At 72.4% G+C, this 227,258-nt stretch carries 210 protein-coding genes, 7 tRNA genes and 1 riboswitch (2 of these 218 cut by a window edge); of the genes, 145 read left to right on the top strand and 72 right to left on the bottom strand.

From position 1 onward, the window contains the following. The 5 genes from pheS to AB0J57_RS25680 all read left to right on the top strand — a co-directional run. Positions 1-713 carry the 3' portion of a phenylalanine--tRNA ligase subunit alpha gene (gene pheS / locus AB0J57_RS25660; RefSeq protein ID WP_366130636.1) on the top strand. The gene continues 412 nt to the left of window position 1, outside the view, so the window shows 713 of its 1,125 coding nt (coding positions 413-1,125); the start codon falls outside the window, past its left edge; it ends in the stop codon at positions 711-713. Beyond that, a complete protein-coding gene (gene pheT / locus AB0J57_RS25665; RefSeq protein ID WP_366130637.1) occupies positions 713-3,241 on the top strand; it encodes a phenylalanine--tRNA ligase subunit beta in 2,529 nt (842 codons plus the stop codon). Before pheS ends, pheT begins: the two co-directional genes overlap by 1 nt. A gap of 150 nt (positions 3,242-3,391) precedes the next feature. After that, the gene (locus tag AB0J57_RS25670; RefSeq protein WP_366130638.1) at positions 3,392-4,489 is read left to right on the top strand and encodes a PP2C family protein-serine/threonine phosphatase; all 1,098 of its coding nucleotides are present in this window, start codon (positions 3,392-3,394) and stop codon (positions 4,487-4,489) included. Between the two features lie 272 nt (positions 4,490-4,761). Further along, on the top strand, positions 4,762-6,102 hold the full coding sequence (locus tag AB0J57_RS25675; RefSeq protein ID WP_366130639.1) for a transcriptional regulator: 1,341 nt from the start codon (positions 4,762-4,764) through the stop codon (positions 6,100-6,102). Between the two features lie 77 nt (positions 6,103-6,179). Next, a complete protein-coding gene (locus AB0J57_RS25680; RefSeq protein ID WP_366130640.1) occupies positions 6,180-6,710 on the top strand; it encodes an NUDIX domain-containing protein in 531 nt (176 codons plus the stop codon). Positions 6,711-6,717: 7 nt separating this feature from the next. Here AB0J57_RS25680 and AB0J57_RS25685 read toward each other — a convergent pair whose 3' ends face one another. Next, positions 6,718-6,975 carry a hypothetical protein gene (locus AB0J57_RS25685; protein ID WP_366130641.1) on the bottom strand — a complete coding sequence of 86 codons (258 nt, stop codon included), beginning with the start codon at positions 6,973-6,975 and terminating at the stop codon, positions 6,718-6,720. Between the two features lie 129 nt (positions 6,976-7,104). Next, positions 7,105-7,968, bottom strand: coding sequence for a 3-hydroxybutyryl-CoA dehydrogenase (locus tag AB0J57_RS25690; RefSeq protein WP_366130642.1), 864 nt, complete (start codon positions 7,966-7,968; stop codon positions 7,105-7,107). Positions 7,969-8,137: 169 nt separating this feature from the next. Between AB0J57_RS25690 and AB0J57_RS25695 the strand changes: the two genes are divergently transcribed. After that, entirely contained in the window at positions 8,138-9,403 is a 1,266-nt protein-coding gene (locus AB0J57_RS25695; RefSeq protein ID WP_366130643.1) for a family 10 glycosylhydrolase, read from the top strand. A gap of 57 nt (positions 9,404-9,460) precedes the next feature. On the opposite strand, the gene AB0J57_RS25700 is transcribed toward AB0J57_RS25695, so the two are convergent. Continuing rightward, on the bottom strand, positions 9,461-9,655 hold the full coding sequence (locus AB0J57_RS25700) for a DUF1918 domain-containing protein (RefSeq protein ID WP_366130644.1): 195 nt from the start codon (positions 9,653-9,655) through the stop codon (positions 9,461-9,463). A gap of 139 nt (positions 9,656-9,794) precedes the next feature. On the opposite strand from AB0J57_RS25700, the gene AB0J57_RS25705 reads away from it, so the two are divergent. Together AB0J57_RS25705 and AB0J57_RS25710 are read left to right on the top strand one after the other, a co-directional pair. Beyond that, positions 9,795-10,268, top strand: a complete 474-nt coding sequence (locus tag AB0J57_RS25705; protein ID WP_366130645.1) for a GNAT family N-acetyltransferase — start codon at positions 9,795-9,797, stop codon at positions 10,266-10,268. A gap of 7 nt (positions 10,269-10,275) precedes the next feature. After that, positions 10,276-11,493 carry a methyltransferase gene (locus AB0J57_RS25710; protein ID WP_366130646.1) on the top strand — a complete coding sequence of 406 codons (1,218 nt, stop codon included), beginning with the start codon at positions 10,276-10,278 and terminating at the stop codon, positions 11,491-11,493. On the opposite strand, the gene AB0J57_RS25715 is transcribed toward AB0J57_RS25710, so the two are convergent. Continuing rightward, positions 11,483-11,989 carry a cupin domain-containing protein gene (locus AB0J57_RS25715; RefSeq protein ID WP_366130647.1) on the bottom strand — a complete coding sequence of 169 codons (507 nt, stop codon included), beginning with the start codon at positions 11,987-11,989 and terminating at the stop codon, positions 11,483-11,485. The two genes, AB0J57_RS25710 and AB0J57_RS25715, sit on opposite strands and share 11 nt — an antisense overlap. 94 nt (positions 11,990-12,083) lie before the next feature. Between AB0J57_RS25715 and AB0J57_RS25720 the strand changes: the two genes are divergently transcribed. After that, the gene (locus AB0J57_RS25720) at positions 12,084-12,824 is read left to right on the top strand and encodes a VOC family protein (RefSeq protein ID WP_366130648.1); all 741 of its coding nucleotides are present in this window, start codon (positions 12,084-12,086) and stop codon (positions 12,822-12,824) included. Positions 12,825-12,853: 29 nt separating this feature from the next. Here AB0J57_RS25720 and AB0J57_RS25725 read toward each other — a convergent pair whose 3' ends face one another. Beyond that, positions 12,854-12,994, bottom strand: a complete 141-nt coding sequence (locus AB0J57_RS25725) for a lasso RiPP family leader peptide-containing protein (RefSeq protein WP_366130649.1) — start codon at positions 12,992-12,994, stop codon at positions 12,854-12,856. Positions 12,995-13,163: 169 nt separating this feature from the next. Here AB0J57_RS25725 and argC point away from each other — a divergent pair, with 169 nt between their 5' ends. The 5 genes from argC to AB0J57_RS25750 are packed head-to-tail and all read left to right on the top strand — an operon-like array spanning position 13,164 to position 17,976. Then, positions 13,164-14,192, top strand: coding sequence for an N-acetyl-gamma-glutamyl-phosphate reductase (gene argC, locus AB0J57_RS25730; protein ID WP_366130650.1), 1,029 nt, complete (start codon positions 13,164-13,166; stop codon positions 14,190-14,192). After that, positions 14,189-15,340 (top strand): bifunctional glutamate N-acetyltransferase/amino-acid acetyltransferase ArgJ, encoded by a 1,152-nt coding sequence (gene argJ / locus AB0J57_RS25735; protein WP_366130651.1) that lies wholly within the window; start codon positions 14,189-14,191, stop codon positions 15,338-15,340. The genes argC and argJ overlap by 4 nt, the downstream gene beginning before the upstream one ends. Next, positions 15,337-16,239: an acetylglutamate kinase gene (gene argB, locus AB0J57_RS25740; protein ID WP_366130652.1), complete on the top strand. Its 903-nt coding sequence runs from the start codon at positions 15,337-15,339 to the stop codon at positions 16,237-16,239. The genes argJ and argB overlap by 4 nt, the downstream gene beginning before the upstream one ends. Further along, positions 16,236-17,432 (top strand): acetylornithine transaminase, encoded by a 1,197-nt coding sequence (locus AB0J57_RS25745; protein WP_366130653.1) that lies wholly within the window; start codon positions 16,236-16,238, stop codon positions 17,430-17,432. The genes argB and AB0J57_RS25745 overlap by 4 nt, the downstream gene beginning before the upstream one ends. 7 nt (positions 17,433-17,439) lie before the next feature. Continuing rightward, complete coding sequence (locus AB0J57_RS25750; protein WP_064068099.1) at positions 17,440-17,976, top strand: arginine repressor; 537 nt, start codon at positions 17,440-17,442, stop codon at positions 17,974-17,976. Between the two features lie 17 nt (positions 17,977-17,993). Here the strand turns inward: AB0J57_RS25750 and AB0J57_RS25755 are convergent, their stop codons facing one another. The 7 genes from AB0J57_RS25755 to AB0J57_RS25785 form a co-directional block, all read right to left on the bottom strand. After that, positions 17,994-18,680 (bottom strand): L,D-transpeptidase family protein, encoded by a 687-nt coding sequence (locus AB0J57_RS25755; RefSeq protein WP_366130654.1) that lies wholly within the window; start codon positions 18,678-18,680, stop codon positions 17,994-17,996. Between the two features lie 102 nt (positions 18,681-18,782). Further along, positions 18,783-19,376 (bottom strand): pyridoxamine 5'-phosphate oxidase family protein, encoded by a 594-nt coding sequence (locus tag AB0J57_RS25760; RefSeq protein ID WP_366130655.1) that lies wholly within the window; start codon positions 19,374-19,376, stop codon positions 18,783-18,785. Positions 19,377-19,384: 8 nt separating this feature from the next. Continuing rightward, positions 19,385-21,157 carry an ABC transporter ATP-binding protein gene (locus AB0J57_RS25765; protein WP_366130656.1) on the bottom strand — a complete coding sequence of 591 codons (1,773 nt, stop codon included), beginning with the start codon at positions 21,155-21,157 and terminating at the stop codon, positions 19,385-19,387. An 11-nt stretch (positions 21,158-21,168) separates the two neighbouring features. Beyond that, entirely contained in the window at positions 21,169-21,603 is a 435-nt protein-coding gene (locus tag AB0J57_RS25770) for a lasso peptide biosynthesis B2 protein (protein WP_366130657.1), read from the bottom strand. Next, a complete protein-coding gene (locus tag AB0J57_RS25775) occupies positions 21,600-21,878 on the bottom strand; it encodes a lasso peptide biosynthesis PqqD family chaperone (RefSeq protein WP_366130658.1) in 279 nt (92 codons plus the stop codon). The genes AB0J57_RS25770 and AB0J57_RS25775 overlap by 4 nt, the downstream gene beginning before the upstream one ends. Positions 21,879-21,890: 12 nt before the next feature. Beyond that, on the bottom strand, positions 21,891-23,717 hold the full coding sequence (locus tag AB0J57_RS25780) for a lasso peptide isopeptide bond-forming cyclase (RefSeq protein ID WP_366130659.1): 1,827 nt from the start codon (positions 23,715-23,717) through the stop codon (positions 21,891-21,893). A gap of 83 nt (positions 23,718-23,800) precedes the next feature. After that, a complete protein-coding gene (locus AB0J57_RS25785) occupies positions 23,801-23,911 on the bottom strand; it encodes a keywimysin-related RiPP (protein ID WP_366130660.1) in 111 nt (36 codons plus the stop codon). 394 nt (positions 23,912-24,305) lie between these two features. Between AB0J57_RS25785 and AB0J57_RS25790 the strand changes: the two genes are divergently transcribed. The 4 genes from AB0J57_RS25790 (at position 24,306) to AB0J57_RS25805 (ending at position 29,221) form a co-directional block, all read left to right on the top strand. Next, positions 24,306-25,499: an argininosuccinate synthase gene (locus AB0J57_RS25790; RefSeq protein WP_366130661.1), complete on the top strand. Its 1,194-nt coding sequence runs from the start codon at positions 24,306-24,308 to the stop codon at positions 25,497-25,499. Between the two features lie 80 nt (positions 25,500-25,579). After that, entirely contained in the window at positions 25,580-27,007 is a 1,428-nt protein-coding gene (gene argH, locus AB0J57_RS25795) for an argininosuccinate lyase (RefSeq protein WP_366130662.1), read from the top strand. A 121-nt stretch (positions 27,008-27,128) separates the two neighbouring features. Next, the gene (locus AB0J57_RS25800; protein ID WP_366130663.1) at positions 27,129-27,680 is read left to right on the top strand and encodes a helix-turn-helix domain-containing protein; all 552 of its coding nucleotides are present in this window, start codon (positions 27,129-27,131) and stop codon (positions 27,678-27,680) included. Continuing rightward, a complete protein-coding gene (locus tag AB0J57_RS25805; protein WP_366130664.1) occupies positions 27,677-29,221 on the top strand; it encodes an MFS transporter in 1,545 nt (514 codons plus the stop codon). The genes AB0J57_RS25800 and AB0J57_RS25805 overlap by 4 nt, the downstream gene beginning before the upstream one ends. 84 nt (positions 29,222-29,305) lie before the next feature. On the opposite strand, the gene AB0J57_RS25810 is transcribed toward AB0J57_RS25805, so the two are convergent. Next, a complete protein-coding gene (locus AB0J57_RS25810) occupies positions 29,306-29,977 on the bottom strand; it encodes a lysophospholipid acyltransferase family protein (protein WP_366130665.1) in 672 nt (223 codons plus the stop codon). Positions 29,978-30,212: 235 nt separating this feature from the next. On the opposite strand from AB0J57_RS25810, the gene AB0J57_RS25815 reads away from it, so the two are divergent. From AB0J57_RS25815 to AB0J57_RS25825, 3 genes are all read left to right on the top strand, one after another. After that, on the top strand, positions 30,213-31,367 hold the full coding sequence (locus tag AB0J57_RS25815; protein ID WP_366130666.1) for a glycerophosphodiester phosphodiesterase: 1,155 nt from the start codon (positions 30,213-30,215) through the stop codon (positions 31,365-31,367). Positions 31,368-31,500: 133 nt separating this feature from the next. Then, the gene (locus AB0J57_RS25820; RefSeq protein WP_366130667.1) at positions 31,501-32,112 is read left to right on the top strand and encodes a sigma-70 family RNA polymerase sigma factor; all 612 of its coding nucleotides are present in this window, start codon (positions 31,501-31,503) and stop codon (positions 32,110-32,112) included. Between the two features lie 39 nt (positions 32,113-32,151). Then, complete coding sequence (locus tag AB0J57_RS25825) at positions 32,152-32,634, top strand: GNAT family N-acetyltransferase (protein WP_366130668.1); 483 nt, start codon at positions 32,152-32,154, stop codon at positions 32,632-32,634. On the opposite strand, the gene AB0J57_RS25830 is transcribed toward AB0J57_RS25825, so the two are convergent. Then, entirely contained in the window at positions 32,612-33,016 is a 405-nt protein-coding gene (locus tag AB0J57_RS25830) for a hypothetical protein (protein ID WP_366130669.1), read from the bottom strand. The two genes, AB0J57_RS25825 and AB0J57_RS25830, sit on opposite strands and share 23 nt — an antisense overlap. A 1-nt stretch (position 33,017) precedes the next feature. Beyond that, entirely contained in the window at positions 33,018-33,377 is a 360-nt protein-coding gene (locus tag AB0J57_RS25835; RefSeq protein WP_366130670.1) for a hypothetical protein, read from the bottom strand. Positions 33,378-33,450: 73 nt separating this feature from the next. Here AB0J57_RS25835 and AB0J57_RS25840 point away from each other — a divergent pair, with 73 nt between their 5' ends. The 9 genes from AB0J57_RS25840 (at position 33,451) to AB0J57_RS25880 (ending at position 45,366) form a co-directional block, all read left to right on the top strand. Further along, a complete protein-coding gene (locus AB0J57_RS25840) occupies positions 33,451-34,110 on the top strand; it encodes an HAD family hydrolase (RefSeq protein ID WP_366130826.1) in 660 nt (219 codons plus the stop codon). A gap of 361 nt (positions 34,111-34,471) precedes the next feature. Next, the gene (locus AB0J57_RS25845; RefSeq protein WP_366130671.1) at positions 34,472-35,545 is read left to right on the top strand and encodes an ATP-binding cassette domain-containing protein; all 1,074 of its coding nucleotides are present in this window, start codon (positions 34,472-34,474) and stop codon (positions 35,543-35,545) included. Beyond that, on the top strand, positions 35,542-36,213 hold the full coding sequence (locus AB0J57_RS25850; protein WP_366130672.1) for a methionine ABC transporter permease: 672 nt from the start codon (positions 35,542-35,544) through the stop codon (positions 36,211-36,213). The genes AB0J57_RS25845 and AB0J57_RS25850 overlap by 4 nt, the downstream gene beginning before the upstream one ends. An 80-nt stretch (positions 36,214-36,293) precedes the next feature. Continuing rightward, entirely contained in the window at positions 36,294-37,154 is an 861-nt protein-coding gene (locus tag AB0J57_RS25855; protein ID WP_366130673.1) for a MetQ/NlpA family ABC transporter substrate-binding protein, read from the top strand. Positions 37,155-37,316: 162 nt separating this feature from the next. Beyond that, complete coding sequence (locus AB0J57_RS25860; RefSeq protein ID WP_366130674.1) at positions 37,317-37,964, top strand: GNAT family N-acetyltransferase; 648 nt, start codon at positions 37,317-37,319, stop codon at positions 37,962-37,964. Between the two features lie 63 nt (positions 37,965-38,027). Further along, positions 38,028-39,236: a precorrin-6y C5,15-methyltransferase (decarboxylating) subunit CbiE gene (gene cbiE, locus AB0J57_RS25865; RefSeq protein ID WP_366130675.1), complete on the top strand. Its 1,209-nt coding sequence runs from the start codon at positions 38,028-38,030 to the stop codon at positions 39,234-39,236. A gap of 306 nt (positions 39,237-39,542) precedes the next feature. Further along, the gene (gene cobT / locus AB0J57_RS25870; protein ID WP_366130676.1) at positions 39,543-42,944 is read left to right on the top strand and encodes a nicotinate-nucleotide--dimethylbenzimidazole phosphoribosyltransferase; all 3,402 of its coding nucleotides are present in this window, start codon (positions 39,543-39,545) and stop codon (positions 42,942-42,944) included. A 330-nt stretch (positions 42,945-43,274) separates the two neighbouring features. Beyond that, positions 43,275-44,507 carry a uroporphyrinogen-III C-methyltransferase gene (gene cobA / locus AB0J57_RS25875; protein ID WP_366130677.1) on the top strand — a complete coding sequence of 411 codons (1,233 nt, stop codon included), beginning with the start codon at positions 43,275-43,277 and terminating at the stop codon, positions 44,505-44,507. 40 nt (positions 44,508-44,547) lie between these two features. After that, positions 44,548-45,366 carry an RNA methyltransferase gene (locus AB0J57_RS25880; RefSeq protein ID WP_366130678.1) on the top strand — a complete coding sequence of 273 codons (819 nt, stop codon included), beginning with the start codon at positions 44,548-44,550 and terminating at the stop codon, positions 45,364-45,366. 7 nt (positions 45,367-45,373) lie between these two features. Here AB0J57_RS25880 and AB0J57_RS25885 read toward each other — a convergent pair whose 3' ends face one another. After that, entirely contained in the window at positions 45,374-46,564 is a 1,191-nt protein-coding gene (locus AB0J57_RS25885) for a serine/threonine-protein kinase (RefSeq protein WP_366130679.1), read from the bottom strand. A gap of 492 nt (positions 46,565-47,056) precedes the next feature. Between AB0J57_RS25885 and AB0J57_RS25890 the strand changes: the two genes are divergently transcribed. From AB0J57_RS25890 to AB0J57_RS25900, 3 genes are all read left to right on the top strand, one after another. Beyond that, positions 47,057-47,236 (top strand): hypothetical protein, encoded by a 180-nt coding sequence (locus tag AB0J57_RS25890; protein WP_084897469.1) that lies wholly within the window; start codon positions 47,057-47,059, stop codon positions 47,234-47,236. A 395-nt stretch (positions 47,237-47,631) separates the two neighbouring features. Next, positions 47,632-48,591, top strand: a complete 960-nt coding sequence (locus tag AB0J57_RS25895) for an aminoglycoside phosphotransferase family protein (protein ID WP_366130680.1) — start codon at positions 47,632-47,634, stop codon at positions 48,589-48,591. 40 nt (positions 48,592-48,631) lie between these two features. Beyond that, positions 48,632-48,892: a zf-TFIIB domain-containing protein gene (locus AB0J57_RS25900; protein ID WP_366130681.1), complete on the top strand. Its 261-nt coding sequence runs from the start codon at positions 48,632-48,634 to the stop codon at positions 48,890-48,892. 57 nt (positions 48,893-48,949) lie between these two features. Here AB0J57_RS25900 and AB0J57_RS25905 read toward each other — a convergent pair. The 5 genes from AB0J57_RS25905 to AB0J57_RS25925 form a co-directional block, all read right to left on the bottom strand. Beyond that, positions 48,950-49,021 (bottom strand) — tRNA-Val (locus AB0J57_RS25905). Positions 49,022-49,055: 34 nt separating this feature from the next. Continuing rightward, positions 49,056-49,127, bottom strand: a tRNA-Val gene (locus tag AB0J57_RS25910). Positions 49,128-49,146: 19 nt separating this feature from the next. Then, positions 49,147-49,218, bottom strand: a tRNA-Val gene (locus tag AB0J57_RS25915). Between the two features lies 1 nt (position 49,219). Next, positions 49,220-49,293, bottom strand: a tRNA-Cys gene (locus tag AB0J57_RS25920). A gap of 36 nt (positions 49,294-49,329) precedes the next feature. After that, a tRNA-Gly gene (locus tag AB0J57_RS25925) sits at positions 49,330-49,402 on the bottom strand. 167 nt (positions 49,403-49,569) lie between these two features. On the opposite strand from AB0J57_RS25925, the gene AB0J57_RS25930 reads away from it, so the two are divergent. From AB0J57_RS25930 to AB0J57_RS25940, 3 genes are read left to right on the top strand one after another with little or no spacing between them, the layout of a single operon-like run. After that, a complete protein-coding gene (locus tag AB0J57_RS25930) occupies positions 49,570-50,625 on the top strand; it encodes a chorismate-binding protein (RefSeq protein ID WP_366130682.1) in 1,056 nt (351 codons plus the stop codon). Next, a complete protein-coding gene (locus tag AB0J57_RS25935; RefSeq protein ID WP_366130683.1) occupies positions 50,622-51,434 on the top strand; it encodes an aminodeoxychorismate lyase in 813 nt (270 codons plus the stop codon). The genes AB0J57_RS25930 and AB0J57_RS25935 overlap by 4 nt, the downstream gene beginning before the upstream one ends. 33 nt (positions 51,435-51,467) lie before the next feature. Next, positions 51,468-52,307: a GNAT family N-acetyltransferase gene (locus AB0J57_RS25940; RefSeq protein WP_366130684.1), complete on the top strand. Its 840-nt coding sequence runs from the start codon at positions 51,468-51,470 to the stop codon at positions 52,305-52,307. Between the two features lie 76 nt (positions 52,308-52,383). Here AB0J57_RS25940 and AB0J57_RS25945 read toward each other — a convergent pair whose 3' ends face one another. After that, the gene (locus tag AB0J57_RS25945; protein WP_366130685.1) at positions 52,384-52,917 is read right to left on the bottom strand and encodes a DsbA family protein; all 534 of its coding nucleotides are present in this window, start codon (positions 52,915-52,917) and stop codon (positions 52,384-52,386) included. Between the two features lie 171 nt (positions 52,918-53,088). Here AB0J57_RS25945 and AB0J57_RS25950 point away from each other — a divergent pair, with 171 nt between their 5' ends. After that, positions 53,089-53,514 (top strand): hypothetical protein, encoded by a 426-nt coding sequence (locus AB0J57_RS25950; protein WP_366130686.1) that lies wholly within the window; start codon positions 53,089-53,091, stop codon positions 53,512-53,514. A gap of 90 nt (positions 53,515-53,604) precedes the next feature. Continuing rightward, positions 53,605-53,781, top strand: coding sequence for a hypothetical protein (locus AB0J57_RS25955; protein ID WP_366130838.1), 177 nt, complete (start codon positions 53,605-53,607; stop codon positions 53,779-53,781). A gap of 20 nt (positions 53,782-53,801) precedes the next feature. On the opposite strand, the gene AB0J57_RS25960 is transcribed toward AB0J57_RS25955, so the two are convergent. Beyond that, positions 53,802-54,362: a CGNR zinc finger domain-containing protein gene (locus AB0J57_RS25960; RefSeq protein WP_366130687.1), complete on the bottom strand. Its 561-nt coding sequence runs from the start codon at positions 54,360-54,362 to the stop codon at positions 53,802-53,804. A 252-nt stretch (positions 54,363-54,614) separates the two neighbouring features. Beyond that, positions 54,615-55,028, bottom strand: coding sequence for an SsgA family sporulation/cell division regulator (locus AB0J57_RS25965; RefSeq protein WP_003959770.1), 414 nt, complete (start codon positions 55,026-55,028; stop codon positions 54,615-54,617). Positions 55,029-55,218: 190 nt separating this feature from the next. On the opposite strand from AB0J57_RS25965, the gene AB0J57_RS25970 reads away from it, so the two are divergent. Together AB0J57_RS25970 and AB0J57_RS25975 are read left to right on the top strand one after the other, a co-directional pair. Then, positions 55,219-55,677 (top strand): TIGR02611 family protein, encoded by a 459-nt coding sequence (locus AB0J57_RS25970; protein ID WP_366130688.1) that lies wholly within the window; start codon positions 55,219-55,221, stop codon positions 55,675-55,677. Positions 55,678-55,744: 67 nt separating this feature from the next. Further along, a tRNA-Val gene (locus AB0J57_RS25975) sits at positions 55,745-55,819 on the top strand. Between the two features lie 50 nt (positions 55,820-55,869). On the opposite strand, the gene AB0J57_RS25980 is transcribed toward AB0J57_RS25975, so the two are convergent. Then, positions 55,870-58,164, bottom strand: a complete 2,295-nt coding sequence (locus AB0J57_RS25980) for a hypothetical protein (protein WP_366130689.1) — start codon at positions 58,162-58,164, stop codon at positions 55,870-55,872. Positions 58,165-58,254: 90 nt separating this feature from the next. Here AB0J57_RS25980 and AB0J57_RS25985 point away from each other — a divergent pair, with 90 nt between their 5' ends. After that, positions 58,255-58,704, top strand: a complete 450-nt coding sequence (locus AB0J57_RS25985; protein ID WP_366130827.1) for an SRPBCC family protein — start codon at positions 58,255-58,257, stop codon at positions 58,702-58,704. Between the two features lie 39 nt (positions 58,705-58,743). Continuing rightward, positions 58,744-58,815, top strand: a tRNA-Val gene (locus AB0J57_RS25990). A gap of 58 nt (positions 58,816-58,873) precedes the next feature. Here the strand turns inward: AB0J57_RS25990 and AB0J57_RS25995 are convergent. Beyond that, a complete protein-coding gene (locus AB0J57_RS25995) occupies positions 58,874-59,599 on the bottom strand; it encodes a 3'-5' exonuclease (protein WP_366130690.1) in 726 nt (241 codons plus the stop codon). A gap of 155 nt (positions 59,600-59,754) precedes the next feature. On the opposite strand from AB0J57_RS25995, the gene AB0J57_RS26000 reads away from it, so the two are divergent. From AB0J57_RS26000 to AB0J57_RS26015, 4 genes are all read left to right on the top strand, one after another. Next, complete coding sequence (locus AB0J57_RS26000; protein ID WP_366130691.1) at positions 59,755-60,321, top strand: DUF4365 domain-containing protein; 567 nt, start codon at positions 59,755-59,757, stop codon at positions 60,319-60,321. Continuing rightward, positions 60,318-61,535, top strand: a complete 1,218-nt coding sequence (locus AB0J57_RS26005; protein WP_366130828.1) for a hypothetical protein — start codon at positions 60,318-60,320, stop codon at positions 61,533-61,535. Before AB0J57_RS26000 ends, AB0J57_RS26005 begins: the two co-directional genes overlap by 4 nt. Before the next feature lie 111 nt (positions 61,536-61,646). Further along, entirely contained in the window at positions 61,647-63,623 is a 1,977-nt protein-coding gene (gene thrS / locus AB0J57_RS26010) for a threonine--tRNA ligase (protein WP_366130692.1), read from the top strand. Between the two features lie 91 nt (positions 63,624-63,714). Next, positions 63,715-64,275 (top strand): HIT domain-containing protein, encoded by a 561-nt coding sequence (locus AB0J57_RS26015; protein WP_366130693.1) that lies wholly within the window; start codon positions 63,715-63,717, stop codon positions 64,273-64,275. 10 nt (positions 64,276-64,285) lie between these two features. Here the strand turns inward: AB0J57_RS26015 and AB0J57_RS26020 are convergent, their stop codons facing one another. After that, on the bottom strand, positions 64,286-65,932 hold the full coding sequence (locus AB0J57_RS26020) for a hypothetical protein (protein ID WP_366130829.1): 1,647 nt from the start codon (positions 65,930-65,932) through the stop codon (positions 64,286-64,288). 181 nt (positions 65,933-66,113) lie between these two features. After that, on the bottom strand, positions 66,114-68,315 hold the full coding sequence (locus AB0J57_RS26025) for an elongation factor G-like protein EF-G2 (RefSeq protein WP_366130694.1): 2,202 nt from the start codon (positions 68,313-68,315) through the stop codon (positions 66,114-66,116). A 259-nt stretch (positions 68,316-68,574) separates the two neighbouring features. Between AB0J57_RS26025 and pgsA the strand changes: the two genes are divergently transcribed. From pgsA to AB0J57_RS26100, 15 genes are all read left to right on the top strand, one after another. Then, positions 68,575-69,261, top strand: coding sequence for a phosphatidylinositol phosphate synthase (gene pgsA, locus AB0J57_RS26030; protein WP_366130695.1), 687 nt, complete (start codon positions 68,575-68,577; stop codon positions 69,259-69,261). Continuing rightward, on the top strand, positions 69,258-70,172 hold the full coding sequence (locus AB0J57_RS26035; protein WP_366130696.1) for a phosphatidylinositol mannoside acyltransferase: 915 nt from the start codon (positions 69,258-69,260) through the stop codon (positions 70,170-70,172). The genes pgsA and AB0J57_RS26035 overlap by 4 nt, the downstream gene beginning before the upstream one ends. Next, positions 70,169-71,329, top strand: coding sequence for a glycosyltransferase family 4 protein (locus AB0J57_RS26040; RefSeq protein WP_366130697.1), 1,161 nt, complete (start codon positions 70,169-70,171; stop codon positions 71,327-71,329). The genes AB0J57_RS26035 and AB0J57_RS26040 overlap by 4 nt, the downstream gene beginning before the upstream one ends. 185 nt (positions 71,330-71,514) lie before the next feature. Then, positions 71,515-72,063 (top strand): hypothetical protein, encoded by a 549-nt coding sequence (locus AB0J57_RS26045; protein ID WP_366130698.1) that lies wholly within the window; start codon positions 71,515-71,517, stop codon positions 72,061-72,063. 107 nt (positions 72,064-72,170) lie between these two features. After that, a complete protein-coding gene (pdxS, locus tag AB0J57_RS26050) occupies positions 72,171-73,079 on the top strand; it encodes a pyridoxal 5'-phosphate synthase lyase subunit PdxS (protein WP_073758122.1) in 909 nt (302 codons plus the stop codon). Next, complete coding sequence (gene pdxT, locus AB0J57_RS26055; protein ID WP_366130699.1) at positions 73,079-73,669, top strand: pyridoxal 5'-phosphate synthase glutaminase subunit PdxT; 591 nt, start codon at positions 73,079-73,081, stop codon at positions 73,667-73,669. The genes pdxS and pdxT overlap by 1 nt, the downstream gene beginning before the upstream one ends. A 62-nt stretch (positions 73,670-73,731) precedes the next feature. Further along, the gene (locus AB0J57_RS26060) at positions 73,732-74,484 is read left to right on the top strand and encodes a YebC/PmpR family DNA-binding transcriptional regulator (RefSeq protein ID WP_366130700.1); all 753 of its coding nucleotides are present in this window, start codon (positions 73,732-73,734) and stop codon (positions 74,482-74,484) included. Positions 74,485-74,657: 173 nt separating this feature from the next. Beyond that, complete coding sequence (ruvC, locus tag AB0J57_RS26065; RefSeq protein WP_366130701.1) at positions 74,658-75,191, top strand: crossover junction endodeoxyribonuclease RuvC; 534 nt, start codon at positions 74,658-74,660, stop codon at positions 75,189-75,191. Then, positions 75,188-75,796 (top strand): Holliday junction branch migration protein RuvA, encoded by a 609-nt coding sequence (gene ruvA / locus AB0J57_RS26070; RefSeq protein WP_366130702.1) that lies wholly within the window; start codon positions 75,188-75,190, stop codon positions 75,794-75,796. Before ruvC ends, ruvA begins: the two co-directional genes overlap by 4 nt. A 20-nt stretch (positions 75,797-75,816) precedes the next feature. Beyond that, complete coding sequence (ruvB, locus tag AB0J57_RS26075; RefSeq protein WP_366130703.1) at positions 75,817-76,905, top strand: Holliday junction branch migration DNA helicase RuvB; 1,089 nt, start codon at positions 75,817-75,819, stop codon at positions 76,903-76,905. A gap of 165 nt (positions 76,906-77,070) precedes the next feature. Further along, positions 77,071-77,544 (top strand): preprotein translocase subunit YajC, encoded by a 474-nt coding sequence (yajC, locus tag AB0J57_RS26080; protein WP_366130704.1) that lies wholly within the window; start codon positions 77,071-77,073, stop codon positions 77,542-77,544. 140 nt (positions 77,545-77,684) lie between these two features. Next, complete coding sequence (gene secD, locus AB0J57_RS26085) at positions 77,685-79,421, top strand: protein translocase subunit SecD (protein ID WP_366130705.1); 1,737 nt, start codon at positions 77,685-77,687, stop codon at positions 79,419-79,421. A gap of 1 nt (position 79,422) precedes the next feature. Continuing rightward, a complete protein-coding gene (gene secF, locus AB0J57_RS26090) occupies positions 79,423-80,529 on the top strand; it encodes a protein translocase subunit SecF (protein ID WP_366130706.1) in 1,107 nt (368 codons plus the stop codon). Continuing rightward, complete coding sequence (locus tag AB0J57_RS26095; protein ID WP_366130707.1) at positions 80,526-81,068, top strand: adenine phosphoribosyltransferase; 543 nt, start codon at positions 80,526-80,528, stop codon at positions 81,066-81,068. Before secF ends, AB0J57_RS26095 begins: the two co-directional genes overlap by 4 nt. 167 nt (positions 81,069-81,235) lie before the next feature. Further along, complete coding sequence (locus AB0J57_RS26100) at positions 81,236-83,719, top strand: bifunctional (p)ppGpp synthetase/guanosine-3',5'-bis(diphosphate) 3'-pyrophosphohydrolase (protein ID WP_366130708.1); 2,484 nt, start codon at positions 81,236-81,238, stop codon at positions 83,717-83,719. Positions 83,720-83,773: 54 nt separating this feature from the next. Here the strand turns inward: AB0J57_RS26100 and AB0J57_RS26105 are convergent, their stop codons facing one another. Further along, positions 83,774-85,003 (bottom strand): DUF349 domain-containing protein, encoded by a 1,230-nt coding sequence (locus AB0J57_RS26105; RefSeq protein ID WP_366130709.1) that lies wholly within the window; start codon positions 85,001-85,003, stop codon positions 83,774-83,776. Between the two features lie 174 nt (positions 85,004-85,177). Continuing rightward, positions 85,178-85,963, bottom strand: coding sequence for a peptidylprolyl isomerase (locus AB0J57_RS26110; RefSeq protein WP_366130710.1), 786 nt, complete (start codon positions 85,961-85,963; stop codon positions 85,178-85,180). Between the two features lie 154 nt (positions 85,964-86,117). Between AB0J57_RS26110 and AB0J57_RS26115 the strand changes: the two genes are divergently transcribed. The 4 genes from AB0J57_RS26115 (at position 86,118) to AB0J57_RS26130 (ending at position 90,207) form a co-directional block, all read left to right on the top strand. Continuing rightward, a complete protein-coding gene (locus AB0J57_RS26115; RefSeq protein ID WP_366130711.1) occupies positions 86,118-86,825 on the top strand; it encodes an MBL fold metallo-hydrolase in 708 nt (235 codons plus the stop codon). 13 nt (positions 86,826-86,838) lie between these two features. Further along, positions 86,839-88,101, top strand: coding sequence for a histidine--tRNA ligase (gene hisS, locus AB0J57_RS26120; RefSeq protein ID WP_366130712.1), 1,263 nt, complete (start codon positions 86,839-86,841; stop codon positions 88,099-88,101). 87 nt (positions 88,102-88,188) lie between these two features. After that, entirely contained in the window at positions 88,189-88,806 is a 618-nt protein-coding gene (locus AB0J57_RS26125) for a vitamin K epoxide reductase family protein (protein ID WP_366130713.1), read from the top strand. Between the two features lie 45 nt (positions 88,807-88,851). Beyond that, positions 88,852-90,207, top strand: coding sequence for a replication-associated recombination protein A (locus AB0J57_RS26130; RefSeq protein WP_366130714.1), 1,356 nt, complete (start codon positions 88,852-88,854; stop codon positions 90,205-90,207). Here AB0J57_RS26130 and AB0J57_RS26135 read toward each other — a convergent pair. After that, positions 90,204-90,890, bottom strand: coding sequence for a DUF2470 domain-containing protein (locus AB0J57_RS26135; RefSeq protein ID WP_366130715.1), 687 nt, complete (start codon positions 90,888-90,890; stop codon positions 90,204-90,206). The genes AB0J57_RS26130 and AB0J57_RS26135 overlap by 4 nt on opposite strands. A gap of 194 nt (positions 90,891-91,084) precedes the next feature. Between AB0J57_RS26135 and rpsD the strand changes: the two genes are divergently transcribed. Beyond that, on the top strand, positions 91,085-91,699 hold the full coding sequence (gene rpsD / locus AB0J57_RS26140) for a 30S ribosomal protein S4 (RefSeq protein ID WP_366130716.1): 615 nt from the start codon (positions 91,085-91,087) through the stop codon (positions 91,697-91,699). 381 nt (positions 91,700-92,080) lie between these two features. Here rpsD and AB0J57_RS26145 read toward each other — a convergent pair whose 3' ends face one another. Beyond that, positions 92,081-94,231 (bottom strand): AAA family ATPase, encoded by a 2,151-nt coding sequence (locus tag AB0J57_RS26145; protein ID WP_366130717.1) that lies wholly within the window; start codon positions 94,229-94,231, stop codon positions 92,081-92,083. Positions 94,232-94,404: 173 nt separating this feature from the next. Here AB0J57_RS26145 and AB0J57_RS26150 point away from each other — a divergent pair, with 173 nt between their 5' ends. The 14 genes from AB0J57_RS26150 (at position 94,405) to nusB (ending at position 107,534) form a co-directional block, all read left to right on the top strand. After that, positions 94,405-94,836 carry a DUF948 domain-containing protein gene (locus tag AB0J57_RS26150; protein WP_064068038.1) on the top strand — a complete coding sequence of 144 codons (432 nt, stop codon included), beginning with the start codon at positions 94,405-94,407 and terminating at the stop codon, positions 94,834-94,836. An 8-nt stretch (positions 94,837-94,844) separates the two neighbouring features. Further along, positions 94,845-95,204 carry a DUF6167 family protein gene (locus AB0J57_RS26155; RefSeq protein ID WP_366130718.1) on the top strand — a complete coding sequence of 120 codons (360 nt, stop codon included), beginning with the start codon at positions 94,845-94,847 and terminating at the stop codon, positions 95,202-95,204. Next, positions 95,204-97,873 carry an alanine--tRNA ligase gene (alaS, locus tag AB0J57_RS26160; protein ID WP_366130719.1) on the top strand — a complete coding sequence of 890 codons (2,670 nt, stop codon included), beginning with the start codon at positions 95,204-95,206 and terminating at the stop codon, positions 97,871-97,873. Before AB0J57_RS26155 ends, alaS begins: the two co-directional genes overlap by 1 nt. After that, complete coding sequence (gene ruvX, locus AB0J57_RS26165; RefSeq protein WP_366130720.1) at positions 97,873-98,337, top strand: Holliday junction resolvase RuvX; 465 nt, start codon at positions 97,873-97,875, stop codon at positions 98,335-98,337. Before alaS ends, ruvX begins: the two co-directional genes overlap by 1 nt. A 101-nt stretch (positions 98,338-98,438) precedes the next feature. Then, a complete protein-coding gene (mltG, locus tag AB0J57_RS26170; RefSeq protein WP_366130721.1) occupies positions 98,439-100,103 on the top strand; it encodes an endolytic transglycosylase MltG in 1,665 nt (554 codons plus the stop codon). Further along, positions 100,100-100,927, top strand: coding sequence for a shikimate dehydrogenase (locus tag AB0J57_RS26175; protein WP_366130722.1), 828 nt, complete (start codon positions 100,100-100,102; stop codon positions 100,925-100,927). Before mltG ends, AB0J57_RS26175 begins: the two co-directional genes overlap by 4 nt. Before the next feature lie 196 nt (positions 100,928-101,123). Then, entirely contained in the window at positions 101,124-102,308 is a 1,185-nt protein-coding gene (gene aroC, locus AB0J57_RS26180) for a chorismate synthase (protein ID WP_366130723.1), read from the top strand. After that, positions 102,305-102,820, top strand: coding sequence for a shikimate kinase (locus AB0J57_RS26185; RefSeq protein WP_366130724.1), 516 nt, complete (start codon positions 102,305-102,307; stop codon positions 102,818-102,820). The genes aroC and AB0J57_RS26185 overlap by 4 nt, the downstream gene beginning before the upstream one ends. Continuing rightward, complete coding sequence (gene aroB, locus AB0J57_RS26190; protein WP_366130725.1) at positions 102,817-103,908, top strand: 3-dehydroquinate synthase; 1,092 nt, start codon at positions 102,817-102,819, stop codon at positions 103,906-103,908. The genes AB0J57_RS26185 and aroB overlap by 4 nt, the downstream gene beginning before the upstream one ends. After that, positions 103,905-104,345, top strand: coding sequence for a type II 3-dehydroquinate dehydratase (gene aroQ / locus AB0J57_RS26195; RefSeq protein WP_366130726.1), 441 nt, complete (start codon positions 103,905-103,907; stop codon positions 104,343-104,345). Before aroB ends, aroQ begins: the two co-directional genes overlap by 4 nt. A 121-nt stretch (positions 104,346-104,466) precedes the next feature. Beyond that, positions 104,467-105,288 carry a Pro-rich N-terminal domain-containing protein gene (locus tag AB0J57_RS26200; protein ID WP_366130727.1) on the top strand — a complete coding sequence of 274 codons (822 nt, stop codon included), beginning with the start codon at positions 104,467-104,469 and terminating at the stop codon, positions 105,286-105,288. 83 nt (positions 105,289-105,371) lie between these two features. After that, positions 105,372-106,478, top strand: a complete 1,107-nt coding sequence (locus AB0J57_RS26205) for an aminopeptidase P family protein (protein WP_366130728.1) — start codon at positions 105,372-105,374, stop codon at positions 106,476-106,478. Between the two features lie 58 nt (positions 106,479-106,536). Beyond that, positions 106,537-107,103, top strand: coding sequence for an elongation factor P (efp, locus tag AB0J57_RS26210; RefSeq protein ID WP_366130729.1), 567 nt, complete (start codon positions 106,537-106,539; stop codon positions 107,101-107,103). Between the two features lie 2 nt (positions 107,104-107,105). Further along, positions 107,106-107,534: a transcription antitermination factor NusB gene (gene nusB / locus AB0J57_RS26215; RefSeq protein WP_366130730.1), complete on the top strand. Its 429-nt coding sequence runs from the start codon at positions 107,106-107,108 to the stop codon at positions 107,532-107,534. Between the two features lie 190 nt (positions 107,535-107,724). Here the strand turns inward: nusB and bldD are convergent, their stop codons facing one another. Continuing rightward, positions 107,725-108,225: a transcriptional regulator BldD gene (bldD, locus tag AB0J57_RS26220; protein ID WP_064068023.1), complete on the bottom strand. Its 501-nt coding sequence runs from the start codon at positions 108,223-108,225 to the stop codon at positions 107,725-107,727. Between the two features lie 196 nt (positions 108,226-108,421). Here bldD and pyrR point away from each other — a divergent pair, with 196 nt between their 5' ends. The 13 genes from pyrR to metK all read left to right on the top strand — a co-directional run bounded on the left by pyrR (position 108,422) and on the right by metK (position 122,829). After that, on the top strand, positions 108,422-109,006 hold the full coding sequence (gene pyrR, locus AB0J57_RS26225; protein WP_366130731.1) for a bifunctional pyr operon transcriptional regulator/uracil phosphoribosyltransferase PyrR: 585 nt from the start codon (positions 108,422-108,424) through the stop codon (positions 109,004-109,006). Positions 109,007-109,139: 133 nt separating this feature from the next. Further along, on the top strand, positions 109,140-110,117 hold the full coding sequence (locus AB0J57_RS26230; RefSeq protein WP_366130732.1) for an aspartate carbamoyltransferase catalytic subunit: 978 nt from the start codon (positions 109,140-109,142) through the stop codon (positions 110,115-110,117). 5 nt (positions 110,118-110,122) lie between these two features. After that, positions 110,123-111,409 carry a dihydroorotase gene (locus AB0J57_RS26235; RefSeq protein WP_366130733.1) on the top strand — a complete coding sequence of 429 codons (1,287 nt, stop codon included), beginning with the start codon at positions 110,123-110,125 and terminating at the stop codon, positions 111,407-111,409. Further along, on the top strand, positions 111,406-111,972 hold the full coding sequence (locus AB0J57_RS26240; protein WP_366130734.1) for a hypothetical protein: 567 nt from the start codon (positions 111,406-111,408) through the stop codon (positions 111,970-111,972). The genes AB0J57_RS26235 and AB0J57_RS26240 overlap by 4 nt, the downstream gene beginning before the upstream one ends. Then, the gene (gene carA, locus AB0J57_RS26245) at positions 111,969-113,117 is read left to right on the top strand and encodes a glutamine-hydrolyzing carbamoyl-phosphate synthase small subunit (RefSeq protein ID WP_366130735.1); all 1,149 of its coding nucleotides are present in this window, start codon (positions 111,969-111,971) and stop codon (positions 113,115-113,117) included. The genes AB0J57_RS26240 and carA overlap by 4 nt, the downstream gene beginning before the upstream one ends. Beyond that, on the top strand, positions 113,110-116,418 hold the full coding sequence (gene carB / locus AB0J57_RS26250; RefSeq protein ID WP_366130736.1) for a carbamoyl-phosphate synthase large subunit: 3,309 nt from the start codon (positions 113,110-113,112) through the stop codon (positions 116,416-116,418). Before carA ends, carB begins: the two co-directional genes overlap by 8 nt. 57 nt (positions 116,419-116,475) lie before the next feature. Further along, a complete protein-coding gene (locus AB0J57_RS26255; RefSeq protein ID WP_366130737.1) occupies positions 116,476-117,579 on the top strand; it encodes a quinone-dependent dihydroorotate dehydrogenase in 1,104 nt (367 codons plus the stop codon). Beyond that, positions 117,576-118,418, top strand: a complete 843-nt coding sequence (gene pyrF / locus AB0J57_RS26260) for an orotidine-5'-phosphate decarboxylase (protein ID WP_366130738.1) — start codon at positions 117,576-117,578, stop codon at positions 118,416-118,418. Before AB0J57_RS26255 ends, pyrF begins: the two co-directional genes overlap by 4 nt. Positions 118,419-118,750: 332 nt before the next feature. Beyond that, a complete protein-coding gene (locus AB0J57_RS26265) occupies positions 118,751-119,074 on the top strand; it encodes an integration host factor (RefSeq protein WP_064068014.1) in 324 nt (107 codons plus the stop codon). A 38-nt stretch (positions 119,075-119,112) separates the two neighbouring features. Then, on the top strand, positions 119,113-119,706 hold the full coding sequence (gene gmk / locus AB0J57_RS26270) for a guanylate kinase (RefSeq protein ID WP_366130739.1): 594 nt from the start codon (positions 119,113-119,115) through the stop codon (positions 119,704-119,706). A gap of 29 nt (positions 119,707-119,735) precedes the next feature. Further along, a complete protein-coding gene (gene rpoZ / locus AB0J57_RS26275) occupies positions 119,736-120,008 on the top strand; it encodes a DNA-directed RNA polymerase subunit omega (protein WP_005319902.1) in 273 nt (90 codons plus the stop codon). 105 nt (positions 120,009-120,113) lie between these two features. Then, positions 120,114-121,367, top strand: coding sequence for a bifunctional phosphopantothenoylcysteine decarboxylase/phosphopantothenate--cysteine ligase CoaBC (gene coaBC / locus AB0J57_RS26280; protein ID WP_366130740.1), 1,254 nt, complete (start codon positions 120,114-120,116; stop codon positions 121,365-121,367). Positions 121,368-121,620: 253 nt separating this feature from the next. Then, entirely contained in the window at positions 121,621-122,829 is a 1,209-nt protein-coding gene (gene metK, locus AB0J57_RS26285; protein ID WP_366130741.1) for a methionine adenosyltransferase, read from the top strand. Between the two features lie 56 nt (positions 122,830-122,885). Here the strand turns inward: metK and AB0J57_RS26290 are convergent, their stop codons facing one another. Beyond that, positions 122,886-123,551, bottom strand: coding sequence for a hypothetical protein (locus AB0J57_RS26290; RefSeq protein ID WP_366130742.1), 666 nt, complete (start codon positions 123,549-123,551; stop codon positions 122,886-122,888). A 65-nt stretch (positions 123,552-123,616) separates the two neighbouring features. On the opposite strand from AB0J57_RS26290, the gene AB0J57_RS26295 reads away from it, so the two are divergent. Beyond that, entirely contained in the window at positions 123,617-125,770 is a 2,154-nt protein-coding gene (locus tag AB0J57_RS26295; protein ID WP_366130743.1) for a primosomal protein N', read from the top strand. Positions 125,771-126,023: 253 nt separating this feature from the next. Here AB0J57_RS26295 and AB0J57_RS26300 read toward each other — a convergent pair whose 3' ends face one another. Continuing rightward, complete coding sequence (locus AB0J57_RS26300) at positions 126,024-126,545, bottom strand: hypothetical protein (protein WP_366130744.1); 522 nt, start codon at positions 126,543-126,545, stop codon at positions 126,024-126,026. Between the two features lie 228 nt (positions 126,546-126,773). Here AB0J57_RS26300 and fmt point away from each other — a divergent pair, with 228 nt between their 5' ends. The 7 genes from fmt to AB0J57_RS26335 all read left to right on the top strand — a co-directional run bounded on the left by fmt (position 126,774) and on the right by AB0J57_RS26335 (position 134,193). Further along, on the top strand, positions 126,774-127,718 hold the full coding sequence (fmt, locus tag AB0J57_RS26305; RefSeq protein WP_366130830.1) for a methionyl-tRNA formyltransferase: 945 nt from the start codon (positions 126,774-126,776) through the stop codon (positions 127,716-127,718). A gap of 34 nt (positions 127,719-127,752) precedes the next feature. Further along, the gene (locus tag AB0J57_RS26310; RefSeq protein WP_366130745.1) at positions 127,753-129,174 is read left to right on the top strand and encodes a transcription antitermination factor NusB; all 1,422 of its coding nucleotides are present in this window, start codon (positions 127,753-127,755) and stop codon (positions 129,172-129,174) included. A 72-nt stretch (positions 129,175-129,246) separates the two neighbouring features. Continuing rightward, positions 129,247-129,558, top strand: a complete 312-nt coding sequence (locus AB0J57_RS26315; RefSeq protein WP_366130746.1) for a hypothetical protein — start codon at positions 129,247-129,249, stop codon at positions 129,556-129,558. A gap of 205 nt (positions 129,559-129,763) precedes the next feature. Further along, positions 129,764-130,447: a ribulose-phosphate 3-epimerase gene (gene rpe / locus AB0J57_RS26320; protein ID WP_366130747.1), complete on the top strand. Its 684-nt coding sequence runs from the start codon at positions 129,764-129,766 to the stop codon at positions 130,445-130,447. 85 nt (positions 130,448-130,532) lie between these two features. Further along, positions 130,533-131,579, top strand: a complete 1,047-nt coding sequence (locus AB0J57_RS26325) for a sugar-binding domain-containing protein (RefSeq protein ID WP_366130748.1) — start codon at positions 130,533-130,535, stop codon at positions 131,577-131,579. Between the two features lie 163 nt (positions 131,580-131,742). Further along, positions 131,743-133,185: a GuaB1 family IMP dehydrogenase-related protein gene (locus tag AB0J57_RS26330; RefSeq protein ID WP_366130749.1), complete on the top strand. Its 1,443-nt coding sequence runs from the start codon at positions 131,743-131,745 to the stop codon at positions 133,183-133,185. A 159-nt stretch (positions 133,186-133,344) separates the two neighbouring features. Further along, on the top strand, positions 133,345-134,193 hold the full coding sequence (locus AB0J57_RS26335) for an RNA polymerase sigma factor SigF (protein WP_366130750.1): 849 nt from the start codon (positions 133,345-133,347) through the stop codon (positions 134,191-134,193). A gap of 286 nt (positions 134,194-134,479) precedes the next feature. Here the strand turns inward: AB0J57_RS26335 and AB0J57_RS26340 are convergent, their stop codons facing one another. From AB0J57_RS26340 to AB0J57_RS26375, 8 genes are all read right to left on the bottom strand, one after another. After that, a complete protein-coding gene (locus AB0J57_RS26340; RefSeq protein WP_366130751.1) occupies positions 134,480-134,851 on the bottom strand; it encodes an ATP-binding protein in 372 nt (123 codons plus the stop codon). Between the two features lie 69 nt (positions 134,852-134,920). Then, entirely contained in the window at positions 134,921-136,219 is a 1,299-nt protein-coding gene (locus tag AB0J57_RS26345) for a PP2C family protein-serine/threonine phosphatase (RefSeq protein WP_366130752.1), read from the bottom strand. After that, positions 136,216-137,223, bottom strand: coding sequence for a SpoIIE family protein phosphatase (locus tag AB0J57_RS26350; RefSeq protein ID WP_366130753.1), 1,008 nt, complete (start codon positions 137,221-137,223; stop codon positions 136,216-136,218). The genes AB0J57_RS26345 and AB0J57_RS26350 overlap by 4 nt, the downstream gene beginning before the upstream one ends. A gap of 11 nt (positions 137,224-137,234) precedes the next feature. Then, positions 137,235-137,597: an ATP-binding protein gene (locus AB0J57_RS26355; protein ID WP_366130831.1), complete on the bottom strand. Its 363-nt coding sequence runs from the start codon at positions 137,595-137,597 to the stop codon at positions 137,235-137,237. A 121-nt stretch (positions 137,598-137,718) separates the two neighbouring features. Continuing rightward, the gene (locus AB0J57_RS26360) at positions 137,719-138,129 is read right to left on the bottom strand and encodes an STAS domain-containing protein (RefSeq protein ID WP_366130754.1); all 411 of its coding nucleotides are present in this window, start codon (positions 138,127-138,129) and stop codon (positions 137,719-137,721) included. Continuing rightward, the gene (locus AB0J57_RS26365; protein WP_366130755.1) at positions 138,126-139,010 is read right to left on the bottom strand and encodes an STAS domain-containing protein; all 885 of its coding nucleotides are present in this window, start codon (positions 139,008-139,010) and stop codon (positions 138,126-138,128) included. The genes AB0J57_RS26360 and AB0J57_RS26365 overlap by 4 nt, the downstream gene beginning before the upstream one ends. A 216-nt stretch (positions 139,011-139,226) precedes the next feature. Continuing rightward, on the bottom strand, positions 139,227-139,457 hold the full coding sequence (locus AB0J57_RS26370) for a DUF5133 domain-containing protein (protein ID WP_366130832.1): 231 nt from the start codon (positions 139,455-139,457) through the stop codon (positions 139,227-139,229). Positions 139,458-139,602: 145 nt separating this feature from the next. Further along, positions 139,603-140,619 carry a GDSL-type esterase/lipase family protein gene (locus AB0J57_RS26375; protein ID WP_366130756.1) on the bottom strand — a complete coding sequence of 339 codons (1,017 nt, stop codon included), beginning with the start codon at positions 140,617-140,619 and terminating at the stop codon, positions 139,603-139,605. A gap of 292 nt (positions 140,620-140,911) precedes the next feature. On the opposite strand from AB0J57_RS26375, the gene AB0J57_RS26380 reads away from it, so the two are divergent. Beyond that, positions 140,912-142,375 carry an amino acid permease gene (locus AB0J57_RS26380; protein WP_366130757.1) on the top strand — a complete coding sequence of 488 codons (1,464 nt, stop codon included), beginning with the start codon at positions 140,912-140,914 and terminating at the stop codon, positions 142,373-142,375. A 10-nt stretch (positions 142,376-142,385) separates the two neighbouring features. Beyond that, positions 142,386-142,841, top strand: coding sequence for an Lrp/AsnC family transcriptional regulator (locus tag AB0J57_RS26385; RefSeq protein ID WP_064067061.1), 456 nt, complete (start codon positions 142,386-142,388; stop codon positions 142,839-142,841). 10 nt (positions 142,842-142,851) lie between these two features. Here AB0J57_RS26385 and AB0J57_RS26390 read toward each other — a convergent pair whose 3' ends face one another. Beyond that, positions 142,852-143,412, bottom strand: coding sequence for a Repetin (locus AB0J57_RS26390; protein ID WP_366130758.1), 561 nt, complete (start codon positions 143,410-143,412; stop codon positions 142,852-142,854). Positions 143,413-143,702: 290 nt separating this feature from the next. Here AB0J57_RS26390 and AB0J57_RS26395 point away from each other — a divergent pair, with 290 nt between their 5' ends. Together AB0J57_RS26395 and AB0J57_RS26400 are read left to right on the top strand one after the other, a co-directional pair. Then, a complete protein-coding gene (locus tag AB0J57_RS26395; protein ID WP_366130759.1) occupies positions 143,703-144,500 on the top strand; it encodes a carbon-nitrogen hydrolase family protein in 798 nt (265 codons plus the stop codon). A gap of 44 nt (positions 144,501-144,544) precedes the next feature. Then, positions 144,545-146,239, top strand: a complete 1,695-nt coding sequence (locus AB0J57_RS26400) for an NAD(P)/FAD-dependent oxidoreductase (protein WP_366130760.1) — start codon at positions 144,545-144,547, stop codon at positions 146,237-146,239. Here AB0J57_RS26400 and AB0J57_RS26405 read toward each other — a convergent pair. The 3 genes from AB0J57_RS26405 to AB0J57_RS26415 form a co-directional block, all read right to left on the bottom strand. Beyond that, positions 146,200-146,949, bottom strand: a complete 750-nt coding sequence (locus tag AB0J57_RS26405) for a DUF5995 family protein (protein WP_366130761.1) — start codon at positions 146,947-146,949, stop codon at positions 146,200-146,202. The two genes, AB0J57_RS26400 and AB0J57_RS26405, sit on opposite strands and share 40 nt — an antisense overlap. 76 nt (positions 146,950-147,025) lie before the next feature. Beyond that, on the bottom strand, positions 147,026-148,417 hold the full coding sequence (locus AB0J57_RS26410) for a solute carrier family 23 protein (protein WP_366130762.1): 1,392 nt from the start codon (positions 148,415-148,417) through the stop codon (positions 147,026-147,028). A 232-nt stretch (positions 148,418-148,649) separates the two neighbouring features. Next, positions 148,650-149,858 carry an MFS transporter gene (locus AB0J57_RS26415; RefSeq protein WP_366130763.1) on the bottom strand — a complete coding sequence of 403 codons (1,209 nt, stop codon included), beginning with the start codon at positions 149,856-149,858 and terminating at the stop codon, positions 148,650-148,652. Positions 149,859-149,954: 96 nt separating this feature from the next. On the opposite strand from AB0J57_RS26415, the gene AB0J57_RS26420 reads away from it, so the two are divergent. Continuing rightward, complete coding sequence (locus AB0J57_RS26420; RefSeq protein ID WP_366130764.1) at positions 149,955-151,124, top strand: ROK family transcriptional regulator; 1,170 nt, start codon at positions 149,955-149,957, stop codon at positions 151,122-151,124. 101 nt (positions 151,125-151,225) lie between these two features. Here the strand turns inward: AB0J57_RS26420 and AB0J57_RS26425 are convergent, their stop codons facing one another. From AB0J57_RS26425 to AB0J57_RS26435, 3 genes are all read right to left on the bottom strand, one after another. Beyond that, positions 151,226-151,969, bottom strand: coding sequence for an NAD(P)H-binding protein (locus AB0J57_RS26425; protein WP_366130765.1), 744 nt, complete (start codon positions 151,967-151,969; stop codon positions 151,226-151,228). A gap of 43 nt (positions 151,970-152,012) precedes the next feature. Further along, positions 152,013-152,903 (bottom strand): RNA polymerase sigma-70 factor, encoded by an 891-nt coding sequence (locus AB0J57_RS26430; RefSeq protein ID WP_366130766.1) that lies wholly within the window; start codon positions 152,901-152,903, stop codon positions 152,013-152,015. 83 nt (positions 152,904-152,986) lie between these two features. Beyond that, complete coding sequence (locus AB0J57_RS26435; RefSeq protein ID WP_366130767.1) at positions 152,987-155,326, bottom strand: chitinase C-terminal domain-containing protein; 2,340 nt, start codon at positions 155,324-155,326, stop codon at positions 152,987-152,989. 244 nt (positions 155,327-155,570) lie between these two features. Continuing rightward, positions 155,571-155,701: riboswitch (FMN riboswitch) on the top strand. Between the two features lie 226 nt (positions 155,702-155,927). On the opposite strand from AB0J57_RS26435, the gene ribD reads away from it, so the two are divergent. The 10 genes from ribD to AB0J57_RS26485 all read left to right on the top strand — a co-directional run bounded on the left by ribD (position 155,928) and on the right by AB0J57_RS26485 (position 164,449). Further along, positions 155,928-157,001, top strand: a complete 1,074-nt coding sequence (gene ribD, locus AB0J57_RS26440) for a bifunctional diaminohydroxyphosphoribosylaminopyrimidine deaminase/5-amino-6-(5-phosphoribosylamino)uracil reductase RibD (protein ID WP_366130833.1) — start codon at positions 155,928-155,930, stop codon at positions 156,999-157,001. Positions 157,002-157,003: 2 nt separating this feature from the next. Continuing rightward, a complete protein-coding gene (locus AB0J57_RS26445) occupies positions 157,004-157,612 on the top strand; it encodes a riboflavin synthase (protein ID WP_366130768.1) in 609 nt (202 codons plus the stop codon). A 44-nt stretch (positions 157,613-157,656) separates the two neighbouring features. Then, positions 157,657-158,244 (top strand): nicotinamide mononucleotide transporter family protein, encoded by a 588-nt coding sequence (locus tag AB0J57_RS26450; protein ID WP_366130834.1) that lies wholly within the window; start codon positions 157,657-157,659, stop codon positions 158,242-158,244. Continuing rightward, positions 158,241-159,521 carry a bifunctional 3,4-dihydroxy-2-butanone-4-phosphate synthase/GTP cyclohydrolase II gene (locus AB0J57_RS26455; RefSeq protein WP_366130769.1) on the top strand — a complete coding sequence of 427 codons (1,281 nt, stop codon included), beginning with the start codon at positions 158,241-158,243 and terminating at the stop codon, positions 159,519-159,521. Before AB0J57_RS26450 ends, AB0J57_RS26455 begins: the two co-directional genes overlap by 4 nt. A gap of 33 nt (positions 159,522-159,554) precedes the next feature. After that, entirely contained in the window at positions 159,555-160,040 is a 486-nt protein-coding gene (gene ribH, locus AB0J57_RS26460) for a 6,7-dimethyl-8-ribityllumazine synthase (protein WP_366130770.1), read from the top strand. A 35-nt stretch (positions 160,041-160,075) separates the two neighbouring features. Beyond that, on the top strand, positions 160,076-160,348 hold the full coding sequence (locus AB0J57_RS26465; RefSeq protein ID WP_031078175.1) for a phosphoribosyl-ATP diphosphatase: 273 nt from the start codon (positions 160,076-160,078) through the stop codon (positions 160,346-160,348). 47 nt (positions 160,349-160,395) lie between these two features. After that, positions 160,396-161,244, top strand: a complete 849-nt coding sequence (hisG, locus tag AB0J57_RS26470; protein WP_366130771.1) for an ATP phosphoribosyltransferase — start codon at positions 160,396-160,398, stop codon at positions 161,242-161,244. A 16-nt stretch (positions 161,245-161,260) separates the two neighbouring features. Then, the gene (locus AB0J57_RS26475; protein WP_366130772.1) at positions 161,261-161,713 is read left to right on the top strand and encodes a PH domain-containing protein; all 453 of its coding nucleotides are present in this window, start codon (positions 161,261-161,263) and stop codon (positions 161,711-161,713) included. A 232-nt stretch (positions 161,714-161,945) separates the two neighbouring features. Beyond that, complete coding sequence (locus tag AB0J57_RS26480) at positions 161,946-163,280, top strand: hemolysin family protein (RefSeq protein ID WP_366130773.1); 1,335 nt, start codon at positions 161,946-161,948, stop codon at positions 163,278-163,280. Next, a complete protein-coding gene (locus AB0J57_RS26485) occupies positions 163,277-164,449 on the top strand; it encodes a hemolysin family protein (protein ID WP_366130774.1) in 1,173 nt (390 codons plus the stop codon). Before AB0J57_RS26480 ends, AB0J57_RS26485 begins: the two co-directional genes overlap by 4 nt. A gap of 44 nt (positions 164,450-164,493) precedes the next feature. On the opposite strand, the gene AB0J57_RS26490 is transcribed toward AB0J57_RS26485, so the two are convergent. Beyond that, on the bottom strand, positions 164,494-166,464 hold the full coding sequence (locus tag AB0J57_RS26490; RefSeq protein WP_366130775.1) for an AAA family ATPase: 1,971 nt from the start codon (positions 166,462-166,464) through the stop codon (positions 164,494-164,496). Positions 166,465-166,896: 432 nt separating this feature from the next. After that, on the bottom strand, positions 166,897-167,508 hold the full coding sequence (locus AB0J57_RS26495; protein WP_366130776.1) for a hypothetical protein: 612 nt from the start codon (positions 167,506-167,508) through the stop codon (positions 166,897-166,899). Positions 167,509-167,662: 154 nt separating this feature from the next. Between AB0J57_RS26495 and AB0J57_RS26500 the strand changes: the two genes are divergently transcribed. The 5 genes from AB0J57_RS26500 to AB0J57_RS26520 all read left to right on the top strand — a co-directional run bounded on the left by AB0J57_RS26500 (position 167,663) and on the right by AB0J57_RS26520 (position 173,630). Continuing rightward, a complete protein-coding gene (locus AB0J57_RS26500; RefSeq protein WP_366130777.1) occupies positions 167,663-169,138 on the top strand; it encodes a peptidase C39 family protein in 1,476 nt (491 codons plus the stop codon). Positions 169,139-169,240: 102 nt separating this feature from the next. After that, positions 169,241-169,387, top strand: a complete 147-nt coding sequence (locus AB0J57_RS26505; protein WP_366130778.1) for an SCO1431 family membrane protein — start codon at positions 169,241-169,243, stop codon at positions 169,385-169,387. A gap of 287 nt (positions 169,388-169,674) precedes the next feature. Then, positions 169,675-170,847, top strand: a complete 1,173-nt coding sequence (locus AB0J57_RS26510) for an acyl-CoA dehydrogenase family protein (RefSeq protein WP_366130779.1) — start codon at positions 169,675-169,677, stop codon at positions 170,845-170,847. A 507-nt stretch (positions 170,848-171,354) separates the two neighbouring features. Further along, positions 171,355-172,401 carry a hypothetical protein gene (locus AB0J57_RS26515; protein WP_366130835.1) on the top strand — a complete coding sequence of 349 codons (1,047 nt, stop codon included), beginning with the start codon at positions 171,355-171,357 and terminating at the stop codon, positions 172,399-172,401. Positions 172,402-172,529: 128 nt separating this feature from the next. After that, entirely contained in the window at positions 172,530-173,630 is a 1,101-nt protein-coding gene (locus tag AB0J57_RS26520; protein WP_366130780.1) for a phosphotransferase family protein, read from the top strand. A gap of 33 nt (positions 173,631-173,663) precedes the next feature. Here the strand turns inward: AB0J57_RS26520 and AB0J57_RS26525 are convergent, their stop codons facing one another. Beyond that, positions 173,664-174,062, bottom strand: a complete 399-nt coding sequence (locus AB0J57_RS26525; protein ID WP_366130781.1) for a hypothetical protein — start codon at positions 174,060-174,062, stop codon at positions 173,664-173,666. A gap of 203 nt (positions 174,063-174,265) precedes the next feature. On the opposite strand from AB0J57_RS26525, the gene AB0J57_RS26530 reads away from it, so the two are divergent. The 4 genes from AB0J57_RS26530 to fxsA all read left to right on the top strand — a co-directional run bounded on the left by AB0J57_RS26530 (position 174,266) and on the right by fxsA (position 178,241). Beyond that, a complete protein-coding gene (locus AB0J57_RS26530) occupies positions 174,266-174,706 on the top strand; it encodes an Lrp/AsnC family transcriptional regulator (RefSeq protein WP_126887834.1) in 441 nt (146 codons plus the stop codon). Between the two features lie 22 nt (positions 174,707-174,728). Continuing rightward, on the top strand, positions 174,729-176,339 hold the full coding sequence (locus AB0J57_RS26535; RefSeq protein ID WP_366130782.1) for an amidohydrolase: 1,611 nt from the start codon (positions 174,729-174,731) through the stop codon (positions 176,337-176,339). Positions 176,340-176,878: 539 nt separating this feature from the next. Further along, a complete protein-coding gene (locus AB0J57_RS26540; protein WP_366130783.1) occupies positions 176,879-177,643 on the top strand; it encodes a polyprenol monophosphomannose synthase in 765 nt (254 codons plus the stop codon). A 46-nt stretch (positions 177,644-177,689) separates the two neighbouring features. After that, positions 177,690-178,241 (top strand): FxsA family membrane protein, encoded by a 552-nt coding sequence (gene fxsA, locus AB0J57_RS26545; RefSeq protein ID WP_366130784.1) that lies wholly within the window; start codon positions 177,690-177,692, stop codon positions 178,239-178,241. A gap of 250 nt (positions 178,242-178,491) precedes the next feature. On the opposite strand, the gene AB0J57_RS26550 is transcribed toward fxsA, so the two are convergent. The 4 genes from AB0J57_RS26550 to AB0J57_RS26565 form a co-directional block, all read right to left on the bottom strand. Continuing rightward, the gene (locus tag AB0J57_RS26550; protein ID WP_026278069.1) at positions 178,492-178,866 is read right to left on the bottom strand and encodes an RNA polymerase-binding protein RbpA; all 375 of its coding nucleotides are present in this window, start codon (positions 178,864-178,866) and stop codon (positions 178,492-178,494) included. 255 nt (positions 178,867-179,121) lie between these two features. Then, complete coding sequence (locus AB0J57_RS26555) at positions 179,122-180,480, bottom strand: MFS transporter (protein ID WP_366130785.1); 1,359 nt, start codon at positions 180,478-180,480, stop codon at positions 179,122-179,124. A 42-nt stretch (positions 180,481-180,522) separates the two neighbouring features. Continuing rightward, positions 180,523-181,290 (bottom strand): glycerophosphodiester phosphodiesterase, encoded by a 768-nt coding sequence (locus tag AB0J57_RS26560; RefSeq protein WP_366130786.1) that lies wholly within the window; start codon positions 181,288-181,290, stop codon positions 180,523-180,525. Next, positions 181,287-181,979, bottom strand: coding sequence for a hypothetical protein (locus AB0J57_RS26565; protein WP_366130787.1), 693 nt, complete (start codon positions 181,977-181,979; stop codon positions 181,287-181,289). The genes AB0J57_RS26560 and AB0J57_RS26565 overlap by 4 nt, the downstream gene beginning before the upstream one ends. Before the next feature lie 101 nt (positions 181,980-182,080). On the opposite strand from AB0J57_RS26565, the gene AB0J57_RS26570 reads away from it, so the two are divergent. After that, positions 182,081-183,583 carry a PLP-dependent aminotransferase family protein gene (locus AB0J57_RS26570; RefSeq protein WP_366130788.1) on the top strand — a complete coding sequence of 501 codons (1,503 nt, stop codon included), beginning with the start codon at positions 182,081-182,083 and terminating at the stop codon, positions 183,581-183,583. Positions 183,584-183,611: 28 nt separating this feature from the next. Here AB0J57_RS26570 and AB0J57_RS26575 read toward each other — a convergent pair whose 3' ends face one another. After that, positions 183,612-185,180 (bottom strand): hypothetical protein, encoded by a 1,569-nt coding sequence (locus AB0J57_RS26575; protein ID WP_366130789.1) that lies wholly within the window; start codon positions 185,178-185,180, stop codon positions 183,612-183,614. 92 nt (positions 185,181-185,272) lie between these two features. Further along, a complete protein-coding gene (locus AB0J57_RS26580; protein WP_017949565.1) occupies positions 185,273-185,467 on the bottom strand; it encodes a hypothetical protein in 195 nt (64 codons plus the stop codon). Between the two features lie 340 nt (positions 185,468-185,807). On the opposite strand from AB0J57_RS26580, the gene AB0J57_RS26585 reads away from it, so the two are divergent. The 6 genes from AB0J57_RS26585 (at position 185,808) to AB0J57_RS26610 (ending at position 194,990) form a co-directional block, all read left to right on the top strand. After that, positions 185,808-186,200 (top strand): ankyrin repeat domain-containing protein, encoded by a 393-nt coding sequence (locus AB0J57_RS26585; protein ID WP_366130790.1) that lies wholly within the window; start codon positions 185,808-185,810, stop codon positions 186,198-186,200. 246 nt (positions 186,201-186,446) lie between these two features. Further along, a complete protein-coding gene (locus AB0J57_RS26590) occupies positions 186,447-187,865 on the top strand; it encodes a HEAT repeat domain-containing protein (protein WP_366130791.1) in 1,419 nt (472 codons plus the stop codon). 111 nt (positions 187,866-187,976) lie between these two features. After that, entirely contained in the window at positions 187,977-189,107 is a 1,131-nt protein-coding gene (locus tag AB0J57_RS26595) for a glycosyltransferase family 1 protein (RefSeq protein WP_366130792.1), read from the top strand. After that, positions 189,104-190,255, top strand: a complete 1,152-nt coding sequence (locus tag AB0J57_RS26600) for a glycosyltransferase (RefSeq protein WP_366130793.1) — start codon at positions 189,104-189,106, stop codon at positions 190,253-190,255. Before AB0J57_RS26595 ends, AB0J57_RS26600 begins: the two co-directional genes overlap by 4 nt. 206 nt (positions 190,256-190,461) lie before the next feature. Continuing rightward, positions 190,462-191,370: an SGNH/GDSL hydrolase family protein gene (locus AB0J57_RS26605; protein ID WP_366130836.1), complete on the top strand. Its 909-nt coding sequence runs from the start codon at positions 190,462-190,464 to the stop codon at positions 191,368-191,370. Beyond that, positions 191,367-194,990 carry a hydantoinase B/oxoprolinase family protein gene (locus AB0J57_RS26610; RefSeq protein ID WP_366130794.1) on the top strand — a complete coding sequence of 1,208 codons (3,624 nt, stop codon included), beginning with the start codon at positions 191,367-191,369 and terminating at the stop codon, positions 194,988-194,990. The genes AB0J57_RS26605 and AB0J57_RS26610 overlap by 4 nt, the downstream gene beginning before the upstream one ends. Here the strand turns inward: AB0J57_RS26610 and AB0J57_RS26615 are convergent. Genes AB0J57_RS26615 through AB0J57_RS26630 form a run of 4 tightly spaced genes read right to left on the bottom strand, consistent with a single transcriptional unit; the run spans position 194,974 to position 198,534 of the window. After that, a complete protein-coding gene (locus AB0J57_RS26615) occupies positions 194,974-195,837 on the bottom strand; it encodes a biotin-dependent carboxyltransferase family protein (protein WP_366130795.1) in 864 nt (287 codons plus the stop codon). The genes AB0J57_RS26610 and AB0J57_RS26615 overlap by 17 nt on opposite strands. Next, positions 195,834-196,460 carry a 5-oxoprolinase subunit PxpB gene (pxpB, locus tag AB0J57_RS26620; protein WP_366130796.1) on the bottom strand — a complete coding sequence of 209 codons (627 nt, stop codon included), beginning with the start codon at positions 196,458-196,460 and terminating at the stop codon, positions 195,834-195,836. The genes AB0J57_RS26615 and pxpB overlap by 4 nt, the downstream gene beginning before the upstream one ends. Further along, positions 196,457-197,221, bottom strand: coding sequence for a 5-oxoprolinase subunit PxpA (locus AB0J57_RS26625; RefSeq protein ID WP_366130797.1), 765 nt, complete (start codon positions 197,219-197,221; stop codon positions 196,457-196,459). Before AB0J57_RS26625 ends, pxpB begins: the two co-directional genes overlap by 4 nt. Before the next feature lie 23 nt (positions 197,222-197,244). Next, on the bottom strand, positions 197,245-198,534 hold the full coding sequence (locus AB0J57_RS26630; RefSeq protein ID WP_366130798.1) for an MFS transporter: 1,290 nt from the start codon (positions 198,532-198,534) through the stop codon (positions 197,245-197,247). Between the two features lie 151 nt (positions 198,535-198,685). Here AB0J57_RS26630 and AB0J57_RS26635 point away from each other — a divergent pair, with 151 nt between their 5' ends. The 4 genes from AB0J57_RS26635 to AB0J57_RS26650 all read left to right on the top strand — a co-directional run bounded on the left by AB0J57_RS26635 (position 198,686) and on the right by AB0J57_RS26650 (position 207,090). Beyond that, complete coding sequence (locus AB0J57_RS26635; protein ID WP_366130799.1) at positions 198,686-199,414, top strand: GntR family transcriptional regulator; 729 nt, start codon at positions 198,686-198,688, stop codon at positions 199,412-199,414. A 93-nt stretch (positions 199,415-199,507) separates the two neighbouring features. Continuing rightward, entirely contained in the window at positions 199,508-201,034 is a 1,527-nt protein-coding gene (locus AB0J57_RS26640; RefSeq protein WP_366130800.1) for a hypothetical protein, read from the top strand. A 469-nt stretch (positions 201,035-201,503) separates the two neighbouring features. After that, the gene (locus AB0J57_RS26645) at positions 201,504-202,397 is read left to right on the top strand and encodes a hypothetical protein (protein WP_366130801.1); all 894 of its coding nucleotides are present in this window, start codon (positions 201,504-201,506) and stop codon (positions 202,395-202,397) included. A 31-nt stretch (positions 202,398-202,428) separates the two neighbouring features. Beyond that, the gene (locus AB0J57_RS26650) at positions 202,429-207,090 is read left to right on the top strand and encodes a hypothetical protein (protein WP_366130802.1); all 4,662 of its coding nucleotides are present in this window, start codon (positions 202,429-202,431) and stop codon (positions 207,088-207,090) included. A gap of 136 nt (positions 207,091-207,226) precedes the next feature. On the opposite strand, the gene AB0J57_RS26655 is transcribed toward AB0J57_RS26650, so the two are convergent. Further along, complete coding sequence (locus AB0J57_RS26655) at positions 207,227-207,637, bottom strand: hypothetical protein (protein WP_366130803.1); 411 nt, start codon at positions 207,635-207,637, stop codon at positions 207,227-207,229. A gap of 384 nt (positions 207,638-208,021) precedes the next feature. Between AB0J57_RS26655 and AB0J57_RS26660 the strand changes: the two genes are divergently transcribed. Genes AB0J57_RS26660 through AB0J57_RS26675 form a run of 4 tightly spaced genes read left to right on the top strand, consistent with a single transcriptional unit; the run spans position 208,022 to position 212,223 of the window. Then, on the top strand, positions 208,022-210,757 hold the full coding sequence (locus AB0J57_RS26660; RefSeq protein ID WP_366130804.1) for a nitrate- and nitrite sensing domain-containing protein: 2,736 nt from the start codon (positions 208,022-208,024) through the stop codon (positions 210,755-210,757). Next, positions 210,754-211,191: a roadblock/LC7 domain-containing protein gene (locus tag AB0J57_RS26665; protein WP_366130805.1), complete on the top strand. Its 438-nt coding sequence runs from the start codon at positions 210,754-210,756 to the stop codon at positions 211,189-211,191. The genes AB0J57_RS26660 and AB0J57_RS26665 overlap by 4 nt, the downstream gene beginning before the upstream one ends. An 11-nt stretch (positions 211,192-211,202) precedes the next feature. Further along, a complete protein-coding gene (locus AB0J57_RS26670) occupies positions 211,203-211,631 on the top strand; it encodes a DUF742 domain-containing protein (RefSeq protein WP_366130806.1) in 429 nt (142 codons plus the stop codon). After that, positions 211,612-212,223 (top strand): ATP/GTP-binding protein, encoded by a 612-nt coding sequence (locus AB0J57_RS26675; protein ID WP_366130807.1) that lies wholly within the window; start codon positions 211,612-211,614, stop codon positions 212,221-212,223. Before AB0J57_RS26670 ends, AB0J57_RS26675 begins: the two co-directional genes overlap by 20 nt. A gap of 60 nt (positions 212,224-212,283) precedes the next feature. Here AB0J57_RS26675 and glpK read toward each other — a convergent pair whose 3' ends face one another. From glpK to AB0J57_RS26700, 5 genes are all read right to left on the bottom strand, one after another. Beyond that, positions 212,284-213,789, bottom strand: coding sequence for a glycerol kinase GlpK (glpK, locus tag AB0J57_RS26680; protein ID WP_366130808.1), 1,506 nt, complete (start codon positions 213,787-213,789; stop codon positions 212,284-212,286). Positions 213,790-213,861: 72 nt separating this feature from the next. Continuing rightward, complete coding sequence (locus AB0J57_RS26685; protein ID WP_366130809.1) at positions 213,862-214,623, bottom strand: MIP/aquaporin family protein; 762 nt, start codon at positions 214,621-214,623, stop codon at positions 213,862-213,864. 201 nt (positions 214,624-214,824) lie between these two features. After that, positions 214,825-216,015, bottom strand: coding sequence for a lipid-transfer protein (locus AB0J57_RS26690; RefSeq protein WP_366130810.1), 1,191 nt, complete (start codon positions 216,013-216,015; stop codon positions 214,825-214,827). Then, complete coding sequence (locus AB0J57_RS26695) at positions 216,012-216,470, bottom strand: zinc ribbon domain-containing protein (protein WP_366130811.1); 459 nt, start codon at positions 216,468-216,470, stop codon at positions 216,012-216,014. The genes AB0J57_RS26690 and AB0J57_RS26695 overlap by 4 nt, the downstream gene beginning before the upstream one ends. 82 nt (positions 216,471-216,552) lie before the next feature. After that, positions 216,553-217,368, bottom strand: a complete 816-nt coding sequence (locus tag AB0J57_RS26700) for a M15 family metallopeptidase (RefSeq protein WP_366130812.1) — start codon at positions 217,366-217,368, stop codon at positions 216,553-216,555. 45 nt (positions 217,369-217,413) lie between these two features. Here AB0J57_RS26700 and AB0J57_RS26705 point away from each other — a divergent pair, with 45 nt between their 5' ends. After that, a complete protein-coding gene (locus tag AB0J57_RS26705) occupies positions 217,414-217,914 on the top strand; it encodes an NUDIX domain-containing protein (RefSeq protein ID WP_366130813.1) in 501 nt (166 codons plus the stop codon). An 86-nt stretch (positions 217,915-218,000) separates the two neighbouring features. On the opposite strand, the gene AB0J57_RS26710 is transcribed toward AB0J57_RS26705, so the two are convergent. Then, the gene (locus AB0J57_RS26710; RefSeq protein WP_366130814.1) at positions 218,001-220,370 is read right to left on the bottom strand and encodes a glycoside hydrolase family 31 protein; all 2,370 of its coding nucleotides are present in this window, start codon (positions 220,368-220,370) and stop codon (positions 218,001-218,003) included. Between the two features lie 224 nt (positions 220,371-220,594). Between AB0J57_RS26710 and AB0J57_RS26715 the strand changes: the two genes are divergently transcribed. Together AB0J57_RS26715 and AB0J57_RS26720 are read left to right on the top strand one after the other, a co-directional pair. Further along, entirely contained in the window at positions 220,595-222,580 is a 1,986-nt protein-coding gene (locus tag AB0J57_RS26715) for an acetoacetate--CoA ligase (protein WP_366130815.1), read from the top strand. Beyond that, positions 222,577-223,140 (top strand): GNAT family protein, encoded by a 564-nt coding sequence (locus AB0J57_RS26720; RefSeq protein ID WP_366130816.1) that lies wholly within the window; start codon positions 222,577-222,579, stop codon positions 223,138-223,140. The genes AB0J57_RS26715 and AB0J57_RS26720 overlap by 4 nt, the downstream gene beginning before the upstream one ends. Before the next feature lie 10 nt (positions 223,141-223,150). Here the strand turns inward: AB0J57_RS26720 and AB0J57_RS26725 are convergent, their stop codons facing one another. Next, a complete protein-coding gene (locus AB0J57_RS26725) occupies positions 223,151-224,470 on the bottom strand; it encodes an aminotransferase class I/II-fold pyridoxal phosphate-dependent enzyme (protein WP_366130817.1) in 1,320 nt (439 codons plus the stop codon). 121 nt (positions 224,471-224,591) lie between these two features. On the opposite strand from AB0J57_RS26725, the gene AB0J57_RS26730 reads away from it, so the two are divergent. Beyond that, a complete protein-coding gene (locus AB0J57_RS26730; RefSeq protein ID WP_366130818.1) occupies positions 224,592-225,812 on the top strand; it encodes an MFS transporter in 1,221 nt (406 codons plus the stop codon). 13 nt (positions 225,813-225,825) lie between these two features. Beyond that, positions 225,826-226,719 carry a hypothetical protein gene (locus AB0J57_RS26735; RefSeq protein ID WP_366130819.1) on the top strand — a complete coding sequence of 298 codons (894 nt, stop codon included), beginning with the start codon at positions 225,826-225,828 and terminating at the stop codon, positions 226,717-226,719. Positions 226,720-226,790: 71 nt separating this feature from the next. Here AB0J57_RS26735 and ptsP read toward each other — a convergent pair whose 3' ends face one another. Beyond that, a protein-coding gene (gene ptsP, locus AB0J57_RS26740) for a phosphoenolpyruvate--protein phosphotransferase (RefSeq protein WP_366130820.1) crosses the window boundary here: on the bottom strand, positions 226,791-227,258 show its end. Its footprint extends 1,203 nt past the window's final position; the window shows 468 of its 1,671 coding nt (coding positions 1,204-1,671); its start codon lies off the right edge, out of view; its stop codon occupies positions 226,791-226,793.

A 227,258-nucleotide genomic window follows, 5' to 3' on the forward strand; every position in this document is an offset into this window, starting at 1 on the left:
TCGGCATGGGCTACGAGGTGGCCGAGGGCCCCGAGGTCGAGTCCGAGTGGCTCAACTTCGACGCCCTCAACATCGCCGTCGACCACCCCGCCCGCGGTGAGCAGGACACCTTCTTCGTCGCCGACGCCGAGGGCAAGTCAGGCTCCGGTGTCGTGCTGCGCACCCACACCTCGCCCGTCCAGGTCCGCTCCATGCTGGACCGCGAGCCCCCGGTCTACGTGATCTGCCCCGGCCGGGTGTACCGCACGGACGAGCTGGACGCCACGCACACCCCGGTCTTCCACCAGGTCGAGCTGCTCGCCGTGGACGAGGGCCTCACCATGGCCGACCTCAAGGGCACGCTGGACCACATGGTCCAGGCGCTGTTCGGCGGTGAGGGGATGAAGACCCGGCTGCGGCCGAACTTCTTCCCGTTCACCGAGCCGTCCGCCGAGATGGACATGGTCTGCTACGTGTGCCGCGGCGAGTCCGTCGGCAACCCGGACCGCCCCTGCCGCACCTGCTCCAGCGAGGGCTGGATCGAGCTCGGCGGCTGCGGCATGGTCAACCCCAAGGTGCTCACCGCCTGCGGCGTGGACCCCGAGAAGTACAGCGGATTCGCCTTCGGGTTCGGCATCGAGCGGATGCTGATGTTCCGCCACAACGTCGAAGACATGCGAGACATGGTCGAGGGTGACGTCCGGTTCACCCGGCCGTTCGGGATGGAGATCTGATGCGGGTCCCGCTTTCGTGGCTGCGGGAGTACGTCGACCTGCCGGCGACGGCGACCGGCCGTGACGTACAGACCAAGCTCATCGCGGCCGGTCTCGAGGTGGAGACCGTCGAGCAGCTCGGCGCCGGCCTCAAGGGCCCGCTGGTCGTCGGCCAGGTCCTCACCATCGAGGAGCTGACCGAGTTCAAGAAGCCCATCCGCTTCTGCACGGTCAACGTCGGCGACGCCAACGGCACGGGCGAGCCGCAGGAGATCATCTGCGGCGCCCGGAACTTCGCCGAGGGCGACAAGGTCGTCGTGGCCCTCCCCGGCGCCGTGCTGCCCGGCGACTTCCAGATCGCCGAGCGCAAGACGTACGGCAAGGTCTCCCGCGGCATGATCTGCTCCACCGACGAGCTCGGCATGGGCGACGACGGCACGCACGGCATCATCGTGCTGCCGCCCGAGATCGAGATCGGCACCGACGCCACCGAGCTGCTGGAGCTGTACGACGAGGTCCTCGACATCGCCGTCACCCCGGACCGGGGCTACTGCCTGTCGATGCGCGGTGTCGCCCGCGAGGCCGCCACCGCCTACGGCCTGCCGCTGCGCGACCCGGCGCTGCTCGACGTGCCCGCGCCCAACTCGTACGGCTACCCGGTGAAGGTCACCGACCCGATCGGCTGCGACCGCTTCACCGCGCGCACCGTCGTCGGGCTCGACCCCGAGGCCCGCTCCCCGATCTGGCTGCGCCGCCGCCTCCAGAAGGCGGGCATGCGCCCGATCTCCCTCGCGGTCGACATCACCAACTACGTGATGCTGGAGCTCGGCCAGCCGCTGCACGCCTACGACCGCACCCGCGTCCAGGGCGCGATCGGCGTGCGCCGCGCCGAGCAGGGCGAGAAGATCACCACCCTCGACGGCGTCAAGCGCGTCCTCGACGCCGGGGACCTGGTGATCACGGACGACCGCGGGCCGATCGGCCTCGCGGGCGTGATGGGCGGCGCCAACACCGAGATCGCCGACTCCGTCACCGACCCCGAGACGGGCGAGGTGCGCGGGACGACCGAGGTGGTCATCGAGGCCGCGCACTTCGACGCGGTCTCCATCGCCCGCACGGCGCGCCGCCACAAGCTGTCCTCCGAGGCGTCCCGGCGCTTCGAGCGCGGCGTCGACCCGCAGGCCGCGTCGGCCGCCGCGCAGCGCACGGTCGACCTGCTGGTCCTCCTCGCGGGCGGCACCGCCGAGGCCGGGGTCACCGAGATCATCGCCCCGTCCGCGCCGCGCACGGTCACGATGAGCGCCGACCACCCCGACCGGGTCGCCGGTGTCGCCTACGGCCGCGAGACCGTCGTACGCCGCCTCCAGGAGGTCGGCTGCGACGTCTACGGGCAGGACGAGCTCACCGTCACCGTGCCGTCGTGGCGCCCCGACCTCGCCCACCCGAACGACCTCGCCGAAGAGGTCATCCGGCTGGAGGGGTACGAGAACCTCCCCTCCACGCTGCCGCAGCCGCCGTCCGGCCGCGGGCTGACCGCGCGGCAGCGGCTGCACCGCCGCGTCGGCCGGGTGCTCGCCGGCGCCGGTTACGTCGAGGCGCCGAACTACCCGTTCGTCGCCGAGCAGGTCTTCGACCAGCTCGGACTCGCGGCGGACGACCCGAACCGCGAGGTCGTCAAGCTCGTCAACCCGCTCTCCGACGAAGAGCCGGCGATGCGGACCACGCTGCTGCCGGGCCTGCTCGGCGCGCTGCGCCGCAACGACGGGCGCGGCAGCCACGACCTGGCGCTCTTCGAGACCGGGCTGGTCTTCCACCCGGCCGGTGAGGCCGGGGCCGCCGTGGTGCTGCCGGTCGACCGCCGCCCCACGGACGAGGAGATCGCGCGGCTCAACGCGCCGCTGCCCGCGCAGCCGCGGCACGTCGCCGTCGTCCTCGCCGGGGCGCGCGAGCAGGCCGGCTGGTGGGGCAAGGGCCGCCCCTCCGAGTGGGCCGACGCCGTCGAGGCCGCCCGTTCCGTCGCCCGTGAGGCCGGCGCCGAGCTGATCGTCCGCCAGGGCCAGTACGGGCCGTGGCACCCCGGCCGCTGCGCCGAGCTGGCGGTCGTGGTGGACGGCGAGGAGCGGGTCGTCGGGTACGCCGGTGAGCTGCACCCGCGCGTCGTCAAGGCGCTCGGCCTGCCCGCCCGCACCTGCGCGATGGAGCTGAACCTCGACACCGTCGAGCGGGCTTCGGCGGGTGCCCTGCGCGCGCCGCGGATCTCGACGTTCCCGGTCGCCACGCAGGACGTCGCCCTGGTCGTCGGCAAGGACGTGCCGGCCGCCGAGGTCGAGACCGCGCTGCGCGAGGGGGCGGGCGAACTGCTGGAGTCCATCCGGCTGTTCGACGTCTTCACCGGTGAGCAGATCGGCGAGGGCAGGAAGTCCCTGGCGTACGCGCTGCGGTTCCGCGCGGGCGACCGCACGCTGACCGTCGAGGAGGCCTCGGCCGCCCGTGACGCCGCCGTGGCGCTCGCCGCCGAGCGGACGGGCGCGGTGCTGCGCGGCGCCTGAGCGCTCAGCTTCCGTTGAGGGGTACGCCGGGTTTTCCCGGCGTACCCCTCACTCGTTCGAGTGGGAAGTCTGGTGCGCTTTCCCCCGACACCTGGACGATCGACAGAATCGTCCCGACCGCGAGGAGGGGCCTGGAGAAGGGCGGTCCGCATGCCGCGTACGCATCCCCGGCTTCGTACGCATCACTGGCTTCGTCACCTGAGCCCGGCCGCCCCACTCGCACTGCCCGCCCTGTGGGGCGCCGTCGCCGTCCTGTGGAAGCTCACCTGCCCGATCGCCCAGCAGGAGGGGACGGCCACCCGGATCGCCACGAGCGCCGTCTTCTTCACCGTCGGCACCGGGCTGGTCCTCGGTGTCCGGTGCGGCCTTGTCAGGGAGCTGAAACAGGTCCGCGAGGTCGCCCAGGCCGCCCAGCGGGTGCTGCTGCGCCCGCTCCCGCCCCGGCTCGACGGGCTGTCCGTCGCGGCCGGCCAGCTCTCCGTCTCCCGGGGCGCGGCCGTGGGCGGCGACCTGTACGAGGCGGTCGCCACCCCGCACGGGGTACGGGTCGTCATCGGTGACGTACGCGGTCACGGGCTGGCCCCGCTCGGGGCGGTCGCCGCGGTGCTGGGCAGCTTCCGGGAGGCCGCGCACGACGAGCCCGAACTCGGGGGCGTGCTGCGGCGGCTGGACCGGGCGCTCGGGCGGCACCTGCGCGAGCGGGCGCGGGAGGAGCACCCGGCGTCGGGCGGATGGGACCCGGACAGCCCGTCGGCGGAGGAGTTCGTCACCGTACTGCTGCTGGAGATCCGCCGGGACGGTGCCGTGCTGGCGCTCAACTGCGGGCACCCGTGGCCCTACCGGTTGGGCGGGCGGTGCGCGGAACCGGTCGCGGCGGGGGACCCGTTGCCGCCGCTCGGTGCCTTTCCGCTGCCTGAGGAGCTGCCCGTGCACCGGTGCGCGCGGCTCCTGCCCGGCGAGGCGCTGTTCCTGCACACGGACGGCGCCGAGGACGCCCGGGACGCCTCGGGCCGGTTCTTCCGGCTCCAGGAGGTGCTCGACCAGGCCCTGCGCGATGCGCCGGTGCCCCCGGCGGCCCTGATCCACCGGGTGCACTCGGCGCTGCTTCGCCACACCGGCGGGCGGCTCACCGACGACGTGGCCCTGCTGGTCGTGCGCAACGACCGTCACGACGACCGCTCCCGGGTGCCGGCGCAGTCCGCGGACCCGGGTCTGCGCCGTACCCGGCCTGCACCCTCCAATCGATAGCGGCTGTACGGACATGGACGGTGCGGCCGGCGCCGCCCGCCCTGCCGCGGAGTGTCGGGCAGATCAGGCAGGACGGAACGGCGCTTCAGCGGGCCGTCGCACTGTACGAGGGGGAGCCGACGGCCCGGCCGCTCTGTGAGAGACCGCCCAGTCAACCGGCGCCGGGAGCACGGCGGCAGAGCACGCGGGGCACGGATACGGGCATTCCGTTCACACCCCGTGCGAACGCGGCTCCACTAGTCTGGGCACACCGAGTCACCGGAGGGGCACCCATGCAGCCCAACACCCTGCTCGACGCCCTGCTCGACGAGGCGGGGATATCGCACGCGGGCCTGGCCGCCCACGTCAACCAGGCCGGCCGGGCGAGAGGCCTGGCGCTGCGGTACGAACACACGGCCGTGGCACGCTGGTTGAAGGGCCAGCGCCCGCGCGGCCAGGTGCCGGACCTGATCTGCGAGGTGCTGGGTGCCCGGCTCCACCGGCCGGTCACCCTCGACGACATCGGGCTGGGTGTCCCCGGCGAGGCGGCCGTCACGCACGGCTCGCCGCTGTCCGGCTTCGTGGAGCGGGCCACCGCGCTGTGGCGCTCCGACGAACAGCAACGGCCGCACATACTGGGCGCCCCCGCGGTGACCGGCACGCCCGCCGTCATGCCCGTCTGGGAGTGGGAGAACCCCCCGGAGGACGCGGACGTCTCGCGCGACGGCCAGACGCGCGTCAGCATGTCCGACATCACCATGCTGCGCGCGGCCCGGGCCCACTACGAGCTGATGTACCGCCGGGCGGGCGGTATCGCCACCCGCGCCCGGATCGTCGGCTTCCTGAACGCCGAGACGGCCCCGCTGCTGCGCGGCAGCTACAACGACGCCCTGGGCCGCCAATTGCACCGCGCGACCGGCGGGCTGGTCGCGGTGGCCGGCATCTGCGCGTACGACTCGGACGCGCACGGCCTCGCCCAGCGCTATTTCCACCAGGCGCTGCGGCTGGCGAAGGCGAGCGGCGACCGGGGGCTGGGCGCCTATGTGATCGCCCTGCTGGTCAACCAGTCGCTGTTCATGGGGGAGTACCGGCAGGCGGTGGCGTTCGCGGAGGCGGCGCTGCGGACCGCCGGGGCGCAGATCACCCCGGCGCTCGCCGCGGACCTGTACGCCATGCAGGCGAAGGCGTACGCGCACCTCGGCGACGGCGCCGGTGCGCTGCGGTGCATCCGGCGCGCCGAGTCGGAGGCGGAACGGATCAGACCGGGGCACGAGCCGGACGAGACCGGCTACGTACAGCCGGGCCTGGTCAACGTGCAGGTCGCCGAAGCCCTGCTCAGCCTGGGGGACCTGGACGGTGCGCGGGAGCACGCCGCGGCCGCCGTGCGCACCCCGGCGCACGACCGGGGGCGGGTGCACCGGCTCGCCATGCTGAGCCAGATAGAACTGCGCCAGGGAGAGGCGGACCGGGCGGCGCAGACGGCCGCCGAGATGGCCGAGCGGGCGAGGGGGATGGAGTCGCAGCGGCTGCGGGACCGGCTGCGTGAGGTGCGGGAGCACCTGGTGGCCAGCGGGTGCAGCGACGCGGAGGAGGCGGCCGAACTCATCGACGGGGCACTGCGCGTGCCGCTGTGACCTTCCCGTGCGACGTTCCGCCGACTCGGTGAGCCTGCTGCGATATTGCCATCTACTTGTCGGAAGGTGGCAGAAACGTGCAGTGGACGAACCTGAGTGAGCAAACCATCTATGAGAACCGCTGGTTCAAGGTCAACCTGGCGGATGTCGCACTCCCTGACGGCCGGCACCTGGACCACTTCCTCATCCGGCTGCGCCCGGTCGCCGTCGCGACCGCCGTCAACGAGGCCAATGAGGTGCTGATGCTGTGGCGGCACCGCTTCATCACCGATAGCTGGGGCTGGGAGCTGGCCGCCGGGGTGGTCGAGGACGGCGAGGACATCGCGGCCGCCGCCGCCCGGGAGATGGAGGAGGAGACCGGGTGGCGCCCGGGGCCGTTGCAGCACCTGCTGACCGTCGAGCCGTCCAACGGCCTGACCGACGCCCGCCACCACCTGTACTGGGCGGAGGACGCGACCTACATGGGCCACCCCGAGGACGACTTCGAGTCCTCCCGACGTGAATGGATACCGCTGAAGCTGATCCCGGACATGATCGCGCGCGGCGAGGTCCCGGCCGCCAACATGGCGGCCGGGCTCCTGATGCTGCACCATCTCCGGCTGGGCTGACGCCGCCTCAGTTGCCGAGCGCCTGCCAGACCGCCACCGCGAGGGCGCCCACTGCGGTGAGCGCGGACACGGCGGGAAGCGGCCACTTGGCCTGCTCCAGCGCCGCGACGCGCGCGGCCAGATCGGTCAGATCACGGTCGATCTGGCCGTGGCGCTGGGCGAGCAGCGCGAGCTGCCCGTCGATCCGGGCGAGCCCGACGTCGAGACAGCGGCGCAGCTCTGCGAACTCCTCGACGGCCGTTAAGTGATCGGGATCGGTGGTCACGGTTTCCGCTCCTGTTCGTCGACTGGGGCGGATCCGAGTCAACTCTCCCAGGTGGGGCGGGGGGAGCGTGTGCGCAGGGCATATGCGAACACGCTCCGCACACCCCGTGCGAAAGTTCGTCGCTCTGGGTTACGACCCGTACGGGTAGAAGCCGGAGCCCGTCTTACGGCCCAGGCGCCCCGCGTCCACCATGCGCTGGAGCAGCGGCGGGGCGGCGTACAGCGGCTCCTTGTACTCGGCGTACATCGAGTCAGCGACCGAGGCGACGGTGTCCAGGCCGATCAGGTCGGCCAGCTTGAGCGGGCCCATGGGGTGGGCGCAGCCCAGCTCCATGCCGTTGTCGATGTCCTCGCGGCTGGCGATGCCCGACTCGAACATCCGGATCGCGGAGAGGAGGTACGGGATCAGCAGCGCGTTCACCACGAAGCCGGAGCGGTCCTGGGCGCGGATCGCGTGCTTGCCGAGCGTCTTCTCGACCACCGCCTGCGAGCGGCTGATCGTGCCCTCGGAGGTGGTCAGCGCCGGGATCAGCTCGACGAGCTGCTGGACCGGGGCGGGGTTGAAGAAGTGGATGCCGATGACCTGGTCGGGGCGGGACGTCGCCACGGCCAGCTTCACCAGCGGGATGGAGGAGGTGTTGGAGGCGAGAATCGCGTCCTGACGGGTCACCACCTGGTCGAGGACCTGGAAGATCTCGGTCTTCACCTGCTCGTTCTCGACGACCGCCTCGATGACCAGGTCACGGTCGGCGAACTCGCCGAGGTCGGTGGTGAAGCTCAGCCGGGCGAGCGTCGCGTCGCGCTCCTCCTCGGTGATCTTGCCGCGCTGGGCGGCCTTGGAGAGCGAGTTGTACAGCCGGGTGCGGCCGATCTCCAGGGCCTCGCCGGTGGTCTCGGCGACCTTGACCTCCAGGCCGCTGCGGGCACATACCTCCGCGATGCCCGCGCCCATCTGGCCGCAGCCGACCACTCCGACGCGTTCGATGTCGGTCACATCGTGCCTTTCGCTGATCTTCCATGCGGCAGGACCCCCGTGTGATTCCGGTGCCCGCCTCGACCCCACGACGTTACTCCGTTCGCGCGGGTGGAGGGCGGTCCGGGGCGGGCATGCTCTGCGGGGAAAGGGAGAGACCGGGAGCAACCCACTCGTTAGGGGCATATGCATGCGGCATATCGGCAGAAGAAGCCTGGCAGCGGCAGCGGCCGGGGTGGTGGCGTCGCTGTGGGCGGCCGGGGACGCGGGCGCGGTGGCGCGGCCCGATCGCGAGGACCGGAGGAACCACGGGAACCGGAAGGCGGCCGGCAAGGAGTTCCGGGGGATGTGGCTGGCGACCGTCGCCAACCGCGACTGGCCCTCCAAGCCGGGACTGCCGGCCGACCAGCAGCGGGCCGAGCTGCTGGCCTTCCTCGACAAGGCGGTGGAGCGGCGGCTGAACGCGGTGATCTTCCAGGTGCGGCCCACCGCCGACGCGCTGTGGCCCTCGCCGTACGAGCCGTGGTCGCAGTACCTCACCGGCGTCCAGGGCAGGGACCCCGGCTGGGACCCGCTGGGCACGGCGGTGGCCGAGGCGCACGCGCGCGACCTGGAGCTGCACGCCTGGTTCAACCCGTACCGGGTGGCCAACCACACCGATCCGGCCAGGCTGGCGGACGGGCACCCGGCCCGGGTGCACCCGGACTGGGTCCTGCCCTACGGCGGGAAGCTGTACTACAACCCGGGGCTGCCCCAGGTGCGGCGCTTCGTCGAGGACGCCATGCTCGACGCCGTACGCCGCTACGACATCGACGCCGTCCACTTCGACGACTACTTCTACCCGTACCCGGTCGCCGGCCAGTCCTTCGCCGACGACGACACCTACGCCACCCACGGCGCGGGCTTCCCGGACAAGGCCGCCTGGCGGCGCGACAACATCGACCGACTGGTGCGGGAGATGTCCGAGCGCATCCGCGAGATCGACAAGGACGTACGGTTCGGGATCAGCCCGTTCGGCGTGTGGCGCAACGTCGCCACCGACCCGCTCGGCTCGGACACCCGGGCGGGCGTGCAGACCTACGACCACCTGCACGCGGACACCCGCAAATGGGTGAAGGAACGCTGGATCGACTACGTGGTGCCCCAGCTCTACTGGCACATCGGATTCGCCGCCGCCGACTACGCCAAACTGGTCCCCTGGTGGGACGACGTGGCCCGCGGCACGAACGTGGACCTGTACGTGGGGGAGGCCCTGTACAAGGCCGGTGACCCCGCACAGCCCGCGGCCTGGCAGGACCCGGCGGAGCTGTCACGCCACCTCACGCTGGCCGGGGAGTACCCCCGGGTGCGCGGCCATGTCTTCTTCTCGGCCAAGGAGGTCGTGACCGACCGCATCGGGGCGATGGCCAGGGTCGTGGCCGACCACTACCCGACGCCGGTCCGTCCGCCGGGCTGAGGCCCTGGCCGGGACGGGCCGGCTCCTGGGACGGGGCGGTGTTCCGGGCGGGCCGGACTAGCTGGGCTCCTTGTGGCGTACGACGCTGTCGGGGCCCGGGGACATCACGGCTTCGTGTCCGTCGTCGTTGAAGCGGACGCGGTACGGGGGTGTTCCGTCCGGCCCGAGCACTTCGATGACCTCGGCGGTCCTGTCGTGCTGGCCGACGACCCTGCCGTGCACCAGCAATGTGTCGCCCACAGTCGCGTGCATCAAGTGACCTCCTCGCGACGGTTTTGCCCTACTTGTCGTTCCGTATGGGGAGTCTACGTCCGCAGGTGTGGTCCGCGTCACCCGAGGAAGCCGTTCGGTCGGCTTCCACCGGGCGGCCCCGCCCTGCCAGAGTCCGATCATGGACGAGACCACGACGAGCCCGGACGCGCGCCTGGACGCGTACGAGATCTCCACCGACGCCGCCCGCCTGGACCGGGCCCGCATCCACCACTGGCTGTCGACCGACGCGTACTGGGCGCTGGGCCGCAGCCGCGACAAGCAGGACCGCGCCATCGACGGATCGCTCAACTTCGGCGCGTACGAAGTGGCCTCCGGAGAACAGGTCGCCTACGCCCGCGCGGTCACCGACCACGCGACCTTCGCCTGGCTCTGCGACGTCTACGTCGACCGCCCGGCCCGCGGCCGGGGCCTGGGCACCGCACTGGTCGAGGCGGTCCGTGACCACTTCGCCCCGCTCGGGATCAAGCGCATCATGCTCGCCACCCATGACGCGCACGGCGTGTACGAGAAGCTCGGCTTCCAGCCGCTGGACGTGCCGGAGCACTGGATGGCGCTCCGGTTCCCCGAGCCCGGGGACCACCGGCTAGCCTGAGCGCACGATGAACCGTTTGACCACGTCATGGGGCGATTACGCCCTCGCCCGTTTCCCCGAGGACCCGCGCGACCGGCTGCGTGCCTGGGACGCCGCCGACGAGTACCTGCTGCGGCACCTGGCAGAAGCTCAGGGAGAGGCCCCGGGGGAGAGCCGGAGGGAGGCCCTGGCGGAGGCCCCGGGGGCGGCCCACCTCCCCGGTTCCGGCACCGTGGCCGTGGTCGGCGACCGGTGGGGCGCCCTGGTCACCTCCCTCGCCCGGCACCGCCCCGGACGGGTCGTCCAGATCACCGACTCGTTCCTCGCCCGCGAGGCCACCCGCGCCAACCTCGCCCGCAACGGGATCGATTCCGGCGCCGTGCGGCTTCTGACCACCAGGGACACCCCGCCGGACCGCGTCGACGTGCTGCTGGTCCGCGTCCCCAAGAGCCTCGCGCTCCTGGAGGACCAACTGCACCGCCTCGCCCCCGCCGTGCACCCCGGGACGGTCGTCGTCGGCACCGGCATGGTCAAGGAGATCCACACCTCCACGCTCAAGCTCTTCGAGCGGATCATCGGCCCCACCCGGACCTCCCTGGCCGTCAAGAAGGCCCGGCTCATCCACTGCACGCCGGACCCCTCCCTGCCGCGCACCCCCAGCCCCTGGCCGCACCGCTACGCCCTGCCCGACGACGCCCCGGCCCCCGTCGCCGGCCGGACCGTCGTCAACCACGCCGGCATCTTCTGCGCCGACCGCCTCGACATCGGCACCCGCTTCTTCCTCCAGCACCTGCCGCGCGGGCTCGGCGACTCCCGGGTCGTCGACCTGGGCTGCGGCAACGGCGTGGTCGGCCTCGCCGTGGCGCTGGCCGAACCCGGCGCGCGGCTCGTGTTCGCCGACGAGTCGTACCAGGCCGTGGCCTCGGCCGGGGAGACGTTCCGGGCCGGCGCCGCGCCCGGCGGCGAGGCGGAGTTCCTGGTGGGCGACGGACTGGCGGACATGCCCGCCGGCTCCGTCGACCTCGTCCTCAACAACCCGCCGTTCCACAGCCACCAGGCGATGACCGACCTGACGGCCCGGCGGATGTTCTCCGGGGCGCGGCGCGCCCTCCGCCCCGGCGGCGAGCTGTGGGTCGTCGGCAACCGGCACCTCGGCTACCACGTGACGCTGCGCCGCATCTTCGGCAACTGCGAGGTGGTGGCGAGCGACCCGAAGTTCGTCGTCCTGAGGGCCGTCAGGAAGTAGACGTCTCCGCCGCCGGCAGGGGCGTCCCGCAGCGACCGCAGAAGCGGACGTCGGACTCGTCGGGCGCGAGCCGCCCGCACTCGGGGCACACCCGGTGGAGCAGGCACGCGGCCTCGCCGCCCGCGGGCGCGGCGGCGGTACGGATGGTGAGCCCCGGGCGGCGGCGGTGCACCGTCAGGTACGTCAGGCCGCCGGGCCCCGCCGCCACACCGCGCCGGGCGCCGCGCGGCAGCCACACCAGGGACCCCGCCTCCAACGGCTGCTCCCCGTCCCCGGTGTCGAGCCGCCCGCCGCCGTCCACCACGTACAGGAGCACGTCCAGATCGGGCTCCACGTGCGCCGGGACCCGGGTGTCCGGCGTGACCCGGATCAGATTGGCGTCCAGTTGACGCCCGTCGGCCGCGAGCCGCCACAGCGCGCCGCCCCGGTCGGCCGGCACGTCGCGGAACAGCTCGCCCGCCCGGGCCAGTACCGCCGCCTCTCCGTTCCCCGTCACCCGTTCCTCCACGTACGCCTGTGTTGCCGGACCTGTGCGGAAGCGGATGCTACCCGCGGGCCCCCGATCGCGTACCGTGCATAAGATCGCCGGCATGGCGCTGCGACCTGTGATGGTGAACATAAAGGCTCTTGATGTCTCGGCAGTCGGCCGGTTCTGGGCCGAGGCGCTCGGCTGGAGCTTCTTCAAACCCGGAGTGACCGTCTACGTCGGACCCGGCGACGAGCTCGTCTGGCCGGACCCGGTCGTCGTCGGCATCAACGTCGTCCCCGTCCCGGAACCCGGGACGGCAACGAAGAACCGTGTGCACCTCGATCTCGCCACCACCTCCGCGGCCCATCAGACGGAGCTGGTCGCGCGCCTCCAGGCTCTCGGTGCGACGCCCGCCCACGTGGGCCAGGGCGACGTTCCGTGGACGGTCCTCGCCGACCCCGAGGGCAACGAGTTCTGCGTGCTGGAGCCCCGGGAGACCTACCGGGACACCGGGCCGGTCGCCGCGGTGGTGGTCGACTGCGCGGATCCACGGGCCATGGCCCGGTTCTGGGACGCGGCGATCGACTGGACCCCGCACGAGGTGACCGACGATCACGCGGTGCTGCGCTCCGCCAAGGGTGTCGGCCCGTATCTCGAGTTCCTCCGCACGCCCGGCGGGAAGACCGTGCCGGACCGCGTCCATCTCGACCTGCTGCCCTACCCCGGCGACGACAAAGCCGCGGAGGTGTCCCGGCTGCGGGCCCTCGGCGCCACCGACCTCGACCTCGGCCAGGGCGACGTTCCGTGGACGTGCCTGGCCGACCCGGAGGGCCACGAGTTCTGCGTCCTCGCGACGTCCTGACGCGGAGCGGCGGGCGCCGCATCAACTCATCACGGCAGGCCGAAGAAGGCGGAGAAGCCGTCCCAGTAGAGCCCGCTGTAGCCCTCGGTCACCTCGGCGTAGCCACCTGCGTCCGCCAGTACCGGAGGCTCGTACACCTCGGCCTCTTCGGTCTCCGATTCGTCTCGCATGATGATCCTTTCTCCGACCGCTGCCACCGAATGACGTCCACCATGGAAGTCCCCCGTCCTCGTGAAGGAACGCCCTCTTGGCGGGGACGCGCCACCGGGGCTCCGAGGGGCAGGCTTTGCATAAAACTGCAAGGAAGCGTATAGTCATGCCATCGACGAGGAGGGTTCGATGGCAGTACGAGCAGCAGTGGCAGGCGCGAGCGGATACGCGGGCGGAGAGGTACTCCGTCTGCTCCTCGGCCACCCCCACGTCGAGATCGGCGCCCTGACCGGCCATTCCAACGCCGGGCAGACCTTCGGCACGCTACAGCCGCACCTGCTGCCGCTCGCCGACCGCGTCCTGGAGCCGACCACCCCCGAGGTGCTCGCCGGCCACGACGTCGTCTTCCTCGCCCTGCCGCACGGCCAGTCCGCCGCCGTGGCCGAGCAGCTCGGTGACGACGTCCTCGTCGTCGACATGGGCGCCGACTTCCGGCTGAAGGACGCCGCCGACTGGGAGAGGTTCTACGGCTCACCGCACGCCGGCACCTGGCCCTACGGCCTCCCCGAGCTGCCGGGTGCCCGCGCCGCGCTGGAGGGGTCCAAGCGCATCGCGGTCCCCGGCTGCTACCCCACCGCCGTGTCGCTCGCGCTCTTCCCCGCGTACGCCGCCGGCATCGCCGAGCCGGAGGCGGTGATCGTCGCCGCCACCGGCACCTCCGGCGCGGGCAAGGCGCTCAAGCCGCACCTGCTCGGCTCCGAGGTGATGGGCTCCATGAGCCCGTACGGCGTCGGCGGCGGCCACCGCCACACGCCCGAGATGATGCAGAACCTCGGCGCGGTGGCGGGGGAGAAGGTCACCGTCTCCTTCACGCCCACCCTCGCCCCCATGGCACGCGGCATCCTCGCCACGTGCAGCGCCAAGGCCAAGCCGGGCACCACGGCCGAGGACGTCCGGGCCGCCTACGTCAAGGCGTACGCCGACGAACCGTTCGTCCACCTCCTCCCCGAGGGCCAGTGGCCGGCGACGGCGTCCGTCTACGGTTCCAACGCCGTCCAGGTCCAGGTCGCGTACGACGCGGCGGCGGGTCGCGTCATCGCCATCAGCGCCATCGACAACCTCACCAAGGGCACCGCCGGCGGCGCGGTGCAGAGCATGAACATCGCCCTCGGGCTCCCCGAGGACACAGGTCTTTCCACGATCGGAGTCGCACCGTGAGTGTCACGGCAGCAAAGGGATTCACGGCCACGGGCATCGCCGCCGGGATCAAGGAGAACGGCAACCCGGACCTGGCCCTCGTGGTCAACACCGGGCCGCGCCGTGCCGCCGCGGGCGTCTTCACCTCCAACCGCGTCAAGGCCGCGCCCGTGCTGTGGTCCGAGCAGGTCCTGAAGGCGGGCGAGCTGACCGCCGTCGTCCTCAACTCGGGCGGCGCCAACGCCTGCACCGGCCCCCAGGGCTTCCAGGACACGCACGCCACCGCCGAGAAGGTGGCGGAGGTCCTGAACATCGGCGCGGGCGAGGTCGCCGTCGCGTCCACCGGCCTCATCGGCGTACTCCTGCCCATGGACAAGCTCCTGCCCGGCGTCGAGAAGGCCGCCAAGGAGCTGTCCGAGCACGGTGGTGAGAAGGCCGCCATCGCCATCAAGACCACCGACACCGTCCACAAGACGTCCGTGGTGACCAAGGACGGCTGGACCGTCGGCGGCATGGCCAAGGGCGCGGGCATGCTCGCCCCCGGCCTGGCCACCATGCTCGTCGTCCTCACCACCGACGCCGACGTCGACGCCCCGACGCTCGACAAGGCGCTGCGGGACGCCACCCGGGTCACCTTCGACCGGGTCGACTCCGACGGCTGCATGTCCACCAACGACACCGTTCTGCTCCTCGCCTCCGGCGCCTCCGGCCTCACCCCCGCGTACGGCGACTTCGCCGAAGCGGTGACGAAGGTCTGCGACGACCTCGGCCGGCAGCTCATCGGCGACGCCGAGGGCGCGTCCAAGGACATCCGCGTCGAGGTGGTCAACGCGGCGAGCGAGGACGACGCCGTCGAGGTCGGGCGCTCCATCGCCCGCAACAACCTCCTCAAGTGCGCCATCCACGGCGAGGACCCCAACTGGGGCCGTGTCCTGTCCGCCATCGGCACCACCAAGGCCGCCTTCGAGCCCGACCGGCTCAACGTCGCCATCAACGGCGTCTGGGTCTGCAAGAACGGCTCCGTCGGCGAGGACCGCGACCTCGTCGACATGCGGTACCGGGAAGTGACGATCACCGCCGACCTGGCGGCCGGCTCCGAGTCCGCCGTCATCTGGACCAACGACCTCACCGCCGACTACGTCCACGAGAACAGCGCGTACAGCTCATGAGCACGACACGCAAGCACACCGCCCTGCCCAAGGCGCAGATCCTCATCGAGGCGCTGCCCTGGCTGACGCGCCATCACGGCAAGACCGTCGTCATCAAGTTCGGCGGCAACGCCATGGTCGACGAGGAGCTGAAGGCCGCCTTCGCCCAGGACGTCGTCTTCCTCCGCCACGCCGGCCTCCGCCCGGTCGTCGTACACGGCGGCGGCCCGCAGATCAGCGCCCAGCTCGACAAACAGGGCCTGGTCAGCGAGTTCAAGGCGGGCCTCCGCGTCACCACGCCCGAGGCGATGGACATCGTACGGATGGTGCTCGCCGGACAGGTCCAGCGGGAGCTCGTCGGGCTGCTCAACCAGCACGGCCCGTTCGCCGTCGGCATGACCGGCGAGGACGCGCACACCATCACCGCCACCAAGCACCGGCCGCGCATCGAGGGCGAGCTCGTCGACATCGGCCGGGTCGGTGAGATCACCGAGATCGACACCGGTGCCATCGAGGCACTGCTGGACAACGGCCGCATCCCGGTCGTCTCCTCGATCGCCCGTTCCCAGGACGACGGACATGTCTACAACGTCAATGCTGATACGGCGGCTGCGGCACTCGCTGCGGCGCTGGGTGCCGAGACCCTGATGGTCCTGACCGACGTCGAGGGCCTCTACGAGGACTGGCCCAACAGCGACGAGGTCATCAGCCGGCTCACCGCGAGCGAGCTGGAGAAGTTGCTGCCCGAGCTCTCCAGCGGCATGGTCCCCAAGATGGAGGGCTGCCTGCACGCCGTACGCAACGGCGTCACCACCGCGCGCGTGATCGACGGGCGCGTGCAGCACTCCATCCTGCTGGAGATCTTCACCGACGAGGGCATCGGCACGATGGTCGTGCCGGACGGACAGGGGGACTCATGACCGGCAACGAGCACCTGACCCAGCGGTGGCAGGGCGCGCTGATGGACAACTACGGCACGCCCCGGATTCCTCTCGTACGCGGCGAGGGCGCCAGGGTCTGGGACGCCGACGGCGCCGAGTACCTGGACTTCGTCGGCGGCATCGCCGTCAACGCCCTGGGCCACGCGCACCCCGCCGTCGTCGAGGCGGTCTCGCGGCAGATCGGCTCCCTCGGCCACGTCTCCAACCTCTTCGTCGCCGAGCCGCCGGTCGCGCTCGCCGAGCGGCTTCTCCAGCTCCTCGGCCGCCCCGGCCGGGTCTTCTTCTGCAACTCCGGCGCCGAGGCCAACGAGGCCGCCTTCAAGATCGGCCGGCTGACCGGCCGGACCCACATGGTCGCGACGGCCGGCGGCTTCCACGGCCGCACCATGGGCTCCCTCGCGCTCACCGGCCAGCCCGGCAAGCAGGAGCCGTTCCTGCCGCTGCCCGGCGACGTCACGCACGTGCCGTACGGGGACGCCGAGGCGCTGCGGGACGCCGTGACCGAGCAGACCGCGTTCGTCATCATCGAGCCCATCCAGGGCGAGAACGGTGTCGTCGTCCCGCCGCCCGGCTACCTGAAGGCCGCCCGCGAGATCACCCGCGCCACCGGCACCCTGCTCGTCCTCGACGAGGTGCAGACCGGCATCGGCCGGTGCGGCCACTGGTTCGAGCACCAGGCGCACGGCGTCGACCCCGACATCGTCACCCTCGCCAAGGGCCTGGGCGGCGGCCTGCCCATCGGCGCGACCGTCGCCTTCGGGGCGGCGGCCGACCTGCTCAAGCCCGGCCACCACGGCACCACCTTCGGCGGCAACCCCGTCGCGTGCGCCGCCGGACTCGCCGTACTCGACACGCTCGCGGCCGACGGAGCCCTCGACAGGGTCAAGCGCCTCGGCGAGAAGCTCCGCGACGGAATCGAGGCCCTGGACCACCCGCTGGTCTCCCACGTCCGTGGCGCGGGCCTGCTGCTGGGTATCGTGCTCACCGAGCCCCTCGCGCCCCAGGTGCAGCAGGCGGCTCAGGACGCCGGCCTCCTGGTGAACGCGCCCGCCCCCGATGTCGTACGGCTCATGCCGCCGCTGATCATCGGCGACGACGACGTGGACGCCTTCCTCCGGGCCCTGCCCGGCGTCCTCGGCAGCGTGCACGGGGAAGGACGATCCGGAGAATGAGACGACGATGACCGACGCGCAGGACCTCGAGCACGGAGGGCCGTCCGTTCCGCAGACCCGCACCGCACGCCACCGCCGGATCGTGGACATCCTCAACCGGCAGCCGGTGCGTTCCCAGAGCCAGCTCGCGAAGCTCCTCGCCGACGACGGGCTGAGCGTCACCCAGGCGACGCTCTCCCGGGACCTCGACGAGCTGGGCGCGGTGAAGATCCGCAACACGGGCGGCGAGCTGATCTACGCGGTGCCCAGCGAGGGCGGTTTCCGCACCCCGCAGGCCCCGCTCGGCGAGTCGGCCAAGGAGGAGCGGATGCGGCGCCTCTCGGGCGAGCTGCTGATCTCCGCCGAGGCCTCCGCCAACCTGGTGGTGCTGCGCACACCGCCGGGCGCCGCCCAGTTCCTCGCCTCGGCCATCGACCAGGCCGAACTGCACGCCATCCTCGGCACCATCGCGGGTGACGACACGCTGCTGCTCATCTCCCGCGACCCGGCGGGCGGCCAGGCCCTCGCGGACCACCTGCTGCGGCTGGCGCAGAAGGAGCGGTAGGCCCAGGGGCGGGGGTCTCAGTACCGCACGATCGCCGTCGGGCCGCCCCCGCCGGTGCCGATGGCGATGTGCGGCCGCCGCCAGGGCTTCGCCCACGCCAGGATGCGCCGCATCGCACCCGCCGGCACGGCCACGCAACCGGCCGTCGGCCCACGCCCCCGCACGTGCAGGAAGATTCCCGCGCCGCGCCCGCGCACCGGGCGGTCGTAGTTGAAGCCGATCACCAGCGCGTGCGCGTACAACTGCCCGTACGTGATGAGGTGCTCGGCCTCCGCCGCCCGGCAGTCGGCGGGCAGGCCCTCCACCCAGCGGTTGTACGCGCGGGAGCGGTTGTCCTGGCACCACCAGGAGTCGCGCGTCACCCGGCGGTGGCGGAGGACCGTGCCCGCCGGGGCGGCATCGGTGCCGAAGGCGTACGGGAGGCGGTAGAGCCCCGTCGGTGTGGTGGACGTGCCCTGGCGCCGCCGGGCCCCTTCCACCAGGCCGTTCGCCCCGAACCGGGCCGGCGCCGACCCCACCCGCACCCACCGCCCGAGGCGCCGGTCCCACCACGTGACCGTCCCGGTGGTGGACCCGGCGCGCGGCGCCTCGGCCGTGATGAGCTGCGTACCGCCGCCCGTGTCGGCCATCCGCGCGGGCAGCGGTGCCCGGTCCACGGGCGTGAGCGTCAGGAGCAGGGCCGCGAGGGCGAGACCGAGGCGCATGCCCGGACCGTACGCGCCCAGCCCGCGCGCCGCCCCCCGGGCGCGGCCGAACAGGGGCCCGGACGACGCCTGGACGAGGGCCGGTCGACGCCCGGTCGGCGCCTAGAGGGCGTCCGTGCGCGGCGGCAGCGGCAGCGGGAGGGCCGGCAGCCCGTCCAGGCTCACCCCGACGTGGTCCTTCTTCGCGCAGTACGCCGCGAACTCCTCGTCCGTCTTGCGGGCGAAGTGCTCGGCGTGCTGGGTGCGCTCCTCGCGGTAGTCCATGAACGGCACGGCGAAGCCGCACGAGTCGCTCACCCGCAGCGCGCGGACCACGACGATGGCGCGGGCCGCCGGGCCGTCGGCGTCCTTGAAGTACGGGATGTACTCCGCCCAGCGCGGGTCGTCGCGGAACACCGCCTCGCCCTTCCCGTGCACCCGCAGCACCTTCGGCGGGCCGCTGAACGCACACCACATCAGGGTGATCCGGCCGTTGCCGTCCTCCCGGAGGTGGGCCACGGTCTCGGCGGTGCTGCCGCCGAAGTCGAGGTAGGCCAGGGTCAGTTCGTCGATGACGGCGAGCGTGCCCTTGCGGCCCTTGGGGGAGAGGTTGACGTGCCCGTCACCCGTCAGCGGGGCGGTGGCGGTGAAGAAGACCGGCTGCTGCTCGATGAAGTCCCGTATCCGGCCGTCGATGCGTTCATATCTTTTTCCCATGGGGGCGATTATGGTCGTCCGCCTGTCACGACCTGGCGCGTTCCGCCCGCCAGAGCCCGGTAATGGCCGCTGGTGTCGAGCAGTTCGTCATGGCTTCCGGTGGCGACGACGCGCCCCTTGTCCAGGACGACGATGAGGTCCGCCGCGCGGATGGTCGACAGCCGGTGGGCGATGACCAGCAGCGCGCACTCGCCGGCGGTCTCCCGGATCGACCGGCGCAGTGCCTCCTCGCTCGCCGCGTCCAGGTGCGCCGTCGGCTCGTCGAGCAGCAGAAGTCCGGGCCGGGCGAGGAGGGAGCGGGCGATCGCGATCCGCTGGCGTTCGCCGCCGGACAGCGACATGCCGTGCTCACCGGCGTCGGTGTCCAGGCCGCGCGGCAACCGGGACACCAACTCGGTGAGGTGGGCCAGTTCGACCACCCGCTCCAGCTCTTCCGGACCGGCGTCCGGGGCGGCGTAGGTGAGGTTCTCACGCAGCGTCCCGTACATCACCGGGGTGTGCTGCTCCACCAGCCCGATGCGGGCGCGGTGCTCGGCGCGGCCGATGGCCGAGATGTCCCGGCCGTCGAAGAGGATGCGGCCGCTGTCCGGCTCGTAGAAGCGCTCGATGAGCGCGAAGACGGTCGACTTGCCGACACCGGAGTGACCGACCAGCGCCACATGGGACTTCGGCGGCACCTGGAAGCTCACCCCGCGCAGGACGGGGCGGTGCGGCTCGTAGCCGAACCACACGTCGCGGAACTCCAGCACCGGTGTGCGCGGCGGCGCGGCGACCGGCCGGGGGGCGGGCCGGCGAACGGTGTCCTGCTCGGTGGGCATCGCCATCACTTCCGTGACCCGGCGGTAGGCGCCCACGCCCTGCTTCATGGTGCTGAAGGACTGGAAGAGCATGCCGATCGGTCCCACCAGGTAGATCATGTACAGCAGGAACGCGGCCAGATCGGCCAGCGAACCCTGCCGGTCGGCGACCCGCAGCCCACCGATGACCAGCACGACGATGAACGACCCCTTGACGGCCAGCTCGATCGCCGGAGTCACCACCGCGTCGAGCTTGGCCATCCGGATGCTGCCCGCGTACGCCGACCGGGCCCCGTCCCCGATGCGGCCCGTCTCGCGCTCCTCGGCGCGGCTGGCCCGGACGGTACGGATGGCGGCGAGCGCCCGTTCAAGGTCGGCGGTCATGGCGCCGGTCGCCCGCTGGGTGACCAGCGAGGCCGTCTCGATGCCCCGCAGTACCGAGCCCACCACCACCGAGGCGACCGCCACCATGGCCAGCACCACCAGGAACAGCAGCCAGTCGAGCCACAGCATCAGCGCCACGACACCCGCCAGCGCGATGGCGCCGGTCAGCGCGTCCGTGAAGCCCTCGGCGATGAGCAGCCGCAGTGTGGTGCTGTCGGTGCTGGTGCGGGATATCAGGTCGCCGATGCGGTGCCGGTCGTACACGGCTATCGGCAGCCGCAGCACATGTCTGACGAGGCGGAGCCGGATGCCCAGCACGATGCCCTCGCCGGTCCGGGCCACCACGTACTGGGCGAACCCCTGCACCAGTACCTGCGCCACGAAGAAGACGACCAGCAGCACGATGACGGGCCCGACCGGGTGCCCCGACGAGGTCGACTCGATCACCCTCTTCACCAGCAGGGGCTGGGCCAGGCTCAGTGCGGTGGCGCCCAGCGTCAGCAGCACGGCGAGACCGACCCACCGCCGGTGTCCGCGCAGCAGCCGCAGGACCTCCCTCGGGCCGGCCCCTCGCCGCTCACCAGCCGCTCGGGACTTCACGGGCTCGGACTTCACGGGCCGGTGCGGTCGTCCGGCACGGTCAGGAGCGGCCGGAAGTAGTCGGGCGGGTACTCCTCACCCACGGGCACCCCTTCCGCCTCCACCCAGGCGTGCGCCCCGAAGGGAGGCAGCCGCCGCGCGCCCACGCACCAGGTGGGCCACTGGCCGTGCAGGCGGCACAGCAGGGCCGTGGCCAGGGACCGGGGCAGGCACCCCTCCCTGCCCCCGCAGGCCAGGCTGACCGCGACGACGGCATCCCGGGCCGCCCGGGTCTCCTCCACGGTCGCCGGACGGGCGCCCCGGCGGAGCCGGTCCAGGACGGTGCGGATGCGGCGGGGGCGCTGGGTGGCCAGCAGCCGCGCGACGCCCACGACGAGCCGGACCAGGACCCGGCGCCGGAACGGCACCGAGCGCGGGCGGTGGAAAATGGCTTCCGGTGTACTCATCGGGCCTGCTTCTCATGGAGCTCACGGGCAAGGCCCGCCGCGCACAATTCACCGACCAGTTCCCGCACGTCCCGGTGCGCGCTCGCACCGTCCACCGCGTACTCCTCGGTGAGCGACCGCACGGCGTCGTCGTCGGTGCCGCCGTTCAGCAGGGTCCGCAGAATGACGGCCGCGCTGGGATTGAGGGTCCAATACCGGTCCTGGTCCTCATCGAGGAGCACGATTCCGTATTCCGTTTCGGCGGTGAATACACCGTCACGCAGTTTGAGCGTCATGAGCCGTCTCCCTCAACTGGGAATGGTGGCGGTTTCCTGTGCGCGCAGCCACATTTCGCACGCCACCGTCTGATACAGCGCGTCGAACGGCAGGCTCGGCGGCAGCGGCCGGGAGCACACCTCGCGCAGCCCGTCCGCGTCGATCAGGCCCAGCCGGGCCAGCCGGGAGTCCTCGCACAGGGCCAGCAGCTCGCCCCGGTGCTCCCGCAGCCCCACCTCGGCCTCGTGGGAACCCTCGTCCTTCGTGTGGCGGGTCAGGCTCTCGTCGGGAACGATCCCGCGCATCGCCTCGGCGATGAGCGGCTTGTACCGCCAAGGGGTGATCCTGTCCTGCGGCCGCACCGCCAGACCGGCTTCGATCACGCGGTCGTCGTAGTACGGGGCGGCGACGGCGAGCCCGAGGGGGGCGGACATCTGATCCAATTGCCGCACCATGCGGGACGAGCCGCCCATGGCCTCCAGCTCGACGTGCTGTCCGCGCGTCCTGGCCAGCGGCTCGGCGGCCCGGGCCGCGGTGCGGATCAGTTCCCGCACCGCCTCCACCGCGTCCGGCGTCGCCCACAGGGGCAAGCGCGGCGGTGTGCCCCAGCTCAGAGTGGGCGTCTCCAGCGGCGGCGGCGGGTCGGTGAGCCCGTCGCCGACCCGGGCGAGCCAGGCCCGGTAGGGGCTGTCGTCCCACAGTTGCCGCAGCGCCTCCCGGTACGGCCACGGGCGCTGGGCGGCGAAGCCGCGCACGCGCTGCCACGCGGTCCTGGGGTGCGTACGCAGCAGCGTGTGCAGGTGAGCCGGCGAGCCGGCGAGCAGCTCGTCGCCGCCGAAGCCGGTCAGGTGCAGACGTGAGCCGCGTGCCGTGGCCAGCCGGGGGATGACCAGCCAGCGGTCGCGCTGGGCGGCGACCGGACTCGGCTCGTCGAAGAGGTCGCCCCCCTCCCACAGACCCTCGTACACCGCCGGCACCATGTCCCCGGGCAGAACGTGGTGCTCGACCTCGCCCCGTCCGGCACGCCGCAGTCCGGCGACGGTACGGCGGGACCAGGCCGCGTCGTCGCCCATGGGGTCGAGGCCGTCGGCGGTGTACGCGACCACTCGCGCCCCGTCCCCCGCGGCCAGGGAGCACAGCGAGGTCGAGTCCAGCCCGCCCAGGTCGCAGCTCACCACGTCCCGGCTCCGTACGCGGGCCTCGACGGCGGCGGACAGCGCCTCCCGCAGCGCAGGGGCGCCTTCCGCCATCGGTACGACCGGCTCGGGAGGGGTCCACCAGCCGACGGTCCGTGGGCGGCCGTCGTGGTCGAGCACCAGGTAGTGAGCGGGCCTGAGGGCCGTCACGGGACGCCAGACCGGCTCGCCGGTCACCGGGTGCATCCCGAAGGTGCTGAGCAGGTGGACAGCGAGCCGCTGCTCGTCGACTTCCGCGTCCAGCAGCCCGGCCAGTACGTCGGCCCGGTCGGCGGCCACCGTGACGTCACCGATCCGGGCGTGGAACAGCCGGCGGAGGCCGGTGACGGTGCCCTGTACACGTACGCACCCGGCGACCGAGGCGGCCAGGTGCACGCTTCCGGTGAGGGACCCGGCCAACGCGTCGAGGCCGGCGACCGTGTCGGTCCGGCGGGCCGCCACGGCGAGGTGCTCAGCGGTGGACGCGTGCTGCCCGACGACCGCGATCTTCACTGGGCCCGCTTGGCCCACGGCCAGGGTGCCGGGGGACCAGTGGCCGAGCAGCCAGGGCCGCCCCGAGGGGTGGCTGATCTCCTGGATCTCCTGTACCGCGCGGCCGCGCAGCGCGCCGCCGACGGGGGCCGCCGCGGCGCAGTCCGGGAGGACGACGAACCAGTCGGCCATGAGAGTCCTTTCCTGGGCGCCCGGGGATCAAAAGACGGGGGCTGCGGGAGTCGGGACCGCAACCCGCCGTCATGGGTAAACGCTCACAAGCTGAACCGGGTGATGAGCTTCTTCTCAGGCCCCCTGTCGGTGCCCAGGCCGGTCCTGCGGAAGCTACCTGCTGCGGTAAGCGTCGGACGCTCGTAGGCGCGCATGTCGTACACCTCCTTCCGTGTCCCGGTTGAACTCTGGCCAGTTCAAGGAGTTCGTACGTGGCATTGAATTCATCAATGTCACTGCCCAGCTTAGACGTTGTTACCTGAATTGCAAGACGGTTTCCCATTCAATTGATTCGCCGATAACTCAACTGCTCGACAATTGAAGGCGGTTCTTTTTCTTATTCGGGTAACGGGTCGTCAAGGTTGAAGCGTCACCGATGTGGTTGCCGTGCGGTTCCGGGGGGTGCTCGGGGCGGCGGGGCCGCCCGGGGTGCGCGGGTGGTGCCGGGGTGGCGCCGGGTCCCGTCGGCCGCTCGACCCCCGCGTTGACAAAACATACGGCGGTCTGCATAGTTATACCTGTCAGTGAATGCACCGTAAGGAGAAACCCGTGACCGAGCGCGTCGTACTCGCCTACTCGGGCGGACTGGACACCTCCGTCGCCATCGGCTGGATCGCCGAGGAGACGGGTGCCGAGGTCATCGCCGTCGCCGTGGACGTCGGCCAGGGCGGCGAGGACCTGGACGTCATCCGCAAGCGCGCGCTCGCCTGCGGTGCGGTCGAGGCGGAGGTCGCGGACGCCAAGGACGAGTTCGCCGACGAGTACTGCCTCCCGGCGATCAAGGCCAACGCCCTGTACATGGACCGTTACCCGCTGGTCTCGGCGCTCTCCCGGCCCGCGATCGTCAAGCACCTGGTCGCCGCCGCCAAGAAGCACAACGCCTCGATCGTCGCCCACGGCTGCACCGGCAAGGGCAACGACCAGGTCCGCTTCGAGGCCGGTATCCAGGCCCTCGGTCCCGACCTGAAGTGCATCGCTCCGGTGCGTGACTACGCGATGACCCGTGACAAGGCCATCGCCTTCGCCGAGAAGGCGGAGCTGCCGATCGCGACCACCAAGAAGTCGCCGTACTCCATCGACCAGAACGTCTTCGGGCGGGCCGTGGAGACCGGCTTCCTGGAGGACATCTGGAACGCGCCGATCGAGGACATCTACGAGTACACCTCGAACCCGGCGACGCCCCGCGAGGCCGACGAGGTCGTCATCACCTTCAAGGAAGGCGTCCCGGTCGCCATCGACGGCAAGCCCGTGACCGTCCTCCAGGCGATCCAGCAGCTCAACGAGCGGGCCGGCGCCCAGGGCATCGGCCGGATCGACATGGTCGAGGACCGGCTCGTCGGCATCAAGTCGCGCGAGGTCTACGAGGCGCCCGGCGCCATCGCGCTGATCACCGCCCACCAGGAGCTGGAGAACGTCACCGTCGAGCGCGAGCTGGCCCGCTACAAGCGGCAGGTCGAGCAGCGCTGGGGCGAACTGGTCTACGACGGCCTGTGGTTCTCGCCGCTCAAGCGGGCCCTGGACGGCTTCATCAACGAGGCCAACCAGCACGTCTCCGGCGACATCCGGATGACCCTGCACGGCGGCCGCGCCGTCGTCACCGGCCGGAAGTCCGACGAGTCGCTGTACGACTTCAACCTGGCGACGTACGACTCGGGCGACACCTTCGACCAGTCCAAGGCGCAGGGCTTCATCGACATCTTCGCGCTGTCGTCGAAGATCGCCGCCAAGCGTGACCTGGCCTGACCCCGATTCGTTCGACAGCCGCCTCCTCACCCGCGGGGTGTGGAGGCGGCCGCACATCCCCACCCTCCCGAGGAGCAGAGTTGAGCAGCAACAACGGTGACGTCCGGCTCTGGGGCGGCCGTTTCGCCGACGGTCCCGCCGAGGCGCTGGCCCAACTGTCGGCGTCCGTGCACTTCGACTGGCGCCTCGCGCCGTACGACATCGCCGGCTCCCGCGCCCACGCGCGCGTGCTCCACAAGGCGGGGCTGCTGACCGAGGACGAGCTCACCCGCATGCTGGCGGGCCTCGACCAACTGGAGGCGGACGTCGCGGACGGCTCCTTCACCGGCACCATCGCCGACGAGGACGTCCACACCGCCCTGGAGCGCGGCCTGCTGGAGCGGCTCGGCCCCGACCTGGGCGGCAAGCTGCGGGCGGGCCGGTCCCGCAACGACCAGGTGGCCACGCTGTTCCGGATGTACCTGCGCGACCACGCCCGGATCATCGGCGGGCTCATCGCCGACCTCCAGGACGCGCTCGTGGGTCTGGCCGAGGCGCACCCGGACGTCGCCATGCCGGGCCGTACGCACCTCCAGCACGCCCAGCCGGTGCTCTTCGCCCACCACGTCCTCGCGCACGTGCAGTCCCTGTCCCGGGACGCCGAGCGGCTGCGCCAGTGGGACAAGCGGACGGCGGTCTCGCCGTACGGCTCCGGCGCCCTGGCCGGTTCGTCGCTCGGGCTCGACCCGGAGGCGGTCGCCCAGGACCTGGGCTTCGAGAACGGCAGCGCGGGCAACTCGATCGACGGCACGGCGTCGCGCGACTTCGTCGCCGAGTTCGCGTTCATCACCGCGATGATCGGCGTGAACCTCTCCCGGATCGCCGAGGAGGTCATCATCTGGAACACGAAGGAGTTCTCCTTCGTGACCCTGCACGACGCCTTCTCCACCGGTTCGTCGATCATGCCGCAGAAGAAGAACCCGGACATCGCCGAGCTCGCGCGCGGCAAGTCGGGCCGCCTGATCGGCAACCTCACGGGCCTGCTCGCCACCCTCAAGGCGCTCCCGCTCGCGTACAACCGCGACCTCCAGGAGGACAAGGAGCCGGTCTTCGACTCCTGCGACCAGCTCGAGGTCCTGCTGCCCGCCTTCACCGGCATGATGGCCACGCTCACCGTCAACCGGGAGCGGATGGAGGAGCTCGCCCCGGCCGGCTTCTCCCTCGCGACGGACATCGCGGAGTGGCTGGTCAAGCAGGGTGTGCCGTTCCGGGTGGCGCACGAGGTCGCGGGCGAGTGCGTCAAGGAGTGCGAGGCGCACGGCATCGAGCTGGACCAGCTCACCGACGAGCAGTTCGCCAAGATCTCCGAGCACCTCACCCCCGAGGTGCGGACGGTCCTCAACGTTCGCGGCGCCCTCGCCTCCCGTAACGGCCGGGGCGGCACCGCGCCCTCCGCCGTCGCCACCCAGCTCGCCGAGGTCAAGGCCGACCTGGTGATCCAGCACGCCTGGGCCACCGCGAAGAAGTAGCACCACGGCTCGCAGCGCCGCCGTCCGGTTCCGTCCGGGCGGCGGCGCTTTTTTCGCGTTGCGTTGAGCCACGAGCATCCCATGTGAGACATTCATGTCTCACATGGGTTATGGTTGTCTCATGACAGTCGATCGTGAGCAGGTGCTGCGCACCGCCGCCGCACTCCTCTCCCGCAAGGCGACCGCCACCATGGACGAGGTCGCCCGCGCCGCGGGCATCGGCCGCGCGACCCTCCACCGGCACTTCGCCGGGCGGGACGCGCTGGTCAGGGCCCTGGAGGCGCTGGGGATCCAGGAGTTCGAGGCGGCCATCGAGGCCGCCCGGCTCGACGACGGCACCGCCGAGGACGCGCTGCGCCGGCTCGTCGCCGGGCTGGAGCCAGTCGCCGGGCTGCTCGCGTTCCTCGTCACCGAGAACCAGCTCTTCGAGGGCGACCAGGTCAACGAGGGCTGGGCCCGCCTCGACGCCCGGGTCGCCGCGCTCTTCCGGCGCGGCCAGGAGCAGGGCGAGTTCCGGATCGACCTCACACCCGCCTGGCTCACCGAGGCGCTCTACGGCCTCATCGGCACCTGCGCCTGGGCCGTGCAGGACGGGCGCGTCGCCGCCAAGGACTTCCAGTACATGATCGCCGAGTTGCTGCTCGGCGGAGCACGCAGGAGCGTGGAGAGATGACCCGTACCGATCAGTTGGCCAAGGAGTCGGAGGTTCTGCGCCGCCCGGGCCGGTGGCTGGCACTCGCCGTACTGGTCCTGGCCGTCCTGCTGGTGGCGGTCGACGCCACCGTACTGGGACTGGCGACCCCGTTCCTTAGCGAGGACCTCAAGCCGACCGGCACCCAGCTCCTGTGGATAGGCGACGTCTACTCCTTCGTCATCGCCGGACTGCTCGTCTCCATGGGCAGCCTCGGCGACCGCATCGGCCGCAAGAAGCTGTTGCTGACCGGGGCCACCGCCTTCGGCGCCGTCTCCGTGCTCAACGCGTACGCCACCACGCCCGAGATGATGATCGTCGCCCGTGCGCTGCTCGGCGTCGCCGGCGCGACCCTCATGCCGTCCACGCTCGCGCTCATCCGCAACCTCTTCCACGACCCGCGCGAGCGCAGCCTCGCCATCGGCATCTGGGGCGCCATGGCGTCCGCCGGCGCGGCCGTCGGCCCCGTCGTCGGCGGGTTCCTGCTGGAGCACTACTGGTGGGGCTCGGTCTTCCTGATCAACCTGCCGGTGATGGTCGTCCTCGTCCTCGTCGGCGCGAAGTTCATCCCCGAGTCGAAGAACCCGGCGCCCGGCCCCTGGGACCTGCTCAGCGTCGCCCTCTCGCTCGTCGGCATGATCGGTGTCGTGTACGCGGTCAAGGAAGCCGCCGCGCACGGACTGCGCCTCGACATGAGCATCGCCGCCGTCATCGGGGTGGCCGCGCTGACCTGGTTCGTACGGCGCCAGCTCCGGCTGGAGGCACCGCTGCTCGACATGCGGCTGTTCCACCACCGGGGCTTCTCCGGCGCCGTGCTCGCCGACCTGCTGACCATCCTGGGCCTGTCCGGGCTCGTGTTCTTCCTCTCCCAGTTCCTCCAGTTGGTCCAAGGACGTCACCCCCTGGAGGCGGGCCTCGCCGAACTGCCCGCCGCCATCGGCGCGGTGACGGCCGGCCTGATCGCGGGTGTCGTCGCCCGGCGCTTCTCGGTGCGCTCCGTGGTGTCGGGCGGCCTCGCGGCCGTGGGCCTCGCGCTCGCCGTGCTGACCCTGCTCGACCGGTCCACCGGCTACCCGATGCTCGGCGCGTCCCTGCTGGTCGTCGGCATCGGCGCGGGCTTCGCGTTCACGGTGACCGCCGACGTGATCCTCTCCAGCGTCCCGCGCGAGCAGGCGGGCGCCGCGTCGGCGGTGTCCGAGACGGCGTACGAACTCGGCGCGGCGCTCGGCATCGCGCTCCTCGGCTCCATCGTGACCGGCGTCTACAGCGACTTCGCCACCCCGCACGGCGTCCCCGCGGCCACCTCCGCGGCGGCGCACGAATCGCTGGGCGGCGCGGTGGAGGCGTCCGCCGGCCTGCCGGACGCGACGGCCGGCGCGCTGGTCACCGCCGCGCAGGACGCCTTCGTCGAGGGGCTCCGCATCGCGGCCGGGGTCGGCGCGGCCGTCCTGCTGGCGACGGCGGTCGCGGCCTGGTTCCTGCTGCGGGGCCAGAAGCTGGAGGAGGGCGTGGAGCACCCGTAACGGCCCGGCGGCCGCAACGGGAACGGCGCCCCGGTACGGCACTCACGCCGTACCGGGGCGCCGCCCCATTTCACCGGCCCTTGCCTACGCAGCCTTCGCCTTCGTGGCGTACATGTCCACGTACTCCTGCCCGGACAGCCGCATCACCTCGGCCATCACCGAGTCCGTCACCGCCCGCAGCACGTACCGGTCGCGGTCCATGCCCTCGTAGCGGGAGAACTCCATCGGCTCACCGAAGCGCACCGTCACCCGGCCCGGCCGCGGCAGGCCCGCGCCGCCCGGCTGGAGCTTGTCCGTGCCGATCATGGCGAACGGCACCACCGGCGCGCCCGTCATCAGCGTGAGGCGCGCGATCCCGGTGCGGCCCCGGTAGAGGCGGCCGTCGGGGGAACGGGTGCCCTCCGGGTAGATGCCGAAGACGTTGCCGTCCTCCAGTACCCGGCGCCCCGTCATCAGCGCGGCCACGCCGCCGTTCGCACCGTCCCGGTCCACCGGGATCATGCCGACGCCCGTGAAGAACCACGCCATGAGCCGGCCCTTGAGGCCCTTGCCCGTGACGTACTCGTCCTTGCCGATGAAGAAGACCTGACGGTCGCACACGATCGGCAGGACGATGGAGTCGATGAACGTCAGGTGATTGCCCGCCAGGATGACCGGCCCGGTCCCGGGGATGTTCCCGGCGCCCTCCACCCGGGGGCGGAACATCAGGCGCATGACCGGGCCGAGCACTGCCTTGATGAGCGCGAAGCGGGACAACGAGTCCTCCGTCGAATTCAGCCGACCACGTACGTGACCAGTATGTGCAGGTGAGGACGATACTCGTGGGTCACCCGCGGGCGCACATCGGGTTCACCGAGTTGATACGCAGTGTTGACCCGTGTTTTCCACGAGTTCGTCCGGGGTCTCCCGTACGTAACGCGCCGCTGCCTACGATCGGGCCTCGCTCAGCAGTCGCTCAGCAGTCCGAAATACGCTCGTCGAAGGAGCCTCCATGACACAGGGTGCGCACAGCAGCCCCGCCCGCCGGACCGTGCTGGGAGCCGCGGCGGTCCTCGGCTCGGCCGCTCTCTCCGTGGGCGCGGGCGGCACCGCGGCGCAGGCGCACGGGCGCCCGTCCGGCTCGCACCCGCGCCTGCCCGTGCCGACGGTCATCGCCCACCGGGGCGCCAGCGGTTACCGGCCCGAGCACACCCTCGGCTCCTACCAGCTCGCCCTCGACATGGGCGCGGACGTCATCGAGCAGGACCTCGTCCCGACCAAGGACGGCCACCTGGTCTGCCGCCACGAGAACGACATCACCGGGACGACGGATGTCGCCGACCACCCCGAGTTCGCCTCCCGCAAGACCACCAAGACCGTCGACGGCACCAAGTTGACCGGATGGTTCACCGAGGACTTCACCCTCGCCGAGCTGAAGACGCTCCGCGCGAAGGAACGTATCCCCGGCACCCGCCAGGAGAACACCGTGTACGACGGGCGCTGGACCATACCCACCTTCGAGGAGGTGCTGCGCTGGGCCGACAAGGAGGGCCGCCGCCGGGGCCGCCCCGTCTGGCTGTACGTCGAGACCAAGCACCCCACCTACTTCCGGAAGCTCGGCCTCGCCCTGGAGGAGCCGCTGGCCAAGCTGCTGCGCCGGTACGGACGCCACGGCGCGGACTCGCCGACGTTCCTCCAGTCGTTCGAACCGACCAGCATGCAGCGGATGGCCAAGCTCGTCTCCACGCCCCGCGTCGTGCTGCTGTGGACGCCGGACGACCGGCCGTGGGACTTCCGCGAGGCGGGCGACCCGCGCACGGTCGCCGACCTCATCACGCCCGAGGGCCTGAAGTGGATCGCCTCCTACGCACAGGGCATCGGCCCCCTGCTCGACCTGGTCATCCCCAAGGACAAGGACGGCAAGCTCGGCAAGCCGACCACCCTGGTGCGTGACGCGCACGCCAAGGGCCTGGTCCTCCACCCGTACACGCTGCGCAACGAGAACACCTTCCTGCCGGCCGACTTCCGCCGGGGTACGGACCCGGCGGCGTACGGGGACGTCTTCGGCGCGTACCGGGCGTACTTCGCCACCGGCATCGACGGCATCTTCACCGACCAGCCGGACACCGGCCTGCTGGCCGCGGCGGACTTCCGCGCCGCCCGCTGACCCCGCCGGGGCGCGAGGCGAACCCCTCGCGCCCCGGCCGGCCGCGTCAGTCCGGCGTTCCGCGCGCCGCCCGGACGGGCGGTTTCGGGCGGCGGCGGCAACCGGGCAGCGGCTGTGCCGTGTCGTGGCCGGCATGACACCCCCCGAAACCCATCCCGCGACCCATCCCGGGACGCCCCCCGAAGCAGGCCCCGCAGCACCCTCCGAAACAGGCTCCGACCAGCCCCCCACCCTCCCCGAACAATTCCGCGGCCTCACCGCGCTGCTCGCCGCCGAGTGCGAGGCGGAGGCCGCGGCCGCCGGGGTCGAACCCGGCGACCTGCAACAAGCCGTCTGGCTCAGGCTCCTGGAGCGCCTCGACGGCGGCCCCGGCATGCCCCGGCGCCCCGCCGACTGGCTGCGCCGGGCCGTCCGGGCCGAAGCCCGCCGCGCCCGGCGCACCGTCGTGCGCGAACTGCCCTACACCGCCCACGAGCCCGTGTCGGACGCGGGGCCGGAGAGCGCCGCCCTCGTCGCCGAACGGCGCCGGGCGCTGCGTACCGCCGTCGCCCGCACGCCCGTCCACTGCCGGCGCCTGCTGACTGCGATGTTGTCGCCCGCCGACCCCACCTACCGCGAAATCGCAGGGGAGTTGGGTATCTCACAAGGCAGTTTGGGGCCAATGCGTTCCCGTTGCCTGGGATGCCTGCGCAGAATGCTCACGGCAGAGGTTGCCGTTCCTGAACATCGGGGAAAGGAGCGGTAGACCCACAGGGCGGATCAGGTGAGCCGGAGGCATGCATACATGGGCATGAGCGTGACCATCTCAGCGGCAAGCGCGCAGGACGCCGAACAGATCCTCAAGTTGCAGTACCTGTGCTACCAGAGCGAGGCCGAGCTCTACGGTGACTACAGCATCGAGCCCCTCACCCAGTCCCTCGACGACCTGAAGGCCGAAATCGAACGCGGCCACGCCCTCGTCGCCCGGCTCGGAGACGAGGTCATCGCCTCCGTACGCGGGGAGCTCGACGACACCGGCACCGCCAGGATCGGCAAGCTCATCGTCCATCCGCGGCTGCGCCGCCACGGCCTCGGCGGCCGCCTCCTGGACGCCATCGAGGAGTACTTCGCCACCGACCCGTCGCCCGCCGCCAAGCGCTTCCAGCTCTTCACCGGCCACCGCAGCGAGGGCAACCTGCGCCTCTACCGCAAGAAGGGGTACGAAACCGTCGCCACCCACGAAGTGGGCCCGCGCCTGACCATGGTCACGCTGGAGAAGGCCGCCTAGCCTTCCGCAGCCACAGGATCCCGGTCACCGGCAGCAGCACCGGGATGAAGACGTACCCGTATCCGTAGTCGGACCAGACCGTGGCGTCCGGGAACGCGCCGGGATCGGCCAGCGTCCACGTCCCCACGGTCATGACGCCCACCAGCTCGGCGGCGCAGCACACCAGCGCCGCCTTGCGGGCCGTCTCCCCGCCCCGTACCAGCGTGTACGTGATGAACACGTACACCACGGCCGCCAGCGCCGACAGCGTGTACGCCAGCGGCGCCCGGCCGAACTCGGTGGCGATCTGCAACGCCGACCGCGACACCGCGCCGACCGACATCACCCCGTACAGCCACACCAGCAGCATGCCGGGACCCTTGGCCAGACCGCGCCCCGCCATCTCAGGCCGTCCAGATGTCGTAGAGGCGCACTTCCAGCACCGCCAGCACCACCGCGCCCGCCGTGACGGTCGCCGAGCCCCAGCGGCTGCGTTCCGCCAGCGACAGGAAGCCCGCCGCCGGCACCGCGCACAGCGCGCCGATCAAGTACGCCAGGAAGATCGCCGTGCCCTCGTCGGCCTTCTCACCCCGGGCGAGCTGCACGACCCCGACCACGAGCTGGAGCAGCGCCAGCACGGACACCACGGCCATGCCGATGAAGTGCCAGTCCTTCGTCGGCTGGTCCCGGTACGCGGCGAAGCCGCACCAGGCGGCGAGGGCGAGCGCGGCCACGGAGACCGCGACCGTCAGGGCGTCAAGCATGCGCCCGAGACTATTACGGGCCAAAAGACCCGGTGCGACCGCCCCCGGCGGCGGAAACGTAGGCTCCATGACCATGAAGATCCACGCCGAAGCCCTCCTGTTCGACAACGACGGAACCCTCGTCTCCTCCCTGGAGTCCGTCCAGCGCTGCTGGAGCAGGTGGGCCGAGGAGTACGGCATCGCCGCCGACGACTTCGCCCGGGTCGAGCTGCACGGCCGCCCCGCCGTGGAGATCATCGCCGAGTTGCTGCCCGCCGGCCTGATACCCGAGGCCCTCGCCCGGATCGAGCGGCTGGAGGTCGAGGACGTACCCGGCGGCGTGGAACTGCTGCCCGGCACCAAGGCGCTCCTCGGCTCCCTTGCGGAGGTCCGCTGGGCCGTCGTCACCTCCGCGACCCGGCCGCTCGCCGAGGCCCGGCTGCGCGAGGCCGGCATCGACGCCCCGGTCGTCATCGCCGCCGAGGACATCACACGCGGCAAGCCCGACCCCGAGCCCTACCTGCTCGCCGCCACCAAGCTCGGCGTCGACCCGGCGCGCTGCGTGGTCTTCGAGGACGCCCCCGCCGGGCTGACGGCCGGCCGCGCCGCCGGTATGACGACCGTGGCCTTGGCCACAACGCACGACCGCTCCGAACTGGTCGCCGACGCGGTGGTCACCGACCTCTCCGAGGTGTCCGCGCAGGCCACGGCGGGTGGAGTGGAGATCACCACGGGGGCCCTGGCGTCCGCATGACGTACACCGGCAGTCCGCTATTCGGACAGCCGCCCGGGCCCCGACAAGGCGTCTGGTTTACTGACCCGCATGACCACGACGAGCTACCGCACCCTTGCGACCGAGGCGATGACGACGCCCGGTGCTCGTTGTATGTGTCGAATGTGCGCCTTCTGAGGGCCCCTGACCGAGCCTCGCGCCCCGAAGCGAGACCCGACAGCCATGCCGTGTCCGTACGCGACCGAAGCCGACGGACCGCGCCTGCCCCGCGCACGTGCCACCCCCGGCCACCCGCCGAACCAGCCGTGCCGCGCGTCGGAATGACGAATGCCCCGTGCCCGGCGGACACCGCGCCGTGCACTCGACAGTGACGGAAACCCCTGTGATCACCACTACGGGCCTGACCAAGGTCTACGAGTCGCGAGGCCGCCAGGTCACCGCTCTGGACGGCGTCGACCTGCATGTCCGCGAAGGCGAGGTCTTCGGCGTCATCGGACAGAGCGGCGCCGGCAAGTCCTCGCTCATCCGCTGCGTCAACCTCCTGGAGCGCCCCACCTCCGGCACCGTGACGGTCGACGGCGTCGACCTCACCGCGCTCGCCGGACGCGGCCGCCGCGCGGGCAAGGACCTGCGCCGGGCGCGCAGCCGCATCGGCATGGTCTTCCAGCACTTCAACCTGCTGTCCTCACGCACCGTCAAGGACAACGTCGAACTGCCCCTGGAGATCCTCGGCGTCCCCGGCACCGACCGCTCCCGCCGCGCCCTCGAACTGCTCGACCTCGTCGGCCTCGCCGACAAGGCCAAGGCGTACCCGGGCCAGCTCTCCGGCGGCCAGAAGCAGCGCGTCGGCATCGCCCGGGCGCTCGCCGGCAACCCCAAGGTGCTGCTCTCCGACGAGGCCACCAGCGCCCTGGACCCCGAGACCACCCGCTCCATCCTCCAACTGCTGCGCGACCTCAACCGGCAGCTCGGCCTGACCGTCCTGCTCATCACCCACGAGATGGACGTCGTCAAGCAGATCTGCGACTCCGCCGCCCTGATGAAGAAGGGCCGCGTCGTCGAGTCCGGCACCGTCGCCGAACTCCTCGCCACCCCCGGCTCCGAGCTGGCCCAGGAGCTCTTCCCGGTGACCGGCGAGGCCACCGGGCCCGACCGCACGGTCCTCGACGTCACGTTCCACGGCGAGTCCGCCACCCAGCCGGTGATCTCCCAGCTCTCCCGCACGTACAACGTCGACATCTCGATCCTCGGCGCCGCCATGGACACCGTCGGCGGCAAGCAGATCGGCCGCATGCGCATCGAACTGCCCGGCCGTTACGAGGAGAACGTCGTCCCCGTCGGGTTCCTGCGCGAGCAGGGCCTCCAGGTCGACGTCATCGACGCCACCGACGTCACCGGTGGCACCGAAGCCGGCAACGGCACCGAAGAGCTGCTGGTCAAGGAGATCGCGAAGTGACCTGGGAAGAGATGCGGCCCCTGCTGGAGCAGGGCACCATCGACACGCTCTACATGGTGCTGTGGTCCACCGTCGTCACCGTCATCGGCGGCCTGCCGCTGGGCGTCCTCCTCGTCCTGACCGACAAGGGCGGACTGCTCCAGAACCGGCCGGTGAACAAGGCCATCGGCGTGATCGTGAACATCGGCCGCTCGCTGCCGTTCATCATCCTGCTGGTCGCCCTGATCCCCGTCACCACCCTCGTGGTCGGCACCTTCATCGGCCCCACCGCGATGATCGTGCCGCTGTCCATCGGCGCCATCCCGTTCTTCGCGCGCCTGGTCGAGACCGCGATCCGCGAGGTCGACCACGGGCTCGTAGAAGCCGTCCAGTCCATGGGCGGCGGCATCCCGACGATCGTGTGGAAGGTGCTGCTCCCGCAGGCCCTGCCGTCCCTGATCGCCGCCCTCACCACCACCGTGATCACGCTGATCAGCTACTCGGCACTGGCCGGCGCCGTCGGCGGCGAGGGGCTCGGCTCCAAGGTCATCACCTACGGCTACCAGCGCTTCGAGACCGGCTTCATGCTCATCACCGTCGTGCTGCTGATCGTCATCGTCACGGTCATCCAGCTCATCGGCGACCTGGCCGTACGCCTGCTCGCCCGCCGGGGCCGCACCGCGTCCTGACCTCCCCCTGACTTCCCCCGAAGAACAGCCCGCACTCCTTGTCCGGGCGTTGTCCGCACCACCAGAAAGAGGCACTTTTCGTGCGTAAGAACATCAAGCTCACCGGCGCCTTCGCCACCATCACCGCGCTCGCCCTCGGCCTGACCGCCTGCGGCACGGCCTCCGACCCGTCCTCGAAGTCCGAGGGCGGCAAGGCCGACGCGTCCGCGCCGCTCGTCGTCGCCGCGTCCCCGACGCCGCACGCCGACATCCTCACCTACGTCAAGGACAACCTGGCCGAGAAGGCCGGCCTGAAGCTGGAGGTGAAGGAGTTCACGGACTACGTCCTGCCGAACACCGCCACCCAGAGCGGCCAGGTCGACGCCAACTACTTCCAGCACAAGCCGTACCTGGACGACTTCAACAAGAAGAACAACACCACCATCGTCCCGGTCGTCAACGTCCACCTGGAGCCCCTCGGCCTCTACTCCAAGAAGCTGAAGTCCCTGAAGGACCTCAAGGCCGGCCAGACCGTCGCCGTCCCCAACGACACCACCAACGGCGGCCGCGCGCTCAAGCTGCTCGCCGACAACGGCGTCATCACCCTCAAGGACGGCGTCGGCGCCAACGGCAAACTGTCCGACATCAAGGACAAGAAGGGCCTGGAGTTCAAGGAGCTGGAGGCCGCCACCGTGCCCCGAGCCCTGAACGACGTCGACGCCGCCGTCATCAACGGCAACTACGCCATCGAGGCCAAGCTCAGCCCCGCCAAGGACGCCCTCGCCCTGGAGAAGGCCGAAGGCAACCCGTACGCCAACTTCCTCGCCGTGAAGAAGGGCAACGAGAAGGACGCGCGCGTGCAGAAGCTCGCCAAGCTCCTCAACTCGCCCGAGGTGAAGAAGTACATCGAGGACACCTACAAGGACGGCTCCATCGTCCCCGCCTTCGGCGCGGTGAAGTAACCGCGGCGAAGTAAGCAGCCTCCTCAAGGGCCAGGCCCCGCGCACCCCGTCCGGTGCGCGGGGCCTCTCGCGTATCGACGTATCCGTACCGACCCGGCCATGCACACCGGCGACTGCATGCTGCATGCTGTGCGTTCACGGCCTTTACGGACGGTCCCCGGCATGGAGCTGCGCATGACTACCACCTTTCCGGACATCTCCATCAGCACGGAACGGTTGGTGCTGCGCCCCTACGAGGAGTCGGACATCCCCGCGCACACCGAGATGATGAACGACGAGATGGTCGTCGCCTGGACCTCCGTACCGCACCCGTACACCACCGCCGACGCCGAGGAGTGGGTGCGCAGGATCGCTCCTTCGGAGCGCACCGAGGGGCGCGGCGTCGTCCTCGCCGTCACCGAGTTCCTCACCCAGCGACTCGTCGGCACCATCCACCTCCGCAACACCAACTGGCGCACCCGCGCCACCGAAGTCGCCTACGTCACCGCCCCCTGGGCCCGCGGCGAGGGATACGCCACCGAATCCGTCCTCGCCGTCGCTCAATGGCTCTTCCGCGACCAGCGCTTCGAACGCCTCGAACTGCGCACCGCCGCCGACAACACCGCCTCCCAGCAGGTCGCCCAGAAGATCGGCTGTATCAGCGAAGGCGTGCTGCGCAACGCCTGGATAGCGCGCACCCAGACGGAGGACGGCGGCTGGACCGACATCCGGACCGACCTGATCGTGTGGAGCCTGCTCCCCGAGGACCTCGAAGGCGCCGCCGACCAGTTCACCGACGCCGGATACTCCTCGTTCACCGACTGGAACTGACACCCGGTACGCTCACGAGCACTCCACCCCGACCTGCACCAACACTCCAGGAGACAGACGAAGATGGCCGACCGGGTCACGGTGATCGGCTGGGACGGCTCGCCCCTCACCGCGGCCGCCAGGTCCGCCCTCTCGGCCGCCACCCTGGTGGCCGGAGCCGGCCACCACCTGGCGCTCCCGGAAATCCCGCCCGCCGCCGAACGCATCCGCCTCGGCAGCGTCGACCTCGCCGCCCGCCGCATCGCCGCCCACCGCGGCACCGCCGTCGTCCTCGCCGACGGCGACCCCGGCTTCTTCGGCGTCGTCCGCACCCTGCGCGCACCCCAGCACGGCCTGGAGGTCGAAGTGGTGCCCGCCGTCTCCTCCGTCGCCGCCGCCTTCGCCCGCGCCGGAATGCCCTGGGACGACGCCCAGATCGTCGTCGCCCACAGCCGTACGCTGCGCCGCGCCGTCAACGTGTGCCGGGCCCACCCGAAGGTCGCCGTGCTCACCTCCCCGGGCGCCGGACCCGCCGAACTCGCCCTCCTCCTCGACGGTGTCCACCGCACCTTCGTCATCTGCGAGGAACTCGGCACCGAGCGCGAGCAGGTCACCGTCCTCACCTCCGACAAGGCCGCCGACCACACCTGGCGGGACCCCAACGTCGTCATCGTCATCGGCGGGTCCGCGACGGCGGCGCAGGGCGGGGGCTGGCTGATGGGCCGCGACCCCGGAGCGGTACGCGGCTGGGGGCTGCCCGCGCACGCGTACGGCGGCGACCTCCGCACCGGCGAGTCGGCCGAGCTCCGCGCCGCCCAGCTCGCCCGCCTCGGCCCGCGCACCGGCGACCTCGTCTGGGACATCGGCTGTGGCGCCGGGGCGCTGGCCGTGGAGGCCGCGCGGTTCGGCGCGGCCGTGATCGCCGTCGACGAGGACCCGGCCGCGTGCGCCCGCACCGAGGCCGCCGCGCGCCACTTCGGCGTCCAGGTCCAGACCGTGGCGGGCCGCGCGCCGCACGTGCTGGAGCGGCTGCCGGAGCCCGACGTCGTACGCGTCGGGGGCGGGGGAGTGGCCGTCGTCGCCGCCTGCGCGGACCGCCGCCCCGAGCGGATCGTCGCGCACGCCACCACCCGGGACGAGGCGGAGGCCATCGGCGCGGCGCTCACGGACGGCGGGTACACGGTCGAGTGCGCGCTCCTCCAGTCCGTCGAACTCGACCCCGGCGCCTGGACGGAACGCGACCGCTCGGTCGTCTTCCTGCTGTCCGGACACAGGTCGGCGCCCTCCCCGTGACCATGTCACTACGGGACGGAAGGTAGGCTGGCCGATCGTTGTACCGCAGCCGGGCGTTCGGCGGTTTCTTCGCCAATGTCCGGAAAAAGGGACCCCTTTGAGGGGTGAGATGTGGTACAGCGCTACCGGGGGGTTGCGCAACGTGGCGCAGTCCACAGCCGACGGTGGCGGATCACGCTGCCACGGCGGCCGAAGGCCGCGACAATACGTGATGTCCGCGTGCCGTTCGTGCCGCGCGGCGCGCACGCTCGTTCTTGTTGGCGGGCGACGGTCTGAAGGAGCACAACCGATGGGCGAGGGGTACGCATGACTGACACCGGCCAGGTCCCGGGCGAGGGGCAGCCGGAGAGCGCGGGCATGGTGGAGCAGCCGGGCATCCCCGCTCCGGGTGCGTACACCTTCCTCGACCCCTCCGAGAACGCTGCCGAGGACGACGACCTGCTGCTGATGCCGGGGTCGCAGGGAGCCTGGAGCGAGCCGCACGCCGGCGTCGCCCCGGCCCCCGCGCCGATGGCGATGCCCCCGACGGCCTCCGCACCGGTGGACCCGGTCGGCGCGGCGATCGTCGCCGAGCAGCAGGCGCAGCAGGCCGCCCAGCAGGCACAGCAGGCCCAGCCCGTGTACGAGCCGGTCGTGCAGCCCCAGCCGGTCGTGCACGAGCAGGCCGTGCCGGCCGCGCAGGAGCAGGCCGTGCAGGAGCAGGCCGCTCCCGTGTACGAGCAGTCCGCCGTCCACGAGGTGGCCGCGCACGAGGCCGGCGTCCACGAGGCCGGAGCGCACGAGGCCGGTGGCCGTGACTCCGGATCGGTCGACCTGACCGGCGTACGGATGCCGGAACCGGCCACCGCGCCGGTGCCCGAGCAGCCCGTGCACGCCCAGGCCCAGGCCCCGGCATCCGTCCCGGCCCCGGCACGGCGCCCGCTCCACATGGGCCCCCCGGTGCCCGACGCCTCGGCCGGGGTCGTCCGCTCGCTCGCCGACCGCGGGCCCGCCAACCCCGGTCCGGCGACCTCGGGTCCGGCGCCTTCGGGTCCGGCGACCTCCGGCGGCCTGGAGTACCTGGACGTGCCGCGCGAGGAGCCGGCGTCCGCGCTGCCCGGCCCCCAGCTCGGCGAGCTCCCGCCGCAGAGCCCGGAGCCGTGGTCACAGCAGCCACAGCCGCCCCAGATGCCGCAGCCTGTCGCAGCAGAAACGGTCGTTCCGGAACCGGCGCCCGCGCCCGCCGCGCAGTTCGTCCCGGTCGAGGGCTCCGTCCCGACCACCCCGCACCTCGCCCCCACGCCGCCCGCACCGGATCCCGCTCCCGAACCGGTCACCGAACCGGCCCCGGAACCGGTCGCCGTCGCCCCGGAGCCCGCCCCGGAGGCCGCCGTGACCGTCCCGGCCCCCCGCGACGGCGGCTCCCCGGCCCCGGCGGAGCAGGCCCCGGAGCCCGCCGCCCAGCCCGTCGAGGCCCAGCCCGTCGAGGCCCAGGCCGAGCCGGTGGCCCCCGAGCCGGTGACCGAGCAGCCGGTGCCCGCCGAGCCCGTGGCCGCCGAGCCGGTTCCCGCCGAGCCCGTGCCCGCCGAGGCCACCGCCCCCGAGCAGCCGGTGGCCGAACAGCCCGTGCCCGCCGAACAGCCGGTTCCCGCCGAACCCGTTGTTGCCGCGCCGGTGGCCGCCGAGCAGCCCGTGGTCGCCGAGCAGCCCGTGCCCGCCGAGCCCGTCGCCGCGCCCGAGCAGGCCGAGCCCGAGCAGCCCGCACCCGCGCCCGAGCAGCCGGTCCAGGCCGAGCCCGTACCCGTGCCCGCGCAGCCCACGGCGCCCGAGGAGCCGGTGGCCGACCAGCCGGTGGCCGAGGAGCCGGTGGCTGCCGAGTCCGAGCCCGCGCCCGTGCCCGTCGCGGAGCAGCAGCAGCCCGAGATCCTGGAGGCGGACGCCACCGAGCAGCCCGCCGCCACGGACGACGCCACCGAGGCGGCCGCCCCGGAGCCCGGCGCCCCGGCCCCCGCCTACGACGACGTCGAGCGCGAGGCCGTGCTCCGCGTCATGCGCGAGCGCCGTGACATCCGTAACGGCTTCCGCAGCGACCCGATCCCGCACGAGGTCCTCCTCCGCGTCCTGGAAGCTGCCCACACGGCACCGTCCGTCGGCCACTCGCAGCCCTGGGACTTCGTCGTCATCCGTTCCGCCGAGACCCGGCGCACGATGCACGAACTCGCCCAGCGCCAGCGCGAGGCGTACGCCAAGTCGCTGCCCAAGGGCCGGGCCAAGCAGTTCAAGGAACTGAAGATCGAGGCGATCCTCGACACCCCGGTCAACATCGTCGTCACCGCCGACCCCACGCGCGGCGGCCGGCACACCCTGGGCCGCCACACCCAGCCGCAGATGGCGCCGTACTCCTCCGCGCTCGCCGTCGAGAACCTGTGGCTCGCCGCCCGCGCCGAGGGCCTCGGCGTCGGCTGGGTCAGCTTCTTCGACGAGCGTGAGATGGTCCGCGCCCTCGGTCTGCCCGAGCACCTCGAAGTCGTCGCGTACCTGTGCGTGGGTTACGTCGACGAGTTCCCGGAGGAGCCCGAGCTGATGCAGGCGGGCTGGTCCAAGCGCCGCCCGCTGTCCTGGGTCGTCCACGAGGAGACGTACGGCCGCCGTGCCCTGCCCGGCGAGGAGCCGCACGACCTGCTCCAGGAGACGGTCTCCAACATCCGCCCGCTCGACGCGAAGGCGCTCGGCGAGGCGTGGGAGCGGCAGAAGCGCATGACGAAGCCCGCCGGGGCGCTCGGCATGCTGGAGATCATCTCCGCCCAGCTCTCCGGTCTGTCCCGGATGTGTCCGCCGCCGATCCCGGAGCCCGCCGCCGTGGCGATCTTCGCGGGTGACCACGGCGTCCACGCCCAGGGCGTCACCGCCTGGCCGCAGGAGGTGACGGCCCAGATGGTCGCCAACTTCCTGGGCGGCGGCGCGGTCTGCAACGCGTTCGCCAACCAGGTCGGCGCCGAGGTCTGCGTCATCGACGTGGGCGTCGCCGGCGACCTGCCCGCCACGCCCGGCCTCCTGCCGCGCAAGGTACGCCCCGGCACCGCCGACTTCACCACCGGCCCCGCGCTCAGCCACGAGGAGGTCCTCGCCGCGATCGAGGTGGGCATCGAGACCGCCCGCGACCTGGTCGCCGCGGGCAACAAGGCGCTGCTCACCGGCGAGATGGGCATCGCGAACACCACCGTGTCCGCCGCGCTGATCTCCGTCTACACGGACGTCGACCCGGCGGAGGTCACCGGCCGGGGCACGGGCATCAACGACGAGATGCACGCCCGCAAGGTGGACGTCGTCCGGCGCGGGCTGGACCTCCACCAGCCGGACCCGGCCGACCCCATCGGCGTCCTCGCGGCCGTCGGCGGCCTGGAGCACGCGGCGCTCGTCGGCTTCATCCTGGGCGGCGCGTCGCTGCGTACGCCGGTCGTCCTCGACGGCGTCAGCGCGGGTGCCGCGGCCCTCGTGGCCCGCGCCATCGCGCCCGAGTCCCTGGCGGCCTGCATCGCCGGCCACCGCAGCGCCGAACCCGGCCACGTCGCCGCCCTCAACAAGCTGGGCCTCCGCCCCCTGGTCGACCTCGACCTCCGCCTCGGTGAGGGCACCGGCGCCCTGCTCGCCCTCCCGGTCATCCAGAGCGCCGCCCGCGCCATGCACGAGGTGGCCACGTTCGACTCGGCGGGCGTCACGGAGAAGTAGCCCCCGGCGGTGGTGCCCGCGTCGCGCGATGCGGGCCCGCCGTGCGGTGGGGCCCGTGCCGGTGCGCGGCGGCGCGCGAGTTGCCCAAGCGGCGGGAGCCGCCCGTGCGGGGCGCGGCCCGTGCCGCCGGCGCGGCGCGAAGCTGCCGCGGCCCGGGGTGCGGGGGCGTCAGCCCCCCCCGCAACCCCTCCGCACCGCGCCCCCGACGCACCGCACCGTAAGGTGGTCGCAAGCGCCCCACCGCCGCTCCACCCCCCGCCCCACCAGCCGCTTCACCGTCGCAGCGGCCCCGCACACCGCACCACCGCCTCGCCGAGGAGCCGCACCGCCATGGCCGAGTACGCCGAGCACCCCGCCTACCCCGTCGGACTGCGCCTGACCGGGCGCCGCGTCGTCGTCATCGGCGGCGGACAGGTCGCCCAGCGCCGCCTCCCCGCGCTCATCGCGGCCGGCGCCGACATCACCCTGGTCTCCCCGTCCGCGACGCCGTCCGTCGAGGCCATGGCGGAGGCGGGCGAGATCACCTGGGTCAGGCGCCGGTACGAGGACGGGGACCTGGCCGATGCCTGGTACGCCCTGATCGCGTCCACCGACCCCGAGGCCAACGCCCGCGCCTCCGCCGAGGCCGAGCGCCACCGCGTCTGGTGCGTACGCTCCGACGACGCCGAGGCGGCCACCGCCTGGACCCCGGCGACCGGCCGCAGCGAGGGTGTCACGGTCGCCGTGCTGACCGGCCACGACCCGCGCCGTTCCGCCGCCGTGCGGGACGCGATCGTCGAGGGGCTGCGCGACGGCTCCATCGCGGCGCCGCACCACCGCACCCGTACCCCCTTCGTCGCCCTGGTCGGCGGCGGCCCCGGCGACCCGGACCTGATCACCGTGCGCGGCCGTCGGCTGCTCGCCGAGGCGGACGTGGTCATCGCGGACCGCCTCGGCCCCCGCGACCTGCTCGACGAACTGCCGCCGCACGTCGAGGTGATCGACGCGGCGAAGATCCCGTACGGCCGGTTCATGGCGCAGGAGGCCATCAACAACGCCCTCATCGAGCACGCCAAGGCCGGCAAGTCCGTGGTCCGCCTCAAGGGCGGCGACCCGTTCGTGTTCGGCCGGGGCATGGAGGAGGCCCAGGCGCTGGCCGAGGCGGGCATCGCCTGCACGGTCGTGCCCGGCATCTCCAGCTCGATCAGCGTCCCGGGCGCGGCCGGCATCCCGGTCACCCACCGGGGCGTGGCGCACGAGTTCACGGTGGTCAGCGGCCACGTCGCCCCCGACGACCCGCGCTCGCTCGTCGACTGGGCGTCGCTCGCCAAACTGACCGGCACCCTCGTCATCCTCATGGGCGTCGACAAGATCGGGGCGATCGCCGAGGCGCTGGTGGCCCACGGCAAGGCCCCCGACACGCCCCTCGCACTGATCCAGGAGGGCACGACGGCCTCCCAGCGGCGCGTGGACGCGACGCTCGCCACCGTGGCCGAGCGGGTCAGGGCGGAGGACGTGCGCCCGCCCGCCGTGATCGTCATCGGCCCGGTCGTCGCCGAGGGCCCGCACAAGAGCACCGACTGACACCGTTGGCACCCCACACCGGACAAGGCAGTATCACCCTGTGGCCGATCTCATCACCATCGACGACCCCGACGACCCGCGCCTGCGCGACTACACGGGCCTGACCGACGTCGAACTGCGCCGCAAGCGCGAACCCGCCGAGGGCCTGTTCATCGCCGAGGGCGAGAAGGTCATCCGCCGCGCCAGGCAGGCCGGGTACGAGATGCGCTCGATGCTGCTGTCGGCCAAGTGGGTCGACGTCATGCGCGACGTCATCGACGAGGTCCCGGCGCCCGTGTACGCGGTGACGCCGGACCTCGCCGAACGCGTCACCGGCTACCACGTCCACCGCGGCGCGCTCGCCTCCATGCAGCGCAAGCCGCTGCCCACGGCGGACGAACTGCTCACCGACGCCCGCCGGGTGGTCGTCATGGAGGGCGTGAACGACCACACCAACATCGGTGCCATCTTCCGCAGCGCCGCCGCCCTCGGCATGGACGCGGTCCTGCTGTCCCCGGACTGCGCGGACCCGCTCTACCGCCGGTCGGTGAAGGTCTCGATGGGCGCCGTCTTCTCCGTCCCGTACGCCCGCCTCGAAACCTGGCCCCGGGGCCTGGAGGCGGTACGGGAGGCGGGCTTCAAACTGCTCGCGCTGACGCCAGACGAGAAGGCCACCAGCATCGACGCGGCGGCCCCGCACCGCCTGGAGCGGGTCGCCCTGATGCTGGGCGCGGAGGGGGAGGGACTGTCCGCCAAGGCGCTGATGGCGGCCGACGAGTGGGTGCGCATCCCGATGGCGCACGGCGTCGACTCGCTCAACGTGGGCGCGGCGGCCGCCGTCGCGTTCTACGCGGTGGCCACCGGGCGCCCCGAGTCCTGACCGGCCGCTATCCCTGAAGGCCCTGCGCGGCCGCGATGCCCAGCAGCACGATCAGCGTCACGACCACGAAGACGAAGATCCGCTGGCGCAGCAGCCGGGGGTTCGCCGGCCGGCGCGCGCCGCCCGCCCCTGTACGCACACCCGCGCCGGTGCCGGGCCGGGACGCCGTACGGCCGCCGCCACCCGTCCGCGACGGCGGGCGTGACGGATTGCGCGGCGACGAGGTGCGCGGAGCCTGCGCGCCACGCGCCCCGGGGGCGGGGGTGCGCCCCTGGGTGGTGCGTTCCGTGTAGCGCTCGGTCAGCCGTCCCGTGGGGCGGTCGTCCAGGGGCCTGGCGGCCGGACGCGGCGCCGGCGGCCGGCCGTCGGACAGCCCCTGCGCCTCCCGCGCGGCGATCTCCTTGAGCCGCATGGACAGTTGCAGCGTGCTGGGACGTTCCTCCGGGTCCTTGGCGAGACAGGCCCGTACGAGCGGGGCGAGCGCGTCCGGTACGCCGTGGAGCTGCGGCTCCTCGTGCACCACCCGGTAGAGCATGACCTCGGAACTGCCGTGCCCGAACGGCGAGTCCGCCATGGCCGCGTACGCCAGCGTCGCGCCCAGCGCGAACACGTCCGTCGCCGGGGTCACCGCCGCGCCCCGCACCTGCTCGGGCGCGAGGAAGCCGGGCGAGCCCACCGCCGTACCCACGTGGGTGAGCGTGGACGCGCCGGTCGCCCAGGCGATGCCGAAGTCGATGATCCGCGGGCCCTTGGGGGACAGGAGGATGTTCGACGGCTTCAGGTCCCGGTGGACCACCCCGGCCTCGTGGACGGCCACCAGGCCCTCGGAGAGCGCGGCGCCGATGGCGGCCACGTCGGCCGCCGACAGGGGGCCCTCCTCGGCGACCTTGTCGTGCAGCGACGGCCCGGGTACGTACTGGGTGGCGAACCAGGGCCGGTCCGCCTCCAGGTCGGCCGCGACCAGCCGTGCCGTGCACCCGCCGCGGATCCGCCGCGCGGCGGACACCTCGCGCGCGAAGCGCGACCTGAACTCCTGGTCCTCGGCGAGATCCGGCCGGATCACCTTCAGGGCCACCCGCTGCCCGCGCCGGTCGGACCCGAGGTACACGACCCCCATCCCGCCCGCGCCGAGCCGCCGGTGAAGCCTGAATGAGCCGACGACACGCGGATCCTCGCGCCGGAGCCGCATCATCGCCATGTCCGTCCCCTACCTACGGTGGGGAGGCCCCACCCCGCTACACCGGTGTCCGTTTGACGTGGCACAGCTTACGTACCCACGCCCCGACGCGCTCATAGGCCGCGCCCTCGCGGGCCGATCGATTGTCAGTGCCGGTCGGCCCTCGCGACCGGCTCGCTGCCCCAATCTCCCCTCGCTGAAGGGGGATTGATCCTCCGCCGGGTGCGGCGGTACGGGGAGACGCGGTGGACGTGAGGGACGTCACCCACCCCGTCACGCGCCCCGCAGGGCCCTAAAGCCCCTCCGGGAAGACCCTCACACCCGGTGCCGAGTCTCCACCCAGGGGAGTACGCCATCCGGTGCCGGCTCATCCTCGCGGAGGCCCGCCAATGGGTACGCGGGCATGACGACCGGGGGCCGCCGCTTCCCTAATGTTGAGGTCAAGCGGCGGGTGCAGCACTCGTCCCCCGAGGTCAGACACCCGCCGCTGCTGGACATGAGAGGAGAGGAGCCATGGCGGACACGGCAACGCGGACGATGATCCGCACGCAGGGTCGCACGTCGGGACGTCGTCACCCACTGGTGGCCACGGCCATGGTTCTCCCTCTGGCCGCGCTCCTGGTGGTCGTCTTCGGCGGCTGGGAAGCAGTGGTCACACAGGCGTCGTCCGTGGGCGTGATGCTGGGGCGCTGAGCGGCGCCCCAGGCCCGGGAGAGCGGCCCGGGTCGGGGACATCCGGCCAACAACCCCGTGGGGACGGGGGTGCGGCGGACGGCAAGCGGTGGCCGGCGGCTGGGGAGCCGCCGGCCACCGCTTTGTCTTCTTGGCGGCCGCTCGGGGCGCCGCGCCGGCCACTGCCGGTGGGTGGGGGCGTGGCCCCTCCGGGCTCACCTCCTCGAGGCCGGCGGCCTCGGGCGCCAGTAAAGGAAGCCCGCCCTTCGCCCCCGCAGCCGATCGGCGGCGGGAAGCGGTGACGAAGCCGCTTGGGCACCCCGCCGACGGCGAGGAAGTGAGCCCGGAGGGGCCCCGACCCTGGCCCACTACCCGCGCCATCACCGGAGGTCGGCGCGGACCCGTAGGGTCGGGGCGTGCAGCAGGAGATCGAACCACTCGTGCGGGAGCTCGGCGCCGTCGCCCGGCGCGCCGCGCACGCCGACGTGCCGTGCCGGGCGTGCGGCGACACCGGCACCGTTCTGGCCCACCGCCCCGACGGCACCGTCGTCCGCCACGGTGGAGCCGTCGCCAAGGCGCACGCCCCGGACACCGAGGCCGCCGCCCACCGCGCCCGGCTCGCCGTCGCCGCCCACCCGCGCCTCGCCGGGGTCCTCCTGCCGCCCCTCCCGGTGACCGCGCCGGGGGTGCACGGCCGGCCGGTCACCGCCTGGCCTTACGGCAGCCCCGTGGACCCCGGCGACCCGGACGCCGCCCCCTGGGAGGAGGCCGCCGCCCTGCTCGCCCGCCTCCACTCCGTACCGCCCGCCGAGCTGCCCGGGCCGCTCCCGCCCATGCGCGGCCCCGCCAAGGCGGCCCGGGCGGTGGCGCGCATGCGGGCGGCCGGGCCCCATCCGGCGGCCGCGCCGGTGCTGGCCGCCTGGCAGGGGCTGCCCGCCTGGGCCCGCGACGAGGCGCCCGGCCCGGGTACGGCGGTCTGCCACGGCGACCTGCACCTCGGCCAGCTCGTCCGCCACCCGGCGCGCACGGGCCCCTGGCTGCTCATCGATGTGGACGACCTCGGCCTCGGCGACCCCGCCTGGGACCTGGCCCGGCCCGCCGCCTGGTACGCGGCCGGGCTGCTGGCGTCCGGGGTGTGGGACCGGTTCCTCGGCGCCTACAGGGCGGCGGGCGGTCCGGCCGTACCCGCCGGCGGGGACCCCTGGCCCCGGCTGGACGTGCCGGCCCGCGCGCTGACCGTCCAGACGGCCGCACTGGCCATCGCCAAGAGCACCGCCGAGGAGCGGGAGTTGGACGAGGTCGAGCTGAGCGTCGTGGAAGCTTGTACCAGAATCGCGACACTCCCACCCGAGTTGGACGCGGTGCCTCCGTCGTAGGGTGATGACACCATCCGAACGGCGAGGAGTTGAGCCGAGCATGCAGTGTCCCAAGTGCCATGCCCCCATGCACACCTACAACCGCAATGGCGTCCAGATCGAGCAGTGCAGCGGCTGCCGGGGGATCTTCCTGGACTTCGGCGAGCTGGAGGCGCTGACCCGCCTGGAGTCGCAGTGGGTCCAGCAGGCCCCGCCCGCGCCGCCGGCCCCGCACGCCCCCGCCTGGGGTGCTCCGCAGCACGGGCACCACGGGCACCACGGCCACCGCCGCAGCTTCGGACGGATGCTCTTCTCCTCCTGAGCGGGGGCAGCACGACGGAGCCCCGGTCGCGAGCTGCGACCGGGGCTCCGGATCATGTGGACGATACTGGGATTGAACCAGTGACCTCTTCCGTGTCAGGGAAGCGCTCTCCCGCTGAGCTAATCGTCCTCGGGACCATGATCCAAAGATCATGGGCACTGCGTGCGCGATACTGGGATTGAACCAGTGACCTCTTCCGTGTCAGGGAAGCGCTCTCCCGCTGAGCTAATCGCGCGGGGGATCCGAAGATCCAGTGGACGATACTGGGATTGAACCAGTGACCTCTTCCGTGTCAGGGAAGCGCTCTCCCGCTGAGCTAATCGTCCTTGGAGGTGGAGACGGGATTTGAACCCGTGTAGACGGCTTTGCAGGCCGTTGCCTCGCCTCTCGGCCACTCCACCAGGAGTGCAGGGGTTCGGGAATGATCCCCCACTTCGAGCGGACGACGAGATTCGAACTCGCGACCCTCACCTTGGCAAGGTGATGCTCTACCAACTGAGCCACGTCCGCTTGTCGTTTCCGTTTCGCTTCCGCGTCCCGGCGACGTGTTGAACTCTAGCGGATTCCTGGGCCAGTACAAAAACGCGTTTGCCCAGCGTGCTGCGCCGACCCCGCTCCGCACCAGGTCCGGAGCAGGTCCGCGCGGTCCCGCCCGCCCCGGCCATAGACTCGCATCCGTGCACGACCTCGCTCCTCTGGCCCGCTTCGGCGGCCTCGTCGCAACCGACCTGCGGGATGTCACCAGTGACCCCGAGGCCCTGGACTCCGCCGGCTTCTGGGCCGTGTGCGCGGACTTCGAGGGCCGTCTGACCTGCGCCCGCTTCGGTGACGTCCGGCCCGAGCCGGTGCCCGCGCCCGTCCCCGGTGCATGGCGCGGGCCCGCCGCCGGTGACTGGACGTCCTCGCTCGACCGCGAGGCGTACATCGCCGGCGTACGCAGGATCCGTGAGCACATCGCGGCCGGCGAGGTGTACCAGGCGAACCTCTGCCGGGTGCTGTCCGCGCCGCTGCCGGACCCGGCCGCCGATGTGGACGCGCTGACCGCGCTCCTCGCGCGCGGCAACCCGGCTCCCTATGCCGGAACGATTCGCCTGCCGGCCCACGGAGTGGAGATCGCCACCGCGTCGCCCGAGCTGTACCTGCGGCGCGACGGCTCCACCGTCGAGTCCGGCCCCATCAAGGGCACCGGCAGGACCGCCCAGGACCTCCTGGAGAAGGACCGCGCCGAGAACGTGATGATCGTCGACCTGGTCCGCAACGACCTGGGGCGGGTCTGTGCCACCGGTTCCGTCACCGTGCCGGAGCTGTGCGCGGTCGAGCCCCACCCCGGCCTGGTCCACCTGGTCTCCACCGTGCGCGGCGAGCTGGCCCCCGGGGCGGGCTGGAGCGCGCTGCTGGACGCCACCTTCCCGCCCGGCTCGGTCACCGGCGCGCCCAAGTCCAGCGCCCTGAAGATCATCGACGCGCTGGAGACCGCCCCCCGGGGCCCCTACTGCGGCGGCATCGGCTGGGTCGACGCCGACCGCCGCACCGGAGAGCTGGCGGTCGGCATACGCACCTTCTGGATCGACCGCAGGGAAGGGGGAGGAGTCCTTCGCTTCGGCACCGGCGCCGGCATCACCTGGGGCTCCGATCCCGAGCGCGAGTGGGACGAGACGGAACTGAAGGCCTCCCGGCTGCTCGCGGTGGCGTCGGGAACGTACGAGGCGAGCGGAAGGACCATCCGGAAATGAAGCTGTGGGTCAACGGCGGGCTGCGCGACACGGAATCCGCCAGGGTCTCCGTACTGGACCACGGCCTGACCGTGGGCGACGGCGTCTTCGAGACGCTCAAGACGGTGGAGGGCCGGCCCTTCGCGATGGACCTCCACCTCGACCGGCTCACCCGGTCCGCCCGCGGCCTCGGCCTGCCCGACCCCGACCTCGACGAGGTGCGCCGGGCCTGCGCCGCCGTGCTGGAGGCCAACCCCGTGCCGCGTGGCCGGCTGCGGATCACCTACACCGGAGGGATCTCCCCGCTCGGCTCCGACCGCGGCGACGCCGGACCGACCCTCGTCGTCGCGCTCGGCGAGGCCGGACCCCGCGCCGACAGCACGGCCGTGATCACCGTCCCCTGGACCCGCAACGAGCGCAGCGCCCTGGCCGGACTCAAGACCACCTCGTACGCCGAGAACGTCATCGCCCTCGCCAAGGCCCACGAACAGGGGGCCAGCGAGGCGCTGTTCGCCAACACCACCGGCCGGCTCTGCGAGGGCACCGGCTCCAACGTCTTCGTCGTCCTGGACGGCCAGCTCCACACCCCGCCGCTCACCTCCGGCTGCCTCGCCGGCATCACCCGGGCCCTGACCGTCGAATGGACCGGCGCCCAGGAGACCGACCTGCCGATGGACGTGCTGGAGCGGGCCGACGAGATCTTCCTGACCTCCAGCCTCCGTGACGTCCAGGCCGTGCACCGCGTCGACGGGCGCGAGCTGCCCGGCGCCCCGGGGCCGGTCACCGCCAAGGCCATGCGGATCTTCGCGGAGCGTGCGGCGCAGATGTGAGCACGCGGTCGCGGGGTGGGTAGAAGAGTTCCGATGACCACCACCCTGCGGCCGGCCGAGCCGCTCCAGCAGACCCCCGACGGCGCCCGGTCGCGCGTCTACGACGTCTGTGTGAACAGCCGCCGCGTGGGCGCCGTCGAGATCGGCACCGTGCCCGGGACCGGGCGGCCCGCCGGGGTGATCCGGTCCCTCCGCATCGACGAGCCGGACCGGCGGCGCGGGCGCGGCACCGTGGCCGCGCTCGCCGCCGAGGAGGTGCTGCGCGGCTGGGGCTGCGACCAGGTGACCCTCTCCGTACCGGCCGACGCCACGGTCGCGCTGCGCATGGCGACCGCACTCGGCTACACCGAACGCAGCCGCGACATGGCCAAGGACCTCGCCGGCCCGCCCCCCGAACTGCCCGCGCATGTCGAGGTGCGGCCCATGACGGAGGCGGAGTACCGGGAGTGGGAGGCGCGGTCCACGGAGGGCTTCGCGCGCAGTTGGGCCGAGCACGGCGTACCGGAGGAGCAGGCCACGGCGAAGGCCGAGGCCAGCCGCCGCCGGCACCTGCCCGACGGGCTCGCCACCGAGGGCGCCGCGTTCCACGTCGCCGTGCGGGACGGCACGCCCGTCGGTCACCTGTGGACCGGCCGCCTGGTAGAGGCCCCCGGCGAACGGATCGCGTTCGTGTACGACATCGCCGTCGCCGACGACCAGCGCGGCAAGGGCTACGGGCGCGCCCTGATGCTGCTCGCCGAGCGGATCGCCCTGGCGGCGGGCGAGCACCGGATCGGCCTGCACGTCTTCGCGGACAACACCCCGGCCCTCCGGCTCTACGAGTCGCTCGGCTACCGAACGACGCGGATCCGCTGCTTCAAGCCGCTGCTCTAGCGGGTCTCCGGGCGAGGGAGGGCTGAGGCTCGGAGCCCCGCCCCGGAGCCGGTCTCAAAGCCGCCCCGAGCGGAGCTCAGAGCCGGCCTTCCGGCTCGGCCAGGAGTCGGTCGGCGATCTCCTCGACGCGCTCGCGGAGGCCCTGCTGGCTCTTGCCGCCGTCCAGGCGTTCGCCACCGATGACGTACGTCGGGGTGCCGGTGACGCCGATCGCCTTGCCCTCCGCCTGGTCGGCGTCCACGATCAGCAGGTGCCGGCCGTCGATGAGCGCGGTGTCGAACTCCTCGGCGTCCAGGCCCAGTTCCCGTGCCGTGTCGATCAGCACCGGTTCCCCCTTGGCCGCCAGTTCCTCGGTCCTGGCCAGTACCGCCTCCGCGTACGGCCAGCCCTTGCCCTGTGCGATCGCCTCCTCGGCGGCCTGCGCGGCGGCGTAGGCGTGCTTGTGCTTCTCCAGCGGGAAGTGCCGCAGCCGTACCTCCAGCCGGTCTCCGTACCGGGCGCGCAGCGCGCGCAGGTCCTCCAGGGCGGCGTGGCAGTCGGGGCACTGGAGCTCGCACCAGACGTCGAGGACGACGGGCGTGGCGGTGCCGTCGGTCGTGGAGTCGTTCATGGGGGCAGTCTTCCAGCAGGACGGCCGGCGCCCCAACCGGGACCTGGGGAGGAGGCGGCCCCGGAGATGTCCCGGAGATCTTCCCGGGGCCGGCCGGCACCATGGCCGCCGCGTGGCCGCGCGGTGCAGGATGGAAGGGACGTACCGCCCGACGCCCGCCAGGAGGACCGGATGCTTGCCGAGACGATTTGCTCCGCCGTGTCCGCGGCGGGCCTGGGCATCGCGGCGATCACCGCGTACCGCAGGAGGTTCCTCGCCGCCGCCCGTATCGCCGCGTACGCGCTGGTGCCGGTCGGGCTGGTGATGACCGGTGCCGTGGAGTGGCTGGCGGAGACCGCCTTCAGCCCGGTGGCATGGGCCGGGTTCGGGGTCCTGGGCGTCGCCTGGCTGCTGTTCATGACGACCCGGGCCGTCGAGCGGCGCCGGGGCGGCACCCCGCGAAAGGACCGGAGGGAGCGCAAGGGCCGTCAGGAGGGTCGCCCGGCGGTCGAGCCTTCGGCGTCCGCGCCTTCGCTGGGCGCCGGTGAGCGCGCCACGGCGAAGCCCGCCGACGACTTCAGCGACATCGAGGCCATCCTGAAGAAGCACGGCATCTGAGCCGTCGCCCGGGACCGCCGGGCCACGGGATGGGGTGAACTCCCCTGCCGATCATGCCGGTTCACCGCTCACGGGGCCGCGCGCTGCGCCATGATCGGCACCGAGATGCTGGAAACCTCGCGGGAGTCTTCCCCCGCCCCCGAAGAAGTGACCGAGGAGCGGCGCGGATGCCTGTTCGCGCTCTCCCAGCCGCCGCTGATGATCTTCCTGGCGGTGATCGGCTGCCTGCTGCTGATGGCCGCCGTGCACGATCTGTTCGTGCTGTGAGCGCGGGCTGAGGCGCCCGCTCAGCCGGCCGCCGCCTCCTTGCGGCGCGCCCGGTACGCCGCCACATGGAGCCGGTTACCGCAGGTACGGCTGTCGCAGTAGCGGCGCGAGCGGTTGCGGGACAGGTCGACGAAGGCCCGCCCGCAGTCCGGCGCCTCGCAGCGGCGCAGCCGGTCCTGCTCGCCGGCCACCACGATGAAGGCCAGCGCCATGCCGCAGTCGGCCGCCAGGTGGTCGGCGACCGACGCGCCGGGCGCGAAGTAGTGCACGTGCCAGTCGTAGCCGTCGTGGTCGGTGAGCTGGGGCGTGGTGCCCGCGGCGGCGACGAGCTGGTTGATCAGCTCGGCCGCGGTACGCGCGTCGGGCGCCGAGAACACGTCGGCGAATCGTTTTCGTACGTCGCGTACGGCCCGCAGATCCTGCTCGCCGAGCTGACCGACACCGCTGACGTCATGGCTCCGTACGAAGGCGTACAGCGCCGCCACGTCCCTGAGACCGTCGCCCCGTCCGCCTTCGGGCGCGGTGTTCATCAGGTCGACGACGGTGTCGAGCGCGATCCGGGTGTCGTGAGGGATCAGCACGATTCGCTCCCTGGGCTGCCGCGGGCGGGTGCCCGCCGGATTGCGCCGACTCTAGCGGCTCGTCGTCGAGGGACCCTGGGCAGCGGTGGGGGGGGGCGCCGGGCAGCCGGAACGCGTCGGCGCCGTCACCGCGGGTGGTTGCCGCGGTGACGGCGCCGGTGTCGCCGTATCCGGCCGCTCACGGCCGCAAGAGCTCTCCGCGCGGCGCCGTCGCCCCGAGTCGGACGGCGCCGTGCGGTCGGCGGCCTGGCCTCAGCTTTCGGCCAGGATGTGCGAGAGCTCCGTGTCGAGATCGAAATGACGATGCTCGGTGCCCGGCGGCACCGCGGCGTCGGTCCGCTTCAGGAACGACTCCAGGGCGCGCGCCGGCGCCTCCAGCAGGGCTTCGCCCTCCGGGGAGCTCAGCGCGATGCAGACGACGCCCTGGCCGTGGCTGCGGGACGGCCAGACTCTGACGTCGCCGGTGCCTGTGGGGCGGTGGAGCCCTTCGGCGAGAAGGTCGCGGGCGAACACCCACTCGACCGTCTCCTCGGCTCCGGTGTGGAAGGTGGCGTGCACGGCATAGGGATCGGCCGTGTCATACCGCAGGCCCGCCGGTACAGGCAGTGAGGACTCGCTCGACACAACGAGGCGCAGGTGCAGCTCGCAGCTGACCGTGGTGTTCATAAGCGCCAGGGCCTTTCGCTCAGTGTGCGCTCGGGGATTCGCACGTCGGCGAAATCGACATGCCACCTACGGTGCCGTTGTAAACCCCTCTGTCTGTTTTGTGGCCCTTGAGGTACCTCGTATGGCGGTGTGCAAGCGGCGGTTATGCGTCCATTCCGGTGTCCGGCTCGCGTCGGGTAGGTTGGGCCTTATGAACGCGGAGAGTGACGAGCGGGAGAAGGTCACCCCATCGGTGACCGCGGCACCCGCCACGGGGGACGTGACGGAAGAGGTGACCGCCGAACCGCCACTGGGTTCGCGGGCGCCCGAGTTCATCAAGGCACGCCGGACGCTCCACCTGAGCTGGCAGGTCGGCGTGTTCCTGGTCGGCCTGGCGGTCGTGGCCGCCGGCGCCGCCATGCTGGTGCTGCCGGGACCCGGCTGGGTCGTGATATTCGGCGGCATGGCGATCTGGGCGACCGAGTTCGTCTGGGCGCAGTTGGTCCTCCGCTGGACGAAGCGGAAAGTGACCGAGGCGGCGCAGCGGGCACTCGACCCGAAGGTGCGGCGGCGCAACATCATCCTGACCACGGTTGGGCTGGTGATCATGGCGGCGCTGGTAGGCGTGTACCTGTGGAAGTACGGGTTCGCCCTGCCCTGGAACATTTAGCGGTCCGCCGGCCCACCGAAGTGGTCAGGGGCACCTGCTGACATGCGGTAATGTTTGCGGTGCGCCCGGGCGATTAGCTCAGTGGGAGAGCGCTTCGTTCACACCGAAGAGGTCACTGGTTCGAACCCAGTATCGCCCACCACCCGGACCGAAGGCCCCGGAGACGACCAGTCTCCGGGGCCTTCGGCGTGCTCAGCGCATGCGGCCGACGCTGTCGCGGAGGCGCCGGGCGTCGCGCAGCCGATGCTCGTACGTCGCACCCACCGCGAGCAGCAGCAGACCGGCCAGCGCGGGCGGCAGCCAGCGGGGCAGCGCGCCGACCGCCTGGGCCACGTACGGCGCCAGTTCGTGCAGCGCGACCAGGGCGAGGACCGCGCCGCCCAGCAGCAGCGGCGCCTGGAGCCGCAGCCGGGCGCCGGTCAGCGTCACGGCGAGCGCCGCGAGCCCGAGCAGCAGCGGGCGCGGCCAGCCCGCGTCGCCCCACGCCGCGAGCAGGCTCGGCACCAGCGTCGCGGCCAGCCCCGGACCGTACGCCGTCCACGACGACGCCTCCCGGTCACGGCGCCTGCGCAGCACGCCCACGGCGAGCGCGGGCACCGTCACGGGCAGCGTGTACGCCTCCGGGGCGGACACCCCCGAGGCGGCCAGCCGCACCCAGGTCGCCGCCACGAACAGCGCCGTGGCCGTGTACCCGGCGGCGGGGCGCCGCTCCGGGCGAACGGCCGTGGCCGCCGCCACGACACCGCACAGGGCCAGCACGAGGGCCAGGACGGCCGGCCGGGCGGCCGCGAGCCCGGCCGCGAGGGCACCCGCCGCCGCGCCCGCCAGCTCGATGGGCACCGCCACCGGGTGGCGCCGCAAGCCCGTCCCGACAGCCGCGGTCGCCACCGGCACGGCCAGCAGCGCCACGCCGGTCAGGTGCACCGGCAGGTCCACCGCCCCGGCGACGGCGCCCACGAAGCCGGTCGCCGCCGCCACGGCCGCACAGGCCGCGACCGCCCGGCGCCTGCCGCCGCCGCTGTCGCTGCCGCCGCCCAGGACGGCCGCGCCCGCGAACAGCCCGCCGAGGACCCCGAGGACGGTCACCGCCGCCGCCTCCGTACCCCACGCACCGGCGGCCACGACCACCGCGCACAGCAGCGCCCCGCCCAGAGCCACATCACCCAGTACGTCCTGCCCCTCAGGCCCCACGGCCACCAGGGACGGGCGCACCGCCAGGGCCAGGAACCCGGCCGTCAGCAGGAGCTGCGCCCCCAGCGTGGCCCCGTACGGCAGGGCCAGGGCCTCGGGCAGGGCCATCGCCGCCGCCCAGGCCAGGGCGAGCACCCCGCCGCGCGCCGGCACCGACCGCACGCAGACCAGAACCCCGGCGACCGTCACCAGCACGGCCACCACCGGCCACGCGACGCCCGGCCGGACATCCGCCAGTGCGACCGCCACGTGCGGCAGCGCCCACACCACGGCCAGCCCTTGCACGCCCGCCGCCGCACCCGCCAGGCCCCGGCCCACCGCGCGCGGCACCCCGCCGCGTACCGCCACCGCGCACACCACCACCGCGACCAGCACGTACGCGGGCACCGTCCACGCCACGGGCGCCGCCTCCCGGACCAGCCCGCCGCCACCGGCCACCGCCACCAGCCCGGCCACCAGGGCCCACGCCTCCGCCGCGGCCGGCGCACGCCACGCCCCGTACAGCGCGAGCCCCGCCGCCACCAGCAGCAGCCCCGCCGGCTCGGCCCCGCCCCGCACCACCGAGAACCAGGCCGCGACCAGCGCCGCCGAGCCCCCCGTCGCACAGGCCGCCACGCACGCCACCACCCGGACCGGGGTGACCAGGCCCGCCCGCAGCGCCACCAGCACGTCGAGAACGGCCGTCGCCAGCAGCGCCCAGCACGCGGTCAGCGAGTCCGCGCCCGCCGCCACCGCACCCAGCGGCAACGGCAGTTGCCCGGCCGCCACCGCCACCGGCAGCGGCACCCGCAGCCCGCCGACCCCCGCCCCGTACCCCGCCCAGAGCGCCGCCAGCACCGCCGAGGCGACCGCCGCGTACCCCATCGCGTCCGTCTCGGGCAGCACCACCCGGTGCACGGCGTACGCGTCGAGCACCATCAGCAGCAGCCCCAGCGACGCCACCGCCTCCGCCGTCGAGCCCAACTTGCGGCGCAGCAGCACCACCGGCGCGGCCAGCGCCCCGGCCGTCACCACGGCGAGCACCGTCGCACGGCCACCGATGCCCATCCGGCCCCAGCTCACCAGCGTGAAGGCCACCGCGGCGACCGCCAACAGCACACCGCCCAGCGTCAGCAGCACGTTCTGCGCACTGCGCGGCGCCGTCTCCGCCACGGGGCGCGACGGAGTGACCGGTGTGCGCAGCACGCTCAGCAGCCACGCCCGGCGCGCCAGCAAATGCGACCGCCGGGCGTCCAGTTGAGCCAGCTCGCGATCCAGAACCACCAGCTCATCGGCCGGTGACAGTGCGTTGTCCATGAGCGGAGTGTGGGCCGCGCCACAACGCACGGCATGAGCGTAGGTACTCAGATGACGCATGAGTACGCGCGGGCGGCGCAGACTCGGAGCATGGACTGGTGCCACTACCGCTTCCGCAGCGTCTGGGACGTACCCGCCCCTCCGGACGCCGTCTACGCGGTCCTGGAGCGGCCCGAGGAGTACCCCCACTGGTGGCCGCAAGTGCGCGAGGTGACCCGCCTCGACGAGCGCAGCGGCACCGCCCGCTTCCGCTCCTTCCTCCCCTACGACCTCGTCGTCACCCTCACCGAACGGCGGCGCGACCCCGCCGCCAGGGTCCTGGAGACCACGCTCGCGGGCGACCTCGAAGGGTGGGCCCGCTGGACCCTGACCTCGCCGGGCGGCGACCGCACGCGTGCCCTCTACGAGCAGGAGGTCGACCTCCAACGGCCCCTGATGCGCCGCCTCGCCATGCCCGGCCGGCCCCTCTTCCTCGCCAACCACGCCCTGATGATGCGAGCGGGGCGCCGGGGGCTGGCGGCCCACCTGCATACGGTTTGAAGGAAACGGGCCCGGACCTGTATGGTTCAGTGCGTTCCCGGGCGATTAGCTCAGTGGGAGAGCGCTTCGTTCACACCGAAGAGGTCACTGGTTCGAACCCAGTATCGCCCACCGGGAAAGGCCGATCCGTCCATGACGGGTCGGCCTTTTTGTACGCCCGGAACGTTCGTCACGCGGCCGCCGGCAGCGCCGGGCGCAGCGGCCACGCCGGATCCACCGCCTCCTCCGAACCGTTGCGCGCGAACCACGCCTGGAGGCCGCGCGCCTGCGCGGCGTGCCACACCGCCTGCAAGGTGTGCAGCTCCGCCGGGGAGAGCCGCTCCAGCCGGGCCGCGAACCGGCGCCCCACCGCCCGTACGACCTCCAGCGCCGCCGTCGCGTCCGCCGCCGCGTCGTGCGCCCCCTCCAGTGCCACCTCGTAGTGGGCGCACAGATCCGTCAGCGTGCGGCGGCCCTTGCGGTACCGGTCCAGATGCTTGTCCAGCACCCGTGGATCCAGCACGCACAACGGGACGTTCTGGAGGTAACGGGAGAGCGACGAGGCGCGGTGACGGCGCAGCTCCCGGTCCAGGAGGGTCAGGTCGAACGGGGCGTTCATCACCACCAGCGGCCGGCCCGCAGCCGACTGCTCGGCGAGCTGCCGCGCTATCTCCTCCATCACGGGTGAAGGCCAGCGGCCGTTGCGCTGGAGGTGATCGTCCGTCAGTCCATGCACCTCCGTGGCGGCCGGCGGCACCGGCACGCCGGGATTCACCAGCCAGCGGGTGGCCCGGATCCGCCCGCCCGGCGCGTCCTGGACGACGAGGGCGGCCGAGACGATCCGGTCCACCTCGACGTCAACTCCGGTCGTTTCCGTATCAAATGCGGCCAGGGGCCCTTCATACCAGAGCGTCATTCCCCGAACTCCTCGCACATGCCTGGCAGATGGCGTGATCCCCCTGCCCGAATCGGTGATACCCGCGCCGTTTGCACCGTACGCAACGCGGTGACAACACAGGTGAGGGGCAGTCGAACTGACGCCCCGTCGTCGCCTGGAAGGCATGGGGAGCCATGGCGCTCGCGCAGCCCGAACACGGGGGGCTGCTGCCCCAGCAGACCGCACCGCTGCGGGGCGCACTCGCCACCACCGCCTGCATGGAGACCCTCCAAGTGGGCTACCTCCACGCGGTCGCCGCCGCGGCCGGCTGCTCGCTGTCGCAGCCCTTCCCGGACAACGGCATCGACTGGCACATCAGCCACAGCGCCCCCGGGCACGCCGTGGACGACGAGGTCACCATCAAGGTGCAGCTCAAGTGCACGTACCAGATCCCGCCGCACCCGCCGGGTCCCGCCTTCTCCTTCACCCTCGACAACGACCACCTGGTGAAGCTGGCCCGCACCCCCGTGTCGGTGCACAAGATCCTGGTCGTGATGATCGTCCCCAGGACCCGGGAGGAGTGGCTGCGCGCCGGCCACGACCGTCTCGACCTGCGGCACTGCTGCTACTGGACCAACCTCGCGGGCCACCCGGTCACCGGCAGGCGCCGCACCACCGTGCGCATACCTACCAATCGGATATTCGACGACCGGGCGCTCTGCGAGATCATGACCCGGGTCGGGGCGGGAGGAAGACCCTGATGCACCGGCCGATCGACGAGCCCATGCGGCCACATCCCACGACCACGCCCTCGGGGCCGGTCGGTCCCCTCGACCCCGCGCAGGTCGACCCCCGCGTCCTCGGCGCCCTGCTGGACCGGCACGGCTGGCGCCGGCGAGGCGGGGCCCCCGGACGCTACAGCCGCTGGACCCCGCCCGGCCCCGGCGCCGGGCCCACCAGCCTCCTCGTCCCCGAGAGCCGCGCCTTCCCCGACTGCGAGGACCTCATCGGCGAGGCCCTCACCGCCCTCTCCCGCTGCGCCGCGCCCTCCGCGCGGGAGGTCCTCGTCGGCCTGACCGTGCCGAGCGACGAGGTCCGCTGGTGGCGGGACGTCCCCCAGGGCCCCTCCGGCACCGTCTCGTGGGCGGTGCAGGAACAGCTCCGCTCCGCCGCCCGGCAGGTCCTGCTGGCCGGTGCCCTCGCCGTGCGCGGCCGGGCCGGCTACCACGGCGCCCGCCACCGGCGGCAGGCGCAGGCCTCGCTGGAGGGCGTCCTCGTCGGCACCGCGCAGGGCGGGCGCGGCCTGACCGCCTTCGTGCCGGTCGACCCCGGCCGGGCGGTCACCACACGGCTGTACCACGCGTTGTACGCCGCCCGGGAGGCCGTCGACTACCAGCGGGCGACCGGCAGGCCCGAGGCGTTCGACTCGGCCGTCGAAGCGGGAGTGAGCCGGGAACTGACCGAGGCGCTCATCTCACTCGTACGCGGCGCCGAAGGGGCCCGGATCGCCCTGGCGTGGGCGCCCGCCGCCGGAGTGCCGGAGGGGTGCGCGGCCCGGCCCGAGCCGGTCGAGTTCTCGCCGGGCGACCTGCCCGCGCTGCGGGAGGCGGGCGCCCGCTACCTCCAGGACGAGCCGTCCGTGCCGGTGCGGATCACCGGGACGGTGGTGCGCATGCGCCGGTCGGGGCCGCGCGGGGCGGGCACGGTGCGGCTGCGGGTGCTGGCCGGGGCGGAGGTGCCCCACGTACGGGTGGCGCTGGACGAGGACGCCTACCGCACGGCCGGGCACGCGCACCTGGTCGGGCTGCCCATCCGGGTGGCGGGGCGGCTGGAGAGCCGGGGCGGCTTCCGGCGGCTGACGGACGCCTCCGGGGTCGTACCGGTGCAGGTCGACGAGGCGGAGCGGGACCGGCTCATGAAGTCCCTCCACGAGAACCTGGGCTTCTTCGGGGAGGCGTGCGGGCCGGGGGACTGAAGCCCGGAGAGGGGCAAACCGTTTCGCGGGTGGGCCGGGCGGCTCGGTACCATGACGTATCGCGCCTGCCATGCGTTATGGAGGCGCTTCCCCTTCAGTCAGGAGAGACCGGTGTCAGACGTCCGTGTGATCATCCAACGCGATTCCGAGCGGGAAGAGCGCGTGGTGACGACGGGCACTACGGCCGCCGACCTCTTCGCCGGTGAGCGCACCATCGTGGCCGCCCGGGTCGCGGGCGAGCTGAAGGACCTCGCGTACGAGATCAAGGACGGCGAGACCGTCGAGCCGGTCGAGATCTCCTCCGAGGACGGCCTGAACATCCTCCGCCACTCCACCGCGCACGTGATGGCGCAGGCCGTGCAGGAGCTGTTCCCCGAGGCCAAGCTGGGCATCGGCCCGCCGGTCAAGGACGGCTTCTACTACGACTTCGACGTGGACAAGCCGTTCACGCCCGAGGATCTCAAGGCCATCGAGAAGAAGATGCAGGAGATCCAGAAGCGCGGCCAGCGCTTCTCGCGCCGCGTCGTCACCGACGAGGCCGCCCGCGAGGAGCTGGCGAACGAGCCGTACAAGCTGGAGCTCATCGGCATCAAGGGCTCCGCGTCCAGCGACGACGGCGCGGACGTCGAGGTGGGCGGCGGCGAGCTGACCATCTACGACAACCTCGACGCCAAGACCGGCGAGCTGTGCTGGAAGGACCTCTGCCGGGGCCCGCACCTGCCCACCACCCGCAACATCCCGGCGTTCAAGCTGATGCGGAACGCGGCGGCGTACTGGCGCGGCAGCGAGAAGAACCCGATGCTCCAGCGCATCTACGGCACCGCGTGGCCCTCCAAGGACGAGCTGAAGGCCCACCTGGACTTCCTCGCCGAGGCCGAGAAGCGCGACCACCGCCGCCTGGGCACCGAGCTGGACCTGTTCTCCATCCCGGACCAGATCGGCTCCGGCCTCGCCGTCTTCCACCCGCGCGGCGGCATCATCCGCCGGGTCATGGAGGACTACTCGCGCCGCCGCCACGAGGAGGAGGGGTACGAGTTCGTCTACACCCCGCACGCCACCAAGGGCCGCCTCTTCGAGACCTCCGGTCACCTCGACTGGTACGCCGAGGGCATGTACCCGCCCATGCAGCTCGACGAGGGCGTGGACTACTACCTCAAGCCCATGAACTGCCCGATGCACAACCTGATCTTCGACGCGCGGGGCCGCTCGTACCGTGAGCTGCCGCTGCGCCTGTTCGAGTTCGGGACGGTGTACCGGTACGAGAAGTCCGGCGTGGTGCACGGCCTGACCCGCGCCCGTGGCTTCACCCAGGACGACGCGCACATCTACTGCACCAAGGAGCAGATGGCGGAGGAGCTCGACAAGACGCTCACCTTCGTCCTGAACCTGCTGCGCGACTACGGCCTGACCGACTTCTACCTGGAGCTGTCCACCAAGGACCCGGAGAAGTACGTCGGCTCCGACGAGGTGTGGGAGGAGGCCACCGAGACCCTGCGGCAGGTGGCCGAGAAGCAGGGCCTGCCCCTGACCCCGGACCCGGGCGGCGCGGCCTTCTACGGCCCGAAGATCTCGGTCCAGGCGAAGGACGCGATCGGCCGGACCTGGCAGATGTCGACCGTGCAGCTCGACTTCAACCTGCCGGAGCGGTTCAACCTGGAGTACACCGCGCCGGACGGCTCCCGCCAGCGGCCGGTCATGATCCACCGCGCCCTGTTCGGCTCGATCGAGCGGTTCTTCGCGGTGCTGCTGGAGCACTACGCGGGCGCCATGCCCCCGTGGCTGGCCCCGGTGCAGGCGGTCGGCATCCCGATCGGCGACGCGCACGTGCCGTACCTCCAGGAGTTCGCCGCCGAGGCGAAGAAGAAGGGCCTGCGGGTCGAGGTGGACGCGTCCTCGGACCGGATGCAGAAGAAGATCCGCAACCACCAGAAGCTGAAGGTGCCGTTCATGATCATCGTCGGCGACGACGACATGAACGCCGGCACGGTCTCCTTCCGCTACCGGGACGGTTCCCAGGAGAACGGCATCCCGCGCGAGGAGGCCATCGCCAAGCTCGCCGACGTGGTGGAGCGCCGCGTACAGGTCTGACGCACCCGCCAGGGGCGGTCCCGGTCGCCGGGGCCGCCCCCTCGGCGGTTCCGGCCGCCCCTCGCCGCTTCCCGCTTCACCGCCAGCGAATATGCTGGCCCGCATGACGAGTGAGCCGGAACAGCAGATCGGAGTCGGGACGCCTGACGCGTTCCAGCGCCTGTGGACGCCCCACCGGATGGCCTACATCCAGGGCGAGAACAAGCCGACCGGCCCCGGGGCCGATGACGGCTGTCCGTTCTGCACCATCCCGGCCAAGTCCGACGAGGACGGTCTGGTCGTCACGCGCGGCGAGAAGGTGTACGCCGTGCTCAACCTCTACCCGTACAACGGCGGGCACCTCATGATCGTCCCGTTCCGGCACGTCGCCGACTACACGGAGCTGGACGACGCCGAGACCGCCGAGCTGGCGCTGCTCACCAAGCAGGCGATGACGGCGCTGCGCACCGCCTCCGGGGCGCACGGGTTCAACATCGGCATGAACCAGGGCGCGGCGGCCGGGGCCGGCATCGCCGCCCATCTGCACCAGCACATCGTGCCCCGCTGGGGCGGCGACACCAACTTCATGCCGGTCGTCGGCCACACCAAGGTGCTGCCGCAGCTCCTCGGTGACACGCGCCGGATGCTGGCCGACGCCTGGCCCGCCGCCTAGTTCGCGTCGGTCACGCGTCGTACGAGTCCGCCTTCTTCGGCATCGGGTCCTGGACGAAGCCGCTGAGGACCATCGAGCGGTTGGTGAAGCGTTCGGTGTCCACGCCGTGCTCGTCGAGCATCTTGATGGTCGCGGCGTGCACGGCACGCATCACGGGCGTGGCCGCGCGGATGGCGTCGTCGGCCATGAAGCGGTGGCGCCAGGGCTGGGAGGCCCAGGCGTGCCGCAGGCCGAAGGGCTCGGGCAGTACCAGCTTGCCGCCCAGGAAGTCGAGGACCGGCGGGAACCAGGTCAGCGGGGCGCGGACGGCCAGCCGTACGACCTCGTCGTTGTCGATCAGCGGCAGCACGATGTCCCGGGTCTCCCAGAACCGGATGGTCTTGGAGACGGTCTTCTTCTTGGGCTCCGGCTTCGTCGTGAACAGGCCGTGCACGGGCCCGAGCGCATGGCCGGTGACCTCGATGCGCAGCGTGTGCAGGAGCGCCGTGACGGTGACCATCATGGTGAGGACGAGCTGGCCGTCCCAGAGCACGAACTGCACGCCCAGGTAGTGGCGGTTGCCCTTGCCGAACTGGTTCTCGTTGCAGATGCGCTGTATCTCGTGCGGCTTGACCTGGTACGCGACGATGTCCTCGCCCTCGGGCCGGGCGACCTCCTTCGCGCCTTCCCCGACCGGGGTGACGATCCAGTGGTTGACGGACGGGGTGGGGAAGCCGGTCTTGAGGGTGCCGCGCTCCAGCATCTTGAGCTCGTCGTGGATGGGCCGGATCACGTCCCAGGTGCGGAAGGCGTGGATCTCCTTGCCCTCCTGGGGGACGAGCTCCTCGGCGAGGTGCCAGCTTCCCCAGCGGGTGCCCATGCCGAGGATGCCCTTGGGGCCGGCGTAGAAGAGGACGTTGGAGCGCTGCTCGGCGGTGAGCTTCTCCAACTGCTGGCGCAGTTCCTCGGCGGCGGTCTCGTTGGGGTCGTGCGGCACGGCCTCGGGGATCTTGGGGCCCATGCCGCCACCGCCGCTGAGCAGGGAGTCCCAGCGGGCGCGCAGGTCCTTCGCGGTTGATTCGCAGATCCGCTTGGCCAGGAACCAGCCCACCACCGGGGCGATGAGCATGGCGCGGAGGTAGAGCGCCAGGAAGCCGGTGAACGGCAGCCGGAAGAGGAAGAGCGCGGCCAGGATGCCGGCCCCCACGAGCAGCAGGGTGCCCAGCGCGCCGGAACGCTTGCCGACGGCGCCGCCGGCCAGGGTGCGGCGCAGTTGGAAGACGGTCAGCCACAGCAGCATCCCGGGCAGGAACAGCACGCCGAAGACCACGGTGATGAGGGTCAGCAACTTGTCGCGCTGCTTGCGGATGCGGGTGGCGGCCAGGCAGTGCTCGACGATCGGCTGCGGCTCGGTGCCGAAGGACTGGATGAGCGGCTTGCGGGCGCCGCCGAGCATCCGGACCTGCACGGCACGGGAGAACGCCTCGCCCAGGGTCGGTTTGAAGAGCGAGAACTTGCCCTTCGTGACCGTCGACTCGTGCCATTCGTTGTTGGCCTTGAGGATCTCCTCGACGTCGACGTTCTCCCGGTACGCGGCGGAGGCCAGGGCGTGCGTCGCCACGGTTTGACCGGCCGAGCCCTGGAGCGGGACCTGAGCCCCGGGACCGAAACTGTCCATTGTCACTTCGCCGCCCCCATCGCCGCGTGTGTCCGCACTGCGGTCTGTTCCCAACCCCTGTGCTCCGCACACCTGCTGAGCTGGGCACTACAGCCTATCGAGGGCGTCGGCCGCGCGTCGGCGGACCGGCAGAATGCCGCCCGCCGCAATGGAGTTGGGCGGGCGGCACGGCCAATGTTTCCTACCCTTCGGCGCGTTCGCGGACCTTCTCGGCGATCTGTGGTGGCATCGCCTCGTGACGGGCGTAGCTGCGGTCGAACCGGCCCGTGCCGTGGGAGATCGAGCGGAGGTCGACGGCGTACCGCCCGATCTCGATCTCCGGTACGTCGGCCCGTACGAGCGTCCGTCCCTGCCCCGCCTGTTCGGTGCCGACGACGCGGCCGCGCCGCCCGGACAGGTCGCTCATGACGGGGCCGACGTATTCGTCGGGGACGAGGACCTGGACTTCGGCGACCGGTTCCAGGAGGTCGATGCGGGCGTCCGCCGCCGCCTCGCGCAGCGCCAGGGCGCCGGCTGTCTGGAACGCCGCGTCGGAGGAGTCGACCGAGTGCGCCTTGCCGTCGAGGAGGGTGACGCGCACGTCGACGAGGGGGTAGCCGGCGGCGACGCCCTTCGCGGCCTGGGCGCGTACGCCCTTCTCGACGGACGGGATGAACTGGCGCGGCACGGCGCCGCCGACGACCTTGTCGACGAACTCGATGCCCGCCCCGGGCGGCAGCGGCTCGACCTCGATCTCGCAGATGGCGTACTGCCCGTGCCCGCCGGACTGCTTGACGTGCCGTCCGCGCCCCGCGGCCTTGTCGCCGAACGTCTCGCGCAGCGACACCTTGTGGGGTACGACGTCGACCTGGACGCCGTACCGGCTGCGCAGCCTCTCCAGCGCCACGTCCATGTGCGCTTCGCCCAGGCACCACAGGACGACCTGGTGGGTGTCCTGGTTCTGTTCGAGGCGCATGGTCGGGTCCTCGGCGACCAGCCGGGACAGCCCCTGGGACAGCTTGTCCTCGTCCGCCTTGCTGTGCGCCTGGATGGCGAGCGGCAGGAGCGGGTCGGGCATCGTCCAGGGCTCCATCAGGAGCGGGTCGTCCTTGTTGGAGAGGGTGTCGCCGGTCTCGGCGCGGGACAGCTTGGCCACGCAGGCCAGGTCGCCGGCGATGCAGTGGTTGAGCTGCCGCTGCTGCTTGCCGAAGGGCGCGGAGAGGGCGCCGATCCGCTCGTCGACGTCGTGGTCCTCGTGGCCCCGGTCGGCCAGCCCGTGCCCGGAGACGTGGACGGTCTCGTCGGGGCGCAGGGTGCCGGAGAAGACCCGTACCAGGGAGATCCGGCCGACGTACGGGTCGGAGGAGGTCTTGACGACTTCGGCGACCAGCGGTCCGTCCGGGTCGCAGGTGATCTGGGGGCGTGGTTTGCCGTCGGGGGTGGTGACGGCGGGCGCCTCGCGCTCCAGGGGCGTGGGGAAGCCGCGGGTGATCAGCTCCAGCAGCTCGACCGTGCCGAGGCCCTGCTTTCCGCCGGGCGCTGCCGGGGCGGCGGCGAGTACGGGGTGGAAGGTGCCGCGTGCGACGGCCTTCTCCAGGTCGTCGATGAGGGTCTTGAGGTCGATCTCCTCGCCGCCGAGGTAGCGGTCCATGAGGGACTCGTCCTCGCTCTCGGCGATGATGCCTTCGATGAGGCGGTTGCGGGCCTCCTCGATGAGCGGGACCTGGGCCTCCTCGGGCGGATTCTCCTTCCGTTCGCCGGACGAGTAGTCGAAGATCTTCTGGGTGAGGAGGCCGACGAGTCCGGTCGCGGGGGCGTGGCCGTCGGGCGTCTGCGGGCCCAGGACGGGCACGTACAGCGGAAGGATGGCGTCGGGGTCGTCACCGCCGAAGATCCGCGCGAGGACCCGGGTCAGCTCGTCGAAGTCGACGCGCGCGGTGTCGAGGTGGGTGATGACGATGGCGCGGGGCATGCCGACGGCCGCGCACTCCTCCCACACCATGCGGCAGGAGCCGGCGATCGCGTCGGCCTCCTGGGCGGCCGAGACGACGAAAAGGGCCGCGTCCGCTGCGCGCAGACCGGCCCTCAGCTCCCCGACGAAGTCGGCGTATCCGGGAGTGTCCAGCAGGTTGATCTTGTACCCGCCCCATTCGAGGGGGACGAGGGAGAGCTGTACGGAGCGTTGCTGGCGGTGTTCGATCTCGTCGTAGTCGGAGACCGTGCCGCCGTCCTCGACCCGGCCCGCCCGGTTGACCGCTCCGGCGGTCAGTGCGAGGGCCTCGACCAGGGTCGTCTTGCCGGATCCGCTGTGGCCGACCAGCACCACATTCCGTACCGATGAGGGCTGGTCGGCCGTTACTGCCCTGCCGGCGGCTCCGGGGTGTGCGTTCGCCTTGTCGCCCATGATTCTTCCTCCTGATCGCGAGTGCACGGTCACGTGCACGGTGGAGGTGGGGGGCGCGGGCGCGGGGGAGCCCCCTTGGGGCAGCTCCGGCGGTGCCCGCGGTCATCCTTCGAGCTTTCCACTCAGGCCAGGTTGCGTCCATACGTCCGACACCGCGACGGGAGCAGGGTGCCCGGGGGTGGCGGGTGCCCCTGCCTGGCTACGATGGGCCAGCCGGTGGCCGTTGGGGCCGCACGGCCCACCGACCCTCGGGAAGGCCATGCTGAACAAGTACGCGCGTGCTTTTTTCACGCGTGTTCTCACACCGTTCGCCGCGTTTCTGCTCCGCCGCGGGGTCAGCCCCGACGCCGTCACGCTGATCGGCACGGCCGGCGTGGTGGCGGGCGCGCTGGTCTTCTTCCCCCGGGGGGAGTTCTTCTGGGGCACGATCGTCATCACGCTGTTCGTGTTCTCCGACCTGGTGGACGGGAACATGGCCCGGCAGGCGGGCATCTCCAGCCGCTGGGGCGCCTTCCTCGACTCGACCCTGGACCGGGTCGCCGACGGGGCGATTTTCGGTGGCTTCGCGCTGTGGTACGCGGGCAAGGGCGACGACAATGTGTTGTGTGCCGTGGCCATCTTCTGCCTGGCGAGCGGCCAGGTCGTTTCGTACACCAAGGCGCGTGGCGAGTCGATCGGCCTGCCCGTCGCGGTGAACGGCCTGGTCGAGCGGGCGGAGCGGCTCGTGGTCTCGCTGGTGGCGGCGGGCCTGGCCGGGCTGCACGGGTTCGGTGTGCCGGGCATCCAGGTGCTGCTGCCCATCGCCCTGTGGGTGGTGGCCGTGGGCAGTGCCGTGACGCTCGGGCAGCGGGTGGTGACGGTGCGCCGCGAGTCGGCGGAGGCGGACGCGGCGGCGGGCTCTCCCGAGGTGGGCGGTTCCGGTGCCAGGGGGAGTGAGGCGACATGAGCGCGGTGCGTGAACGGTTGACCGACGCGCTGTACGGGCTCGGCTGGAGCGCGGTGAAGCAACTGCCCGAGCCGGTGGCGGCCGGTCTCGGCCGGCGGATCGCCGACACGGCGTGGAAGCGGCGCGGCAAGGGCGTGCTGCGCCTGGAGGCCAACCTCGCGCGCGTGGTGCCGGACGCCTCCCCGGAGCGGCTGGCCGAGCTGTCGAAGGCCGGGATGCGCTCGTACATGCGCTACTGGATGGAGTCGTTCCGGCTGCCGGCGTGGAGTGCGGAGCGCGTCAGGGACACCGTCGACGTCAAGGACGCGCACTACCTGACGGAGGGCCTGGCCGCCGGCAAGGGAGTCGTCCTGGCGCTGCCGCACCTGGCGAACTGGGACCTGGCGGGCGTGTGGGTCACGCGCGCGCTGGGCGTGCCGTTCACGACGGTCGCCGAGCGGCTGAAGCCGGAGACGCTGTACGACCGGTTCGTCGCGTACCGGGAGTCGCTGGGCATGGAGGTCCTGCCGCACACCGGCGGCTCGGCGTTCGGGACGCTGGCGCGGCGGCTGCGGGCGGGCGGCCTGGTGTGCCTGGTCGCCGACCGTGACCTGTCGGAGTCGGGCGTCGAGGTGAAGTTCTTCGGCGACGCGGCGCGGATGCCGGCCGGGCCCGCGATGCTGGCCCAGCAGACCGGCGCGCTGCTGCTGCCGGTGACGCTCTGGTACGACGGAACGTCGACGATGAGGGGCCGGGTCCATCCGCCCGTCGACGTACCCGAGACAGGTACGCGCGCCGAGAAGACGTCCTCCATGACACAGGCGCTGGCCGATGCCTTCGCCACCGGAATCGCCGAGCACCCGGAGGACTGGCACATGTTGCAGCGGCTGTGGCTCGCGGACCTGGATCCCGCGAAGGGACCCGACGCGTGAGGATCGGCATCGTCTGCCCGTACTCCTGGGACGTGCCGGGCGGCGTCCAGTTCCACATCCGGGACCTGGCCGAGCACCTGATCCGGCTCGGCCACGAGGTGTCCGTGCTGGCCCCGGCGGACGACGAGACCCCGCTGCCGCCGTACGTCGTCTCGGCGGGGCGCGCGGTCCCCGTGCCGTACAACGGCTCGGTCGCCCGGCTGAACTTCGGCTTCCTGTCGGCGGCGCGGGTGCGGCGCTGGCTGCACGACGGCACGTTCGACGTGATCCACATCCACGAGCCGGCCTCGCCGTCGCTGGGGCTGCTGTCCTGCTGGGCGGCGCAGGGCCCGATCGTGGCCACCTTCCACACGTCCAACCCGCGGTCGCGGGCCATGATCGCCGCGTACCCGATCCTCCAGCCCGCGCTGGAGAAGATCAGCGCGCGTATCGCGGTCAGCGAGTACGCGCGCCGGACGCTCGTCGAGCACTTGGGCGGCGACGCGGTCGTCATCCCCAACGGGGTCGACGTCGACTTCTTCGCCGGGGCGGAGCCGAAGGCGGAGTGGCAGGGCGGCACGCTCGGGTTCATCGGGCGGATCGACGAGCCGCGCAAGGGCCTGCCGGTGCTCATGAAGGCCTTCCCGAAGATCCTCGCCGCGTGCCCCGACACCCGGCTGCTGGTCGCGGGCCGGGGAGACGAGGAGGAGGCCGTCGCGTCCCTGCCGGCCGACATGCGGCGGCGCGTGGAGTTCCTCGGCATGGTCAGCGACGAGGACAAGGCGCGGCTGCTGCGCAGCGTGGACGTGTACGTGGCGCCCAACACGGGCGGCGAGAGCTTCGGCATCATCCTGGTCGAGGCCATGTCGGCGGGCGCGCCGGTGCTGGCCAGCGACCTGGACGCGTTCGCGCAGGTCCTGGACCAGGGCGCGGCGGGCGAACTCTTCGCCAACGAGGACGCCGACGCCCTGGCGAAGACGGCGATCCGCCTGCTCGGCGACGAGGAACGGCGCCAGGAGCTGCGGGACCGGGGCAGCGCCCATGTCCGCCGCTTCGACTGGTCGACGGTCGGCGCGGACATCCTCGCGGTCTACGAGACGGTCACGGACGGCGCGGCCTCGGTCGCCACGGACGAGCGGCTGGGGCTGCGGGCGCGGTGGGGGCTGGCGCGGGACTGACGCCGGACCGGGTGGCGGGTGACGCGTCGCGCCTGACGTGTGGCGTGTGGCGCGTGGGACTCGGCGGGTGGGGCCGGGCGGCGGGTGCCTGGCGCCGTGCTCGGTGACGGCTGCGGCCCGGTGGGGGTGGGCCGGGGCGTACCGGCGCCCGGGCGCAACGCGGCGTCCCGGTAGCCTGTGCGCCCGTGATCGAAACCCTCATCTGGATCGTCGTCGGCCTGGTCGCCATCGGGCTCTACCTGAGCTGGACCGCCGGGCGGCTCGACCGGCTGCACGCGCGGATCGACGCCGCCCGCGCCGCGCTCGACGCGCAGTTGCTGCGGCGTGCCTCGGTCGCCCAGGAGCTGGCCACCTCGGGTGTGCTCGACCCGGCGGCGTCGATCGTGCTGTACGAGGCCGCGCACGCCGCCCGGCAGGCCGAGGAGGAGCAGCGGGAGGTGGCCGAGAGCGAGCTGAGCCAGGCGCTGCGCGCGGTGTTCGGCGAACCGGAGCAGGTGGAGGTGGTACGTCAGGCCCCGGGCGGCGAGCAGGCGGCCGGCGAGCTGGCGGCGGCGGTGCGCCGGGTGCCGATGGCGCGCCGGTTCCACAACGACGCCGTACGCGCGGCCAGGGCGCTGCGCAGGCACCGCAAGGTGCGCTGGTTCCGGCTCGCGGGGCACGCCCCGTTCCCGATGGCGTTCGAGATGGACGACGAGCCGCCGGTGGCGCTGGCGGACCGGCCGGGGAGCGGCTGACCTCGGGAAAACGAGCCACCGGGTCACTATTGGCCCTTGATGTGGACTGGGTGGCCCGGGTTTCCTCGGTGTAGTTGAAACCCCCCGTTTCTTGAGTGAGGTCATCCGTGTCCAGCACCACCACCCCGCAGTCGCCCGAGACCGGCACCGCGCGCGTCAAGCGCGGCATGGCCGAGCAGCTCAAGGGCGGCGTGATCATGGACGTGGTCAACGCCGAGCAGGCCAAGATCGCCGAGGACGCCGGCGCCGTCGCCGTCATGGCCCTCGAGCGGGTCCCGGCCGACATCCGCAAGGACGGCGGCGTGGCCCGGATGTCCGACCCGAACATGATCGAGGAGATCATCGACGCGGTCTCCATCCCGGTCATGGCCAAGTCCCGCATCGGCCACTTCGTCGAGGCCCAGGTCCTCCAGTCCCTCGGTGTCGACTACATCGACGAGTCCGAGGTCCTCACCCCGGCCGACGAGGTCAACCACTCCGACAAGTGGGCCTTCACCACCCCCTTCGTCTGTGGCGCCACCAACCTGGGCGAGGCCCTGCGCCGCATAGCCGAGGGCGCGGCCATGATCCGCTCCAAGGGCGAGGCCGGCACCGGCAACGTCGTCGAGGCCGTCCGCCACCTGCGCCAGATCAAGAACGAGATCGCCAAGCTGCGCGGCTTCGACAACAACGAGCTGTACGCCGCCGCCAAGGAGCTGCGCGCCCCGTACGAGCTCGTCAAGGAGGTCAGCGAGCTCGGCAAGCTGCCGGTCGTGCTGTTCTCCGCCGGTGGCGTGGCCACCCCGGCCGACGCCGCGCTGATGCGCCAGCTCGGCGCCGAGGGCGTCTTCGTCGGCTCCGGCATCTTCAAGTCCGGCGACCCGGCCAAGCGCGCCGCCGCCATCGTGAAGGCCACCACCTTCTACGACGACCCGAAGATCATCGCCGACGCGTCCCGCAACCTGGGCGAGGCCATGGTGGGCATCAACTGCGACACCCTCCCCGAGGCCGAGCGCTACGCGAACCGGGGCTGGTAATGACCACTCCGCTCATCGGTGTCCTGGCTCTCCAGGGCGACGTACGTGAGCACCTGATCGCCCTGGCCGCGGCGGACGCCGTGGCCAGGCCGGTCCGGCGCCCCGAGGAGCTCGCCGAGGTCGACGGCCTGGTCATCCCCGGCGGGGAGTCCACCACCATCTCCAAGCTGGCCGACCTCTTCGGCCTGATGGAGCCGCTGCGCGAGCGCATCAAGGCGGGCATGCCCGTCTACGGCACGTGCGCCGGTCTGATCATGCTCGCCGACAAGATCCTCGATCCGCGCTCGGGCCAGGAGACGCTCGGCGGCATCGACATGATCGTCCGCCGCAACGCCTTCGGGCGCCAGAACGAGTCCTTCGAGGCGGCCGTCGAGGTCGCCGGCATCGAGGGCGGTCCGGTGGAGGGCGTCTTCATCCGGGCTCCCTGGGTCGAGTCGGTCGGTGCCCAGGCGGACGTCATCGCCGAGCACGACGGCCACATCGTCGCCGTACGGCAGGGCAACGCCCTTGCCACGTCGTTCCACCCGGAGCTGACGGGCGACCACCGCGTCCACGCCCTGTTCGTCGACATGGTGCGCGCCGCGGGCTGACCCGGTCCCGGTAGGATCTCTGGGGTTCGTTCAGAAATTGGTTACGCGAAGGAGACAGGCAGATGTCCGGCCACTCTAAATGGGCTACGACGAAGCACAAGAAGGCCGTGATCGACGCCAAGCGCGGCAAGCTCTTCGCGAAGCTGATCAAGAACATCGAGGTCGCGGCCCGCACCGGCGGCGCCGACCCCGATGGCAACCCCACGCTGTACGACGCCATCCAGAAGGCCAAGAAGAGCTCGGTCCCCAACAAGAACATCGACTCCGCGGTCAAGCGCGGCGGTGGTCTCGAGGCCGGCGGCGTCGACTACGAGACGATCATGTACGAGGGTTACGGCCCGAACGGTGTCGCGGTGCTCATCGAGTGCCTCACCGACAACCGCAACCGCGCCGCCTCCGACGTACGCGTCGCGATGACCCGCAACGGCGGCTCGATGGCCGACCCGGGCTCGGTGTCGTACCTCTTCAACCGCAAGGGTGTCGTGATCGTCCCCAAGGGCGAGCTGACCGAGGACGACGTCCTCGGCGCGGTCCTGGACGCGGGCGCCGAGGAGGTCAACGACCTCGGCGAGACCTTCGAGGTCATCAGCGAGGCCACCGACCTCGTCGCGGTCCGCACCGCCCTCCAGGAGGCCGGTATCGACTACGACTCGGCCGACGCCAACTTCGTCCCGACCATGCAGGTCCAGCTCGACGAGGAAGGCGCGCGCAAGATCTTCAAGCTGATCGACGCGCTGGAGGACAGCGACGACGTGCAGAACGTCTTCGCCAACTTCGACGTCTCCGACGACGTCATGGAGAAGGTCGACGCCTGACCCACGCACGCACGCGGCGGGCCGGCAGGGGACACGCCCCCTGCCGGCCCGCCGTTGTTGTCAGAGGGGCCGGTTAGCCTGTGGACCGCAACCATGCATTGAGGAACCACGATGGCGATCAGCCACCTCCGCGAGAGCGGCGGCGGCCTAGCCGCAGAGAGGGGCGGGGTGGCGTGCGCGTACTCGGGGTGGACCCGGGGCTGACCCGGTGCGGTGTCGGCGTCGTCGAAGGCGTCGCAGGGCGCCCGTTGACGATGCTCGGCGTCGGCGTCGTCCGCACCCCGGCGGACGCGGACATCGGCCACCGGCTCGTCGCCATTGAGCGCGGCATCGAGGAATGGCTGGATGAGCACCGTCCCGAACGGGTGGCGGTGGAGCGGGTGTTCAGCCAGCACAATGTGCGTACGGTGATGGGCACCGCCCAGGCCAGCGCCGTCGCCATGCTGTGCGCGTCCCGCCGCGGCATCCCCGTCGCCCTGCACACGCCCAGCGAGGTCAAGGCCGCCGTCACCGGCAGCGGCCGCGCCGACAAGGCACAGGTCGGGGCGATGGTCACCCGGCTGCTCCGGCTGGACGCCCCGCCCAAGCCGGCCGACGCGGCCGACGCGCTGGCCCTCGCCATCTGCCACATCTGGCGGGCCCCCGCCCAGAACCGCCTGCAACAGGCGGTCGCCGCCCACCGAGCCATGAAAGGCCGCACCGCATGATCGCCTTCGTGAGTGGTCCCGTCGCCGCGCTCGCCCCGACCACCGCCGTGATCGAAGTCGGCGGCATCGGCATGGCCGTCCAGTGCACGCCGAACACCCTGTCGGGACTGAGGCTGGGTCAAGAGGCGCGACTGGCCACGTCGTTGGTCGTACGGGAGGACTCACTGACCCTGTACGGCTTCGCCGACGACGACGAGCGACAGGTCTTCGAGCTGCTCCAGACCGCCAGCGGCGTCGGCCCGCGCCTCGCCCAGGCCATGCTCGCCGTGCACACCCCCGACGCGCTGCGCATCGCGGTGGCCTCCGGCGACGAGAAGGCGCTCACGGCGGTGCCGGGCATCGGCAAGAAGGGTGCCCAGAAGCTGCTGCTGGAGCTGAAGGACCGGCTCGGTGAGCCCATCGGTTCGGCACCGGCCGTCGGCGCGCCGGTCACCGCCTCCTGGCGCGACCAACTGCACGCCGCGCTGATCGGCCTGGGCTACGCCACCCGCGAGGCCGACGAGGCGGTGGCCGCCGTCAGCCCGCAGGCCGAGGCGGCGGGCGGCACCCCCGAGATCGGCCGGCTCCTCAAGGCCGCCCTCCAGACCCTGAACCGCACCCGCTGAGACCCGCGAGGCAACCCACTGTGAACTGGGACGACACCGCACCCACCGGCAACGAATCCCCGGCCGGCGCCGCCGACCGGCTCGTCGGGGCGTCCGCCGACGGGGAGGACCAGGCCGTCGAGGCGGCCCTGCGGCCGAAGTCGCTGGAGGAGTTCGTGGGCCAGGAACGGGTGCGCGAGCAGCTCGACCTGGTGCTCAAGGCCGCCCTCGCCCGTGGCGCCACCGCCGACCACGTCCTGCTGTCCGGCGCCCCCGGCCTCGGCAAGACCACCCTCTCCATGATCATCGCCGCGGAGATGGGCGCCCCCATCCGGATCACCTCCGGCCCCGCCATCCAGCACGCCGGCGACCTCGCCGCGATCCTCTCCTCCCTCCAGGAGGGAGAGGTGCTGTTCCTCGACGAGATCCACCGCATGTCCCGGCCCGCCGAGGAGATGCTCTACATGGCGATGGAGGACTTCCGGGTCGACGTCATCGTCGGCAAGGGCCCGGGAGCGACCGCGATCCCGCTGGAGCTGCCGCCCTTCACCCTCGTCGGGGCCACCACCCGCGCCGGCCTCCTGCCGCCCCCACTCCGTGACCGCTTCGGCTTCACCGCCCACATGGAGTTCTACGCCCCGGCCGAGCTGGAGCGCGTCATCCACCGCTCCGCCCACCTCCTGGACGTCGAGATCGAGGCCGACGGCGCCGCCGAGATCGCCGGCCGCTCCCGCGGCACGCCCCGTATCGCCAACCGCCTGCTGCGCCGCGTCCGCGACTACGCCCAGGTCAAGGCGGACGGCCTGATCACCCGCGACATCGCCGCCACCGCCCTCAAGGTCTACGAGGTGGACGGCCGCGGCCTCGACCGGCTGGACCGGGCGGTGCTGGAGGCCCTGCTCAAGCTGTTCGGCGGCGGACCGGTGGGCCTGTCCACCCTGGCCGTCGCCGTGGGCGAGGAGCGCGAGACGGTCGAGGAGGTCGCCGAGCCGTTCCTCGTCCGGGAGGGGCTGCTGGCCCGCACCCCCCGGGGACGGGTGGCCACGCCCGCCGCATGGACGCATCTCGGCCTCGTACCGCCGCAGGCAGGGGGCCCGGGAAGGGGACAACAGGGGCTCTTCGGGGCGTGACGGCGAGGAGACTCGCCGGGTCAGGAACCGCGGTGCCATGCTGGGCGTTGTTCCATTGATGCGGACTCGCCTAGACTCCGCCGATGCCGACCGTTCAGGTCGGCGTACCCACCCCCGAAGATCAGGCCGCGGTTCCCCGCGACCGTGCGAAGGATTTGTCGTCCCGTGAGTATCGTGACTCTCCTGCCGTTCATCGTCCTCATCGGGGCCATGTTCCTGATGACCCGCTCTGCGAAGAAGAAGCAGCAGCAGGCGGTGGAAATGCGCAACCAGATGCAGCCCGGAACCGGCCTACGGACGATCGGGGGGATGTACGCCACCGTCAAGGAGGTCGGCGAGGACACCGTCCTCCTGGAGGTCGCTCCGGGAGTCCACGCCGTCTACGCCAAGAACGCCGTCGGCGCCGTCCTCGACGACGACGAGTACAACCGCATCGTGCACGGTGACGGTGACCTGAAGAGCGACACCCCGGTCGTGCCGGACGACGCCTCCTCGCTCACCGAGACCGACGACGCGAAGATCGACCTGGGCAAGAAGGACGCGGCCGACGAGGTCGAGACCGCTCCCGAGGCCGAGGACGCCAAGGCCGAGGACGCCAAGGCCGACGACAAGACCGACGGCGACACCGACGCGAAGTAAGGCGTGCAGACGGACCGCGTCGCCGACCGGCGTACGCGGTCCGTTCCGTGCCGACACACGCGGGGGATTCCCCACACCACTTCGTGGCCGCCCCGACGCTCACCCGGCGTAGCGGCGGTTGGACAGGGAGAAACGAGAAGGTGGCAGCACCCAAGAAGGGCCGAGGGCCGGCGTCGGGGGGGCAGGGCAAGCCGGGGCGCGCCCTGGCCGCGATCCTGATCGCCATCGGAGCCCTGATCGGCGGGATGTTCTGGTCGGGTGACCTCACCCCGCGCCTGGGCATCGACCTCGCCGGCGGTACGAGCATCACGCTCCGGGCCGAGAGCCAGCCCGGCAAGAAGGACGCCGTCAACAACACCAACATGCAGACCGCGATCGGCATCATCGAACGCCGCGTCAACGGTCTCGGTGTCTCCGAGGCGGAGGTCCAGCAGCAGGGCAACCGGCACATCATCGTCAACATCCCCAGGGCGACCGACTCCGAGAAGGCCCAGAAGCAGGTCGGTACGACCGCCGAGCTGTACTTCCGCCCGGTCCTCGCCGTCGCCGGCAGCGCGCCGATCCCGGAGCCCTCCGCCACCGGATCGCCGAGCGCCACGCCCAGCGGCAAGGCCTCGTCGACGCCCACCCCGAAGGCCAGTGCCACCACCCAGGGCCGTGCGGTCACCGACGCCCTGAAGAAGGACGAGTCGCCGTCCCCGAAGCTGGGCACGACCGACAAGCCGGCCACCACGCCCGCCCCGCAGCCCTCCGCCTCGGGCGCCGCGGCCATCGCCGCGCTCGACAAGCAGTTCGCCGCCCTGGACTGCACGCCGGACAAGAAGACCAAGCAGGTCCCCAACCCGGCGCAGAACGCGGACCCGGCCAAGCCGACCGTGGCCTGTGGCACCGAGGGCGACGCCAAGTACATCCTCGGCCCGGCCGAGGTCGCCGGCACGGACGTCGACGAGGCGCAGGGCGTCCTCGACCCGCAGCGCGGCCGCTGGATCGTCCAGCTCGGCTTCACCGACGCGGGCACCAAGAAGTTCGCGGCCACCACCGGCAAGCTGGCGAGCCAGGTCCAGCCGCAGAACCAGTTCGCGATCACGCTCGACGGCCAGGTCGTCTCGGCCCCGTCCGTCAGCAGCGCGATCGGCGGCGGCAGCGCCGAGATCTCCGGCAGCTTCGACCAGGAGTCCGCCACCGAGCTCGCCAACATCCTGTCGTACGGCGCGCTGCCGCTCTCCTTCGAGCAGGAGAGCGTCACCACGGTCACCGCCGCGCTCGGCGGTGAGCAGCTCCAGGCCGGTCTGATCGCGGGCGCCATCGGTCTCGCCCTGGTCATCATCTACCTGGTCGTCTACTACCGCGGGCTGTCGCTCATCGCGATCCTCAGCCTCGGTGTCTCGGCCGTCCTCACGTACGCGCTGATGTCGCTGCTCGGCCCGGCCATCGGCTTCGCGCTGAACCTGCCGGCCGTCTGCGGCGCGATCGTGGCCATCGGTATCACCGCGGACTCGTTCATCGTCTACTTCGAACGCATCCGTGACGAGATCCGCGAGGGCCGCACGCTGCGCCCCGCCGTCGAGCGCGGCTGGCCGCGAGCCCGGCGCACCATCCTGGTCTCCGACTTCGTGTCGTTCCTCGCCGCGGCCGTGCTGTTCATCGTGACCGTCGGCAAGGTCCAGGGCTTCGCGTTCACGCTCGGTCTGACGACCCTGCTCGACGTGGTCGTGGTGTTCTTCTTCACCAAGCCGCTGATGACGCTGCTGGCCCGGACGAAGTTCTTCAGCAGCGGCCACCCGTGGTCGGGTCTGGACCCCAAGCGGCTGGGGGCCAAGCCCCCGCTGCGCCGCTCCCGGCGTGTCTCCGCCACCACCGAACCGAAGGAGGCGTGAGATGTCACGACTCGGCAGCATGGGCGCTCGCCTGTACCGCGGTGAGGTCGGGTACGACTTCGTCGGCAAGCGGATGATCTGGTACGGCGTCTCCATCCTGATCACCATCACGGCCATCGCCGGACTGATGGTGCAGGGCCTCAACATGGGCATCGAGTTCAAGGGCGGCGTCGTCGTCACCACGCCCAAGCTCGCGGTGTCCACCGAGGAGGCGCGGGACGCGGCCGAAGAGGTCTCCGGCCACACCCCGATCGTCCAGGAGCTGGGCACCGGCGGTCTGCGCATCCAGATCAGCGATGTGACCACCGCCGAAGCCGGCAAGATCAAGTCCGAGCTCGCCACCGAACTGAACGTCCCCAGCAACAACCTCAACGCCGACGTCGTCGGCCCGAGCTGGGGCGAGCAGATCGCCAACAAGGCGTGGATGGGTCTCGGCGTCTTCATGGTCCTCGTGGTGATCTACCTGGCGATCGCCTTCGAGTGGCGCATGGCGCTCGCCGCGCTGATCGCCCTGATCCACGACCTGACGATCACCGTCGGCATCTACGCCCTGGTCGGCTTCGAGGTCACCCCGGGCACCGTGATCGGTCTGCTGACCATCCTCGGTTACTCCCTCTACGACACCGTCGTCGTCTTCGACGGTCTCAAGGAGGGGTCGAAGGACATCACCAAGCAGACCCGCTGGACCTACAGCGAGATCGCCAACCGCAGCCTCAACAGCACCCTGGTCCGCTCCATCAACACCACGGTGGTGGCGCTGCTGCCGGTGGCCGGCCTGCTGTTCATCGGCGGTGGCTTCCTCGGCGCGGGCATGCTCAACGACATCTCGCTGTCGCTGTTCGTGGGCCTCGCGGCCGGTGCGTACTCGTCGATCTTCATCGCCACGCCGCTCGTCGCCGACCTCAAGGAACGCGACCCGCAGATGAAGGCGCTGAAGAAGCGCGTCCTCGCCAAGCGCGCCCAGGCCGCCGAGAAGGGCACCTCCGAGGACGGCTCCGCCGAGAACGCCGAGAACGCGGAGGAGACCGAGCCGGAGGACGCCGCACCCGCCGGCGCGGTCGTCGGACAGCGGCGCCAGCCCACCCGCGGGCGGGGCAGGCGCCGATGACCGTCACCACGCAGGAGCTGCTCCTCAGCCGCATCCGGGACGTCGCCGACTACCCCATCCCCGGTGTGACGTTCAAGGACATCACGCCGCTGCTCGCGGACCCGGAGGCGTTCGGCGCCCTCACCGGGGCGCTGGCCGAGCTGTGCGAACGGCACGGCGCGACCAAGATCGTCGGCCTGGAGGCGCGCGGGTTCATCCTCGCCGCGCCGGTCGCCGTCACCGCGCGACTGGGCTTCGTCCCGGTCCGCAAGGCGGGCAAGCTGCCCGGGGCGACGCTGAGCCAGGCGTACGAGCTGGAGTACGGCACCGCCGAGATCGAGGTGCACGCCGAGGACCTCCTGCCCGGTGACCGGGTCATGGTCATCGACGACGTCCTCGCCACCGGCGGCACCGCCGAGGCCTCGCTGGAGCTGATCCGGCGGGCCGGAGCCGAGGTCGCGGGCGTCGCCGTCCTCATGGAGCTCGGGTTCCTGGGCGGCCGCGCCCGGCTCGAGCCGACGCTGGCCGGCGCCCCGCTGGAGGCGCTGATCACGCTCTGACCAGCGCGTACAGGGCACGCGAAACGGGCACCCGGACACACCGGGTGCCCGTTTCGCATGACCGGCGCCGAGGTCCGTCCCCGTCCGGGGGCGAGCGGCTCGCCCGAGGTCAGTACCATGGGATTCCGGGCCTGACCGGGGGACCCGGACCCGCACGAGGAGCGCTCTTGCCAGACGAGGCCCAGCCACTCTCCGCCGCGAAGCCCGACCAGCAGGCCGACAAGGCCGCGGCACCCACAGCCACGCCCCCCGACAAGGCCGCGCGGAACACGTCCGGCCCCACGGCGCCCCAGCGCGCGGCCGGCCCGGCCCCCGTCTCGGCGCCGAAGCCCACGCCGCCCGCCGCCGCCCGCTCCGGCGGCTCCTCCAACCGCGTGCGGGCCCGCCTCGCCCGCCTCGGCGTGCAGCGCTCGTCGCCGTACAACCCGGTCCTGGAACCCCTGCTGCGCATAGTCCGCAGCAACGACCCGAAGATCGAGACGTCCACGCTCCGCCAGATCGAGCGCGCCTACCAGGTCGCCGAGCGCTGGCACCGCGGCCAGAAGCGCAAGAGCGGCGACCCGTACATCACGCACCCGCTCGCCGTCACCACCATCCTCGCCGAGCTGGGCATGGACCCCGCGACGCTGATGGCGGGCCTCCTCCACGACACCGTCGAGGACACCGAGTACGGCCTGGAGCAGTTGCGCAAGGACTTCGGCGACCAGGTCGCCCTCCTCGTCGACGGCGTCACCAAGCTGGACAAGGTCAAGTTCGGCGAGGCGGCCCAGGCCGAGACCGTCCGCAAGATGGTCGTCGCCATGGCCAAGGACCCGCGCGTCCTGGTCATCAAGCTCGCCGACCGCCTGCACAACATGCGCACCATGCGCTACCTCAAGCGGGAGAAGCAGGAGAAGAAGGCCCGCGAGACGCTGGAGATCTACGCCCCGCTGGCCCACCGGCTGGGCATGAACACCATCAAGTGGGAGCTGGAGGACCTCGCCTTCGCGATCCTCTACCCCAAGATGTACGACGAGATCGTCCGCCTCGTCGCCGAGCGCGCCCCCAAGCGGGACGAGTACCTCGCCATAGTGACCGACGAGGTCCAGGCCGACCTGCGCGCCGCCCGCATCAAGGCCACCGTCACCGGCCGGCCGAAGCACTATTACAGCGTCTACCAGAAGATGATCGTCCGCGGCCGTGACTTCGCGGAGATCTACGACCTGGTGGGCATCCGCGTCCTCGTCGACACGGTCCGCGACTGCTATGCCGCCCTCGGCACCGTCCACGCGCGATGGAACCCGGTCCCCGGCCGGTTCAAGGACTACATCGCGATGCCGAAGTTCAACATGTACCAGTCGCTCCACACGACGGTCATCGGCCCCAACGGCAAGCCGGTCGAACTCCAGATCCGCACGTTCGACATGCACCGCCGCGCCGAGTACGGCATCGCCGCGCACTGGAAGTACAAGCAGGAGGCCGTCGCCGGCGCCTCCAAGGTGCGCACCGACGTGCCGAAGAAGGCCGGCAAGGACGACCACATCAACGACATGGCGTGGCTGCGCCAACTGCTTGACTGGCAGAAGGAGACCGAGGACCCCAGCGAGTTCCTGGAGTCGCTGCGCTTCGACCTGTCCCGCAACGAGGTCTTCGTCTTCACCCCGAAGGGTGACGTCATAGCGCTGCCGGCGGGCGCCACCCCGGTGGACTTCGCGTACGCCGTCCACACCGAGGTCGGCCACCGCACCATAGGAGCGCGGGTCAACGGGCGGCTCGTACCGCTCGAATCGACCCTCGACAACGGCGACCTGGTGGAGGTCTTCACCTCCAAGGCCGCCGGGGCCGGGCCCTCCCGCGACTGGCTCGGCTTCGTCAAGTCGCCGCGCGCCCGCAACAAGATCCGCGCCTGGTTCTCCAAGGAGCGCCGCGACGAGGCGATCGAGCAGGGCAAGGACGCCATCGCGCGCGCCATGCGCAAGCAGAACCTGCCGATCCAGCGGATCCTCACCGGCGACTCGCTCGTCACGCTGGCGCACGAGATGCGCTACCCCGACATCTCGTCGCTGTACGCGGCGATCGGCGAGGGCCATGTCGCCGCCCAGGGCGTCGTCCAGAAGCTGGTGCAGGCCCTCGGCGGCGAGGAGGCCGCCAGCGAGGACATCGCCGAGTCGGCCCCGCCGTCGCGCGGGCGCGGCAAGCGCCGCACCAAGGCCGACCCGGGCGTGGTCGTCAAGGGCGTCGAGGACGTGTGGGTCAAGCTGGCCCGCTGCTGTACGCCGGTGCCGGGCGACCCGATCATAGGCTTCGTCACGCGCGGCAGTGGTGTATCGGTTCACCGCGCCGACTGCGTCAACGTCGACTCGCTCTCGCAGCAGCCCGAGCGCATCCTCGACGTCGAATGGGCGCCCACCCAGTCCTCGGTCTTCCTGGTCGCCATCCAGGTCGAGGCCCTGGACCGCTCCCGGCTCCTGTCCGACGTCACCCGGGTCCTGTCCGACCAGCACGTCAACATCCTGTCGGCGGCCGTCCAGACCTCCCGCGACCGGGTGGCCACCTCCCGCTTCACCTTCGAGATGGGCGACCCCAAGCACCTGGGGCACGTCCTGAAGGCGGTGCGTGGCGTGGAGGGCGTGTACGACGTGTACCGCGTGACGTCGGCCCGCAGGCCGTAACAGGCAGGAAAAAGGGCCTCCCCACCGGGGGAGGCCCTTTGCCGTGTCCGTACGTCAGCCGCCGAACTCCTGCAGACCCTTCAGCGCCTGGTCCAGCAGCGCCTGCCGGCCCTCCAGCTCACGCGCGAGCTTGTCCGCCTTGGCGTCGTTGCCCGCCGCACGGGCCGCGTCGATCTGCTTCCGGAGCTTCTCGACCGCGTCCTGGAGCTGCCCCGTCAGACCCGCCGCACGCGCGCGTGCCTCCGGGTTCGTACGACGCCACTCGGCCTCCTCGGCCTCCTGGATCGCCCGCTCCACGGCGTGCATCCGCCCCTCGACCTTCGGACGGGCGTCACGCGGCACGTGACCGATCGCCTCCCACCGCTCGTTGATGGACCGGAACGCCGCACGCGCCGCCTTCAGGTCCGTCACCGGCAGCAGCTTCTCGGCCTCGCCCGCGAGCTCCTCCTTCAGCTTGAGGTTCTCCGCCTGCTCGGCGTCACGCTCCGCGAACACCTCGCTGCGCGCCGCGAAGAAGACGTCCTGGGCACCGCGGAAACGGTTCCACAGGTCGTCCTCGTGCTCGCGCTGGGCCCGGCCCGCCGCCTTCCACTCCGCCATCAGCTCGCGGTACCGGGCGGCCGTGGCACCCCAGTCGGTGGAGCCGGAGAGCGACTCCGCCTCGGCGACCAGCCGCTCCTTGGTCTTGCGGGCCTCCTCGCGCTGCGCGTCCAGCGACGCGAAGTGCGCCTTGCGCCGCTTGGAGAACGCCGACCGGGCGTGCGAGAAGCGGTGCCACAGCTCGTCGTCGGACTTCCGGTCGAGCCGCGGCAGGCCCTTCCAGGTGTCCACCAGCGCCCGCAGCCGCTCGCCCGCGGCCCGCCACTGCTCGCTCTGGGCCAGCTCCTCGGCCTCCTTGACCAGCGCCTCCTTGGCGTGCCGCGCCTCGTCGGTCTGCTTCGCCTTCTGGGCCTTGCGCTCCTCGCGGCGCGCCTCCACCGTCTCGACGAGCTTGTCGAGCCGCTTGCGGAGCGCGTCGAGGTCGCCCACGGCGTGGTGCTCGTCCACCTGATGACGGATGTGGTCGATCGCGGCCATCGCGTCCTTGGCCGACAGGTCGGTGGTCTTCACCCGCTTCTCGAGGAGGCCGATCTCGACAACCAAGCCCTCGTACTTGCGCTCGAAGTAGGCCAGTGCCTCCTCGGGAGATCCGGCCTGCCACGATCCGACGACCTTCTCGCCGTCGGCTGTACGCACGTACACGGTGCCCGTCTCGTCGACGCGGCCCCACGGGTCGCTGCTCACAGCGCCTCCTCCACATGATGCCGACGAGGGCGGTCACCCCCGGGCATCGTCCACAGTTCCCTGACGGGCCTCGCCCGCCCTCCACAACGCGACAGTCGAGGTCGCGCTGCACAACGCCAATCTAGGCGACCGGCCGCCCGGCTGTCCGCACTCAGCGCGACCGAATTCCGCGGTTCACGCCTTGCTGACGGTGGCTTTCTCAATGGTGACGGCCTTCTTGGGCGCACCGTCCTGGGCGCCGCCCTCGACGCCGCCCTTGGCCACGTCCTGGACCAGCTTCAGACCGGCCGCGTCCATCGTGCCGAACGGGGTGTACTGCGGGGGCAGCTTGGTGTCCTTGTAGACGAGGAAGAACTGGCTGCCGCCGGTGCCCGGCTGCCCGGTGTTGGCCATCGCCACCGTTCCGGCCTTGAAGGTCACCGCGCCGTCCGCGCCCGGCTTGCCCAGGGAGGCGAGGTTCTCGTCCGGGAGGGTGTAGCCCGGACCGCCCGTGCCGTCGCCCTTGGGGTCGCCGCACTGGAGGACGAAGATGCCCTGCGTGGTCAGGCGGTGGCACTTGGTGTTGTCGAAGTACTTCTTGTCGGCGAGGTGCTTGAACGAGTTCACCGTGCGGGGCGTCTTCGCGGCGTCCATCGCGATCGAGACGGCGCCGTGGTTGGTGGTGAGCGCCATCGTGTACTTCGCCTTGGTGTCGACGGCCATCTTCGGCTCGTCCGCCTTCGGCTCGGGCGAGGAGCTCGGCGAGGCCGACGGGAACTCGATGGGGTCCTTGGCGTCCGCGGCGGACTCGGTGCGGAAGTTCGTGTAGGCCCCGGCGCCCAGCACCAGCGCCACGGCCACCGCGGAGACGATGATCCTGTTGCGGCGCTTCGCCCTCCGCCGGCCTTCCTCACGGCGCTTCTGCTGCCGCTCGAACTTCTCCCGGGCGAGCTGGCGCCGCCGCTGATCGCTGGTGACCACCGGGTCTTCTCCTTGTCGGTCGTCTGTTCCTGTCCTGGCCGAGTGTGCCCGTACCGTATACGGGTTGGCTGTGGAATGAGCAGCGCCGGTAGGCTCTGATCTGCTGCATTCCTCCGCCGGACGACGCGTGCCGGACGACTCTTTAAGGACGATCGTGCTCATTGCCGGGTTCCCCGCCGGGGCCTGGGGGACCAACTGCTACCTGGTCGCCCCCGCCGCAGGCGAGGAGTGCGTGATCATCGACCCGGGCCACCAGGCCACCCAGGGAGTCGAGGAGACGCTCAAGAAGCATCGGCTCAAGCCCGTGGCGGTCGTCCTGACCCACGGCCACATCGACCACGTCGCCTCCGTCGTCCCGGTCTGCGGCGCCCATGACGTACCCGCGTGGATCCACCCCTCCGACCGGTACATGATGAGCGACCCGGAGAAGGCCCTCGGCCGCTCCATCGGCATGCCCCTCATGGGCGAGCTGACCGTGGGGGAGCCGGACGACGTCCACGAGCTGACCGACGGGGCGCGACTGAGCCTCGCGGGCCTGGAGCTGACCGTGTCGCACGCGCCCGGCCATACCAAGGGGTCGGTGACCTTCAGCATGCCCGAGGCCGCGGACATCCCGCCGGTCTTCTTCTCGGGCGACCTGCTCTTCGCCGGCTCCATCGGACGCACCGACCTGCCGGGCGGTGACATGGCCGAGATGCTCGAATCGCTGGCCCGCGTGTGCCTGCCGCTCGACGACTCGACCGTGGTGCTGTCCGGCCACGGCCCCCAGACGACCATCGGCCGCGAGCGCGCCACCAACCCGTACCTGCGCGAGGTGGCGGCCGGCCAGGGAGCGTCCCCCGCTCCCCGACGAGGAATGTGACGAGAGAAGTCCCGTGAGTACCTTCCAGGCCCCCAAGGGCACGTACGACCTGCTGCCGCCGAGTTCCGCGACGTACCTCGCCGTCCGCGAGGCGATCTCCGCGCCGCTGAAGAACTCCGGCTACGGGTACGTCGAGACCCCCGGCTTCGAGAACGTCGAGCTGTTCGCCCGCGGTGTCGGCGAGTCCACCGACATCGTCACCAAGGAGATGTACGCCTTCGAGACCAAGGGCGGCGACAAGCTCGCCCTGCGCCCCGAGGGCACCGCGTCCGTGCTGCGCGCCGCGCTGGAGGCCAACCTGCACAAGCAGGGCAACCTCCCCGTCAAGCTCTGGTACTCCGGCTCGTACTACCGCTACGAGCGCCCGCAGAAGGGCCGCTACCGCCACTTCTCCCAGGTGGGCGCCGAGGCGATCGGTGCCGAGGACCCGGCGCTGGACGCCGAGCTGATCATCCTGGCCGACCAGGCGTACCGCTCGCTGGGCCTGCGGAACTTCCGCATCCTCCTCAACAGCCTCGGCGACAAGGAGTGCCGCCCGGTCTACCGGGAGGCCCTCCAGGGCTTCCTGCGCGGGCTCGACCTGGACGAGGACACCCGCCGCCGCGTCGACATCAACCCGCTGCGGGTCCTCGACGACAAGCGCGCCGACGTCCAGAAGCAGCTCGTGGGCGCGCCGCTGCTGCGCGACTACCTGTGCGACGCGTGCCGGGCGTACCACGAGGAGGTGCGCGAGCTGCTGACCGCGGCGGGCGTGGCCTTCGAGGACGACGAGAAGCTGGTGCGCGGCCTGGACTACTACACGCGCACGACCTTCGAGTTCGTCCACGACGGCCTCGGCTCGCAGTCCGCGGTGGGCGGCGGCGGCCGTTACGACGGCCTCTCGGAGATGATCGGCGGCCCCGCCCTGCCGTCGGTGGGCTGGGCGCTCGGCGTGGACCGCACGGTGCTGGCGCTGGAGGCCGAGGGCGTCACCCTCGACCTGCCGGCCACCACCAGCGTGTTCGCGGTGCCGATCGGCGAGGAGGCCCGGCGCAAGCTGTTCGGCGTGGTCACCGAGCTGCGCAAGGCGGGCGTCGCGACGGACTTCGCGTACGGCGGCAAGGGGCTCAAGGCCTCGATGAAGGCCGCCAACCGCAGTGGTGCCCGGTACGCCCTCGTGCTGGGCGAGCGGGACCTCGCCGAGGGCGTGGCCCAGCTCAAGGACATGGAGTCGGGCGAGCAGGAGCCGGTCGCGCTCGACGCCATCGTCGAGAAGCTGGCCTCCCGGCCGGCCTGATCTCTGAGGACACCCCGGCCCCGGCCGGGGTGTCCTTATGTCCACCGAACGGCGGACAGCGGCCACGATGCGGCAGAATGATCCCCCATGACGACTGCATCGGTTGACGAAGCGTCCTCCGACACGACCACGGTCGGCAGCAGCCGGGCCTTCGCATGGATGCTGGTGATCACGGGCGCGGCTGGGCTGCTCGCGGCGTGGGTGATCACGCTCGACAAGTTCAAGCTGCTGGAGGACCCGAACTTCACGCCCGGGTGCAGCCTCAACCCGATCGTGTCCTGCGGCAACATCATGAAGAGCGAGCAGGCCTCGGCCTTCGGGTTCCCGAACCCGATGCTCGGTCTGGTCACCTACGGAATGGTCGTCGCCATCGGCGTCGCCCTCCTCGCGGGCGCCCGCTACCGCCGCTGGTACTGGCTCGGCCTGAACGCCGGCACGCTCTTCGGCGTGGGCTTCTGCATGTGGCTCATGTACCAGTCGCTGTACGAGATCAACGCGCTGTGCCTGTGGTGCTCCCTGGCCTGGATCGCGACGATCGTCATGTTCTGGTACGTCACCTCGCACAACGTGCGCAACGGCCTGCTCCCCGCACCCCGCCCGGTCCGGAGCTTCCTCGACGAGTTCACCTGGGTCCTGCCCGTCCTGCACATCGGGATCATCGGGATGCTGATCCTGACCCGCTGGTGGGATTTCTGGACGAGCTGATCCGCCCTGAACCGACTGTCAGTGGCCTGACATACGCTTCTGGATGTGGAGCCCGACCTCTTTACCGCCGCAGCCGAAGAACGCCAGGAGAAGGACCCGTCCACCAGCCCCCTGGCGGTCCGGATGCGCCCGCGCACCCTGGACGAAGTCGTCGGCCAGCAGCACCTGCTCAAACCAGGGTCACCCCTGCGCCGGCTCGTAGGTGAGGGCGCGGGCGGCCCGGCCGGCGCCTCCTCCGTGATCCTCTGGGGACCGCCCGGCACGGGCAAGACGACCCTCGCGTACGTGGTCTCCAAGGCCACCAACAAGCGCTTCGTCGAGCTCTCCGCGATCACGGCCGGCGTCAAGGAGGTCCGCGCGGTCATCGACGGTGCCCGCCGCGCCGCCGGCGGATTCGGCAAGGAGACCGTCCTCTTCCTCGACGAGATCCACCGCTTCAGCAAGGCCCAGCAGGACTCCCTCCTGCCGGCTGTCGAGAACCGCTGGGTCACCCTCATCGCCGCCACCACCGAGAACCCGTACTTCTCGGTGATCTCCCCGCTGCTCTCCCGCTCGCTCCTGCTCACCCTGGAGCCGCTCACCGACGACGACATCCGGAGCCTGCTGAAGCGCGCGCTCACCGAAGAACGCGGCCTTGCCGACTCCGTCACACTGCCGGACGACGCCGAAGCCCACCTCCTGCGCATCGCGGGCGGTGACGCCCGCCGGGCCCTGACCGCCCTGGAGGCGGCAGCCGGTGCCGCCCTCGCCAAGAACGAGCCCGAGATCAGCCTCGCCACCCTTGAGGAGACGGTCGACCGGGCGGCGGTGAAGTACGACCGGGACGGCGACCAGCACTACGACGTCGCCAGCGCCCTGATCAAGTCCATCCGCGGCTCCGACGTCGACGCGGCCCTGCACTACCTCGCCCGGATGATCGAGGCCGGGGAGGACCCCCGCTTCATCGCCCGCCGCCTGATGATCTCCGCGAGCGAGGACATCGGCCTAGCGGACCCGACGGCGCTGCCCCTCGCGGTCGCGGCGGCCCAGGCAGTGGCCATGATCGGCTTCCCCGAGGCGGCCCTCACCCTCAGCCACGCCACCATCGCCCTCGCCCTGGCCCCGAAGTCGAACGCCGCGACGACCGCGATAGCGGCCGCCCAGGCGGACGTGCGCAACGGCCTCGCGGGCCCGGTCCCGCCCCACCTCCGCGACGGGCACTACAAGGGCGCGGCCAAGCTGGGTCACGCCCAGGGGTACGTGTATCCGCACGACGTCCCGGGCGGAATCGCCGCCCAGCAGTACGCACCCGACGCCATCCACGGCAGGCGCTACTACGAGCCCACCCGCTATGGCGCGGAGGCGCGGTACGCGGACGTGGTCGAGAAGGTGCGCGAACGCCTGCGCGGCGCGGAGGACTAGTCCCGCGCCGCCGCCTCGAACAGGGCGTGCATGGCGCGCCGCAGTCCGTGGATCTCCTGCACGGGCTCGGGGAAGTCGAAGCGCGCGTCGAAGGAGCGCCCCGCCGTGTCCCGGCAGCGCACCCGCAGCCCGAACCGGTCCAGCGCCAGCGGCACCACACGCCGCACGCCGGCACGGTCCCCGAGCAGACCGCTCAGCCCCTGCACATGATCGTCGTGCGCGGCGGCGAGGTGCTGGAGCAGCTCGGTCTCGTACTCCATGAGCGGGTCCGGCGAGGCCGCCGCGAAGTCCTCGGCGCTCACCGCGGCGTCGCCCCAGAGGTCGTCCACGTACACCTCGCCGACCTCCAGGCGCAGCATCATGTGCCCGGGCTCGGCGATCCCCGGGGCGCACGTGAGCCATCCGGAGACCCATGCCCGCCCCCGGATACGGTGGGGGACGGCGACCGGGGCCACATCCGTCAGCTCCAGCACGGCTCGCAGCTCGTCGTCCTGCGCGTGCGTGGCGGCGCGCACCACCGGCGCGTCGGCCGGGAACAGCAGGAACACCTCGCCGTCCGCGCCGACCGTCCGGACGTCCGGCATGAGCTGGTCTGCCCGGGCCCCCTCGGCCCCGGGCACGATGAGCACCGCGGAGCATGTACTCTGTACGAGAGTTCGTGTGCGCTCGGCTGCTGACGGCATCCGGGCGGTTTCAAGCCCGCTGGGACGCGGCTGACCATGAGCTGATCGGACCTCCGTCACATCGATGCTCTGCGAAGCAGGAGCATCGCTCTTTGTGCTGCTGTCTGTGATGCGCGTGGTGTTCCCAGGGCTCGACATGCGATCTCCTTGATTAAGGTAAGCCTAACCTAACCTATATCGGAGGTCTGGAGAACGTGCCTAACCAGTCGCGTCCCAAGGTCAAGAAGTCTCGCGCGCTCGGTATCGCGCTGACGCCGAAGGCCGTCAAGTACTTCGAGGCCCGCCCCTACCCGCCGGGCGAGCACGGCCGTGGCCGCAAGCAGAACTCGGACTACAAGGTCCGTCTGCTCGAGAAGCAGCGTCTGCGCGCCCAGTACGACATCAGCGAGCGCCAGATGGCGCGCGCTTACGACCGCGCCAAGAAGGCCGAGGGCAAGACGGGCGAGGCGCTGGTCGTCGAGCTCGAGCGCCGTCTCGACGCCCTGGTCCTGCGTTCGGGCATCGCCCGCACCATCTACCAGGCCCGCCAGATGGTCGTTCACGGCCACATCGAGGTCAACGGTGGCAAGGTCGACAAGCCGTCGTTCCGCGTCCGTCCCGACGACGTCGTGATGGTCCGCGAGCGCAGCCGCAACAAGAGCCTGTTCCAGGTGGCGCGTGAGGGCGGCTTCGCCCCCGAGGGTGAGACCCCCCGCTACCTCCAGGTCAACCTGAAGGCCCTGGCGTTCCGCCTCGACCGCGAGCCGAACCGCAAGGAAATCCCGGTCATCTGCGACGAGCAGCTCGTCGTCGAGTACTACGCCCGCTGACCTAACCGTCCAGGGTGTTCAGCCCGCCGCTTCCCTCCGGAAGCGGCGGGCTTTCTCGTCGGGGCTCCGCCCCGAACCCCCGTTTGTCCGCGGACCGTGGTCCGGTTGTGCCCACCCGTCCCGCCCTGCGGGACGTTTGCCCACAACCGGCGGACGCCCCGGCGGAACGATCCCACAACCGGGCGACGCCCGTCGGCAGACCGGCTGAAACCGGCCCGCAGACGGGCGACGGCCGGGGTGGGGCCGTGCAGGGTCGTCCCCGCAGAGGTTGGCGGCGACGCAAGGGCTCCCAGTCAGGACACCCAAGGCCGCCGGCCTCGAGGAGTCGAGCCCGGAGGGGCCCCGCCCCCCACGCACCGGCAGTGGCCGCACGGCAACGCGTCAGGACACCGCCCCGCGGCGCGGGCGGCGGCGCGGCGACGGCACCCTCCCCGGGCCCCCGTCCGACGGACCCGACGGACCCGATGGGCCCGACGGGCCAGACAACGCCCGCGCCACCGCCGCGTCCTTGCGCAGGGCCGCCCCTTCCGCCACGTACGCCCGGAAACGCTCCGCCCCGAGCTCCTCGCCCACCTGCCGCTCGCACAAGGTGCGCGGCGCGCTGAAGTAGCCGGAGCCGAAGAGCGGCAGGCCGACCGCTTCCCACATCGGCGCGGCCGCCCCCTGGAGCACCGCCGCCTCCGCCGGGTCGCCCTCGGCGGCCGTCACCAGCGCGAGCAGCTCGATGGCCAGCACCAGACCGACCAGGTCGTTGAACGCGTGGTCGATGGTGATGCACTCGCCCAGCAGCTCCCGCGCCTCCCCGTGCGCGCCCCGCGTCCAGGCCGAGTACGCCAGGACGTACAGCGCGTACGCCCGCGTCCACCGCTCGCCCCGCTCCTCGCAGATCTCCCGGACCTCCCGGCACAAGGAGACCGCCGCCTCCAGGTCGCCCAGGAAGACCTTCGCCATGGCCAGCTCCACCTGGCCCATCAGCACCTGGCTGTTCAGCTCGCCCACCTCGCGGTACGCGGCCAGCGCCCGCGACAGCAGCTCCTCGGCGCGCGGCATGTCGTCCGACAGCAGCGCCAGGCAGCCCATCCGGTGGGTCGTGTACGCGGCCGCCAGGGCGTTGCCCGTACGCGCCGCGCCCTCCCCGCACTCGTGCAGCGCCGCCACCGCCGCCGTGTCGTCGCCCTGGAGGATCGCCACGTACCCCAGCACCCACAGCGCCCGCAGCCGCGCCTGGTCGTAACGGCACTCGTACCCCGGTTCCAGCGCCACCGCCCGGTCCAGCCAGTGCCGCCCCTCCGCCAGCCGCCCGCACCCCACCCACGAGAACCAGAGCGTGGCGGCGAGGTGCTGCGCCAGGTGGGCCTCCTCCGGCACCTCCATGCACAGTTCGAGCGCCGCCCGCAGGTTGGGCAGCGCGCTGTCGGCGCAGGCCGCCACCTCGGCCTGGCGCGGGCTGAACCACTCCAGCTCGCACCAGGTGGCCAGGCCCATGTACCAGTCGCGGTGCCGCCGCCGCATCCGCTCCTCGTCGCCCAGCGCGGCCAGCCACTCCGCCCCGTACGCCCGGACCGTGTCCAGCAGCCGGAAGCGCACGCCCGCCGCCGTGTCCTCGCGCACCACCACCGACTGGGCCACCAGCTCGCCGAGCACGTCCAGCACGAGCTCGGGCGCCAGCTCGGGGCCGCCGCACACGTACTCGACCGCCTCCAGGTCGAACGGGCCGGCGAAGACCGACAGCCGTGCCCACAGCAGCCGCTCCTCGGGCGTGCACAGCTCGTGGCTCCAGCCGATGGCCGTCCGCAGCGTCTGGTGCCGGGGCAGCGCCCCGCGCGTGCCGCCGGTCAGCAGCCGGAACCGGTCGTCGAGCCGGTCCAGCATCCGTCCCACGGTGAGCACGGGCAGCCGCCCCGCCGCCAGCTCCAGGGCCAGCGGAATCCCGTCGAGGCGCCGGCACAGCTCCCGTACCGAGCCGGTGTCCTCCACGGGAAAAGCCGCCGCGGCCGCCCGGTCCAGGAACAGCCGCACGGCGTCGTCGGCAGGCAGCGGGGCGAGCGGCATGACGGCCTCGCCGTCCAGCCGCAGTGGCCGACGGGCGGCGGCCAGCACGGTCAGCCCGGGGGAGCGGCGCAGCAACTCCCGCACGAGTCCGGCGCAGTCGTCCACGAGGTGCTCGAAGCCGTCCAGGACCAGCAGCAGCCGCCGGTCGGCGAGGTGCTCGACCAGCACCTCGCGCGGCGGCCGGCGCGTGTGGTCGGTGAGCCCGAGCGCGTCCAGCAGCGCGTGCTCCAGCAGCTCCGGATCGCGCAGCGGCGCCAGCTCCGCCAGCCGGACCCCGTCGCAGTAGCGTTTCTCCGCACCGGCACCGGCACCGGCAGCGACCGCGGCGGCGGCCCGCACCACCAGCCGGGATTTTCCCACCCCGCCCACTCCGACCACCGTGACGAGCCGGAACTCCCCCAGCAGCCGCTTCAGTTGGTCCAGTTCGCCGTCACGTCCGACGAACCGGTTCAGCTCCGCCGGCAGGTTGCTCCGTCGCATGGAACACGGAGCGTACCGACGCCGGTGCACTCCGTACAATCGGACCGCGCAACTCCGTCTCTGTCCGCCCGTAATGCGGTACGGGGAGCGAGCGTCGGCGCGATAGGCTCGGAGAACGACTTTTCAAGAAGATCGACGTCCGACGTCCGACGATGCAGAGAGCGGTGCGCGCAGTGACCGGTGGAGAGGTTGCCGGGATCCTGGTCGCCGTCTTCTGGGCGATCCTGGTCTCCTTCCTGGCCGTGGTGCTGGTGAGGCTGGCCCAGACGCTCAGGGCGACCACCCGGCTCGTGGCCGAGGTGACCGAGCAGGCGGTCCCGCTGCTGGCCGACGCCTCGGCGACCGTCCGGTCCGCGCAGACGCAGCTCGACCGGGTCGACGCCATCGCGTCGGACGTCCAGGAAGTCACCTCCAACGCCTCCGCGCTCTCCACGACGGTCGCCTCCACCTTCGGCGGACCGCTCGTCAAGGTCGCGGCGTTCGGCTACGGCGTGCGCCGGGCGATGAGCCGGAACAAGAACGACAGGCCGGCCGAGCAGCCCCGGCGTACGGTGATCGTCGGCCGTACGGTGCCGGGCGCCAGGGGCCGGAAGCGGAAGGGCTGACGCAAGGGATGTTCCGCCGTGCTTTCTGGTTCACCGCGGGCGCCGCAGCCGGCGTGTGGGCCACCACCAAGGTCAACCGCAAGCTGAAGCAGTTGACCCCCGAGAGCCTCGCCGCCCAGGCCGCCGACAAGGCGATCGAGACCGGCCACCGGCTCAAGGACTTCGCACTCGACGTCCGCGCGGGCATGCTCCAGCGCGAGTCCGAACTGGGCGAGGCGCTCGGGCTGAACGCACCCGTCGAGGACCCCGCGCTCCCGGCGCCGCGCCGCGCGGCAGCCCTGGACGGCCCCCGGAGCGACGGCCCCCGGAGCGGCGCCCGCCCCCCGTACCCCAACAACCACTCGTACAACCGGAATGAGGACCACTGATGGAGTCGGCTGAAATCCGCCGCCGCTGGCTGAGCTTCTTCGAGGAGCGCGGGCACACCGTCGTCCCTTCGGCGTCGCTCATCGCGGACGACCCGACTCTGCTCCTGGTCAACGCCGGCATGGTGCCGTTCAAGCCGTTCTTCCTGGGTGAGGAGAAGCCGCCGTACAAGCGTGCCTCCAGCGTCCAGAAGTGCGTGCGTACGCCGGACATCGAGGAGGTCGGCAAGACCACCCGGCACGGCACGTTCTTCCAGATGTGCGGCAACTTCTCCTTCGGGGACTACTTCAAGGAAGGTGCCATCAAGCTCGCCTGGGAGCTGCTGACCACCCCGGTCGAGCACGGCGGCTACGGCCTGGAGCCCGAGAAGCTCTGGATCACCGTCTACCAGGACGACGACGAGGCCGAGCAGATCTGGCGCGACGTCGTGGGCGTCCCGTCCGAGCGCATCCAGCGCCTGGGCAAGAAGGACAACTTCTGGTCCATGGGCGTCCCCGGCCCCTGCGGCCCCTGCTCCGAGATCAACTACGACCGCGGCCCCGAGTTCGGCGCCGAGGGCGGCCCGGCCGTCAACGACGAGCGGTACGTGGAGATCTGGAACCTCGTCTTCATGCAGTACGAGCGCGGCGAGGGCACCTCCAAGGAGGACTTCGAGATCCTCGGCGACCTGCCGAGCAAGAACATCGACACGGGCCTCGGTCTTGAGCGCCTGGCGATGATCCTCCAGGGCGTACAGAACATGTACGAGACCGACACCCTGAAGGTCGTCATCGACAAGGCCACCGAGCTGACCGGTGTGCGCTACGGCCAGGCCCACGAGAGCGACGTCTCGCTGCGCGTGGTCGCCGACCACATGCGTACGTCCGTGATGCTCATCGGCGACGGTGTCACCCCCGGCAACGAGGGCCGCGGCTATGTGCTGCGCCGCATCATGCGCCGCGCCATCCGCAACATGCGCCTGCTGGGCGCCTCCGGCCCGGTCGTCGGCGAGCTCGTCGACACGGTCATCAGGACGATGGGCGAGCAGTACCCGGAGCTGGAGACCGACCGCAAGCGCATCGAGACCGTCGCGCTCGCCGAGGAGGCCGCGTTCCTCAAGGCCCTCAAGGGCGGCACCAACATCCTCGACACCGCCGTCACCGAGACCAAGGCCGCCGGTGGCACCGTCCTGCCCGGCGACAAGGCGTTCCTGCTCCACGACACCTGGGGCTTCCCGATCGACCTCACCCTGGAGATGGCCGCCGAGCAGGGCCTCTCGGTGGACGAGGCCGGCTTCCGCCGCCTGATGCAGGAGCAGCGGGACCGCGCCAAGGCCGACGCCAGGGCCAAGAAGACCGGCCACGCCGACGTCTCCGCGTACCGCGAGATCGCCGACACCTCCGGCGCCACGGAGTTCGTGGGCTACACCAACACCGAGGGCGAGACGACCGTCGTCGGCCTGCTCGTCAACGGCGTCTCCTCGCCCGCCGCCACCGAGGGCGACGAGGTCGAGGTCGTCCTCGACCGCACGCCGTTCTACGCCGAGGGCGGCGGCCAGATCGCCGACACCGGCCGGATCAAGCTGCACAGCGGTGCCGTCATCGAGGTGCGCGACGTCCAGCAGCCGGTCCCGGGCGTCTCCGTCCACAAGGGATCGGTGCAGGTCGGCGAGGTGACCGTCGGGTCGACGGCGTACGCCACGATCGACGTCAAGCGCCGCCGTGCCATCGCCCGCGCCCACAGCGCCACCCACCTCACCCACCAGGCGCTGCGTGACGCCCTCGGCCCGACGGCCGCCCAGGCCGGTTCGGAGAACCAGCCGGGTCGTTTCCGGTTCGACTTCGGCTCGCCGTCCGCCGTGCCGCAGACGGTCATGACCGACGTCGAGCAGAAGATCAACGAGGTGCTCGCCCGCGAGCTGGACGTGCACGCCGAGGTCATGGCGATCGACGAGGCCAAGCGGCAGGGCGCCATCGCCGAGTTCGGCGAGAAGTACGGCGAGCGGGTCCGCGTGGTCACCATCGGCGACTTCTCCAAGGAGCTGTGCGGCGGTACGCACGTCCACAACACCGCCCAGCTCGGTCTGGTGAAGCTGCTCGGCGAGTCGTCGATCGGCTCCGGTGTGCGCCGTATCGAGGCCCTCGTCGGTGTCGACGCGTACAACTTCCTCGCCAAGGAGCACACGGTCGTGGCCCAGCTCCAGGAGCTGGTCAAGGGCCGTCCCGAGGAGCTGCCCGACAAGATCTCCGCCATGCTCGGCAAGCTGAAGGACGCCGAGAAGGAGATCGAGAAGTTCCGCGCCGAGAAGGTGCTCCAGGCCGCCGCCGGTCTCGCCCAGGGCGCCCAGGACGTCCGCGGCGTGGCCCTGGTGACCGGCCAGGTCCCCGACGGCACCTCCGCCGACGACCTGCGCAAGCTGGTCCTCGACGTGCGCGGCCGCATCCCCGGCGACCGCCCGGCCGTCGTCGCCCTGTTCACCACGGCCAACGGCCGCCCGCTGACGGTGATCGCCACCAACGAGGCCGCCCGCGAGCGTGGCCTCAAGGCCGGCGAGCTGGTCCGCACGGCCGCCAAGACCCTCGGCGGCGGCGGTGGCGGCAAGCCGGACGTCGCCCAGGGCGGCGGCCAGAACCCGGAGGCCATCGGCGACGCCATCGACGCCGTCGAGCGGCTCGTCGCGGACACCGTCTGATGAGACGCGGCCGCCGGCTCGCGATCGACGTCGGGGACGCCCGGATCGGGGTCGCCTCGTGCGACCCCGACGGGGTCCTCGCCACGCCGGTGGAGACCGTGCCGGGACGGGATGTCCCGGCCGCCCACCGGCGGTTGAAGCAGATCACCGAGGAGTACGAACCCATCGAGATCGTGGTCGGCCTCCCTCGCTCCCTCAGCGGGGGCGAGGGCCCGGCCGCGGCCAAGATCCGCGCCTTCGCCCAGGAGCTGGCCCGGGGCGTCGCCCCCGTCCCCGTACGGCTCGTGGACGAGAGGATGACCACAGTGACGGCCACTCAGGGGCTGCGCGCGTCGGGCGTCAAGTCCAAAAAGGGCCGGTCTGTCATCGATCAGGCAGCCGCTGTGATCATCCTTCAGAACGCTCTTGAGTCCGAACGGGTATCGGGTAATCCGCCCGGAGAGAGCGTCGAAGTGGTCATCTGATCGCGATACGGTAACGTTCCGCGCTACGCGGCGGTGTTCGAACAACTGCCGCGCTACGTAGAGGCGGATCGTCCGGACGCCTCGCGGCTGTTTGGGGATCGATGACTGAGTATGGCCGGAGCCCCGGCTCCGAACCGTGGCACCCCGAGGACCCGGCTCACGGGAACCAGGGGTGGGAAGGTCAGCAGGCCTACTACCAACAGGCGCAGTACGGGAACGAGCACGATCCGTACCAGCAGCAGCAGCCGCAGCAGGGTTACGGCGACCAGCAGTACCACGCCGCGCAGGAGTACCAGGCCCAGCAGACCTACGCGGGCCAGAGCTACGCCGGGCAGCAGCCGTACGACACCGGCGCCTGGGACACCGGCCAGCAGACGGCCATGCCCTACGGGGCAGCCGCCCCGGCCGACCCGTACGCTCCCCAGGCCCCCGACCTGTACGGCACGCCCGAGGCCTACCCGCCGCCGCAGCCCCCGGGCCAGCGGCGGGCCGAACCGGAGCCCCAGCGGGAGCCGGTGCGCCGGGAGCCGGAGGAGGAGAGCCACCCGTTCTTCTCGGACGGCGCGGGGGACGGGGGCCCGGACGACGACGGGGACGACGGTTACGACGACGAGCCGGCCACGTCCCGGCGTGGCGGCGGCAAGGGCCGCCGGGGCGGCAAGCAGCAGAAGAAGCGCAAGAGCCGCAACGGCCTCGCCTGCCTGGTCGTCGCCCTGGTCATGGCGGGCGGCGCCGGCGGTGTCGGCTACTTCGGCTACCAGTTCTGGCAGGGCCAGTTCGGCCCGGCCCCCGACTTCACCGGTGACGGCACGAGCGAGACCGTCCAGGTCGAGATCCCCAAGGGCGCCGGCGGCTACGAGATCGCCGCCCTCCTCGTCGAACACGGTGTGGTCAAGAGCCAGGGAGCCTTCGTCTCCGCCCAGGAGAAGAACCCCCGCGGCAAGACCATCCAGGATGGCGTGTACACGCTCAAGAAGGGCATGTCCGCCGCCAGTGCCGTCGAGGCCATGCTCAATCCGGAGAACCGGAACGCCCTCACCATTCCCGAGGGCAAGCGGAGCGCGTTCATCTACGCCGAGATCGACAAAAAGCTGGAACTCAAGCCCGGGACGACGAAGTCGGTCGCCAAGGCGAAGGCGAAGAACCTCGGCCTGCCGGAGTGGGCGACCGGCCACCCCGACGTCAAGGACCCGCTGGAAGGATTCCTCTTCCCGGCCAGCTATCCGGTGGCGAAGGGCGCCAAGCCGGAGGACGTCCTCCGGAAGATGGTCGCCCGGGCGAACGCCGAATACGGCAAGCTCGACATCGAGAACAAGGCCAAGTCGCTGGGGCTGAACGGTCCGTGGGAACTGCTGACCGTCGCGAGCCTGGTACAGGTCGAGGGCAAGTACAAGCACGACTTCGACAAGGTCGCCCGCGTCGTCTACAACCGTCTCAAGCCGAACAACATCGAGACGGTCGGCCGGCTCGAATTCGACTCCACCATCAACTACATCAAGGAAGAAAGCACCCTCGACGTCGGTGCGGTGGCCGATCTGCGCAAGATCGACGACCCGTACAACACCTATGACATCAAGGGACTGACGCCCGGGCCGATCAGCAACCCCGGCGTCGACGCCATCAATTCCGCGCTGAAACCGACACCGGGCCCCTGGTATTACTTCGTTTCGATCAACGAGGACAAGACGGTGTTCTCGGTGACCAACGAGGAGCACAACCGGAACGTCGAGCAGTACGAAAAGGAACGGGAGAAGTCCGGCCAGTGAGCACAGTGAAGCGCGCCGCCGTCCTGGGGTCGCCGATCGCCCACTCCCTCTCCCCGGTGCTGCACCGGGCCGCCTACGCGGAGCTCGGCCTCACCGACTGGTCGTACGAACGCCACGAGGTGGACGAGGCCCGGCTCCCCGCGTTCCTGGAGGGCCTGGACGCGTCCTGGGCCGGTCTGTCGCTGACCATGCCGCTCAAGCGTGCCGTCATCCCGCTGCTCGATGAGATCACCGCCACGGCCGCCTCCGTCGAGGCCGTCAACACGGTCGTCTTCACCGAGGACGGCCGCCGGATCGGCGACAACACCGACATCCCCGGCATGATCGCCGCGCTGCGGGAGCGGGGCGTGGGCAAGGTGGAGAGCGCCGCCGTGCTCGGCGCCGGCGCCACCGCGTCCTCCGCCCTCGCCGCGCTGTCCCGTATCTGCACCGGGCCGGTCACCGCGTACGTACGCAGCGAGGCCCGCGCCGCCGAGATGCGCGGCTGGGGCGAGCGGCTGGGCATCGAGGTCCGTACCGCCGACTGGGCGCGGGCGGCCGAGGGCCTGCGGGCCCCCCTGGTCATCGCCACGACCCCCGCCGGGACGACCGACGCGCTCGCCGCCGAGGTCCAGGGCCGGCCCGGCACCCTCTTCGACGTGCTGTACGAGCCGTGGCCCACCGCCCTGGCGGCCGCCTGGTCGGCGCGCGGCGGCGCCGTGCTGGGCGGGCTCGACCTGCTCGTCCACCAGGCCGTCCTCCAGGTGGAACAGATGACCGGCCGGGCGCCCGCGCCGCTGGCCGCCATGAGGGCCGCCGGAGAACGCGCCCTCGCCGCCCACTAGGCCCCGCGCACGCGGGCGGCGCTGTGGTTCGCCGCCGGGAAGCTCCGGAGCGCGTACCGGACCTGACCACTCCGGCGTCCGTCTTGTGGACCGGGCACCGGTGCGGGCCCCGGACGTGGGAGGATCAGTGGTGGCGGGCCAGGGCCGCGCACCCGGTCGCGCCGTCGCTGTCGAGGCGCGAGCATGAGGAGCACCGTTGAGCAGGTTGCGCTGGCTGACCGCTGGGGAGTCCCACGGTCCCGCACTGGTGGCGACGCTGGAGGGCCTTCCCGCCGGTGTCCCGATCACCACGGAGATGGTGGCGGACCACCTGGCCCGTCGGCGCCTCGGCTATGGACGCGGCGCGCGGATGAAGTTCGAGCGCGACGAGGTGACCTTCCTCGGCGGCGTACGCCACGGCCTGACCATGGGCTCGCCCGTCGCCGTGATGGTCGGCAACACCGAGTGGCCCAAGTGGGAGAAGGTCATGGCGGCCGACCCGGTCGACCCGGACGAGCTCGCCGAACTGGCCCGTAACGCCCCGCTGACCCGCCCGCGCCCCGGCCACGCCGACCTGGCGGGCATGCAGAAGTACGGGTTCGACGAGGCCCGCCCGGTGCTGGAGCGGGCCAGCGCCCGCGAGACCGCCGCCCGTGTCGCCCTCGGCGCCGTCGCCCGCTCCTACCTCAAGGAGACGGCCGGCATCGAGATCGTGTCGCACGTCGTCGAGCTGGCCGCCGCCAAGGCGCCCTACGGCGTCTACCCGACCCCCGCCGACGTCGAGCAACTGGACGCCGACCCCGTGCGCTGCCTGGACGCCGACGCGTCGAAGGCGATGGTCGCCGAGATCGACCAGGCCCACAAGGACGGTGACACCCTCGGCGGCGTCGTCGAGGTCCTCGCCTACGGCGTGCCCGTCGGCCTCGGCTCGCACGTCCACTGGGACCGGCGCCTGGACGCCCGCCTGGCCGCCGCCCTCATGGGCATCCAGGCCATCAAGGGCGTCGAGGTCGGCGACGGCTTCGACCTGGCCCGGGTGCCCGGCTCCAAGGCCCACGACGAGATCGTCGCCACCGACGAGGGCATCAAGCGCACCTCGGGCCGCTCCGGCGGCACCGAGGGCGGCCTGACCACCGGCGAGCTGCTGCGCGTCCGCGCCGCGATGAAGCCCATCGCGACCGTGCCCCGGGCGCTCAAGACCGTCGACGTCGTCACCGGCGAGGCCGCCGCCGCGCACCACCAGCGCTCCGACGTGTGCGCGGTCCCGGCCGCCGGCATCGTCGCCGAGGCCATGGTCGCCCTCGTCCTCGCCGACGCGGTCGCGGAAAAGTTCGGCGGCGACAGCGTCGCCGAGACCCGCCGCAACGTCCGCTCGTACCTCGACAACCTCCACATCAAGTGAGCACCGGCCCGCTGATCGTCCTGGTCGGCCCGATGGGCTCCGGCAAGTCCACCGTGGGAGCACTGCTCGCCGAGCGGCTCGGCGTGCCCTACCGGGACACCGACGCCGACATCGTGGCCGCCCAGGGGCGCGAGATCTCCGACATCTTCGTCGAGGACGGCGAGGAGCACTTCCGCACCCTGGAGCGCGAGGCCGTACGGAACGCCGTCGCCGAACACCCGGGCGTCCTCGCCCTCGGCGGCGGCGCCATCCTCGACGCCGGCACCCGGGAGCTCCTCGCCGGGCTCCCGGTCGCGTACCTCTCGATGGACGTCGAGGAGGCGGTCCGGCGCGTCGGCCTGAACACCGCCCGCCCCCTGCTCGCCGTCAACCCGCGCCGCCAGTGGCGCGAGCTGATGGAGGCACGCAGGCACCTGTACACCGAAGTCGCCCGCGTGGTGGTGGCCACCGACGACAAGACCCCCGAAGAGGTCGCCCAGGCGGTCCTCGACGCACTGGAGCTTCAGAAGTGACTGACCAAGCAGTGACCCGTATCCAGGTCGGCGGCACGGCCGGCACCGACCCGTACGAGGTGCTGGTCGGCCGGCAGTTGCTCGGCGAGCTGGCCGGCCTCGTCGGCAACGCCAAGCGCGTCGCCGTCATCCACCCGGAGGCGCTGGCCGAGACGGGCGAGGCGCTGCGCGCCGACCTCGCCGAGCAGGGCTACGAGGCCATCGCGATCCAGGTGCCCAACGCGGAGGAGGCCAAGACCGCCGAGGTCGCCGCCTACTGCTGGAAGGCGCTCGGCCAGTCGGGCTTCACCCGCACCGACGTGATCGTCGGCGTCGGCGGCGGAGCCACCACCGACCTCGCCGGCTTCGTCGCGGCGACGTGGCTGCGCGGCGTGCGCTGGATCGCCGTCCCCACCACCGTCCTCGCCATGGTCGACGCGGCGGTGGGCGGCAAGACCGGCATCAACACCGCCGAGGGCAAGAACCTCGTCGGCGCCTTCCACCCGCCGGCCGGCGTCCTGTGCGACCTCGCCGCGCTCGACTCGCTCCCGGTCCACGACTACGTCAGCGGCCTGGCCGAGATCATCAAGGCGGGCTTCATCGCCGACCCGGTGATCCTCGACCTGATCGAGTCCGACCCCGAGGCCGCCCGTACCCCCTCCGGCCCGCACACCGCCGAGCTCATCGAGCGCTCCATCCGGGTCAAGGCCGACGTCGTCTCGTCCGACCTGAAGGAATCCGGCCTCCGCGAGATCCTCAACTACGGCCACACCCTCGCCCACGCCATCGAGAAGAACGAGCGCTACAAGTGGCGCCACGGCGCGGCCGTCTCCGTCGGCATGGTCTTCGCGGCCGAACTGGGCCGCCTCGCCGGGCGCCTGGACGACGCCACCGCCGAGCGGCACCGCACCATCCTGGAGTCCGTCGGCCTCCCGCTCACCTACCGCGGCGACCAGTGGCCCAAGCTGCTGGAGACCATGAAGGTCGACAAGAAGTCCCGGGGCGACCTGCTGCGCTTCATCGTCCTGGACGGCCTCGCCAAGCCGACGGTCCTCGAAGGCCCCGACCCGGCCGTCCTCGTCGCCGCGTACGGGGAGGTCTCCGCATGACCGCCCGCCGGGTCCTCGTCCTCAACGGCCCCAACCTCGGCCGCCTCGGCTCCCGCGAGCCCGACGTGTACGGCTCCACGTCGTACGCCGGCCTCGTCGACGCCTGCCGGACGCTCGGCAAGGAGCTCGGCTTCGACGTCGACGTGCGCGAGACGAACGACGAGGGCGAGATGATCCGCTGGCTCCACGAGGCGGCCGACAACGCGATCCCCGTGGTCCTCAACCCCGGCGCGTTCACGCACTACTCGTACGGGATGAGGGACGCGGCCGCCCAGCGCACCGCCCCCCTCATCGAGGTGCACATCTCCAACCCGTACACCCGCGAGGAGTTCCGCCACACCTCCGTCGTGGCGGCCGTCGCCAGCGGCACCGTCGCGGGCTTCGGCATCGGCTCCTACCGGCTCGCCCTGCGCGCCCTCGCCGACGAACTCGTCTGACGGGCACTCCGTACCCGCCCCGGCCGTTCCCATACAGTCGGCCGGGGAGGGTACGGTTCGGTAACGGGCCGCCCAACGGCCGCCCGACCAGCACCGATCGGACGAGACGGAGTGGCACCGGATGCAGCACGCAGTGGGGGCTCCGCTGCCGCCGCCCCATCAGCCGGGGCACGCAGCCACCGGATGGACGAACCAGGCCGCCGCCCACCACCCGGGCCCGCCGCCGCCCCAGGGCCCCCCGCCCGCGGCCCCGCCCGCGCCCGGCTGGGTCCCGCCCGAGACCACGGGCCACATCCACCTGCCACCCGGCGCCCCGGTCGCCGCCCCGGCCCCGGCCCCCGCGCCGGCACCGCACACCGCTCCCGGCTCCGGCTCCGGCACCGGTACGGCCACGCTCGCCGTCCTCCTCATCGGCCCGGCCGGCGCGGGCAAGACCACCGTCGCCCGCTACTGGGCCAGCAACCGCCGGGTGCCCACAGCGCACATCAGCCTCGACGACGTACGCGAATGGGTCTGCGCCGGCTTCGCCGACCCCCAGTCCGGCTGGAACGACCAGTCCGAGGCCCAGTACCGGCTCGCCCGCCGCACCTGTGGCTTCGCCGCGCGCAACTTCCTCGCCAACGGCATCTCCTGCATCCTCGACGACGCCGTCTTCCCCGACCGCCCCGTCGTCGGCCTGGGCGGCTGGAAGCGCCATGTCGGGCCCGGCCTGCTCCCCGTCGTCCTCCTCCCCGGCCTGGAGATCGTCCTGGAGCGCAACGCCGAGCGCACCGGGAACCGGCGCCTGTCCGACGAGGAGGTCGCCGGCATCCACGGCCGCATGGCCGGCTGGTACGGCTCCGGGCTGCCGATCATCGACAACTCCAAGTACGACGTCGAGACCACCGCCCGTGTCCTGGACGACGTCCTCGCCCGCGCCATAGCGAGCCCACCGGTCTACTGACGCCGTCCACGCCCGGGGCGCCGAATGGTCCGGTCGGACCCGCCCGACCTGCCGGGGCGCGGCCGCGCTCGTAGGCTCGGGGCATGTCAGAGGTGTTTGCGGACCGCCGAGGGCGGCTGCGCGACCGGTGCGCGGCGTCCGGCTCTGCGGCGGCCCTGGTCTCCCGCCCCGCCAACGTCCGGTATCTCGCGGGCGGCGCGCCCCCGGGCGCCGTCCTGCTCCTGGGGGCCGGCGACGACGTGCTGCTCTGCCCCCGGCCGCCCACCGGCGACCCGGTGGAGGGCCGCCTCGACGAGCAGTTGCGCCAGGTGGTGCTGCCCTCCTCGGGCGGCGACCCGGCGGTCGCGGCGGTCGGCATGGCCGGCAAGGCGGGGGCGGACGCCCTCGCGGTGGAGGAGCACCACCTGACCGTCACGCGCCACCGCGCCATGGCCTCGGTCGCCCCGCAGGTGCGCCTGGCGGACCTGGGCACCGCCATCGAGCAGGAGCGGATCGTCAAGGACGAGGACGAGATCACCTGCCTCAGGATCGCGGCGGAGATCACCGACCAGGCGCTGGGCGAGCTCCTCGAATCCATCCTGGTCGGCCGCACCGAACGCCACCTCGCGCTGGAACTGGAACGCCGCCTGGTCGACCACGGCGCCGACGGCCCCGCGTTCCCCACCTCCGTCGCCACGGGCCCGAACGCGGGCCGGGGCGGTCACCGGCCCTCCGACCGCCGCGTCGAGGAGGGTGATTTCCTCTCGGTCTGCCTGGGCGCCAACTACCGCGGCTACCGCTGCGAGATCGGCCGCACCTTCGTGATCGGCACCTCGCCCGCCGACTGGCAGATCGAGCTGTACGACCTCGTCTTCGCCGCTCAGCGGGCCGCCCGGGAGTCCCTGGCCCCCGGCACCGCGTACCGCGACGTGGACCGCGCGGCCCGCCAGATCCTCGACGCGGCGGGGTACGGCGAGTGCCTGGAGCCCTTCCTCGGACACGGTGTGGGGCTCGAAATCGAGGAGGACCCGCAGTTGGCACCCGGCGCCATGGGTAAACTGGACGCTTGTGTGCCGGTCACCGTCGAACCGGGGGTCCACCTCCCGGGCCGGGGCGGTGTCCGGATCGATGACACGCTCGTCGTACGCCAGGAGGCGGACGGCGGACCCGAGCTACTCACCATCACGACCAAGGAGCTGCTCGCGCTGTAGCGCGTGACGCACCACGCCTCGGTCGTCCACCAGCGTCAGTCCAGGAGATTCCGCAACCGTGGCTTCCACGAACGACCTCAAGAACGGCATGGTGCTCAAGCTCGACAACGACCAGCTCTGGTCCGTGGTCGAGTTCCAGCACGTCAAGCCCGGCAAGGGCCCGGCCTTCGTGCGCACCAAGCTCAAGAACGTGCTCTCCGGCAAGATCGTCGACAAGACGTTCAACGCCGGTGTGAAGGTCGAGACGGCCACCGTCGACCGCCGCGACATGCAGTTCTCGTACATGGACGGCGAGTACTTCGTGTTCATGGACATGCAGACCTACGACCAGCTCCACGTCTCCCGCGCCGCCGTGGGCGACGCCGCGAACTTCCTGGTCGAGGGCTTCACCGCCACCGTCGCCACGCACGAGGGCGAGGTGCTCTACGTCGAGCTCCCGGCCGCCGTCGAGCTGACCGTCCAGGAGACCGAGCCGGGTGTCCAGGGCGACCGCTCCACCGGTGGCACCAAGCCGGCCATCCTGGAGACCGGGCACCAGATCCAGGTCCCGCTCTTCATCACCACCGGTGAGAAGATCAAGGTCGACACCCGTTCCAGCGACTACCTCGGCCGGGTGAACAGCTAACCGTGGCTGCCCGGAACAAGGCCCGTAAGCGCGCCTTCCAGATCCTCTTCGAGGCCGACCAGCGCGGTGCGTCCGCGCAGGAGGTCCTCGCGGACTGGGTCCGGCACGCCCGGTCCGACGACCGGCAGCCGCCGGTCAGCGAGTACACGATGGAGCTCGTCGAGGGGTACGCGCAGTACGCCGACCGGATCGACGAGCTCATCGCCACCTACGCGGAGGGCTGGGCGCTCGACCGGATGCCGGTCGTCGACCGGAACATCCTGCGCCTGGGTACGTACGAGCTGGTGTGGGTGGACGGCACCCCGGACGCGGTGGTGATCGACGAGGCGGTGCAGCTCGCCAAGGAGTTCTCCACCGACGAGTCCCCGTCGTTCGTCAACGGCCTGCTGGCCCGGTTCAAGGACCTCAAGCCGAAGCTCCGCCGGGACTGAAGACTCCGCCGGGACTGAAAGCCTCTACGAAGGGCCCGCAGCGCATCTCGCGCGGCGGGCCCTTCGGCGTGGTCCCCCCGGGGACGAGGCGGGTCCCCAGGCGGACGAAAGAGCCGCCGGGGGCGGTGGGACACCCGTAAGGCGCCCCCCGCACCCGGCGGCAACGTTTCTGCTGTAGTAGGCCCGCAGATCAGGCCTCTTCGTGCGCGACCGCACGGCGGGCGTCCGCGTCCAGCACTCCCCAACTGATGAGCTGCTCGGTCAGCACGGAGGGCGACTGGTCGTAGATGACCGCCAGGGTGCGCAGGTCGTCCTGCCGGATCGACAGCACCTTGCCGTTGTAGTCGCCGCGCTGCGACTGGATCGTCGCGGCGTAGCGCTGCAACGGGCCGGCCTTCTCCGCGGGGACGTGAGCCAGGCGCTCCAGGTCCAGGACGAGCTTCGGCGGCGGCTCGGCGGCCCCGCCCGGCGTGGTGCCCGGCAGCAGCTCCTGCACCGGGACGCCGTAGAAGTCAGCCAGCTCGGCCAGACGCTGCACGGTCACGGCACGGTCACCGCGCTCGTACGAACCGACCACCACGGCCTTCCAGCGGCCCTGGGACTTCTCCTCCACCCCGTGGAGAGAGAGGCCCTGCTGGGTGCGGATGGCGCGGAGCTTGGCCCCGAGCTGTTTTGCGTATTCGCTGGACATATAGCTCCCGGGAAAGAGTGGTAACTCACTGTGAGGTTACGCAGCGTTACTTGGCTGCGTCAAGCCGAATGGTCCGTACCGGCTCTCTTTGGCGACCCCGGTCGGGAGCACTCGCCGGGCCCTGGTACGGTGGATGGCGCAATTCCGACGTCCTTTAAGGTCCGTCCCGTGAGGCGGAGAAGGAGGTCCGTTTCGTATGGACGCCACTCAGCAGTCCGATGCCGCGCGCCCCGTTCTCGAGGGCCCCGACATCGCGCGGGTACTGACCCGCATCGCCCACGAGATCGTCGAGCGCGCCAAGGGCGCCGACGACGTGGTTCTCCTCGGCATCCCCACGCGTGGCGTCTTCCTCGCCCGCCGCCTCGCCGACAAGCTCGAGCAGATCACCGGCCGCCCCGTGCCGGTCGGCTCCCTCGACATCACCATGTACCGCGATGATCTGCGGATGCGGCCGGCCCGCGCGCTCGCCCGCACCGAGATCCCCGGTGACATCGACGGCCGCCTCGTCGTCCTCGTCGACGACGTGCTCTTCTCCGGCCGCACCATCCGCGCCGCCCTCGACGCGCTCGGCGACATCGGCCGCCCGCGCGCCGTCCAGCTCGCGGTCCTCGTCGACCGAGGCCACCGCGAACTCCCCATCCGCGCCGACTACGTCGGCAAGAACCTCCCCACGTCGCTGCGGGAGACGGTCAAGGTCCAGCTCGCCGAGGAGGACGGTCGCGACACCGTGCTGCTCGGGCTGCGGGAGACCGCCTCCACGGCCCCGGCCGGCGAGCAGTAGCACCCCCGTACGACCCCTGCGTACGGCGTGCCGCGCTGCGCGCCCGCATGCCCGACGGGCCTGTCCCTACCTGGTCACCCGTCAGGTCACTCCTCGGCCCTGAACCTCCACAAAACCGGAGAAATACCCCAAGATGATGCGCCACCTCATCTCGGCCGCCGACCTCACCCGCGACGACGCCGTCCTCATCCTCGACACCGCCGAGGAGATGGCCCGGGTCGCCGACCGGCCGATCAAGAAGCTGCCCACCCTGCGCGGCCGCACCGTCGTCAACCTCTTCTTCGAGGACTCGACCCGTACCCGCATCTCCTTCGAGGCCGCCGAGAAGCGCCTCTCCGCCGACGTCATCAACTTCAGCGCCAAGGGCTCCTCGGTCTCCAAGGGCGAGTCGCTGAAGGACACGGCGCAGACCCTGGAGGCGATGGGCGTGGACGCCGTCGTCATCCGGCACGGCGCCTCGGGCGCCCCGTACCGCCTGGCCACCTCCGGCTGGATCGACGCCGCCGTCATCAACGCCGGTGACGGCACCCACCAGCACCCCACGCAGGCGCTGCTGGACGCCTTCACCATGCGCCGCCGCCTGGTCGGCCGGGACGCGGGCCTGGGCCAGGACCTGGCCGGCAAGCGCATCACCATCGTCGGCGACGTCCTGCACAGCCGGGTCGCCCGCTCCAACGTCGACCTGCTGCACACCCTCGGCGCCCAGGTCACCCTCGTCGCCCCGCCCACCCTGGTCCCCGTCGGCGTCGAGACCTGGCCCTGCGAGGTGTCCTACGACCTCGACAGCACCCTGCCGAAGTCCGACGCCGTGATGATGCTGCGCGTCCAGCGCGAGCGGATGAACGCCGCCTTCTTCCCGACCGAGCGCGAGTACTCCCGCCGCTACGGCCTGGACGGCGACCGCATGGCGAAGATGCCCGAGCACGCCATAGTGATGCACCCCGGCCCGATGGTGCGCGGCATGGAGATCACCGCCGAGGTCGCCGACTCCGGCCGCTGCACGGTCGTCGAGCAGGTCGCCAACGGCGTCTCGATCCGCATGGCCGTCCTCTACCTGCTGCTCGGCGGCAACGAATCCGCCGTCGCCAACACCCGTACCGAGGAGAAGTAAGACAGATGAGCAAGACCCTGATCCGTGGTGCGAAGGTGCTGGGCGGCGAGGCCCAGGACGTCCTGATCGACGGCGAGACCATCGCAGAGGTCGGTACGGGCCTGCCGGCCGACGGGGCGACCGTCGTCGAGGCCGAGGGGCGGATCCTGCTGCCCGGCCTGGTCGACCTGCACACCCACCTCCGCGAGCCGGGCCGTGAGGACTCCGAGACGGTCCTCACCGGCACCCGCGCCGCCGCCTCCGGCGGCTACACCTCCGTGTTCGCCATGGCCAACACCTTCCCGGTCGCCGACACCGCCGGTGTCGTCGAGCAGGTCTACCGGCTCGGCCAGGAGCACGGCTACTGCGACGTGCAGCCCATCGGCGCCGTCACCGTCGGCCTGGAGGGCAAGAAGCTGGCCGAGCTGGGCGCCATGCACGAGTCCGCCGCCGGCGTCACCGTCTTCTCCGACGACGGCAAGTGCGTCGACGACGCCGTGATCATGCGCCGCGCGCTGGAGTACGTGAAGGCCTTCGGCGGCGTCGTCGCCCAGCACGCCCAGGAGCCCCGCCTCACCGAGGGCGCCCAGATGAACGAGGGCGTCGTCTCCGCCGAGCTGGGCCTGGGCGGCTGGCCGGCCGTCGCCGAGGAGTCGATCATCGCCCGCGACGTGCTGCTCGCCGAGCACGTCGGCTCCCGCGTCCACATCTGCCACCTGTCGACCGCCGGGTCCGTCGAGATCGTCCGCTGGGCCAAGTCGCGCGGCATCGACGTCACCGCCGAGGTCACCCCGCACCACCTCCTCCTGACCGACGAGCTGGTCCGTTCGTACAACCCGGTCTACAAGGTCAACCCGCCGCTGCGCACCGAGCGCGACGTGATGGCGCTGCGCGAGGCCCTGGCCGACGGCACGATCGACATCGTCGCCACCGACCACGCCCCGCACCCGCACGAGGACAAGGACTGCGAGTGGGCCGCGGCCGCCATGGGCATGGTCGGCCTGGAGACCGCGCTGTCCGTCGTCCAGCACACCATGGTCGAGACCGGGCTCCTGGACTGGGCCGGCGTCGCCGACCGTATGTCCTTCAAGCCCGCGAAGATCGGCCGCGCCACCGGCCACGGCCGCCCCGTCTCGGCTGGTGAGCCCGCCAACCTCACACTGGTCGATCCGGCATACCGTGGTCCCGTGGACCCCGCGGGCTTCGCCTCCCGCAGCCGTAACACCCCCTACGAGGGCCGTGAGCTGCCGGGGCGCGTCACCCACACCTTCCTGCGGGGCCGGGCGACGCTCATGGACGGGAAGCTGGCGTGACACTCTTCGAACTGGCCGCGGAGCAGAAATCCGCCGAGGTGACCGACTGGGCCGCCCGGCTCGGCTGGGTCGCCGGACTGCTGCTCTTCGTCGCCCTCCTCTACTGGCTGATGCGCCAGGGGTGGAAGTGGCGCGGCAGCCTCCAGTCGGACCTGCCCGAGCTGCCGGGAATGCCGGAAACCCCCGGCACGGCGAAACTGACGATGACCGGCCGCTACCACGGCTCCACCACCGCCGGGCAGTGGCTCGACCGGATCGTCGCCCACGGCCTGGGTACCCGCAGCCGCGTCGAGCTGACGCTCACCGACCAGGGCCTGGAGGTCGTACGCCCCGGGGCACGCGACTTCTTCGTCCCGGCCGGGCAGTTGCGCGGCGCCCGGCTCGACAAGGGCATCGCGGGCAAGGTCCTCGCCGAGGGCGGCCTGCTGATCGTCACCTGGGCGCACGGCGAGCAACTGATCGACTCCGGCTTCCGCTCCGACCGGGCGGCCGAGCACACGGCCTGGGCCGAGGCCATCAACTCCATGAACCACGTAAGCACGACGGAAGGCACCGCACGATGACCACCTCCACAAGGGGAGCTGCCAAGACTCCCGCCGTACTCGTCCTGGAGGACGGCCGCACCTTCCGCGGCCGTGCCTACGGGGCCGTGGGGGAGACCTTCGGCGAGGCCGTCTTCTCCACCGGCATGACCGGCTACCAGGAGACCCTGACCGACCCGTCGTACCACCGCCAGGTCGTCGTGATGACCGCGCCGCACGTCGGCAACACCGGTGTCAACGACGAGGACCCCGAGTCCAAGCGGATCTGGGTCTCCGGCTACGTGGTCCGCGACCCCGCCCGCGTCCCGTCGAACTGGCGCGCCACGCGCACGCTCGACGAGGAGCTGGCCGCGCAGGGCGTCGTCGGCATCAGCGGCATCGACACCCGTGCCCTCACCCGCCACCTCCGCGAGCGCGGCGCCATGCGCGTCGGCATCTTCTCCGGCGACGCGTGGACCGGCGTCCGCGAGGAGGCGCTGCTGGACAAGGTCCGGGCGCAGCCGCAGATGAAGGGCGCGAACCTGGCCGCCGAGGTCGCCACCACCGAGCCGTACGTCGTCCCCGCGATCGGCGAGAAGAAGTTCACCGTCGCCGCCGTCGACCTCGGCATCAAGGGCATGACCCCGCACCGGATGGCCGAGCGCGGCATCGAGGTGCACGTGCTGCCCGCCACCGCCACCGCCGAGGACGTGTACGCCGTCAACCCCGACGGCGTGTTCTTCTCCAACGGCCCCGGCGACCCCGCCACCGCCGACGGCCCCGTCGCCGTCATGCGCGCCGTCCTGGAGCGCAAGACGCCCCTGTTCGGCATCTGCTTCGGCAACCAGATCCTGGGCCGCGCGCTCGGCTTCGGCACCTACAAGCTGAAGTACGGCCACCGAGGCATCAACCAGCCCGTGCAGGACCGTACGACCGGCAAGGTCGAGGTCACCGCGCACAACCACGGCTTCGCCGTCGACGCCCCGCTCGACAAGGTGTCCGACACCCCCTACGGCCGCGCCGAGGTCTCCCACGTCTGCCTCAACGACAACGTGGTGGAGGGCCTCCACCTGCTCGACCAGCCGGCCTTCAGCGTCCAGTACCACCCCGAAGCGGCTGCCGGCCCGCACGACGCCGCGTACCTGTTCGACCGCTTCGTTTCCCTGATGGAGGGCCAGCGTGCCTAAGCGCACCGATATCCAGTCCGTCCTGGTCATCGGCTCCGGCCCGATCGTCATCGGCCAGGCCGCCGAGTTCGACTACTCCGGCACCCAGGCGTGCCGCGTCCTCAAGTCCGAGGGCCTGCGGGTCATCCTGGTGAACTCCAACCCGGCGACGATCATGACCGACCCGGAGATCGCCGACGCCACGTACGTCGAGCCGATCACCCCCGAGTTCGTCGAGAAGATCATCGCCAAGGAGCGCCCCGACGCGCTCCTGCCCACCCTCGGCGGCCAGACCGCGCTCAACACCGCGATCTCCATGCACGAGCAGGGTGTGCTGGAGAAGTACGGCGTCGAGCTGATCGGCGCCAACGTCGAGGCCATCCACAAGGGCGAGGACCGCGACCTGTTCAAGGGCGTGGTGGAGGCCGTCCGCGCCAAGATCGGCCACGGCGAGTCCGCCCGCTCGGTGATCTGCCACTCCATGGACGACGTCCTCAAGGGCGTCGAGACGCTGGGCGGCTACCCCGTCGTCGTCCGCCCCTCCTTCACCATGGGCGGCGCCGGCTCCGGCTTCGCCCACGACGAGGAGGAGCTGCGCCGCATCGCCGGCCAGGGCCTGACCCTGTCTCCCACCACCGAGGTGCTCCTGGAGGAGTCCATCCTCGGCTGGAAGGAGTACGAGCTGGAGCTGATGCGCGACAAGCACGACAACGTCGTGGTCGTCTGCTCCATCGAGAACTTCGACCCGATGGGCGTCCACACCGGTGACTCCATCACCGTCGCCCCGGCGATGACCCTCACCGACCGCGAGTACCAGATCCTCCGTGACGTCGGCATCGCGATCATCCGCGAGGTCGGCGTGGACACGGGTGGCTGCAACATCCAGTTCGCGGTCAACCCGGAGGACGGCCGGGTCATCGTCATCGAGATGAACCCCCGCGTCTCCCGCTCCTCCGCGCTGGCGTCGAAGGCCACCGGCTTCCCGATCGCGAAGATCGCGGCCCGGCTCGCCGTCGGCTACACGCTGGACGAGATCCCCAACGACATCACAGAGAAGACCCCGGCGTCCTTCGAGCCGACCCTTGACTACGTCGTCGTCAAGGCGCCGCGCTTCGCCTTCGAGAAGTTCCCGTCGGCCGACTCGACGCTGACCACGACCATGAAGTCGGTCGGCGAGGCCATGGCCATCGGCCGGAACTTCACCGAGGCGCTCCAGAAGGCGCTGCGCTCGCTGGAGAAGAAGGGCAGCCAGTTCACCTTCACCGGCCCCGTCGGTGACAAGGCGGAGCTGCTGCGCGAGGCGGTCCGCCCGACCGACGGCCGCATCAACACCGTCATGCAGGCCATCCGCGCCGGCGCCACCCCCCAGGAGGTCTTCGACGCCACGAAGATCGACCCCTGGTTCGTCGACCAGCTCTTCCTGATCAAGGAGATCGCCGACGAGCTGGCCGCCGCCGACCGCCTCGACGCCGACCTGCTCGCCGAGGCCAAGCGCCACGGCTTCTCCGACGCCCAGATCGCCGGGATCCGGGGCCTGCGCGAGGACGTCGTCCGCGAGGTCCGCCAGTCCCTCGGCGTCCGCCCGGTCTACAAGACGGTCGACACCTGCGCCGCCGAGTTCGCCGCGAAGACCCCGTACTTCTACTCCTCGTACGACGAGGAGAGCGAGGTCGCGCCGCGCGAGAAGCCCGCGGTGATCATCCTGGGCTCCGGCCCGAACCGCATCGGCCAGGGCATCGAGTTCGACTACTCGTGCGTCCACGCCTCCTTCGCGCTCAGCGACGCGGGCTACGAGACCGTGATGGTCAACTGCAACCCCGAGACGGTCTCGACGGACTACGACACCTCCGACCGCCTGTACTTCGAGCCGCTCACGCTCGAGGACGTGCTGGAGATCGTCCACGCCGAGTCGAAGGCCGGCCCCATCGCGGGCGTCGTCGTCCAGCTCGGTGGCCAGACCCCGCTCGGCCTCGCCCAGGCGCTCAAGGACAACGGCGTGCCCATCGTCGGCACGTCCCCGGAGGCCATCCATGCCGCCGAGGACCGCGGCGCCTTCGGCCAGGTCCTCGCCGAGGCCGGGCTGCCCGCCCCCAAGCACGGCACCGCGACCACCTTCGCCGGCGCCAAGGCGATCGCCGACGAGATCGGCTACCCCGTGCTCGTACGCCCGTCGTACGTGCTCGGCGGCCGCGGCATGGAGATCGTGTACGACGAGGCGCGCCTGGAGTCGTACATCGCCGAGTCCACCGAGATCTCCCCGGACCGCCCGGTCCTGGTCGACCGGTTCCTCGACGACGCCATCGAGATCGACGTCGACGCCCTGTACGACGGCACCGAGCTGTACCTCGGCGGCGTCATGGAGCACATCGAGGAGGCCGGCATCCACTCCGGCGACTCGGCGTGCGCCCTGCCCCCGATCACCCTCGGCGGCCACGACATCAAGCGGCTGCGCGCCTCCACCGAGGCGATCGCCCGCGGGGTCGGGGTCCGGGGCCTGATCAACATCCAGTTCGCGATGGCCGGCGACATCCTGTACGTCCTGGAGGCCAACCCGCGCGCCAGCCGCACGGTCCCCTTCACCTCCAAGGCGACCGCCGTGCCGCTGGCCAAGGCCGCCGCCCGCATCTCGCTCGGCGCCACCATCGCCGAGCTCCGCGAAGAGGGCCTGCTGCCGAAGACCGGCGACGGCGGCACCCTGCCGCTGGACGCGCCGATCTCCGTCAAGGAGGCCGTGATGCCGTGGTCGCGCTTCCGCGACGTGCACGGCCGCGGCGTGGACACCGTCCTCGGCCCGGAGATGCGCTCCACCGGCGAGGTCATGGGCATCGACGCGGTCTTCGGCACCGCGTACGCCAAGTCGCAGGCCGGCGCCTACGGCCCGCTGCCCACCAAGGGCCGCGCGTTCATCTCGGTCGCCAACCGCGACAAGCGCTCGATGATCTTCCCGGCCCGCGAGCTGGTCGCCCACGGCTTCGAGCTGATGGCCACCTCCGGCACCGCCGAGGTCCTCAAGCGCAACGGCATCAACGCCACCGTGGTGCGCAAGCAGTCCGAGGGCGAGGGCCCGAACGGCGAGAAGACCATCGTCCGCCTCATCCACGACGGCGAGGTCGACCTCATCGTCAACACCCCGTACGGCACCGGCGGCCGCCTCGACGGCTACGAGATCCGCACGGCGGCCGTGGCGCGCGGCGTCCCGTGCCTGACGACGGTCCAGGCGCTCGCCGCCGCCGTCCAGGGCATCGACGCGCTCAACCACGGCGGAGTGGGCGTCCGTTCCCTCCAGGAACACGCGGAGCACCTGACCGCGGCCCGCGACTAGCAGCCCACGAGGGGGACACCGGAAACGGTGTCCCCCTCCTCATGAGGACACCACACCATGTACAAGCTCTTCTTCCGGCTGTTCTTCACCCGGATGGACCCGGAGCAGGCCCACTACCTGGCCTTCCGCTGGATCCGCCTCGCTGCCCGCATCCCTGTGCTGCGCACCTTCCTCGCCGCCGCCCTGGCCCCCCGCTTCAAGGAGCTGCGCACCGAGGCGCTCGGCCTGCGCATGCACGGCCCCTTCGGGCTCGCCGCCGGCTTCGACAAGAACGCCGTCGCCATCGACGGCATGGCGATGCTCGGCTTCGACCACGTCGAGATCGGCACGGTCACGGGCGAGCCGCAGCCCGGCAACCCCAAGAAGCGCCTCTTCCGCCTCGTCGCGGACCGCGCCCTGATCAACCGCATGGGTTTCAACAACGACGGTTCGGCGGCCGTCGCGGAGCGCCTCCACGCGCGCGTGCCGGTCTTCCGGACCGTCGTGGGCGTCAACATCGGCAAGACCAAGGTCGTCCCGGAGGCCGAGGCCGCCGCCGACTACGTGAAGTCCACCGAGCGGCTCGCCCGCCACGCGGACTACCTGGTCGTCAACGTCTCCTCGCCGAACACCCCGGGACTCCGCAACCTCCAGGCCACGGAGTCGCTGCGGCCCCTGCTGACGGCCGTCCGCGAGGCCGCCGACCGCACGGTCACCGACCGCCGCGTCCCGCTGCTCGTCAAGATCGCACCGGACCTGGCCGACGAGGACGTCGACGCGGTCGCCGACCTCGCCGTCGAGCTGGGCCTGGACGGCATCATCGCCACCAACACCACGATCGCCCGCGAGGGCCTGAAGTCCCCGGCGCATCTCACCGGCGAGACCGGCGGCCTGTCCGGGGCGCCGCTGAAGAAGCGCTCCCTGGAGGTGCTGCGCCGCCTCTACGCGCGCGTGGGCGACCGCATCACGCTCGTCGGCGTCGGCGGCATCGAGAACGCCGAGGACGCCTGGCAGCGCATCCTCGCCGGCGCCACCCTGGTCCAGGGCTACAGCGCCTTCATCTACGAGGGTCCGTTCTACGCCCGCGCCATCCACAAGGGCCTCGCCGCCCGGCTGAAGGCCTCCCCGTACGCCACCCTCGCCGAGGCCGTCGGCGCCGACACCCGAAAGGCCGCCGTATGAGCCCGCTGGAACCCTTCGGTGCCCGTCTGAGGCACGCCATGGACGCCCGTGGCCCGCTGTGCGTCGGCATCGACCCGCACGGCTCCCTGCTGTCCGCCTGGGGCCTGAACGACGACGTGGCGGGCCTGGAGCGGTTCACGCGCACGGTCGTGGACGCCCTCGCCGGCACCGTCGCCGTCTTCAAGCCGCAGAGCGCCTTCTTCGAGCGGTTCGGCTCGCGCGGCATCGCCGTCCTGGAGCAGGCCGTCGCGGACCTCAGGGACGCGGGCGCGCTGGTCGTCATGGACGCCAAGCGCGGCGACATCGGCTCCACCATGGCCGCCTACGCCGAGACCTACCTGCGCAAGGACTCCCCGCTGTTCTCCGACGCGCTCACGGTCTCGCCCTACCTCGGGTACGGCTCGCTGAAGCCCGCCGTCGACCTGGCCCGCGAGAGCGGCGCCGGACTGTTCGTCCTCGCGCTGACCTCCAACCCGGAGGGCGCCGAGGTCCAGCGCGCGGTCCGCGAGGACGGCCGCACCATCGGCGCGACCATGCTCGCCCACCTCGCCGAGGACAACGCCGGCCAGAGCCCCATGGGCTCCTTCGGCGCGGTCGTCGGCGCCACGCTCGGCGACCTCTCCTCGTACGACCTCGACATCAACGGCCCGCTGCTCGCCCCCGGCATCGGCGCCCAGGGCGCGACCCCGGCCGACCTGCCGGCCGTCTTCGGCCCGGCCGTGCGCAACGTCGTCCCGAACGTCAGCCGGGGCGTCCTGCGCCACGGTCCGGACGCGGCGGCGCTGCGCGAGGCCGCTGAGCGGTACGCGGACGAGGTGCGGGCGGCGGTCGGCGCCTGACACCGCCCGGTCCAGCCCGTCCGGAGCCCACGGTCACCGCCAGGTGACCGTGGGCTCCGTCGTTCGAGGCGTGACGTACCTCACGTTCGGCCGACACGGGATCCGCTTGGTCGGAATCTGCGCGCAAAACCGGGTCGTTATATCCCAAATGTCTGGGTAGGTCGATGCTGACCAGGACTTTTCCGCTGTTCTCGCTGACTCTGGCGGCCATGGCCGCTAGTCTCCGTCGCAGAGCCAACGTGCACTGCGTTGCTCGTTGCTCCCCTGGTGTGGGCCGACTAGGTTCCTCACCGGTCCGTATCCGACAGTTCGACATCCGAGGTGACGTAGGCGTGGCTCTTCCGCCCCTTACCCCTGAACAGCGCGCAGCCGCGCTCGAAAAGGCCGCCGCGGCTCGCCGGGAGCGGGCCGAGGTCAAGAATCGACTCAAGCACTCCGGCGCCTCGCTCCAAGAGGTCATCAAGCAGGGCCAGGAGAACGAGGTCATCGGCAAGATGAAGGTCTCCGCCCTCCTGGAGTCCCTGCCGGGCGTGGGCAAGGTCCGCGCCAAGCAGATCATGGAGCGGCTCGGCATCTCCGAGAGCCGTCGTGTGCGGGGTCTCGGCTCCAACCAGATCGCCTCCCTGGAGCGCGAGTTCGGCAGCACCGGGGCCTGACGTCCAGGGCACTGGAGTAAACCTGGAATAATCGCCCCATGGCTGCAACATCCCGGGGGACCGCCCCCGAGCCCCCGGACGTACGTCCGCGACTGACCGTGCTCTCCGGCCCCTCCGGGGTCGGCAAGAGCACGGTCGTCGCTCATATGCGCAAGGTCCACCCCGAGGTCTGGCTGTCGGTGTCCGCCACGACCCGCAAGCCGCGACCCGGCGAGCGGGACGGCGTTCAGTACTACTTCGTCACCGATGACGAGTTCGACAAGCTGATCGCCAACGGCGAGCTGCTGGAGTGGGCCGAGTTCGCCGGAAACCGCTACGGCACGCCGCGCCGCGCCGTGCTGGAGCGGCTCGACGCGGGGGAGCCCGTGCTGCTGGAGATCGACCTCCAGGGCGCGCGGCTGGTCCGCGAGTCGATGCCGGAGGCCCAGCTCGTCTTCCTCGCCCCGCCGAGCTGGGACGAGCTGGTCCGCCGGCTGACCGGGCGGGGCACGGAGCCGCCGGAGGTCATCGAGCGGCGTCTGGAAGCAGCCAAGATCGAGCTCGCGGCGGAGTCCGAGTTCGACACCACCCTCGTCAACACCTCCGTCGAGGACGTAGCCCGTGAGCTGCTAGCCTTGATGGCAGTTGTTTGATCTTTGTCCACTTTTTCGGAAGGTAGAGCGTGTCCTCTTCCATCACCGCGCCCGAGGGCATCATCAACCCGCCGATCGACGAGCTGCTCGAGGCCACTGACTCGAAGTACAGCCTCGTGATCTACGCGGCCAAGCGTGCGCGTCAGATCAACGCGTACTACTCGCAGCTCGGTGAGGGCCTGCTGGAGTACGTCGGTCCGCTGGTGGACACCCACGTCCACGAGAAGCCGCTCTCGATCGCCCTGCGTGAGATCAACGCGGGTCTGCTGACCTCCGAGGCCATCGAGGGCCCGGCCCAGTAGGTGCCCCACTGCACGTCATGACAGGCCCGGCGGAGACTCCACCGGGCCTGTGGTGTGTCATGGAGTCGTACGACTCTGACGAGTCACGGAGCCGGGAGGCGTTGAGTGGACAAGCCGAAGGTCGTCCTCGGAGTCAGCGGTGGCATCGCCGCCTACAAGGCGTGCGAACTGCTGCGGCGGCTGACCGAGTCCGGCCATGACGTACGGGTCGTCCCGACGGCGTCCGCCCTGAACTTCGTGGGCGCCGCCACCTGGTCCGCCCTCTCCGGCAACCCGGTCTCGACCGAGGTCTGGTCGGACGTCCACGAGGTCCCGCACGTCCGCATCGGGCAGCACGCCGACCTCGTGGTCGTCGCCCCCGCCACCGCCGACATGCTCGCCAAGGCCGCCCACGGCCTCGCCGACGACCTGCTGACCAACACGCTGCTCACCGCCCGGTGCCCGGTGGTCTTCGCGCCCGCCATGCACACCGAGATGTGGGAGCACCCCGCCACCCAGGAGAACGTCGCCACGCTGCGGCGCCGGGGCGCCGTGGTGATCGAGCCGGCCGTGGGCCGCCTCACCGGCGTCGACACCGGCAAGGGCCGGCTGCCGGACCCGGACGAGATCTTCGAGATCTGCCGGCGGGTGCTCGCGCGCGGCGCCGCCGCCGGGCCCGACCTCGCGGGCCGCCACGTCGTGGTCAGCGCGGGCGGCACGCGTGAGCCGCTGGACCCGGTGCGCTACCTGGGTAACCGTTCCTCCGGCAAGCAGGGGTACGCCCTGGCCAGGACCGCCGCCGCCCGGGGTGCCCGGGTGACGCTGATCGAGGCCAACACCGGCATGCCGGACCCGGCGGGGGTCGACGTCGTCCACGTGGGGACCGCGGTCCAGCTCCGCGAGGCGGTGCTCAAGGCGGCGGCCGACGCGGACGCCGTGGTGATGGCCGCGGCCGTCGCGGACTTCCGCCCCGCCACGTACGCCGAGGGCAAGATCAAGAAGAGGGACGGCCAGGAGCCGGCGCCCATCGTGCTGGTCCGCAACCCGGACATCCTGGCCGAGATCTCCGCGGAGCGCGCCCGTCCGGGCCAGGTGATCGTCGGCTTCGCCGCCGAAACGGATCATGTTTTGGCCAATGGTCGTGACAAGCTCCGCCGCAAGGGCTGCGACCTGCTCGTCGTGAACGAGGTGGGGGAGCGCAAGACCTTCGGCTCCGAGGAGAACGAGGCCGTGGTGCTGGCCACGGACGGCACCGAGACCCCCGTTCCGTACGGGCCGAAGGAGGCCCTGGCGGAGACCGTCTGGGATCTTGTCGCCCCCCGGCTCGGCGCCGTGGACACCGCGACTCGGAACGACGACTCGGATCAACGACTCGGATAAATCAGGATGAATCTCTCATTTCGCCCCTTTGGGTGGAGGAAACCATAGGAAAACCGGCGATCCGGCCCGTGGTGAGAGCCGATCTTCGTACCGCCGATACGGCAGATGTGGCCGATCCGTCGCCCACCGTGCGAGACACCTGGTCCAACGGCCGAGAGCGCCCGATAAACTGTCCTCGGAACGACGCGGGGCGCAGCCCCCTGCCGGTTCCGCAAATGATCAGCCAGCAGCCGCTGCAAACCCAGGGAGCGTTGTGTCCCGTCGTCTCTTCACCTCGGAGTCCGTGACCGAGGGTCACCCCGACAAGATCGCTGACCAGATCAGCGACACCATTCTCGATGCGCTGCTGCGGGAGGACCCCACCTCCCGCGTCGCCGTGGAGACGTTGATCACCACCGGCCTGGTGCACGTGGCCGGCGAGGTGACGACCAAGGCGTACGCCGACATCCCCACGCTGGTGCGCAACAAGATCCTGGAGATCGGTTACGACTCCTCGAAGAAGGGCTTCGACGGCGCGTCCTGTGGCGTCTCCGTCTCGATCGGCGCGCAGTCGCCCGACATCGCGCAGGGCGTCGACACGGCGTACGAGAAGCGCGTCGAGGGCGACGAGGACGAGCTCGACAAGCAGGGCGCCGGCGACCAGGGCCTGATGTTCGGGTACGCGTCGGACGAGACGCCCGAGCTGATGCCGCTGCCGATCCACATCGCGCACCGGCTGTCCAAGCGCCTGACCGAGGTCCGCAAGAACGGCACCATCCCCTACCTCCGTCCCGACGGCAAGACCCAGGTCACCATCGAGTACGACGGCGACAAGGCCGTCCGCCTCGACACGGTCGTCGTCTCCTCGCAGCACGCCTCGGACATCGACCTGGAGTCGCTGCTCGCGCCCGACATCCGCGAGTTCGTCGTCGAGCACGTGCTCAAGCAGCTCCTGGACGACGGCATCAAGCTGGACACCGACGGCTACCGCCTGCTGGTCAACCCGACCGGCCGCTTCGAGATCGGCGGCCCGATGGGCGACGCCGGCCTGACCGGCCGCAAGATCATCATCGACACCTACGGCGGCATGGCCCGCCACGGCGGCGGCGCCTTCTCCGGCAAGGACCCGTCCAAGGTCGACCGCTCGGCCGCCTACGCCATGCGCTGGGTCGCCAAGAACGTCGTCGCGGCGGGCCTCGCCTCCCGCTGCGAGGTCCAGGTCGCGTACGCCATCGGCAAGGCCGAGCCGGTCGGCCTCTTCGTCGAGACCTTCGGCACCGCCAAGGTCGAGGTGGAGCGGATCGAGAACGCCATCGCCGAGGTCTTCGACCTCCGCCCGGCCGCGATCATCCGCGACCTCGACCTGCTGCGCCCGATCTACAGCCAGACGGCGGCCTACGGCCACTTCGGCCGCGAGCTCCCCGACTTCACCTGGGAGCGCACGGACCGCGTGGACGCGCTGCGCAAGGCGGCGGGGCTGTAGCCCTTCGATCGCTCCGAAGTCCGGCACTCCTTTCCGGGGTGCCGGACTTCGGCGTTTCAGCGGCTGTGCCGGGGATAGCCGGTGGCCGCGAGGTCCTCGGCGAGATCGGCGAGGGTGAGCTTCGGGTTCAGCGCCGTGACCACCTCGTCGGTGAGCGGACGCAGGGCGAGGACGTGGCCTACGGCGTCCGGATCGACCGGCACCTCGTGCATGTCCTCGGCGAACCCCTGGTACGTCTCCACCGACCGGTCCGTCAGGTGCTCGAACAGGTAGGCCGACCCGTCCGGGTCGCCGTGGTCGGGGAAGTCGATCGTGCCGGTACGCCAGGTGTCGTCCCCCGTGGTCCGCCATAGGCAGGCGGTCACCGACGGGAATCCGACGCCGTCCGAGAAGGCCGGCTCCTCCACGTACCGCCGAAAGACCTCCGGGACCTCGTCGACGACGCCCGGCCACGGCGCTTCGTCGACATACGGGCTCATCGGCGACTCGTGGTCGAAGCCCCGGACGTACGCCCCGGCGGGCGAAAAGACGATCGAGAACTCGTCACCCGCGCCATTGCTCATCGACGCGAGCTCCTCGGTCGCGGACCAGCGCGTGTCGAACGTGTAGTGCCGGAAGCGGGCGTCGGGGCAGAGGATCGCCTCCAGCATGGCCAGCGCACGGCAGTGGTCGCGGAGGACGGGTGTCGCGGGCAGCAGCTCGGCGGTGTCGTAGACGGTCACGCGGACATACAAGCGCATGCCACTGACAGCGGGCACTGTCAGTGGGCTCTGGTAGGAATGGGGCTGTGAGCAGCGAGAACGGGAAGCCGGAGGGTGGAGGCGGTCGGGGGGCCGAGCCGCCCGAGCAGCTCGCGCTCATACGGGAGACGGTGCGCAAGGCGAAGGTACCCAGGGCCAAGCCGCGCACCTGGCGGGGGGCCGCGCTGGCGAAGGAGCTGCCGGTCGCGCGGGTCGTGGTGAACAAGGGCGTGCTGCACCTGGATCAGTTCTTCGACTACGCCGTGCCCGAGGAGCTCGACGCGGTCGCGCAGCCGGGCGTGCGGGTGCGGGTGCGGTTCGGGGCTGGGGCGCACCAGGTGCGGGGCGGGCGGCGTGAGGGCGGGCGGCTCATCGACGGGTTCCTCGTCGAGCGGCGGGCCGAGTCGGACTACTCCGGGCCGCTCGCCGCGCTGGCCGACGTCGTGTCGCCCGAGCCGGTGCTGAGCTCCGAGCTGCTGGGACTCGCTCGTGCGGTGGCCGACCGGTACGCCGGGAGCCTCGCCGACGTGCTGCAACTGGCGATTCCGCCGCGCAATGCCCGTGCCGAGGGCCGGCCGTCACCGCAGCCGCTGCCGCCGCCCCCGACGCCGGAGCCCGGCACGTGGGGGAGGTACGTGCGGGGCGAGGCGTTCCTGGCGGCCCTCGCGGCGGGCCGCTCGCCCAGGGCCGTGTGGAACGCGCTGCCCGGGCCGCACTGGGCGGAGGAGCTGGCCCGCGCGGTGGCCGCCACCCTGGCGTCGGGGCGCGGCGCGCTCGTCGTGGTGCCCGACGGGCGCGCGGCCGGGCGGGTGGACGCGGCGCTGACCGCCGTGCTGGGGGAGGGGCGGCACGCGGTGCTGACCGCCGAGGCCGGGCCCGAGAAGCGGTACGCGCAGTGGCTCGCCGTGCGGCGCGGGGCGGTGCGGGCGGCCGTGGGGACGCGGGCGGCGATGTTCGCCCCGGTGCGGGACCTGGGGCTCGTCGCCATCTGGGACGACGGGGACTCCAGCCACAGCGAGCAGCACGCGCCGCTGCCCCACGCGCGCGAGGTGCTGCTGCTGCGCGCCGCGCACGACAAGTGCGGCTTCCTGCTGGGCGGTACGAGCTGCACCGTCGAGGCCGCCCAGCTCGTCGAGAGCGGCTGGGCGCGCCCGCTGCCGGCGCCCCGCGAGCAGGTCCGGTCCGCCGCGCCGCTCGTACGGACCGTGGGGGACGGGGAGCTGGCGCGGGACGAGGCGGCGCGGGCGGCCCGGCTGCCGTCGCTGGCCTGGCAGGTGGCACGCGAGGGCCTGAAGTCCGGGCCGGTGCTGGTGCAGGTGCCGAGGCGGGGGTACGTACCGAGGCTGGCCTGCGAGCGGTGCCGCACGCCCGCGCGGTGCCGGCACTGCGCGGGACCCCTGGAGGCGCCGGAGCAGCGGGAGTTGAGGTGCGGCTGGTGCGGGCTGGGCGCGCCCGACTGGCACTGCGTGGAGTGCGGGTCCGTCCGGCTGCGCGCCCAGGTGGTGGGCGCCCGGCGCACGGCGGAGGAGCTGGGGCGGGCGTTCCCGGCCGTTCCGGTGCGGACGTCGGGGCGCGACCACGTCCTGGACACCGTGCCCGCCCGGCCCGCGCTGGTGGTCAGCACCCCGGGCGCCGAGCCGGTCGCCGAGGGCGGGTACGCGGCGGCGCTGCTGCTGGACGGCTGGGCCATGCTCGGGCGGGCCGACCTGCGCTCGGGCGAGGAGGCGCTGCGGCGCTGGATCGACGCGGCCTCGCTGGTGCGGGGCCAGGACGAGGGCGGCACCGTCGTGATCGTGGCCGAGCCGACGCTGCGGCCCGTGCAGGCACTGGTGCGGTGGGACCCGGTGGGCCACGCGCAGCGGGAGCTGGCCGAGCGGGCGGAGCTGGGCTTCCCCCCGGTCTCGCGGATGGCGGCCGTGACCGGGCGGGCGGAGGCGGTGGCGGCGTTCCTTGCCGCCGCGGAGCTGCCCCCCGAGGCGGAGGTGCTCGGCCCCGTGCCGCTGCCGCCCCCGCCCCCGGGCGCCCCGCGCCGCCCCGGCGACGCACCGCCCGGCGAGGTCTGGGAGCGGGCCCTTCTCCGGGTCCCGCCCGGCAGCGGGGCAGCGCTGGCCGCCGCCCTGAAGGCGGCCCAGGCGGCACGGCTGGCCCGGGGCGGTACGGACCCGGTGCGCGTCCGGGTGGACCCGCCCGACATCGGGTGACGCCCGGGCGGGCGCGGCGCGGCGGCGCGGCGGCCCGAGGGCGCGGCGGACGGCGGACCGGCGTACCGGGGGCGTGGCGGCGCGAGGGGGCGGCGGCGCGAGGGGGCGAGGACGGCGCCGACCCTCTTCGGGCCGCTGATTCGGAGGCCGGCCGCGATGACGGTCAGGCGGACAGCCGAAGTTGCAGGGCTGGAACCGAGGACATGGGGCGGCCGCCCCGCCCCGGGAGTGGGGGCGGGGCGGCCGGTGGGGGTCAGCCGTTGCGCGGGCCGGGGAAGGCGCTCGGGCGGACCTCCTCGCGGAGGGTCTGGGAGCCGGACGTGGGCTGGGGCGGCATCGAGCGCGCGGCCGGGACCGAGGGCATCGTGCGCGTACCGCCCGGCTCGACGGCGTGGTCCGCCTCGGCCGTGGCGGGCTGCTGGGCCGCCGCCCGGCGGGCGCCGTAACGGCGGTGGACCGCCTGCTTGGTGACGCCGAGCGCCGAGCCCACCGCGTCCCACGAGAAGCCCAGCGAACGGTCGAAGTCCACCGCCGCGGTCACCAGGGTCTCGACGCTGTCCCGCAGCTCCTGGGCGAGCCGGACGGTGGGGGCCGGGGCCCTGCCGTAGACGACGAAGCCCGTGGAGGGACCGGATCGCCGCGGGCGGTACACATTGCCGAGCTGGGCGGTGAGCGTGCGCAGTGCGTCCACCTGCCGGCGGACCCGCTCGATGTCCCGCACCAGCAGATGCAGGCTCGCCCGGGCTTGGGCGTCGTGGGTTGCGTGGTCGGCCATTTACAAGCCTCTCGAACCGGCGTTGAAAGGGGTGGGCCGCTCCGAGGCGGCGGCCCGTTTCGGTCAATCTGCCTTGACCAACGCGCCACCCGTGTCCGGGGTCACGCTGCGGGGGCGTATCCGCATATGCCCAGGGCGCGCACGGCCACGTACGCCCCCTGGCCCGCCCGCCCCTAAACTGGTGCGTTGCCCACCACCGCCACCGAACAGACAGGCAGTCAGCCACTGATGAAGCTCGTCTTCGCAGGCACCCCCGAGGTCGCCGTACCCGCCCTGGACGCCCTGATCGCCTCGGACCGGCACGAGGTGGCCGCCGTCGTCACCCGGCCCGACGCCCCCGCCGGGCGGGGCCGCCGGCTCGTCGCCAGCCCCGTCGCCCAGCGCGCCGAGGAGGCCGGCATCGAGATCCTCAGGCCGGCCAAGCCCCGCGACGAGGACTTCCTGGCACGGCTGCGCGAGATCGCGCCCGACTGCTGCCCGGTCGTCGCCTACGGCGCCCTGCTGCCGAAGGCCGCCCTCGACGTCCCCGCGCACGGCTGGGTGAACCTGCACTTCTCCCTGCTGCCCGCCTGGCGCGGTGCCGCGCCCGTGCAGCACGCGATCATGGCCGGGGACGAGATCACCGGCGCGTCGACGTTCCTGATCGAGGAGGGCCTGGACTCGGGGCCGGTGTACGGGACGGTCACCGAGGAGGTGCGGCCCACCGACACCAGCGGCGACCTGCTCACCCGGCTCGCCTTCGCCGGCGCCGGCCTGCTCGCCGCCACCATGGACGGCATCGAGGACGGCACCCTCAAGGCCGTACCGCAGCCCGCCGACGGTGTCACCCTCGCCCCGAAGATCACCGTCCAGGACGCGCACATCGACTGGAAGGCCCCGGCGCTGCGCGTCGACCGGGTCGTCCGCGGCTGCACCCCCGCCCCCGGCGCCTGGACCGTCTTCCGGGGCGAGCGGCTCAAGGTCATCCAGGCGGCCCTCGTCCCCGACCGCACCGACCTGGCGCCCGGCGAGCTGTCGGCGGCGAAGAACAACGTGTACGTCGGCACCGGCTCGCACGCCGTCGAGCTGCTGTGGGTCCAGCCCCAGGGCAAGAAGCCGATGCGCGGTGCGGACTGGGCCCGGGGCGTGCGGATCGCCCCGGGGGAGAAGCTGGCCCGCGCCGACGTAGGCTGAAAGGGTTCGAGCCTCACGAAAAGCGGAGCACCTTTTGAGCGAGCAGTCCCGTCGCCGTCCCTCCAAGCCGTACCGCCGCCCCAAGAAGGACCCGGTACGGATCCTGGCGTTCGAGGCGCTGCGCGCCGTCGACGAGCGCGACGCGTACGCCAACCTCGTCCTGCCGCCGCTGCTGAAGAAGGCGCGGGAGAAGGAGGGGTTCGACGGCCGGGACGCGGCGCTCGCCACCGAGCTGGTGTACGGCACGCTGCGCCGCCAGGGCACGTACGACGCGATCATCGCGGCGTGCATCGACCGGCCGCTGCGCGAGGTCGACCCGCCGGTGCTGGACGTGCTCGCGCTGGGCGCGCACCAACTGCTCGGCACGCGCATCCCCACGCACGCGGCCGTCTCGGCGAGCGTGGAGCTGGCGCGGGTGGTGCTCGGCGACGGGCGGGCCAAGTTCGTCAACGCCGTACTCCGCAAGATCGCGCAGCAGGACCTCGACGCCTGGCTGGAGCAGGTGGCCCCGCCGTACGAGGAGGACGCCGAGGACCACCTGGCGGTCGTCCACTCGCACCCGCGCTGGGTCGTCTCCGCCCTGTGGGACGCCCTCGGCGGCGGCCGCGCCGGGATCGAGGACCTGCTGGAGGCCGACAACGAGCGCCCCGAGGTCACGCTGGTGGCCCGCCCCGGCCGGTCCACCACCGACGAGCTGCTGGACGTGCTGGGCGAGGAAGCGGGCCTGCCGGGCCGCTGGTCGCCCTATGCCGTACGGCTGGCCGAGGGCGGCGAGCCCGGCGCGATCGACGCGGTGCGCGAGGGCAGGGCGGGCGTCCAGGACGAGGGCAGCCAGCTCGTCGCGATCGCCCTCGCGAACGCCCCGCTCGACGGCCCCGACGAGCGCTGGCTCGACGGCTGCGCGGGCCCCGGCGGCAAGGCGGCCCTCCTGGGTGCCCTGGCGGCCGAGCGCGGCGTCACCCTGCTCGCCTCCGAGAAGCAGCCGCACCGCGCCCGGCTGGTCGACCGCGCGCTGGCCGGCAACCCCGGCCCGTACCAGGTCATCGCCGCCGACGGCACCCGCCCGCCCTGGCGCCCCGGCTCCTTCGACCGCGCCCTGGTGGACGTGCCGTGCTCGGGCCTGGGCGCCCTGCGCCGCCGCCCCGAGGCCCGCTGGCGCCGCCGCCCGGAGGACCTGGAGGGCTTCGCCCCACTGCAACGCGCCCTGCTGACCGAGGCGTTGAAGGCCGTCCGGGTGGGCGGCGTGGTCGGCTACGCGACCTGCTCGCCGCACCTGGCGGAGACCCGCGTCGTCGTCGACGACGTGCTGAAGAGGACCGGTGGCGCCGAGCTGATCGACGCCAGGCCCCTGATGCCCGGCGTGCCCGCGCTCGGCGACGGCCCCGACGTACAGCTCTGGCCGCACCTGCACGGCACCGACGCGATGTACCTGGCACTGCTGCGGCGCACGGCGTAGGCCGCGATGTACGGCCCAGGACTACGGCCGTGGTTTCGACAAGAATCTGGACGACGCGAGGAGCGCCCTGAAGTGAACGCCCTGCTGCGAGGGCCATGGGGAGTGATCCTCATACTGGCGAACCTGCTCAGCGCCTACGTCGCCTACGCGGCCCTTGTGACTCAGCCGCAAGGGGCGTGGGACGAGCACACGCTGACGGGTATCGAGTTCGCCTCGGCGCTGCTGGTCGTGCTCGGCGTCATCACCTCTCTGCTCGCCCTGTTTCCCGTGCGGCGGCGGACCCTCAGTCGCTGGTGGCTGGCGCCGTCACTGATTTTTCTGGTGGTGGGCGCGGCACGCTGGGCGTACATCGTGCAGACCTATCCGCAGGGGCCCGGCGGCTGAGGGGGGCGGCGGCCTGTAGGTGGCAGTGGCCTTCCGGCCGGCACCTGCGGGCCGCGTCCGCCTTCGGGCAGCCCTCGCCGGCGCCCGGTCGCGTCGGCGATCAGGGGCGCTGATACGCCGGGATTGCGGTAAGTGTGCCGGGTCCCGCCAAGGTCACGGGGGCATCGGGTAAAAGAAACCCCATGGGGCATGGCAGGCTTGGCACATGGCCCAGATCAACCCCAGCATCCTGTCCGCCGATTTCGCCCGGCTCGCCGAGGAGGCGAAGGCCGTCGAAGGCGCCGACTGGCTCCATGTCGATGTCATGGACAACCACTTCGTGCCCAACCTCACCCTGGGCGTGCCCGTCGTGGAGTCGCTCGCGCGGGCGACGGACACCCCGCTGGACTGCCACCTGATGATCGAGGACCCCGACCGCTGGGCCCCGCAGTACGTGGAGGCGGGGGCCGGCTCGGTCACCTTCCACGTCGAGGCGGCCGCCGCCCCGGTCCGGCTGGCCCGCGAGATCCGGGCCAAGGGAGCGCGGGCGTCGATGGCGCTGAAGCCCGCCACCCCCATCGAGCCGTTCGAGGACCTGCTGCCCGAACTCGACATGCTGCTGATCATGACCGTGGAGCCGGGCTTCGGCGGCCAGGCGTTCCTGGACATCATGCTGCCGAAGATCCGCCGCACCCGTGAGCTGATCTCCAAGCACGGCCTCCAGCTCTGGCTCCAGGTCGACGGCGGTGTCTCGGCGAGCACGATCGAGCGGTGCGCCGAGGCGGGCGCCGACGTCTTCGTCGCCGGTTCCGCCGTGTACGGGGCGGAGGACCCGGCCGCCGCGGTGCGGGCCCTGCGCGAACAGGCCACCGCGGCGACCGCCACGGCCGCGTGGGCGTGCGGCCACTGAGCCACGGGTGAACCACGGGCAGATGAACGCAGCCCAACAGGACCGATCACGGACCGCCGGATCTGCAAGGATGGCGATCCGAAGTGTGAACAGCAGTGAGGAGATCGCGGTGTCTGCTATGTCGGCGGGACGGCCAGCCCTGCGGATGGGACCCGCGGAGCTGGTGCAGGCGGCGGCCATGGCCCGTCGCTTCTATCTCGAGGGCAAGTCCAAGATCCAGATCGCGGAGGAGTTCGGCGTCAGCCGCTTCAAGGTCGCGCGGGTCCTGGAGACCGCTCTGGAGCGTGACCTCGTACGCATCGAGATCCGCGTACCCGCCGAGCTCGACGCGGAGCGCTCGGACGCGCTCCGCGCCCGGTACGGCCTGCGTCACGCCGTGGTCGTCGAGTCCCCACCGGAGGGCGAGGACGCCTCACCCGACCCGGAGAACCTGGGCGAGACCGCGGCCGACCTGCTCGGCGAGCTCGTGGCCGAGGGCGACGTCCTGGGCCTCGCCTGGGGCCGCTCCACCATCCACATGGCGGCCGCCCTCGACCGGCTGCCGCCCTGCACGGTCGTCCAGCTCACCGGCGTGTACGACGCGGGCACGGCCGAGCGCGGCTCGGTGGAGGCGGTACGGCGGGCCGCCCAGGTCTCCGGCGGCGAGGCGCACCCGATCTACGCGCCGATGCTGCTGCCCGACCCGGCGACCGCGGCGGCGCTGCGCAGCCAGACCGGCATCGCCCGCGCCTTCGAGTACTTCGACAAGGTGACGGTCGCCGCGGTGTCCATCGGCTCCTGGGAGCCGGGCATCTCGACCGTCCACGACATGCTCACGGACGAGGAGCGGGCGCACTACGCCTCGCTGGGCGTCGCGGCCGAGATGTCCGCCCACCTCTTCGACGCGAACGGGCGCCGGGTGGGACGTGACCTCGGCGAGCGGTGCATCACCGTCGAGGCCGACCGGCTCCGCCGTATCCCCGAGGTCGTGGCCATCGCGGGCGGCGCGCGCAAGGCGGCGGCGATCGGGGCGGTGCTGCGGTCCGGGCTGGTGACCAGCCTGGTCACGGACACCACGGCGGCGGACTACCTGCTCACCGAGTTCACGCCCGGCCCCCGCCCGGCCCTGGACCGCGCGGACCCGGACGAGTAGGCCCCACTCGGCGGCTTGGAGGATCGTACGAGCGGCTTCTTCAGGGCCTGTGGCTTTCGCCCGGGGCGTACGCCTGTGCGAACATGGGAGAATGAAGTACGTGCGTTTTCCCCCCGGCTGAAATGCCCGGGGGCCAACTCCGAACGACTGGGATGTTCAGCACGTGCGTTTCCTCAATGACCTGAAGCCGCCGTACGACCTCACGTACGACGACGTATTCATGGTGCCTAGCCGCTCGGCCGTGGGCTCCCGCCAGGGCGTCGACCTGTCCTCCCCCGACGGCACCGGGACCACCATCCCGCTGGTCGTCGCCAACATGACCGCCATCGCGGGCCGCCGGATGGCCGAGACCGTCGCCCGGCGCGGTGGCCTCGTCGTCATCCCGCAGGACATTCCGATCGAGGTCGTCACCGACGTCATCACCTGGGTCAAGAGCCGCCACCACGTGCTCGACACCCCGATCGTGCTCGACCCGCACCAGACCGTCGCCGACGCGCTGTCGCTGCTGCCCAAGCGCGCGCACAACGCCGGTGTCGTCGTGGACGGCGACCAGCGCCCGATCGGTGTCGTCACCGACGCGGACCTGAACGGCGTGGACCGCTTCACCCAGCTCTCCGAGATCATGTCCACGGACCTGCTGCTCCTCGACGCGGACATGGACCCGCGCGAGGCGTTCAACACCCTGGACCACCACAACCGCCGGTACGCCCCCGCCGTGGACGCCGACGGCCGCCTCGCCGGCATCCTGACCCGCAAGGGCGCGCTGCGCGCCACCCTCTACACCCCGGCCGTCGACGCCAACGGCCGACTGCGCATCGCCGCCGCCGTCGGCATCAACGGCGACGTGGCGGGCAAGGCCAAGCAGCTCCTCGACGCGGGCGTCGACACGCTCGTCATCGACACCGCGCACGGCCATCAGGAGTCGATGATCAGCGCGATCCGGACCGTCCGCGGCCTGGACCCGCAGGTGCCCATCGTCGCCGGCAACATCGTCGCCGCCGAGGGCGTGCGCGACCTCGTCGAGGCCGGCGCGGACATCATCAAGGTCGGTGTGGGCCCCGGCGCCATGTGCACCACCCGCATGATGACCGGCGTGGGCCGGCCGCAGTTCTCGGCCGTCCTGGAGTGCGCCGCCGAGGCCAAGAAGTATGGCAAGCACGTCTGGGCCGACGGCGGTGTCCGCCACCCGCGCGACGTCGCCATGGCGCTCGCCGCCGGCGCGTCGAACGTCATGATCGGCTCCTGGTTCGCCGGTACGTACGAGTCCCCGGGCGACCTCCAGCAGGACGCCAACGGGCGTCTCTACAAGGAGTCCTTCGGCATGGCCTCCGCGCGCGCCGTCCGCAACCGTACGAGCGAGGAGTCCGCGTACGACCGGGCCCGCAAGGCGGTCTTCGAGGAGGGCATCTCGCACTCCCGGATGTTCCTCGACCCGGCGCGCCCGGGCGTCGAGGACCTGATCGACTCGATCATCGCGGGCGTCCGCTCGTCCTGCACGTACGCCGGTGCGGGCTCGCTGGAGGAGTTCGCCGAGAAGGCCATCGTCGGCATCCAGAGCGCGGCCGGCTACGCCGAGGGCAAGCCGCTGCACGCGAGCTGGAGCTGACGCTTCGTCAGTCCTGCTGGAGGGGCCGTTTCTCGCCACGTGCGAGAGGCGGCCCCTCCGCTTTTTCCTTTCGGGCAAGGGTTCGTATGCGTGCTCCGGACTTGGAGGGGTACACGCGCCTTGCGAACGCACGCAGAGAAAAGGGAGGGTGCAGAGTCCATGGCGACCACGATCTCGACCGGTACCGCCCCGCAGACGACGAGCGATCTGCCGGAGGTCAGGAACCCTGGCGAGGTGGCTCCGAAGGACGCGAAGGAGCTCTCGAAGCTGTTCTTCGACCGGCTGGCCGTCCTTGAGGAGGGCACCGAGGAGTACCAGTACGCGCGCAACACCCTCATCGAGCTGAACCTCTCCCTGGTCAAGTACGCGGCCACGCGCTTCCGCAACCGGTCCGACCAGATGGAGGACATCATCCAGGTCGGCACCATCGGCCTGATCAAGGCGATCGACCGCTTCGACCTGAGCCGAGAGGTGGAGTTCACCACCTTCGCCATGCCCTGCGTGATCGGCGAGATCAAGCGGTTCTTCCGCGACACGAGCTGGTCGGTACACGTGCCCCGGCGGCTCCAGGAGCTGCGTATCGACATCGCCCGCGCCACCGACGAGCTGTTCCAGCGCCTCGACCGCTCTCCGACCCCGGCCGAACTGGCCGAGCACCTGGGGATGGAGGAGGACGAGATTCTCGAAGGGCTCGTCGCCTCCAACGGATACACCGCCGGCTCCATCGACCTGCCCCTCGACGACAGCGGCGACAACTCCTCCGAGACCCTCGGCGACCGGCTGGGTGAGCCGGACCGCGAGATGGAGATCGTCGAGAACGTCCAGGCGCTGAAGCCGCTCATCGAGGAGTTCGACGAGCGGGACCGGCGCATCCTCCAGATGCGGTACGTGGACGAGATGACTCAGTCCGAGATCGGCGCCGAGCTGGGCGTGTCCCAGATGCACGTCTCCCGGCTGCTCTCGCGGATCACGAAGCGGCTGAGGGAGGGCCTGCTGGCCGTGGAGTGACGGAAGCAGGAGAGGACGGTGCGTCCGGCGCCCGGGGCCCGCAGCCCCCGGGCGCCGGACGGCGTGGGGGCGGCGTGAGGGCTGCCTGAAGGCCTCGCGGGGCCGGGTGCGCGGTGATCAAGGCCGCGCGCGGCCAGGGACGGCGGCGTGAAGGCCTCGCGGGGCCGGGTGCGCGGCGATGAAGGCGGCGCGAAGGCCTCGCGCGGTCAGGAACGGCGGCCATGACGGCCTCGCGCGGTCAGGAACGTCCGGTACGCCAGCCGACCCGACCCGACCCGGCCGCCGGTCAGGCCGCTTCCGGTTCGCGGGACCAGATCGCGCGGACCGTCTTGCCCTCCGCGTGCGGCTGGACCTCCACCCGGCCGGCGAGGCTCAGCACCATGGGCCAGCCGAAGCCGCCGCCGCCCGCGAAGTCCGGCGTACGCGCCTCGGGCAGGGCCGGGCTGGAGTCGTCCAGCTCCACGGTCAGCTCGCCGTGCTCGGCGCGCAGCCGCAGCCGCCACGAGCCGGAGGTGTGGCGCAGCGCGTTGGCCGTCAGCTCGGTGACGACGAGCTGCACCGCGTCCAGGTCGGCCCACGGGCAGTGCTCGGCCACGAAGCGCGCGGCCGTGTCACGGGCCGAGGCACAGTCGGCGTACGGCGAAATCACGACAACCACGAGCGGCTCCTTCAGTCATCACCGCTCGCATACCCAGCCCTCGTGCATTAACCACGGACGTGGCGCGGATCAGCCCGGCACCCGCCGAACGGTCAGGGCGACGGTGTCGTCCGGGTGCAGGATGACCGTGTGCATCTCGGCCGCGATGGCCGCCGGGACCTCCTCTATCGGCCGGTGCCGGTGCCGGCGTGCCGCCCGCGCCAGGCGCTGCTCGCCCTCCCGGGGGTCGCGGCGGCTCTCGGTCAGCCCGTCCGTGTAGAGCAGCAGCAGGTCCCCAGGGCCGAGGCGGTCGCGCAGCAGCCGCTCGCTGCCGGGCAGCGGGAAGCCGATGCCCCGGCCGCGCACCTCCAGCAGGGAGGCCTCCCCGTCCTCCCGTACGAGCAGGGCCGGCGGGTGACTGCCGTTGGCCAGCACCAGCTCCCCGCTCGCGGGGTCCAGCCGGACGAGCTGCACGGTGGCCATCAGCTCGTGGTCGAAGGTCGCCAGTACCTCGTCCGTCCTGGCGACGATCGACTCCAGGGGGTGCCCTTCCAGGGCGAGGGTGCGTACGGCGTGGGTGACGTTGAGCGCGCTGCGCGTGCTGGTCAGCCCGTGCCCCAGGGCGTCCACCACCGTGATGTGCACGGTGCCGTCCGGCAGGACGAACCAGTCGTACAGGTCGCCGCCCGTCGGGGCGTGCTTCTCCGCCGGCTCGTAGTGGACGGCCATCTCCAGGCCGGGCACCCTCACCGGCGGCGGGCGCAGCGCGTCCTCCAACTGGCGCAGTATCCGGCCGTGGGCCTGGCGCAACTGCTCGTCGCGCTCCTCCAACTGCACGTACAGGGCCAGCACGCCGCTGTTCGTCTCGGCCAGCTCGTGCTTGAGCCGCTGGTGGTCGTCCGCGAGCGCGTCCACCCGGTCGACCGCAGCGCTCAGCTCCTCCTCCAGCAGCTCGACCAGGCCCGGCGGGTCGTCCCCCGCCATGGCCGGCGGGACGGGGACGGGGACCCGCCACACGACGTCCGTGCCGGGAAGCCGCTCCGCCGGGAGGGGGAGCCCGTCCAGCGACGGGCGGCGCGGCGCGTGGGGAAGGTGCAGCCGCACGGTCAGCCGTCCGTCGGTCCGCCCGTCGGTCCGTCCGTCGGTCCGTCCGTCGGCCCGCCCACCGGTCCGCCCGTCGAGCTGGCCGTCGGCCCGGTCGGTCGGCTGGGGCGGCACCGTCTCCAGCAGCACGGGCCGGCCGGCGGTGAGCTCGGCGCGGGCCACCCGGGTCGCCGACAGCGCGAGCCGGTAGCGCAGCTCGACGGGCAGGCCGGCCCGGTGGGCGAGGCGGCGCAGGGCGCTGCGCAGTCCCGCGAGCGAGTGCAGGGTGGTGATCTGCGGCTTCATGGTTGCCTCCGCGCCGGGCCGAGGGTGAGGACGGTCGCGTCGTCCCGGCTGCGGCGGTGTTCGTGGACGAGGGCTCCGGCGAGCAGCGGCGCGGGCAGGCCGGTGAGGAAGGGGGCCGGGGCGTGCGTCCAGCGGGCGTCGATGCCGTCGCTGTGCAGCACGGCGACCGTGCCCGGCTCGGCGGGGACGCGCTGCACGCGCGGCTCGGGCATGTTCCAGCCGACGACCCCCGGCTGGCCGGCGAAGCGCTGCCGGATGCCGTCGTGCGCCAGCAGCAGGGTGCGCACATTGCCCACCGCGCACTGCTCGATGCCGTCGGCCGACAGCCGCAGCAGCCCGACCGCCGCGCCCCGGCTGCGCCGCAGCGCCCGGTTCATCGTGCGGAGCAGGTGCGGCAGCGGCTGCCCCGGGTCCCGGTGGAAGGCGCGCACGGCCAGCTCGGCCGCCTCGGAGGCGGGCTTGCCGTGCCCGAGTCCGTCCACGACGAGCGCGGTGCGTACGTCCCCGGTGACGGCGAGGCCCCAGGAGTCCCCGCACGCGCTCTCCCCGTCGGCCGGCACGCGCACCGCGCCGACGCCGGGCGTTCCCTCGGCGGGGCCGTCGCCCGGTTCGCCCAGGCGCGCGGAGACGACGGTGCCCGCGCCCTCCTTGGTCCGTACGGTGAACTCGTCGGCGATCCGGCGCACCGCGCCGAGGCCGGAGCCCAGCGTGCTGCTGGTGGTGTACCCGTCGGTGAGGCACCGCTCCAGGTCCGCCATGCCCGGCCCCCGGTCCACGGCGATGATCTCCACGCCGGAGCGCAGCGGCTGCGGCTGGATGTAGAGCGAGCCGTGCAGGGCGTACTTGGCGACGTTGCCCGCCAGCTCGCTGGCGAGCACGGCGGCCTGGTCGGGGAGGGCTCCGGTCAGTCCCTGGTCCAGCGCCGTCCGGCGGGCGGTGGTGGCCGCGACCTGGACGGCGCTGTAGTGGTCCACCGGGACGTGGACGGTGACGGAGGCGGACATCACCGGGCCCATCAGCGGTCGTTCCAGCGGGTGGCGACCACGGTGGTGCCCCGCCCGGGGCCGCTGTGCACCTGGAACTCGTGCATCAGCCGCCGCGCCCCGCCCAGGCCGTGACCGAGCCCGGTGCCCGTGGTGTACCCGTCGGTGAGCGCCTCCTCGACGTCCGGGATGCCGGGGCCGTCGTCCTGGACCGTCAGCCGCAGCCCCTTCCGCCCGGACCGCGTCAGGATCTGGATCTCCAGGGTGCCGCCGCCCCCGTGGACGTAGGCGTTGCGGGCCAGCTCACTGGCTGCGGTGACGATCCTCGTCTGATCGACGAGCCCGAAGCCGGCCTCCACGGTGGCGGCCCGCACGGCATGCCGTACCGTCAGCAGGTCCTCCTCCGAGGCGACGTCGTAGCGGGACCCCCGGCCCTGCCGCCCGTCGGGCCACTGCGTGCCGCCGCCCGCCGGGGAGCGCTGGGCGATCAGCTCGGGGCCCGGCGTCGCCACCCGTTCACCGTGGAGCGTCACGTCGGACCTCCCCCGGAGGGTGGGGCATACGGTGCCAGCCGAGCGCGGTCAGGCCCTGCTCCGCGTTGAGGGCGGTTTCCACGCCGGTCAGTTGCAGCCCCAGCTCGACGAGGGTGATGGCGACCGCGGGCCGCATCCCGGCCACGATGACCCGGGCCCCCAGGAGCCGCGCCATGGTGGTCAGCTCCATCAGGGTGCGTGCCACGAACGAGTCGATGATCTCCAGCCGGGAGATGTCGATCAGGACGCCCCGGGCGCCGTCGCCGACGATCCGCTCGGTGAGCTCGTCGGTGAAGGCCACCGCCGACTGGTCGTCCAGCTCGTTGAGCAGCCCGGTGACCAGCACGTCGCCGAGCCGCAGAATGGGTACGCCGGTGGCGTGAGGCGCCGTCACGCGGTCACCGGCCGGGCGGTGCCCGCGTCGACGGCGGGCTGGTCGGTGAGCTGGATGGCAGCGCCCAGTGCGTCCGCCAGCGTCGCCCTGGTGAGGATGGTCGACAAGTCGATGCCCAACTGTGCGATGGTCTGAGCGATGGGTGGCCGGATGCCGCTGATCACACAGTCGGCGCCCATCAGCCGTACCGCGTTGACGGTGTGCATCAGGTGCTGGGCGACGGCGGTGTCGACGGCCGGCACACCGGTGATGTCGATGATGGCGACCTGCGCCTCGTGGTCCTGGATGGCCTGGAGCAGGCTTTCCATCACGACCTGCGTCCGGGCGGTGTCCAGCGTGCCGATCAACGGTACGGCGAGGACGTGCCGCCACAGCCGGACCACGGGCGTGGACACTTCGAGGAGCTGACGGCTCTGCCGCTGGATGATCTCCTCGCGCCCCTCCACGTACGTCTCGAACGAGAGCACCCCGGCGGCGTCCAGCAGCCGGTTGACGAGGATGGCGGCGGAGTACAGCTCGGCCGAGTCGCGGGTGGTGTGCTGTACGGCGGAGAGCAGCGCCTCCTTGAGCGACAGGACGGCCATCGACGTGGCGGTCGGCGAGGCGCCCGCCCGCGCGCGACGCAGCGACAGCTCTATCACCGTCTGGCGGAGTTCGTTGCGGGACGTCACCAGCCGCTCCACCGGCACATCGCTCGCGAGGCCCGCGGCGAGGGCGGAGATGAGCAGGTCGGCCTCCTCGCGCACCTCGTGCTCACTCATGTCGGTGCTGAGCACCGCCTGCTCCAACTGGAGCCGGACCCACCGGTCGGCGATCTCCTCCTCGCGCTCTCGCAGGGCCTCACAGAGGCGGTCCCGCACGCTCGATTCGCTGGAGTTCACAAGCACCTCTCGCAATCGGAAACGGGACGGGCGGGTTTCCGTGGCAAGGCGCCGGAAACATCGACGAGTTGGCCGCCCGGCCGGTTTCTCATGTTCAACGGCGGTTGGATCGTAATGGCCGCACGGCGCCGGAAGAAACGTGACTCCGGGCTCTTCGCCGTGGCGGACGCCGAGGGCGGCGACCGGAGGGTGCCGGTCGCCGCCCTCCCCGTCCGCTCAGGCCGGGGCCGACGTCCTTGAGACGGCGGCCGGTTCACCGGCGGCCGCGATCACCTGTCTGGCCACCCGCAGCGCGTCGCGTATGTCACGCGTACCGGTGGACACGCAGAGGGTGTAGGCGGTGTCCTCCCGTTGACGCACGAGCTTCGGGTCCCGCGACTCCGCACCGGGCGCGGCCAGTTCCTCGTATCTGGCCACGAGCTTGCGCAGCATCGACGGGTGCGCCATCAGCACGACAGAACCTCCTTGGGCACTCGAATCGACAGACCGACCGGGGGCAGAAGCTCCCGGCCGGGATCGAAAGTCACTGACCGAGGCCGCCCCTACCCCGGTTTCGCCAGGTCATTCCCCTCGAATACGGGACGGTGTCCGGTCAAGTGCGCGACAGCGCACGTCCCGTGGCCGGCCACGCGCCCCGCACGGCCGCCACCACCGCCGCCGCGACCCGCGCGTGGCCCGCGTCGTTGGGGTGCAGGCCGTCCGCGAGGTGGCCGGGCCCCAGCAGATCCCGCCCGGGCAGCAGCGCGAGCTGCCCGTCACCGGCCGCGATCAGGTCCCGGACGGCCTCCTCCATGGCCGTGCGCAGCTCGGCGAGCGTCGCGCCCAGCGCGTTGGCGGTGGACTCGGCCTCGGGGCGCAGCAGCGGCGAGAGCAGCAGCAGGGGCGTGTCCGGATGGCCCCGCCGTACGAGCGTGAGGAACGCCCGCGTGGTCTCGTACAGCAGCGGAGCGGAGTGGGGGACGCCGGACCAGCAGTTCGTGCCGAACGCGAGCGTGACGAGCCCGGCGGGCAGGGCGGCGAGCTGCTCGGCGATGGCCGGCTCGCCGCGCGCCGAGCCCGCGTACCCGAGGTTGACCGTGTCGGCCCCGAGGGCCCGTCCCGCGACGGCGGGCCAGGAGTGGGCGGGGCGGGTGGACAACCATCCCTCCGTGATCGAGTCGCCGTGCACCAGCCAGCGCGGCCGTGGGGGAGCGGGGGACAGGGCGCCGCCGACGGCACGCAGCCCCAGGATCACGGGGGCCTGGCTCTCCGGCGGGTGGACGGTGAACGGCCCCGGGCGTCCCGGCAGGGGGATGGTGACGGTCGTCTCCTCGGCGGGGCGGGCGAGCGCCTCGTGGACGCAGGCGTCGCCCTCCCACAGCGCGAAGCAGTGCGCCAGCTCGCGCAGCGCATGGCTCCGGTCCGGCACGGCCGCGCGGTAGCGGATCCGCACGGCGCTGGTGCCCGGGGACGCCGTGAACTCCAGCCGTACGCCGATGGGCAGCGCGGCCCGCTCGGCGGTGTCCCACGGCAACCGGGCCAGGTCGGCCGGGTCGGCGCGCACCGCGCGGCCGCGGCCGTCCAGCCAGGCCGTACCGCGCAGGAAAGGCACCGGATCGTGCCAGGTCATACGGGTCTCCTCCGGTCGGTGAAAGTCCTGCTCCGGGCCCTCAATGTGTCGATTCGTGCGGTGGGGCGCAATGTTTCCCCGTCTGTGCCCCAAGTGCGCAATGATCATTCGCGTATGCGCAACAACCCTGCATTACGAGCGCGAAGCCCGGACCTTTAGGCTCGTGCCCCGTACCAGGAGTGGCGGTGACCGCCTGCTCGGCGGTCTCCCTTCCCCCGTGGGCTCCCCCCACGCCCACGAGGCCGCCGCAGGTCGCCCTCCACCGACCCGCAGCGATGAAGGAGCCTCCGCAGTGCTGGACCAAGGCACAGCCCCTCCCGCCACCGAGCCAACCGCGCCCAAGGCGTCCGGGCTCTCCGCCCTCACCCGGCGCAAGCCGGTAGAAGTGCTGGTCGCAGAGGGTGGGCAGGGTGAGGGCGGTTCGCTCCGCCGCTCGCTCTCCATGTGGCAGCTCACCATGATCAGCATCGGTGCCACGCTCGGCACCGGCATTTTCGTCGTCCTCGGTGAGGCCGTCCCGCTGGCCGGTCCCGCGGTCACGCTCGCCTTCGTCTTCGCGGGTCTCACGGCGCTCTTCTCGGCCCTGTCGTACGCGGAACTGGCCGGCACCATCCCCGTCGCCGGCTCGTCCTACTCGTACGCGTACGCAACGATGGGCGAACTTGTCGCCTGGGTCTGCGGCTGGTGCCTGCTCCTGGAGTACGGCGTGTCCGTCGCCGCCGTGGCGGTCGGCTGGGGCGACTACCTCAATGAGCTCCTCGACGGCACGATCGGCGTGACCCTGCCCGCGGCGCTTACCGCGCCGCCCGGCGACGGCGGCATATTCAACCTGCCCGCCCTGATCGTCGTGATGCTCGCGATGGTGTTCCTGCTCGGCGGCGCCAAGGAGTCCGCGCGCGCCAACACGATCATGGTGGTCGTGAAGATCGCCGCGCTCGTCCTGTTCTGCGCCATCGGCTTCATGGGCTTCAAGTCGGGCAACTACTCCGACTTCATGCCGCTCGGCGTCAGCAGCGTCGGCGCGGCGGGCGCCATCCTGTTCTTCTCGTACATCGGTTTCGACGCCGCCTCCACCGCCGGTGAGGAGGCCAAGAACCCCAAGAAGGACCTGCCGCGGGCGATCATGCTGTCGCTGGTCATCGTCACGGCGCTGTACGTGCTCGTGGCGGCCGTCGCCGTCGGTGCCTGGGACTGGAAGAAGTTCGAGGGCTCCGAGGCGTCCCTGGCCGCGATCATGAACGATGTCACCGGTCAGAGCTTCTGGGGCACCCTGCTCGCCGCCGGCGCGGTCATCTCCATCGCCAGCGTCGTCCTCACCGTGCTCTACGGCCAGACCCGCATCCTCTTCGCGATGTCCCGCGACGGCCTCGTGCCCAAGGTCTTCGGCAAGGTGAACCCCAAGACCGGCACCCCCCGCGTCAACACGGTCATCGTGTCGCTGTTCTGCGGCATCCTCGCCGCGGCCGTCCCGCTCGGCGAGCTGGTCAACGCCACCAGCATCGGCACGCTCTTCGCCTTCGCGCTGGTCAACGTCGCGGTCGTCGTGCTGCGGGTCACCAAGCCGGATCTCCAGCGCAGCTTCAAGGTGCCGTTCGGCCCGCTCTTCCCGGCGCTGGGCTTCGTGTTCTGCGGCTACAGCATGTACAGCCTCGACATGATCACCTGGGTGGTCTTCGGTGTCTGGATGGCCGTGGGTCTCGTGTTCTACTTCCTGTACGGCATGAGCCGCTCCCGATTGGCCACCGCAGAGAAGTGACCCACCCGCAGTGCGACTGAACGACCTCGACGAACGCATCGTCCACGCCCTGGCGGAGGACGCCCGCCGTTCCTACGCCGACATCGGCTCGCTCGTCGGTCTGTCCGCGCCCGCCGTCAAGCGGCGCGTGGACCGGCTGCGGGCCGAGGGCGCCATCACCGGGTTCACCGTCCGGGTGGACCCGGCGGCGCTCGGCTGGGAGACGGAGGGGTTCATCGAGATCTACGCACGCGGCAACACCTCGCCCGAGACCATCCAGCGTGGCCTCGAGCGGTACCCGGAGGTCGCGGCCGCGTCCACCGTCACCGGTGACGCGGACGCGATCGTCCAGGTCTTCGCCTCCGACATGCGCCACTTCGAGCGCGTGCTGGAGCGCATCGCGGGCGAGCCGTTCGTGGAGCGCACCAAGTCGGTGCTGGTGCTCTCGCCGCTGCTGCGGCGCTTCTCGTCCGGCTCGCCCGCCTGACCGCGGGCCGTCAGCGCCGCGGCTCCCAGGGCAGCACCCGGAAGGTCCCGGAGCCCGGCTTCGTCTTCTCGAAGGGCGCCGAGCTGATGCACTTCGGCAGGTTGTCGGGGCTCTCCTGGGGCAGGCCCAGGGCCGCCCAGCTATAGCCCAGCCGGTCACGCTCGCCCAGGTCGTGCACGGAAATGCCGACCCTCTTGCCGACCGCGGCCTTCAGATCGCGATCGGCCTTCGTGACGACGCCGGAGACGACGGCGACCTTGCCGCCGGTGATCAGGCAGTCGACCTTGGCCTCCGCCTTGCCGCCCCAGTCGCCCACGTAGTGGCTGAACCTGAAGGTGCCACGGGCGTTCAGGGGATTGTCGTTGTCCTTGGCGTCGAGGTGGGCGTCGAAGGAGATGGTGACGTTGTCGCCGGCGGGCCGCGCGAGCATCGCCGTACCGGTCAGCGCGGCCGCCTCCCGGACGACGCCCGACCGGGCCGGTCCGTCGTCGGTGGCCATGGCGGGGCCCGTGGCCCCGGCGGCGAGCAGCACCGCCACCCCGACAGCGACGATCTTGATACGACGGTTCATGGTGGAAGCCCTTCCGGCTGGTGATCGGACGCCTCTCACTGTTCCGTCCGGCCCCCTTCCGCCACATCGCGCCGGGGTCGGGTCCGGCCTCCGCCGCGCGGCGGGGCCGCCCTCCGACCCGGGGGCGAGCGGCCCGCAATGAATCTCCGCCGACCGGCACATCCGCGCAACGGATCAACGGTCGGTCCGCAACGGTCACGCCTTGTCCCGGATGAACGCCGGACCGTACCGTTTTGAACGTCTTCTCGACGCCCTCCCCGCCCTCACCGCACCCCGACAGAGGTCTGCCGATGCCGCCGCTGCGCACCGCCCTGCTCCAGAGCTCCGGACAGCCCGGTGACGTCGCCGCCAACCTCAAGGTCCTCGACGAGGCCGCCGCCCGCGCCGCCGCCACCGGTGCCGGCCTGCTGGTCGCCCCCGAGATGTTCCTCACCGGGTACGCGATCGGGGACGACGTCGCCAGGCTGGCCGAGCCCGCCGACGGCGACTGCGCCGACGCGGTCGCCGAGATCGCCGCACGCCACGGCCTCGGCATCGCCTACGGCTACCCCGAGCGCGACGGCGAGACCGTCTACAACGCGGCGCAGCTCATCGGGCCCGACGGCGCCCGGCTCGCCAACTACCGCAAGACCCACCTCTACGGCGGTTTCGAGACCGACTCGTTCACGCCCGGCGACCAGCCGGTCGTCCAGGCGGAGCTGGGCGGACTGCGCGTGGGCCTGATGATCTGCTACGACGTGGAGTTCCCCGAGAACGTCCGGGCGCACGCCCTGGCCGGCACCCAGCTCCTGCTGGTGCCCACCGCGCTGATGCACCCCGCCGAGGTCGTCGCCGAATCGGTCGTACCGGTGCGCGCCTTCGAGAACCAGATCTACGTCGCCTACGCCAACCGGACCGGCCCGGAGGGCGACTTCGAGTTCGTCGGCCTGTCCGCCCTCGCCGGCCCCGACGGCACCGTCCGCGCCCGCGCCGGACGCGGCGAGGAACTGGTCACCGGCGACGCCGACCCGGAGCTGCTGACCGCCTCGCGCGAGGCCAACCCGTACCTCCGCGACCGCCGCCCCGGCCTGTACACCTCCCTCGTCTGAGCCTTCCGCCCCTTTTCTTCACCCGTGCAAGGAGTCCGTACCCCATGACGTCCACGGTGCCCACCGCCGTCCAGCACACCGACGCGCAGCCGCCGATCACCATGTTCGGTCCGGACTTCCCGTACGCGTACGACGACTTCCTGGCCCACCCGGCCGGGCTCGGCCAGATACCCGCGACCGAGCACGGCACCGAGGTCGCCGTCATCGGTGGCGGGCTCTCCGGCATCGTGGCCGCGTACGAGCTGATGAAGATGGGCCTCAAGCCCGTCGTGTACGAGGCCGACCAGATCGGCGGCCGGCTGCGCACCGTCGGCTTCGAGGGCACCGGCACGGACGGGCTGACCGCCGAGATGGGCGCCATGCGCTTCCCGCCCTCCTCGACCGCGCTCCAGCACTACATCGACCTCGTCGGCCTGGAGACCCGGCCGTTCCCCAACCCGCTGGCCGAGGCCACCCCGTCGACCGTCGTCGACCTCAAGGGCGAGTCGCACTACGCCGAGACCATCGACGACCTGCCGCAGGTCTACCGCGACGTCGCCAAGGCCTGGAACGACTGCCTGGAGGAGGGCGCGGACTTCTCCGACATGAACCGCGCCATGCGCGAGCGCGACGTCCCGCGCATCCGCGAGATCTGGGCCAAGCTCGTCGAGAAGCTCGACAACCAGACCTTCTACGGCTTCCTGTGCGAGTCCGAGGCGTTCAAGTCCTTCCGGCACCGCGAGATCTTCGGCCAGGTCGGCTTCGGCACCGGTGGCTGGGACACCGACTTCCCCAACTCCATCCTGGAGATCCTCCGCGTCGTCTACACCGAGGCCGACGACCACCACCGCGGCATCGTCGGCGGCTCCCAGCAGCTCCCGCTGCGCCTGTGGGAGCGCGAGCCGGAGAAGATCGTCCACTGGGAGCAGGGCACCTCGCTCGCCAAGCTGCACGGCGGCGACCCCAAGCCCGCCGTCACGCGCCTGCACCGCACGGCCGGCAACCGCATCACCGTCACCGACGCGAACGGCGACATCCGCACGTACCAGGCGGCGATCTTCACCGCCCAGTCCTGGATGCTGCTGTCCAAGATCGCCTGCGACGACTCGCTGTTCCCCATCGACCACTGGACGGCGATGGAGCGCACCCACTACATGGAGTCGTCCAAGCTCTTCGTCCCGGTCGACCGGCCCTTCTGGCTGGACAAGGACGAGGAGACCGGCCGTGACGTCATGTCGATGACGCTCACCGACCGGATGACCCGCGGCACCTACCTGCTGGACGACGGCCCGGACAAGCCGGCCGTCATCTGCCTCTCGTACACGTGGTGCGACGACAGCCTGAAGTGGCTGCCGCTGTCCGCCAACGAGCGCATGGAGGTCATGCTCAAGTCGCTCGGCGAGATCTACCCGAAGGTCGACATCCGCAAGCACATCATCGGCAACCCGGTGACCGTGTCCTGGGAGAACGAGCCCTACTTCATGGGCGCGTTCAAGGCCAACCTGCCGGGTCACTACCGCTACCAGCGCCGCCTGTTCACGCACTTCATGCAGGACCGGCTGCCCGAGGACAAGCGGGGCATCTTCCTCGCCGGTGACGACATCTCCTGGACGGCCGGCTGGGCCGAGGGCGCCGTGCAGACCGCGCTGAACGCCGTGTGGGGCGTCATGCACCACTTCGGCGGCGAGACGGACGCGTCGAACCCCGGCCCCGGTGACGTCTACGACGAGATCGCGCCGGTCGAGCTGCCGGAGGACTGAGCCCGCGGGGACAGGGGCGTGAGCAGCATCCGGCCCACCAGGCCGACGGAGCGGTCGAGGCGTTCGGTGAACTCCTCGGCCAGCTCCGGAAGCCGGCCCCCCAGCCGGTGCAACTGCCACAGCGAGCGGGCCGCGAGCCACGCCCCGTCCCGGGCCCGCTCCAGGCTCCAGCAGCCCAGCAGATGCGTCAGGGGGTCGGCGATCTCCAGCAGGTCGGGCCCGGGCATCAGCTCCTCGCGGATGCGCTCCTCCAGCAGCGTGAGGATGTCGCCCACCCGGTCGAACTCCCCCTCCACGTCGGCCGGTTCGCAGCCGAGCGTGCGGCAGGTGTCCACCACCGCCAGCGCCAGGTCGTGCCCGATGTGCGCGTTGATACCGGCCAGGGCGAACTGGAGCGGCCGTACGCCGGGATGGCGCCGGTACTGGAACAGCGGCCGCCAGCACGCCGGCGGACGCCCGCCCGCCGCCACCGCGTCGACCGCCGCGAGGTAGCGCTCGGCGAAGCGGACGTCCAGCGTGGCGGCCGCCCGCCGGTCGGCGAACTCACCCGCGTCGATACGCCGGTCGATCTCCTCCGTGACGGTGAGGTAGACCCGGTTGAAGACCGCGACCCCGTCCGTGGCCGGCCACAGCTCGCGCAGCGCGCGCATCCGCGTCACGACCGGGTCGACCGCCACCGGGGCCGGCGGGAACTGTTCGATCTGCGCCATGGGGGCAGCGTCCCAGCAGGCGGGCTCCCGGTGGGGTCATCGCGCCGGGCTTCCCCGGAACGGGGGAACGATCCGTCTAGGACTTGGGGACGCCGCTGTCGGTGTCGTACGCGGACGTGCCAGCGTCCAGCAGCGGCTCCTGCTCCTTGAGGTGGGCGGGGGCGAAGGCGCGCAGCACGTGGTAGCCGGTGATGACGACGATCGTGCCGAGCGCGATGCCGCCCAGCTCGAAGTTGTCGGTGATCTTCAGGCTCACGCCGCCGACGCCGATGATGATGCCCGCGGCGGCCGGGACGAGGTTGAGGGGGTTGCGCAGGTCGACCTTGGCGTTGATCCAGATCTGCGCGCCCAGCAGGCCGATCATCCCGTACAGGATGACGGTGATGCCACCGAGCACGCCGCCGGGGATGGCGGCGACGACCGCGCCGAACTTGGGGCACAGGCCGAACAGGAGCGCGAAGCCGGCGGCGGCCCAGTAGGCGGCCGTCGAGTAGACGCGGGTGGCGGCCATGACGCCGATGTTCTCGGAGTACGTGGTGTTCGGCGGGCCGCCCACGGCGGTGGACAGGATCGAGGCGGCGCCGTCGGCGGCGATGGCGGTGCCGAGCTTGTCGTCGAGCGGGTCTCCGGTCATCTCGCCGACGGCCTTGACGTGCCCGGCGTTCTCGGCGACGAGCGCGATGACGACGGGGAGCGCGACGAGGATCGCCGACCACTCGAAGGCCGGGGCGTGGAAGGACGGCAGCCCGATCCAGTCGGCCTTGGCCACGCCGGACAGGTCCAGGCGCCAGTGGTCGACGGCCTCGGCGCCGCCGGCCGGGGAGTGGATCTTGCCGAAGGCCAGGTCGAAGAGCCAGGAGATGGCGTACCCGAAGATCAACCCCAGGAAGATCGCCACTCGTGACCAGAAACCGCGCAGGCAGACGACGGCGAGCCCGGTGAACAGCATCACCAGCAGCGCGGTCCACTGGTCCTGCGGCCAGTACGTCGACGCCGTCACCGGCGCCAGGTTGAACCCGATCAGCATGACCACGGCGCCGGTCACGATCGGCGGCATCGCCGCGTGGATGATCCGCGCGCCGAACCGCCGCACGGCCAGGCCCACCAGGAACAGCGCGGCACCGACCGCCAGGACCGCGCCGGTGACGGTGGCGCTGTCGCCGCCGCTCGCCCGGATGGTCGCCGCCACGCCCACGAAGGACAGCGAGCAGCCCAGATAGCTGGGCACCCGGCCGCGCGTGGCGAGGAGGAAGATGACCGTGGCGACGCCGGACATCATGATCGCCAGGTTGGGGTCGAGCCCCATCAGGACCGGCGCCACGAACGACGCGCCGAACATGGCCACCACGTGCTGCGCGCCGAGCCCGGCCGTACGCGGCCAGGACAGCCGCTCGTCGGGACGGACGACGGCGCCGGGCGCGGGCGTCCGTCCGTCGCCGTGCAGGGACCAGCGCACGCCGAGGTTCATGGGGGGTGGCTCCACTTCTCCGGTTGGGGGGCCGCGCCACCCCGGCCGGGTCCCGGCCGGGGTGGCGGCCGAAAAAGACCAGCCGCCATGGTAATCGCACGCCAGTGCGCTGCCGGCGGGCGGCGCATCCGCCGGGGTGCGTCCCGCCCCAGGGCCCCGCTGCGGGCAGTCGTTCCGCCGGGGTCCCCCTGGACGAAGCCCTCGGGAGAGGAACGGGTGCGGCCACGCCCGGTCAGCGCGGGCTCTGCTCGACCTTCACCGCGCGCGAGGCGCCGGTCGTGCGGTCGCCGGTGCGGAGCACGCCCGCGCCGAGGACCAGGCCGAAGGCCAGGAGGGTGACCAGGCCGAACGAGACCGTGAGGGACGTCGCGTCGGCCACGCCGCCGATCGCCGAGGGGGCGATGAGGCCCGAGGTGTACGTGATCGTGGCGACGCCCGCGATGGCCTGGCTCGGGTTCGGGCCGCTGCGCCCGGCCGCCGCGAAGGCCAGCGGGACGACCACGGCCACGCCCAGCCCGAGCAGCCCGAAGCCCGCCATCGCGACCGCCGGGTGAGGTGCGGCCACCACCAGGACACCGCCCGCCGTCGCCGCGACGCCCCCGACCCGTACCGTCCGCACCGCGCCGAACCGGTCCACGACCTTGTCGCCCATCAGCCGCGCCACCGCCATGGTCAGGGCGAACGCGGTGGTCGACGCGGCCGCGAGCCCGGCCGACGTACCCAGCTCGTCGCGCAGGTAGACCGCCGACCAGTCCAGGCTCGCGCCCTCGGCGAACACCCCGCAGAACCCGATCGCGCCGATCACCAGCGCCGACCTGGGCGGCAGGGCGAACCGGGGCGGCGGCTCCTCGTCCGGCGCGCTGCGCAGGTCCAGTACGCCCTGGCAGAAGAGCAGCCCCAGGGCGGTGAGCACCAGCGCGGCGATCACGTGGTGCAGCCGGGCGTCGCTGCCCAGGTGCGCGGCGAGCGTGCCGGAGGCCGAGCCGATCAGGGCGCCCGCGCTCCACATGCCGTGCAGGCCGGACATGATCGACTTGTCGAGCCGGTTCTCGACCTCGACGCCCAATGCGTTCATGGCCACGTCGGACATGCCGGCGGTCGCCCCGTACACGAAGAGCGTGCCGCACAGGGCGTAGACGTTCGGCGCGAGCGCGGGCAGGACCAGCGACATCGTCCACAGCGCCAGCAGCCCGCGCAGCGCCGCGCGGGCGCCGAAGCGGTGGCTGACCGCGCCCGCCAGCGGCATCGCGACCGACGCGCCCAGCGCGGGGAAGGCGAGCGCGAGGCCCAACTGGCCCGCGCCGACACCGGCATGGTCCTGGATCCAGGGGATACGAGTGGCGAAGCTGCCGGTGACGGCCCCGTGCACACAGAACACGGCGGCCACGGCGAACCTGGCCCGCCGCAGCCGCTCCTTGCCGAACACCACGTCCTGTGCCACGGGCCCTCCCCGGTCGGAATCTGACAGCGGTCGGTAAATTATCAGGAACCCTGCCTGATAGTAAGCTGGTATGACGAGTTCTGAGAGGATCACGGCATGCCCGCATCGCCCAGCACCGCACGGGCCATCAACGACCGGCTCGCGCTGCGATTCCTCCAGGACCAGGGCCCGTTGACGGCCGGTCAGCTCAAGAGCCTCACCGGACTCTCCCGCCCCACCGTCGCCGACCTGGTCGAACGGCTCCAGGGCTCCGGACTCATCCAGGTGGTCGGGGAAGCGGGCGCCGAGCGGCGCGGCCCCAACGCCCGGCTGTACGGGATCGTCGCCGACCGCGCGCACCTCGCCGCCCTCGACGTCCGCACCACCAGCGTCTCCGTCGTCGTCACCGACCTGCTGGGCGCCACGCTCGCCGAGGCGTCCCTGCCCATGGCGGGCCACAGCGACGGGGCGGCCGTCGAGCGCGCGGTGGCGCTGCTGGAGCGGACAGTGGCAGAGGCGGGCGTACGGCGGCTGCACAGCGTCGGCATCGGGGCGCCCGGCCTGATCGACCCGGCCACGGGCGAGCTGCGCGACTCGACGGGCCTGCCCGCCTGGCACCGGCGGTTCGTCACCGTCCTCCAGGAGCGGCTGTCCGCCACCGTCCTCGTCGAGAACGAGACCAACCTCGCGGCCGTGGCGGAACAGCGCGAGGGCGCCGCACACGACCGGGACACCTTCGTGCTCCTGTGGCTCGGCCACGGCGTCGGCGCGGCGGTCGTCCTGGACGGCCGGCTGCGGCGCGGCGCGTCGGGCGGCGCCGGCGAGATCGGGTTCCTGCCCGTGCCGGGTACGGGCGGCCTGCCGTCGGCCACCGGCTGCGACGGCGGCTTCCACGCGCTGGCCGGATCGGCGGCGATCCGCTCACTCGCGGCGGGGTACGGCATCGAGGCCGCCGACCGGAGCGAGGAGCCGGCCGGCGCGGTGGCCGTGCGGACGGCCCTGGCCACCGGGGCGGACGGCTTCCTGGACGCCCTCGCCGACCGGCTCGCCCTCGGGGCGGCCGCCGTCAGTGCCGTGCTCGACCCCGGCTGCGTCGTCCTGGGCGGCGAGACCGGCCACGCGGGCGGCCCCGGGCTGGCGGCCCGCGTCGAGACGCGGCTGGCCGCGCTGTCCCCGCTGCGCACCGAGGTCCGGGCGGGCGCGCTGGGCGGCGCGGCGGTGCTGCGCGGGGCGCTGCTGACCGTCCGCGACGCGGCCCAGGACGCGCTGTTCGCCCCGGCGCGCTGAACGTACGGGGTGAGCGGCAGTCCCAGGGCCGGCCCAGGACGCGCTGTTCGCCCCGGCGCGCTGAACGTACGGGGTGAGCCACAGCCCCGCAGGTGCCGAACCTACGAGATGGCCCGTCGCGCCAGGAACTCCTCGAACGTCACCTTGCCCACCGCCCGCTCCGGTGCCAGGTGGCCGCCCGCCCGGAAGCCCCGGTACGCCTTGCCCGCCAGAGGCACGCTCACCACCGGACGGCGCCGCCCCGACGCCCGCAGGTAGGCGCGGGCCAGCTCCGGGAACGTCCGCACCTCGGGTCCGCCCATGTCCGGCACCCTCCCCGCCGGTGCGCCCGCCGCCAGCTCCGCGAGCCGGGCGGCCACCTCCGTGACCTCGACCGGCTGGTCGCGCACGCCCGCCGGGGCCGGGAGCACCGGCAGCCGGGCCGCCGCCCGGAGCACCGCCAGCACCAGGTCGTGGAACTGCGTCGTCCGCAGCACCGTCCAGCCCAGCCCCGACTCCTCCACCAACCGCTCCACGGCGAGCTTCGAGCGGTAGTAGCCGAGCGGCACCCGGTCCACGCCCACGATCGAGATGTAGACCAGGTGACCGACCCCGGCCCGGCGCGCCGCGCCGATCAGGTTCCGTGCCGCCCGCTCGTCCCCGCCGCGCGGGCTGGACGCGCAGTGCACCACGGTGTCCACCCCCGTGAGCGCCGCGTCCAGCCCCGTACCGCCCTCGCGCAGATCCACGGCGTACGGCCGTGCGTGCCGGCTCAGCACCCGCACCTCGTGCCCGTCCGCCCGCAGCAGTTCGACGACGTGCCTGCCGAGCGTGCCGGTCCCGCCGGTCACCAGAATCGTGGTCATCCTCAGCTCCTCATGACGCAGTCACGTACAAGGAACCGGCGAGCTACCCCGGATGTGACAGTTGCCGCGCCACGAACCCGAGCTTGTGCGGATTGACCACCGCCCGTACGTGCGCGATGGCCCCGTCCCGGGTCTCGAACGAGGCGACGGAGACCAGCTCCCCGCCGGCCCACGCCGCCAGCGCCGGCGCGCCGTTGACCTCCACGACCGTGAGGTCGAACCCGGCCGCGAACCCCCGCATCGCGCCCCCGAGGAACCGCAGGACCTTCTCCCGCCCCAGGATCGGCCGCCGCGCCGCCGACACCACGCCACCCCCGTCGGACGACCACGTCACGTCCGCCGCCAGCAGTTTCTCCAGCCCGGCCAGATCGCCCTCGCGGGCCGCCGCGATGAACGACTCCACGAGCCCCCGGTGCTGCTCGGGCCCGGCCGCGAAACGGCCCTCCGGCGTGCCGATCCGGGCCGCCGCCCTCCGGTACACCTGCCGGCTGTTCGCCTCGGTCAGCTCCAGCAGGTCCGCGATTTCACGGTGGCTGTACGCGAACGCCTCGCGCAGCACGTACACCGCCCGTTCCGTCGGCGTGAGCCGCTCCAGCAGCACCAGCAACGCGGTTGACACGGCGTCGCGCTGCTCGGCCGACTCCAGCGGCCCGAGCGCCCCGTCCACCGTGACCACCGGCTCCGGCAGCCACGGGCCGGGGTACTCCTCGCGCGTGGCGCGGGCGGAGGTGAGGCGGTTGAGGCACAGGTTGGTGACGACCTTGGCCAGCCAGGACGTGGGGTGCCGGATCTCCGCCCGGTCGGCGCCGCTCCAGCGCAGGCAGGCGTCCTGGACGGTGTCCTCGGCCTCGTCGGCGGACCCGAGCATCCGGTAGGCCAGCCCGAACAGGCGGCGGCGGTGGCTCTCGAACTCATCGGCAAGCGCGGTCGTCACGGGCACAGCCTGGCACAACGCCCGAAGAGGCCCGGCGGCGGCAAGGGCCGTATCTCCGCCGCCGGGCCCGTCCCGTCACCGGGTCAGCAGGCGCCGAGGTCCTGCCAGACACCCCACTCGCCGGTGGTGCCGGGCTCCTCGCCCTTGGTCCACCACTTCGCCTTCCAGGTACGGGACGCATGCGACACCGTGGAACCGCCGCCGTACTCGGTCGCCGCGCTCCACGCGGGCGCGGTGCACGCACCGGGCGTCGGAGTGGGCGTCGGGGTCGGAGTCGGCGTGGGCGTCGGATCCGTACCCGAGCCGGGCTCCACCACCGTCACGCCCCGCGCCAGGTCACCGGCGAGCGCGTACGTCGTACCGCCGATGTTCACGGTCCAGTTCCACGGGGTCGACACCGGCAGGTAGTAGTTGAACGACAGGTCCACCGACGCGCCCGGGGCCAGCGTCTGCCAGGCCGGCAGCTTCAGCGAGACGCGGTGGAAGTCACCCTTCAGACCGCCCACGTTGGCGCCCGTGTGGTCGCTGCTGATCACCTTCGTACCGAAGCCCGACTGGTCCGAGGCATTGCCCGGCGCCGCCGTGGAGTAGTCGAACTGGAACTCCGTGCCGCCCGGCAGCGTGGTCCGAGTGTTGTTCGTGATCTTCAGCTTCGGCGTGATCGGGTAGTTGGAGTCACCGAGCTTGAACTCGCCGAACTCCACACCGATGTTCACCGCCTTGGCGGGCAGTGCCTTGTTCGACACCTTCGCGCCGTACGGCGTGGCCGCCTTGAACTTGTCGTACATCAGCGAGGTCAGCGTGGAGCCGGGCTCGTACTGCCCCTTGGCCGCGTTCCAGCCGTAGTCACCGGCCAGCTCCCACACCATCGTGCCGCCGATGCCCTTGTCGACCACGTAGTCGGCCTTGCGGGCCACCGACTGCTCGTCCTCCGTGGACAGGAAGACCTTCTTCTCCGCGTTCCACAGCCACGGCGCGACCAGAGTGGAGTCGTACTTGCGGGCGTACGTGCCGGTCAGCCTGGTGCCGGCAGGGAAGCCGTACGTGGTCACGTAGTCGCCGACGACGCCCTTCTCCAGGTTCTTGGCGTGCCACATCGGGTTGGAGCCGGCCGGGGACTCCTTGCCGTTGTCGTCCTTGTCGTGCCAGAGGTTGTCGATGCCGACGGCGCCGTCACCGCACTTGGTCAGCCCGGAACCGGCCGGGCAGGTGGTCGCGGCCGCCTTGCCCCACAGGCCGTCCGTGCCGCCCTGGACGTTCTTGTGACCGCGCGTGTAGTAGGGCAGGCCGATGTTGATGCGGCCGGCGGGCATGGAGCCGCGGAAGTAGTGGTACGCCCAGTCGGTGTTGAGGTAGCCGATACCGCCGTACTGCTGGCTGCCGTAGACGCCCGCCGCCGCCAGCTCCGCGTCCTTGCCGTCGTCGAACAGCGAGGCGTTCGGGCCGACGTACTCGTTCCAGGCGCCGTGCAGGTCGTAGGACATGATGTTGACGTAGTCCAGGTACTTCTGGACCTGGAAGGTCTCCATGCCGCGCAGCAGGTAGCCGGAGGAGGGGGCCGCGACGGTGAGCAGGTAGTGCTTCCCGTCGGCCGCGCCCGCCCGGTCGAGCTTCTCGCGCAGCGTCTTCATCAGCGCCGCGTAGCCCTTCACGAGGCCGGCCCGGCGTGGGTTGGAGACGGAGTAGTCGAGCGGGTTGCCCGCGTCCTTCATCGAGGTCGGGTACTCGTAGTCGATGTCGACGCCGTTGAAGCCGTACTTCTTGATGAAGGCGACCGCCGAGTCGGCGAAGGTGTCGATCCCCGCCTGGTTGACGGAGCCGTCGGCGTTGGTCGCCATCGAGTAGAAGCCACCCGAATTGACGCGCTTGCCGCTGTCGTCGAAGTATCCGCCCGTCTCCGCCCAGCCGCCCACCGAGATCAGCGTCTTGACGTCCGGATGCTGCTTCTTGAATTTGTTCAGCAGATTGAAATGCCCCTTGTACGTGTACGAGGGGTCCATCTCGGCGCCCGCGACGCCCGGCCAGGTCATGCCGGTCGCGGCGTTGTTCGGGCCGTCCGTGCCGACCGACAGTCTGTTGGCGGAGTCGATGTGGCCGAAGGCGTAATTGATGTGGGTGACCTTGTCCCACGGGACGTTCGAGGCGAGGTAGGCGGGCGTGCCGTCCTTGCCGGTGCGCCAGCCGGTGAAGTAGCCGATGACACGGCGCTGGTGGTCGGCGCCCATCTTCTCGCGGCCCTCGGTGTCGTAGACCGAGCAGTACGGGACGACGACGCCGGGCGTGGTGTGCAGACCGTCGGGGCGACAGGCCTGGTGATCGGTGGCGGCGTGGGAGACGCCACCGGAGAGCGAGCCGAGCAGCAGCCCGGCGGCGGCGGCGCCGGACGCGAGCAGCGTGGCTCGTCTGTGCGTGGGGGACAGCACGGTCGGTTCCTCCTGTGGAGGGGATCGGGGCACACAACTGACAAGGGGATGGGTCGTGTTGGGCCCTGGTGTGCGCACACCGGCGGGGCCGACTCCGTGGAGGTGACGCAGAGATTAAAAGGACTAGACCAGACGGTCAATAGGTCTGGACCACTTCAACCGACCGGTCGGCCTGTGAGGCAGGACACAGCCATCGCCCGCATGGGTGACGATCGGGCGTGGCACACTGGCCCTGTATCAGCAGCAGCGCACTCCGGGGTCGGTGTAATTCCGAACCGGCGGTTACAGTCCGCGACCCGGCCGCATCCAGTGGCCGGTTGACCAGGTGAAATTCCTGGACCGACGGTGAAAGTCCGGATGGGAGGCAGTGCGCGGCGGGTGACCCCTCCATGGGGCGGCCGGCCGTATGTCCGCTGGTCGCCGGCGCCCGACGTCCGGTGACCGGTGTCGTCGGCCTCGCGTCCCCCCGTGCGGTGGTGTCGTTACCCGCTCTTCTGTCGTCATCGACAGGCCCCGGAGTCCGCGCCCGAAGAGGCAGGAGGACCCGGTGGCCACCGCAGCGGACCAGCCCGGCACGGCAGACGCGGCCGACGTCGCCGCCATGCGCCGAGCCGTCGCGCTCGCGTCCCGTGGACTCGGCTCCACCAGCCCCAACCCGGTCGTCGGATGCGTCGTCCACGACGCCTCCGGGCACGAGGTCGGCGCCGGCTGGCACGAGCGCGCCGGCGGCCCGCACGCCGAGGTCCACGCCCTGCGCCAGGCCGGCGTCCTCGCCCGCGGCGGCACCGCGTACGTCACGCTCGAACCCTGCAACCACACCGGCCGCACCGGCCCCTGCGCCCAGGCCCTCATCGAGGCCGGGATCGCCCGCGTCGTGTACGCGGTCGGCGACCCCAACCCCCAGGCCACCGGTGGCGCCGACACCCTCCGGGCGGCCGGCGTCGAAGTCGTCGCCGGGGTCCTGGAGGCCGAGGCCGAGGCCGGCAACGCCGCCTGGCTCACCTCCGTACGCCTCGGCCGCCCCTACGTCCTGTGGAAGTACGCCGCCACCCTCGACGGCCGAGTCGCCGCCCAGGACGGCACCAGCCGCTGGATCACCTCGCCCGAGTCCCGCGCCGACGTCCACCGGCTGCGCGCCGAGGCCGACGCGGTCATCGTCGGCTCCGGCACCGCCCGCGCTGACGACCCGCACCTCGCGGTACGCGGCATCGAGGGTGCCGTCCAGCCGCTGCGCGTCGTCGTCGACACCGGGGCCACCGCCGTCCGGCCCGGCGCCCGCGTCCTGGACGACGCCGCGCCGACCCTGATCGCGGTCGCCGAGGACGCCGAGACCACCCTGGCCGAGGTCGTCCGCCTCCCCAGGGACGGCCGCGGCCTGTCCGTACCGGCCCTGCTGGCCGCCCTGCACGAGCGCGGCGTCCGCTCCGTACTCCTCGAAGGCGGCCCGGCCCTCGCCGGGTCCTTCGTCGCCGCGGGAGCTGTCGACAAGGTCGTCGGCTACCTCGCCCCGGTCCTCCTCGGCGCGGGCCCCGCCGCCCTGGCCGACGCCGGGATCACCACCATCACCGAGGCGCTGCGGCTCGACGTCACCGAGACCGTGCGCATCGGCCCCGATCTCCGTATCACCGCCGTCCCCGCCATCCCCGCCACCCCCGCCACTCCCAAGGAGCGCTGAGCGTGTTCACCGGAATCGTCGAAGAGCTGGGTGAGGTCACCGCCGTCGAGAACCTCGGCGACTCCTCCCGCTTCCGCCTGCGCGGCCCCCTCGTCACCGAGGACGCCAAGCACGGCGACTCGATCGCCGTCAACGGCGTCTGCCTCACCGTCGTGGAGACCGCCGACGGCGAGTTCACCGCCGACGTGATGGCCGAGACGCTGGACCGCTCCAGCCTCGGCGCGCTCGGCCCCGGCTCCCGGGTCAACCTGGAGCGGCCCATGGCGGTCGGCGACCGGCTCGGCGGCCACATCGTCCAGGGCCACGTCGACGGCACCGGCACGATCCTGGCCCGCACGCCCTCCGAGAACTGGGAGATCGTCAAGATCTCGCTCCCGGACGCCTTGCGCCGGTACGTCGTCGAGAAGGGCTCCATCACGGTCGACGGCGTCAGCCTCACCGTCGTCGACGCGGGCCCCGACCACTTCACCGTCAGCCTCATCCCGACGACCCTCGCCCTGACCACGCTCGGCATCAAGGAGCCCGGTGACCCGGTCAACCTGGAGGTCGACGTCATCGCCAAGTACGTCGAGCGGCTGATGGCCGGCAGGACCGAAGGGGCGGCGCAGTGAACTGGCTCAACTCCGAGGCCTTCACCGCCTTCGGCCAGCACATCATGTGGTCCGACATGATCGGCAACACCATCGGACTCATCGCGCTCGCCCTCGGCTGGCGGCGCTCCATCCTCACCTGGCCGGCACAGCTCCTCTCCGGCGTCATCCTGATCGCCGCCTACGCCTCCGCCCAGCTCAGCGGCGGCGTCGGCAAGCAGCTCCTGGTCATCGGCGTCGCCGCCTGGGGCTGGCACCAGTGGTCCCGGGGCAGGCAGCAGGCCCAGGACGGCTCCATCGCCGTCCGGTTCGCCACCTGGAAGGAGCGCGGACTGCTCCTCGCCGGAGCCGTCCTCGGCACCCTCGGGGTCGGCGGGCTGTTCACGCTGTACCCGTCGCTCTCCTGGAGCCCGTGGGCCGACGCCTACATCTTCGTCGGGACGCTCGTCGCGATGGTCGCCCAGGCCCGGGGCCTGGTGGAGTTCTGGTTCGCCTGGCTCCTCGTCGACCTCGTCGGCGTCCCGCTCGCCTTCAACAGCGGCCTGGCCTTCTCCGGCCTGGTGTACGTGATCTATTTCGCCCTCGTGCTGTGGGGCATGCGTGACTGGTGGCTCCGGACGCGCACTCCCGCTCTGGAAGGAACTCCGGCATGACAGCGCTCACCGTCTGGGACGCCATGGACCTCGCCCTCGACCCCGTCGAGCAGGCCATCCGCGACATCGCCGCCGGCCGCCCCGTCGTGGTCGTCGACGACGAGGACCGCGAGAACGAGGGCGACCTCGTCATCGCCGCCGAGAAGGCGACCCCGGAGATCGTCGCCTTCATGATGAGCGAGTGCCGCGGCCTGATCTGCGCCCCCATGGAGGGCGACGAACTGGACCGCCTCCAGCTCCCGCAGATGGTCGGCGACAACACCGAGTCCATGAAGACCGCCTTCACCGTCTCGGTCGACGCGGCCCCCGTCCACGGCGTCACCACCGGCATCTCCGCCGCCGACCGCGCCACCACCCTCCAGCTCCTGGCCGGCGGCACGGCCGGGCCGGGCGACTTCGTGCGCCCCGGCCACGTCTTCCCGCTGCGCGCCCAGCCCGGCGGCGTCCTCGTCCGCAACGGCCACACCGAGGCCGCCGTCGACCTCGCCCGGCTCGCCGGACTGCGCCCGGCCGGCGCGATCGTCGAGATCGCCGGCGAGGACGGCGTCATGCTCCGCCTGCCCGAGCTGGTCCCCTTCGCCCGCAAGCACGGCCTGACGATCATCTCGATCGAGGACCTCATCGCCTACCGCCGCAGCAACGAGCCGACCGTCCGCCGCGAGGCCGAGGTACGGCTGCCGACCGCGCACGGCGAGTACACCGCGTACGGCTACCGCTCCACCGTCGACGGCGTCGAGCACATCGCGCTCGTCCACGGTGACCTCGGCGACGGCGAGGACGTCCTGGTCAGGGTCCACTCCGAGTGCCTGACCGGCGACATCTTCCACTCGCAGCGCTGCGACTGCGGCCCCCAGCTCCAGGCCTCCATGGAACGCGTCACCGAGGCCGGCCGCGGCGTCGTCGTCTACCTGCGCGGCCACGAGGGACGCGGCATCGGCCTGCTGTCCAAGCTGCGCGCCTACGAGCTCCAGGAGCGCGGCCACGACACCCTCGACGCCAACCTGGAGCTCGGCCTGCCCGCCGACGCCCGCGACTACGCCGCCGGCGCCCAGATGCTCGCCGACCTCGGCGTACGCAGCCTCCGGCTGATGACCAACAACCCCGACAAGGTCGACGCGCTCGTCCGGTACGGGCTGACCGTCAACGGCCGCGAGCCCATGCCCGTCCAGGCGGGCGAGCACAACCTCCGGTACCTGCGCACCAAGCGCGACCGGATGGGCCACGACCTGCCCTGGCTCGACGCCGCCGCCGGCGCGTCGCCCTGCAACAACCAGTAAGACAGCCAGACCCACCAGCAAGGAGACACCGACGTGAGCGGCAAGGGCGCACCCGAACTGAGCGTGAAGAACTGCGGCGACCTCCGGGTCGCCGTGATCGCGGCCCAGTGGCACGAGAAGATCATGGACGGCCTCGTCAACGGCGCCCTGCGCGCCCTGCACGAGCTCGGCATCGACGAGCCGACCCTGCTGCGGGTCCCGGGCAGCTTCGAGCTCCCGGTCGTCGCCAAGGTCCTCGCCGGCCGCGGCTACGACGCGATCATCGCGCTCGGCGTCGTCATCCGGGGCGGCACCCCCCACTTCGAGTACGTGTGCCAGGGCGTCACCCAGGGCCTCGTCCAGGTCTCCGTCGACACCGGCGTCCCCGTCGGCTTCGGCGTCCTGACCTGCGACACCGAGGAGCAGGCCCTGGACCGGGCCGGCCTGGAGGGTTCGAACGAGGACAAGGGCCACGAAGCGGTCACCGCCGCCGTCGCCACGGCGACCACACTGCGCACGGTCAGCGAACCCTGGCGCTGAGTGTCCCCCGGGCACCCCGTACTCTTAGGACCATCATGGCGAACAAAACCTTCGAAGAGCTCTTCGCCGAGCTGGAGCTCAAGGCCAAGACCGGCGACCCCGCCACCTCACGCACCGCCGAGCTGGTGGACAAGGGCGTCCATGCCATCGGCAAGAAGGTCGTCGAGGAGGCCGCCGAGGTCTGGATGGCCGCCGAGTACGAGGGCAAGGAAGCCGCCGCCGAGGAGATCTCGCAGCTCCTGTACCACGTCCAGGTGATGATGGTCGCGCGCGGGATCTCGCTCGACGACGTCTACGCCCACCTCTGAGCCCACCCCATTCCCCACCTCCTTTTCACAGTTAGGAAGCACGCCCCATGCTGCGCATCGCCGTCCCCAACAAGGGTTCACTGTCCGGACCTGCGTCGGCGATGCTCCATGAGGCCGGCTACCAGCAGCGCAAGGAGTCCAAGGAACTGGTGATGGTCGACCCGGAGAACGAGGTCGAGTTCTTCTACCTCCGCCCCCGCGACATCGCCATCTACGTCAGCTCCGGCAAGCTCGACATCGGCATCACCGGCCGCGACCTGCTGCTGGACTCCGGCGCCAACGCCGAGGAGATCCTCCAGCTCGGCTTCGCCCGCTCCACCTTCCGGTACGCCACCAAGCCCGGCACCGCGACCGGACCCGCCGACTTCGGCGGCATGACGATCGCCACCTCCTACGAGGGCATCGTCGCCAAGCACCTCGCCGACCAGGGCATCGACGCCTCGGTCGTCCACCTGGACGGCGCGGTCGAGACCGCCATCGAGCTCGGCGTCGCCCAGGTCATCGCCGACGTCGTGGAGACCGGCACCTCGCTGCGCAACGCCGGCCTGGAGGTCATCGGCGAGCCGATCCTCAAGTCCGAGGCCGTCGTCATCCGCCGCACCGGCGCCCCCGCCGACGACCCGAAGGTGCAGCAGTTCCTGCGCCGCCTCCAGGGCGTCCTGGTGGCCCGCTCGTACGTGATGATGGACTACGACTGCCGGGTCGAGCACCTGGAACAGGCCGTCGCCCTCACGCCGGGCCTGGAGTCGCCGACCGTCTCGCCGCTCCACCACGAGGGCTGGGTCGCCGTCCGGGCCATGGTCCCCGCCAGGGAGGCGCAGCGGATCATGGACGATCTGTACGCGCTCGGCGCCCGCGCCATCCTGACCACCGAGATCCACGCCTGCCGCCTCTGACGTGACCAGCAGCCACATGTCCGACACCCAGCTCCCCGTGCTCCCGGTCACCTTCCGGCCCACCCGCACCCGGGTGGTCCTGCTCACCGTGGGCGCGCTGATGTTCGCCGTCATCACGGCCGTCGCCCTGATGCTGGAGAAGCTCGGGGCGGGGGAGCGCGCGAGCTTCATCTTCGTCGCCGCGCTCTTCTTCGCCGTCCTGGCACTCCTCAGCCGCCCCAAGGTCGTCGCCGACGACGAGGGCGTCACGGTCGTCAACCTCACCAGGACCCGGCGGCTGGCGTGGGCGGAGATCCTCCAGGTGAACCTGCGCGAGGGCGACCCCTGGGTCTTCCTGGACCTCAGCGACGGCACCAGCATGCCCGCCCTGGGCATCCAGCCCGGCATCGGCAAGCAGCAGGCCATCCGCGACGCGCGCGCCCTACGTCTGCTCGCCGAGGCCCGCGGCACAGGAGTGGACGGCTCCTGACCAGGGCGAACCCGCCCATGTCGCTCGTATGGGCGGCAGCCCCCTGCCCCACCGGGGCCCGGCGTGATTACTCTTATGGCGGTGGCGCCGAGCGCGCCACCGCCTCGCGCATACGGCCAGAAACACGCACCACCCGGCCGGCGGGGCACCTGCGACCCGAGGAGTGATTCCCTCCAGCAATGGACGGATCGTCCGGTAGTACCTGCGCCGCCCCCTTTGACGAGGCGGCGGCATGACCATCCCCCTCCTGCTGCTCGCCGCGGCATTCCTTCTCATCCTCGCCAACGGCTTCTTCGTGGCGGCCGAGTTCGGCCTCGTCACCGTGGAGCGGGCGGACGCCGAACGCGCCGCCGCCGAGGGCGACCGGCGGGCCCGTACCGTCGTCAAGGCGCTGAAGGAGCTGTCCTTCCAGCTCTCCGGCACCCAGCTCGGCATCACCATCACCTCGCTCGTCGTCGGCATGCTCGCCGAGCCCGCGCTCGCCCAGCTCCTCGACGGGCCGCTCACCGCGACCGGACTGCCCGAAGGGGCCGTCTCCGGCGTCGCGGTGGTCATCGGCATGCTGGGTGCCTCCGCCGTCCAGATGGTGATCGGCGAGCTGGTCCCCAAGAACTGGGCCGTCTCCCGGCCCCTCCAGGTCGCGCGGTTCGTCGCCGGCCCGCAGCACCTGTTCTCGGCCGCCTTCCGGCCGGTCATCGCCCTGCTGAACGCCGTCGCCAACCGGCTCGTGCGGCTGATGGGCGTCGAACCCACCGAGGAGCTCGCCTCCGCCCGCACGCCCGGCGAGCTGGTCTCGCTCGCCCGGCACTCCGCGCGGGCCGGCACCCTCGAACAGGACACGGCCGACCTCTTCGTACGGACCCTGACGCTGGGCGGGCTCACCGCCCAGCACGTGATGACCCCGCGCGTGAAAGTCAACGCGCTGCGGACCGACGCCACCGCGGCGGACGTCGTCAACCTCACCCGCGCCACCGGCCTTTCCCGCTTCCCCGTCTACCGGGAGCGCATCGACGAGATCGTCGGCATGGTCCACCTGAAGGACGCGCTCGCCGTGCCCGCGCACGAGCGGCTGCGCACACCGGTGGGCCGGGTCGCCGTTCCGCCGCTGCTCGTCCCCGAGACGCTGCCCGCCCAGGCGCTGCTGGAGCGGTTGCGCAGCGAGCAGCCGATCGCCGTCGTCGTCGACGAGTACGGCGGCACGGCCGGGGTCGTCACCCTGGAGGACATCGTCGAGGAACTCGTCGGCGAGGTCCGCGACGAGCACGACGCCGAGGCCGACGACCTGCCCGAACTGGCCGCCGTCCCCGCCGAGGACGGCCATCCCGCCTGGGAGGCCGACGGCAGTTGCCGCGTCCACACCCTGAAGCGGATAGGCCTCGACGTCCCCGACGGGCCGTACGAGACCGTCGCCGGGCTCGTCGCCGACCTGCTCGGCCGCATCCCGGCCCCCGGCGACCGCGCCGAACTGCCCGGCTGGCGCCTGTCCGTGCGCCAGGTGGACCGGTACCGCGCCGAGCGCGTCAAGCTGGTCCGCACGGCCGACGCACTGGCGGAGGCCACCCGATGAGCGTCTTCCAACTGCTCTTCGCGGGCCTGCTCGTGCTCGCGAACGGCTTCTTCGTGGGCGCCGAGTTCGCCCTCGTGTCCGTACGCCGCAGCCAGATCGAGCCGCTCGGCCCGGGCTCCAAGCGGGCCCGCCAGGTCCTGTACGGCCTGGAGAACCTGCCGCAGATGATGGCCGCCGCGCAGTTCGGCATCACCGTATGCTCGCTCACCCTCGGCGCGGTTGCCGAACCCACCGTGGCCCACCTGCTCGAGCCGGTCTTCCACGCCGTGCACCTGCCGGAGGGCCTGATCCATCCGCTGGGTTACGTCATCGCCCTGGCCGTGGTCGTCTTCCTGCACCTCGTCATCGGCGAGATGCTCCCGAAGAACCTCGCCATGGCCGCCCCCGAGAAGACCGCGCTGTGGCTGAGCCCCGCCCTGGTCGGCTTCGCCCGGCTCTGCCGTCCCGTGACGGCGGCGCTCGGCGCCTGTTCCCGCCTGGTGCTGCGGGCGTTCCGGGTCGAGCCGAAGGACGAGGTGGAGGCGGTGTTCACCAGCGCCCAGCTCGGCCGGCTCGTCGAGGACGCCGGCCAGGCCGGGCTGCTCGACCCGGCCGAGCAGGAACGACTGGAGGACGCCCTGGAACTGGGCAGCCGCCCGGTGTCCGACGTCCTCATCCCGCGTACGTCCCTGGTGACGGTCTCCCCGTCGGTCACCCCGGCCGAGGTGGAGGAGCTGACCGTCCGCACCGGGTACTCCCGGTTCCCGGTGTGCGCGGAGGGCGGTGGCGTCTTCATGGGGTTCGTGCACGTCAAGGACGTGCTGGACCTGGAGGACGCCGACCGGGCCGTACCGCAGCACGTGTGGCGACCGATGGCGACGCTCCGGTCGGAGCTGCCGCTCGACGACGCCCTCACCGTGATGCGCCGCGCCGCCACGCACCTGGCCCAGGTCGCCGACGCGTCCGGCCGGGTGCTGGGCCTGGTCGCGCTGGAGGACGTCCTGGAAATGCTGGTCGGCGAGGTCCGCGACCCGGCGCACCGCTCGGCGACCCCGCTGGTCCCGGCGGTCGTGCCCCCGGCAGGGCGCCCCGACCCGCTCGGCGCCCCGCCACCGGCCGCCACGCCCGCCGACCCTGACCCCGAGCCGGGTCCGGGTCCGGGTCAGGCGCAGGGTGTCCTGACGGCCTGAGTGCCGCAGGGCCTGGGCCGCCCACGGCGTGGTGCGGCCCGGGCTCAGTAACCCGTCGGCCCCAAGCCGCCGGGCGAGGGCGGCGGGTCCTGGGGGCCCCGGGGTGCGGGGCCGCGGCCCGAGAGGACCTCGCCGTACGCCTGCATCAGGTCCGGCAGGCGCAGCGTGGCGAGGTCCTCCCGGGTGGGCGTGCCGGAGTAGCCGGACAGCCGCAGATCGCGGTACGCGCACGACTTCTCGTACAGGGTGCGCAGGAACCGGCCGTTGCCCAGCTCGTCGATCCAGCCCTGCTCGACGACGTGGCCGCTGATCGAGCGCAGCTCGTCCAGGGCCTCCTCGTCCCACACGTCGTCGTTCGCCGCCGCCAGCACCTCGCCGATCGCGGTGAGTTCCAGCGGCCGGTACGAGGGGAAGTCGACCCGCGTGGTGAAGCGGGACGACAGGCCAGGATTGGTGGCGAGCAGCCGGTCCATGCCCTCCGGGTAGCCGGCCAGGATCACCACCAGGTGGTCACGGTTGTCCTCGGCGCGCTTGAGCAGCACCTGGAGTGCCTCGTCGCCGTACGCGTCGCCCTTGCTGTACCCGGAGTTGGACAGGGAGTACGCCTCGTCCACGAACAGCACCCCGCCCAGCGCCGAGTCGATCAGCTCGTTCGCCTTCACGGCGGTCTGGCCCAGGAACTCGCCCACCAGGTCGGACCGCTGGGCCTCCACGAGGTGGTCGCCGCCCAGCAGCCCGAGCGCGTAGAAGACCCGGCCGAGGATTCTGGCGACCGTGGTCTTCCCGGTCCCGGAGGGACCCGAAAAGACAAAGTGACGTTTCGGCGGCTGCACCGGAAGGCCCTGCTCGGCCCGCAGCCGCGCCATTTCGAGCTGCGCGGACAGCGCCTTGACCTGCCGCTTCACCGGCTCCAGGCCCACCATGCGCTCCAGCTCGGCGAGCGCCTCGGCCAGCAGTGCCGGATCGGTGGGGCTCGCGGGGAACGCCGGGGGGCGCGACCGCCCGGGCGAGGGGGCCTGCTCCCGTGCGCCGTGGGCGGGCCCCGGGGGCTGGGCCGGCGGCTGGGACCCAAGCTGACCGGGCGGCTGACCCGGTGCCTGACCGGGCGGCTGGGGCTGCGGGTCGCCGCCGCGACGGAGCCCGTCGCCGGGCGGGGCGTCCGGGGCGTCGGGGAGGTCCACGGCGTCCTGGCCGACGCCCGCCAGCGATACGGTCGCCAGGTCGGCGGCCGGGTCGTCGGAGCCGTCGAACCCGTCGTACTCGGCGATCGCGGCGAGCCGCGCGGCGGTGTCCATGAAGGCCGGGTCGATCCGGTGCACGGCCCGGTACAGGGGGAGCGCGGCGGCGCTGCGGCCGGTTCCCTCGCGGGCGCGGGCCAGCCAGTAGCGCAGCTCCTTGCGCTGCGGCTGCTCGCTGCGGCAGCGCATCAGGGCGGCGGACAGCATGGGCTCGGCCTGCCCGTACATCTCCAGGCGGACGCGCGCCATGCCGCCGAACAGCCCGGCCTCGATGCCCAGCAGCGGATCGTTCACCAGCGGTTCGGTGTGGCGGACGAGCTGGTCCCAGTCCTTGACCAGATAGGCCCGGCAGGCGTGCAGGAAGCGCACCTGCGGGTCGGTGTCGACGGGTGGCAGCCCGGCCAGCGCCCGGTCCAGCTCCGGTACGTGGCGGCCGTCCAGCCAGTGCGAGGCGTGCGCGAGGAGCAGGTCGCGCGGGCTCTCCAGCACGGGCTGGACCCACCAGCCGAGCCAGTACCAGGAGTTCAGCGTGCGGCGGTGGCGGGCGCGCTGCTCACCGAAGCGGTCCCGGTTGCGGTACATCCGCAGCAGCGCGGTGGTCGTGTCGACCCGCAGCGCGTGCAGTCCGAGCCAGGCGTCGGCCATTCCGGGATCGATCCGCACCGCCGCCCGGAACTCCTCCTCCGCCTGCGGATACGCACCCATGGTGTAGGCGTCCACGCCGCGCAGCCAGGCGAGGTCGGCCGGGGCCTGCGTGCCCTGCGTGCCGATGTCCATCGGGTCCCCCACAAACCGTGTCCCCGTACCGGTCCGCCGGGCGGCCGCCCGCCGGAAGCGTTCCCAATCGCCCTCTCATGAACGGGATTTGACCGCACCGAGGGGCATCGTACCGGCACGGGGAGTGTGCGCTTAAGGGCGCGTGAGGGTTCCGCGAGCGGCGCGGGCGCCGTCCGGCGCCTCGCGGGGGCCGTCGCCGGCCCGCCGGGAATGGTCACCGACGGTGAGCGCCGGGGAGGCCGAGCGGCGCCGGCGAGGGAAGGTGGGGGCAGAACGAAGCCCCCGATCACGGGGGAACAACCGGGGGCTTCGCGTCTGCGACGGCTTCGGAAAGCCGCACATTGAGAACGTAAGACCTGTACGGTCCGTCGGTCAAGCGAAGTTGTGGCACTCTCGAGGCTGATTTCCGACTGCTCAGTACGGCTGTGAAAGTCAGTCACGTTCCGTGACGGTCTGGTTCGCAACTGCTGTCGCAGCAGGTCCCGGCAGCCACTCGTACCCCACCGCACACTCCCGCACCAGCGCATGGGCGAAGGGGCGGGACGGGTCCGCCGCGAAGTGCTCCTTCTCCGCCGCGGTCCACCCGTCCCAGAACGCGTACTGCGCCGGTCCGTCCCGGTGGCGGCCCCGTTCCCAGGACTCCTCGGCGCCCCGCTCCATCCACAGCAGCCTCGCCAGGTACGGCCGCAGCGCGCGGCGGCCGGCGCCCACGCCCTCGATGAGGACGACCGGGGCCGGGGGCAGGGGCCGGGGCGGGCCGAAGCGGCGCAGATTCCAGTCGTACGGGTGAACGCGCGCGACCTCGCCACGGGTCAGCGGTTCGAGCACCTCGGCCCGGAGCCGGTCCGTCCAGGAGAAGAGCTCCTCGTGCGTGGCGATGTCGTCCAGGTGGAGCACCGGGGCGCCGCCGAGCGCCACCGCGAGCCGGCCCGCGAAGGTCGACTTGCCCGAACCGGCGTGGCCGTCGACCGCGACCAGCCGGACGGGGCCGCAGGAGGGCGGCAGTGCGCGCAGCGCGGCGGCGGGGCGGTCGAGGTCGTCCATGCCGACCACCCTACAAAGCCACAGGTGGAGACCAATATTGGTGCCGCGACGCGATGCCGGGTTGCTGGCCGAGCCCTGCCCGAACCGGGATAGTGGGCGCATCTGTCGTGTACTTGTCGCCCCGTCCGTACACCTGTCTGGGGGTCATACCGCCATGACCGACGCCACGCCGCTGCCCACACCCTCGCCGGCCGCCCCGCCGCCCGCCGCCCCGGCACCCTCGGGCGCGCCGCGCCGGACCGTCCTCGCCGCCGCACTGGCCGCGGCCGGGAGCGCGGTGACGGCCTCCGCCTCGCCCGCCTCAGCCTCGCCCGCCTCCGCCTCCGCGGTGTTCGGGCCGGCGCCCGCCACCGTTCCGCCCGCGTCCACCGCCTCCGCCTCCGCCGAGGAGGGAGCGCACGGTCTCGTCGACAACCGCTTCTGGACGTCGTGCACCGACTGGCGCTCGGGCACCGCCACCGGCACCCGCGCCCTCGCCGGCCGCCGTCCCGCGCTGGTGATCGGCGCCCCCGCCGGGCGCACCGAGTACACCGATCCGCACACCGGCACGAAGACCACCTGGGACTACGCCACCTGGACCTCGCCCGAGCACCTCTCCACCGTCCCGGCGACCGAGGTCATCGCCTCGTGGAACGCCGACACCCCGGCCGGCACCTGGATCGCGGTCGAGCTGAAGGGCCGTTACACCGACGGCTCCGAGACGCCCTGGTACGTGATGGGCCGCTGGGCGGGCGGAGACGGCGACATCCGGCGCACCTCGGTCGACGGCCAGAAGGACGGCAGGAGCAGCGTCTGGACCGACACCTTCGCCATCGACGACCCCGCGAGCGGTCTGCGCCTGGCCTCGTACCGGCTGCGGCTCACCCTGCACCGGAGGCCCGGTACGAAGCTGACCCCGGCCGTCTGGCGGGTGGGCGCCATGGCGTCGGACATCCCCGACCGCTTCACCGTGCCCGCCTCCGAGCCGGGCCTGGCCCGTGAGCTGGTGGTCCCGCGCTACTCGCAGAACACTCATATCGGGCAGTACCCGGAGTACGACAACGGCGGTGAGGCCTGGTGCAGCCCCACCTCCTCCCAGATGATCATCGAGTACTGGGGCCGCAAGCCCACCGCGGAGGACCTGGCCTGGGTGAACCCCGCCTTCGCCGACCCGCAGGTCTGCCACGCCGCCCGCTTCACCTACGACTACCAGTACGAGGGCTGCGGCAACTGGCCCTTCAACGCCGCCTACGCCGCCACGTACGACGACATGAGCGCGGTCGTCACCCGGCTGCGGTCGCTGACCGAGCTGGAGACGCTGATCCGGGCCGGCATCCCGGCCATCACCTCGCAGTCGTTCCTCAAGGAGGAGCTGACCGGCGCGGGCTACGGCACGGCCGGCCACCTGATGACCGTGATCGGGTTCACGGCCTCCGGCGACGTGATCGCCAACGATCCGGCGTCCCCGACCAACGAGGCGGTACGCCGGGTCTACCGGCGCCGCGAGTGGGAGAACATCTGGCTGCGGACCAAGCGCTACAACGCCTCCGGGAAAGTGGTCTCCGGCACGGGCGGCGTCTGCTACCTGTACTGGCCCGCCCACCCCACGACCGCCCAGCTCCGGGCCCTGGCGGCGGTCGGCGTCCGCTGACGCGGCGGCTGCCGGGGCCGTGATGAACGTCTCTACCCCGGAGGCCGTCCGCGCTGGCACTGTGGTCGGGTCCCCTATCGGTCGAAAGAGCGAGAAACCACCATGACCACGAACGCCGCCGCCGTCGCCGCCCCCCGTGCCCGTACCGGAGGCCCCAAGGACGACGGCCCCCAGCTCCTGGAGCACGTCCTGGGCTGGGTGCTCGTCGTCGTCTTCGCCATGCTGGTCACGCGGGTCGGCCTGCTGTGACATCCGCCCGCCTGCGGGTCACCACCTGATTCGGGTGGTACCGGTCCACGTACCGGTGGGGCCAATGGTGCGTACCAAGGTCGCGTGCGGATCCGGGGCCGGTGGAGCGCTCACGGCCACCCCGTGACGGGAGCCCCCCGATCGGGCATACTCAACCCGCCACAGCCGCTGGTCAGCCGATTCCGTGATCCGGAGGGGCAGCATCGGCAAGGCAGTGAGACCCGGCGGCGCCGCCCAACCCTTCGCGCGCGCCCGCCGCAGCGCCCGACAGGGAGGAGAGCGCCCCCATGCCCGACCGCGCCCCGCAGCCGGTGGAACGTGAGCTGCCCACCGAGGAATCCAGGGATCTGATCGCCCTGGTCCGTGAGATCGTCCAGCGGGAGATCGCTCCGCGCGCGGCCGAGGAGGAGGACGCCGGGCACTTCCCGCGTGAGATCTTCGCCCTCCTCTCCGAATCCGGACTGCTCGGCCTGCCGTACGACTCCGGTTTCGGCGGCGGTGACCAGCCGTACGCGGTCTACCTCCAGGTGCTCGAGGAACTCGCCGCCGCCCGCCTCACCGTGGGCCTCGGCGTCAGCGTCCACTCCCTCGCCTGCCACGCCCTCGCCAACTACGGCACCAAGGAGCAGAAGGCCGACCACCTGCCCGCCATGCTGGGCGGCGGCCTCCTCGGCGCGTACTGCCTGTCCGAGCCCTCGTCCGGCTCCGACGCGGCCTCACTGCGTACGAAGGCGGTCCGCGACGGTGACGACTGGGTCATCACCGGCACCAAGGCGTGGATCACCCACGGCGGGGTCGCCGACTTCTACACGGTGCTGGCCCGCACGGGCGGCGAGGGGCCGCGCGGCATCACCGCGTTCCTGGTCCCGGGTGACGCCGAGGGGCTCTCGGCCGCGGCGCCCGAGAAGAAGATGGGCATGAAGGGCTCGCCCACCGCCCAGCTCCACTTCGACGGCGTACGCGTCCCCGACGCGCGCCGGATCGGGGAGGAGGGGCAGGGCTTCGCCATCGCCCTCTCGGCGCTGGACTCGGGCCGCCTCGGCATCGCCGCGTGCGCCATCGGCGTCGCCCAGGCGGCACTGGACGAGGCGGTCGCCTACGCCACCGGGCGGCAGCAGTTCGGGCACCCCATCGCCGACTTCCAGGGGCTGCGGTTCATGCTGGCCGACATGGCCACCCAGGTCGAGGCGGGACGCGCGCTCTACCTGGCCGCCGCCCGGCTGCGGGACGCCGGCCGGCCGTTCTCCCGCGAGGCCGCCATGGCCAAGCTGTTCTGCACGGACGCGGCGATGAGGGTCACCACCGACGCGGTCCAGGTGCTGGGCGGGTACGGCTACACCGCGGACTTCCCGGTCGAGCGCTATATGCGCGAGGCGAAGGTGCTCCAGATCGTCGAGGGCACCAACCAGATCCAGCGGATGGTCATCGCCCGTCACGTCGTGGGCCCCGAGAGCCGCTGATCTCCCCGGGGAACGCCGGGAACGCCGGGGGTACCGGGGACAGCGGGGACGCCGCGAACGCCGGGGAACGCCACACCGGTGCCGCCGTGAGCCTGGTCCACTCCTGGTCGCGGCGGCCCGGGACGGTCCTGCCGCTGTCGGCCCAGTGACGGATCAACGCCCGGTAGATGGGCGGATCGGCGGGCTGCGGAACCGATTCTTCGGAGCCCGGGACCATGCGGCTCACGCCGTAGCCGCTCGTCGGGTACGTCGAGTACAGCGAGTTCATGCCCGGCCAACGCCGGGTGGCCCCGCCTGGTCACCGCCCGCCGGATTCGGGCGCCAGTTCGCACCCCGCCCGCCACCGAGGCGCGTGGCGGGGTGCGGCCCGGGACCGGCACGCGTCTGGCCACGGCACGAGAGCTGACGTACCGTCAAATCCCGTTGCCGTCACCGGAGGTCAGCGTGTCGTCCGACGACCGACCGATCGCGCTCGACGAGTACCCCGTCCACCAGGCGCCGCTGTCGATGAAGCACCACGTCAGCGGCGACCGCAACGCCTACGACCGGTGCATCTTCCACGTCCTCGACCACCGGGGCCGCGCCCTGCTGATCGCCGGCCTCGGCGTCTACCCCAACACCGGGGTCATCGACGCCTACGCCACGCTCCGCACCGGAGACCGGCTGCGCGCCGTCCGCGCCTCCGACGCCCTGACCGACGACCGCCTCGACCTCTCGGTCGGCCCGCTGCGCATCACCGTCGACGAGCCGCTGCGCCGTCTGACCCTCCACTGCGCCCCCGACCCCGCCGACCCCGACTCCTTCTCCTACGACATCACCTGGACCGCGGACTTCCCCGCCGTCTGGGAGCCGCACCACACGCAGCGCCGCGGCGGCCGGCTCGTCCTCGAAGGCCGCCGCTTCGTCCAGGCCGGCCACTGCACGGGTGTCATCAGGGTCGCCGGTGAGGAGATGCCCGTGACGGCGGGGGAGTGGACCGGAACGCGCGACCGGAGCTGGGGAGTGCGCCCCATCCCCGGCGAGGAGGCGGGCCGCGCGGACGAGTTCCGCCCCGAGGGCTTCCACTGGCTCTGGATCCCCATGCGGTTCGACGACCGCTTCGTGATGGTCATCGCCCAGGAGGACGCCGACGGGTACCGCAGCCTCAACGAAGCCCTCCTCGTACGCGACGGCCACCGCGACACCCAGCTCGGCTGGCCCCACACCGACATCACGTACCGCCCCGGAACCCGCCACCCCGAGCGCGCCGTCATCCACCTCACCGACCCCGCGCGCAAGCCCCTGGAGATCGGCGTCGACGTCCTCACCTCCTCCCCGCTCGCCCTCGGCGCCGGTTATCCCCCCGCGACCGACTGGCAGCACGGCACCTGGCGGGGAAGGGGCTGGACCGACCGGTGCGGCTACGACCTGTCCGATCCCGACGCCCACCCCATGGCCGCCTACGGCGTCACCGACCACGCCGCCCGCTTCACCCTCGACGGCCGCACCGGCTACGGAATCTTCGAGCACGGCAGCTTCGGCCGTCACGACCCGAGCGGCTTCACCGGCTACTGAAACGCCGCGCCCGGCTCGGGCCCGTGCGGTCCCACCGGGCCACTGAACGCGCGCCCGGCTCAGGCCCGCTCGGTCCCACCGGGCCACTGAAACGCCGCCCCCGGCGCCGACCCGCGAGGAGCACCGCCATGACCACGGCACCACGCCCCCGCACCACCACCCGCGACCCCGAGGAACTCGCCACGCGCCTCACCGCCTGGCTGGGCACCCGGCTGCCCGGCGCACGCGTCGCCGACGTGGCCGTGCCCACGTCGAACGGCATGTCCAGCGAGACGCTGCTGTTCACCGTCGACCACCCCGAGGCGCCCGTCCGCGCGTGCGCGCTGCGCCTGGCGGCCGACCCCGCCGCGTACACGATCTTCCCCGTCTACGACATGGCGCGGCAGTACCGCGTGATGAGCCTGGTGGCCGTACACACCGACGTCCCCGTGCCGCGCGTGCTGTGGCTGGAGCGGGACCCGGCGCCGCTCGGCGCGCCCTTCTTCGTCATGGCCCGCGCTGAGGGCCGCGTACCGCCGGACGTCATGCCGTACACGTACGAGGGGAACTGGCTGCACGCCGCCACCGACGCCGAGCGCGCCCGACTCGAAGCCGCCACCGTCTCGGTCCTGGCCCGCCTGCACGACCAGTTCCCGCCCGGTGAGGCGGAGTTCCTGATGCCCGCCGGGAAGGGCAGCCCCCTGCGCCGCCACGTCGACGCCCAACGCGCCTACTACGCCTGGGTGACCGACGGGCTGCCCCGCTCACCGCTGATCGAGGCGGCCTTCGACCGGCTGGAGGCCACCTGGCCCGCCGACGAAGGGCCGGCCGTGCTCACCTGGGGCGACGCGCGTATCGGCAACATCGTCTACGACGGCTTCGAACCCGCCGCCGTGCTCGACTGGGAGATGGCCGGCTGCGCCCCGCGCGAGGTCGACCTCGGCTGGACCGTGTACCTGCACCGGTTCTTCCAGGACCTGACCGTGAGCTTCGGCCAGCCGGGGCTGCCCGGCTTCCTCCGCCGGGACGCCGTGGAGCGCCGCTATGCCGAACTCACCGGTCACACACCGCGCGACATGGACTTCCACACCCTGTACGCGGCCCTGCGCCACGCCATCGTGATGCTCCGTGTCGCCTACCGCCAGGCGTACTTCGGCGAAGTGGAGGTGCCCGAGGACCCGGACAGCCTGATCCTGCACCACGCCACACTCAGGGCGATGGTGCAGGACCGTTACTGGAACGAGGTCTGAACGCCGACTGGAGCGGCGGAGACTGACGTGACGTCAGGCGGCGCGCCGCATCGGCGGCACGTGGCGGTGGGCCGGGCGCGGCACCTTGATGGGGCGCGAGCCGGGCCCGCCCACGTGCGAGAAGGGCTGCGTACGCCAGTCGAGCCCCTGCGGGAGGGTCAGCAGCAGGGCGGTGTCCTGCTCCTGGAGCTCCAGGGACTCGTCGGCGGGGCGCGCGTCGGACGCCGCCCGGCCGGTGCCGGTGCACACCGTCAGCACGAACGGGTTCCACGGCGTGGGGCACAGGGCGTGCTCCGGCAGCACGTCCTCGTCCGCCAGCAGCGCGATGGGCTGAGAGCAGTCCGGGCAGATCACCCGGACCATTTCGAAAGTGTCATATGCGTCGAGTTCGTCGTCCTCGTGGGATGCGACCGAATCAACAGGCTCCTGCATGGAGAATCTCCCCCTCGGGTGGGCCGACCAGGCTCTTGCGGCCTCGACCACAGCAAGCAATTCCCTTCCGCTCGCGCGAATAACCATCCGGTCACGAAGGACCCCGGTCACAAACCTGTGGTCTTCGTCACATGCCGCCCGCAGGTGCCCCTCCGAGGTGCCCCGACTGTGCCGGGAGGCACCCGGGGCAATAGGTTGACCGCATGGAGGAGCTGGATCGTCAGATCGTCGAGTTGCTCGTCAAGGACGGGCGCATGAGCTACACCGACCTGGGCAAGGCCACGGGCCTGTCCACCTCGGCGGTGCATCAGCGCGTCCGACGCCTCGAGCAGCGCGGAGTCATCCGCGGCTATGCCGCCGTCGTCGACCCCGAGGCGGTCGGCCTGCCGCTGACCGCGTTCATCTCGGTCAAACCGTTCGACCCCAGCGCCCCCGACGACATCGCGGACCGGCTCGCCGACATCGCCGAGATCGAGGCCTGCCACAGCGTCGCCGGCGACGAGAACTACATCCTCAAGGTGCGGGTGGCGACCCCCCTGGAGCTGGAGCACCTGCTCACCCGGATCCGTTCGCAGTCCGGCGTTTCCACCCGTACCACCGTGGTGCTCTCCACCCCGTACGAGGCCCGGCCACCCCGCGTATAGCCGCGTATCTAGGCTGGTCACCATGACCGAGAGCGAACACCGCACCGTGCTCCTGCGCGGTGGAGACGTCCACAGCCCCGCCGACCCCTTCGCCACCGCGATGGTCGTCGAACGCGGCCATGTCGCCTGGGTGGGATCCGAGGGCGCCGCCGACGCCTTCGCCTCCGGCGTGGACGAGGTGATCGACCTCGACGGCGCCCTGGTGACCCCCGCCTTCACCGACGCGCACGTCCACACCACGGCCACCGGGCTCGCCCTCACCGGCCTCGACCTGTCGGACACCCGTACGCTCGCCGAGGCCCTGGAGCGCGTACGGGCGCACAGCGCCGCCCGCCCCGCCGACCGGGTCCTCCTCGGCCAGGGCTGGGACGCCGCCCGCTGGCCGGAACAGCGCCCCCCGTCCCGTACCGAACTCGACGAGGCCACCGGCGGCCGGCCGCTCTACCTGCCGCGCGTCGACGTCCACTCCGCGGTCGTCACCACCGCCCTCCTCGACCTCGTGCCCGGCGTCACCGAGCTCCCCGGGTACCACCCGGACCAGCCGCTCACCGCCGCCGCGCACCACGCCGTACGGGCCGCCGCCCACGCAGCCGTGACCCCCGGCCAGCGCGCCGAGGCCCAGCGCGCGGCGCTGCGCCGGGCCGCCTCCCTCGGCATCGGCACCGTCCACGAGTGCGCGGGCCCCGAGATCTCCGACGAGGACGACTTCACCGCCCTGCTGGCCCTGGCCGCGGCGGAACCCGGCCCCCGGGTGGTCGGCTACTGGGCCGACACGGACGTCAAGCGGGCACAGGCACTGGGCGCCCTCGGCGCGGCCGGAGACCTCTTCGTGGACGGCTCCCTCGGCTCCCACACCGCGTGCCTGCACGAGCCGTACGCCGACGCGGGCCACACCGGTACCGCCCACCTCGACGCGGCCGCCGTCGCCGCGCACGTCACCGCCTGCACCGAGGCCGGGCTCCAGGCGGGCTTCCACGCCATCGGGGACGCCGCCGTCAGCACGGTCGTCGAGGGCGTACGCGCCGCCGCCGAGACGGTCGGCCTGGCACGCGTGCGTGCCGCCCGCCACCGGGTCGAGCACGCCGAGATGCTCACCCCCGAGACGATCGCCGCCTTCGCCGAGCTGGGCCTCACCGCCTCCGTGCAGCCCGCCTTCGACGCCGCCTGGGGCGGTGAGGACGGCATGTACGCCCAGCGCCTGGGCGCCGAGCGGGCGCGCACGCTCAACCCGTACGCCGCGCTGCTGCGCGCCGGTGTGCCCCTGGCCTTCGGCTCCGACAGCCCCGTCACCCCGCTGGACCCCTGGGGCACCGTCCGGGCCGCCGCCTTCCACCGCACACCGGAGCACCGGATCTCGGTACGCGCGGGCTTCACGGCCCACACCCGGGGCGGCTGGCGCGCCACCGGCCGGGACGACGCCGGGATCCTGGTGCCCGGGGCTCCCGCCGACTACGCGGTCTGGCGCACCGGCGAGCTGGTCGTCCAGGCGCCCGACGACCGCGTCGCCCGCTGGTCCACCGACCCGCGCTCCGGAACGCCCGGCCTGCCCGATCTCACTCCCGGCGCCGACCTGCCCGTCTGCCTGCGGACCGTCGTCGCCGGACGCACGGTCTTCCTGCGACCGAACGAGTGACGTAAAGGCGGCGCGCGCCCGCGCCGCCGCTCCCGGAAGGTCGTCCGCGACCTGCGGATCTTCCCCTCTGACCTGCTGTTTCCGTCAATCGCCGCAGGTCGGGCGGGTGTTGACAGCGAGCGGTCGGCGGCGGGTAGGTTCGGCCGGGTCCACCACAGGACGTCCGACCGGTCGACCTCCACGCAGTCGTCGAACGCCGCTGGGCCATGGGGTGGTGTGCCGCACCGGTGCACCACCACTGGGAGCCAGGTCCAGCGCCCGCGCCTCGGGGGCGAGGGAAGGTTTTCGCCGGCTGGAGGTCCCCCCTGCTCCCCAGGAGCTCGGGGGAGGTGCGACCCGGGTGGGGCCCGGACGTTCAGTAGACAACGGCTCTCGGTCGACCCGCAGCCAGCGGGCCCCAGGTCGGCCCGAAGGACGTCGGGGCCCACTCGCGCCCGCCCGGTCCCCACCCGCCGGATCCCCTTTCGTACCGCCGCCGCGACGGGTCCCGCCGGGGGCTCGCTATGGTGGTGATCCGTGTACGGACGTAAGGGGCAGCAGTGAACGACGGTGGCCAGAGGCGCTACGGCCCGCTCGGCAGAGCCTTGGTGATCATCCCGACCTACAACGAGGCCGAGAACATCAAGCCGATCGTGTCCCGGGTGCGCGCCGCCGTGCCGGACGCCGACATCCTCGTCGCCGACGACAACAGCCCGGACGGCACCGGCAAGCTCGCCGACGAGCTGGCCGCCGAGGACGAGCAGGTCCACGTCCTGCACCGCAAGGGCAAGGAAGGGCTGGGAGCGGCCTACCTGGCGGGCTTCCGCTGGGGCATCGAGCACGGTTACGGCGTCCTCGTGGAGATGGACGCCGACGGCTCCCACCAGCCCGAAGAGCTGCCCCGGCTGCTGACCGCCCTCAAGGGCGCCGACCTCGTCCTCGGCTCCCGCTGGGTGCCGGGCGGCCGGGTCGTGAACTGGCCCAAGTCCCGCGAGTTCCTCTCCCGTGGAGGCAGCACGTACTCGCGCCTTCTCCTCGACGTGCCCATCCGGGACGTCACCGGCGGCTTCCGGGCCTTCCGCAAGGAGACCCTGGAGGGCCTCGGCCTCGACGAGGTCGCGTCCCAGGGGTACTGCTTCCAGGTCGACCTGGCCCGCCGCGCGGTGGCCGCCGGGTACCACGTGGTCGAGGTGCCGATCACCTTCGTCGAGCGGGAGCTCGGCGACTCCAAGATGAGCCGGGACATCGTCGTCGAGGCCCTGTGGCGGGTCACCGCCTGGGGCGTCACCTCCCGGGCCGGCCGCGTCCTGGGCCGCAAGCGCTGATCGGCCCTTTACGCCGTCCTGGCAGGCTCCCAGGCACACTGGGGGCATGATGAACGGCGCACCGCCTCCTCTCGCCCGCAAGCCGCGCTCACGCGCCCGCAACCTCGTCCCTCTGGGCATCGCCGCCTGGCTGGTGCTGGAGATCTGGCTGCTCACCCTCGTGGCCGCCGAGGCCGGCGGGCTCGCCGTGCTCGCCCTGCTCGTCGGCGGCGGCGTGCTCGGTGCGGCGGTGATCAAGCGTGCCGGGCGGCAGGCCTTCCGTACGCTGACCGAAACGCTCCAGCAGCAGCAGGAAGCGGGCCCCGGCGCGGGCCCCGCCGCCGACCGGGCGAGCACCGGAAACGGCTTCCTGATGCTCGGCGGGCTGCTGCTGATGCTGCCGGGCCTCATCTCCGACGCGGTGGGCCTGCTCCTCCTCGTCCCCCGCGTCCGCACCATGGCCGGGCGGTACGCGGAGAAGGCCCTGGAGCGCCGCGTGCGGGCCGTCGTCCCCGGCTACGGCATCCACCGCCCCGACGGCAAGGTCGTCCAGGGCGAGGTCATCCACCCCGACACCCCCCACAACGACGAAACCCCCCGCCCCCCGCTGCCCCACTGACCCCAGCGGCCGGGGGGACCGACGCGGGGGGGAGGGGGGAAGCCGCACCCGGGTGGCCCGCGGTGTGGCCCCCACCGTGGGGCACGGCGCGCACGCCCGGGACGCCGCCGGGGGCCACGTGAGCCCGGGCGCGCAGGGCGAAGCCGCCGCAGACCACGCCGCCCCTGGCGCAGGGCAAAGCCGCGGGGCGGCGGTACACGTGGTGTACCGCCGCCCCGCGGCTTTGCTCGTGGCGCTCGTGCGGGTGCGCTTACGCGGACTTCCGGCTGTCGCGCGGATGCACGGCGATGTTCATGGCGCCGGAACGCAGGACCGCCAGCCTCTCGGCCAGCACCTCCTCGAGCTCCTCGCGGGTGCGCCGCTCCATGAGCATGTCCCAGTGCGTACGCGCCGGCTTGCCCTTCTTCTCCTCGGGGCCGTCCCCGTCAACGAGGAGTGCCTGGCTTCCGCAGACCTTGCACTCCCACTCCGGCGGAATCTCCGCCTCGACCGAGAACGGCATCTCGAAACGATGCCCCTTCTCGCATGCGTACTCCACCGCCTGGCGCGGGGCCAGATCGATGCCGCGGTCGGTCTCGTAGCTGGTCACCACGAGGCGCGTGCCGCGAAGAGCTCGCTCACTCATGAATCGTGCCTCCCGGGCTTGTCGCCCACAGGACAGGTGTCGCTGTCGTCGTCATCCGGTCAACGTCCGGTCGGCGGTAAAGATTCCCGTTGCGGGTCATGCGTCGCCCGTCGTGCCGCCCCTTTTTGTACCCACCAGTGCCCGGTTTGTCACATCTGGCATCAGATGTCACCCAGCGTCTTTGCTTACAGAGCACGCAGTAACGGTCCGCCTGGCAGGCCAAAGGCGTACACTACCGGCCTTTCACTTCCGCGTCTAAATCCGGTCCGGCACCGGGTTCCCCGCGGCGGCCACCGCGCGCCGCACGGGCACCCGCGCGAGGAGGATGAAGCCCAGCGCGAAGAAGATCACCAACGAGATGATGGCGTCCCGGTAGCTGCCGGTGAGCTGGTACGCGAGTCCGAACACCAGCGGCCCCAGCCAGCTCAGCCCGCGGTCGCTCATCTCGTAGGCCGAGAAGTACTCCGCCTCCTTGCCGCGCGGCACCAGGTGTGAGAACAGCGACCGCGACAGCGCCTGGCTGCCGCCCAGGACCAGCCCGATCGCCGCCGCCAGCGCGTAGAACCACACCGGCGCCCCGGCCGGCAGGAAGTACCCGGCCGCGAGGATCAGCGTCCACAGCGCCAGCGAACCGAGGATCGTGCGCTTCGCGCCGTAGGTGCGCGCCAGGCGGCCCATGCCCAGCGCCCCGGCGATGGCCAGGACCTGGACCAGCAGCACGGCCGTGATGAGGGTGGTCTGTTCCAGGCCCAGTTCCTCCGATCCGTAGATGGAGGCCTGTGAAATCACCGTCTGCACACCGTCGTTGTAGACGAGGTAGGCCAGGAGGAAGGAGAGCGTCAGCGGATGCCGGCGCATGTCGCGCAGCGTCGCCAGCAACTGCCGCCAGCCCGAACCGACCGCGCCCTCGCCTCCGGGCGCCACCCGCCGGTCCCGCAACCGCCGCAGCGGTACGAGGGTGAAGGCGCCCCACCACAGTCCGGCTGAGGCCAGGCAGATCCGGACCGCCTCGGACTCCGAAAGCCCGAACGACTCATGGCCCGTGTACAGGACCAGGTCCAGGACGAGGACGAGAGCCCCCGACGTATAGCCGAACGCCCATCCCCGCGAGGACACGGCGTCGCGCTCCTCGGGTGCGGCGATCTGCGGCAGGTAGGCGTTGTACAGCACCATCGACACTGCGAGTGAGGCGTTCGCCACAATCAGGAGGAAGGCGCCCAGCAGATAGCGGTCCCCGTCCAGGAAGAACATGCCCGCCGTGGCGGCCGCCCCCAGGTACGCGGCCACCGCCAGCAGCGGTTTCTTACGGCCGGTACGGTCGGCCGCCGCACCCGCCAGCGGCATCACCAGCACCGCCAGGACGACCGAGACGGACACCGCGTACGCGAAGACCGATCCCGCGCGGACCGGGATGCCGAGGGGGTGGACGAAGCCGTCCGCGTCCGCCGCCGCCTTGGCGACCGACGTCAGGTAGGGCCCGACGAAGACGGTCAGCACGCTCGTCGAGTAGACGGAGCACGCGAAGTCGTAGAAATACCAGCCGCGTTGCTCGCGCCGGCGGTCGGACGCTCCGGCTTCACCGGCTGCCCGGTCGGCGGTTTCGGCGTCGCTCACGCCCGCCCCCTTCGTCCCCGTGGAGGGAGACGAAAGGCACGCTCAGACCCAGACCCCCCGGTCGGTCAGTACCGTGCGCAACGTCTCCAGATGATCGGTCATGATGCCATCCACCCCCAGGTCGAGCAGAGCGGCCATCCGGTCCGGATCGTTCACGGTCCACACGTGCACCTGAAGTCCCCGTTCGTGCGCGGCCCTCACGAACCGCCGGTCCACCACCCGGATGCCGTTCTGCGTCTCCGGCACCTGCGCCGCCACCGCGCCCGCCCGCAGCGCCGCGGGGATGCCGTACGAACGCAGCCGCAGCCCCAGCACCCCGCGCACCCCGTACGAGGTGGCCAGACGCGGGCCCGCGAGCCGTAGTGCCCGGGCCACCCGGCCCTCGTTGAAGGAGCCGACGCAGACCCGGTCCCAGGCGCCCGCTTTGCGCACGACCTCGATCAGGGGCTCCAGGGCGGGCTCCGCCTTGATGTCCACGTTCCAGCGGGCGTCGGGGAACTCCTCCAGCAGCTCCTCGAAGAGCGGCAGCGGCTCCTTGCCCGCCACGCGCGCGTGGCGCACGACACTCCACGGCAGGTCCCGGATCCGGCCGCGGGTGTCGGTCACCCGGTCCAGCGTCGCGTCGTGGAACGCCACGAGGCGGCCGTCGGCGGTGGTGTGCACGTCGGTCTCGAAGTAGCGGTAACCGGCCGTGGCGGCCCGCCGGAAGGCGGCCAGCGTGTTCTCCAGGCCGTCCGCCGCACCGCCGCGGTGGGCGAAGGGTATGGGGGAGGACGGGTGGTCCAGATAGGGATGGCGTACGCGAGTCACCGCCGCAGTATGGCCTGCCGGGGTTTCCCGGAGGCGACCACGGTGCTTCCGCCGCCCTGACCGGGGATGGCGAAGACGCGCAGGAAGAACTGGGCGAGCGGGCCGATCGTCACGGCGTACAGCACGGTCCCCACCCCCAGCGAGCCGCCCAGCAGGAACCCGGTGAGGACGACGGCGACTTCGATCGTCGTACGGACCAGACGGATGGACCGGCCGGTCAGCCGGTGCAGGCCCGTCATCAGGCCGTCGCGCGGGCCGGGGCCGAAGCGGGCGGCGATGTACAGGCCGGTGGCCACCCCGTTGAGGACGATGCCGGCGACCATGAAGGGGATCTGGGTGAGCAGCCCGTGTACGTCCGGGACGAGCCACAGGGTGCCGTCCATCGCGGCACCGATGACGACGACGTTGGAGACGGTGCCCAGGCCGGGTTTCTGCCGCAGCGGTATCCACAGGAGCAGGACGGCGGCGCCGACGATGGTCAGGACGACACCGATCGACAGACCGGTCAGCTCGGCCAGCCCCTCGTGCAGGACGTTCCACGGCTCCAGCCCCAGACCGCTGCGGACGAGGAGGGCGGAGCTCGCGCCGTACAGGGCCAGACCGACGTAGAGCTGGAGCAGCCTGCGGGTGAGGCGCCGCGGTGTGCCGTCGGAGTCGTCCGTATCCGGTGTGCCGGATGTCGTCGACATGTTGTGCCCCCAATGTGGTGGTGGTGGACTGGTTCATGTCACCCTGTGGCAGGGCTTCGGCCCCCAACCAGGTCCAATTTCAGGAAGGTGGACTGAATTCCATGGCTGAGTGGACTTCGGCGGTGGGCCCGGCCCAACTGGCCCGGCAGCTCAACGCGCAGCAGCCCCGGCCGGCCGGCCCCGGCACCCGTAAGCCGCCCGCCTACCGCGCGCTCGCCGACGGCATCCGCCTGCTGGTGCTGGAGGGCCGCGTCCCGGTCGCCGCCCGGCTCCCGGCCGAGCGGGAGCTGGCCCTCGCCCTGTCCGTGAGCCGTACGACGGTCGCCGCCGCCTACGAGGCGCTGCGCGCCGAGGGGTTCCTGGAGTCCCGCCGGGGCGCCGGGAGCTGGACGGCCGTGCCCGCCGGGAACCCGCTGCCGGCGCGGGGCCTCGAACCGCTGCCCCCGGAGTCGCTCGGCTCCATGATCGACCTGGGCTGTGCCTCCCTGCCCGCGCCCGAGCCGTGGCTGTCCCGTGGCTTCCAGGGTGCCCTCGAAGAGCTGGCGCCCTACGCCCACACGCACGGGGACTACCCGGCCGGTCTCCCCGCGCTGCGGCAGATGCTCGCCGACCGCTACACGGAACGGGGCATCCCGACGATGCCCGAGCAGATCATGGTGACGACCGGGGCGATGGGCGCGATCGACGCCATCTGCCACCTGTTCGCCGGTCGCGGCGAACGCATCGCGGTCGAGTCGCCCTCGTACGCCAACATCCTCCAGTTGATGCGGGAGGCCGGCGCCCGCCTGGTGCCCGTCGCGATGGCCGAGGGGCTGGAGGGCTGGGACATGGCGCGCTGGCGGCAGGTCCTGCGGGACGCGGCGCCCCGGCTCGCCTATGTCGTCGCGGACTTCCACAACCCGACCGGGGCGCTGGCGGACGAGGACCGGCGGCGCGCGCTGGTCGACGCCTCCCGCTCGGCCGGGACGGTGCTCGTCGTCGACGAGACCATGACGGAGCTGTACCTGGAGGAGGGGCTCGACATGCCCCGGCCCGTGTGCGCCTTCGACCCGGCCGGGAGCACGGTGCTCACCGTCGGTTCGGCGAGCAAGGCGTTCTGGGCGGGCATGCGCATCGGGTGGGTGCGGGCGGCGCCGGACGTGATCCGCTCGCTGGTCGCCGCCCGGGCGTACGCCGACCTCGGCACGCCCGTACTGGAGCAGCTCGGCGTCAACTGGCTGATGCGGACCGGGGGCTGGGAGGAGGCCGTATCCCTGCGGCGTGCCCAGGCGCGGGAGAACCGTGACGCGCTGGTCGCGGCGGTACGCCGGGAGCTGCCCGACTGGGAGTTCGAGGTGCCGCGCGGTGGCCTGACCCTGTGGGTCCGCACCGGCGGGCTGTCCGGTTCCCGGCTGGCCGAGATGGGCGAACGGGTCGGCGTACGGGTGCCCTCGGGGCCCCGCTTCGGCGTGGACGGCGCCTTCGAGGGGTACGTACGGCTGCCGTTCACGGTCTCCGGTCCGGTCGCCGACGAGGCCGCCGCACGGCTCGCGGCGGCGGCCCGCCTGGTGCGGGCGGGTGCGAGCGCCGGTACGGGCGAGGCGCCCAGGACGTTCGTGGCGTGAGGCGAGGTGCCCGCCCGAGGCGGGTGCGTCAGCCCGTCGGCGCCGGTTCCGGCCCCTCCGGCACGGCTACCGGGCCCGGGGCCGGTACGGGGTCCGGGGCAGGGGAGGGCTGGCGGTCGGGGAGCAGGTCCAGGACGGCCTGCCGGTGCGCCTCCGCCGTCGCGTCGTCGTACGGGTCGGGCGTCGCCGGCACCTGGAGCCGGAGCACCGGTCCCGTACCGAGCCGGGCGTAACCGCGCCCGGGCGGGACGTGCGGGGTCGGAGTGGTGTGCGGCGCCGCGTCCAGGACGGACCGCACCTGCTCCGGCGCGGCCGGCCCGAGGACGACACGGGCGCGGGTGTGCGCCCAGACCGCCTCGCTGAGCGCCTCCACGCTGTCGAACTGCTCGGCCACGACCACCGTCACGTGGGCCGCCCGGCCGTGCCGCAGCGGGACCTGGAGCAGCGACTGCGGGTCCGTCCGCCCGTCCGCCGCCGCGAGGTGGCCGAACACGCTCGGCCGGTCCAGCAGGATCCACAGCGGCCGCCTGGTGTCCTCGGGCGCCGGGTGCCCGGCCTGCCGGGCCCGGTTCGCCGCGATCAGCCGCCGCTCCGTCTCGTGCGCCGCCCATTCCAGGCTCGCCAGCGCGCCGGCCAGTCCGCACTCGACGGCCAGGACCCCGGTGCGCCCGGTGAGGCAGGCGTACTCGCCGGTCCCGCTGCCCTCGACGATCAGCACGTCACCGTGCTGGAGCGCCTGGAGGGCGATGGACCGCAGCAGTGTGGTCGTGCCGCTGCCGGGCTGCCCGACGGCCAGCAGGTGCGGCTCCGTCGAGCGCGGCCCCGTGCGCCACACCACCGGCGGCGCGTCCCGCGTCTCGTCCCCGTCCCGCACCGGAACGGTCCGCTGCACCGCCTCGGGGTCCGTGAACCCCAGGACCGTCTCGCCCGGCGCGGTGACGAAGCGCTGTGCGGCCACCGAGGTGGGCAGGGCCGGAAGCACCCGCATGAGGAGCTGGTTTCCCTCTTCGTCCCAGTCGAAGAGGTACTCCCGGCCCCGCCCGGACTTGGCGTGCAGCAGTTGCTCGATCCTCGCCCGGGACGCGGCCTCGCCGTCCGTGAAGTACGCCGGATAGGTGATCCTCAGCCGCGTCGGCCTGCCGTCGCCGTCGAACTCGAACTCGCTGAACGCCTTGGCCCAGTCGCCGCCGTGGGCGAACAGCGGGTTCGGGTCCTCCGGGACGGAGAAGTACGGCACCAGCGCCTCGTACAGCGCCCGGAGCCGCTCCGCCTCCGCCTCGTCGGGCCCGGTCCTCGCGACCGCCCGCTCGCGCCCCTGCCACGCCGCCGTGCCCATCACCGAGACCAGGGCCAGCAGCGGCCCGTACGGGAGGAGGGCGACGACCAGCACGCAGGCCGCGACCAGGAGCAGCGCGGGACCGCGCCGTTCCTTGGGGGTCGCGGCCCACTTGGCGCGCCCGGCCCCGGCCAGTTTCCGCAGGCCGCGGGTGATCGTGATCAGCGGATGGAGGACGTCGGTGGCGCCGTCGGCGGCCGTTCGTGCGATCTCCCGGCCGCGGGCGATCCGGGCGCCGGTACCGCCCGGAAGGGACCGCATGCTCGGAATGCTCCGAAGGTTCGGGATGCGCGGAAGGGGGCGCCGGGCCACGTCGTACTCCTGATCCTGAAGTCGTGGAAGGGGCGCGGGCGTCAGAACTTGATCCCGCCCAGCAGGCTGGCGAGGCTCGCGCCGCCCGCCGTGATGCTGGGTGCGATCGCGGTGCCCGCGAGGTAGAAGCCGAAGAGCGCGCAGACGAGGGCGTGGGAGGCCTTGAGCCCGTCCTTCTTGAAGAAGAGGAAGACGATGATGCCGAGCAGTACCACGCCTGAGATGGACAGGATCATGAGGGGATCTCCTGGGTGAGGGGACAGTCACCTTCAGTACTTCCAGCCTCACAGCAAGTATCTATGTGATAAAAGATGCAAATGGGTGAATTTATGCGCTTTTCACTTGACTGGCGGACGGGGCGGCCGTGTCGCGAGGCGCCTTCCGGCCGCGGCACATCCCTTGCCATGGCCGGGCCGGGTCATGTGCGCACCCGGGCAGTACCCTGTCGGTTCACTCGTACGGCGGCCCCGCCGTACGCACCGGTTCAACCGGGTCCACGCAGGTCAACGCGGCTGTCGCGGCCGCACGCGTCCATGCCTCCATGGCGCGTCAATGAGGTGAAAGGCGGTACGTCCGATGAGTGAAACCCCGGACCCCGAGGTGATCGAGCTGGCGTCCAAGATCTTCGATCTGGCACGGCGGGGCGACGCCGAGGCGCTCGCCTCCTACATCGACGCCGGGGTGCCCGCGGACCTCACCAACGACAAGGGCGACTCCCTCGTGATGCTCGCCGCCTACCACGGCCACGCCGAGGCCGTGGCGGCCCTCCTGGAGCGCGGCGCCGACCCCGACCGCGCCAACGACCGGGGGCAGACGCCCATCGCCGGGGCCGTCTTCAAGGGCGAGGACGAGGTGGTCCGCACCCTGCTGGCCCACGGCGCCGATCCGGAAGCAGGAACTCCATCCGCCGTGGATACCGCGCGGATGTTTGGGAAGGCACACCTCCTGGAGCTGTTCGCCTCCCGGTGAACGGACGCTGAACCCCAGGTGAGAGCGGTGCCGTAAATGTGGTCGCGGTGGCGAAATGGCTGGGTCATCATGACGTCGGGCCCACAGGGGGCCACCGACGAGAGGCAGAGGAAGATGGTCAACACCAAGCGGAAGACGACGGGCGGCTCCACATGTTGCTGCGCGGCCTAGGCAATCACCGTTCCCCGGTCACCCCGGGCCCGGTCTCCTCCGGGTGCGTCGACAGCTTGATGTGAGGCATTTTCCATGTTCGATCCAGTCATAGCGCCGAGCGGTACCCTGCTCGGCCTGTTGCAGAGGGGTCGCGGCGACGGCACGCTGCACGCGCTCGCCGCGCCACGCGCGGAAGCCCTCGCGGCCCTCAACCACTGTGTCCTCGACGACCCGCGCCAGGACTGGCAGGTCGAGAACCGGTCCCTCTACTACGCACGTCTCTACCTGGATCTGCACGGCGGACTCGACGAGATCGAGGCCCACCTGTTCGGTGCCGAGGACCAGCTCGACACCGACGAGGCACGGACCGGGCTCGCGCTCGCCGTCCTCGGCCACCTCGCCGCGTACGGCCGCGAGGACGCCTTCACACTGCTGCGCCGGTACGCCGCGACCGGCACCAACTGGGCCTGGGCGCTCGACGAGCTCGCCCTGCGCGACGACGACTCCGGGCTGCGCGGCCTCGCCGCCCCGATCCTCGCCCGCTTCCCCGCCACCCCGGAGGGCGACGCCGAGCTGGCCGCCGCCGTACGGGACGCCTTCGAGCCGCGCCCGTGGCGGCTGTGGGCCGAGGACCGGCGGGAAGCCATCGGCGCCCGCGTACGAGCGGCACAGGAACAGGGCTCCTTCGACCGCTGGCAGCGCCAGATGCGCCCCACCGGGCCCCGCCCCGGCTGGAGCGTCCAGGCGGTCCTGGAGTGGGCCCAGGAGGGTCTGGAGCGCGGTTCCGTGCTCCATGTGCCGGCCGCCCGCTGCCTGACCGCCGTCGCCGGACCCGACGACCGTCCGCTGATCGTCGAGGCCGCCCGCAGCGGCCCGGACGGCGCCCGCTGCGCCGCCCTGCACTACCTCGCCGAAGCGCGCGACCCCGCCGTGCTCGACCTCATCGAGGCCGCGGCGGCCGGCGACTCCCGCACCGTCGCCGAAGCCGCCGTCGCCGCCTTCGAGCGGATGTGCGGCGACGCGGCCGTCGACCGCGCCCGCGGCTGGGTGCACCGGCCCGACGCGCTCGGCGCCTCCGCGGCCGGCGTGCTCGCCTGCCGGGGCGACGCCCGTGACGCGGGGCTCGTCCTGGGCGCGCTGCGCGAGGCCGTACGGGCCGACGGCCCCGACGCGCCGTCGCTCTACGCCCTCGTCGACGGCACCGGCAGGCTGGGCGTCGCCTGTGCCGCGCCCGTGCTGCGCCACATCTACCGCGAAACCGCCTCCTCCCAGCTCCGCGGGCGCACGGCCCGCGCCCTCGCCGCCACGGACCCCTCCTTCCCGACCGGCTTCGCCGTGGAGTGCCTGTGGGACTGCGAGGAGACCACCAGGGAGATCGCCGCACTGCACGCCGAGACCGGTGACGTACGCGTGGCCGAGCGGCTGCGCCGCCTCGCCGCCGACCCCGCCGAGGAGGACGAGGTGCAGACCGCCGTACGGAGCCGGATCGGACCCGACCTGCCCGCGCTCTGACGCCCCGCGGCGCCCCGCCCGGGGTGCGTGCGGGCAAACGCTCATGGGACGTTCCCCGCATGGAAAGATCCAAGTCGGCGGAGCCACCCCGGGCGCGACGACAACACCCGTATGCGTGTCGTCATCGTCACCGAATCCTTTCCCCCCGACATCAACGGTGTGGCGCACTGCGCCCTGCAAACCGCCCGGCACCTCGCCGCACGCGGCCATGACCCGCTCGTCATAGCCCCCGCCGTCCCGGCCACCACCGCCGGAACGCCCGACGAGGACAGCCCCTGCCCGGTCGTGCGCGTCCCGTCCCTGCCCCTGCCCGGCTACCCCCAGGTCCGGGTGGCGCTGCCCAGCAGGCGGGTGGCCGCCGCGATCGCCGCCCACCGGGCCGACCTCGTCCACCTGGCGAGCCCCTTCGTGCTCGGCGTACGCGGCATGGCGGCCGCCACCCGGCTCGGGCTGCCCGCCGTCGCGGTCTACCAGACCGACCTCGCCGGCTACGCCCGCACCTACATGGGCGCCGGAGAGGGCACCGCCTGGCGGCGGCTGCGGGCCGTGCACGGTGCCGCCGACCGGACCCTCGCCCCGTCCACGGCCGCCGTCCGGGACCTGGAGGAGCACGGCGTGGCGCGGGTACGGCTCTGGCCGCGCGGCGTCGACACCCGCCGGTTCCGGCCCGGGCTGCGGGACGAGGCGCTCCGCCGGGAGCTGGCGCCCGGCGGCGAACTGCTCGTCGGGTACGTGGGGCGGCTCGCGCCCGAGAAGCGGGTGGAGCTGCTGGCCGGGGTGTGCGGTCTGCCCGTCGTACGCGTGGTCGTCGTCGGCGACGGGCCGAGCGGGGGCGCGCTGCGGGCCGCCCTGCCCGGCGCCGTCTTCCTGGGGCGCCGTACGGGCGGCGAACTGGCCCGGATCTTCGCGTCCCTGGACGTGTTCGCGCACACCGGTCCCCATGAGACGTTCTGCCAGACCGTCCAGGAAGCCATGGCCAGCGGCGTCCCGGTGATCGCCCCCGCCGCGGGCGGGCCCCTGGACCTGGTCGACCACGGCCGCACCGGCCTCCTGGTCACCCCGCACGACGCGGGTGCCATACGTACCGCCGTGGCCGCCCTGGCCGCCGACCCGGCGCTCCGCGCCGCGTACGGGCGCGCGGGGAGGGACACGGTCGAGGGCAGGACCTGGGCCGCCGTCGGGGACCAGCTCATCGACCACTACGGCGAGGTGCTGCGCGAGCGGACGGCGGTGGCGGCATGAGCCTGCGCATCGTACGGCTGGCGAACTTCGTCACCCCCTCCTCCGGCGGACTGCGCACCGCGCTCGACGAACTGGGCCGCGGCTACGCGGCCGCCGGTCACGAGCCCGTCCTGGTGATGCCGGGGGAGGAGGAGAGCGACCGGACGACCCCGCAGGGCCGGGTCATCACCCTGCCCGGACCCGTGCTGCCCGGCACGGGCGGCTACCGGGTCCTCGCCGACCGGCGGCAGTTGCGGCGGCTGCTGGAGCAGCTCGGGCCCGACCGTCTGGAGGTCTCCGACCGCACCACCCTGCGCTGGACGGGCGAGTGGGCCCGGCGCGCCAGGGTGCCCGCCGTGATGGTCTCCCACGAGACGGCGGACGGGGTCCTGCGTACGTGGGGGATGCCGGCCGGCCTGTCCGCGCGGGCGGCCGACCGGCTCAACCGCCGCAGCGCGTGGGCCTACACCCGGATCGTGTGCACCACCGAGTGGGCGGAGCGCGAGTTCGTACGGATAGGGGCGCGCAACGTCGTTCGGGCGCCCCTCGGCGTCGACCTGCGCCGCTGCCACCCGGGCCGGCGCAGCGCCGCGCTGCGGGCCCGGTACGCGCCCGGCGCCGACGTGCTGCTCCTGCTCTGCTCCCGGCTGTCGGTCGAGAAGCGGCCCGGCACGGCCCTGGACACGCTCGCCGAACTGCGCGCGCGCGGAATGCGGGCGGCCCTGGTCGTCGCCGGTGACGGGCCGCTGCGCGGCGGCCTGGAGCGGCGGGCGCGGGGGCTGCCCGTCCGGTTCCTCGGACACGTCCCCGACCGGGAGGAGGTGGCCGCCCTCCAGGCGTCGGCGGACCTGTGCCTGGCGCCGGGACCGGCGGAGACGTTCGGGCTGTCCGCCCTGGAGGCGCTCGCCTGCGGCACCCCGGTCGTCGCGAGCGCCACCTCCGCCCTCCCGGAGGTCGTCGGCGACGCGGGCGCGGCCGCCCAGGACACCCCGGCCGCGTTCGCCGACGCCGCGACCAGTCTCCTGGCCCGCCCCGAGGTGAGCCGCCGCGCAGCGGCCCGCGCCCGGGCCGAACTCTTCGGCTGGGACCGTGCCGTGACGGCGTTCCTGGCCGCCCACGACGCCCCCGCCCACCCGGTCCGCACCCCCGGCCCGGAGGTCCCGGCATGACCGCCCCCACGGTCCCGCTCTCCCCGGCGGCCCCGCCGGCCGGCGCGGGGAAGGCGGGCGCGGGGAAGGTCGGAGCGGGGGTGGCCGGCACGTCCGGTGCGGCCTTGTCGCGCGCCGCCTGGGCCCCGGTCCCGGAGGCCGCCGACAGGAGACGGCTCCACGCGCGCGTGGCGCATGCCCGGCCGGTGGACGCCCAGGACGGGCCGGTGGCACCGGTGCGGCGGTTCGCCGCGCTCGGGGACTCCCTGACCGCGGGGGTCGGCGACCCGGTCGAAGGCGGCTGGCGCGGGTGGGCCGCGCTGCTCGCGGGCGGGCTTGCAAGGGAGGCGGACGAGACGGGCACGGCCGACGGGACGGACCAGGGTGCCGTGGACTTCCGCAACTTCGCCGTCAGCGGCGCCCGGACCCGGGACGTCGCCGAGTCCCAGCTCCCCGAGGCGCTCGCGTACCGCCCGGACGTCGTCTCCGTCGTCGTCGGCGTCAACGACACGCTGCGCCGCACCTTCGACATCGCCGAGATCGCCGTCGCCCTGGACCGGGTGTGCGGGCAGTTGGCCGCCGAGGGCGCCGTACTGCTGACGGCGTGCCTGCCCGACCCCGGCGCCATGCTGGGCCTGCCCCCGCCGCTCGCGCGGCCGCTCGCCCGCCGCCAGCGCGCGGTCAACGCCGTCGTGCACGCCCTGTCCGCCCGGTACGGCGCCGTCCATCTGCACATGGCGGACGCCGCCTGGGTCGAGGACCGCGCCCTGTGGAGCGCCGACCGGCTGCACCCGGGCGAGCGGGGGCACCGGACGATCGCCGCCCGGTTCCACGCCCTGCTCGCCGAACGCGGCCTGGCCGGCGGCGCCCCGCCGGACCGCGAGCCCCGCCGGCCGCCGCCGACCCGGGCGGACGCGCTGCTGTGGCTGGCCACGGCCGGTACCGGCTGGGTGGTGCGGCGGTGCCATGACCTGCTGCCCCAGTTGCTGCGGCTCGCCGCGGCGGAGGTACGGCACGCCGCGCGCGGTACCAGCGCGCGGCTCGACGAGCGTGCCGAACACGCCCTGTCCGCCGCCCTCGCCGCCGTGTCGGTATCCATGGACGTGGCGGGACCCGTTGCCAGAATGGGGGAATGACAGGGCGCTGGGAGTTCTGGATCGACCGTGGCGGCACCTTCACCGACATCGTGGCCAGGCGGCCCGACGGGCGCCTGGTCACCCGCAAGCTGCTCTCGCACGACCCCGCCCGGTACCGTGACGCGGCCGTGGCCGGAATCCGGCTCCTCCTCGGACTCGCGCCGGACCAACCCGTACCGGCGGACCGGATCACGTCCGTCAAGATGGGCACCACCGTCGCCACCAACGCCCTCCTGGAGCGGCGCGGAGAGCCGACCGTCCTGCTCATCACCGAGGGCTTCCGCGACGCGCTGCGCATCGCCTACCAGAACCGGCCGCGCATCTTCGACCGGCGCATCCTGCTCCCCGAAGCGGTGTACGACCGGGTGATCGAGGTGCCCGAGCGCATCGACGCCCACGGCACCGTCGTGCGGCCGCTCGACATGGCCGCCGTCGTCGACCGGTTGAAAGCCGCCCGTGGCGACGGTTTCCGCAGCGCGGCGGTCGTCCTCCTGCACGGCTACCGCCACCCCGGCCACGAGCTGCGCGTCGCCGAGGCCGCCCGAACGGCCGGGTTCACGCAGGTCAGCTCCTCGCACGAGGTCAGCCCGCTGATCAAGCTGGTGCCGCGCGGCGACACCACGGTCGTCGACGCGTACCTGTCGCCGATCCTGCGGCGGTACGTCGACGAGGTCGCGGGCGAACTCGCCGGGGTGCGGCTGATGTTCATGCAGTCCAACGGCGGGCTGCGGGAGGCGACCCACTTCCGGGGCAAGGACGCCGTCCTGTCCGGCCCGGCGGGCGGGGTCGTCGGCATGGCCCGCACGTCGGAGCAGGCCGGGTCCGGGCGGGTGATCGGCTTCGACATGGGCGGCACGTCCACCGACGTGTCCCACTACGCGGGCGAGTTCGAGCGGGAGCTGGGCACACAGGTGGCCGGGGTGCGGATGCGCGCGCCGATGATGAGCATCCACACCGTCGCGGCGGGCGGTGGGTCGGTCCTCCACTTCGACGGCCGGCGCTACCGGGTCGGCCCCGACTCGGCCGGCGCCGACCCGGGGCCCGCCTGCTACCGGCGCGGCGGGCCGCTGACGGTGACCGACGCCAATGTGATGCTCGGCCGCGTACAGCCGGCGCACTTCCCCGCCGTGTTCGGCCCGGACGGTGACCAGCCGCTCGACGCGGAGGTGGTGCGCACCCGGTTCACCGCCCTGGCCGAGGAGGTGCGGCGGCACACTGGCACGGCCCGTACCCCCGAGGAGGTGGCCGCCGGTTTCCTGGAGATCGCCGTCCTCAACATGGCGAACGCCGTCAAGAAGATCTCCGTGCAGCGCGGCCACGACATCACGCGGTACGCGCTCACCAGCTTCGGCGGCGCCGGCGGCCAGCACGCGTGCGCGGTCGCCGACGCCCTCGGCGTCGACACGGTCCTGGTGCCGCCGCTGGCCGGGGTGCTCTCCGCGTACGGCATCGGCCTCGCCGACGCCACGGCCATGCGCGAACAGTCCGTCGAGGCGGAACTGAACGGCACCGTCCACGCGCGCGTGGAGGACCTCTGCGACCGGCTCGCCGCCCGCACCCGCGACGAACTGCGCGCCGACGGGCTGCCCGACAGCGCCATCACCACCCACGCGCGCGTGCTGGTCCGATACGCCGGTACGGACGCGAGCCTGCCCGTACCGCTCGGGACCGCCGAGGAGATGAGCGAGGCGTTCACGGCGGCACACCGCGTGCGGTACGCCTTCACCATGGACAAGCCCCTGGTGGTGGAGGCCGTCTCGGTCGAGGCGGTGGGCAGGGCCGGCCCGCATGGCCCCGCCGGTGCCGAACCACCGCCCCGGGAGGGCCCGTTGCGGCCGCGCGCGACCGTGGCGATGTTCGTGGACGGTGCGCCGAAGGACACCCCGCTGTACCGGCGCGAGGACCTCCGGCCGTCCGACACGGTCCCGGGGCCCGCCATCATCGCCGAGGCCGACGCCACGACCGTCGTCGACGACGGATGGCAGGCCGTCGCGGCCGGCACCGGGCACCTGCGCCTGACCCGGGCCCGCCCCAGGCCGAGCCGGAGCGCCGTCGGCACGGACGTCGACCCGGTCCTCCTGGAGGTGTTCAACAACCTCTTCATGGCCATCGCCGAACAGATGGGCGTACGCCTGGAGAACACCGCCCACTCCGTCAACATCAAGGAACGCCTCGACTTCTCCTGCGCCCTCTTCGACGCGGACGGCAACCTGATCGCCAACGCGCCCCACATCCCCGTCCACCTCGGCTCGATGGGCGAGTCCATCAAGGAGGTGCTGCGGCGCAACGAGGGAACCATGCGCCCCGGGGACGTGTACGCCATCAACGACCCCTACCACGGCGGCACGCACCTGCCGGACGTGACGGTCGTGACGCCCGTCTTCGGACCGTCCGGCGACCTCCGCTTCCTCGTCGCCTCGCGGGGCCACCACGCCGAGATCGGCGGCATCACCCCCGGCTCCATGCCCGCCTTCAGCCGCACCATCCACGAGGAGGGCGTCCTCTTCGACAACTGGCTGCTCGTACGGGACGGACACCTTCGCGAAGCCGAGACCAGGCGGCTGCTCACCGAGGCCCCGTACCCGTCCCGCGACCCCGACACCAACCTCGCCGACCTGCGCGCCCAGATCGCCGCCAACGAGAAGGGCATCGAGGAACTGCGCCGCATGGTCGACCAGTTCGGCCTGGACGTCGTCCACGCCTACATGCGGCACGTCCGGAACAACGCCGAGGAATCGGTACGCCGGATCGTCGCCACCCTCCACGACGGCTCCTACCGGTACGAGACGGACGGCGGGGCGGTCATCCAGGTGGCCGTCCGCGTGGACCGCGAGGGCCGCAGCGCAGTCCTCGACTTCACCGGCACGTCCCCGCAGCAGCCCGGTAACGTCAACGCGCCCACGTCCGTGGTCATGGCGGCCGTGCTGTACGTGTTCCGGACCCTCGTCGACGACGACATCCCGCTCAACAGCGGCTGCCTGGAACCGCTGGACGTGCGCGTCCCGGACGGGTCGATGCTCGCCCCCTCCTACCCGGCCGCGACGGTCGCGGGCAACGTCGAGACCTCACAGGCCGTCACCGGCGCCCTGTACGCCGCGCTGGGCGTCCAGGCGGAGGGCTCCGGGACGATGAACAACGTGACCTTCGGCAACGACCGGGTGCAGTACTACGAGACCGTGGCGAGCGGCTCGGGCGCCGGGGACGGCTTCGACGGCGCCGACGCCGTACAGACCCACATGACCAACTCGCGGCTCACCGACCCCGAGGTCCTGGAGTGGCGCTACCCGGTCCGGGTGGACGCCTTCGCGGTACGGGAGGGCAGCGGTGGGCGCGGCCGCTGGCGTGGCGGTCACGGCGTCGTCCGGCGCATCCGGTTCCTGGAGCCCATGACGGTGGCCCTCCTGACCGGGCACCGGAGGGTCCCGCCGTACGGCATGGCGGGCGGCGGCCCGGGGGTGCTGGGCGAGAACACCGTGGAGCGCGCCGACGGCACCGTCCACCGGCTGGGCGGAGTGGACGTGGTGGACGTGGGCCCCGGGGACGTCCTGGTCGTCGCGACGCCCGGAGGAGGCGGTTACGGGGAGCCCGCCGACTCCGCAGGACCTAGCGCGTCGGGATGAACCGGATGGGCGTCCCCGGCACGGCCTGGGCGGCCGCCGCCAGGTCCTTCTCCCGGACCACGGCCACCACCGGGTAGCCGCCGGTCGTGGGATGGTCCGCGAGGAACACCACCGGGCGCCCGTCCGGCGGCACCTGGACCGCGCCGAGGACCATGCCCTCGCTGGGCAGTTCGCCCGTCACGGCCCGCTCCAGGGGCGGGCCCTCGGTGCGCAGCCCTATGCGGTTGCTCGCCGGGGACACCCGGTACGCGCGCGTGGCGAGGGTGCGGAGCGCCGGCCCGGTGAACCAGTCGTCGCGCGGGCCCAGCCGGACCCGCAGCACCAGCTCCTCGGGCGGGGCCGGCCACGGCACGGCGTCGGGCCCGGCCACCCCGTGGGGCTCGGGCCCCAGCGGCAGTACCGTTCCGTCCCGCAAGGGGGCCGGGCCGAGCCCCGAGAGCAGGTCCGTGGAGCGGCTGCCCAGCACCGGGTCGGCGGCGACGCCCCCGGCGAACGCCACGTAGGAGCGCAGGCCCCGCACCGCGGCGCCCACCTCCAGCACGGCGCCCGCGGGGACGCGCACCGGGGCGCCCCAGGCCACCGGCCGCCCGTCCACCGTGACGGGGCACGGCGCGCCGCCCACCGCGACGGTCACCGCACAGCGGGGCCGCACCGCGCACCCGTCGACCGTGGTCTCCAGTACGGCGGCGTCCACGGGGTTGCCGACCAGCCGGTTGGCGAGACCGCTCGCGTACGGGTCGAGGGCGCCCGAGCGCGGCACGCCCAGGTGCGCGTGGCCACGGCGCCCGCGGTCCTGCACGGTCGTCAGCGCCCCGGCCCGTACGACGGCGAAGGCCCGGTCCGTCATCGGCGCCCCACGCCCTGTGGCACGAACCGCACCCGCGTACCGGGCGACAGCAGCGCGGCCGGCTCCCGCGCGGGGTCCCACAGCACGGCGTCGGTCGTCCCGATCAACTGCCAGCCCCCGGGCGACGAACGCGGGTACACGCCCGTGTACGGGCCCGCCATCGCCACCGAGCCCGCCGGCACGGCCGTGCGCGGAGTGGCCCGCCGGGGCACCTCGTACGCCGCCGGCAGCCCGGTCAGGTAGCCGAACCCGGGCGCGAACCCGCAGAACGCCACCCGGAACTCGGCCGCCGCGTGGATGCGCGCCACCTCGTCCGGCGTCACGTCCCACAGGGCCGCGACATCGGCGAGGTCGGGCCCGTCGTACCGGACGGGGATCTCGACGGCCGGGTCCACGCGCGCGTGGAGCGGCGCGATCTCCCACCCGGCGACCAGCGCGGCGAGCCGCGCGGGCTCCGCCACCCCGTCCAGCAGCACCGTCCGCGCGGCCGGGACGATCTCCGTCACGGCGGGGAGCGCACCGGCCGCCCGGCGGCGCAGCAGCTCGGCGTGGAAGGCCTCGGCCTCCTCGCCGGTGCCGAGCTCGACGAGGAGGGCTCGCTCGCCCACCGGGAGGGTCCTCATACGAAGGCCTCCACGCGGACGCCCGAGGCCTCCAGTTCGGCCCGGACGCGGCGGGCCAGGTCCACCGCGCCGGGTGTGTCGCCGTGCAGGCACAGCGAGCGGGCGCGGACGGCCACCGAGCGCCCGCACCGGGAGGTGACCACACCGAACCTGGCCATGGACACGGACCGTTCCACGACGGCCGCGGGGTCGGTGATGACCGCCCCCTCCTCGCGGCGCGGTACGAGCGTGCCGTCGGCGGTGTACGCGCGGTCGGCGAACGCCTCGGTCACGACCGGGAGTCCGGCCTTCTCGGCCACCTCGTGCAGCCGCGAGCCGGGCAGCCCCAGCAGCGGGAGCCGTTCACCGGTCAGCATCACGCCGTCGACCACCGCCTGCGCCTGGCCCTCGTCGTGCACGATCCGGTTGTAGAGCGCCCCGTGCGGTTTCACGTACGACACCCGCACACCGGCCGCCCTGGCGAAGACCTCCAGGGCGCCGATCTGGTACGCCACTTCGGCGGCCAGCTCGTCGTACGGCACGTCCATGGAGCGCCGTCCGAAGCCCGCCAGATCGCGGTAGGACACCTGGGCGCCGATCCGCACCTTGCGCTCGGCGGCCAGGGCGCACACCCGCCGCATGGTGGCCGCGTCCCCGGCGTGGAAGCCGCAGGCCACGTTGGCGCTGGTGACGACCGACAGGAGCTGTTCGTCGTCCGTCAGCCGCCAGCGCCCGAAGCCCTCTCCCAGGTCGGCGTTGAGGTCGATCGAGGCCCAGGTCATGGTGGTGTCTCCCTACGTTTCCGTTACGCCAGCTCGCGGCCGCGCGTCTCGGGCAGGCCGAGCAGGGCCAGTACGGCGATGCCGTAGCCGACCGCGCCGAAGACCAGTGCCCCGCCCACGCCCCAACTGTCGGCGAGGAAGCCGACCAGGGTCGGGAAGAACGCGCCGACCGCCCGGCCGGTGTTGTACGTGAATCCCTGGCCCGTGCCGCGTACGGCCGTCGGGTAGAGCTCGGCGAGGAAGGAGCCGAAGCCGCTGAAGATGGCCGACATGCAGAAGCCGAGGGGGAAGCCCAGGACGAGGACGAGACCGTTCGCCCCGGTGGGGATGTTCGTGTACGCGAGGATGCACACCGCCGAGAGGAACGCGAAGATGACGATGTTGCGCTTCCGGCCGAGCCGGTCGGTGAGGTAACCACCCGTCAGGTACCCGATGAAGGCGCCGGATATCAGGAAGGTCAGGTAGCCGCCCGTACCGACCACGGTCAGCCCCCGGTCGTTCTTGAGGAATGTGGGCACCCAGGTGGCGAGCGTGTAGTAGCCGCCCTGGACGCCGGTGGACAGGAGCGTCGCGAACACCGTCGTCCGCAGCAGTCCGGGCCGGAAGATGGCGGTGAAGGAACCGCGCTCGCTGCTCGACCGGCGTACCTCGGCGGCGTGCGGCGCGTCCTCGACGTTCCTGCGCACCCAGATGACGAGCAGGGCCGGAAGGGCGCCCGTCCAGAACATCACGCGCCAGGCCGTGTCCGGGTCGAGGAAATGGAAGACCAGCGTGTAGACGATGACCGCGAGGGCCCAGCCGGCCGCCCAGGCGCTCTGGATGCCTCCGAGCGTACGGCCGCGGTGCTTGGCGGAGGCGTACTCGGCCACCAGGATCGCGCCGACCGCCCACTCGCCGCCGAACCCAACGCCCTGAAGGGCACGGAAGACCAGCAGCGTCTCGTAATTGGGGGCGAATCCGCACAGAACGGTGAAGAGTGCGTAGGTGATGACCGTGATCATCAGCGCCTTCACGCGGCCGATGCGGTCGGCGAGGATGCCCGCGAGGATACCGCCGAGGGCCGACACGACGAGCGTGACGGTGGTGAGCAGGCCGGTCTGGCCGCTGTTGAGGCTGAAGTAGGCGGAGATCGCCACCATGCTCAGCGGCAGCGTGAAGAAGTCGTAGGAGTCCAGGGCGTAGCCGCCGAACGCGCCGCCGAAGGCGCGCCGGCCGCGCGGCCCGAGCGCGCGCAGCCAGGCGAACGCGCCGCTGTCGTCGGCCAGTCCGGCCTGGGAGGCCTGAGACGTCTGGGGGGTCTTGGTCGTGCTCATCTGCACCTCGCAGAGGAGAGCGGGAAACGAGCGGTGCCCCCAAGGTAGGGATTGTTGAACGATCCGACAAGGGGTTCGTTCCCTCGTTCTCGTTCGCCGTTTTCCTTCTACGATGAGCGGGGCGTGACCAGGCGGACGAGAAGAGGGCGTTGTGGGGACGACGGGCTCCGGGAGCGAGCGGGGCGGCGGACTGGCGGACGACCGGGCGCTGCTGGGGCGTACGAGCACGGCGGAACGGGTCGCGGACATCCTGCGCACCCGCATCGCCGAAGGCTTCTTCCCGCCCGGGACGCGGCTCTCGGAGGACAGCATCGGCGGCGCGCTGGGGGTGTCGCGCAACACCCTGCGCGAGGCGTTCCGGTTGCTGACGCACGAGCGACTGCTCGTCCACGAGCTGAACCGGGGAGTGTTCGTCCGCGTCCTGGCCGTCGACGACGTGGTGGACATCTACCGCACGCGGCGGCTCGTCGAGTGCGCCGTCGTCCACGACCTGGGCGAGCCGCCGTTCGCGCTGGACGGGCTGATCCGGGCGGTGACCGAGGGGGAGCGCGACGCGCGTGAGGGCGACTGGAAGGGCGTCTCCACCGCCAACATCCACTTCCACCGGGAACTGGTCGCCCTCGCCGGCAGCGACCGCATGGACGAACTGATGCGCGGCGTCCTCGCCGAACTCCGGCTCGTCTTCCACATGGTGGACGACCCGCGCGCCCTGCATGAGCCATATCTCATCCGAAACCGGGAGATTCTGGACGCCCTGAGGGCGGGGGAGCGGACCAAGGCCGAGCGGCTGCTCGTGGACTACCTCGACGACTCCCGTGAGCAGTTGGTCCAGGTTTATGCCCACTTGGTGCAGACGGATCCGTCAGCGGGTACCGGCTGACGGCACCCTCCGCGTCCCGGCCGGCACGCGGGCTCGCGGGGGCCATCTGCGCCGTTTCGACCGTTGTCAGTGCGAGGACCTAATCTGTGCAGCGTGACTTCGCCTGCCTCGACGGAATCCGTTCCGCCCCAGCTCAGCGCGGGGCCGCGGCCCGCCCAGGGCCCGGCCGCCGACGAAGGGCTCGCGCGGCGGCTTCGCGCGCTCGCGTGCACCGCGCCCCTGCACGACCTGGACGCGCGCAAGGCGAACCTGGCGGGGGAGTACTCGACGTACGCCATGGCGGAGGTCGCCCTCGCCGCGATCGACCTCGTCACGCTCAACATGGACTTCGACACCGGCGCCGACCATGAGCAGATCGTCGCCCGGCTGCTGCCCAGGATCGCCGCCCAGGCCCCGCAGCGGCCCGCCGCCGAGCACGAGCGGGTGGCCCGCTGGGTGCTGGAGAACCTGATCAACGTCGGCAGCGTCGACCGCGGCTTCCGCGCCGTGTACGGCACGTTCGGCACCGACGGCGTCTATGTGCGCCGCGATTACGACTTCAAGCTCATCGAGGAAGTCCCCGGTTACGGCGGCAGCGTCTACCTCCGCACCACCGACGAAGCGGTCAACGTCCTCGTCGGCGCCCTCGACACCGACGTCACCAGCGCCCAGATCGCCGCCGAGGTCAAGCTGGAGGTGCTGATCAGCCGGGGCCGGCTCGCCGACGCCCAGCTCGCCGCCGAACAGGCGCGGTACCGCACCGTGCAGTACGCGGAGACGCTCCGCAAGACCCTGGAGGCCACCCGGCGCAATGTCCGCGCCGTCGACTGGCTCAGCGCCGTACCCGACATGATCGACGAGGCACTCGACCACGTCGCCGACCGGTACCGCCACGAGAACGCCATCCTCACCAACATCCGCAAGGCCCGCGACGAGGCCGAGGACCAGGAGCACAAGCGGCGTGCCGCCGAGCTCGTCGACATCGTCAAGGACTGCATCCGCCGCCACACCCAGCTCCAGTCCCGGCTCCTGGAGGCGGGCCCGCTGTTCCGGGCCGAACAGGACCGGCAGGCCTTCGCCCAGCCCACCGCCCGCGCGGGACTCGACTTGTACGGGCAGCTCGTCGCCCCGGTCCTGCCGCTGCCGGTCGAACAGGCCACCAGGGTCACCGACGCGTACTTCGCCCACGGCACCGGTCTGCGCGCCCCCGGTTCGGTGCGGATGGGCGACCTGGTCGAGCTGCTGCTGACCCCGCCGGTTGAGCGGGAGCACCTGGGCGCCGAGATGCCCGAACCGGACCTGATCGCCACGCCCGACGACAGCCGGTTCAGCGAGGAGCAGATGGCGAGCGCCATGGAACTGCTCGACCTGGAGCACGACGCGCCGCGCCGCCTCTCCGGGCTGCTCGCCGAGGCGCGCCGCCGCGATCCCGAACTGCCCTACCTGGTCGCCCTCCTGGCGATACACGCGGCCAGTCCCCCGGTCGGCACGGCCTACCGACAGGGCGAGGAGCGCCTGCTGTTCGCCGTCGACGACGGCACCGAACTCGACGACCCGGAGTTCGGCGGTGCCGACCTGATCGTCGGCACCGCCCTCCTGGACGCCGCCGGCATGGCCGCCGACCGCACGGACGCCGCATGAAGCGCGCGCCCATCCGCGCACGCCGGCCCTGGGACACGCCGCCCTCCGGAGCAGCGGTCCTCCCGTGGGTACGTCGGCCTCCGGCGCCGGGGGTCGCTGCCCGCCGTCTCCCGTTGCGGGCAGCCGTCCGGCTGGGGTGCGCCTCCCTTCCGTTGTGGGCAGTCGTTCCGCAGGGCGATGGGGGTCCCCCCTGCTCGAGCGAAGTCGAGAGCTTGGGGGAGGGTGGGCACAACGGACAGGGGCGGTGCCTGTTTCCGGTGCGCCCGGGGGCGGTGCCTGCCGGTGGGTGGGGGCGGGGCCCCTCCGGGCTCGCCTCCTCGAGGCCGGCGGCCTTGGGTGCCAGTAAAGGGAGCCCACCCTTCGCCGCCAACCTCTGCGGGGGCGACCCTGCACGGCCCCACCCCGGCCGGATGCCGGGTGCGGTCCGTACGTTCCCACCCCGATCCCGATCCACCAAGGAGCCCCAGCCGTGAGCGACCACCACGCCGAGCACGCCGACGCGGTGAGCGAGCCGGACGCGCCCCAGCCGGGCGCGTCCGGCACCGTCACGCCCGCTGACGCGGCCGACGCCGCCCGGCTGGTCTCCTTCGGGCTCCAGCCCAAGCTGCTCCCCGCCCGTGACGCCGAGTACGCCGACCTGCTCCGCCGGTACCGCGAGGAGCCCGCCTTCGCGCGGCTCGCCGACGCCGTCGCGACCGGACTCGGGCTGATCGTCCTGGAGGTGTCCCCGCGCGCGGGGATGGCCGTCACCGCGGGTGAGGACTCGGTCTTCGCCGTCCGCATGGGTGACTACGCCCGCCGCGCCTCCACCGACTCCGGTGACCGCTTCCTGCACGGCCTGGCCCACCTCGCCGTCGCCGCCATGGCGTTCCCCCGCCCGGAGGACCTCGCCGACGACGGGTACATCGGCCGCATCACCGTCAACGGCGTCGACGCCTTCGTACGGCAGGCCTGTCGGCGGCTCGAGGAACGTGCCGAGGAGCAGGGGGAGAATACCGATCCAGTCACCGATACCCCGGGCCTGGAGGCCGCCTGGCGCATCTACGCGCGCCGCAGCGCGACCGGCGCCACCAAGGACGCCCGCCGGCTCGCCGGTTCCACCACCGGCATCATCGGCAAGGCCGTCGCCTTCCTCACCGACTCCGGGTTCCTCCAGCGCACCGGCGACGAGGGCGGCGGCTCGTACCGGACCACCGCCCGCTACCAGCTCCAGGTCCGTGACATGGCGGGCAGCGCCGCCATGGCCGAGCTGCTGGAGCTGGGCATCGTCCCGGTCAGCGACGGCTCGGCCACCCTCCTGCCGCCGCCCGAGGGCGACGACCTGGAGCTGGCCGCCGACGCCGGCCTGCCCTTCCACGCGTAACACGACAGCACACGACTGAAAGTCCGCCGACATGTACGAGTTGTCCCGGGTCCGCCTCTACTCCATCGGGCCCGCCGGTGCGCGCTACGCCGACACCGTGCTGGACCTGCGCGGAGTCGGCGCGCCCGTGCCCAACCCCGCCCCCACCCAGGCGGAGTTCTTCGAGGAGGAGCCGGTCGGCCCGCCGCGCCGGCCCGCGCCCGCGGGCGTGCTCTTCCTGGAGAACGGCGGCGGCAAGTCCGTCCTGCTCAAGCTGATCTTCTCGGTGATGCTGCCGGGCCACCGGAACACACTGGGTGGCGCCAGCTCCGGTGTGCTGCGGAAGTTCCTGCTCGCGGACGACTGCGGGCACGTCGCCCTGGAGTGGCAGCACACGCTGACCGGGGAGTGCGTCGTGGTCGGCAAGGTGAGCGAATGGCGGGGGAGGCAGGTCTCCAACGATCCGCGGAAGTTCGCCGAGGCCTGGTACTCCTTCCGCCCCGGTCCTGGGCTGAGCCTGGATTCGCTGCCGGTCGCCGAAGCCACCTCTGTCCGTCCGCCCGCCGAGGGGGTCTCGGGTGCTCAGGGCCGCCGCCGCACCATGAAGGGCTTCCGTGACGCCCTCACGGAGGCCGGCAAGGCGTACCCGCACCTGGAGGTGTACTGGGAGGAGATCCACGACCGCTGGAACGAGCACCTCGGCGACCTCGGGCTGGACCCCGAACTGTTCCGCTACCAGCGGGAGATGAACGCGGACGAGGGCGAGGCCGCCGGCCTCTTCGCGGTCAAGAAGGACTCCGACTTCACCGACCTGCTGCTGCGCGCCGTCACCGACACCCGTGACACCGACGGCCTCGCCGACCTCGTCAGCGGCTTCGGCAACAAGCTCGGCCGCCGCGCCGAACTGACCGCCGAACGCGACTTCACCGCCGGATCCGTCGACCTCCTCGGCCGGATCGTCGAAGCGGCCGGCACACGCGCGCGTGCCCGGGACATCCACGCCGGAGCCGAGCGCCGCACCCGCACACTCGCCCGCCGCCTGTCCGCCCGCGCCGCCGAGGAACGCGGCCGCGCCGCCGAACTGGCCGCCCAGGTCACCGCCGCCGCCCACACCGTCACCGACGCCGAGGACGCACGGGCCCGCGCCTCCCTCGTCGCCGCCGAACTGGCCTACCGCCACGCCTCCCTGGCCCTCACCGCCGCCGAGAAGGGCGCCGCCGCCCAGCGCCGCGAGCTGTCCGACGCCCGCACCCTGCACGCGGCCTGGCAGGCCGCCGAGGCGGTCCTCAGGCACCGCGCCGCCGCCGACCGCTCCGCGCGCGTGGCCGCCGCCATCCGCGAGGCCGAGCGGGACGCCGCCCCCGCGCTCGCCGCACGTGCCAAGGCCGCCGCCGACCTCGTACGGGCGCTGCACGCGGCCGCCGAGGAGGGCGAGCGGCACGCCGACGAGGAGGAGGAGCGCTCCGCCGCCCTCCAGGAGGCGGGCGAGACCGCCCACCGCGACGCCACCGCCGCCGCCACCGAGGCCCAGCGCGCCCGGAGCGAAGCGGGCCACCTGCGCCAGCGTCTCGCCGAGGTCGAGCAGGAGACCGCCGAAGCGGTACGGGCCGGATGGCTCGACGACACCGCCCCGGACGCCGACCCGGCCCGCGCCGCGCTCGCCGCCAGCGACGCCGAGAAGACCACCGTCGCCGCCTGGGACGCGGCCCGCGACGCCGCCCGCGCGGCGGCCGACCGCGCCCGCGAGGCCGCCGCGGCCGAATCCCGGGCCGAACTGGCGGCCGCCCGCGCCGCCGACGCCGCCCAGGCCGCCGAGAGCGCCCACCAGGCTGAGCGCCGCGCCGCCGAGTCCATCGCCGCCGAGGAGCGCCTCGCCGAGCTGCTGAGCCTGCCGGGCACCGCCAGGCCCGCAGTTCCCCAGCCCCGCCAGGGCGGGGAGCCGGACGAGGCGGCGACGGTGCCCGTGCGATCCGCCCAAGGGCCGCTCACGGTCGAGGAGTTCGACCGGTACGCGGACGAACTGCGCGACCTCCTCGACCAGGGCATCGCCGCCGCCGAGCGCAAGCTCTTCGAGCTGCGCACCGCCGCCGCCGACGACTCCCGCATCCTCGGCGCCCTCGGCGACGGCGGCCTCCTGCCGCCCGGCCCCGACGTCCTCGCCACCGTCGAATACCTCGGCGAGCAGGGCATCCCCGCCCTGCCCGGCTGGCGCTACCTCGCGCAGGCCGTCGACCCCGCCGACCACGCCGCCGTGCTCGCCGCCCGCCCCGAGCTGGTCGACGGTGTCGTCATCACCGACCCCGTCTCGTACGCCAGGGCCCGCGAAGTCCTCGCCGGTGCCGCGCTGCTGCCGCGCTCCGCCGTGGCCGTGGGCACCGCCGCCGCGCTCCTCGCCCCCGTACCGGGACCGACCGGCACGGACACCGACGTCTTCCTCGTGCCGCCGAACCCGGCCATGCACGACGAGCACGCCGCCGACGAGGAGCGCCAGGCCCTGCGCGCCCGCGCCGCCGCCCGCGACGAGGAGATTCGCACCCTCGCCGCCCGCCTCACCGGCGACCGGTCGCTCGCCGCCCGCATCGGCTCCTGGCGCGCCGACTGCCCGCCCGGCATGCTCACCGAACTGGCGGAAGCCGCCGCCACCGCGCGCGTGGCCGCCGAAGCGGCCGAGGCCGCACTCGCCGAAGCCCGCACCGTACGGGCCGAGGCGGACGAGGCGGCGGCCGACACCGCCCGCGTACGCGACGAGCGGCAGGAAGCCGCACAGCGCGCCCGCCGGGCCGCCGACGCCCTCGCCGGCCTGGCGTTCCGGCTGCGCGAGCGGGCCGGCTGGCAGGCCCGGCTGCGCGAACTGGCCGACGAGGCCGCCGAGTACGAGGCCCGCGCCCAGACCTGCCTGGAGCGGGCCCGCGCCGCCGACGAGGACCGCCGCGCCGCCCAGCGCGCCGCCGACGACGCCCACCGCACCGCCCGCGCCCTGCGCGCCGAGCGCGCCGAGATCGCCGGCGCCCCCGAGAACCTGCCGGAGGAGGACGCCGACGCGCCCCGCGTGCCGCTCGCCGCCCTCCGCGAGGCCTACCGCGCGGCCTCCCAGCTCTACGAGAAGGTCGGCGTCGGCGCCGACCTGCGCGCCGAACAGGCCCGCGCCGAGAGCGACGAGAGCGCCGCCCTCGCCGAACTGGACCGGCTCACCAACAAGGTCCGCACCCGCGCCGCCCAGCTCCTCGAAAGCCCCGACGGCGCCGACGGACCGTCCCGCCAGGCCGCCGCCGCCCGCGCCGAGTCCCTGGTCCAGATGCTGGAGTCCCGCGCCTCCGAGGCCAGCGAGAAGCTCGGCCGGCTGCGCGGCGAGGCCGAACGCCTGGCCCCCGCGGACGGCGAGTCGCACACCGAGCTGCCCGAGGAGCTGGTGCCCACCGACGCCGACCACGCCCAGTCCCTCCTCCGCACCGCCACCACCGAACTGGCCACCCGCACCGACGCGCTGGAGATCGCCCGCGCCACCCACGCCCGGCTGCTCCAGGCCCACCGCGCCGCCGAGGACGCGGCCGGCGGCTTCGACGAGACGGCCGCCCTCCTCCGCGACCTGCTCCGTGAGCACACCGACGAGGACCAGGAGGAGGCTCCCGAGCCGTACCCGGGCAGCCTGGAGGAGGCGCGCCGGTCCGCCGCCGAGGCACGGCGCTCCCTGCGTGGCTGCGCGGCCGACCTGTCCGCCGCCGACGCCGCCGTACGCGAAGCCTGCGACGTCCTCGTACGGCACGCCAACTCCACCCGCTACGAACAGGTCCGCACCCCCGCCCGGCAGCAGATCCGCGAACTGCCCGCCTCCGCCCTGCCCGAGCACGCCGCCAAGTGGGCCGACGCCTTCGCGCCCCGGCTGCGCGTCCTCACCGACGAACTGGCCCAGCTCGAGCGCAACCGCGACTCGATCGTCGACCGCCTGCGCGGCCTGGTGGAGTCCGCGCTGGCCACGCTCCGTTCGGCACAGCGCCTGTCCCGGCTCCCCGAGGGCCTGGGCGAATGGTCGGGCCAGGAGTTCCTGCGGATCCGCTTCGAGGAGCCCGACCAGGCGACGCTCATCGAACGGCTCGGCGAGGTCATCGACGAGGCGACCCGCGCGGCCGTCAAGAAGAACTCCGACCTGCGCCGGGACGGCATGTCCCTGCTGCTGCGCGGCGTCCAGGCGGCCCTCCAGCCCCGGGGCGTGTCCGTGGAGATCCTCAAGCCAGACGCGGTGCTGCGCGCCGAGCGGGTCCCCGTCGGGCAGATGGGCGACGTCTTCTCCGGCGGCCAGTTGCTCACCGCCGCCATCGCCCTGTACTGCACGATGGCGGCCCTGCGCAGCAACGACCGGGGCCGCGACAAGCACCGGCACGCGGGCACGCTGTTCCTCGACAACCCGATCGGCCGCGCCAACGCCACGTACCTGCTGGAGCTCCAGCGGGCGGTCTCCGACGCGCTCGGTGTCCAGTTGCTCTACACCACCGGCCTGTTCGACACGACCGCCCTCGCCGAGTTCCCGCTGGTGATCCGGCTGCGCAACGACGCGGACCTGCGGGCGGGCCTGAAGTACATCAGCGTGGAGGAGCACCTGCGCCCCGGTCTGCCGCAGCCGGCCACCGAAGGGGAGACGGTGGTCCACGGCGAGATCACCGCCACCCGCATGTTCAAGCGCACGCCCGATCCGGAGGCCGCCGCCATCGCCGACTAGCCCCGGTAGCGGTCCCCGGACCCCGCCCGCCCCGGGACGAGCGCCCACGCCGTCCCGGCCGCCCGTGCCGGACGCCCGCCCCCGCGCCGGCGCTCAGGCGCCGCCGGGGCAGGCGCCGCCGGTCAGCCGTGCGCGGTCAGGCCCGTGACAGGTGGCTGTCGCTCGCGCCCTGCCGCTGTCGTATGCGCGCCGTCTCGCGGGCCTCCGCGCGGGCGGCCCGGCGCGCCCGGCGCCGTTCACGCCTGAGCCGGCGCGCCGTACTGCTCGGCGTCGACACCACACCGTGCCGCTGGTTCAACACCTGCCGGGTCACCCACACATCGAGGGCGGCCCAGGTCGCGACGACCGTGCTGCCGACACTGCTGAGCACCATCGGGAAGGCCAGCCAGGACGCCGTGAGCGTGCAGAAGAACGCCACCATCGCCTGTATCAGCGTCAGCGCCGCGATGAGCACGGCACGCACCGCCGCCGTACGCACCGGGTCGGGGAGCCTCCGCCTCCCCACCGGCTCTTCCACCCACAGTTCGCGCCCTGCCGCCGTGCCCATTCGAATCGCCACTCCCCACGACCGACCGTCTCCTGGGTGGCTGCCCGTCTTGAGCCGCTTTACGCCGACAGTTCTCGCCTCCCCGTACAGAACGACGAACGACCGACGGCGAAGATTCCCCCCGGAACGCGCAATTCCAGCCATCCGCCGAGCACGCGGAAGTGACGCCCCGCCAGGTGTCATCCACCACACCGGCAATTGTCAATGCCCTGAATACCAGGACAACTCATGATCTGCGCTCCACGGTGCGGCTGAAAATCGCCCGGACGTCCCTTCGAGTTGTCCGTGGTGCAGTAGTAGGCTCGCGCCGTTTGTTGATGTGTTGATGGGTACACCCACGCCGGACGGCAGGGCAGGGCAGGACGGGTGCGAGTGGGGGAGGCCATGCGCTTTCGCGGGAAGTCGATCCGCCGGAAGATCGTGGCGTTGCTCCTTGTGCCGCTCCTCTCCCTCACGGGCCTGTGGGGGTTCGCGACCCTCATCACCGGACGTGAGGCCAGTCAGCTCCTGGACGTCGGCTACATCGTCGACAAGGTGGGTCACCCACTTGACGACACCGTCCGCGTCATCCAGCGGGAACGCCGCCAGACCCTGGTCTACCTGGCCGACCCCCGCGCCTCCGACGCACTCCCGGCACTCCGCCGCGACCGTGCCGCGACCGACCGGGCCATCGCCAGGATCCGCGCCAACGCCAAGGACCCCGGGGTGATCGACGCCCTGAACCCCCAGGCGGCCGGAAGGCTCACCTCCCTCCTCAAGGCGCTCGACGACCTCACCTCCCTGCGCCGCTCCGTCGAGAACCGCGCCGTCGGCCGCATTCAGGCACTGGATTTCTACAACCGCCTCATAGACCCCTGTTACAGCTTCCTGACCAACCTCCACGCCCTGGACAACGTGGAGATGGACAAGCAGGGCCGCGCCCTGGTCGGCGTCGTCCGCGCCCGGGAGATGCTCTCCCGCGAGGACGCCCTCGTGGTGTCCTCCCTCATCAGCAAGCGCATCACCGCCGAGGAGATCCGCGCCATCTCCGACCTCGTCGCCCACCGCGAACTGCTCTACGAGGTCAACCTGGAGCTCATGCCGGGCTCCGAACGCGAGATATTCCAGGCCTACTGGCGCAGCCCCGAAACCGAGCCGCTGCGCGACGCCGAGGACGAACTGCTCGCCGCCGGCGCCACCGACGACCCCCGCACCATCACCGCCGCGACCTGGCAGGAACTGGCGAACCCCGTCCTCGACGAACTCGCCGGCGAGAACACCGAGGCCGGCAACCGCTACCAGGACCGCGTCGAGCCCGCCGCCCACAGCGTCCTGCTCAAGGCGGGCGTCGCCGGAGTGCTGGGCTTCCTGGCCCTGCTCGTATCGGTCATCGTCTCCGTACGCATCGGACGCGGCCTCGTGCGCGACCTCAGGCGACTGCGCAAGGAGGCCCAGGAGGTCTCCGGCGTACGGCTGCCCAGCGTGATGCGCCGCCTGGCCGCCGGCGAACACGTCGACGTCGAGACCGAAGTACCGCACCTGGAGTACGAGAGGGACGAGGTCGGCCAGGTCGGCCAGGCCCTCAACACCCTCCAGCGGGCCGCCGTCGAAGCCGCCGTCAAGCAGGCCGACATGCGCCGTGGCGTGTCCGAGGTCTTCGTCAACCTCGCCCGCCGCAACCAGGTACTGCTCCACCGCCAGCTCACCCTCCTGGACACCATGGAGCGGCGCACCGAGGACACCGAGGAACTCGCCGACCTGTTCCGCCTTGACCACCTCACCACCCGTATGCGCCGCCACGCCGAAGGCCTGGTGATCCTCTCCGGCGCGGCGCCCTCACGGCAGTGGCGCAAGCCGGTCCAGTTGATGGACGTCGTACGGGCCGCGGTGGCCGAGGTCGAGGACTACGAGCGAATAGAGGTGCGGCGACTGCCGCGCATCGGAGTCGGCGGCCCCGCTGTCGCCGACCTCACCCACCTCATCGCCGAACTCCTGGAGAACGCCACGGTGTTCTCCCCGCCGCACACCGCCGTCCACGTCCACGGTGAACGGGTCGCCAACGGCTTCACCCTGGAGATAGACGACCGGGGGCTCGGCATGGCCCCGGAGGCCCTGCTCGATGCCAACCTGCGCCTCGCCGAGACCCCCGAGTTCGAGCTCTCCGACACCGACCGGCTCGGCCTCTTCGTCGTCAGCCGCCTCGCCCAGCGCCAGAACGTGCGCGTCTCGCTCCAGCCCTCCCCGTACGGCGGGACCACCGCGGTCGTCTTCATACCGGCCGCGCTGCTCACCGACGCACCCGAGACCCAGGGCGCCGGTTTCCGGCTGGACCGCAAGGGCGGCAAGGACGCACCGCACCGGCGGGCGGCGCTCTCCAAGGTGCCCTCGGGCCTGTCCTCGGGCACCGGGCCGTCCGTCCTCGACGGGCCGGTCGAACTGGAGGCCCCGGTCGGCGCGCTCGGCCTCGACGACCGGCTCGCCGACCTCGGGGACCTCGACGACCGGCTCGGCGACCTGGAGGAGACGGAGAGCGAGCGCGGCGGCCTCTTCCGCGCCCGGCCGCCGCTGCGCCCCGTCTCCGGCCCTCACACCGACCACGAGCAGCACCAGCAGGCCGCCGACCACGGCCAGGACCGGACCCCGGAGCGGCCGCCCGGCGGCCCCGTCCCGCTGCCCCGCCGCAAACCCCCGACGCTCATCGCGCACCGGGGCCGGCGCCTGGACGAAGGCGGCCGGACCCACCCGGCGTCGCCCGAAGCACCGTCGCGCACCGGCCGCCCCGCCCGTCCCGCGCCCGCCGGTCCCGGCACCGCCGATCCCGCGGCCACGGGCCCCGCGCCCGCCGGTCCCGCGGCCGAGGACGAGGCGACCATGCTGCTGCGCGGTCTTCCCCGCCGGGTACGCCAGGCAAGCCTCGTGCCCCAGCTCAGGGAGGCGGCCGGACGGCCCGCCACCGAGGGCAGGGACACCGGTCGCGACGACGATCGCGACACCGAACGCGAAGCGGAAGAAGTACGCAGCCGCATGGCCGCGATGCAACGGGGCTGGCAGCGAGGGCGCCGGCAGAACGCCGAGAGCACCCCGCCCGCCGGCCACGGCGAAACAGCACCAGGAACGACACCGGAGGGGGACGGTCGATGACCGCACCGAACGCCGCAGCACCCAACACCACCGGCTCGACCGGCGAGTTGAACTGGCTCCTCGACGAACTGGTCGACCGGGTCGGTTCCATCCGCAAGGCGCTGGTGCTCTCCAGCGACGGCCTGGCCACGGGGGCCTCCAAGGACCTCAGCCGCGAGGACAGCGAGCACATGGCGGCCGTGGCGTCCGGTTTCCACAGCCTCGCCAAGGGCGTCGGCCGCCACTTCGACGCCGGCCGCGTCCGTCAGACCGTCGTCGAACTGGAGGAGGCCTTCCTCTTCGTCACGGCCGCGGGCGACGGAAGCTGCCTCGCCGTGCTCGCCGACGCCGACTCGGACGTCGGCCTCGTCGCGTACGAGATGACGCTGATGGTCAAGCGGGTCGGCGCCCACCTCGCGACGGCACCTCGTACCGGACTGCCCGCCGGAGGGTGAGGGGGGATGCGATGAGTGACGCAGCACGGCGGCAGAGCCGGCACAGACGCCCCGACCGCCATGAGCCGCACCACTGGTTCGACGACGACGCGGGCCCCGTGGTCCGCCCGTACGCGATGACACGCGGCCGTACCAGCAGCGCCACCCGCCACCGCCTCGACCTGATCGCGGTGGTCGTCCCCGAACCCGCGGCCGACGACCCCGGCCGCGACCAGACGCTCTCACCGGAGCATGTGGAGATCGTCGAGCGGTGCAGCGACCTCCCCCGGTCGATCGCCGAGCTGGCCGCCGGGCTGGACCTCCCCGTAGGGGTGGTCCGCGTCCTGGTCGGCGACCTCGTCGAGGACGAACTCGTCCACGTAACCCGTCCCGTACCGCCGGCCGAGCTGCCGGACGTCAGCATCCTCCGTGAGGTGATCAATGGCCTTCGGGCGCTCTAGCACCGGCCGCAAGAAGCGACCGGTCGAGCCGGTGACGCTGAAGATCCTGGTGGCGGGCGGGTTCGGGGTGGGCAAGACCACCATGGTCGGTGCGGTCAGCGAGATCCGGCCGCTGCGCACCGAGGAGACCCTCACCGAGGCGGGCAGGCCGGTCGACGACCTGCACGGCGTCGAGACCAAGGCCACCACCACGGTCGCCATGGACTTCGGCCGCATCACGCTCCGCGAGGACCTGGTGCTGTACCTGTTCGGTACGCCCGGACAGGACCGCTTCTGGTTCCTGTGGGACGAACTCGCGCAAGGCGCCCTGGGCGCGGTGGTGCTGTGCGACACCCGGCGCCTGGAGGACAGCTTCGCCGCGATCGACTACTTCGAGCGGCGCGGCATCCCCTTCGCGGTGGCCGTCAACTGCTTCGAGGGGGCCGCGCGCTTCCCGGCCGGTACGGTGCGGGCGGCGCTCGACCTCGACCCGGAGGTGCCGCTGCTGATGTGCGACGCGCGCGACCGGGAGTCCGTCAAGGACGTGCTGGTCGCCGTGGTCGAACACGCCCTCACCATCGCCGCCCGCACCCGGGAGCCGGTCACCACCTGAAGGCACCGGCGCCCGTCCACCGGCCGGGCGCCGACCTCAGCGGCCGGGCGCCGCCGTCCCTCAGTCGTCCCCCTCCCACCCGAGGCTCCGCTCCACCGCCTTGCGCCAGTTGGCGTACTCGCGCTCGCGGGTGGCCGGGTCCATGCGGGGTTCCCATGCCGTGTCGCGCTGCCAGTGGGACTTCAGCTCGTCCAGGCCCGCCCACACGCCCGTGGCCAGGCCCGCCGCGTACGCCGCGCCCAGGCAGGTGGTCTCCGAGACCTTCGGCCGGATCACGGGAACGCCCAGCACGTCCGCCTGGTGCTGCATCAGCAGGCCGTTGACCGTCATGCCGCCGTCGACCTTCAGGGACGAGAGCCGGACGCCCGAGTCCTGGTACATGGCGTCCACTACCTCACGCGTCTGCCAGCTCGTCGCCTCCAGGACGGCACGTGCCAGGTGAGCCTTGGTGACGTACCGGGTGAGGCCGGTGACCACACCGCGCGCGTCGGAGCGCCAGTACGGCGCGAACAGACCGGAGAACGCCGGCACGATGTACGCGCCGCCGTTGTCCTCCACGCTCGCCGCGAGCGTCTCGATCTCGGCGGCGCTGCGGATGATGCCGAGCTGGTCGCGGAACCACTGCACCAGGGCGCCGGTGATCGCGATCGAGCCCTCCAGGCAGTACACGGGCGCCTGGTCACCGATCCTGTACCCGACCGTGGTGATGAGCCCGCTCTTCGAGGGCACCGGCCGTTCGCCGGTGTTGAGCAGCAGGAAGCTGCCCGTGCCGTACGTGTTCTTGGCGGTGCCCGCGTCGTAGCAGGCCTGCCCGAAAACGGCCGCCTGTTGGTCGCCGAGAGCCGACGCGACCGGTACGCCCCGCAGTTGTCCGGTGGCGGTGCCGTAGACCTCCGCCGACGACCGGATGCCCGGCAGCATCACCTCCGGCACGTTCATGGTCCGGAGGATGGAGCGGTCCCAGTCCAGGGTCTCCAGGCTCATCAGCATGGTCCGGGAGGCGTTGGTGACGTCGGTGACGTGGACGCCGCCGTCGGTGCCTCCGGTGAGGTTCCAGATCAGCCACGAGTCGATGGTGCCGAACGCGATCTCGCCGCGCTCGGCGCGGGTGCGCAGCCCGGGCACGTTGTCCAGCAGCCAGGCCGCCTTGGGCCCGGAGAAGTAGCTGGCCAGCGGCAGGCCGGTGGTGTCACGGAAGCGGTCCTGGCCGTCCGTGCCGCCGAGTTCGGTGCACAGCGCCGAGGTACGAGTGTCCTGCCACACGATCGCGTTGTGCACCGGCTTGCCCGTGGCCCGGTCCCACAGGACGGTCGTCTCGCGCTGGTTGGTGATCCCGAGGGCGCTCAGCTCCTCGGCGCGCAGCCCGGCCTTGGCCAGGGCGCCCGCCACCACCGCCTGGACCTTGGACCAGATCTCCGTGGCGTCGTGCTCGACCCAGCCCGGCTTGGGGAAGATCTGGCGGTGCTCGCGCTGATCGACGGCGACGACGGCACCGTCCTGGTTGAAGATGATGCAGCGACTGGAGGTGGTGCCCTGGTCGATTGCGGCGACGAACCTGTCCGTCATGACGAAACCCCTTGTCGCGAGTGAGTGGGCGCCGCTGATGGGCCGCGTTGAAGCGGTGAACGCCAATAGGCGCTAATAGGCCACGTTGAAGATGACTCCGGCGAGCAGCCCCCCGACCAGCGGGCCGGCCACCGGCACCCATGCGTAACCCCAGTCGGACGTGCCCTTGTTGGGTATCGGCAGCAGTGCGTGGGCGATGCGCGGCCCGAGGTCCCGGGCCGGGTTGATGGCGTAGCCCGTCGGTCCGCCGAGCGACATGCCGATGCCGACGACGAGCAGCGACACCAGCAGGATGGAGATGCCGGACCCGTAGATGCCCGCCTCCGCGCCGGGGACCTGCCCGATGCCGATGCCGTCGTTCTTGCCGAACGCGAGGATGGGCAGCACCAGCGCGACCGTCGCGACGACCTCGGTGGTGAGGTTGGCGGCCGGATTGCGGATCTCGGGCCCCGTCGAGAAGATCCCGAGCGTGGGCTGAGCGGTCTTCGCGTCGGCGTTCGCCCGGAACTGCGCGTAGTAGACCAGCCACGCCAGGACGGCTCCCAGCACCGCGCCGACCATCTGCGCGAGCACGTACAGCGGTACCTTGCCCCACTCGCCCGTGTCGACGGCGACCCCGACCGTCACGGCCGGGTTGAGGTGCCCGCCGGACAGCGGGGCGGCGGTGTACGCCCCGGCGAGGACGCCGAAGCCCCAGCCGAAGGCGATGACGACCCAGCCGGCCGCCTTCGCCTTCGAGAAGTTGAGGGTGACGGCGGCGCAGACGCCCGCCCCGAAGAGGATGAGGATCGCGGTGCCGATGACCTCACCGGCGAATATGTCTCCATTGCTCACGGCGGCTCCTGGGCTCCATGGCTTCACGGCGTGCCGAACGGGCATGGGGTGCTGTGACGGGCGGACCGGCGATGTCGACGAAGAGGCAGTTTTCTCCCGCCGTGATGGGGCGTCAAGGTCGCGGACACCACCGGTCGCGGACGGGCGCCCTGGACACGCCGGTACGCCGCGTAAAGCCCCCGGACCGCGTGCCTCCCAGGCTCAGCGCACGGCCACGACCGCCGAACCATGGCCGAAGAGCCCCTGGTTGGCGGTGATCCCGACCCGTGCGCCCGGCACCTGTCGGGCCCCGGCCGCCCCGCGCAACTGCCAGGTCAGCTCGCAGACCTGGGCGATGGCCTGGGCCGGCACCGCCTCGCCGAACGAGGCCAGCCCGCCGCTGGTGTTCACCGGGATGCGGCCGCCGAGCGCCGTGGCGCCCTCCCGTACGAGTTTGGCGCCCTCACCCCGGCCGCAGAGCCCGATGTCCTCGTACCACTCCAGTTCGAGCGCGGTGGACAGGTCGTAGACCTCCGCCAGGGACAGGTCCTCGGGCCCGATGCCCGCCTCCTCGCACGCGGCCGCGGCGATCGACTCCCGGAACGGGACGGCGGGCGCGGCACCGGCCGCAGCCGAGTCGGTGGCGATGTCCGGCAGGTCGAGCACGGTACGCGGGTAGGTGGGGGTCACGGTCGACACCGCCCGGATACGGACCGGGTCCGTGGCCCCGTGCACGCGCGCGTACGCCATCGAGGACAGCACCAGGGCCGCGCCGCCGTCCGAGGTCGCGCAGATGTCGAGCAGCCTCAGCGGATCGGCGACCACCGCCGAGGCGGCCACCTCGTCGGCGGTCACCGGCTTGCGGTAGCGGGCGTACGGATTGAGCGCGCCCGCCGCCGCGTTCTTCACCTTCACCAGGGCGAAGTCCTCCGGAGTGTCCCCGTGCACGGCCATCCGGCGCCGGGCGTACAGGGCGAAGTACGCCGGGTTGGTGGCGCCCAGCACCCGGAACCGCAGCCAGTCCGGGTCGTCCGGGCGATCCCCGCCGGCGGGTGCGAAGAACCCCTTGGGCGCCGCGTCCGCGCCCACCACCAGGACCACGTCCGCCAGCCCGGCAAGGATCTGCGCCCGAGCGGTGGCGATGGCCTGCGCGCCCGAGGCACAGGCGGCGTACACGCTGGTCACCCGCGCACCCTGCCAGCCGAGCGCCCGCGCGAACGTCGCCCCCGCCACGTACCCCGGATAGCCGCCGCGCACCGTGTCGGCGCCGACGACCGACCCCACGTCCCGCCAGTCGACCCCCGCGTCGGCGAGCGCGGCACGGGCCGCGACCGTCCCGTACCGGACGAAGCCGCGGCCCCACTTCCCCCACGGGTGCATGCCCGCGCCCAGGACGGCGACGTCGCCGCTCATGACGCCACCACCGCCACCGGGCGCCAGTGCCAGGTGGTCCACACCGTCCCGGCGTCCTCGTGGAGGACCCCGGGGACCAGCTCCACCTTCATGCCGACGGCCAGGTCCGTGACCGCCACCCCGGGGGCCGCCTGCCCGAGCACCACCATGGCCTCGGCCGCCAGTTCGACGGCGACCAGGGTGTACGGCTGCCACGCGGCTTCCGGGTCCGAGACGTACGGCGCGGGCGGCCGGTAGCGCCCGTCGGTGTACGACCAGACGCGTCCACGCCGGGAGAGCGGCACCTCCAGCAGCTCGCCGCCGCCCGGACAGGCCGGGTTGCGGCAGAAGGCGTCCTCGCGCGGGAAGAAGACCGCCGTACAGGCCGAGCAGCGCGTGCCCAGCAGCCGGAAGTCCTCCCCGGCACCGCCCTCCGTGAACCACCCGGCCACCACGGGTGTGCGCGTACGCGTCAAGGCCCCTCCCCACCGGTCCGAACAGATCTGACGAAACGTCAGAAGTGTGCCACGGGGCGCCCGTCTCCGCGAGACGCCGGAGTCAGTGGCCCGCCACCGACCGCCTGGAGACCGGGAAGTCGAAGTACGTCTCGGGGAAGAGTTCCGGCTTGTACGTGAAGTGCCACCACTCCTCGGGAAGGTTGACGAAGCCCTCCGCGGCCAGGGTGCCCTTCAGTAGTTGCCGGTTCGCGCGCTGCTGCCCCTGGATGCGTGGGTCGTCCGTGTGGGACAGCGTGTCGAAGCAGTCGAAGCCCGTCCCCATGTCCACGGAGTTGTCGGGGAACCGCTCCTCCTGCGGGGCGTAACAAGGGACCAGTTGCTCACCCGGCACATAGGGGCGGGTGGGCGCCGCCGGCAGCTTCACGATCGTCAGGTCGACCGTGGAGCCCCTGCTGTGTCCGGACTTCTCGGCGATGTAACCGTCCGCGAACAGACGCGACTTGGCCACAAGCGGATAGAACTCCGCTTTCATCTCCTCGTCCTGGAGGTCCTTCGCCCACCGCACGAAGTGGTCCACGGCCCGCTGCGGCCGGTAACAGTCGTACACCTTCAGCGAATAGCCCTGCCGCAGCAGCTTCACCTGGGCCCGGTGCAGCGCCCGCGCGGCCGGCCGGGTCAGGATGCAGACGGGCTGGCGGTAGCCGTCCACCCGCTCGCCCACGAAGTTGTGCTCGGTCGTGTAACGCATCTCCTGGACGATCGTCGGGTCGACGGAGCGCAGCGCCACGAACTCCTTGGGCGCCTTCGGCTCGGGCGTGGCCTGCGCGGCGGGCGGCACGGCCGCCCCGAAGAGGAGCGCCGTGGCGGTCGCCACCAGGGCACGGCGCAGGCGGGAAGCGGAAGCGATACCTGTCATGCGCACCGTCTTACCGGGCCCGGCCCGGTCGGTACAGTCCACTTCGTGAAGTCCCACTGCACGAGCTGCGGCGCCGCCCACCCGGCCGAATCCGGCTGGCCCCGCGCCTGCCCGGCCTGCGGAGCCGTCGCCTACCGCAACCCGCTGCCGGTCGCCGTCGCGCTGCAACCCGCGACCGATGCGTACGGCACCGGACTGGTCGTCATCACCCGCGCCATCGAACCGCACCGCGGCGGCATCGCCCTGCCCGGCGGGTTCATCGACCACGCCGAGGACTGGCGGGACGCGGTGGTACGGGAGCTGAGGGAGGAGACCGGCATCGAGGCCTCCGCCCGCGACGTGGCCCTGGCCGACGCGATGAGCTCGCCCGCCGGCCACCTGCTGCTCTTCGGCCTCCTGCCCGAACGCCCGGCCGCCGCCCTCCCGCCCTCCACCGCCACCGACGAAACAGCCGGCCACCACCTGCTGCACGCCCCCGCCGAGCTGGCCTTCCCCCTCCACACGGCGGCGGTCACCAACTGGTTCGCGGGCCGCTACGGCGCCTGACGGCCGGGTTCGCGGGCGGCTACGGCGCCTGCCCCCGACCGCCGGAACCCCGCCCGCTACAGCCCCCACCGCCCGCACCCCGACCGCTACAGACCCCGTACCCGCACCCTCCCCCCAACCTCCACCGCGCCGTCCCGCGTGACCCGCTCCACCACCACGCGCCCGTCCACCACCCGGGACGTGTACCGCTCGATCTCCGCCTCCGCCCAGCCGTCCCCGACGTCCCGCACCACCAGGCCGCCCCCGGTGCGCCCCACGGGCGGGGCCCACACCTCCAGCTCGTCCGCACCGTCCGCGCCCCGCACCGGGATCACCGCACCCGCCCGGGCGAGTACCGGAATCCGCGACAGGGGCGCGTCCACCAGCACCTGCCCGGGCCCCTCGTACGCCGCGCCCGTCGCCGTGTCGTACCAGCAGCCGCGCGGCAGCCGCACCGCCCGCCGGTCCGTCCCGCGCGCGAGCACCGGCGCCACCAGCAACGCGTCCCCGAGCAGGAACGCGTCCTCGCAGTCCCGCAGCGCCCGGTCCTCGGGGGAGCCCCACCAGACGGGCCGCACATAGGGCGCCCCCGTAAGCCGTGCCAATTGCGCCAGCGTGACGAAGTAGGGCCGCAGCCGCTCCCGTTCGGTCAGCGCCGCACGGGCGTACTCCAGCACCTCGGAGCCGAACTCCCACGGCTCGCGCCGCCCCGCGTCGATCGCCGCGTGCGTACGGAACAGCGGCAGCCAGGCACCGAACTGGAACCACCGCAGGAACAGCTCCGGTGACGGGCTGCCGTCGAACCCGCCCACATCGGGGCCCGAGTACGGCACGCCGCACAACCCGAGCCCCAGTACCAGTGACAGCGACGCGCGCAGCCCCGGCCAGCCCGTCGACACGTCGCCCGACCAGGTCCCGCCGTACCGCTGCATCCCCGCCCAGCCGGACCGCGAGAACAGGAACGGACGCTCCTGGGGGCGCAGCCGCCGCAGCCCCTCGTACCCGGCCCGCGCCATCTGAAGCCCGTACACGTTGTGGGCCTCCCGGTGGTCCCCGCCCCGGCCTTCCAGCGCGTGCCGGGCCGAACGCGGCAGCGTCATGTCACCGAACGGGGTGAACGACACCGGCTCGTTCATGTCGTGCCACACCCCGGAGAACCCCTGCGCGAGCCGCTCCTCGTACAGCCCGCCCCACCACTCCCGCGCCGCTGGATCCGTGAAGTCGGGGTACACACACTCGCCGGGCCACACCACGCCCCGCACCTCCCCGCCCCTCGGGTCCCGTACGAACGCCCCTGAGGACCCGACTGAGGCCCCGACCCGCAAGCCGCTCTCATAGACCGGGTTCCCGCGCTCCGCCCTCACCCCCGGGTCGACGATCGACACCAGCCGCACCCCCTCCTCGCGCAGCTCCCGCGCGAGCCGGGGCAGGTCCGGGAACCGCTCCTTGTCCACCGTGAAGACCTGGTGCCGCTCGTAGTGGTCGATGTCCAGGTGCAGCACCGACAGCGGCAGATCCCGCTCCCGGTAGCCGGCCACCACCCGCCGTACCTCTTCCTCGCTGCCGAACCCCCACCGCGCGTGCTGTGGCCCCAGCGCCCACGACGGCGGCAGCGCGGGCGGGCCCGTGAGCGCCGTCCAGCCGTGCAGCACGCGCGCGGGGGTGCCGACGACCACCCAGCACCGCAACGGCCCGCCGCTCATCCGCACCTCGATCGCGCCCGGCCGGTCGTGCCCGGAACCCGCGCCTTCCTCGCCCTCCCGCAGCGTCACCTGCCCGTCCCAGGAGTTGTCGTGGAAGGCCAGATGCGTGCCCGCGTCGGACACCACGAGCTGCACCGGCATGGTGATGTAGAGCGGGTCGTCGCCGGGGCCGAAGCTGCCGCGCGGGTCGGTGTTCCACAGCCGGTACGTCCCGCCGCGCAGCCGGGGCCCCGACGCCCGCCCGCCGAGCCCGAAGAACCGCGCGTCGGCCGGCACCTCCGTGCGCTGCACCCACCGCGCGGGGCCCCCGGAGACCGGCTCCCACCACCGGGGCGGCAGGTCCCGCCGCAGCACCACCCCACCCGGCGTACGCACCTCCACGGCACCGTTGCGCGACACCGCGACCGTCACCCGCTCCGACACCACCCGCCAGCCCCCGCCCTTGTCGGGCTCCAGCTCCGCCCGTGGATCGGGCTCCGGCACCCGGCCCGCCAGCGCGTACGACGGCAGCGGCTCCGCCCCGTCCCACCCCCAGAACACCGTGCCGCCGACGGAGACGCACACCCGCACCGCCGACCGGGCGAACCGGACGATCCCCCCGCCCGGCAGCGACTCCACGCCCTCGACCGGTCCCGGCACCCGCGCCCGCTCGGCCCCCCGCGGCCGCAGCGCCCAGGCGTCCGTACGCCGCTGCCGCCACGCCGACCGCATCGCCCGCAGCCCCCGTACCGTGGCGAAGATCCTCACCGAACGCACTAGATCACGACCGTCCATGCCGCTCACCCTGCCACCCGCCCCAGGGCGCGCAGGGCCCGTTCAACTGTCGTTCACCCGTGGTGAGAGCACATATTCATCCCGCCGACCATGGGCGGCGAACCCTGGTGCGAACAACGATCACATGGCATCGTCCTGCTCAGCCGTGTCACGCGCACACCCCCGCACGTGCGCGCGACCCACGCAGACCCGCGTACCGGGACATACAGCCAGGGAGCAGCCCCATGACCACAGAGCACGCCCAGCCCGAGCCGCTCTGGCAGCCCGACCAGGACCGCGTCGACTCGGCCGCGGTCACCCGGTTCCAGGCCTGGGCGGCCGAGCGGCACGGCGCACCCGCCGACGGCGGCTACCCCGCACTGCACCGCTGGTCGGTCGACCACCTCGACACCTTCTGGCAGGCGGTCGCCGAGTGGTTCGACATCCGGTTCTCCACGCCCTACGAGCGCGTCCTGGGCGACCGCTCCATGCCCGGCGCCCAGTGGTTCCCCGGCGCCACCCTCAACTACGCCGAGCACGCGCTGCGTGCCGCCGCCGACCGCCCCGACGCGCCCGCCCTGCTCCACGTGGACGAGGTGCAGGAGGTGACGCCCATCAGTTGGGCCGAGCTGCGCCGCCAGGTGGGCTCCCTCGCCGCCGAGCTGCGCGCCCTCGGCGTACGCCCCGGGGACCGTGTCAGCGGCTACCTGCCCAACATCCCGCAGGCCGTCACCGCCCTGCTCGCCACCGCCGCCGTCGGCGCCGTGTGGACCTCCTGCGCCCCCGACTTCGGCGCCCGCAGCGTCCTCGACCGCTTCCAGCAGGTCGAGCCCGTGGTGCTGTTCACCGTCGACGGCTACCGCTACGGCGGCAAGGAACACGACCGCCGCGACACCGTCGCCGAACTGCGCCGCGAACTGCCCACCCTCCGGGCCGTCGTCCACATCCCGCTCCTCGGTACGGAGGCCCCCGAAGGCGCCCTCGAATGGTCCGCCCTCACAGAGGGGGACATGGAGCCCGTCTTCGAGCGGGTTCCCTTCGACCACCCCCTGTGGGTGCTGTACTCCTCCGGCACGACCGGCCTGCCCAAGGCGATCGTCCAGTCCCAGGGCGGCATCCTCCTCGAACACTTCAAGCAGCTCGGCCTCCACTGCGACCTCGGTCCCGAGGACCGCTTCTTCTGGTACACCTCCACCGGCTGGATGATGTGGAACTTCCTCGTCTCCGGCCTGCTCACCGGCACCACCGTGGTCGTGTACGACGGCAGCCCCGGCTACCCGGACACCGGCGCCCAGTGGCGCGTCGCCGAACTCACCGGAGCCACCCTGTACGGCACCTCCGCCGCGTACGTCATGGCGTGCCGCAAGGCCGGCGTCCACCCTTCACGCGACTACGACCTGTCCCGCGTCACGTGCGTCGCCACCACCGGCTCCCCGCTCCCGCCGGACGGCTTCCGCTGGCTCCACGACGAGGTGCGGGACGACCTGTGGATCGCCTCCGTCAGCGGCGGCACCGACGTGTGCAGTTGCTTCGCCGGCGCCGTGCCCACCCTCCCCGTACACATCGGCGAACTCCAGGCGGCCTGCCTCGGCACCGACCTCCAGGCGTGGGACCCGCAGGGCAAGCCCGTCATCGGCGAGGTGGGGGAGCTGGTCGTCACCAACCCCATGCCCTCCATGCCGATCCGCTTCTGGAACGACCCCGACGGCAGCCGCTACCACGACAGCTACTTCGACATGTACCCGGGCGTGTGGCGCCACGGCGACTGGATCACCATCACCGACCGCGGTTCGGTGGTCATCCACGGCCGTTCCGACTCCACCCTGAACCGTCAGGGCGTCCGCATGGGCAGCGCCGACATCTACGAGGCCGTCGAACGCCTCCCGGAGATCCGCGAATCCCTCGTCATCGGCCTGGAGGAGCCCGACGGCGGCTACTGGATGCCGCTCTTCGTCCACCTCGCCGAAGGCGCCTCCCTGGACGACGACCTGATCGACCGCATCAAGCGGACCATCCGGGAGCAGTTGTCCCCGCGCCACGTCCCGGACGAGATCATCGAGGTCCCCGGCGTCCCGCACACCCTCACCGGCAAGCGCATCGAGGTGCCGGTCAAACGGCTCCTCCAGGGCACCGACCTGTCCAAGGCCGTCAACCCCGGCTCCGTCGACAACCTCGACCTGCTCCGCTTCTACGAGGACCTCGCCCGCGAGCGCGCCCACGGCACCCGATGAGCTCCTTCTGGACCGGCGAGCGGGTACGGCTGCGCGGCATCGAACCCGAGGACTGGGAGGCGTTCATGGAGTTCGACGCCCATACCGGGCACCAGCGTTCCGTCGACGCCCTCCACCCGCCGCGCTCGGCCGAGGGCTACCACGCGTGGGCGGCCGAACAGGCCGTCGCCACGCCCACCGGCGACACCTTCCGGCTGGCCATCGAGGCCCTGGACACCGGCGAACTCGTGGGAGCCCTGTCGACCGCCGACGCCGACCCGCGCACCGGCCGCTTCCACTACGGCATCGGCATCGGCGCCGATCACCAACGGCGCGGCTACGCCGCCGACGCCGTGGTGGTGCTGCTGCGCTTCATGTTCGGCGAGCGGCGTTACCACAAGTGCGAGGCGGGCATCTACGCGTTCAACGACGCCTCGCTCGCCCTGCACCGCAAGCTCGGCTTCGCCGAGGAAGGCAGGCTGCGCGACCACGAGTTCTTCGCCGGCCGTCACCACGACCTGGTGCTCATGGGAATGACCGCGCCCGAGTTCGCCGAACGCCACCCCTTCGAAACCCTCTGAACCCTCGGGCTCAACCGCCGTACATGGCCTCGGACTCGCCCAGCACGGCGGCGAAGTCCGAGGCCAGGCGCGCCGCGTCGGCCGGCTCCAGCTCCGCCGTCGTGACCCGTACGCCCGTCGGCGCCGCGATCCGGAACCGCGCCCCGGCCGCGACCCACCAGCCGCACGACCGCAGCCCGTTGACCACCGCCGACTCGTCACGCACCGGCACCCACACGTTCAGCCCGCTCGCCCCGTGCGCCGCGATGCCGTGCCGCGCCAGCTCCCCGATCAGGGCCTCGCGCCGCTCGGTGTACGCCTCCTCCGCCCGGCCCACCAGCCGCCTCACCGCCGAGTCCGCCATCAGCCGCGCCGCCGTCTCCTGCAATACGTGACTGATCCACCCCGACGTCAGCAGCAGCCGCCCGTCGTGCCGGGCCAGCGTCGTCTCGTCGCACGCCAGCGCCGCCCACCGCAGATCGATGCCCAAGTGCTTCGACACGGTGCGCACATGCGCCCACCGGGGCAGGCCCGCCGCCGCGAGCGAGTACGACGGCGCCCCCGACATGTCCGCGTTGTGGTCGTCCTCGATGACCAGCACCTCGGGGAAGCCGCGCACCACGTCCACCAGCGCGTCCCGCCGATCCCGCGAGAAGCAGCCACCCGTCGGGTTCTGCCCGCGCGGGCTGCACACCATCGCCCGGACCCCCGCCCGCAACGCCGTCCGCAGCGCCTCGGGTACCATCCCCCGGTCGTCCACCGCCACCGGAACCATCCGCAGCCCCAACGCCGGCACCAGGTCAAGCAGATGGTGGAACCCGGGGTCCTCCACCGCCACCGAGTCACCCGGCTTCAGCTCAGTCGACAGCAGCCGTCCCACACAGTCCAGCGCGCCGTGCGCGAACGTCACCCGCTCCGCCGGCACCCCGTCCCGCGCGAACCACTCCCGGGCCAGCCCCTCCAGTGACGCGAGCCGTGGCGACGCCCGGTGCGAACCCGGCACCGGCAGCACCGGCGACGGCGGCCTCAGCTCCGGCAGGAACGCCGGATCGGGGTGACCGCCCGCCAGGTCACGCACACCCTCCGGCACCCTCGGCGGCCGCCGCGAACCGACCGCCGGCGTCTGCGCCACCACGGTCCCGCCACGCCCCCTGGTCACCACGATCCCGCGCTGACGCAGCTCCTTGTACGCCGTCGCGACGGTGCCCGGACTGACCCCCAGCTCGTCCGCGAGCCGCCGCACCGGAGGCAGCGCGGCCCCCGGCACCAGACCCCCGTCCGCCACCGCCCGCTCCACGGAAGCCGCGATTCCCCTGGCCGTCGACCCACTGATCGAATATTGTGCTGCCACGTACAGAACTATGTATCAATACATAATTCGCGTCAAGGGGGAACCGGTGGACCGGCACAAGAACAGGGCCGCATTCAGGAAGCGCATACAGCGCATACCTGGAGGACGCGACGGCCACCGCATGCTGCTCGTCTCCTTCATCGACAAGATCGGCACCGGACTCTGGGCCACCGCCCTCCCGCTCTACTTCACCCAGGTCACCGCCATGTCCGTGGCCCACGTCGGACTCCTCATCGGCGTGTCCGGCGGCATCGGCATCGCCGGCGCCCCACTCGCCGGCCGCCTCGCCGACCGCTTCCCCGTCACCCGCGTCCTCGTCTGCGCCCAACTCCTCCGCGCCGCCGCCCTCCTGGCCCTCCTCACCACCCACGACTTCGCGCTGCTCCTGCTCTACTCCGCCATCGGCGCCCTCCCCGACCGCGCCTCCAACGTCCTCACCAAGCTCTACGCCGCCCGCGTCGCCGGCCCCCAACGAGTCCGCTACCAGGCCTTCAACCGCACCGTCTCCAACCTCGGCTGGGCCGTCGGCGGCCTCGGCGCGGCCGCGGCCCTCGCCGTCGCCACCACCACCGCGTACCAGGCCCTCCTCATCGCCAACGCACTCTCCTACGCCGTCATCGCCGCCCTCACCCTCCGCTGCGCCGAACCCCCGTCGCCCTCCCGCATCACCGCCGACTCCACCACCCGCACCACCCCCACGGCACCCACCCGCCCCTCCAGCCCCTGGCGCGACCGCACCTTCCTCCTCTTCACCGCCACCGAAGCAGCCCTCTTCCTCGACGACGCGATCCTCCAGGTCGGCATGCCCCTGTGGATCCTCCACGCCACCGAAGCCCCCATCGGCCTCGCCCCACTGCTCCTGGTCCTCAACTCCGTACTCGTCGTCCTCTTCCAGGTCCCACTCGCCCGCTTCGGCGCCACCCCCGCCGCGGCCCGCGCCCTGCTCATCCCCCTCGCCTGCCTCTTCACCGCCGGCTGCCTGGCCATGGCCGCCTCCGCGGCCGGCGGCCGCTGGACCGCAGTCGCCGCCCTGACCGTGGCCGCCGTCACCCTCACCTTCGCCGAGATGATCCACGCCACCGCCTCGTGGGAACTCTCCGTCGCCCTCGCCCCCACCGACGCCCAGGGCGCCTACCTCGGAGCCCATGGACTCGCCGCCTCCACCCAGCGCAGCGCCGGCCCGCTCCTGGTCACCGCCGTCATCACCGCCGGCCCCCTCGCCTGGCCCATCCTCGGCGCCGGCTTCGCCGCCACCTGCCTCGCCCAGCACCGCCTGGTCCGCCGCCGCCTCCCGAACCCCCCGTTGTCAGTGCCCCCGATTACTGTGAGTGAGCATCAATGAACAAGGGGGACTCATGGCAACCACCACGACCACCACGACCATGCGACGCGCACTCCGCCGCGAAGTACCCAGCACCGTCGGCCTCCTCGCCGACGAACAGGACTTCACCGCCATGCGCCGCCGCTACCGCACCTTCACCTTCGACGACCACGACACCTACCTCCGTCAGGTCGAACGGCTCCTGAAAACCCTCGCCACCCAAGGCGGACACACCACCGTCGCCCTCTTCGACCCCGAGGACTACGCCGAGTACTGCACGCGGACCGGCCTCGACCCCGACACCCCCAGCAGCCGCAGCCGCTTCACCGCCGAGATCCCCGCCACCGGCGCCTGCGTCCCCTACACGGGACAGCCCATCGACCGACTCGTCCCCCTCCTCATCCACCAAGCGGTCCGGCAGGCCACCTGGCAGTACGCCACCATGCTCCTCACCGACCTGGGGGAGTGCGCCGACTGCGGCCAGGACATCGGCCGCGCCGCCTTCGACCAGGCCTCCCACCTGGTGACCCGCCTCCTCGAAGAAGCCGGCCCCGGCACCCACCACCTCGTATGCAGCGTGCCCGCCGACGAACAACTCCTCGCCGTCCTCCACGCCGAACGGCCCCCCGCCGGCCCCGCCCTGCTCGACACCACCGAAGGCGCCGAATTCGTCACCGTCCTCGCCGCCGGAATCGCCCTCGAAAGCCCCGGCGGCCTCGTCCTCCGCACCACCACCCCCGCCGCACCCGACCGCGTCCACGGCTGGCGCCTCGACCACGGCCGGCTCGTCCCCCTCACCGCCGCCGAGGTCTTCAACGCCTACTGCACCGACGCCGACACCGGAGAACCCCTCGCACCCGAACCCGACGTCGACTACCGCGCCGGCTTCGACATCACCCCCGACGACCCCCCGCCCACCCACCACTGACCGCCCAAAGCGGGAGGGGCTTCCCCGCCCACAGGCGGGAAAGCCCCTCCGACAACGCCTCACCCAGGGAACTACTCCCCGGACAGAACCGCCTGCGCGGCCAGCCGCGCCTCCTCGGCGGAGTCCACCGCCCGAGCGGCAGCCGCCGCCCGCTCACACTGCGCCAGCGTGTACTTGGCCAGCGTCGCGCGTACGTAAGGAATCGACGCCGCACCCATCGACAGGGAGGTGACACCCAGACCCGTCAGCACACAGGCGAGCAGCGGATCCGACGCGGCCTCGCCGCACACACCGCAGCTCTTGCCCTCGGCCCTGGCCGCCTCAGCCGCGAGCGCCACCAGGTCCAGCAGCGCCGGCTGCCACGGGTCCTGCAACCGCGACACCGCACCCACCTGCCGGTCGGCCGCGAAGGTGTACTGCGCCAGGTCGTTCGTACCCAGCGACAGGAACTCCACCTCCTGGAGGATCGACCGCGCCCGCAGCGCGGCCGACGGGATCTCGACCATCGCACCGAACTTGGCCCGGAGCCCCGCCTGACG

The organism is Streptomyces sp. NPDC049837 (assembly GCF_040674455.1).
Lineage (GTDB): Bacteria > Actinomycetota > Actinomycetes > Streptomycetales > Streptomycetaceae > Streptomyces.

Excerpts from the sequence above, each read along its gene's own strand:
- pheT (WP_366130637.1), top strand. The coding sequence starts at position 713 with ATGCGGGTCCCGCTTTCGTGGCTGCGGGAGTACGTCGACCTGCCGGCG.
- AB0J57_RS25670 (WP_366130638.1), top strand. The coding sequence starts at position 3,392 with ATGCCGCGTACGCATCCCCGGCTTCGTACGCATCACTGGCTTCGTCAC.
- AB0J57_RS25675 (WP_366130639.1), top strand. The coding sequence starts at position 4,762 with ATGCAGCCCAACACCCTGCTCGACGCCCTGCTCGACGAGGCGGGGATA.
- AB0J57_RS25695 (WP_366130643.1), top strand. The coding sequence starts at position 8,138 with ATGCGGCATATCGGCAGAAGAAGCCTGGCAGCGGCAGCGGCCGGGGTG.
- AB0J57_RS25700 (WP_366130644.1), bottom strand. The coding sequence starts at position 9,655 with ATGCACGCGACTGTGGGCGACACATTGCTGGTGCACGGCAGGGTCGTC.
- AB0J57_RS25705 (WP_366130645.1), top strand. The coding sequence starts at position 9,795 with ATGGACGAGACCACGACGAGCCCGGACGCGCGCCTGGACGCGTACGAG.
- AB0J57_RS25710 (WP_366130646.1), top strand. The coding sequence starts at position 10,276 with ATGAACCGTTTGACCACGTCATGGGGCGATTACGCCCTCGCCCGTTTC.
- AB0J57_RS25720 (WP_366130648.1), top strand. The coding sequence starts at position 12,084 with ATGGCGCTGCGACCTGTGATGGTGAACATAAAGGCTCTTGATGTCTCG.
- AB0J57_RS25725 (WP_366130649.1), bottom strand. The coding sequence starts at position 12,994 with ATGCGAGACGAATCGGAGACCGAAGAGGCCGAGGTGTACGAGCCTCCG.
- argC (WP_366130650.1), top strand. The coding sequence starts at position 13,164 with ATGGCAGTACGAGCAGCAGTGGCAGGCGCGAGCGGATACGCGGGCGGA.
- argB (WP_366130652.1), top strand. The coding sequence starts at position 15,337 with ATGAGCACGACACGCAAGCACACCGCCCTGCCCAAGGCGCAGATCCTC.
- AB0J57_RS25745 (WP_366130653.1), top strand. The coding sequence starts at position 16,236 with ATGACCGGCAACGAGCACCTGACCCAGCGGTGGCAGGGCGCGCTGATG.
- AB0J57_RS25750 (WP_064068099.1), top strand. The coding sequence starts at position 17,440 with ATGACCGACGCGCAGGACCTCGAGCACGGAGGGCCGTCCGTTCCGCAG.
- AB0J57_RS25755 (WP_366130654.1), bottom strand. The coding sequence starts at position 18,680 with ATGCGCCTCGGTCTCGCCCTCGCGGCCCTGCTCCTGACGCTCACGCCC.
- AB0J57_RS25760 (WP_366130655.1), bottom strand. The coding sequence starts at position 19,376 with ATGGGAAAAAGATATGAACGCATCGACGGCCGGATACGGGACTTCATC.
- AB0J57_RS25770 (WP_366130657.1), bottom strand. The coding sequence starts at position 21,603 with ATGAGTACACCGGAAGCCATTTTCCACCGCCCGCGCTCGGTGCCGTTC.
- AB0J57_RS25775 (WP_366130658.1), bottom strand. The coding sequence starts at position 21,878 with ATGACGCTCAAACTGCGTGACGGTGTATTCACCGCCGAAACGGAATAC.
- AB0J57_RS25780 (WP_366130659.1), bottom strand. The coding sequence starts at position 23,717 with ATGGCCGACTGGTTCGTCGTCCTCCCGGACTGCGCCGCGGCGGCCCCC.
- AB0J57_RS25785 (WP_366130660.1), bottom strand. The coding sequence starts at position 23,911 with ATGCGCGCCTACGAGCGTCCGACGCTTACCGCAGCAGGTAGCTTCCGC.
- AB0J57_RS25800 (WP_366130663.1), top strand. The coding sequence starts at position 27,129 with ATGACAGTCGATCGTGAGCAGGTGCTGCGCACCGCCGCCGCACTCCTC.
- AB0J57_RS25805 (WP_366130664.1), top strand. The coding sequence starts at position 27,677 with ATGACCCGTACCGATCAGTTGGCCAAGGAGTCGGAGGTTCTGCGCCGC.
- AB0J57_RS25815 (WP_366130666.1), top strand. The coding sequence starts at position 30,213 with ATGACACAGGGTGCGCACAGCAGCCCCGCCCGCCGGACCGTGCTGGGA.
- AB0J57_RS25820 (WP_366130667.1), top strand. The coding sequence starts at position 31,501 with ATGACACCCCCCGAAACCCATCCCGCGACCCATCCCGGGACGCCCCCC.
- AB0J57_RS25825 (WP_366130668.1), top strand. The coding sequence starts at position 32,152 with ATGGGCATGAGCGTGACCATCTCAGCGGCAAGCGCGCAGGACGCCGAA.
- AB0J57_RS25830 (WP_366130669.1), bottom strand. The coding sequence starts at position 33,016 with ATGGCGGGGCGCGGTCTGGCCAAGGGTCCCGGCATGCTGCTGGTGTGG.
- AB0J57_RS25835 (WP_366130670.1), bottom strand. The coding sequence starts at position 33,377 with ATGCTTGACGCCCTGACGGTCGCGGTCTCCGTGGCCGCGCTCGCCCTC.
- AB0J57_RS25840 (WP_366130826.1), top strand. The coding sequence starts at position 33,451 with ATGAAGATCCACGCCGAAGCCCTCCTGTTCGACAACGACGGAACCCTC.
- AB0J57_RS25860 (WP_366130674.1), top strand. The coding sequence starts at position 37,317 with ATGGAGCTGCGCATGACTACCACCTTTCCGGACATCTCCATCAGCACG.
- cbiE (WP_366130675.1), top strand. The coding sequence starts at position 38,028 with ATGGCCGACCGGGTCACGGTGATCGGCTGGGACGGCTCGCCCCTCACC.
- cobT (WP_366130676.1), top strand. The coding sequence starts at position 39,543 with ATGACTGACACCGGCCAGGTCCCGGGCGAGGGGCAGCCGGAGAGCGCG.
- cobA (WP_366130677.1), top strand. The coding sequence starts at position 43,275 with ATGGCCGAGTACGCCGAGCACCCCGCCTACCCCGTCGGACTGCGCCTG.
- AB0J57_RS25885 (WP_366130679.1), bottom strand. The coding sequence starts at position 46,564 with ATGGCGATGATGCGGCTCCGGCGCGAGGATCCGCGTGTCGTCGGCTCA.
- AB0J57_RS25890 (WP_084897469.1), top strand. The coding sequence starts at position 47,057 with ATGGCGGACACGGCAACGCGGACGATGATCCGCACGCAGGGTCGCACG.
- AB0J57_RS25900 (WP_366130681.1), top strand. The coding sequence starts at position 48,632 with ATGCAGTGTCCCAAGTGCCATGCCCCCATGCACACCTACAACCGCAAT.
- AB0J57_RS25935 (WP_366130683.1), top strand. The coding sequence starts at position 50,622 with ATGAAGCTGTGGGTCAACGGCGGGCTGCGCGACACGGAATCCGCCAGG.
- AB0J57_RS25940 (WP_366130684.1), top strand. The coding sequence starts at position 51,468 with ATGACCACCACCCTGCGGCCGGCCGAGCCGCTCCAGCAGACCCCCGAC.
- AB0J57_RS25945 (WP_366130685.1), bottom strand. The coding sequence starts at position 52,917 with ATGAACGACTCCACGACCGACGGCACCGCCACGCCCGTCGTCCTCGAC.
- AB0J57_RS25950 (WP_366130686.1), top strand. The coding sequence starts at position 53,089 with ATGCTTGCCGAGACGATTTGCTCCGCCGTGTCCGCGGCGGGCCTGGGC.
- AB0J57_RS25955 (WP_366130838.1), top strand. The coding sequence starts at position 53,605 with ATGATCGGCACCGAGATGCTGGAAACCTCGCGGGAGTCTTCCCCCGCC.
- AB0J57_RS25965 (WP_003959770.1), bottom strand. The coding sequence starts at position 55,028 with ATGAACACCACGGTCAGCTGCGAGCTGCACCTGCGCCTCGTTGTGTCG.
- AB0J57_RS25970 (WP_366130688.1), top strand. The coding sequence starts at position 55,219 with ATGAACGCGGAGAGTGACGAGCGGGAGAAGGTCACCCCATCGGTGACC.
- AB0J57_RS25980 (WP_366130689.1), bottom strand. The coding sequence starts at position 58,164 with ATGGACAACGCACTGTCACCGGCCGATGAGCTGGTGGTTCTGGATCGC.
- AB0J57_RS25985 (WP_366130827.1), top strand. The coding sequence starts at position 58,255 with ATGGACTGGTGCCACTACCGCTTCCGCAGCGTCTGGGACGTACCCGCC.
- AB0J57_RS25995 (WP_366130690.1), bottom strand. The coding sequence starts at position 59,599 with ATGACGCTCTGGTATGAAGGGCCCCTGGCCGCATTTGATACGGAAACG.
- AB0J57_RS26000 (WP_366130691.1), top strand. The coding sequence starts at position 59,755 with ATGGCGCTCGCGCAGCCCGAACACGGGGGGCTGCTGCCCCAGCAGACC.
- AB0J57_RS26015 (WP_366130693.1), top strand. The coding sequence starts at position 63,715 with ATGCTGGCCCGCATGACGAGTGAGCCGGAACAGCAGATCGGAGTCGGG.
- AB0J57_RS26020 (WP_366130829.1), bottom strand. The coding sequence starts at position 65,932 with ATGGACAGTTTCGGTCCCGGGGCTCAGGTCCCGCTCCAGGGCTCGGCC.
- AB0J57_RS26025 (WP_366130694.1), bottom strand. The coding sequence starts at position 68,315 with ATGGGCGACAAGGCGAACGCACACCCCGGAGCCGCCGGCAGGGCAGTA.
- pgsA (WP_366130695.1), top strand. The coding sequence starts at position 68,575 with ATGCTGAACAAGTACGCGCGTGCTTTTTTCACGCGTGTTCTCACACCG.
- AB0J57_RS26035 (WP_366130696.1), top strand. The coding sequence starts at position 69,258 with ATGAGCGCGGTGCGTGAACGGTTGACCGACGCGCTGTACGGGCTCGGC.
- pdxT (WP_366130699.1), top strand. The coding sequence starts at position 73,079 with ATGACCACTCCGCTCATCGGTGTCCTGGCTCTCCAGGGCGACGTACGT.
- AB0J57_RS26060 (WP_366130700.1), top strand. The coding sequence starts at position 73,732 with ATGTCCGGCCACTCTAAATGGGCTACGACGAAGCACAAGAAGGCCGTG.
- ruvA (WP_366130702.1), top strand. The coding sequence starts at position 75,188 with ATGATCGCCTTCGTGAGTGGTCCCGTCGCCGCGCTCGCCCCGACCACC.
- secF (WP_366130706.1), top strand. The coding sequence starts at position 79,423 with ATGTCACGACTCGGCAGCATGGGCGCTCGCCTGTACCGCGGTGAGGTC.
- AB0J57_RS26095 (WP_366130707.1), top strand. The coding sequence starts at position 80,526 with ATGACCGTCACCACGCAGGAGCTGCTCCTCAGCCGCATCCGGGACGTC.
- AB0J57_RS26125 (WP_366130713.1), top strand. The coding sequence starts at position 88,189 with ATGACGACTGCATCGGTTGACGAAGCGTCCTCCGACACGACCACGGTC.
- AB0J57_RS26135 (WP_366130715.1), bottom strand. The coding sequence starts at position 90,890 with ATGCCGTCAGCAGCCGAGCGCACACGAACTCTCGTACAGAGTACATGC.
- AB0J57_RS26145 (WP_366130717.1), bottom strand. The coding sequence starts at position 94,231 with ATGCGACGGAGCAACCTGCCGGCGGAGCTGAACCGGTTCGTCGGACGT.
- AB0J57_RS26155 (WP_366130718.1), top strand. The coding sequence starts at position 94,845 with ATGTTCCGCCGTGCTTTCTGGTTCACCGCGGGCGCCGCAGCCGGCGTG.
- alaS (WP_366130719.1), top strand. The coding sequence starts at position 95,204 with ATGGAGTCGGCTGAAATCCGCCGCCGCTGGCTGAGCTTCTTCGAGGAG.
- ruvX (WP_366130720.1), top strand. The coding sequence starts at position 97,873 with ATGAGACGCGGCCGCCGGCTCGCGATCGACGTCGGGGACGCCCGGATC.
- mltG (WP_366130721.1), top strand. The coding sequence starts at position 98,439 with ATGACTGAGTATGGCCGGAGCCCCGGCTCCGAACCGTGGCACCCCGAG.
- aroQ (WP_366130726.1), top strand. The coding sequence starts at position 103,905 with ATGACCGCCCGCCGGGTCCTCGTCCTCAACGGCCCCAACCTCGGCCGC.
- AB0J57_RS26200 (WP_366130727.1), top strand. The coding sequence starts at position 104,467 with ATGCAGCACGCAGTGGGGGCTCCGCTGCCGCCGCCCCATCAGCCGGGG.
- AB0J57_RS26205 (WP_366130728.1), top strand. The coding sequence starts at position 105,372 with ATGTCAGAGGTGTTTGCGGACCGCCGAGGGCGGCTGCGCGACCGGTGC.
- bldD (WP_064068023.1), bottom strand. The coding sequence starts at position 108,225 with ATGTCCAGCGAATACGCAAAACAGCTCGGGGCCAAGCTCCGCGCCATC.
- pyrR (WP_366130731.1), top strand. The coding sequence starts at position 108,422 with ATGGACGCCACTCAGCAGTCCGATGCCGCGCGCCCCGTTCTCGAGGGC.
- AB0J57_RS26230 (WP_366130732.1), top strand. The coding sequence starts at position 109,140 with ATGATGCGCCACCTCATCTCGGCCGCCGACCTCACCCGCGACGACGCC.
- AB0J57_RS26235 (WP_366130733.1), top strand. The coding sequence starts at position 110,123 with ATGAGCAAGACCCTGATCCGTGGTGCGAAGGTGCTGGGCGGCGAGGCC.
- carA (WP_366130735.1), top strand. The coding sequence starts at position 111,969 with ATGACCACCTCCACAAGGGGAGCTGCCAAGACTCCCGCCGTACTCGTC.
- AB0J57_RS26255 (WP_366130737.1), top strand. The coding sequence starts at position 116,476 with ATGTACAAGCTCTTCTTCCGGCTGTTCTTCACCCGGATGGACCCGGAG.
- pyrF (WP_366130738.1), top strand. The coding sequence starts at position 117,576 with ATGAGCCCGCTGGAACCCTTCGGTGCCCGTCTGAGGCACGCCATGGAC.
- gmk (WP_366130739.1), top strand. The coding sequence starts at position 119,113 with ATGGCTGCAACATCCCGGGGGACCGCCCCCGAGCCCCCGGACGTACGT.
- AB0J57_RS26300 (WP_366130744.1), bottom strand. The coding sequence starts at position 126,545 with ATGGCCGACCACGCAACCCACGACGCCCAAGCCCGGGCGAGCCTGCAT.
- fmt (WP_366130830.1), top strand. The coding sequence starts at position 126,774 with ATGAAGCTCGTCTTCGCAGGCACCCCCGAGGTCGCCGTACCCGCCCTG.
- rpe (WP_366130747.1), top strand. The coding sequence starts at position 129,764 with ATGGCCCAGATCAACCCCAGCATCCTGTCCGCCGATTTCGCCCGGCTC.
- AB0J57_RS26335 (WP_366130750.1), top strand. The coding sequence starts at position 133,345 with ATGGCGACCACGATCTCGACCGGTACCGCCCCGCAGACGACGAGCGAT.
- AB0J57_RS26345 (WP_366130752.1), bottom strand. The coding sequence starts at position 136,219 with ATGAAGCCGCAGATCACCACCCTGCACTCGCTCGCGGGACTGCGCAGC.
- AB0J57_RS26350 (WP_366130753.1), bottom strand. The coding sequence starts at position 137,223 with ATGTCCGCCTCCGTCACCGTCCACGTCCCGGTGGACCACTACAGCGCC.
- AB0J57_RS26370 (WP_366130832.1), bottom strand. The coding sequence starts at position 139,457 with ATGGCGCACCCGTCGATGCTGCGCAAGCTCGTGGCCAGATACGAGGAA.
- AB0J57_RS26375 (WP_366130756.1), bottom strand. The coding sequence starts at position 140,619 with ATGACCTGGCACGATCCGGTGCCTTTCCTGCGCGGTACGGCCTGGCTG.
- AB0J57_RS26390 (WP_366130758.1), bottom strand. The coding sequence starts at position 143,412 with ATGAACCGTCGTATCAAGATCGTCGCTGTCGGGGTGGCGGTGCTGCTC.
- AB0J57_RS26395 (WP_366130759.1), top strand. The coding sequence starts at position 143,703 with ATGCCGCCGCTGCGCACCGCCCTGCTCCAGAGCTCCGGACAGCCCGGT.
- AB0J57_RS26400 (WP_366130760.1), top strand. The coding sequence starts at position 144,545 with ATGACGTCCACGGTGCCCACCGCCGTCCAGCACACCGACGCGCAGCCG.
- AB0J57_RS26405 (WP_366130761.1), bottom strand. The coding sequence starts at position 146,949 with ATGGCGCAGATCGAACAGTTCCCGCCGGCCCCGGTGGCGGTCGACCCG.
- AB0J57_RS26410 (WP_366130762.1), bottom strand. The coding sequence starts at position 148,417 with ATGAACCTCGGCGTGCGCTGGTCCCTGCACGGCGACGGACGGACGCCC.
- AB0J57_RS26420 (WP_366130764.1), top strand. The coding sequence starts at position 149,955 with ATGCCCGCATCGCCCAGCACCGCACGGGCCATCAACGACCGGCTCGCG.
- AB0J57_RS26425 (WP_366130765.1), bottom strand. The coding sequence starts at position 151,969 with ATGACCACGATTCTGGTGACCGGCGGGACCGGCACGCTCGGCAGGCAC.
- ribD (WP_366130833.1), top strand. The coding sequence starts at position 155,928 with ATGCGCCGAGCCGTCGCGCTCGCGTCCCGTGGACTCGGCTCCACCAGC.
- AB0J57_RS26450 (WP_366130834.1), top strand. The coding sequence starts at position 157,657 with ATGTGGTCCGACATGATCGGCAACACCATCGGACTCATCGCGCTCGCC.
- AB0J57_RS26455 (WP_366130769.1), top strand. The coding sequence starts at position 158,241 with ATGACAGCGCTCACCGTCTGGGACGCCATGGACCTCGCCCTCGACCCC.
- AB0J57_RS26465 (WP_031078175.1), top strand. The coding sequence starts at position 160,076 with ATGGCGAACAAAACCTTCGAAGAGCTCTTCGCCGAGCTGGAGCTCAAG.
- hisG (WP_366130771.1), top strand. The coding sequence starts at position 160,396 with ATGCTGCGCATCGCCGTCCCCAACAAGGGTTCACTGTCCGGACCTGCG.
- AB0J57_RS26475 (WP_366130772.1), top strand. The coding sequence starts at position 161,261 with ATGTCCGACACCCAGCTCCCCGTGCTCCCGGTCACCTTCCGGCCCACC.
- AB0J57_RS26480 (WP_366130773.1), top strand. The coding sequence starts at position 161,946 with ATGACCATCCCCCTCCTGCTGCTCGCCGCGGCATTCCTTCTCATCCTC.
- AB0J57_RS26485 (WP_366130774.1), top strand. The coding sequence starts at position 163,277 with ATGAGCGTCTTCCAACTGCTCTTCGCGGGCCTGCTCGTGCTCGCGAAC.
- AB0J57_RS26490 (WP_366130775.1), bottom strand. The coding sequence starts at position 166,464 with ATGGACATCGGCACGCAGGGCACGCAGGCCCCGGCCGACCTCGCCTGG.
- AB0J57_RS26495 (WP_366130776.1), bottom strand. The coding sequence starts at position 167,508 with ATGGACGACCTCGACCGCCCCGCCGCCGCGCTGCGCGCACTGCCGCCC.
- AB0J57_RS26500 (WP_366130777.1), top strand. The coding sequence starts at position 167,663 with ATGACCGACGCCACGCCGCTGCCCACACCCTCGCCGGCCGCCCCGCCG.
- AB0J57_RS26505 (WP_366130778.1), top strand. The coding sequence starts at position 169,241 with ATGACCACGAACGCCGCCGCCGTCGCCGCCCCCCGTGCCCGTACCGGA.
- AB0J57_RS26510 (WP_366130779.1), top strand. The coding sequence starts at position 169,675 with ATGCCCGACCGCGCCCCGCAGCCGGTGGAACGTGAGCTGCCCACCGAG.
- AB0J57_RS26515 (WP_366130835.1), top strand. The coding sequence starts at position 171,355 with ATGAAGCACCACGTCAGCGGCGACCGCAACGCCTACGACCGGTGCATC.
- AB0J57_RS26520 (WP_366130780.1), top strand. The coding sequence starts at position 172,530 with ATGACCACGGCACCACGCCCCCGCACCACCACCCGCGACCCCGAGGAA.
- AB0J57_RS26525 (WP_366130781.1), bottom strand. The coding sequence starts at position 174,062 with ATGCAGGAGCCTGTTGATTCGGTCGCATCCCACGAGGACGACGAACTC.
- AB0J57_RS26530 (WP_126887834.1), top strand. The coding sequence starts at position 174,266 with ATGGAGGAGCTGGATCGTCAGATCGTCGAGTTGCTCGTCAAGGACGGG.
- AB0J57_RS26535 (WP_366130782.1), top strand. The coding sequence starts at position 174,729 with ATGACCGAGAGCGAACACCGCACCGTGCTCCTGCGCGGTGGAGACGTC.
- fxsA (WP_366130784.1), top strand. The coding sequence starts at position 177,690 with ATGATGAACGGCGCACCGCCTCCTCTCGCCCGCAAGCCGCGCTCACGC.
- AB0J57_RS26550 (WP_026278069.1), bottom strand. The coding sequence starts at position 178,866 with ATGAGTGAGCGAGCTCTTCGCGGCACGCGCCTCGTGGTGACCAGCTAC.
- AB0J57_RS26565 (WP_366130787.1), bottom strand. The coding sequence starts at position 181,979 with ATGTCGACGACATCCGGCACACCGGATACGGACGACTCCGACGGCACA.
- AB0J57_RS26570 (WP_366130788.1), top strand. The coding sequence starts at position 182,081 with ATGGCTGAGTGGACTTCGGCGGTGGGCCCGGCCCAACTGGCCCGGCAG.
- AB0J57_RS26575 (WP_366130789.1), bottom strand. The coding sequence starts at position 185,180 with ATGCGGTCCCTTCCGGGCGGTACCGGCGCCCGGATCGCCCGCGGCCGG.
- AB0J57_RS26580 (WP_017949565.1), bottom strand. The coding sequence starts at position 185,467 with ATGATCCTGTCCATCTCAGGCGTGGTACTGCTCGGCATCATCGTCTTC.
- AB0J57_RS26585 (WP_366130790.1), top strand. The coding sequence starts at position 185,808 with ATGAGTGAAACCCCGGACCCCGAGGTGATCGAGCTGGCGTCCAAGATC.
- AB0J57_RS26590 (WP_366130791.1), top strand. The coding sequence starts at position 186,447 with ATGTTCGATCCAGTCATAGCGCCGAGCGGTACCCTGCTCGGCCTGTTG.
- AB0J57_RS26595 (WP_366130792.1), top strand. The coding sequence starts at position 187,977 with ATGCGTGTCGTCATCGTCACCGAATCCTTTCCCCCCGACATCAACGGT.
- AB0J57_RS26600 (WP_366130793.1), top strand. The coding sequence starts at position 189,104 with ATGAGCCTGCGCATCGTACGGCTGGCGAACTTCGTCACCCCCTCCTCC.
- AB0J57_RS26610 (WP_366130794.1), top strand. The coding sequence starts at position 191,367 with ATGACAGGGCGCTGGGAGTTCTGGATCGACCGTGGCGGCACCTTCACC.
- AB0J57_RS26615 (WP_366130795.1), bottom strand. The coding sequence starts at position 195,837 with ATGACGGACCGGGCCTTCGCCGTCGTACGGGCCGGGGCGCTGACGACC.
- pxpB (WP_366130796.1), bottom strand. The coding sequence starts at position 196,460 with ATGAGGACCCTCCCGGTGGGCGAGCGAGCCCTCCTCGTCGAGCTCGGC.
- AB0J57_RS26625 (WP_366130797.1), bottom strand. The coding sequence starts at position 197,221 with ATGACCTGGGCCTCGATCGACCTCAACGCCGACCTGGGAGAGGGCTTC.
- AB0J57_RS26630 (WP_366130798.1), bottom strand. The coding sequence starts at position 198,534 with ATGAGCACGACCAAGACCCCCCAGACGTCTCAGGCCTCCCAGGCCGGA.
- AB0J57_RS26650 (WP_366130802.1), top strand. The coding sequence starts at position 202,429 with ATGTACGAGTTGTCCCGGGTCCGCCTCTACTCCATCGGGCCCGCCGGT.
- AB0J57_RS26655 (WP_366130803.1), bottom strand. The coding sequence starts at position 207,637 with ATGGGCACGGCGGCAGGGCGCGAACTGTGGGTGGAAGAGCCGGTGGGG.
- AB0J57_RS26660 (WP_366130804.1), top strand. The coding sequence starts at position 208,022 with ATGCGCTTTCGCGGGAAGTCGATCCGCCGGAAGATCGTGGCGTTGCTC.
- AB0J57_RS26665 (WP_366130805.1), top strand. The coding sequence starts at position 210,754 with ATGACCGCACCGAACGCCGCAGCACCCAACACCACCGGCTCGACCGGC.
- AB0J57_RS26670 (WP_366130806.1), top strand. The coding sequence starts at position 211,203 with ATGAGTGACGCAGCACGGCGGCAGAGCCGGCACAGACGCCCCGACCGC.
- AB0J57_RS26675 (WP_366130807.1), top strand. The coding sequence starts at position 211,612 with ATGGCCTTCGGGCGCTCTAGCACCGGCCGCAAGAAGCGACCGGTCGAG.
- glpK (WP_366130808.1), bottom strand. The coding sequence starts at position 213,789 with ATGACGGACAGGTTCGTCGCCGCAATCGACCAGGGCACCACCTCCAGT.
- AB0J57_RS26690 (WP_366130810.1), bottom strand. The coding sequence starts at position 216,015 with ATGAGCGGCGACGTCGCCGTCCTGGGCGCGGGCATGCACCCGTGGGGG.
- AB0J57_RS26700 (WP_366130812.1), bottom strand. The coding sequence starts at position 217,368 with ATGACAGGTATCGCTTCCGCTTCCCGCCTGCGCCGTGCCCTGGTGGCG.
- AB0J57_RS26710 (WP_366130814.1), bottom strand. The coding sequence starts at position 220,370 with ATGGACGGTCGTGATCTAGTGCGTTCGGTGAGGATCTTCGCCACGGTA.
- AB0J57_RS26715 (WP_366130815.1), top strand. The coding sequence starts at position 220,595 with ATGACCACAGAGCACGCCCAGCCCGAGCCGCTCTGGCAGCCCGACCAG.
- AB0J57_RS26720 (WP_366130816.1), top strand. The coding sequence starts at position 222,577 with ATGAGCTCCTTCTGGACCGGCGAGCGGGTACGGCTGCGCGGCATCGAA.
- AB0J57_RS26730 (WP_366130818.1), top strand. The coding sequence starts at position 224,592 with ATGCTGCTCGTCTCCTTCATCGACAAGATCGGCACCGGACTCTGGGCC.
- AB0J57_RS26735 (WP_366130819.1), top strand. The coding sequence starts at position 225,826 with ATGGCAACCACCACGACCACCACGACCATGCGACGCGCACTCCGCCGC.